The organism is Desulfonatronum thiodismutans (genome assembly GCF_000717475.1).
Lineage (GTDB): Bacteria > Desulfobacterota > Desulfovibrionia > Desulfovibrionales > Desulfonatronaceae > Desulfonatronum > Desulfonatronum thiodismutans.
Window position 1 is genome coordinate 173,015 of record NZ_JPIK01000004.1, and the last position, 229,881, is coordinate 402,895.

The following is a 229,881-nucleotide window of genomic DNA, read 5'->3' on the forward strand; positions in this document are numbered from 1 at the left end:
GTGAAACGTTCCATCCCGTGCCTGTCCTGAACCTGCTGAATGAAATCAAATCCGCCAAAATTGATGGCCCGTTCGATTTCCACCTCCGGAGACACGTTCGCGGGGTCCCGGTCCCAGAAAAGTTCTTCTCTCATATGGATAGCAACTATACTCTGAACGGCCAGGAATCGGGCTTTTGTTTCACTTCTCTAGACTCTTAGTCTGCCTTTTTGTCTGCCTTTCCCGTCCGTGGCCAAAAAAGAAAAAGCCAGAAACCAGCCCATGCGGAGTATGCTACTTCCACACTACCGCCAGACAAACCCGAAATCAAAGTCAATGGCGCACTTGCTCAGCTCGAACAGCAACGTCTCCCTCGAACAATCCCCAACCTTGCGATACCCCCGTCCACCAGCCGGTACACCTTGGCCTTGCGCTTGTCCGGGTAGACCAGCACGTAATGGGTCACGCCCTCATTCTGATACAGCTCATGCTTGAGCAGTTCGTCCCGCCGGGCGCTGGACGTGGACACCACTTCGAAAATCAGCTCCGGAGCCCTGGTCAACCGCTCCCCCTCCGGCTCGTAGCAGATCACCATGCAATCCGGCCGAACCACGGTGTCCTCGGAAAACTCCACATCCGTCTCGAAAACGGCATGACAGGCCGGGCACTCGTCCAGGGCTTCGGCAAGCTGGCGATAGATGTTCCCGGTTGTCCGTTGATGCGTGAACGTGGGCGAAGGCGTCATGGCATACGGCGATCCATGGACCAGCTCCCAGTCGCCTTGCCATTGGCGGAAGTCGGAGACGGTGTAGCGTTCGATATATGGCGCTGGGTTGGCGGTCATGCGGTTCCTCTCAAGGCATGGCAAACAGCTAAAGCCGCAAACCTGTTGTTGCGACAGTATCAACAAATCCTGTTGGATCGTTATTCGCTACAAAAAGATGCGGTTCAATACGAACATCCAAAAGCCTTCGTATTCGATAAAGATTTTTCACGGTCTCCAAATAATCGTCATCAATGTGGCTCACGATAATCCCGATATCCAGATCACTATGCTCATGTTGACGTCCCTCAGCATAGGATCCGAAAAGGTAGGCATTATCAAAATTCAAATATGGCCTGACTAATTTCAAATACTCTTTTGCTAATGCGATAGCTTGTTCTTTATCCATATGTACAACCTCTCTGTCTTTTCCAAAATTATTCCAGCATAGTTTACATCAATTCTCTTTTTGACCAAATCTTTGTATTCTGGATACCGTGCCTGTACATTCAGAGGCTCAAGCTCGTCAAGAAAATCTGCATGAAATTCAGGTAATTCAGATAGTAGAGCAGTTTGACTTGCAAGATAAGAAAGGTTGTGTGTACGAGGAGGTGTCTTCTCATGTATCATTTGATAGTGTGCTTTCAATATTTTTTCAATAGACTGATGGCACATGAAACCGACATAAATGTATCGTCCAGAATCAAGCATTGCCCGAGCAGTTTGAAGATCATACTCAGAGATATCTATCCAATATTCCACCTTTTTGTCTTTATTCATCATTTCAAGCCTATAAGATTATATTTCCATTTAATTATTCAAAACCGTGTTTGCTCAATCCGGAATTCGATTCATTATTATAATACAACTCCACAGCATCCTTCAAATTAAAAACAGTTTCATCAACTGACTCACCAAAACTGGAAACATCCACGTTTAAACACTGTGAAACAAAGCATTTTCCTTCCTGGTAAACAACATATTTTAAATTTCTCATTTTATTCAATCTCCACAAGTATAATCACATCAAAAAACGCCATGAGTAGTACTGTATTTTTGAGTTTAAAAATCAACTCGATACCGCCCCAACCCATCCGGATACAGATCATCCCCTTCCGGCCAGTAAATGCCCCCCAATTCATCAACAGCCGCCTGCCGAAAATACCGGTACTGACGCAACCTCCAATATGCGTCGCGTCTCGCTATCAGGTCAGCCAGGTCAAGAATCAGCGTCCGCCAGTCATGCATGAGAACGCGAAGCTGAAAATCCGAGAGAGGCGTAACCTCGACAGCTTGCGGCCAGGGCGTTTTCACGGTTGATCTCATTCCTCTCCCCCGGCAATCACTTGAACGATTGCAACACCTTCTCATGCACAATGCCCTTCTCATTGGCCAGAAAGGTGAAAAACTTCTTCAAGGCCACGCTGATCTGCTCCGGCGTCGTGGAATCCCAGACTTTCTTTTTCCACCACTTCTTGAAGTGCGTATTGGCCATGCTCTGAGAAGGTTCGCGTCACTTTGGTATCCTTACTGCGAGGTAGCTGAGCATTGCCATTTCGATGGGCATGATTAGCGAATTTGGCGCCAGGACTTTCTTCCAGGCAGGGCCGCATCTCCGGGATTTTCCGTAACCACTTGCATCTCGCCGGCCTTGGAACCACTAAAATACTTATACTCGGCAATATCACCTAGAATAACCGCCGGAGTTTTGGAAATTCCAATATCAAGCTTCATGGCACTGACAGGAACAAATACGGATGTGAGCGTCGTGTCATCCTCGTTGATCAGAATCTCCACCTCAACATAATCCTCCTCATTGAACAGCAGATCCCCGCTTGGGTCAAAGACCGAGTAATCCAACCTCCCCCCCGTCAGGGCATCAAGCTCCACCACCCAACTTGATCCTCCAAAATCGCAAGGGTGCTCTGAAGGTGTCATGGTTGTGAATATGATCCGGCCACTGCGTAGCAAGGACGCACTCACAACCCTCTCTCCCCGCATTTGATCGGTGCCCAGCAGAATATCCACTGGAGTCGTCAGGTCGATAAACCATCCCTTTTGCGTGGAATAGTCAACGGGATAATCCGAAGTCACCCGGACCTGCATCGCGTACGGCGCACCATCTACTCCGACAGGAACTCCTTCATAGAAGATGCGCTGTTGCCGGAGAACCTCGGTTCGTTCCGTCGTGTATACAACCGTAGCTCCGTGATCGCGAATTCCATAGTAAGACTGGTGCTCCGTGACACTGTCCACATCGTTGTCCCCGTCGGCAAAAAACCTGCCCGTTCCAAAATATACCATGTATCCGCCGCCGGGATGCAACCCAATGGTTGGCCGTGCGGTGATGGGCTGTATGTTGTCGTTCCTGTCTCTGGCGGTGAATAACGGCTCACCGGAAAAGGCCACCCCCCAGTCACTGTCAGAGGCTGAAGTCAAGTCGAATTTCCAGAGATTCCCCAGAAGGTCTCCGGCATAGACAAAATCAGTAATTCGGTCGCCATCCACATCCACCGGGGCTGGCGATGATAAACCATTGAGCTTCCCGCTTGCTCCCGCTTCAGTATCAATGATCTGGATGGGATTTCCGGTTGCCAGATCTAGAATGAATAATTTGGCTGTTGTATCTCCGGTAATGTATCCGTTGCCGAAAATAGCAACCCAATGTCCACTTTCCAGGCGAGCAAGGGTCGGCTGACCAATGCTGTAGCCAAGGTCTTCATGCGTGAACTCCCAAAGCACGATAGCATGTCCAGGCGTATCGAACTTGTCTGGCTCCGTGATATCCAAGGCGAAGACGGATCGGCCACCGGCCCCTGTGGAACCGACAAGCACGGTCCGCCACTCTCCATTGATGTATGCATCTCCGACACGGGCAGGACCGTCCACAAAGTAGCGATGGTTGTCATTATAAGTTGGCGATGCCAGTTCTTTCAGGTTCGGCATGACCTCATTGGGAATGTACGCCAGAAGTTCCCTACCGTCATCGGACCGAAAACCGTGCAACATTCCGTCGTTGGCTCCGACATAGATGACCTTGTCCCGACCCTTGGTATTCTCCAGAAAGGTCGCATAAACACCATCTTTGCCTTCATTTATGGACTCCCGGTCATATCCCAAATTGCTATTACCCACAAAAACCGGATCTGAGTTGATAATGTCCCCCAGTAGACGTTCACGACTTCTAAATACTCCATCATTTTGAATTTCATTGGAATCATCACCACGGATGTAATTGACAACCATCTCTCCCAAAGCGGCATTGCCCTCTCCGATGGCATTTTGTTGCGTTGCGTTGAGATCAGCCCATTTAAAGGGAACGGTCTGCCCCCCGGAAAAGGTAACGATATTTCGCTGGTCATGCGCTGGAATCTCTTCCCCGGCCTCCCAGTCCTTTTCCCCAAGGGTTCCATCAGGTTTCACCGGAAAAGCGAACAGTTCCCCAGACCAGTCGTCCGTCCGAAACCGAGCCTGATAAACAAATGTGCCCGTGTCCAGGCGGACGGAGTTGGCCACCACGGACGATGCAGACGATGTGGTTTCAACAACGTCCTTGAACACATTTTCCAGATCTTTGGCCAGCTTGGCCGGATCGATGGCAAAGTAGTAGTTGTCCGGCTTGCCGTCCCCTTCCGCATCCCAAGAGAGAGGGTTGTCCGGGAAAGAGGGGTCCTGAGGACGTTTCGGCTTATGGAATCCGCCCCATTTGGCGGCGTAGAACAGAGGAGATTGCAACAAGCCGGCAGCGGAAGGCCCTAGAGTATAGGTGACCGAGGTTGGAGCATCATCAAATTTACATTTGTCACACCCAAGAACGCCTGTTGGATCCGTATAGTCATAGGAATTAATTCCTGAATGGGCGTGAAATCCGTCATCTGTTGTACCGCTTAAAACGTAGCCAAAAGCCAAGCGCCTCCCTGAAGACTGGGCAAACACCTCGGTCGTAATGGTAATGTGTGAATTAGTAATCTGATATTCAAGGACACCGTTCATATCCATGTCAAAGTCACCACCCCATTCCGTGGCATCCCAATTGATCACGAATTTACCCGTACCAGCATCGATATCCTGTTCCACAATCCGGAAATCAACTAGGGCGCACCCTTTGTATTCCGTAGTATTTTCACATGCGGGGAGAATACGCACAGCCATATCGGTCTCCCCTGGACGAGGAATCTCAATCGCCGGCACAGCAGGAGCCATTTCAACACCGTAGGTTTTGACATTGACTTCGACAGTATCTCCTTGTGAATCCTCAAGATCATTTCGAATAGAATTTATATAAGCATGATAAGCAAGTCCTGCGATATGAAATGTTCCGGACTGGGCCGGAGCCTCCGGACATATCCCACGAGCCCCCCCCAGAGAGCCAACTGTTTTCGCAGAACAAAGACGATTGTTTAACGTATCAGATTCTCCAATGAACCAATCCTGGCCATGAATGTCTTCGCCAGATCCGACAACATCGGTCATCGCGGTGACCGATGTCCCCCCAATAGAACTCAAGCCACCAAATTGATCATGGTCATAGGAACCAATGCTGGAGTTGATGACAATACTCGAAAGCGGAGCACACCAGTTATCATTGGAAAGTGGATCAATCCATGAGCTTGAATTAAGTCCTGATATCTTATCCTGTCCAGAAAAGACAAAATCAGAATGCGGCGTAGCACCTGAAAAATATCTGAGCGTTTCATAAAAAATTTCAGACTGGGGATTCCCCCAGTTGGTGCATCGTCCATCGCTGATACTCGTCAAATTAAAAGGGCAGTTGTCACCAGAACTCGATTCATAGTGACCATCATCATGTGTATATCCGTATATACGAAAACGATTTAAAGTATCTACAATAGTCCCACTAGATGAAATTTTAAAAGTTCCATCAGTTTGGAAGTTGACTTCATCAGAGAAACTTTTAGGATTTTTACGCAAAACTCCACCTGAAAGGTTTTTTGTATAACTACCTGTCAACAAACCAAAATACAGATCACCATCATCACCATATTGCTGCAATAGTCCAATCGGTTTGTAGTTCTCACTAGGGTATTGTTTACAGCGTTCTTTTCCGATTAAGGATGACTCACAAACTGAAACACGAGCAGTATAGTCATAAACTCCCAAGCCAACTTGGTTTTTTACGGGGTTGTCAAAATTTGCAGGGATTCCAGTTACGCTGATATCGTTGCCGTTACTTGGACGATTGTTGTTTCCTGTAAAACCAGCAATACCCATTTCTTCATGGCCTATACGAAACTTTTCATCACTCCATCGGCATTGCCAGCGTTCATTGGCAGTCCATAGGCTGTAATTTCCGCTGGCAACGCGGATCAATGGAGGATCGTTCACATTTTGAGACCAAGTTGTACTCGCTACAGTCGTATTACAAAAGCTTACACCTCTGCGAGTGTCATTGGTGACTATCCAATCATCGTCAGTCACCCCAACACCTTGACTGCTAGTGACCTGTATGTTGATTTCTCCGGTTGAACTGCTGAATGTTCGGACAATTCCCTTCATCCAGACCGTATCAGGAAATTCCTGGCTCCGGACAACAACCTGATCACCAATTTGAACCTGCGCTGTTGAATTCCATTCTGTTATGAACGACCGACGGTCACTACTCTCATTTCGAGAACCGGCAGGAACGGACCGCGACGTCGAACTCGGCGTCAATGTCGATGCGGGCAAAGGAAATGGAGTCAACTGACTGATATCGCTACCATCATAGTAGCGCACCCAACTGTGCGCATCATTAGGAAGATAGCTGCGCTCCAAGATGGTGGATGTAGATGTATCAATGGAGCGATATCCTCCGTACAAAATCTTGCGGATGACATCGATCCGAGCCATGGAGATGTAATTCAGAAAGTTTCCGCTCCAGTTTCCGGAACAATACTTGTTCGATGTGATGGATTCCGGCACAAAGTAGCCAGCTGCTGTATCGTAGTTATAACATTTATAGGAATCAAAATATCCATAGTAATCTATATCGTGATTATACGTTCTATCTGCCGCTCCATCACCGCTCAGATCCGCATAATCCGGATAAGCCTCAAAATAGAGCTGATGGTCATTGGACATGGTCAGCATGACCTGAGGAGTCACTGACTGGGTGACGAAAAGAGGCACCTGGGCAATATTCGGGTCAGCCTGGACCTGGGAGGAGTTTGCCAGAAACAACACAGCAAAACAGAGTGATAGAAACAGTGTGTTCCTCAAGCAGCTATATGTTGATGCCATGTTGTTACTCCTTGAGGATGATGTCATGAGAAGCTTATCTCTTAAAGATGGCTTCCAGAATAGTTCTCGCGTCGGCGCTCCCACCAGCTGATTGGGCGGTGATCCGGTACAAGCTCGGATCAGGAATATTGAACGTATCCGACTCCAAGCTTTCCAAAGGTTCGGGAATCGGAGGAAGTTCACGAATAAAAAAACCGGGTTCTGATGGAAAAGAGTCACCAAATAAATAATGTAGACAGGGTATATCCTTTTCAAAATCTGGTGGTGAGTCATTAAATGAAAAAAAACAATCTTCCGTGGTCATAATTTCAAATTCATCTCGCAATGCAAGCTCCGCATCTCGCAGTGCCGCTTCAGCAAATTGAAACGAGATATCCTTGTCCCGCATGTTCCCGGCCATGCGCTCCTGGGTTGAGGTACTTTGCACGCCTGCAATAGCCATCATGGTCAAAACCAGCAGGATAACCAGGGCTATGACCAGAACAGAACCGTGTTCAATTGATTGAATCCTCGGGGGTTTCTTAAACAAAGTTATCATGGTCACGGTCTCCTATTGTAGTCGATTGCGAATGCCAATGGATGCTTCGAAAACCCGGCGTATACGCCTCCGGTCGTCTGTAGCAAGGGGGATCACATCCCCAAGCAAATTATAACTACTGTTGGGGTCCGGTTCCATCCTCCGGATTTCCTCCGGGGAGGCGGCCAGCAAGGCGATCCGGACGCTACGAACTTGTCCCCAGTCCGTTACGCTGGCAGCATCCACAAAGTCATCCACATTCCGGTCATTGTTCGTGTCAATACCATAGCGGAAGCGGATAGCGTCGACACCTTCGACAATCTCTTGACGAGGTTCATAATTCAATTTCCGAAAAAGCGACCGAACACCAACCTCCACGCCATCCTCTACAATAAGTGTTGAACCATGATCTATCGTGTATTCGATCTGTGCGAGATTCATAATTTCACCCATATTGTTCGTCATAAAATTGTCAGGAATATCTATACCAACGACCTTCAAAGTGCCATTGTTGGAGTCATCGACGGCTGTCGTGAAGATAACGTCATTGCAATTGTTTACAACAAGCGCCTCTCCTGCTGAAAAAATAATTCCGTTATCGTCAATTTTTAAAATAGTAAAATCTCCTGATTGGTCGACTTCTTCTATACCCAGGATAGCTGCACGCTTGTCCATGGCTCTGCGAATTATCAACTTGTTCTCAACAAGCTCTTCCTCCAAGGCAATAAAACCACCACTAGGTGTGCCACTGAAACAACCCAAAAATCCGGCCATTCGAATATCGTTAAGTAGATAATCCATCGCAAATCGACCGCTCTCTTGCACTCTGGCCATGCCCTGCTGCATTCGGTACGTCAGAGAAGTGCTCTCAAATATTTGATAAACTCCACCCATCACGATCAATAGAATAACCATGGTCACCAGGGCTTCGACAATGGACAAGCCGGATTGGGTGCCATTCGGTGAATTCATACAAAAAATCTCAAAGCTCGGTTTGTGTCGTAAATGTCTGCCACTGAGCACCATCCTCGACATCTGTAATTTCCTCGGATGTCTCAAGCCATTGAATCGTAATATTGACGATAGTGCCATTGGTTAACTCGACACTTCCACGGCCGCCAGGACTGGGAAATCGTGTCTGCAAAAAAGTCTTCCAAGAATTTAGATCGTCGAAAACGACATCGGGCAGGGTCGCATTGTCTGGGAATTCTTGGAGCCCAATCTTGTAATGGCCATCCATGGCAAGCAAACGATTTGCTCGCATCTTGTCCAATATGTCATAGGCCTGAAACGTAGCCTGGGATCTGAAATACGCTTCGCTATTTTGCTTCAATGAAAGCATCTGCATCCCCGCCAACCCCAGCAATCCGATGGCCAGGATAATCAGGCCGACGAGGACCTCCAGGAGGGAGAAACCGGCGGGATGTGTGCGAGAAAGCCTATGCTTCAAACCATTCATGGACCAACCCTATGAACCACCAAGCCTGGATATTGGCATCTTTTTAATATCATTTGTATACTTCCCAGTCATCTACCGCGACAGGTTCAGTCGGGTTGATATATGTTATCGGCTTTCCTCGAATTTGTTTCGCTTCCTCCCACGGCACGAACTCGTCCTTACCTGCCGAGATATCCGCTTCACGCGCTCGAAGCACTTCACCATGCCACTCTGGCGATTCATATTCGGCCTCATGTCGAGATAAATCCACCCAAAGTTCTTCCATGACCCGGTGTTTTTCAGCACGGGTCAGTCTGGTGATGTCCAATGCTGTATTCATGACTCTATTTTGCTCCTTGATGCTACCTTTCTCTCGTCTTATCTTACTCTTGACCACCTGGTCAGATGGAACAATACTTCTCTGAAACCATTCACTTGTCTCGAAATATTTCAGTGACTCTCAGAAAGACTTCAGAAAATTCAGATGCCTCCGGTTGCACGTTGAGCGCACTCTCGCAATAATCGTAAAATCGTCCGGAAATTGCGTACAGTGTCGGCCGTAATTCATGAAGTGTATTGAAATGGTCGGCGATTTCAGAATAGTCGATCCCGTATTCATGGGCCGCCAAATTGCGGGATGTTCGGCAAAGCTGCCAGGAATCCAGCGACTCAATCACTCCAATTTTTTCATAAAATGAAAGCACCTTCAGAAATACGTCCGCTGATTCACCAGATAAAATCGCACCATGTCGCATGGCCGCGCCGAGAGAGTCCTGCAATTTTGAAAAACGCTCATTTATTGCTGAAAGAGTCTCGAAAAGTTCCACATTTGTTCTCTGGCTGCTCAAAAAATTCCCGGTCAACGGCCAAGTGATTTTCCGGGCCGAAGCATCCAAAAAGAACACGCACCGCTGAACTGCTTCCAACAGCCTGATGAGGTGCTCTTTTTCAAGGACTAATCCATCCCTCTTCATGGCTGACCTCCAATCGGCCGCCCCTTCATCCGCGCAAGCTCGACAAAAGGCGATGCCTCCGTGCCACGGGCATGAACAAGCACATCCACCGGCAAGCCGAGCAATTGTTCCAGTTCCATCTTCATCCTGGCATGGTCCATTCGGGGAACTTTTTCATCCGTTTCCACCAATAAATCCACATCCCCACCCCTGGCTGCGTCATCCAACCGTGATCCAAACAGATAAACCTTAGCCGTTTCGCCAGCTTTTCGATGCACAATCTGATTGATGGCTTGTACTTGCTCGCTATTCAGTCGCATAATTGTTCCGCATTTGATCAGCTAAAACACACATAATACCCGCCCGTCCTCGGAGCACCCCGAAACTCTATCAGCCCTTCGCTTTTCAACTCCTTGATCCGAGGCTCAACGGTCCTTCTCGGCAATCCCAGGGTCTGACTGATCTCTCCGGCGTTTTGACCCGGAAAGCCCTGTACATGGGAGAGGAGGCCATTCACCCCGCCATTTACTCCGCCACTTACTCCGCCACTTACTCCGCCATTGTCGACGGGAAACAGCGTAACCTTGAAACTGTGCGCCATGGGCTCGAAGAGAGGCGCTGGGGCTCCGGCCTGGAGCATGGTTAGGTGAACGCGGACAATTCCGGAGCCGTATTTCTCGATCAATCCTGCTTCCTTGAATATCCCGGCGATCTGCTTGTTCCTGGGGTTGGAAGCAGCCCGGCCGGCAATAATGTCTTCGAGAAGGAGGACTCCGGGCAAGGTTCCCGGGTTGAAGAACTGAAGTGCCCCCATCAGTCTGAATTCTCTACCAAAGCAAGAAGAAAATCCGTGAATCGCTCAATATCTTTTTTAACTTGGCCATGACAGGGCAGCACGTCCTCGGCCAAGGCGGCAACACGTTCGGGTCGGAGGTTGAACGTGTAGACATTGCGAACAAGGTGGCGGAAGGCGCGATATTCGTCCAGGCAATCCCGCGTTGACCGCGAAATGACCGCAGGCCTGACACCCTTCAACTCGGCTCCCATTTGGCGCAACAGTTCCTGGTGCCAATTCTTTCCCGAAGGCAGCGCCCCGTCCACGGTGCGGGCTATATCCTCGAAGCAGGACTCAACGGCGGCATAAAAAACATGCAGATTCAGAGCCACACCGTCCAGGTAACACTGGTCCCCGGATTGGCGGGCCTTGTCCAGCAACATCCCAGCCCGCTCGGCAACCCGCTTCGCATCCAGAAGAACCTGCTCAATCCGACCAGCCAAAGCCTGGCAAGCCTCGCCTGTACCTTTCATATCGGCCTCCCTTGGACCTCGATGGTTCGACGCAGACTTTCCGAGGCATCCTCGAAGACAACGAGATCCACGCAGATATCCGGGTCCAGGCTGGTAACCGCCGCAACCGCTTTGAGGATGTCCTTCTGACGAAACCCCCAGACGGCTACGTCCACGTCGGAATGATCATGAAAGAGGCCATCCTGAGGAAGAGAGCCAAACACCCAAACCTTTTGGGCATGAAAACGCTTTTGAAGCAAATCGCCCGCCGCACGGGCAACTTCCCAGGCCCTTGCTCTGCGCTCATCCCGCTGACGGGCCAAAGCGTCAAATCGACGCTTCGCGGTTACGCGGTAGCGCTGAGCGCTGCATGGTTTGAGGGTCTATGGTTGTCGTTAAAAACATCGGAGTCCCCCCCCATCTGACATTCAATCACACGCCCCACTCTCAGTCCTTATTCGCCCGGCCGAATTGACCCGGATGCACCTCGATCGTCCTTTGCTAGTAACATTAAAGCCATGTCCTGCATCATCGCCTTCCTCATAACCGATTTCATCGGCAACTTCTTTAACGAGACGGCCATCAGGTCGAAAAGCGATTATTGCATTGTCTTCATCAAAATATCCGAATCCACCAAATGACTCAGGCTCTTTCAAGCCTTCCCGCACTCTAATAGGAATATCATTATTGTCTTCGTCAGTGAAATAAACCAGCCACCCCTGGCCCCAATCCCCACCTGTCGCACAGCTTGTTCCATTGGAACTTCTGCAGACATATACATCGACACCCCGCTTCATCGCCTCGCTCCTCGCCAGATTCAGCGCCGAAACAAACTCGTTGGCCACGGTACTGGTCCGCGTATTACCGATGAACACGTTGAACGCCGGAATGGCGATGGCCGTGAGGATGGCGGCGATGGCCACCACGATCAGGACTTCGATGATGGAGAAGCCATTGTTTTTTGGTGACATTATTATCCTATCTAAAACCGAATGGGTCACTGACAGGTGGTCTTTTCCGTCCTGACCCTCCCGGCCCGGGCCAGGACAAATTTCACCCCGCGTTCCTGACGGCAGAGGGTCAGGGTGCCGGCCTGGAACGCGCCGCTGACGTACTGGGTCGAACCGTTGCCGACGTATGACACATAGTTGCGTACGGGCATGTTCCCGGTCAAGATCGTCTCGCCGCGCAGCGGGCCGCGAACTCTGAGGATGTCTTTGGCTTCATCCACTTGAGCCAGATTGCCCGCATCCACGAACACGATCCATCCCTGCTCCCAGCCTCCCTGGGTAACACACTGCAAACCGTCCGCACTTTTGCAGATCGTGACCCGCTGATTGCGCTTGATGGCTTCGCTGCGGGCATAGCTCAGGGTGGACAAAAACTCGTGGGCCGTGGTGGACATCCCGGCACTGCGATACATCCCCGCCAGATAGGGCGCACTGACCGCCATCAAAACCAAGGCGATAAGAATGGCGACCAGAACCTCAATAAAGGTCAGGCCGGAAGAATTTCGAGGCGAAGAGCGAATGGGCACAGCCGGTTCAAAGAGATAAAATGCTGGAGAAGGGTTGCCCGGTGGACAGGAGCATCGAAACAAGCGGAGAAGTGAAAAGAAAAGAGCATTGCCGGTCCGGCGGAAGGGAACGAGAGCAGGGAGAAAGCAGGAGGAAAAACCCCTCTTCGGTCCGGCGGCCCCGCTACCCTGTTTCAAAACGAAATGTAGGCCGGTGGCTTTGCGTCGCACCCTTTCGGTGTGCTTTGCCCTTGTCAGACACTTTGGGATTCACTATATTTTGCTCTCAAATATATGTCCAGTAGTTTTTCCGAACCAAGGTAATCCATTCTAAACTTTCTTGGAGACTTTTTCAGAAGGCGCACACAAACCCGTGCCGGAACAAAAGGAGATGTCCGTCCCATGTCGACCGCGATTCTCAGCCACCCCGTCCGACTAAATGTCTCGATTTCTAGAGAGATGAAAGACCGTTTGTCGATGATATCCGAGACGCGACAGAAAAAGATTTCCGCTCTTGTCAGAGAATCCATCGATGAAAAAATCAATAAGATCGAAGAAGAGTTGATTGCTGACCAAATGAAGGCCGCTTACCAAGCTTTAGCGGAGGAAAATCTACGTACCAGCGATGACTTTAAATTCGTGGATGCTGAAAATCTCCGATAATCCACCAGAATCCGATCATGACCTTACAACGTGGCGACATATATTACGCCAAACTCGATCCCGTTATCGGGAGGGAAACCGGGAAGACGCGGCCGGTGCTCATCGTCCAAAATGATATCGGCAATACCTTCTCGCCCACGACAATCATCGCTGTAATCACTGAGTATTCAGAGAAAAAAGCATCATACCCCATCTGTGTGCCCATCCCTCAAGGAGGCGGCCTGCGAAAGCAGTCTATTGTCAATTTGTCGCAAATCAGAACCATAGACAAAAGTCGACTCGTCTTACCCAGACTGACGCACCTTTCTCAGGAACTTATGTCCGACGTTGAAAGAGCTCTCCGATTAAGTTTGGCATTGTAACAAAAAGGGGCCAAATGGCCCCTTTTTTATTTGCGTTGACGGACCGGACGTACAAATTACTCCTCCCCCAGCTCCCGGCTCCGCTGCTCCGCCTCGTGCACGGCGTCAATAATCGAGCCGCGGACCGCCGTTCTGTCCAGGTGATTCAGCGCGGCAATGGTCGTACCCGCGGGGGAGGTGACCATATGCTGCAGGGTGCTCAGGCTGAAGCCGGTTTCCTGGGCCAACTTGACCGAGCCTTCCAGCAACCCGGCGACCATCTGCTCGGCCTGGGGCCGCCCCAGACCCGCTGAGACCCCGGCCTGGACCAGGGCGTCCATAAAATGGAACACATAGGCCGGTCCCGAGCCCACCAGGGCGGTGAAAGCGTGGAAATACCGCTCCGGCAGAATGTGGACCTGACCCAGCAGACCCAGGAGTTCCATGATCGTTGCTTGCCCAGCCTCGGTCAGCTTCGGGTCTTCGAAGCAGACCGCGCTGACCCCGGAGCGGACCATGGCCGGAGTGTTGGGCATGACCCGGACCACGGCGCAGCGCTCTTCCGACCAGGCCCGCAGCTGCTCCATCCCGATGCCTGCGGCTATGGATATCAGACAGATCTCCGGTCGCAGGGCCGGAAAGGCCTCGGCCAGAACCTTGGACATGATTTGCGGCTTGACCGCCAGAAAAACAAAGTCCGCGTCGCGAAGCACGTCTTCAATGCTCCGCGCCGCGACAAAGCCCGACACTCCAGCCAGGTTTTGGGCCTTGCTCCGGTCCGGATCATACCCGTGAATGGACGTGTCCGGGCGAGTGGAGACGGCCTTGATCAGAGCCGCCCCCATGTTCCCGAGCCCGATGCACCCGATGCGCAAGGCACTCATCCCTGCTGCTCCATGGCATTGAAGAAATAGGGAATTTCCTGACCCGCGGTCTCCGGGGCGTCGGAGCCGTGCACCGTGTTCCGCTCCACGTCCAGGGCCAAATCCTTGCGAATGGTGCCTTCGGCTGCGTTGGCCGGATTGGTGGCACCCATCAGGTCCCGCCAGCGGGCAATGGCGTTGTCGCCTTCCAAAACCGCGGCCACGATGGGTCCGGAGGTCATGTAACTCACCAGGCTCTGAAAAAACGGACGCTCCTTGTGCACCGCGTAGAAGCCCTCGGCCTGAGCCGTGGTCAGCCGCAGCTTGCGCAGAGCCACGATCCGCAATCCCGCGGACTCGATCCGGGTCAACACATTTCCAATCAAATTCCGCTCCACGCCATCCGGCTTGATCATGCAAAGGGTACGTTCAGACATTGAAAAAACTCCGTTGGTTTATGTTGTATGGTTGGTGTATCGCAATCGAAATCGCAATCGAGATCGAAATCGAGATCGAAATCGAGATCGAAATCGCTCTCTCCGTCATTCAATGACGTACTTGTATTGCTCGATTTCGATTGCGATTGCGATTTCGATTTTAATCCTAACTCCTAACTCCTGACTCCTGACTCCTGAATCCTGACTCCCGTTTCCTGAATCCTGACTCCTGAATACTCTCCCCCATCACACCAACAGCATCTTGTCCGAGGCAAAGGCGTCCTGCTTCAGGCTGTAGAACCGGGCCAGCAGGTCGTCCACTTTCAGACGCTTCTTTTCCTCGCCGGTGATGTCCAGAATGATCTCGCCCCGGTGCATCATGATCAGCCGGTTGCCCATGCGCAGAGCCTGGTGCATGTTGTGGGTGACCATCAGGGTGGTCAGTTCCATGCTTTCCACCAGGCGGTCGGTGAGTTCCAGAATCTGCTGGCCGGTCTTGGGGTCCAGAGCCGCGGTGTGCTCGTCCAGCAGCAGGATGTCCGGGCGGACCAGGGTGGCCATGACCATGGTCAGGGCCTGGCGTTGCCCGCCGGAAAGCAGCCCCACGGCGTCCTGGAATCGATCCTCCAGCCCCAGGTCCAGCATGCGCAGCTTTTCCCGGAACAGATCCCGGTCCAGACGGCGCACCCCGGCGGACAGCCCTCGGAAGCGCCCCCGGCGCAGAGCCAGGGCCAGGTTCTGTTCGATGCTCATGGAAGCGCAGGTGCCCAGCAGCGGGTCCTGGAAAACCCGGCCAATGAACTTGGCCCGCTTGTATTCCGGCCAGCCGGTGATGTCCCGATCATCCAGGAGGATGCTGCCCTGATCCGGGAAAAAACATCCGGCCAGGCAGTTCAGCAAGGTAGACTTCCCGGCCCCGTTGGAACCGATGATGCAGATAAAGTCCCCGCGACGAACTTCCAGAGAGACGTTTTGCAGGGCCAGGACTTCGTTGACGCTGCCCCGGTGAAAGTACTTGATGACGTTTTTCAAGGACAGCATCATGAGAAAAACCGGGCCTTGATTTTCGGCGCGGTGAGCGCCAGGACCACCAGCAATGCCGTGATCAGATTCAAGTCGCTGGGAGTGAAGGAAAAGGTGCCCAGCTTCATGCTTAGGGCCATGGCAATGGCCAGACGGTAAAGAATCGAGCCGAGCAGGGCCGCGATCACGGCGCGCATGATTCCGCCCCGGCCAAAGACCGTCTCGCCCACGATCACCGATGCCAGCCCGGCCACGATGGTTCCCACGCCCATGTTCACGTCCGCCGCGCCCTGGTTCTGGGCGATCAGCGCACCGCTGAAGGCCACCATGGCGTTGGATAGCCCCACGCCGATGATGATCACGCTGTGCGTATTCACACCCTGGCTGGTGATCATCCGGGGATTATCCCCCGTGGCCAGCATGGTCTGGCCGAACTCCGTATGCAGAAACCAGATCAGGAAGATCACGATGGCCGCGCCGATGAACGAAAACAGGACGATGGAGGACAAATACCCTGGCAAGCCCATGCCCATCAGCGGATCGAGGATCGTATCCCGGCCCAGCAAAGATACGTTGGGGCCGCTCATCACCCGAATGTTGATGGAATACAAGGCGATCATGGTCAGGATGGAGGCCAGGAGGTGCAGAATGCCCAGCTTGGTATTCAGAAACCCGGTGACCATCCCGGCCAGAAACCCGGCGAACATGGCCAGGAAGAGGGAAAGGAACGGGTCGATCCCTGAAGTGATGGCCACGGCGCAGACCGCGGCCCCCAGGGGCAGACTGCCGTCCACGGTCAAATCCGGGAAGTTGAGCACCCGAAAAGTCAGGTACACGCCCAGGACCATGATTCCGTATACCAACCCCTGCTCCACGGCGCCCAACAGCGCGTACCAGGTCATGGGCGGACTCCGGATTCGTCGGTGCCGAAAACGACGATCAGCTTGAATATGTTCATGGAAAAAAGAACGCTATATACCTACTCAGCAATAGAGTACTGCTTTTGCCGGGGGCGGTATCGGCATCGAAAACGAGAGGAAGCGGCGCTGAATGGCTCCAGTTTCGATACCGACCCCGACACCGATTGTCGAGTCAGAGCAAACATACATTATTGAGCTGAATAGATACGAATGGGTTAAAGCCGCACTGTTCGTGCTCGTGCCCAGCGAGACGACTGAGCACGAGCAGACAAGAGGATTGTTGATTATTCGAGAATCTTCCCTGCCCGGTCCAGGAGTGCCTGGGGGATGGTCACGCCCATGGCCTGGGCCGCTGGGAGATTGATGTGCAGTTCGAGTTCCTGCTGGGTTTCCACCGGGGTACTCGCCGGATCGGCCCCGCGAAAGATGCGCCCGGCCATGGCTCCGGCCTGACGGCCGTGCTCGTAATAATCGAAGCCCAGCGCGGCCACCGCGCCACGGGGCACGGAATCCACGTCCGCGGCGTACAGGGGCAGCTTGTTGTCCTGGCAGACCTTGGCGAGGGCCTCGAAGGCAGAGACCACGGTGTTGTCCGTGGGTACGTAAACGGCCTGAGCTCGGCCCACCAAGCTGCGGGAGGCCTGGAACACGTCGCTGGACCGGGCCACGGTGGCCTCCTCCAGTTTGATCCCGGCCTTGTCCGTCTCGGCCTTGAGCAGATCCACCAAGGCACGGGAATTGGCTTCCCCGGAATTGTAGATCACGCCCAGGGAGGTCAATTCCGGATGAAACTCCCGAATCAGGGCCAAGTGCTGGTCCATGGGGGTCAGGTCCGAAGTGCCGGTGATGTTCTCACCAGGATTTTGCAGATCCTTGACCAGCCCGGCGCCCAGGGGATCGGTCACGGCACTGAACAGGATGGGCGTCTTCTGCATCGAAGGGTTCTTTTTCACGGTCTGGGCCATGGCCTGGGCCGAAGGCGTGGCAATGGCCAGTACCAGGTCCGGACGCTCGCCCACGATCTGCTGGGCGATCAGATTGGCCGTGGCCATGTTGGCCTGGGCATTGTGCACCCGATAGTCGACCTGAAACCCTTCTTCACGCAGTTGGTCCTGAAAACCGCGCAGCACGGAATCCAGGGCCGGATGCTCGACGAACTGGTTGACGGAGACGACTTTCGCCTGCTCCGCGCCGGCCGAAACGGACATCCCGAACAACAAAACAAGACATGCCGACAAGACGAAACGGTTCATCATAAGGTCTCTCCTCGCATGAGCGTCAAGTAAAAAGGAAAAGTGATCGAAAAACGTTGATGGATATCCGATATCCCGGCAAAGGACAAGAAATACTTGTCATGCCATAATCCTTTCATATTCTCCAAATCGCCGCCAATCCGGCCATCCTTGACACCATCCTTGACAGATCGGTCGTGAACGGCGAATGAATACGTGTAATCTGATCAACAAGGAGAACCATCATGCTTAAAGTCAACGATCTGATGACCAAAAAGGTCTTTTCCCTTCAGGAGCACGACAACGTGCAGACAGCCCGCTCGATCATGAACCTGGGCCGCATCCGGCATATCCCCATCGTGGACGGGGAAGAACGCTTCGTCGGCCTGCTGACCCACCGGGATCTCTTGGCAGTAACCATTTCCAAACTGGCCGACATCGAGGACGAGGTCCAGAACGAAATCGACGCCTCCATTCCCATCCATGAAATCATGCGCCGGGACGTGACCACCATTTCCCCGGACGTCGACCTGCGCGAGGCCGCGGAACTCCTGCTCCAGCACAAATACGGCTGCCTGCCCGTGGTGAAAAAAGAAAAACTTGTGGGTATTTTGACGGAAGCCGACTTCCTCAAGCTGACCATCAGTCTGATGGATGCCCTGGACAAGATGGAGGCATGAAGTGGGCAAAACGACCACGGCCACGCTCCTGGAAATGAAGCGCCAGGGCGAGAAAATCACCGTTTTGACGGCCTATGACTGGGCCACGGCCAAACTGCTGGACGAGGCCGGGGTGGACGTCTTGCTGGTTGGCGACTCCCTGGGCATGGTCATGCTCGGCCTGGAGAACACCCTGTCCGTGACCATGGAAGACATGCTCCACCACTGCCGGGCCGTGGCCCGGGGGGCGCAGCGCTCTCTCTTGGTGGGCGACATGCCCTTCATGAGCTACCAGGTTTCGCCGGAGCAGGCCCTGGTCAACGCCGGACGGTTCCTGCAAGAAGCCGGGATGCACGCGGTCAAGGTGGAGGGCGGACGGGAAATCCTGCCCGCCGTGCGCAAGATGACCCAAAACGGCATCCCCGTCCTGGGCCACGTCGGCCTGACGCCCCAGCACGTCCACCAACTCGGCGGATTCAAGGTCCAGGGCCGGACCGACGCCGCGGCCCAACGCATCCGGGAAGACGCCGTTGCCCTGGAGGAAGCCGGGGCCTTCGGCCTGGTCCTGGAATGCGTCCCAGCCCGCCTGGCCCAGACCATCTCCGAACAATTGACCATCCCGACCATCGGCATCGGCGCCGGACCGGGCTGCGACGGCCAGGTCCTGGTCTTCCACGACGTTGTCGGCCTCTACGACCGCTTTACCCCGAAATTCGTAAAAAAATACGCTCAGGTCGGCGCCCTGATGGGCGACGCGGTGCGGGAATACGTTCAGGAGGTCAAGGCCGGGACGTTTCCGGGGGAGGAGCATGTTTTCAAATGATGAGAGTCCGTAATCCGTCCTCCATTGCACCAAAGTCGTCCGGCACGACGATCTCTCCGTCCACGAACCCCAACCGTTGAGCATCCGAAGTCTCACCCTCCGGCCCCACTTCACCCGGTGGAGTTGGGGACCTCCAAAGGTTCCAGAAGCATTCGCTTCAGATACGCCATATCAAGAGACACGTTGGTCATAATGGAAGGCCTGGGTTGACTTTATGCAACTATTGCATGACCCTGGATCTCCCATGCCGGTCATCAAACGCTTTCCTCAATATCGCCTCGTGATCAACGAGCGAGACCACAACCCGCCTCATTTCCACGTCCGGATGAACGACGGCCGCGAAGTCTCGGTGAAAATTGACGGAATGGAAATTATCCATGGGCGTGTCGCTGCGCGGGAGATCGCCGACGCCTTGAAATGGGCCAGGGAAAACCGCCTTTTTTTGATGGAGAAATTCGAGGAATTGCAGCAATGAGCAAAAAGCATTTTCAATTGACGAACGTAGTAGCCAAGCCTGAACAGCAGCTTCGTCTGACCTATGCGGATGGACGATCCTTTGATGTCGATCTGTCCGAATGGATCGCGACCTCTCGCGGCCTGGCCAGATTACAGGACCGGGAGCTGTTTTCCCAAGCCAGGCTGGGATTTGGGGGATGGTCCATTGAGTGGATCGAGGACGAATTGGATCTTGGAGCCGACAACCTCCGAAACCTGGCCGTGGAACAGGCTGGCGGCATCGGCCATGAACGGATATGGAACTGGTTGCATGAAACCGGGTTGACCTTGGACCAAGCCGCTGAAGCCTTGGGAATCTCACGACGGATGCTGATCTACTATCGCGACGGTGAAAAGCCGATCCCCAGGGCTGTCTGGCTGGCCTGCCTGGGCTGGAAAGCGGTTCGCCCCAAAGGCCGGGACCTGCCCAAAAACATCCCCTCTCCCAGCGAATACACGGCCCTCCATATTTAGCGCCGGATACGACAATGCCCAACACCCGACTCCCCTGGGCATTGCCTTGACCGGCAAGCCTGGATAAGAACCGCCTTGGCCGTGAATGACGGGCCAAATCGCCATTGTTACGATCTCAAACCAGCCAGGAACAGAACATATGGGTTTTTTCTCCAAGGTAAAAAAATGGTGGTCCACCGAAGAAACGACCGAAGCTGAAGAATCGGTGGAACAGCCGGAACCGAAGCCGTCCCCGAAACCATCGGATTCACCGGATTCATTTGAAGCTGTTGAAGAGGTTGTTCCGGCGGACCAAGAGCCGACAGCGCCCGCGCGAGAACCGGAGCCGGTCGAGCCTTCTCCGGAACCTGTCGTGGAGGACGCTCCCGAACCGGGACCGGAAGAGGAAGAGGATAAGAAACAACCGACGGCTCCGAAGGGCATTCAGCCTTCTCCCTCGGAAACCGTCACGCGAACTGTTCCGGAATCTCTTTCCGAGCCTCGCCAGGAAGCCAGACCTGAGCCTGTTTCCGGGCCTGTTCCAGGGCCTGTCCCCGAATCCGTTTCCGAGCCTTCTCCGAAACCAGCCCTTGAAAGCGAAGAGCAACCCGATTCCAAGGCTCGCCCGGGCCTGTTTTCCCGACTTTTTTCCCGTCAGCCCCCCAAACCGACACCAACTCCGACACCAACTCCGGAACCGACCCGGAAGCCGGAAGCCCCAGCCGCAACCGAGCAGGAAAGACCTTCCGAACCAGGACAAATAACCGAACCTCCCGCATGGCAGGCCCAGGTCATGCAGGCCCTGCGCGGGGCCGAGCCCAAGCTCAGCGTCTGGCTGGAGCACACCCTGTCCGGGGTGGAGACCATGGGTGACGAGTTGTGGGAACGGTTGCGCTTCCTGTTCCGGGCCCTGGAGGCCCCGGAGGACGAGGCCGAGCTGTTCATCACCAAGTTCCGGGAATGGCTGGAGGACATGGGCTACGAGCAGGTGGCCGAATTCCGGTCCGAGCTGCAGTACCGGCTGGCCCTGGCTCTGGAACTGGAAGACGAGGAGGACGAGCGCGACCGCCTCTTCCTGAAGCTCTCCGAGGGCCTGAACAAGACTCGTGAACAGCTCACCAAGCGCATCGACGCCCTGCTCTCGGCCCATCGCAAGTTCGACGACCCGTTCTGGGAGGAGCTGGAGGAAGTGCTGATCATGGCCGACGTGGGGCACCGCTCCGCGGTCATGCTCCTGGACCGGCTCAAGGCCCGGGTACGCGGGGAAAACATCAGCGAATCCGAGGCGTTCCGGGAAATGCTGCGCCAGGAACTGGCCGCCATCTTCCCCGCGCCCAAAGTCGTCGACCTGCCCCAGGGGCCGGAGATCGTCCTCGTGGTGGGCGTGAACGGTGTGGGCAAGACCACGACCATCGCCAAACTGGCCCACCGCGCCCAGATGCAGGGCCGCAAGGTGCTCGTGGCCGCCGGGGACACCTTCCGGGCCGCGGCCATGGAACAGCTCGCCATCTGGGCCAAGCGCACCGGCGCGGACTTCTTCAGCAAGGGCGAAGGCGCGGACCCGGCCGCCGTGGCCTACGAGGCCGTGGACGCGGCGCTGCAAGGCGGTCACGACGTGGTCTTTCTGGACACCGCGGGCCGGCTGCACACCAAGGTCGATCTGATGGACGAACTGCGCAAGATCAAGCGCGTCCTGGCCAAAAAGCTTCCCGGTGCGCCCCACCGCAGCCTGCTGGTGGTGGACGCCACCACCGGGCAGAACGCCTTGTCCCAGACCAAACTGTTCAACGAGGCGGTCAGCGTGGACGAGATCATCCTGACCAAGCTGGACGGCACCTCCAAGGGCGGCATCGTGGTGGCCATCGCCCTGGAGTTCAACATGCCCATCAGCTTCGTGGGGCTGGGCGAGAAAATGGAAGACCTCCGGCCCTTCAGCGGCGAGGACTTCGCCAAGGCTCTGGTGAACTGAACCAGATACTGACTACTCGGAGGATTCCGCGCATGAACATAGTCCGGAGCTGGATTCCCGCCTTCGCGGGAATGACCTCTCCGACCATGAGGATTCCAAGCACGTCATACCGGCGAAGGCCGGTATCCAGGTCTTTTTATCCAAATTCCGCCAAATCCTTTCTCCTTATAAACTGAATCTGTTGCCGCGCTTTCGTCCCATGCTCTCCACTCCCCGCTCCCCATCCGCCCTTTGGCCACTGGCCGTTTCCTGCATCCTGCCGGTCTACAACGAAGAAGGCTGCCTGGAAGCGCTTCTCAACGAGCTGACGGCGCAGCTGAACGGACTGGGACGGCCCTCTGAAATCATCTGCGTGGACGATTGCAGCCGGGACGGCAGCCTGGCCCTGCTGACCCGGCTGCGCACCGACCACCACCGGCTTCGAATCGTCCGGCATACCCGCAACCTGGGCCAGAGCGCGGCCTTCGCCACCGGGTTCCAGGTCGCCCGGGGCCAAATTCTGATCACCATGGACGCGGACATGCAGCACGACCCGACGGACATCCCCCGGCTGCTGCGCGCCCTGACCCCGGAAACGGACATGGTTTGCGGCATCCGGGCCAACCGTCGGGACAACTGGATCAAGCGCGTTTCCTCCCGGCTGGCCAACCGGTTCCGGGACATGGTCTCCGGGGACCGGATCGCGGACGCCGGCTGCACGTTCCGTGCTCTGCGCCGAACCGCCCTGCCGGAGCTCCTGGTGTTCAACGGCATGCACCGCTTTTTGCCCACCTTGCTGCGTTGCCGGGGCCTGACCGTGGTCGAGCTGCCCATCAACCACCGTCCCCGGATCAGCGGCGTTTCCAAGTACGGGATCGGCAACCGCCTCTGGCGCGGGCTGCTGGACTGCGTCGCCGTGCGCTGGTACGCTCGTCGGGCCATCCCGGCACGGCGCTGGGAGCACGTTCCCAACCCCGTCTCGCCGCCCCATGACTGACCATCGTACCCCAGCCCCCCCCACGAATCAGACCTGCACCCCACCCCTCTCGGAGTCTCTCGAGCCTTCCCTCTCAGGAGCCGACGCGAAAACGGGACGTGGATTCTGGACCCGCCCACGCTTGGTGGGCCTTGTTCTGATCGGCGTTGTCCTCCTGGGGCTGGTTCTGATGAACGTCACGCCGCTGCGCTCCCTGCTGGCCAGGACCGAACTGCTCGGGGCCTGGTTCACGCAGCGCGGCCTTTTTGGAATGGCGCTGTACATCGCCGGAGTGACCCTCCTGGTCTGCCTGGGCGTTCCCCGGCTGCTGCTCTGCTCCATCGGCGGCATGGCTTTCGGTTTCTGGCAGGGCCTGATATTGACCCAGGCCGGAACAGTGCTGGGCTTTTACGTTGTCTTCAATCTGGTTCGCCACGCGGGATGGAGCTTTTCCTTTCTCCGCCACCGGCCCAACCTGAACGCCGTTCAAAAACGCATCGGCAAGGGCGGGGTGATGTCGGTGTTCGGGATGCGGATGATGCCCCTATCCGGCTTCTATTCCACTATCATGATGGGCATGTTGCCCCTTCGACATGCTCACTTTCTGCTGGGCACGTTTCTGGGCACCTTTCCCCAGGCCATCCCGGCGACCCTGATCGGTGCCGGGGCCACCCAGGAGACCCTCCAGACCAGCATTGCCTTCATCGTCGCCGCAGTGATCGCCTTTGTGATCATCTGGTTCGGCATCGACGCCTATCGCCGGAAAATACACCACGCCAACCCGCCATTGACCCCGTAACCCTCCATCCATATGACAAAATTTCTCGACGGCCCCTTCGCAGCCACTTTCGGATACCTGATCCTAATCTGCCTCTGCCTGGTGCTGTTCCTGCCGGGCATGACCACCCTGCCCCCTTTTGACCGGGACGAAGCCCGTTTCGCCCAGGCTTCCCGGCAAATGTTGGAAGAAGGGGACTACATCCGGATCAAATTCCAGGAACAGGATCGCCACAAAAAGCCCGTGGGCATCTACTGGCTCCAGGCCGCCTCGGCCCGTCTGACCAATCCCGAGGTCCTTTGGCCCTATCGTCTGCCGTCCGTGCTGGGGGCCGTGCTGGCCGTGCTGCTGACCTTTTCCCTGGCCAGACGGGCCCTGGACGTCCGCTTCGCCCTGGCCGCCGCGGCCCTGCTGGCCTGCACCATCCTGCTGGTCACCGAGGCTCACCTGGCAAAAACCGACGCCATGCTCCTGGCCTCCATTACGGCCATGCAAGTAGCCCTGGCCCGCTGCTACATCCGCCCGGCGGACCAGCAGCCGGAACCCTGGCTCTGGCTGTTGTTCTGGGGAGGCATGGGCGGGTCCATCCTGCTCAAGGGTCCGGTGGGGCCGATGATCTCCGGCCTGACCCTGCTGACCCTGTTCATCGCCGATCGCCGTGCCCCGGAAACAATCACTTACGGACGCTTTGCCTGGCTACGCGGGCTGCGGCCCAAGGCCGGCCTGCTCCTGACCGCGGCCATGGTCCTGCCCTGGCTTATCGCCGTCAGCCTGGCCACGGACGGCTCCTTCGTCTCCGACGCGGTCACCGGCGACCTGCTGCCCAAGCTGATTTCCGGCCACGAATCCCACGGCGCTCCTCCGGGGATGTACCTGCTCTTGTTCACCCTGACCTTCTGGCCGGGATCGCTGCTGGCCTGGCCGGCCCTGGTCCAAACCTGGTCCCTGCGAAAGACGGACCGCTTGGTCCGTTTTCTCTGGGCCTGGATCGTCCCGTCCTGGATCGTCTTTGAGCTGGTACCCACCAAGCTGCCCCATTACGTTCTGCCCATGTATCCGGCCATCGCCCTGCTCATCGGCGTCTGGCTGGCCACGCTCTCTCAGCGGGCGGCCAATCCCGGCGTCTCATCCACGACTGCAGGCTCTCCAGGGCGATTCGCGACCTGGATTCCCAGGATCGGCGCCGGGCTGTGGCTGGCCATCGGGGTCGTGCTGGGCATCGGCTTGATCGTGGCCCCGTTTTACCTGGACAAGGCTCTCTCCTGGTGGGGCGTTCTCGCGGCCCTGATCGTTATGGCCATGACTGCTCTGGCCTGGCGAGCCTATCGCGAGGGACACATGTTCCGGGTTTGCGGAATTCTCCTGCTGGGCGCGATCCTGGTGTTTCCGGTCATTCTGGGCAAGGGGCTGCCCGAACTGCGCGGATTCTGGGTCAGCCGGGCCGTGCTGCAAACCGTGGACTCCCTGCGCCAGGAGCATCCGGACCTTCGCGGCCTCGTCGCCTCGACGGGCTTTCAGGAACCCAGCCTGGCCTTTCTCCTGGGAACCCCAACCCGGCTGGTCAATCACCTGGACGCCGCGGCCCACCTCCAGGAACATCCTGACGGCTTGGCGCTGGTCGAATCCCGCCAGGAGCAGCGCTTTCATGAAGCCGTGGGCAATCTTGGCCTGGACGTGGAACGGCTGGCCATTATTCGCGGTTTCAACTATTCCAAGGGGCAGTGGGTGACCATCGGTTTTTACGCTACCCCCCGCCAATAATGATTTCCCAACACACCCATGCGCTACTATCCCATTCTTCTCGATCTGCACGACAAGTACTGCCTCGTGGTCGGCGTGGGCCAGGTGGGGACGCGCAAGGTCCGCACGCTCCTGTCCTGCGCTCCGGGACGATTGCGGATCGTGGACACCCGCGAACCGGAGCCCTGCTGGCGCGAACTCATCGAGCAGGGCTTGGTGGAATACCATGTCCGTACGTTTCTTCCGGAGGATCTGGAGGGCTGCTTCCTGGTCATCGCCAGCACCAGCGACGAAAACCTGAACTGGCGAATCAGTCGGTTGTGCGCCGAACGAGGGATCCTCTGCAACATCGTGGACCAGCCCGAGAAATGCAGCTTTATTCTTCCGGCCATGCACTCCCAGGGCGACCTGACCATTGCCGTGTCCACGTCCGGCTCCAGCCCGGCCCTGGCCAAAAAAATCCGCCAGGACCTCGGTGCCTGCTTCGGACCGGAGTATGCCCGGTTCCTGGCCGTAATGCGCCGCCTGCGCCCGCTGATTCTGGAACTGAACCTGCCCACGTCGGACAATACCGCCCTGTTCCGGGCCTTGACCCAATCCCAACTGCTGGATGCCGTGCAGTCAGGGGATGACGCCCGAATTCTGGAAGTGTTGCGACGTCATCTCCCCGAAAGCCTGCATCCTCGCTTGGAGGACGTGATCGGTGAATCTGACTGAAACCCTCGAACTAGCCGTTCTGGCGCTCTATTTTCTCGGGGCCGTGCTGCATATTCTCGCGGTGCTGATCCGCGGCCCCCTGCTCCGTTCCGGTGGGCAAATCGCGACCCTGCTCGGCTTCGGCCTGCATACCGCCGACATCGGACTGTATATGGCCCGTTACGGTGGAGATGCTCTGGGTCACGGTCCGTTTTACTTCAGCCTGATGGCCTGGACCTTGATCATCGTCTCCCTGGTCCTGAACTGGCGGCTACGGATGCACTTTCTGGCCCTGACCTCCCTGCCCCTGGCTCTTATCGTCTACTCCTTCGCCACGACCCTGCCCAGCATGGAAGTCATCCTTCCGGAAAGCTTCATGGGGCTGTGGTTCGGGCTGCATATCGGCACCCTGTTCCTGAGCATCTGCCTGCTGGCCATGGCCGCCAGCGCCGGGGCCGTCTATCTGTTCCTGGAAAAGAAAATCAAGGGCAAGACCAAGATCACCGGCCTGAGCAAGGATCTGCCTTCCCTCTCCCTATTCGACCAGGTCAACGCCTGGGCCGTGAACCTTGGCTTTCCGCTGTTCACCGTGGGCCTGCTGTCCGGATTCCTCTGGGCGCACTTCACCTGGGAGCGCTTCTTCTCCTGGGATCCGAAAGAGGTCGCGGCCATCATCGTCTGGCTGCTCTTCGCCTTTCTCTTTCACCAGCGCCTGGTCAACGGCTGGCGCGGCCGCAAGCCTGCCAAACTGGCCATCTGGATCTTCGCTTTGTCCCTGGTCTCCATGCTGGGGATCAACTTTTTCCTCGAGACCCATCACAGCTTTCAACCCTGAGTCATGAATCAATCCATCTGTCTGCTCGGACTCAACCACCGCACCGCCCCGGTCGAAGTCCGGGAGCGCTATGCCCTGCCCGACGTCGATCCGCGGGACCAAGGGCTGATCGCCGCCGGGTCCGGTGTTAAAGAGGCCATGATCCTTTCCACCTGCAACCGGGTGGAACTATTAACCGTTGGCCGTGAAGACAAGGATACGGCCCGGGAAATCCTGCGCTTTTGGGCCGACTGTTGCGGGGGCGACGTCCATGAATTGCAGGACCACACCTACACCCACCGTAATCTGGACGCGGTGACCCACCTGTTTTCCGTGGCCTCCAGCCTGGATTCCATGGTCCTGGGCGAACCCCAGATTCTCGGCCAGCTCAAGCAGGCCTACCGGAGCAGCGTCAAGCAGGGGACCTCCGGCGTGGTCCTGAACCGGCTCCTGCACAAATCCTTCTCCGTGGCCAAACGGGTGCGCACGGAAACGAAAGTCGCTTCCAACGCGGTTTCCATCAGTTTCGCCGCCGTGGAACTGGCCAAACGCATCTTCGGCGACCTCTCCAACCAGACCGCCATGCTCGTGGGAGCCGGAGAAATGGCCGAGCTGGCCGCCACCCACCTGCTCTCCGCCGGGGTCAAACGGATGCTCATCGCCAACCGCACCCACGCCCGGGGCTGTGAACTGGCCTCCCGCATCAAGGGGGAGGCCGTGCTCTTCGCCGAACTGTTCGAGCGCATGGCCGAAGCGGATATCGTCATCAGTTCCACCGGCGCGACCCAGACAGTCATCCAACGCCGCGACGTCCAATCCATCATGAAGCGCCGTCGCAACCGGCCGATGTTCTTCATCGACATCGCCGTGCCCCGAGACATCGACCCGGACGTGAACAACCTGGACAACATCTACCTCTACGACATCGACGACCTGAAGGAAGTGGTGGAGGAAAACCTGAGCCAGCGCAAGACCGAAGCGGCCAAGGCCATGGTCATCGTCCAGGAGGAAACGGAAAAATTCGCCTGCTGGCTGCGCTCCCTGGATCTCAAGCCCACTATCCTGGACCTGCTGGCCGGCGGAGAACGAATCGCTCGAAAGGAACTCAAAAAGACCCTGCGCCGCCTTGGCCCGAAAGCCGACGACCCGGAAGTGAGCCAGGCCCTGGAGACCCTGGTACTCTCCCTGGCCCACAAGCTGTATCACCAGCCGTTGGACTTTCTGAAACGCCGCGCCCAGGAAGAGGACGCCGGAGCCCGGTACATCGACGTCACCCGCCGGATGTTCAACCTGGACAATGAACCGCCCAGCCCGGACGCCCATCCGGATCGACGCAAACCCAAATCAAGCGAGGAATGATTCTTCCAGAGCCTCGCTGCAAACACCCTTGGAGAAACACCATTGCGCGCCTACCTGATCGATGAACTCAATTCCGCGGACATGCAGAGCCTTTTGGCCTGCCTGGAGGCCAAAGCAGTGAAGGCTTCCGTGGAGGACATGTACTGGCTGGAAATCCCCGACAACCTCCTTTCCGCGGAACAGCGCGAGCACGCGGCCCAGTGCGGCCCCTTCGTCTGCTCCCTGGAAACCGGCCCGAACTGGCTGAAAGTGGAACTGCTGATCCGAGGCCGAGGCAAGCTGCGCTGCTCCTGCATCGCCTACGCGGACCAGGCACAACGGGAGTGGGTACTGGACCAAATCGACGCCATGCTGGCTGAGTCGGACATCCCGGTATAAGGGCTTTCAAAGGCGCAACCGTCCGGATTTCTTCAGACACAATATGCCTTCCTCCGCTCCGCCCACTACCATCCAGGACCTGCCACCCACCTGGGCGCGGTTTTGTCTGGGCATTGAGCGGTTTCTCCTTCACGACCTCGTCCTTCCCCTTCGCCATCGCCACCTGTTGCTGGCCTGCTCCGCCGGGAGCGATTCCACGGCCCTGCTGTTGATCCTGCATTGTCTGGCCCCTCGCCTGGGGCTCACGATCAACGTCGCCCACCTGGACCATGGGCTGCGTCCGGAATCCACCCAAGAGACGGGCCATGTCGCGGAGCTCTGCCGACGTCTCGGCGTCCGGATCACGGTGGGAAGAAGCAATGTCGCCCGGTACGCCCGGATTACCGGAACCGGCCTGGAGGAAGCCGGACGCACCCTGCGCTATCGCTTTCTCTTCGGGGTGCGGCGGAAACTCAACGCTGACATGCTGCTCACCGCCCACCATGCCGACGACTTGGCCGAGGATGTGCTGATGCGCCTGGTCCGTGGGACAGGGTGGCCGGGATTGGCCGGAATGCCATGCTGGGATTCAGCGCGCTTGCTTCTACGCCCACTGCTCTACACACCCAAGCAGGATCTCCGGGATTTTTTAAACGACACCGGAGTGTCTTGGTCCGAAGACGTCAGCAACGCGGACCCGAACCACACCCGCAACCGTATTCGCAATGACCTTATCCCCCTGGTGCTCCTTGAGAACCCCCGGTTCCTGGAGGCCATCACCCGCCTGCACCGGCAGGGAGAACTGGACAGCGACCTCTTTGCATCCCTGATCACCCCCCTGGTCCCACAGGTTGACCAATCCGGTCGCTTTCTGGAATCCTCTTTATTGCGCACCCTGCACCCGGGGTTGCGACTGCGCCTCTACAAAGCCGTCATCGACGACCTCGGGCCAGGCCAAGCCCTGCACAACTCCCTTTTACGCCTGGACAAGGCCTGGAAAGACCGCCGAAGAGAAGCAACCCTCCAATTCCCGGGCGGCAAGACCGCCATGATCAATTCAGCGGGTATCCGCTTCGCCACGTCCCCCACATTCAGCTCACAGGAGACTTCCACCTCATGCGACTGAGCGTCAAACTCTTCCTCGGCATTTTGTTGATCGCCGTCATGGCCTCCGGGGCCACGGGCTCCTACTTTTACTATCAAGCCAGAAGCGCCATGTTGGATTCCATCCGAGATCAACTCAAGGCCACGGCCAAAATTTCCGCTATGCTCGTGGACGGCGACATTTTACAGGAGCTGACCGAGCCGGGCCAGATGATCTCGCCGGAATACCTGGAAATCCAGGAATTAATGGGCATCATCGCCCAGACCAGCCAGGAATATCTTTTCGCCTACACCATGCGCATGGAGAACGGTCAGGTGCGATTTATCGTGGATTCACCGGCCCATGACGACGATGGCGACGGGGTCATCAGCGAAGACGAGCTTCCGGAGCCCATCGGGGCCCTGTATCCCGATCCGCCTATGGAGCTCTTGCAGGGATTCGTGCGGCCTTCCAGCGATGAACGTCCGCATTACGACCAGTGGGGCGCGTCCATGTCCGGTTACGCCCCGATTCACGACTCCGCGGGGCGACCCGTGGCCCTGCTCGGCATCGACATGACCGTGGCAACCGTGGAGGGCAAACTGGCGGCCATCCGCCAAGCCGGCTTGATCTCGCTGTTCATCGCTTTGGTCGTGGCCCTGGGCATGAGTTGGTACTTCAGTCGCAGCATTTTTCGTCCTTTGGGCAAGCTGCAACAGGCCTTGGGCAAAGTCGGCGAAGGTGACTATTCCCAACGTCTGGATGAGTCGGGACCAAAAGAAATCGTCGCTTCAGCGCGGAGTTACAACGCCATGGTCACGGAATTGCGCGAAAAGGCTCTGATGAAAAACAGCCTGGGCAAAATCCTCGGGACCGAGGCGATGGAGCACCTGTTGAAGAACCGTCTTGAGCTGGGCGGTGAAATGCACAACGCCACGCTGTTGGTGTGCGACCTGCGCGGTTTTTCCCGGTTGTGTCAGAAACTCCCCCCCAAGTTACTGGTGGGACTTCTCAACGACTACCTCACGGCCATGGTCGAGGTGATTCAGCGTCACGGCGGCATTGTGGACAAGTTCGTCGGGGACATGGTCCTGGCGGTTTTCGGACATCCCGTTCCCCTGGAAAAGGAACAGCGCGTGGCCTTGAGCGCGGCCAAAGCCATGGTCGCCCGGTGCGACGAGTTGAACGAGCAATTGCGGCTGGGCCCGGAACTGCGCCTGCGTAATTCCATCGGCCTACATTCCGGCCCGGTCCTGGCCGGAATCATCGGCAGCCCGGAAAGGATGGAGTACACGGTCATGGGCCATTCCGTGAACGTGGCCAGCAGGATCGAGCGACTAACGAGACCACTGTACGTCCGGATCGCCGCGAGCATGGACTTCACGCTCAACCATGGCCAAGGCCACGGGCTGGCTTCAGTCGGAACGCAATCTTTGCCGGGGATGGACGCGGAGATGGAAATATACGTCCTCCGAGGTGGGGGCGAGGAGCCCAGTTCCGGGTGAAGACCAACCGGCAAGCGCGATGGAGAAAAATGAAAAAGCGGCGGCTCCCATGATATCATGAGAGCCGCCGCTTTTTTATGATCGCGGATGTGGGCGCGTTCCGTACATTCAGCCCGTTGGCTGCCCGCTCTCAAGAACTCCGGGAGTCATATTCGCCAACTCGTCCCGGATGCGCTCCATCAGCTCGGCATCCTCCGGTTCCAATTCCAGAACCCGCTCAAAATGTACACGGGCCAGTTCCGGTTCCTCCAGGTAATGCTTGTAAAGCATGCCCAGATTGAAGTGCGCCCGATGATTATCGGGCTTGATTTCCACGATCCGCTCGAATTGTTCGGCGGATTCGACGTACTGTTCCATGTTGTAGTGGGCCACGCCCAAGCCGTTCAAGGCCCTGTCCAGGGAAGGATCCAGGGCGATGGAGCGCTTCCAGAAAGCCGCCGCCCGTTCCCATGATCCCATGCGCATGAACTGATCGCCAAGGGCCATCAGCGTAGGCAAATGGTTCGGTTCACTGTCCAGCCGGGCCATTAACTCGGAGATCTCATTCATGGCCATGGATGATTCCGATGGCCTGGCCTGCATGGTCAAACCCGGATTCTGCAGGCGGTAGATGATCGATCCGACAAAAATCAAAACCAGACCAAGGGCGATGACCGCCACGACCAGACGGCGTCCCTGATCATGCGGACCGAGTGTCGTGCTGCTCATTATCCAGAGCCTCCAAGTGTTGTAATCGTTGCTCCATCGTGGCCTGGCGGCGGGCTAGAAAAAAAATGTAGCCCCCCAGGCCGATCCAGACCGCCGCATTGGCGGCCAACAAATATTGTGCCGTATCCATGAGATTGCCCTTCATCCCGGAAAGAGAGGTGGGTAAAGGAATACTGTATGCATTTCCAGCGGATTCGTAAAGAAACCGCTTTTGTGAAAAAAGCAGTAAAAGGCCCAAAAAAAGGGAAGGGCATGGCCGNNCGGCCATGCCCTTCCCTTTTTAAGTTGTCGAGATGTTCCCGCAAGAACGCCTCGCACCACTCAAGTTGCTGTTTATTCCGCCGCTTCTTCCTTCTTGGCAGCCTTCTTCTTCGGCTTGGGCGGGGTGCCTTGCTCTTCGATGATCACCTTGGTCGTGGAGACGGGACGCCACGTACGTTTGTGGTGCAGGCATTTGGTGGGGCAATGGTCGCCGCATGTACCGCAGTAGACGCAGGCGAAGGCGTCGCAACTCCAAATCCCTTTTTCCTTGTCCACGGTGATGCACTGAGACGGGCACTTCCGGGCACAGGTGTTGCAAAATATGCACTTATCGATATCAATGTACAACTCGCCCCGGTTATTTTCAAAGGGCTCCCGGACTGTAAAGGGATAGAGCCGGGTGGATTTCTTGGTGAACAGGTTTTTCAGGACATTGCCTGTCATTGGCGTGACTTTGAACATGACTCGTCTCCTAACGTTCCGTGCAGCTGATGCAGGGGTCAATGGAGAGAACGACCACCGGTACGTCCGCCAGCTCGATCCCCGGCAACATGGCGGCCAGGGGCGGAATATTGGCGAAAGTGGGGGTGCGGATGCGCAGACGTTCCAGGTATTTCGTGCCATTGCCCTTGATGTAGTAGTACAGCTCGCCCCGCGGCTGTTCGACCCGGGCCACTCCTTCACCTTCAGGATTGCCCTTCACCTTGACGTTGATGGGGCCCTCGGGAAGCTTGTGCAAAGCCTGTCGGACAAGGTCGATGGACTGATGAGTCTCCCGATACCGAACTTTGCCTCGGGCATAGCTGTCGCCCTCGTACTCGACAATGGGCTCGAATTCCAGGTCGCCGAACGCCGCGAACTTCAACTGTCGCATATCCTGGGCAACGCCGCTTCCGCGCAGAGTCGGTCCGGCGGCACCCAATTCATAGGCCTGTTCCTTGGTCAGGACCCCTATGCCCACGGTTCTGGCCTTGACCGTATAGTCGTCGAGAATCGTGGATTCCAAGGCCTTGAGTTCGCTTTCCACGAGTTCCAGCTCGGAAAGAATCCAGCGAATCTGTTCCGGGGAAAGATCGTTTCTGACCCCACCCATCACGTTCACAGCCACGATGACCCGGTTGCCGGTGGTGGCTTCATTGATGTCCATGACCCGCTCACGAATCTTCCAGAGCTGATAGAACAGCGCCTCGAAGCCGAAAGCGTCGGCGAAAAGACCCAGCCACAACAGGTGCGAGTGAACACGGTGCAGTTCCGACCAGATCACGCGCAGATACTTGGCCCTGGGCGGAACCTCGATCTTCATCATCTCTTCCAGGCACTGGCAGTAGCACATGGCATGAATTTTCGAGCAAATTCCACACACACGCTCCACGACCTGGATCATGTGGTGGTAGTCCCGGATATCACAAAGCTTTTCCAGCCCGCGATGCACGTAGCCCAAGGCCGGCACGGCCTGGGTCACGATCTCGTCCTCCACTGTCAGGGACAGATGGATGGGTTCCGGGAGGACGGGGTGTTGCGGACCAAAAGGGATAATGGTCTTGGCCATAAAGTCTCCTAAGGTAATTACCAGCGATAAGGATGATTACTGGGCTTCCGATTCTTTACGAATCACGCTGTATTTGCAGAAGGGGGTTCGAGCGACTTCTTTCTCCAGGTACAGATAGTTTTCAAAATTCAGCACAAGCCCTTCAAAGCAGATGCCGAACTGGTCCTGGATTTCGTTTTCCACGAGAAAGGCCGCGAACAGAATGTCGGAGATGGACAGCGCGGGCTGAGCCTTGGGCTGTTTGAGACGATAGTGGACCATCTCCAGATCGCGGTCAAAAGCGTAGATCAGGTCGACGTGATCCTCGTCCAGGTCGACGCAGGTCATGGTCACGAAACGATATCCGTCAGCCTTCAGCTTGAGCACCTCGCCTTTCAGAGCGTCGCCGGCAATATCGGTCGCCGGAAGGATACCGACGATTTTTTCTTTGTCTTTGGTTTGAGCTTCAGCCATATTCCAACTCCTTACGACTTGGCGGCGAACAATTCCAGCGCTTTGACCACGCCGTCGATGATCGCTTCAGGTTTGGCCGGACAGCCTGGGACGTAGACATCCACCGGAATGACTTTGTCCACGCCGCCGACAACGTTCGGCGCTTCACGCATCACCCCGCCGGTCAGACCGCAGGCCCCGATGGCAATGACGGCCCGGGGCTTGGGCATCTGATCGTAGAGGTTTTTGAGCACCTTTTTGTTGCGGTGATTCACCGTGCCGGTAACCAGCAACACGTCCGCGTGCTTGGGGTTGCCGATATTGATGATTCCGAAACGCTCCACGTCATAGACGGGAGTGAGCACTGCCAGTGTCTCAATGTCGCACCCATTGCAACTTCCGCAGTCGAAGTGCATGACCCAGGGGGACTTGATCCGAGATGATTGGATAAAATTGGATATGAAGTTCATAGTGTCTACCCGTAATACAGCCAAAGCAGGTTAATCAGGGAAAACGTAATGCCTGTTATCCAGGCGGTCCCAAGCATCCAACGCCACGTCATCCGCGAAGTGGTATTGTCGACCAGAATTTCCACGAAATAGGTGATGCCCAGGAGCAGCACCAAGCCGACGACGCTGGTGGACCAGAACAGGGAAAGCAGGCCCAGGATCAGGACGATCTCGAACCAATGGGCGATCTCCACGATGGCCAGATACGGACCTGAGTATTCAGTGTACACGCCTCGGACGATTTCCTGGTGCGCATGGTGCGACGCGGAAATGTCGAAGGGGGACTTGCGCAGCTTGATGGTCAGCGCGATGCCGAGGACCAGGAACAGCAAGGGCAGTTTGAACAACAACGGCTGCTCCATGGCGTACACGGCCTCGATTTTGAAGCTGCCGGTGGTCAGGAAAATGCCGACGATGACCAGGATCAACAACGGCTCATACGCGATGATCTGGAGCAGTTCCCGGTGTGCGCCGATCTGGCTGTACGGCGATGGAACCGTCATCGCGCCGATCACCAGAAATACCGACCCCACGGCCTGGACGAAGAAGATCAGTAACAGGTCCGCCTGGAGAAAAAACAGAACCACGGACGTCACGGCTCCGGCCAGATACAGCAGAGAGCAGAAGGCCAGCCAATGGTTGGCGAGCATGGGCTCCTTGCCCAGCAGCTTCGCGATGTCGTAAAACGGCTGCAAAATAGGAGGTCCAATCCGAGACTGCAACCGAGCCGTGACCCTTCTGTCCACGCCGGTGAGCACGCCGACGGCCAGGGGCGCCAAGAAAAGTCCCGCGATCAATGCCAGAAAAACTTGAACGCTTGTCATGTTAGAGACCCCCTCCGAGCATCAGGAGAATCAGCACCATGGCCGTGGTGTTCACCCAGCGGTTGATGGTGCTTTCGCCGAAAATCTTCTCCAGGTAGTAGTTGGATGTTGCCGGCAAGATGGATTGGCGCAAGGGACCGATATACTCGTTCTCATTATCCGGGGATTGGGCGCCGGACAGATACGGACCGGTGGGCTTGACCTTGCCGGCGACCTTGTAAAAGTAGATGGCCGCGAACAATCCCAGGGCCGCTACGAGAAACAACGGAATGACCGGGAAGGAGCCGCGTTCCATGACCAGAATGCCCCAGGAGGTCCCGGGGACCGCTTCCGGCATGGCCAACGGAAGAATGGAAATAGCCGGATAGATCAGCGAGTTATAGATTGCCGGGGCGTAGAAGGAAAGCAGCAACGCGCCGAGGATGAGTCCGAACAGCGGCAGCCGCGTCATCGCGGGCTGCGACTCTGCGTAGATCCGTCCCTTGAAGGGATAGGTCATGAACAGACCGGCCCAGCGCGCCCAGTAGAGCACGGTCACGGCGCTACCCAGGGCCAGGATGATCACCAGAACGATGTTGTGGGCCGAAGCCTCGATGGCCATCCACTTGCCCAGGAGCATGCCGAAGGGCGGCAGGATCATGGTCAGGGCGCCCAGCACCGCGATGAGCGCGGTCACCGGCATGACGGCGTACAGCCCGCGCATGTCCTCGATATCGCGGCTGGCGATGCGCTGCTCAATGGTCCCCACGCACAGAAAGAGCAGGGCCTTGGTTACGGCGTGAAACATGATCAGGAACATTCCCGCCGCGATGGCGGCCGGGGTGCCCACGCCTGCGCAGGCGATGATCAAACCCAGGTTGCTCACCGTGGAGTAGGCCAGGATTTTCTTGCCGTTGGACTGGCTGATGGCCAGGGCCGCGGCAGCCAGGAAGGTAAAGGCGCCGACAAGGGCCACGGTCGTGGAAAAGAACGTTCCGGAATAGGCAGGTGAAAAGCGCAGGAACAAATACACGCCGGCCTTGACCATGGTCGCGGAGTGCAACAGGGCCGAAGTCGGGGTGGGAGCGACCATGGCGCCGAGCAGCCAGCTCTGGAACGGAAGCTGGGCGGCCTTGGTCAGTCCGGCGAAGCACAGCAATCCGATGGGCAGCAGCAGGAAAGCGGCCTCGGGGGTCATGGCCAGAATCTGCTGAATGTTGACCGTACCCAGATCCAGGGAGATCCAGAGCAGGCCGATCAGCAGAGCCAAGCCGCCAAGACTGTTGATCCACAACGCCCGGAGGGAGTTGGCCTTGGCTTCATCAGTGAGGTCGTGCCGGATCAGCAGAAATGAACACAGCGTGGTGACTTCAAAGAAAAAATAGAAATTTCCAAGATCGTTGGTCAGAACCAATCCGTTCATCGCCCCGAGAAACAGAACCATGACGGCGAAAAACTGCGGCTGACGTGAAGTGGTCAGGTGCAGGTGTTCTTCGTGATTCTTCATGTAGGGCAGAGCGTGAATGACGATGACCGAACCAACGACGCTGACCACGAAAACCATCAGCTTGGCCAGGGGATCGACGAGAAACATGGCTTGCCCGGTGGCCTCGGCCGGGGAAACCAGCTTGAAGACGGCCAAAAGCACGATCTGTGCTCCGGCGAGATAGATGATCAGCCGGTGTTTCGCGCTGAGACCTACCGCTAAGATGATGAACAACACCACGAAATCCAGAAGCACGATCAACGGCTGCGGGTTGATGCCCAGCAGCGTCGACGAAAAGGCGACCGTTTCGTGGGAAAACAAGGCCAGCGAGGAACCCGTCAAGAGAACCGCGGTAGCCAAAACCAAAACCATGCGCAGGGAATCGTTCCGTAGCGCGTAGAGCCCCAGAGCGGCAATGAATGGGACCACTACCAGGATAAACAGGAGGGTATCAGGCATACCTTCTCCAATAGGATAAAAGGGTTAGACAAATTCCTTGGGCTCCAAGTGCTTCGCTGGCCCACAGGTTTCCTCAGTGTCACCTCATCAAAATCTTACGGAACCCTATGCCGGATGGCCATGTTTCCGTCAACCCCAAACCGAATTCTCTGCGGATATGTATATTATTTTCCAGATTGTATAATTTACAATCTACTTATTAATCAAATTGATTCATCAATCTATCTTTTCTGAACTTGCCTTTTCCTGCCTGACGGCGCACAACCACGGCAACTACCCCCCATGGAGGACTTCGTCGTTGTTTAACCCGTTCAACCGCCTGGACTATTCCCCCGAACATCTGCGTCACGGGCTGAAAACCGGCCTGGCGGCGGTCCTGGCATATGCCGTGGTTCATGCTTTCCGTTTGGAATATGGCTTTTGGGGCGTGCTCTCCGCGGTGATCGTCATGCAAGTCAACGTAGCCGATTCGCTGCGGATGTGCTGGTATCGTCTGACCGGGACCGTGATGGGCGCGGCCATCGGCATTCTCACTCTGCTGGCCTTGCCCGGCCCCGGTTGGCCCATGGCTTTGGGCCTGTTTCTTTCAGTGGGCTTTTGCGCCTATATGACCCGGTACAATCCCCGCTTCATGATGGCCGCGATCACCGTGGTGATCATCGTGGTCGCCGGAAGTGAGGAAGAGCACCGCATCCTGTTCGGCCTGCACCGAATCCTGGAAATCGGTATCGGTGTCGGGAGCGCCTTTCTGGTCACGGTCCTGATCTGGCCTCGTCGAGCTGGAAGCACGTTGCGCGAACAACTGCGCACCCAGTTCGCCGAGGCCGCCCGATGCCATGAGATACTGGTGGAAGCGTTTCTCTCCAAGCAGACCACCGTGGATCCGAGCCTTCTGGCGAACCTGTGCGCCGCCTCTCGGCAGGCCAGGGAACTCTTGACCAAGGCGTTACGTCATGAACGGCTGGTATCTTCCGAGGATCTGGACACGCTCAGCCGCCGCGTGACGGCCCTGGAGAACTGCGTGGAGCAGATGCGGACCATGCTTCGCGTGCTCAACGATGTTGACGAGGGGGAAGGCTACGATATCATCATGGCCGCCCAGGTTCGAAACCTGGCCCAGGCCGCCGGCGATGTCATGGTTGCCATAGGCGAAGGACGGAAAGTCGTCCTGAACGATCTGAAGAAGGCGGTGGAAAGCTTTGAAGCCCGCCTGGAGGAGTTGCGGGCCGCCGGGGTGACCAAACGCTTCAACCTGCACAAGCTGCTGCAGGTCTTTTCCTTTCTGCATGCCATGGAGTCCATGGCCAAGGGGCTTTTGAAGACCAGCGGCGTCCGAAGTTGATCCGGTGTTCTCCGCTTGACGTCGGCGCGCCGAATCAGGCCCTCTGCCCGGCAACGAATCCTGACGACCAGGCCCACTGCAGGTTGTATCCGCCCAAGCGTCCGGTCACGTCCAGAACTTCACCGATAAAATAAAGTCCCGGCACGGCCTTGGCTTCCATGGTTTTGGAGGAAACCCCGTCCGTGTCCACGCCGCCCAAGGTCGCCTCGGCTTTGTCCAAGCCTTCCGGTCCAGACGGAAGAAACGGAAAAGCGTGAATCGTCCGTTCCAAAACCAGACGCTGTTTTTTCGGCAGGTTGCCCGCCTGGCCGGACCAGCCGTGACGGCGGCACAACAGTTCCGCCAATCTGGCCGGCAAGGCCGCGGCCAGAGCGTTGCGGATCTCACGACGGGGCGATTGGGCGAGCATTTCGCCGATGTCCCGTCCCGGAAGCAGGTCGATTGCCAGATGTCGCCCCGGCACCCAGTACAGCGAAGCGTCCAGGATCGCGGGACCGGAGATGCCCCGGTGCGTGAACAAGAGGGCGTCTTCAATGCTATCGGGAACTCGAGCCCCTTCCACGACAACCCGAACAGGAAGAGAAATGCCGCTCAATTCCCGACAAAACCCGACCAGGTCCTCCGAGGCCCGCAAGGGAACCAGGCCTGGACGCGCCGGAAAAACCCGCAAGCCGAACTGCTCGGCCAGGCGTAGGCCGAAGTCCGTGGCCCCGATCCGCGGCCAAGCCGGCCCGCCGGTGGCCACTACCAGGGAACGTGAAGCATAGGATCGTGTCCGGCAATGGACATGAAACCCGTTGTCCGTCGCCGAGACCTCGCGGATGGATTCGCCCAGGGCCAAGGAAACTCCGACCTCCTCGGCCTCGCGCAGCAAGGCGGCGACAACCGCCGCCGCGCCGGGCACGCAGAACAGTCGTCCATGATCGGCTTCCACCGCCTCCACCCCGTGCGCGGCCAGAAAGGCCAAGAAACGTTTCGGGGGGTCCTGAGCCAACGCGGACTTCACGAAATGTGGGTTGGCGCAAACATAGTCCTCGGCCCGCACCCGGCGATTGGTCACGTTGCAGCGTCCCCCGCCGGAAATACGCACCTTGCGACCAGGGCGATCCGCATGGTCCACAACCACGACCCTTCGGCCCCGCTTGGCGCACTGGGCCGCGCAGACCAATCCGGAGGCCCCGGCGCCCAGAACCACGACATCGCAATGGGTCATGACGGTGCGACGGCAAACAATGAGCGGATTACTATTCTCCCAGAATGGTCATGCTGGTCACCCGTTCCACAAGCAGGCCCTGGGGTCTGATCAAGGTGGGGAGTTCCGCTCCGGGGGTCAGGGTGGTGATCACTGTGCGCCCCAGAACCCATCGCCCGGGCGTACTGACCCGCGGCCCCCTGGCTCCTGGCTCCTCAATCCGCAGCCCCCAGATGGAATGCAGGACGACCGGTCGCCCCGAGGCCGGATCCGGGCCGAGGTAGAGCATCACGTGACCAGGCAGATTCACGATGGTAAGCAACGGGACACCGTGTTCAAGGATGCGCCGCTCCTTTTGCGCCGCGTCCAGGTCACTCAAATCAACGACCCGCCCCGCCTGGGCCTGAGCCCGGGAATTCCTGGGCATGGCGATCCCGAACAGGGCCTGGAGGTCCTGGACCAGGGCCGAGCAATCCCGGTTTTCATACATTCCGCCCCAACCGTAGGGCTGGCCCAAAAGCCCGTCCAGCACACGGACATATCCGTCCACGGTCGGAGGCAATGGCCAGGGCTCGGCTCCCTGCTCCGAAAGAAACGCGGTATGCGACTCGGCCCATCCATCCGCCCGGCGTTGCGGCGTGAGCACCGCGACCATGCCCGCCGGAGCGGGAGCGTCGGAGCGCGGCAAGAGCATGCCCACCCGTCCGTGCAGGGCGTACATGCCCTGCGGGGTCCGCGCCACCTCGTGGTCACGGGTCACCGCGATCAGGTCCGCGCCGCGAAACGCTTCCATGAAGGACGCGTCCACCCAGGCCACTTCCCAGGGACGCACCCAGCCGGAAACATGCGGTGCCGTCACCAGATACCAGGCCCCGTCCGCGGAGGCGTGGACCACCCGCACCGGAGTTCCCGCCGGGATCAGGGAATTCTGGAGCATGTCGAAGGGAAAACCTTGCCCCGCTGAAGCGGGATCATTGAAGAGCGGAGCAAAAGAGGGCAAAACGCGCAGCGAAGTCGGCCCGACGGTCACCGCCGGATGCACCAGCGAAGGAAAAAGTTCCGGCGCACTGCGGCGAGTCATTTCCTCCAGCCAGCCCGCCGGAACGGGCAGCAGGTTTTCCCCGTACACTTCCCTGTCCTGGTAGTGCCGCAACCCCCAGAACAGATCCAGGCCGCCCGCCGATTCTTCGTTCCAGTCATCCCAGGGCGCGAAGAATCGAGCCAGAAAATCGGCTGCCAAGTGTTGCTGATCTTGCGCGGAAAGCAGCGGTTCCGACTCTCCGAGGCTCGGTACGTACCAACCGGTCTTCTGAGGCAGCAAGCGCAGATCCGACACCTCCCCCGGTGGAGGGAACTTGGGTGCGCAGGCGGAAAGCAAAAGCCCCAGAAAGAGATACGCCGCGATTCGCAGAGGATGTGTGGTCATGGCTTGAGCTCCGACAAAAAGGTCGTTCCAGGATAAAAACTACGTCACGTCCCAGACCTGCCCCCCCGGCGTATCGCGGACCTCCACGCCCATTTCAGTCAACTGCCCCCGCAACGCGTCGGCTTTCTGAAAATCTTTGGCCAGCCTGGCTTCCAGACGCGCGGCAAGCAGTTCCTCGACCTGGGCGACGTCCAACTCCTTGCGCTGAATCCGCGTCTGCTTCAACCAAGCCAGCCACTGCTCCGGTTCATCCTGGAACAGGCCGGTTGCCTGGCCCCAGTTTTGTAAATCCCGCAGGATCCGCGCCCCCATGTCGCGACCGCCGCTGCTTTTGCGCAAGCCCTTGTTTTCCAGCATGCGGTTGGCCATACGCACCACGCCGAAGACATGGCCCAGGGCCCCGGCGGTGTTCAGGTCATCCTCCATGGAACGGGTCCACTCGGCTTCCAGGGTGGCCAACTCGGTCTCCAGTTCCGAAGCCAGGGCTGCATTGCTCCACTTGCTCCCTTGCGCGTGCTCCCGAAGCAGGGCCATGGTCTGATAGATGCGGTGCAAGGCCTTTTCAGCCTCTTCCATGGACTGGTACGTGAAGTCCAGAGGGCTGCGGTAATGCTTGGACAACAGGAAAAAGCGCAGCACTTCGGGCTGAAACTTGGCCAGAATATCCCGGATGGTCACGAAGTTGCCCAAGGATTTGGACATTTTCTCGGAATTGACCTGCACGAAGCCGTTGTGCACCCAGAAGCGGGCGAACTCGCCGCCCGTGGCGGCCATGGACTGGGCCATTTCGTTTTCGTGGTGCGGGAAGGTCAAATCCTGTCCGCCGCCGTGAATGTCCAGGGGCAGGCCCAGCAGATGCTCGCTCATCACCGAACACTCCAGGTGCCAGCCGGGACGCCCCTGTCCCCAGGGGCTGGGCCAGGAAGGTTCTCCCGGCTTGGCGGCTTTCCATAGGGCAAAATCCAATGGATCTTCTTTGCTTTCCCCAGGCTCCACCCGGGCCCCGGATCGCAGCTCCTCGATGTTTCGTCCGGACAGCCGACCGTAACCTTCGAAGGCCCGGACGCGAAAATAAACGTCGCCCTGGTCCGTGGCATAAGCGTAACCCTTGGAAATCAGGGATTCGGACAGGCTGATCATGCCGGGGATATGTTCCGTGGCCCGCGGCTCAAAGTCCGCCCGGAGGATTCCCAGGCGGTCCATGTCCTCGTAGAACGCGGCGATATACTTCTCGGCCACCTCCGAGGAGCCGATGCCCTCGGCCGCGGCCCGGTTGATGATCTTGTCGTCGATGTCCGTGAAGTTGCGGACAAAGGTGACCTTCCAGCCCTTGTAGCGCAGATAGCGGACCAGAACGTCGAAGACCACGGCGGACCTGGCATGCCCGATATGACAGTAATCGTACGCCGTGATCCCGCAAACGTACAAGCGGGCATGATCGTCCCGCAACGGTTGAAATTCTTCCTTCTTTCCGTGCAAACTGTTGTAGAGGAGCATAGCGACTCACATTGTCTCGACAGTGTTTGTTATCTAACTCATTTACTTCGAATCGAGGCGCCGCATGGCCGTGACCACGGCCATGGCCTTGATGCCCTGCTTCGCGCCGGTGAATCCCAGCCCTTCTTCGGTACTGGCCTTGACCCCGACCCGTGAGTAGTCCAGGCCAAGCAGCCGGGCGACATTGCGGCGGATTTCCTCGCGCCGGGGGGCGACCTTGGGAACCTGGGCAACGACGGTCAGGTCCACGTGGGTCAGGACCAGCCCTTCCCCTTGGGCCAATTCCAGAACCTCAGACACCAGTACGGCGCTGTCGATGCCCTCGAACCGCGCATCCGAATCCGGAAAGAGTTCTCCAATGTCGCCCTTGCCCAGACAGCCCAGCAGGGCGTCGGCCAGGGCGTGCAGGAGCACGTCGCCGTCCGAGTGGGCGATGATCTCCGGAGCACCGGGAAAAGGCACGCCGCCCAGCTTCAACGGACGGCCCGGGCCAAAGCGATGGACATCGTAGCCAAAGCCCACGCAGGGAATGGAAGTGCTCATCTCGACGGATTCCTTGAGCAGGTTGAGATCATCCGGGTTGGTAATCTTGATGTTGTCGGGGTCTCCGGGAATCACGCGCACGCCCCTCCCCAGCCGCTCCACCAGGGAGGCGTCGTCCGTCACCGTCCATTGCTCTTGCAGGCAGCGTCGGTGGGCCTCTTCAAGGACCGCGCGGTCAAAAACCTGTGGGGTTTGCACCGCCCGCAGGACGGCCCGGTCCAAGGTGGCCGACACCCGCCCCTGGCTGACCTGCTTGACGGTATCAGTTACGGGAAGGCCGGGAATCACTCCGACTACGGCTTCGTCGCCGACGTCGGACGATTCTTTTTCCCGCAATGCGGCCACCAAAGTCGTGACCAGGGCCGTGACCAGGGCCGGACGGACAAAGGGCCGGGCCGCGTCGTGGATCAGCACGACCTCGCTTTCCCGCGGAACCGCGGCCAGACCGAGCCGGACCGAATCCTGCCGCAACGCCCCCCCCTGGGCCGTCAGCACGGGAATCCCCGGCCGCTCCGCATCCACGAGCCGCCGGACCCACTCCTCCCCCACGGCCAATTCTTCGGCCGGAAACACCACGACCACCCCGTACAGATCCGGTATTTGCGCGAAAACCCGAACACCGTGCCAGAACAAGGGCACGCCCCGCCAAAGCAAAAACTGCTTCCTGGTCCCCACCCCGGCCCGCTCCAAACGGGAGCTTTGACCGGCGGCCAGCACCACGGCCCAGGGACGACGCAAGGAAGATTTCATGGATAAAACAGAAGTGGGGGTCATGGAAGCATTTGGTGTGAAAACGCGGGAGTCGGGCGATAAGCCGGGTTCTGTCTCCCCGCGCCCACTTTGTCCTGGCAAAGCATCATGACCCGACGATCCATCAGGACAAAGTGAGCGCGGGGCGATTGTCATTCCTCTAGGACCGGAATTGCTTCCGGCCTCCAGCAACCTACCCGAGGACTTCGACCGGGCCGGCCTCAAGCGTCCTCCTATTTGGTCTTGCTCCGAACGGGGTTTGCCGAGCTTGCCGCGTCACCGCGGCAACTGGTGGGCTCTTACCCCACCGTTTCACCCTTACCCCGCGCTCACCTTGCCCTGGTCTTCCCTCAACTGATGAGAAACGTACCAAGGCAAAGTGAACGCCGGGCGGTCTGTTTTCTGTGGCACTTTCCCGGGGTCGCCCCCGCTGGACGTTATCCAGCGTCCCGCCCTATGGAGCCCGGACTTTCCTCCCGGGACGCGCCTTGCCTGAGCAAAACACGCCCCCGACGACAATCTGCCCGACTCCCGCGAAAAAGAATATAGAACAGCGCCCATCCCAGGTCAAAGAGTCTGGGTAAAACTCAAATGCAACTTTGTCCTCTTTCACGTATTTTCGGACCAAGTCGAAATCGAGATCGCAATCGTAATCGAAAGCCGTGCCGCGGGAAGTTGCCCCGGTGCTCAGAGCGATGCTTCCCGCTCACAAAGCACTGTACCAGAGGCGGCCTTCCCAGGCTGCTTTCAGTGCATTTCCAGGCCAAACCACGGACTAAGCCGCGGCTGCTTCGGTCTCCTCAACTTCGTCTTCCTTGGAAAAGTGCTCGGACCAGTAGATGATTCGCTGACAATTGGGGCAGCTCAGGATCTGCTCCCCTTTTTGCAGGACATTGTAGGTCTGCGGCGGGATGCTGATGTTGCATCCCTTACAGATTCCCTCGCCCACCGAGACCACTACGGGCTGGGACAACCGGGCCCGAATGAATTGGTAGCGGCTCAGGATCGGCTTGGGAATCACCTGTTCGGCCTCGCCGCGCAGCCCTTTCAGTGTTTCCAGGCGAACCTTGGCGGACTGAAGCTTCTGGTTGATCTGCTTCTTTTTCTGAGTGATTTCCTGCTGCAGAGCGGTCAACTCGGCCTGGGTCGAAGCCAGGGTCTCCTCCTGCCGGGCGAGTTCCTCCAGCAGGGATATCTTTTCTTCTTCCCGGACGCGGTTGGTCTTCTCCAGGTTGTCGATCTCCCGCATCATGGCCTGATGCTCCTTGGAGTTGGTGACCATCATCAGCTTGTTCTTGCTCTTCTTGATCTTCCGTCCGGAATCCTCGATATCACTGTCCAACTGGTCCCGCTGAGCGACGATCATGGCGATTTTTTCCTTCAAATGCGCCACCGCGTCCTTGAGTTCAAGAAGACGCGCCTCCATCCGTTCCATCTCCAAAGGAGCGTTTTTCAAGAACGTGTTCAACTGCATGATCTCGTCGTCGATCATTTGCAGGGCGACCAATTGCTCAATCTGTTTCAAATACAGGCTCAATGTTTTTCCCTCCTTAATTCCGATCAATATCCCGCTTTATCCGACCCGTTTCGTGCCCCGGTCTCGTCCCCGCCCGACTCCGACATATCAAGAAGACGAGGACAAAAAGTCGATTCCGGGGAAAAAAGCCACCTCCACGGCGCCGTGGGTCAGCTTGCGCCGCAATTCCTCGGAGAATACGCGCATCATACGCTCCTCCAGGGCGAAATGGCCCACGTCCACTACCAAATACCCCAGCTCACGAGCGGCCTGCGCGTCATGGTACTTGAGGTCGCCGGTCACGTAGACCTGCGCCCCGACCTTGGCGACCCGTCCAAGCAGCGATGCCCCGGACCCCGGGCAACAAGCCACCCTGTTCACCTTCTCGGGAACAATTCCGGCCAACGCTTTCGGGGGGCCAAGAAGTCTCTTGAGAGCCTCGGAAAACTCCCCCCAGAGCGTCGGTTCCGGCATATCGCCCACGAATCCGAAACCAAGAGGTTCCTTCGGCAGGTCCAACTCGTGGGAAACCACCCGAAGCGCGTCATCTTCCACGCCGGAAATCACCCCATACACCTCAAAGTCACTCCCCGGAGCGGCCACCACCTCCAAAATCCGCGCACCGAGTGCATAGACCTCGACGCCAGGACGTCCTTCAAGCTTTTGCGCGACCTGCTCAATCCGGCCCTCCGGACCCAGTATCCGAAACCATCGCCCAAGACGGCTTCCAGTCTCCTCCAGCACGGAGATGTTCTTCAATCCCAATTCCCCGGCCAGCCATCGCACCGGCCCTCGAGGCTGAACGTCCAGGCTGGTGTGCGCGGCGTACAGCCAGGCGTCATGGCGCAGCAACGCCCCGAGGACATGACGATATCCATTTGGCAGAGCAGGCAATTCCGGCTTCAAGGCCAACGGGTGATGCACAAGAATGAAGTCCGCCCCCCAGCCCAAGGCTTGGTCGATCAGTCCGGGGGTGGGATCCAACCCAACGGCCAGTTTACCGACCCGCTTCCTGCCCGCGGCTACCTGCACCCCGCTTCGATCCCAGGACGCCGCCCATTGCAGGGGAGCGGTCGCCTCGATCATGGCGATCAGTTCATGAACGTGCATGGTCAGCCCTCGCTCTGTTCATGGTTTGACGGATTTTTCGCAAAAAAAAAGACAAAAAAAAGGTGTTTCCCGGATAAACTTTTCCAAGAAACACCTCTCGTAAGAACGGCGAACAATATTTCAGCAATGCGGGTGATGTCTTCGTACGCGCCTGAGGCACCTGAATCCTCTTATGGTGGGCCTACCAGGACTTGAACCTGGGACCTGCCGGTTATGAGCCGGTGGCTCTACCAACTGAGCTATAGGCCCATTAAGAATTTGCAAAAGAGAAAACTGTTACCCTGGAGCAGGAAGTCCTGTCAAGCGTAAATTCATCACTCTTTTGGACGAACTTTCTTGACGTGCTCGATGGCGGACCTAGCGGCCAAGGCACCTTCCCCCACGGCTACGCTGATCTGCAAAAAACGACCGACGCAGTCTCCGGCCGCGAAAATCCCGGGGATGTTGGTCCGCTGCTGTTCGTCCACCTCGATGAATTGCTTGCGCATCACCAGCCCCAGGCTGACGGCGAAATCGGAAGTCCCGGCCTGGCCCATGGCGATGAACAGCCCGTCCACGGGGTCATGCTCGCCGTCCTCGTATTGCACGGAGGACAGACCGTCCTCCCCTGCCAATTTGGCGATCTTGCGCTCCGAGACCGGTATTCCGGCCTCACGCAGCTTGTCCAGAAACTCCGCCCCCATGTCCAGAGCCTTACCTTGCGTGCAAACATGGACCTTGGGCGTATAATGCAGCAGTTCCAGAGCCTGATTCGCCGCAAAATTCCCCTCGCCCAGAACCATGACCTGTTTTTGACGGAAAAAGAAGCCGTCGCAACTCACGCAATAGGAAACGCCCTTGCCTTCATAGTCGTGCAAATTCTCGATACCCGGCCGGACCCTGGCCACGCCGGTGGAGAGAATCACGGCCCAAGCCTCGTACTCGCCCTGTTCGCTCCGGACATGGTATCGACCCTGCTCTCCCAGATGAACCCCAAGGACGCGGTCGCACGCAACCTCCGTCCCGAAGCGTTGCGCCTGCCGCGTGCCGCGTTCGATCAGCTCCCTGCCGGAAATGGTTTCGTCGAAACCGAAATAGTTGTCGATGTCGTAATCCCCGGCGACTTTCGGCGCGCAACCCAGGACCACGGTCTTCATCCCGGCCCTGGCGGTGTAAATGGCCGCGGACAATCCCGCCGGTCCCTGACCAATGATCAGTACGTCAACCTCGCGCATGGCATGCTCCCTGCCCGATTGTCGGGCAAATCGTTGAAAATCGTTGATAAAACAGTCAAGGTAGAAGGGCCTGACCGAATTGTCAAAACCGCTGCTCACAGCTAGAGTGCCCCGAAATGCCCAGCAGAACGCCCCCTATTCTGGATATCCGCGCGGCCACGGTCTACAGAGGCCGGAGCCGGGTTTTTCATGACCTGAACCTGACCATTAAGCATGGTCGACACACGGTAATTCTCGGCCCCAACGGCGCCGGAAAGACGACCCTGCTCAAACTGTTGTCCCGTGAACTCTATCCCGCGGCGGAGCCGAACACGGTCCTGCGATTGTTCGGCCGGGAACGATGGGATATCTGGGAACTACGCTCCAGGCTGGGCATCGTCTCCTCCGATCTGCAACAGGACTATCAAGGCACGGCCAGCGGACGGGAAGTGGTCCTTTCCGGACTCAGATCATCCATCGGCACCTATGCCCACCAACGGTTCTCCCGGGAAGAACACGAACGGGCCGAACGTATCCTGGAAGAACTCGCCGGAGCCGACTTGGCCCAAAGACGTTACGCTTCTTTGTCCACAGGGCAGCAACGCCGCCTTCTGCTGGCCCGCGCCCTGGTCCACGATCCCGAGGCCCTGCTCCTGGACGAACCAACCTCGGGTTTGGATATCGCGGCCTGTTTCCATTACCTGGCCACGATCCGCGAACTGATGCGCCGCGGCAAAACCATGATTCTGGTCACTCACCACATCCACGAAATACCCCCGGAAATTGACCGGATCGTCCTGCTCAAGGAAGGCCGAGTCGTGGCCGACGGCCCCAAGCAAGCCGTGCTCACGGAACAGGCCCTGACCGACCTCTTCGCCGTCCCCTTGCGCCTGCTGGAATCCGGCGGCTTTTATCAGGTGGTTCCGGGCTGAATCCAGTCCGACGCCCTTGTCCTCCAGCCTGCCGGTCACAACCACAGAATCGTACGCAACCGTGATTCCAGAGGCAGATCCAGTTGGCGAGCCAAATCGGCCGCTTCGACCTTGGCCTTTTCCAGGCCGAAATGCACCCCCGGCAAAACCAGTCGGCTCCTGCCGCGTAGCTCGATCACATGAGCCAGATAGACGGGACGCAAATCCCCGCCCAGTACGGTTGCAACGCCCACCGCCCGAAACTCACTGAATAAGAATCCCCGGTGGCGCTCCCGAAACAAAATCCGCCGATACTTTTCCACCACATCGGCCCGCTGATCGATATGCACCTCATGCCGATATGAGAAACAGCCCGCGGCAACCACAGACAGGACCACTCCGGCGAAAGCGCTGAATTCCCCTCCAGGACGCAACCATATCCAGACCAAAAACAGGACCACGGCCATTCCGGCGGCAAACCCGCCGATAGTCCGAGAAATTTCCGTATCCGCGCGAATGTCCATCAGGCGGAGTCCAGGAACATCAGGGTTTGCTCGATATAGACATTGACCCGTGCCAGCAGGTCGTCCGGAACATCCGTGAACATCAAACCGAGTCTCGCTTTCACACCACTTTTACTCAGTTGCCTGACCGTGCAGGGAATCTCCGCTTGATCCGCCTCGAACAGCAGCGGGCATCGCAAAAGCAACACATCGCCGATTTCCACGGAGAGGGTTTGCTCGTCGTTGGTTGGCAAGACGATGTTGCAGCCGGATATACTGATGTCGGACAATGCTCCGGCAAGACATACGTCTTCGAGAATCACCGTGGCCGGGAACAGGCAGTCCATCCGGTCGACCTTACGCAGATTGAACGACTCAACATGCTCGGGATATTTAAAAAAAAGCAAAGGAAAGGGTGAGAAGGTAACGTGCAGGATTTCCGTGGTGAACCCCAGCACCGTTCCGGAGTGAATATACCGGACCGTCACGGAGTTGCCCTTGTACAAATGCTCCATGAGCATTTCGCGATTGACCTGCGGCACCACGGGAACGACGGTGATCACGCAGCGATTTCTGATGTAACCGACGAAAAAGGACTGGAGCTTGTCCTTAATCCCGGCCAACTCCATCATAATTCTGGTTCCGGGCTCGATTCTGTTCAACGGGAACCTCCCCTTGCCTTCCCTCCGTCGGCCAGAATGCCGGAAGGACACGAAAAACCTGTGCTACAACGTGAACGATTCGTAGACTCGAAACAGATCCTCGTAAGCGACGCCCTTGCGGATGCCCAGAAACATCTCCACGGACATTTCCATTTTGTTTTCCATGTCCGCCAGGATTTCCTTACGCAGCAAGATCAATCGGTACTTCACGAAATCGTGCTCAAATCCGTCCTGGATCAGGGCCATGCCTTCGGAAAAGTAATAGGACCGGATATATTCCGAAAACACGACCATTTTTTTCAGATCATTGCGCCGGGCGAACATGGAGTAGACCATCATGTTGATGATCAAGGCTTCGATCTTCATGGATTGATCGATGAGCAAAAACCGCTCCCTGGTCTTGGGGTTGTCCAGACTTTGAAGGGCCTGTTGGGCTATCTCGAAGACTTCCTTCTCGAAAATCGGCGAGATGGAAAACTTGGATATGATTCGGATCAGAACTTTCTGCGGGTTCTCATTATCCGCGATGCCCAACAGGCAGATGGCCAGCAGATCAAGCTTGCGATGCAGGTCCCGGAGTAAATTGCGCTGCTTGATCCCGGCCAGGCGTCGGCAGTCTTCGGGAGAAAGACCGGATTGCAGGAGCTTCAACAGGTGCTTGATGAACGGCTCGGTGGCGTGCTTGGCCTCTTCGGGTAGAAATTTTCCATTCTTCCGTTGATCCAGGGTCTTTTTCAGGGAAAGCCAGTACGCGGCCACGGCTTCCAGGGGCGAGTGCACCAAGTCGACCAGCCGCCCATCCGGCTGACTGCCATGCGCGGATACATATGATTTCGTTAAGTTGTCACTCACTCTCGCCTCGCTGTCCCCATAAACAGTCTGAACGTGCATTCCAAGTCGGTCATCAGCTTGACGACTGCGTTCCACCCAAGGCCTTTTGCAGAAAAAAGCCCGCGACGAACAAGCCCGCCAGAACCAGTAGCGGCCACATCACGTCCAGGGTGAACAAGTCTCCGACCTCGTCGGCGTCCACGACATTATGCAGGATGGACGCGTAGAGCATCCCTTTGACCAGGTACCCTAAGATAGCGCTGGAAACGAAGCGTTTCAGGGGTACCCGCAACAGTCCGGAACCATAGTTGATCACGGAATGGGGAAAGCCGGGCAAGGTGCGCATGGCGCAGAGCATCAGAAAGTTCGTGTTGCTCCGCAAGACCTTGTACACCTTTTGCCGCCGAACCTGCTCCACCCAGGAAACCGCGATCTTTCCAGAGAAATAGTAGGCCGCCATGCTGCCCATCACGCCTCCGGCGGCGATCATCGCCGCTGCAGGCAGCGGATCGTAGAGCAGCCCGATGACCAGAAACATGACCGAACCGGGCAAGGCGAAGGCGAAAGGCAGGGCCTGGGCCAGGACCAATACCGGCACGAGCCACCAGGCATGGGTCCACTCGGCGGCCTTAACGTGGACCATGCTCCAGTCAAAGGCAGCTCCCAAAGCCGCCATGACAGCCAGCATCGCCACCGCGGAAGCCCAGCCCGCGATGGTCAACGCGGAGGTCCCGTGCAACCGGTCACCAGCACGACTCATCAGCGACATAATTCCTTCAGAAAATCATGTTGTTCAAAAACAATCCGTTGCGATGGCCCAGAGTCAACGGAGTGGGGAATCACCACATCCACAAATCCGCAAGGGAAGACATACCTCTGACCAAGCTAACGGAAAGCACGGATCAGGTACAGCCCGCCCCAGAAGGAAACACCCTTTACAATAACGTAAACATGGAGCTGTTTATTACGCATTTTTGTCGGCCTAAAATGGCTTTCCCGGAGACGGGTGCAAATAAAATCATATAATTCAAATTATTATTATTTTTGCATATCTGGAATACTTTTTGCGATACCAACGAGTATGCGTCCAGACACCAGAGATCTCAAGCTGAAAGTCCTTTCCAGTATCAGTGAAGTTATCGCCAACCTGCCGGACCTGGAAAACACCCTCAGGGACGTGCTGCGGATCCTCTCGGAGACGCTGAGCATGAAGCGGGCCACGGTGACCCTCCTGGATCGCAAGACCGGCATGCTGTTCATTACCGCCTCACATGGCCTGAGCGCGGAAGAAATGCGCCGCGGGGTGTACCGCCTGGACGAGGGCGTTACCGGGAAGATCTTTCAGACCGGCAAGCCCTACGCCATCCCGGACATCCGCAAGGAGCCGCTGTTCCTGAACAAAACCCAATCCCGCACCCTGGAAAAGCAGCACCTGACCTTCATCGGCGTCCCGGTCATGCTTCAGGGACAGGCCATCGGGGTCCTGAACGTGGACCGTCTCTTCGAAGACCATGTCTCCTCCCAGGAAGACATCGAATTCCTGCAGGTCGTGGCCGTGCTCATCGCCCAGTTCATCAGCCTGAATGAAAAATTCCAGGAACTGCGGGCGGAAAACGCCTCTTTGCGCTACAAGGTTTCCAAGGGATCCGACGGCCCGTACATCGTGGGCCGCAGCCTGGCCATGCAGGAAGTCCAGAGGCAGATCGAGCGGGTCGCCCCGACCAAGGCCACGGTGTTGCTCCAGGGCGAATCCGGCACCGGCAAAACCTTGATCGGGCGGATCATCCACGATCTTTCCGAGCGGAAGAACTTCCCGTTCATCAAGGTCAACTGTGCTTCCATCCCGGAAAACCTTCTGGAATCGGAGCTGTTCGGGTATGAAAAAGGGGCGTTCACCGGGGCTATGGGAACCAAGCCGGGAAAGTTCGAGGAAGCGCACAAGGGGTCAATTTTTCTGGACGAAGTGGGCGAACTGCCCTTGGGGTTGCAGGCCAAGCTGCTCCGGTTCATTCAGGAGAAGGAATTCGAACGCTTGGGCAGCAACAAGACCCGCAAGGTGGACGTGCGCATTTTGGCGGCAACGAACAAGGATCTGGAAAGCCTGGCTAACCAGGGAGCTTTCCGTCCGGACCTCTACTACCGCTTGAACGTCTTTCCCATCCACACCCCGGCTCTGCGGGAGCGCAAGGAGGACATCGAAGGCCTGTTGATTCATTTCCTGCGCAAGGTCAGCCGGGAGTACGACCGGGAAATCCACTTCTCCGTGGAGGCCCTGGAACAGCTCAAGGGCTACGATTGGCCGGGGAATGTCAGGGAGATGGAAAATCTGATCGAACGGCTGGTGATCCTCAGCGAACAGGAGCGTATCCAACCGGAGCTGATCCAGCCTTATCTTTCGCCCCGACCCGGAACGACCGAGAGCCCGGCCCATGCCCAGGGCAAGCCCGCTCACTCAGGCACTTCGGACAAACCGGCCCTGCTGCGAGAGATGGAAAAACGAGAGGTGATCGCGGCCTTGCGCCGTAACGACTGGATCCAGGCCCGGGCCGCCAAGGAACTCGGCCTGACCCAGCGCCAGATGGGCTACAAAGTGGCCAAGTTCGAACTGGACGCCATGGTTTCCGTTCAAAAGGTCAAAGCCAGAAAGCGCAAAGTCGAGCAACACCCCGAAGCTTGACGGCCAAGGAACTCTGCCTCACGGACGCCACGTTCCCCTCCGGACATGCCGTGGTTTCCGGATGCAAAGCTACTTGATCAGCCGTCCGCGCATCGCCCGCACCGCCAGTCCGAAAAACACGCCGCTGAACAAAACCAGATATCCCAGGCTGATCACGGCATTGCTCTCTATCCGCCCCATGGTCGCAAGTCTGGACAGCTCGACCAAGTGATAAAGCGGGGACAACCAAGCCACCACCTGGGCCCATTCCGGCAACCCGGCCACGGGAAAGAACGTTCCGCTGAACAGGAACAACGGGGTGACGAACAGGAAGATCGGCAAATTGAACATGTCGATGCTCGGCGTGATCCCGGTAAAGTACATGCCCACCGAGCCGAAGGCCATGCCACCTAAAAAGGCCAAGGGCAGAATCCACAAGCCCTCGGGAAGCCGAACCAGCCCGAACAGGGCGATGACCACCAGCATCAGCCCGGCGGCCAGGACCGATTTGGTCGCGCCCCAGAGGATCTCCGCGGTGATGATTTCCTCCAGGGACAGCGGAGTGGAGAGCATGGCGTCGAAGGTTTTCTGGTAGTACATGCGCACGAACGAGGCGAAGGTGGTCTCGTAAAAGGCGTTGAACATGATCGCCACGGCCAACAGGGCCGGAGCGATGAAGGCCACATAGGTCAGGCTTTCTCCGGCATAGGACACCTCCCCCACCAGCCCGCTGAACCCGATGCCGAAGGCCAGCAGGTAGAAGAGCGGCTCCAGCAGCGGAACCAGGAAGTTGACCTTCCAGATTCGCCGGTAGACCACCAAGTTACGCCGCCAGACCCGCAACAGCCGCAACGAATACCTTCCGGTCCGGATCATTCCCGCAACCCCCTGCCGGTCAAACGTAAAAACACATCTTCCAGCGATCCCGGACGGAACGTACAGGTCTGGGCGCAGAATTCGTCCCGCAACCGGTGTTCCAACTCCGGCCCGAGGGTGTTGTAGATGATGATCCGCTCTCCAAGGTCATCGTGGGCCAGGCCTTGAGAACGGACAAACACTCGCAGTTCCTCTGAAGGCGACTCCACTTCCGCCACCGAGTCCCCGGCATGCTCCCGGATCAGGTCTTTCGGCGTCCCTTCCACCAGCACCCGGCCGTGGTCCACGATGATCAATCGGTCGCACAGCCAGGCCGCCTCTTCCATGTAGTGCGTGGTCAGGAGCATGGTCAGCCCCCGGCTCCGGAGTTCCTTTAGTTTGTCCCAGACCTGATGCCGGGACTGCGGGTCCAGGCCGGTGGTCGGTTCGTCCAGAATAATCAGCTCCGGCTCGTTGATCAGGGCCCGCGCCAGCATCAACCGCCGGGCCATGCCTCCGGAAAGATGCTCCACCTTGGCCTGCTTCTTGTGCTCCAGGGCGAAGTACTCCAGCAGTTCCCCGGTCCGTCGGCCGGCCTCGACCTTGGGTAAGGAAAAGTATCCGGCGAAGACCAGCAGGTTCTGCTCCACGGTCAGATCCGGGTCCAGGGTGTTCTCCTGCTGGCAGACCCCCAGCCTGGACCGAACCTCCCGCCATCCCCGCCCGATGTCCAACCCGAAAACCCGCATGCTTCCGGAGGTCAGAGGCGAAAAGCCGTAGATCATCCGAATGGCCGTGGTCTTCCCCGCCCCATTCGGTCCCAACACCCCGAAAAACTCACCTTTCTCCACGCGAAAGCTCAGGTCGTCCACAGCCGTGAACGACCCGAACCGCTTACGCAGATTACGGGCCTCAATGATCGGCGGATTGGATTGCGAGGGCACAAAAACCATACTCTTCCTGACTCCATCAACAAAAATGTTCTGAAAGTTCGGCTAGGGCCGCACGCATTCATTCCCAAAAGCGACGCCAAGGCCAAAGCCCATTGCTCCGTGGCCCGGACTCACGGCCTTGAAGCCTGCAATAGCCCCTTCGTCCAACTCAAGCAATCACCAGCATTGCGCGGCCCACGACCACCCGAGATGTATTTCCCTTGAATACTCCTCTTTATACGCGGCACTCCATTCTTGCTCCCCACCCCCTCAAAAGGTAACCTCAATCAATAGAGCCCAGGCGCGCACCCTCTTCCCGCAATCCCTGGCTGTTTTTCCAGAAAAAAAACTTTTCTCGACCAACTCCATGCCCTCCCTCCCAATCCCCCCCGACCTGCTTGAACGCTCTCCCGACGTGGAGTTGGAGTTTCTGCGCAGTTCCGGACCGGGTGGGCAGAATGTGAACAAGGTTTCCACGGCGGTGCGCCTGCGCTTCGCCGTTCACTCCACCCCGCTGCTGCCCGAGGACGTACGCCAACGCCTGATCTTTCGAGCAGGCAGGCGGATGACCGACGAAGGGGAATTGATCATCGAGGCTCGCCGACACCGGACGCAAGAGCGCAACCGTTCCGACGCCTTGCTTCGCTTGGCCGAACTGATCGCCGAATCCTGGCGTCCGCCTCGACCTCGCCGTCCCACCAAGCCGAGCCTGGGGGCGCGGCAGCGCAGACTGGATCGAAAGAAACGCCGTGGAAACGTTAAACAAACCCGTAAAACCGTGGACGAGGAGAAAGGATGACGTTTTTTCTGACCGCGAGCCTGGTCTATCTGTCCATGCACCTGCTGGTCTGGGCGCGGATGGGCGCACAGCTCGGCCTCGGGCTTCGGAAATGGCTGATCGGCCTGCCGGCGGTCCTGGCCCTGACCGCGACCCCGTTTCTGGCCTACTTGATCCCTGCGGACTGGCCTCACCCCCTGGTGCGCATCCTGTGGTGGCTGGTCTTTGTCTGGATGGGGACGGCCTTTTATCTGTTCTGGCTGCAAATCCTGAGTCTGGTCTTGCAAGGACTGCTCAAACTACCGCCGGCCGCCAAAACTCGCTGGTTCCCCCGCGGCCCGCGCCAACTCCTCACGGTCCTGGCCCTGACCGCGATCATCGTGCTCTACGGCCTGTACGCGGCCACGCAGTGGGAAACGCCCCGGATCGAAATTCGCACGCCCCTGGTGACCGCGAACACCCGCATCGTGCTGGTCAGCGACACCCACTTCGGCGTGATGACTCGACAGGCCTGGGTGGAGCGGCTGACCGGGTTCGTCGACGAACTGGAGCCGGACTTGGTGCTGCTGGCCGGAGATCAGATCAACGACCATCCGGAGTGGCTGGAACCCAAGGCCGCCGCCATGGCCCGCCTCGCCCCGCCCCTGGGCGTCTTCGGGGTCCTGGGCAACCATGAATTCTACGTCGGCTTGCAAACCAGCCGAGCCTTCCACGACTTGGCCGGAATCCGCCTGCTGCGCAACGAGACCCTGATCCTGCCGGACACCGGCATCCAGTTGATCGGCATCGACGACCCGACCTGGGGCTTCATGGACCGCGAATTCATGATCCGCCACCTGGACCGGCTCTCTCCCGAACTCTCGCCGGACCACTTTCAGATCCTGCTCACCCACCGGCCCTGGGCCTGGGATGAAAGAGCCGCGCCCCAGGGCATCCACCTGATGGTCGCGGGCCACACCCACGGTGGCCAGATTTTTCCATTCCACTGGTTCGTCAAAAGGCAGCACAAATATCTCGCCGGTCACTTTCAGCAAGGCGACAGCCACCTCTACGTGACCACCGGCGCGGGCACCTGGGGCCCGCCGCTGCGCGTCGGCGCACGGCCTGAAGTCGTGGTCATCGACCTGGTCCGAGACACAAATTGACTTTCCCGGCCACAACTACTTGCCAAACGAAACTCAAATCTATATGTAACCAAATTCTTGTTCGGGAGGCACTCCCTCCAAGGGCGAGGTAGCTCAGGTGGTCAGAGCATGCGGCTCATATCCGCAGAGTCGGGGGTTCAAGTCCCTCCCTCGCTACCAAGCAAAATCAAGGGTTCCGGTCGGTTGGCCGGAACCCTTTTTCGTTGCAGGGCGATTCGTCCACCCCCTGCCCAACCAACGAAAGCCAAGCCAATCTGTCAAACTCATCAGTCCAGTCTGCGTATCCGTCACCGTCCCGTTCCCATTGTCCACGAACCTCTGGGCCTGGGCTTCGTCGGACATGACCAGCCCGGTCAGGCAAAGCATTGTCGTAACGACCACCATTCCGATCCATTTACCAAAAGTGCGTCCCATGATGATCTCCTTGCCGCTGCGAAGTACAGTATTGTCATGCATTTTGCGTTGACGATTAACGCCACCCCTGCGGATCCGTACACGTAGGATTGTTGCAGAGCAGATCGCAAAAGCCAGGGTGATCGTCCATGCTGACATAATATGGGATATGTAATGGTCCGTAGTTATCCTCACATACCCCGCCCATGCACGTATAGGATTTGAACTGACAACCGACGAGATGTCCCTTCACAATATTTCCATTCACTAATTTTGTAACTGCATATGGATGAATCGTACACCGCTTTGAAAAATAGTCTGTATTTTTATAGCATATTAGGGTTCTTGCAAATAGACTGCCAGCAGTAAGCAGCGTTGCGACTATGATTAAGAACATTGTTGTTCCGACGCGCAAAGCAATTGTGCGAAACATGGCGATGTCTCCTGTCATGTTTTTATTCTTAAAAATTCTCATATCACTATTTATAATCACTTCACTTATTTAATGACAAATATGAGCATCATTTCCTCCTTTTCCGCAGAATTTTATTTTATAGTCACAACCTTCCCTGCACATCCTGCGCTCTGCAAACAGTAGCACATGGGTGAAGGTTTAATTCCGATGATGTTTGCTTATAAGCACGATCCATGCCGGAATAAAAATACTATAATTACAACATTTTGCAAAAACATGCCAACCAATCGAGCTCCTGCTGTTTGCGCCCATTTCGTTGGCACCGACAACACTTCTGGCAAACATCAAAGCGCCCTCAAGCCGTTTTCTGGCCGCGCTGGGGTGGTGTGACTTCTGGGATGGATGTGAATATCAGGGGCAGATGGTGGGGCAATGAGGGGGACCACTTCAGTGGAGAGTCTTGAAAGGTGATGCTAGCGCCAACAACTCATTCCGTTGTCGTATCCGCTACGGAATGAAGTGGCCCCAAGGCGTCCAGGTCGGTGGCCCTGATCTTGGTAGACGGCTCCAGGACGATATTCGCGGGCTTGCCCCGCTCATCAAAAAAACGCCACCCGGCTGATTCCAGCAGCTTGTTGATCTTGATCCTGGCTGTTGCTTCCTTTCCTGGCACCGCGTCTCCTTTTCAGCTTTGGTCAGGGTGTCGTTCGTCGAATATTCTCTTCGCACCTTATCGCCTACGGGGTGTAACCCGCGGGGTACCCTACGGTCTGAGCAAGAACGATTCTCTGGTGCTCAGCGAGATTCAACGCCTTGCCGAGCGATATACGATCCAGATTTGCCCTGACCACAGTGGCCAATCCCTCGGATGCGCAGAACAGGTAGACGTTCTGACTGACAAAACCAACGTCCGCACCGATGTACAGATCGATGCCGTCCGCGGAAACCCCAGTCATTCTGGAAATGTCCGCCACGAAAACCAAATTCATGGGTGCTGTCGCGGCAAACTCCTGACGGCCTGTAAGAGCTCGAAGATCGCCTTTTGCCACGAGTTTCAGGCTGTGGGACTCTGGCTCGTAGACATAGGAAGAGTCCTGCATCACAACGTAAACATCCACCTCCTGCCAGTTTCTGGCAGATGGCGCGGTACGCCTCCCGGAATCAGGCCGGTTGATCCCAAACGTGGCCCACAGCAGATCACTCAGCATCTGATCAGACAGGGTATGATCACTAAACGATCTCGATGACTGGCGCTCTCGCAGGGCCTGCATGAGCGCCATGCCGCCTTCAGTGCGGGGTGGCGGCAAAATCTTGTCAGAAGAGTCATTTGCAAATGATGGGATGGGATAGGCAAGCATTGCCAGAAGGAAAATGAACAGAGGTAGCAGTATTTTCATGATTATAGCTCCAAAGTCTTGGCGAATTCAGAATAGCCGCCTTGCAATTCTCGAAGGATCGCTGGTTTGTTTTCCCGGATATTCTGTCCGCGGGTGTCGGCTTGATTAGAGAGGAGGGACTTCAAGTCCCTCCCAAGATACCAAACAAACGACAAGGGTTTCGGTCGGTTGGCCGGAACCCTTGTCGTTTTCAGATGGCTTGCCGGAGAATAGCCCCACTTCTTCCCCATGCTGTTTGCTCAGTTCAGGCCTGCAAAAACGCCTGCAATAATGAACCTGAACTCTGTTCGGTCGGCGCATCGGCAAGCCAGTCGAGGACCATCAGCGTGATTTTTCGTGTTCCCGCGAAACTCCACGGCAAGAACATGGGTACCCAGGGCATCCGGCAAAACACGGCCATCCCGTTTACTTGCCCTTTTTCTGCTTCTCCTTCTTCGCCTCTTTCTGCTTCTTGTCCTTGGCCTTTTCCTTCTTGCCTTTCGTGTCGCCCATAAAAAGACTCCTTTTTGGTTCAGCCAGGTTGTGCGCAGGATGCGCCTCAGCTTTTATCGCCATTTCCCTAATTCAAATCTCCCCCCGAAACAACGTCGACAGCCGGGATACGACCATCTTGAGCAACTCCGGAGCGAGGAAGATCGAAACATGATTGATATCCGCGCCAGGCCTGCCTTCCACGCACCTGGGGAAGACTACTGTCAGATCATGGAGGAAACACTTCGCCGGACAAGCCGCGGAAGACACCGCGGCAAGAGGCATGATCGAATCCGCACGAGTACGCCTTTTCGAGTTTGAATCCTCATGTTCGAATCACAACGCCAGGGTCCAGCAAGCCAACAAGCCGCCTCAGGCCTTGGGTATCCTCATACACTGGCCGATGTTGATCTCCAAGCGCATATTTTGGTGGATATTCTTCGCTGGACACATGGCGGGGCAAATCCTTGAGCGTTGAGGGACAATTGTTGCAGACTTTCCCATCTGACCAGACCCAATCCAACAAAAAAAGCCCTGATTTCTCAGGGCTTATAGTATTTTACCGGACAGCGCCGGATCATGTGCTGGCGGAGGGAGAGGGATTTGAACCCCCGGACGAGTTTCCCCGTCAGCGGTTTTCAAGACCGCCGCCTTCAACCACTCGGCCATCCCTCCGTAAGGGGTTACGATGTAAACCGAGACATGGATTCTGTCCAGTATCAAAGCAATCGTAGACAGCTTCCGGCATGCTCTACCAGGGGATAAACCCGCTGGAGGTTGCGCGGCATCTCTGGTAGAGACGCTCTCTCCATGTCCAGCCCCCCAAAGAACACCGCGGGCCAAGCCGCTCCCTTCGCCCCTTCCCTTCACGAGCCTCCGAAGTATACGTTTTTGAGCATGATCGGGGTGAACATGATGGTATTCATGGCCACCCTGGACATGAGCATCGTCAACGTGGCCCTGCCCAGCCTCGCCAAGCAACTGGACACGGACTTCGCCACGGTGCAGTGGGTCATCCTCAGCTACGTGCTGGTGGTGGCCTCCCTCCTGCTGCTGGTCTCGCGCCTGGGCGATATGCGCGGTAAAAAGCAGATCTTCAGCCTGGGCCTGGGACTGTTCACCCTGGCATCCCTGCTTTGCGGGCTCGCGCCCAGCGTGGGCTGGCTGATCTTTTTTCGGGCCTTACAGGGCGTGGGCGCGGCCATGAGCCAGGCCCTGGGCATCGCCATCGTCACGGAACTCGCGCCGCCCTCTCGACGAGGCCGGGCCATCGGTCTGATCGGGGCCACGGTGGCCATGGGACTGGCCCTGGGACCCTCCCTGGGCGGGCTGATCATCGAATTCATCGGCTGGCGCTGGATTTTTCTGATCAATGTTCCTCTGGGCATTCTGGCTCAGTGGATCATCGCCAAGTACATGCCCGCCCTCCCCCCCAGGCAGGGTGGGCAGCGCTTCGACATCCCCGGCGCAATCATCGCGGCCCTCACCCTGGCCGCCTATTCCATGGGCATGACCCTGGGCCAGAAGACCGGCTTCTCCGCCCCGATGAGCATGTCGCTGCTCTCTCTGGCGGCCATCGGGCTGGTCGCCTTCATCCTGGTGGAACGCCGCGTCCAACAGCCCATGATCGACATGAAGCTGTTTCGCAACCCGCTGTTCAGCATGAATCTGGTCATGTCCCTCCTGGTCTTCATTTCCCTGTCCGCCGGATTCATCATGCCGTTTTTCCTGCAATACGCCCAAGGCCGTCCGCCCAGCGAAGTAGGCTTGTTGATGATGGCCATTCCCTTGAGCATGGGCCTGGTGGCCCCTTTCGCCGGAGCCCTTTCCGACCGCTTCGGGCCACGAGGGTTGAGCCTCCTGGGCCTGCTGATCCTGATCAGCGGCTGCCTGGCCGTGAGCACCCTCAGCCTGGATACGCCGTGGTGGGGCTTCGTGATGCGGGTGCTGCCCGTGGGCCTGGGGGTCGGGCTGTTCCAGGCCCCGAACAACAGCGCGATCATGGGCGCGGTGCCCCTGGAACGGTTGGGCGTGGCCTCCGGGCTGCTGAACTATTCCCGTGTCTTTGGCCAGACCACGGGCCTGCCGTTGATCGGCTCCATCTTTACCCTGTTCGTGGTCTCCGTTACCCTGGAACCCGTGCGCACGGACTTCGCCGCGGTCTCCCCCGAAGCCCTGTCCGCAGGCATCACCGGAGCTTACCAATTCCAGGCCCTGCTGCTCCTGGCGGCCGTGGGCCTGGGCATAGCGGCCTGGATCATCGACCATCGTCGAACCCGCAACAAAATGTCGCGTCATGCCTGAACCTCGCCGCATCCCCTGTCTCGTCCACGAATTCCAGGACTACCCGACCACCCTGGCCGCCCTGCTGGACGACCTGGACGCACCCCGCGTGCTCAAACGCCGGCGGCGGGTGATCATCAAGCCCAATCTGGTCAACGCTTCGCCCTTTCCCGTGACCACCCACCCGGACATGGTCCGGGCCTTGGCGGAGTATGTCCGTCGACACACCAAGGCCCGAATTATCCTGGCCGAGGGCTGCGGGGACGCCTGCCTGGATACCGGCCAAATCTTCGCCGACCTGGGCTATGCCGCCTTGGCCGAGGAACTGGACCTGGAGTTGGTGGACCTGAACCAGGCTCCCCTGACTCGCCGTAAAAATCCGGAGTGTCGCTTTTTCCCGGATATCTATCTGCCCAAAGCGGCCATGAGCGGCCTGTTGATCTCCGTGGCCGTGCTCAAGCGGCACAGCCTGGCCCAGGTCACCCTGACCATGAAAAACATGCTCGGCCTGCTCCCGCCCAGCCGCTACCAGCGCGGCGGCTCCTGGAAAAAGTCGGCTCTGCACGCGGACATGCAGCGCTCTATTTACGAGTTGAACCGCTACCGCGCCCCGGACCTGGCGATCATCGACGCCAGCGTCGGCCTGGCCGAATATCACCTGGGCGGAGCCACCTGCTCCCCGCCGGTGAACAAACTCGTGGCCGGGTTCGACCCCGTGGCCGTGGATGCTCTCGGAGCGGGCCTGCTAGGCCTGGATTGGCGCTCCATCGACCATATCCGGATGGCTCACGGCCAACTTGGCTTGGCCGAAGCTCCGATCTCGCCATCACCTTAACCGCGCCGAGGAAAAGACGTGACCCGCCATCATTCGCGCCTTGCCGTCCAGAGTTTCTTCCTTGCAGTCATGCTTTTCGTCCCGCTGTTTTCGCCTTTTTTTTCCCACGCAAGCATCGATAGTCCAAACCTGTTCGCGGGCGAACAAGAAGTCGAATCCAATCCATCTTCCTTTGCCTGGTTCTCCTTCCCCGCCACGCCGGACTTCACGCATCGCGTCAGCCTGTATGCCGGAAAATACACCACGCAAAGCATGGGGGACACAGCCACCTTTTGGTCCGTGGACTTTGAGGAAAACCATCTCGTGGCCCTGGCTTACGCCCGGGACATGCTCGACCTGGCCTACGACCTGCGCCTGGGCCCGGAGGTCGGGGTCGCCTCGCGGTTCGGTTGCCGCTGGTCCACGGAAATCTGGGCCGGCGCGGCTCTGCGACATCGGGGTATCGTGCTGTTCGATCGCCTACGCCTCGAACCGGCGATCACCCTCGGTCTGAGCTGGATAGACCGCTCCATCGGCATCGAGCGGAACCGGGAGGAAACCCAGGACGGCGACGCGACCTGGCTGGTTTACCTCGGCCCGGAACTGGCCTTCTCCCTGCCCCAGCACCCCCAGTGGGCGATATTCTACCGGCTCCAACACCGTTCCGGGGCCTTCCGCACCTTCGGCAACCTCAAGGGCGGCCATAACGCCAACACCATCGGCCTGCGCTACAGCTTCTGACCCGTCACCGTTTGTCACTCCAAACCCCAGCCATGACCGCCGCCTCCGACATCCCTCTTCCCGAGACGTTTCCCCACGTCCTGGTGGTCCAGGCCTCTGCCGGAGCCGGGAAGACCTACAGCCTGGGGCTGCGATTTCTCCAGCTCCTGGCCAGGGCCGGCAAACCGTCCGTCGCCGGGCTGGGGCACATCCTGGCCCTGACCTTCACCGTGGCCGCGGCCCAGGAGATGAAGTCCCGGATCGTGGCCTTTCTCAAGGAAATCGCCCTGGAAACCCCGTCCGGCCGAGAGCTCCGCGCCCAGAGCGGACTGGACCCGGAAGCCGCCGGGGTCTGGCTGGAGCGGATTCTGGATCAATACCAGCGCTTTCAGGTCAAGACCATCGACAGCCTGAACTTTCAACTGGTCCAGACCCTGGCCCGACGCATGGATCTCTGGCCGGAACTGGAAGCCGGGTTCAACTCCGAGGTCTGGGCCAAGGTCGTCCTGGAAGGCCTGCTGGCCCGTACGGACTGGAATCAAATCGCGATCCCCCACCCCATCCAGCCATCAGGCTCCACCGACAATCCGATCACGACGGCTGACCACGATCCGGAAGCCGCCCAGTCCCTCTCCGCGCTCTGGGAAGGCATCTTCCAGGTCTATCTGCACCAGGAGACGCGCACCGGGCTGCGCTTCCTGCCCTGGCTGGAAGAGCAGGTCACCGGGGTGATCCGCGACCTGAACCAGATCTTCGAGCCCCTGGCCGTCACCTCTCTGGACGACCTGCGCCGGGCCAAGGCCGCGTTTCTGGACGCCTGCCGGGAACTGGCCGCCACCCTGGAACGGGTCGGACTGTCCGGCCACGTTTCCCGGTTCAAGCCCCCGAAGCTCGATGAGCTCCTGAACGATCCCCTCGGCAAGCTGGAAAGCGCCTTTTTCGACAAGGCCACGCCCGAGGACCTGTTCAACAAGCCCGCCCTGACCAACCCGGACCTGCCCCAGGCCTGGGACGCCTACCAGGCGGTCCGCCGGGCCAGGAACGCCTTTCTCCTGACCCGGGCCAGACTGTCCGTGGCCCCTCTGGCCAAATTGCATCACGTGGTGAACCTGGAACTGGACCGGCTGGGCCGCACCCAGGGGCTGTTGCCGGGCGGCTGGTGGACCCGGCTGATCCGCCTGCATCTCGCCCAGGGCGACCTGCTCCAGGAAGCGGCCCTGATCCTCGGCCTGCGCTGGAACCATCTGCTCATCGACGAATTCCAGGACACCAGCCGGGAACAATGGGACGTGCTCCGGGAACTGGCCCTGGAGGCCCTGGCCGAAGGCGGAAGTCTGTTCTGCGTCGGCGACGTGAAGCAGGCCATCTACCGTTGGCGCGGCGGGGACTGGAGGCTGTTCTTCGAGCCGCTGGACCCGGCGGTGCTGCCCAACGTGTCTCCGGAAAACCGGCTACGCGCGGTCCTGCCCTTCAACCGCCGCTCCTGCCCAGAGGTGGTGGACTGGATCAATGCCCGATTCGCTCCCCTGGAACAGCCGGAGTCCAGCGCAAACCTGGCCCGGGCCATGATCACGGCTCCAAAAAAGGACGATGCCCGCGCTTTGCTGGCCGCAACCTCGGCGGCCCTCTACGTCGACGCAGCCCAGACTCCCTGGAAGGACTGCGTCGGCGCGGTCCGGATCACCGACATCCCGTTGGACGACCTGGAAGGTGGAGCCGAGGCATATACGACCCTGGCCCTGGAAACTCTGGTCGCCCAGATCCTGGCGCTGCGCGGGAATGCAATCGATCTGGGCGACATCGCGGTTCTCGTGCGGACCAACAAGGAAGCCAGGTCATGCGCCGCCGGCCTGCTGGCCGCGGACATCCCGACCATTACCGAGCAAAGTTTGGTCATCTCCGCGCATCCCGCGGTCCGCGGCCTGCTGGCTCTGCTGACCTGGCTGGACCACCCCGGCGACGACGCCGCGCTGTACGCCCTGTGTCGCAACCCCCTGCTTTTTCGGGAAGGGATCCCTGGTCGCCCGCCGGACATGGTGGCGCTGCTCCGGACAACCGAAGACCAGTCCCAGGACGTCGCGACCGCCCGCTCCCTCTCCCTTCGACTCCAAAAAGAGCACCCCGAATTCTGGACCGAACACCTCCAGCCCTTCTGGGAACGGGCCGGGCTTTCCGGGGCCTATGAACTGCTGCTGGCCGCCGCGGCCCATTTCCGGCTTCGCGAGCTGCCCCTGGGCCAGTGGGCCTGGGTGGAAAAACTGCTGGAAACAGCCTTCCAGGCCGAAAATCAGGGCCAGGCCACCCTGTCCGCCTTTCTGGCCTTCTGGGAAGAAAACGCCGGGTCCTGCGTGGTCGGGCTGCCCGAGGGGCTGGCCGCGGTTCGGGTGATGACCGTGCACAAGGCCAAGGGCCTTGAATTTCCCCATGTCTTTCTGCCTCTGCTGGGCTATGGCGAGAAAAACCGTCCGGCTCACCTGCTCCTGCCCACCGAGGATGGCCGACCGGGGTTGGTCTCCACGACCAAGCCCCGGGCCGACGAGGTGGCCCTGATCATGGACCAGGAGCAGGTCCACTCCATGGCCGAGGAGCTGAACCTGCTCTACGTGGCCCTGACCAGGGCCCGGGAGAGCCTTCGCCTGTTTCTGCCCAAGGGCAAGACCTCCAAGGGCTCACGGGCCGCGGACTGGCTGCGGGCTCTGATGGTCGACAACCCAACAACACCCCAATAATGCGCGACCCCTTGTTTCCCCACCTGCTCCTGGCCCCACCGGACGCCTCGTCCTGGACCGACCCGTCCGCGACCTCGCGGCGGCTGCACGGCGACGTGGCTCATCAGGCCCTGGCCCTTCTTGGTCCCGGCGAGACCTCTTTGGTTGCGATGACCCGTCGTCTACAGCAGGCGCGTGCCTTGCTGGGCGTGCACCCGGCCCGCTTGGACCTGGCCCCGCTGGCCTCGGCCATGGTCCGAACTCTGGCCCATCCCCTGATGGCCGAACTCTTCTCCGAAACGGCCCTGGCCCTGGCGGAACAGGAAATCGTGATTCCGGCCCAGGTTCGGGCCCAGGTCTCGGCCCATCCTCACGGTCCGTCCTCCACCGCGTCGCACGCCCTGGTCCGGGTGGACCGCCTTGTTCTGCTGCCGGACGGCACGGCCTGGGTGCTGGACTTCAAGCTGGGTGCGGGCGACCCGGACGCGGACCGGACCCAGGTCCGCTCTTACCAACGCCTCCTGGCCGACCTGCTGGGCCGGGAATGCCATGGAGCGCTGGTCAACCTGGAGCGAGCCGAGGTGGCCGCGCTCCCGCCCGTGCAATCACGACTCCGCCCGGATTCGTCCTCTGAGAATCCAGGATCATCGACCTGCCCGTTTCCAGAAGCCCTGCTCCCGAGCCCCCCGGAGGACCACGCCCCCCCCATCCGCGTCCTGCCCCTGCATGCCGACCCCATCACCCTGCTCCACGACCACCTCAGAGCACGCTGCGCCGACGCCCCATTCCTGGCCATGGCCAACATCCAGGTCATTTTTCCCCACCGTCGACCGCGCATCTATCTGCATCAGGCCCTGGCCCGCTCCCTGGACGCACCCTTTCTGCCACCGCGCTGCTCCAGCTTGGAAGACTGGATTCTGCGCCAGGCCTGCCTGGCCTCGGACGATCCCCCGGCCCTGGCCGCCCCGTTGGATCAGGCCTGGCTGCTACACGAGATCGACGCCGCCATGATAGGCAAACGGGAGACGACGCCCTGGCATCGGTTTCTGCCCTGGGGCCTACGTTTGGCCCAGGTTCTGGACGAACTGGATCGGGAGCAAATCACGGCCCAAGCCCTGGACCACCCTCCGGACGACCTGCCGGAAGCGACCGCGCGGCTGCTGGCCGACCTGGGAGCGGTCCAGACCGCATTCCACGAGCGTCTCGCGGACCGCAACCTGGCCACCCCGGCGACCCTGGCCGCCCGAATCCCACCGGAACGCCATCACCGGGAGCACTCTCCATCAAGCGGGAGCGTTTCGCCCCTGGACGGCCCGACCTACCTCTGCGGCCTGTTCGCCCTGACCCGGACCGAGGCAGACTTGGTCCAGTCCCTACGCCGGGCCGGAGCGGAACTCTGGTGGCAGGCCGACCACCCCCTGCCCGACCCCTTGCAACGCTGGGCCGCGGCCTGGAAGGCCGATCTGGACTGGGAATTCGCGCCCGGCGACCAGGATGAAGGCCAGACCCAGGGATTGGCCCAGGGTTTGGCCCAGGGATTGGCCCCGACCTTCATCCTGGCCCATGACCTGCACTCCGAATTGCGCCGTCTGGCAGAGGACGCCGCATCCTGGAGACAAGAAGAAAAAGTGGCCGTGATCCTGCCCGACCCGGCCCTGCTGCGCCCCGTGTTGGCCCACCTGCCCATGGACAAGGAGGTCAACGTCACCCTGGGCCTGCCCCTGGAGCGCTCGGCCCTGGGCCTGCTCCTGCACACCCTGACCCGCATGACCCGGGACGGTCGCCTCACCGGCGTAGGACCGGCCAGTCGGGATTACCTGGATCTCTGGCAAAATCCCTGGGTTCGGCGGCTGTTGCCCAGCGGAGGCCTGGCCCGCCTGCGCCGCCTGATCCAGGGACAAGGTCATGCTTTTCTGGATTCAGCGGCCCTGGTGGAACTGCTTCGGGAGTGCGTGGCGGCGGACGTCGAGGATGTGGCTGGAGCGGAGGTCGTGTACGAGGACGGGAACGAGCACGAGGACGGATATGAGGGTAAGTTTGAGGGCGGGCGGGAGGAGACCGATGCCGCGAAGCCCGCGGAATCCAGCATGGCCGGGCTGGCGGCCCTTTTTCACGAAGCCCTGGGCCTGACCACCCTGAAGGAATTGGGCGAATTCCTGCCGCGCCTTCTGGACGCCCTTCAGGTGCGGGAACGGGCCCCCTCGGTGCTGGAGATGCACGCGGTCCACGCGCTGTACTCCACGGTTCTTCCAGGCCTGGAGCAGACCCTGAGCCGGAACCGTGCGCTTCCTCCGGCGGCGTTGTGGAGCGTGTTCTGGAATTGCCTCGGTCTGGAGCGCATCCCCTTCAGCGGGGAGCCGCTCACGTCCTGGCAGGTGATGGGATTACTGGAAAGTCGGCTGCTGTGCTTCGACAAGGTGATCGTGCTGGAATGCGTGGAAGGGGTTCTGCCCCGGACCGCCGCGCCCAATCCATTGCTGCCCGAGGCCCTGCGCCCGGCCCTCGGCCTGCCGCCGGGCTATGCCGAGGAGCGGATCATACACTACCATCTCCAACGATTGATGGCCTCGGCCGGGGAGGTCCGCCTCTACAGCCGCCAAGGCATGTCCCCCAATCCATTGGAAGGCCGGACCATGCCCAGCCGGTATTGGGAGCGGGAACTCTGGAACCGGGAAAAGGCCGCGGGCAAGCTGCTGCATGGAAGCGTTTCCCGTGTGGCCCTGGAGCTGGACCTGAGCCTGTCTCCGGGGCGTCCGCCGGAAAAGACGGCCATGACCGAACGGCTGGCCCGGCGCCTGGAACGAGGCCTGTCCCTTTCCGCGCTGCGCACGTATCTTCACTGCCCGCTGCGCTTCTTCAAGGAAGAGGTGGCCGCTTTCCCGCCCCGGCACGACCCGCGCGACGACCCCGGTGCCGCGGTCATGGGCCGACTGGCCCACGACATCCTGGAACGGCTGTTCCGGCCTCACGAGCAATCCACCGTGGCGCCCAGGGATCTGTTGTCCGGGTTTGACGACATCTGGTCCGAGTTGGCCCCCGGTCACCTGCGGGAGGCCCCTTTAGCCACGGCGGCCCGGTTCTTCCAGGCCCGGCTGCTGCAGGAACTGCTGCGCAACTACCTGCGCCAGTCCGACCAGCCGGTCCACCTGCTGGCCGTGGAACAGTCCGCCCAGCGCCCTCTGCCCGGAGCCGCGGCCAAGATCGTCCTGCGCGGCAGGCTGGACCGGATCGACCAGGATCTTGCACTGAACATCCCCATGATTCTGGACTACAAGACCGGCGGGGCGTCCCGGCGCAAGCCGCTGGACATCCTTCGCCTGGAAGAACTGGCGAATAACCTGACAGACCTGTCTCCGGGCGACGAAACCGCGGCCCACGCGGGACTGACCCTGGTCAACACCCACCTCCCGGACCCGCAACTGCCCGGCTACCTCTATCTCCACGCCGCGCCGGCCCTGTGCGGCTACGTGCATCTCGGCGAATGGCAGGCCCAAAAGCGTTTCGTCCCGCTGACCAAACCGGGCAAAAAAGACGAGACCGAACGCCTGACGCATCAATTCCTGGACTGGCAGACGCAAGGCCTGCCCGCGATCCTGGAATGGCTCGGCCGCCACATCCTGGAAGCCCCCCTGTTCTCCCCCGCCACCCAACCCGGAACCTGCCCTTCCTGCCCCTGGCGGATTACCTGTCCCTGGGCCTTGGCGGAATAATCCCCTTTCGCCTACCTGAGTGTTGAAAAAGTCCTTATCCTCAGTCCTTTCAAAAACCCCAAGTGCAAGGAACAAAAAAAGTTCACGGTCGAAGCGTATTTATTCATACGCGAGAGTTTGAACTTTTTGCGGCGACGCAGCAATTGGGAGTTTTTCAACGGACTGCTACGTGAACCGACCATCCGACCTTTGCTCGGCCACGGTCTCTCCCGGCGTCTCCAGCCAGCCGGCCCGGGCTTGCGCGTGGGCGTCGAATTTCGGGACATAGGGCTTGATGTCCAGCAACGGAGTGCCGTCCAGGACGTCCACGTTGCGGATATGCAGCACGCCGTCCTCGATCCGGTCCAGTTCCACGATGGACAGGCCGATGGGGTTGGGCCGCTTGGGCGCGCGGGTGGCGAACAGACCTCTGGAGACGGTGTCCATGAACGGGACGACCTCGAGGTTGAATCCTTGGCTGCCATGAAAATGGTACAGCAAGATGAGATGGGAAAAACCATCCAGATCCTTCAACCCGGCTTGATATGCCTCCGACATTTCCACCGTTCCCCGTACTCCCGCTGCTCCGGCGGGCTGAATCGGCATGCCGCTCAGCTCCTTGAACGGGCTGCGGATCATGCCAATGGAATGCATTTCAATCATCTTGTTCTCTCCTCACAGGAAATCATGCTCTGAACAAACCAGCTACCTGGGCACCGGCCCCTGCTGCGCCGAAAACACGTCGACCTCGCCGGACAACGACTCTTCTCGACGAGGGACCGCTTGAAACTCGCCTTGCGTTAAACGCATGCGGTATCCGAACGTCAAGAAGACGTCCTTGTCCGAAGGAACTGCTTTAAGCGGGATGGCAAAGGAAAAGTCCACCCCTTTCGGGTCCATCCGTCGCACAAGATAGGAATTGTGATCCCGAGCGAAAACGACTCCTTGCTCATCGCTGATATACGCGAAAAAATCCAGATCCTGGAACCACTCAGCCCATCCGGGCCAGACTGTGGTATTCGGCAGGGCCTTTCCGGTAACGCTATACCGATCGCCCTCCATCCGGGCCATATACTGAAAATTCCAGAAGTCCAGCGAAATGACGTCGGTTTGGTTCGGGAGCAGTTGATTCCGCGGCAGGTGCTTAACACTCAGGTGGGAACATCCGGTCAACAGAATCAGGAAGCACAAAAAGATAAGGCTTTTTTTCATTTCGTCTCTCCAGGACAAGGGGCTACAGGAAATCTCAAATTCACCGGAGTGATGCCAGGACTTTCGATAGCCTCATCATGCAATCCGAATCAAGCACTGAACAAGTTGAAGAAACTCGGCGACAGGCAAAATCATCGTCCTCCTCGTGACAACACCGCTCCCGCCGTCCATCTCCAGGTGAACAGAGCCAAGAGCACTACGGCGGAGACAACGCCCGCAAGCCTTCCCTCCTCTTCATCCGCGCCAATGCGCCAATTCCCCAGGACACCAGCCATAAAATCAGTTTGTCCGTAAACCCAGTCCACCAGCAGGCCCAGGGCCAGGGTGCAGATCACGATCCCGGAAACGTAGATCACAGTGGCCCGGCGGCCAAGAATTTTGGAGATTACGGTCAAGGCCGCGGCGTTGACCGCCGGACCGGCCAGTAGAAAGACCAGGGCCGCTCCCGGGTTCAGGCCCTTGAGCACCAAGGCCGCGGCAATGGGCGTGGAGGCCGTGGCGCAGACGTACAGCGGCACGGAAATCACCAGCATGGCCACCATGGCCAGCACGGGATTTCCCAGCCACCTGGAGACCATTTCCGGTGTGAGCCAAACGGAGATCCCCCCGGCTATGAGCACGCCCAGCAGAAACCATGGAGCGATGTCCCGAAACAGATCGCCGAAGGCAAAGGCCATGCCCGCACGCAGGCGGAGCAGAGCCGAGGTTTTAGCCGGAGGCTGGTCAGGCTTGTGGTTTTGAGACTGCCCTTGAGACTGCACTGTAGCGCAACCGCATCCTGCCCCGGTCAAGCACGGAGACGAGGACGGGAACGGGGACGGACTGGGGGAAGGAGAAAACTGAGGCTTGGAAGGAGGCAGTGCCTGCGGTTCGTTGCTCCGATCCAGGGCCTGAACCATGGTCCCGGTGACAAGGGCCGTGAAAAATGCGGACAGCGGGCGGACAATGGTCATGAAAGGGTCCAGCAGAGCCCAGGTCACTGCTATCGAATCCACGCCCGTCTCGGGCGTGGAGATCAGAAAGGCCGCGGTGGGCCCCTTGGCCGCGCCCTGACGACGCAGGCCCGCGGCGGTGGGCAGCACCCCGCAACTGCACAGCGGGATGGGCACGCCCACAGCCGCGGCTTTGATCAATCCCGAAAATGACGATGTGCCCAGATGCCTGGCCACCAGGTCGTCCGGCAAAAAGGCCTTGAGCACTCCCGCGAAGAAAAACCCCAAAAGCATGTACGGCGCCGAGGCCACGAGCACGTCCCACCCGGCCAGGGCCACTTGCAATCCCCAATCCATGTTCACCTCCATAAGCGTCCCCAAAAACGTCCGGGCCGTTGAAAAGCCTTCGAGGTGAACATATGACAATATGTTCAGATGTTCAAGAAAAAAGTTGTCCTGCTTCAGGGCGGATTTGTTCCCGATCCTCTGGCTCTATCCGGATCGGTATCGAAATCGAAATCGTGATCAAAATCGATTTCTGATAACTTTCCGATTTCGATAGCGATTTCGATTTCGACTGATGCCGGGCCACCCTGGGGACACGCCCTGAACACTCAATCGTCTACTATACTGGGAATTTTGATGTTCCACAGAGATCAAAATTGCCCTGGGCCCTGCTTCAGCAGACTGGACCATCAATGCAACCCGCTACTCCGCCACATGCTCCTCGGCCTGCTTGAGCAATCCCACGATGTGCGCGTCGTCCAGGCTGTAGATCACGTTCTTGCCGTCCTTGCGATATTTGACGATGCGGGCCGCTCGCAGCACGCGCAACTGGTGAGACACCGCCGATGAACTCATGGACAGCAGCTCGGCCAGGTCGCAGACGCACAATTCGGAAATGCTCAAGGCCTCCAGGATGCGCACCCGGGCGGGTTCGCCCATGGCCTTGAACAACTCGGCCATCCGCAGGAGGGTCTCATCCGGAACCATCCGTCCCGCCACCCGCCGCACCGCGTCATCATGGACGCACACCTCGCCGCAAACGTCATCCAACCGCTGATCCATGTCTACCTCGATGAGACGCTCTCAATCGTCAATTTTCTCTGTTCCTTGCCCTTGGTTTTTTCATGGCATCACTCAATACCCGCCCGAAACCACCACATCATACGTCCCCCGCACTGAATTGAGCAGCATGACCCGATCGGCCCCACGCAGATCCTCCGGCCGAAGCACCCGCTCCTTCAGCTCTCCCCGCTCCACCATTTCGGCCCGCATCGTCCCGCCCAGCAAACCGCATCGGATCGGCGGGGTCCAGAGAACGCCGTCCAGGTTAATGGCCAGGTTGGCCCGGATGGATTCGGTGAGTTCGCCTCGCTCGTTTTGCAGCAGGATGTCGTCGAATCCGGGATGGGCGGCCAGGGTTTGGGCGTAGACTTGGCGATGGGTGGTCTTGTGGTAAAGGAAGATGTCCGAGGAATCCACCGCCGACGTGGCAAGGGTCACGCGAAGGGGGACGGAGGACGGCGATGGCGGGGGCAGGTGTTCCAGGGCAACGGCCCCGTCCTTGTCCAGAAGCAGGCGGACCATTTGTGATTTTTGGCCAAATCCCGCGGACAGCCCGTCCAGTCGATCACGGACCAGCTGCACGTCCAGGTGAAAATCAAAATACTCGGCCGAAGCGCCCAGCCGGGTCAGGTGCCGCTCCAGCAGCGCATACCCGTGTCCCGGGGTCCAGAGCATGGTTTCCAGGAGCCGGAATTCCGGCATTCGTCGATGAAGCACCTCGGCCTTGGTCCGACACTCCGCGTACTCGCCCCGAACGTTCGAATCCCAGACGATTCCCCCGCCGACCCCGTATTCGGCCCGGTTCCGGTGCTGGTCCACCAGCACCGTGCGAATGGCCACGTTGAACGCGGCCCGGATTCCCGGTTTGGCGCCGGAGGCTGAACGGGTCGCCCGCGGCCCCACGTATCCGACGCAGCCGGTATACAGGCCGCGCGGGGAGGATTCCAAATCCGCGATGATGTCCATGCTGGCGGCCTTGGGCGCGCCGGTGATGGAGGCCGGAGGAAAAAGGCCAGCGAAGATCTCCGTCAACGAATGGCTTGTCCGCGCCCGGACCGTGGAGACCATCTGCCAGACCGTGGCGTGCTTCTCCACCCGGCACAGGTCGTCCACCACCACGCTGCCGGTTTCAGCGATCCGGCCCAGATCGTTGCGGACCATGTCCGTGATCATCACGTTCTCGGCTCGATCCTTGGGCGACCGGCGCAGCTCATCGGCCAGGGTCTGATCCTGCTCCAGGGTCCGCCCCCGAGGCCGGGTGCCTTTCATCGGCTCGGAAACGATCTCCTCGCCGTCCAGAACAAAGAACCGTTCCGGCGAGAAACTGCATACCGCCCAATCCGGCAGATGGACATACGCGGCATGAGACGGGGGCCGGTCCCGGCAGACGGACAGGAAAAAATCCCAGGGGTCGCCAGGGAACGCGGTTCGCAGCCGGAAGGTAAAGTTGACCTGGTAGCACTCCCCCACCCGCAGATGCTCCCGGATGCTCCCGAGGGCCTCCCGGTAGCTGGATTCGGAAATGGACGGGGACCAGGCCAGCGGCGCGGACACAGGATCCGTGCCTCTCAGGAAGTCGAGAGGCGCGATCCGCTCGACCCGCTCAAAGATCCCGAACCAGAGCAACGGCGGGCCGTCCTCGGTTCGCGGGCGGACCCTCAGCGCGGGGTCAAAGGCCGGAGCGGCCTCGTAGGACACGAACCCGGCGGCGTACAGACCCTGTTTCGCCAAACCGTCGATCCGCTCCAGGCATGGCCCGACCCGTTCCACGCTTTCAGCCCGGATCACTTCGCACGGGTCGCGAAACGTCAGCCAAAGCCTGGAAGCCGCGTCCCAGAGCAGGACGCGGTTCTGGTCGTCGGGGATGCGGGACATGCGGTTTTGGATGCGGCGCACGATGCGCTTGGAACGCGAGGACGAAAGCGGGCGGGGTTCAGGCCGTTACCGTCCCGAAACGTGCGTCGCACAGGAAGTACAGCGGATTCGCGGGCCGGAAGCCGGTTCGGATGCGTCGTCGCCACCCAGTTCCTGGAGCGAACGGCTGGATATCGTGAAGGGCAGCGTCACCTTCACGGTGGTCCCTTGACCGAGGACGCTGCGCAGGACGATTTCGCCATCCAGCAGACGGACCAGGCGATGGACGATGGTCAGCCCCAGACCGGCCCCTTGATGCCTGCGGGTATAGGAGCCGTCCACCTGGCGAAAGGGTTCCAGAATGTCGTTGAGCTTGCTTTCGGGGATGCCGATGCCCGTGTCCGAAATCGTGAAGCGGATTCGGCACTGGTTGCCGTTCATCGGCCCGTCCAGGCTGATTTCCAGTCGTACCTCGCCCTTGTCCGTGTATTTCAGGGCGTTGCCCACCAAATTGAACAGAACCTGCCGAGTCCGGATTTCATCCCCGATCAGGACCAGGGGCACCGAAGGTTCCAGGGACAGGCTAAGCCTGAGCCCTTTTTCCTTGGCGGCCAGAGCGAAAAGGGCGAACAAGCCTTCCCGCAGTTCCTGGACTGAAAACTCCCTGGAGTGCGGGGTCAGTTGCCCGGCTTCCATGTCGCAGAGGGTCAGAATGTCGGAAAGCAGGGTCGTCAGTCGGTCCGCGCTGTTTCCGGCCAGGGCCACGAATTGCTGTTGATGCTCGTCCAGATTGGTACTTAGTAATACCTGCATGCTTCCGATAATGCCGTTCAGCGGCGTACGGATTTCATGGCTCATATTGGCCAGGAATTCGCCCTTGGCCTGATTGGCAGCCTCCGCGGCCTCCTTGGCTTCGCGTAGCTCCACCAGAAGCCGCTCATTGCGCTCGCGCAGGAGCATGACCTCCAAACCTTTTTGAATCCGCTCCGAAAACTCCGGCGGATTTAATGGCTTGCTGAAATATCCCTGGACCTTGCCATTGTTGATGGCGTCCACCAGTGGATCGTAGTCGCTGTAGCCCGTGAGCATGTAGCGCAGCACGTTGGGAAATTCGCGAGCCGCCTGCTCCAGCAGAACCGTCCCGGACATTTCGGGCATCCGCTGATCGGTCACAAGGACGTGAACTTCCTCTTTACGCAGGATATCCAGGGCCTGCTGGGCCGACTCAGCCAGACGGATGTCGTAGTCGCGCCGAAACAACGCCTTGAAACTGCTCAGATTTTCGGACTCGTCGTCCACGTAGAGGACGATCGGCTTTTCGGAATCGCTCAAGGCCAGCATCAGTTTTCCTCCGGTGTTATCGGCAAAAACAGCAGAAACGCGGCACCCTCGCCGACCTCGTCGTCGATTTCCAGGAAGCCGTGGTGTTCCCGCGCCAGATTGGCGCAAATGTACAGCCCGAGCCCGGTTCCCTTGCCCACCGGCTTGGTGGTGAAAAAGGGATCGAAAATCCGCCCCCGGATGTCCGGAGGAATGCCCGGCCCGGCGTCGGCGACGCGCAGCACGGCATAACTCTTGCCCGCGCGCTCACGGACCTCGGTGGTCAGGGTGACCCGGCGACGGGCCCGGTCCTCCAGAGAATCCACGGCGTCGACGGCATTGTTCAGGAGATTGATCACCACCTGGCTGAGCTGACCGTAATTGCCTGGAATCGGTGGCAATGAATGAAAATCCCTGCACACGTCCACCCGAGTCTTGTAACGATTGTGCAACATGACCAGCGCGGAATCAACCAGTTCGTTGAGATCGATGTCCAGGCTTCGGGCGTCGTCCGAACGGGAAAAGACGCGCAAGCAGCGCACAATGTCCTCGGCCCGCCATAATCCTTCAAAGATATGGGCCAGCAGTTCGGGAATCTCCTCCATCAGGGTGGGATAGTCCACCCGCTTCTCGAACTCCGCCAAAGCGGCCCGCTGCTCCTCGGTCATGGCTCCGCGGCAATGGTTCACCAGGGAAATCAGGTCGGCGATGTCCTTCTCCAGACCGTGGCAACTGTTCTTCACGAAATTCAAAGGGTTGTTGATCTCGTGGGCCACGCCCGCCGCCAAGACCCCCAGCGCGGCCATCTTTTCCGAAAAAATAAGCTGATTCTGAGCCTTCTTGAGCTGATCCAATGCCTTTTGCAGGGTCTTGTTCCGTTCCGTCAGATCATGCTCAGCGCGGCGCAGGGCCAGATGGGTGCGAACCCTGGCCAGCACTTCCTCCACGTGAAAAGGCTTGGTGACGTAGTCCCGGCCTCCGGCTTCAAAAGCCCGGACCTTGTCCGCCGTGTCCTCCAGGGCGCTGACGAACAACACCGGGATGTCCGCCAAGGCCGGGTCCGCTTTCAGTCGACGACAAACCTCAAAGCCGTCCATGCCCGGCATATTGATGTCCAAAAGGACCAGATCAGGCGGCAGACGCCGGGCCGCCTCCAGGGCCATGGCTCCGGAGGTGGCCGGACGGACCCTGAACCCTTGCTCCTTGAGAATCCCGGACAACAGATGCAGGTTGGCCGGGACGTCGTCCACGATCAGGATGGATGGGGTTGCGGATTCGTTCACGACGCTTTCTCCAACTCAAAAAGACGTTGCAGTTCATCGAACAGGTAGTTGTCCACCAAGTAGAGTATCCCCGCGACCAAATCCGGATGCTCCTGGTCGATCCGGGTGCAAATCTCCCGCAAAGCGTCCACGTCCAGGCTCCAGGCCGCCTCGGTCAGTGCCTCCAGTAAATCCGGCGGCAAACCGGCAAGCTTTTCCGGATTCACGGAAGGGCGTTCCGCCGTTTGCGTCCCCGGACCGCTTCCCGGCTCGACAGTGTCAGCGTCCGGGTTCTGGTCGTCCTCCTCAAATTCCACGTCCAGATGCTCCCGCAGCAAGCCGAAGAGTTCATCGACCTTGAACGGTTTTTTCAGAAACGCCGCGGCGCCCGCGGCCAGAACCCGTTCCTTTTCGGCCATCAGCACGCTGGCCGTGACCGCTATGACCGGGGGCGAATTCTGACCGTCCCGGTCGTGAATATGCCGCAGAACCCCGAACCCGTCCATCACCGGCATGATCATGTCCAGCAGGACGAGGGCCGGTCGCCATTGATCGTACACCCGGCACGCCTCTTCACCATCCGCCGCCTCGCGCACGGTGAATCCGGCCTGTTCCAGCATACGCACCAGAATTTCCCGGTTGGACTGATTGTCGTCCACCACCAGAACCCGCACCTCGCCCTGGCCGAACTTCAACAAGGCCACCCGGCCCTGGCGCTCCCGGCCCCGAGACGCGCCCGGGGTTCCTGGCACGACCCGGACCGTGAACGTAAACGTGCTGCCTCGGCCGGCCCGACTTTGCACGTCGATGTCGCCGCCCATCAGTTCCACGTAGGCCTTGGCGATGGCCAGGCCGAGACCGGTGCCGCCCTTCATGCCGCTGCCCGGCACGAGTTGCTCGAAGTGGGAAAAGATGGATCGACGTGCCGCGTCCGGAATACCCGGGCCGGTGTCCTCCACCTCCACGGCCAGAAAAAAGGCCTCCGGATCGATCGCTTTGGAATCCGCCTCCGGTGCGGGTGTCGGGGCGCGGCTTGCAATCCGGAGCACCACCCCACCTTGATCCGTGAACTTGACCGCGTTGCCCAGCAGGTTGTTCAACACCTGATGCAGCTTTTGTTCGTCGCCCCGAACCCAGCGCGGCAGTTCCGGGTCCGAAACGACCTCCAGGGACAGACCCTTTTTCCGGGCCAGGACCCGAAACATGGCTTCCAGGTCCTCCACCAGGGCGTACAGATCAAAATCCTCTTCGTTGAGAATGATCTTCCCCGCTTCGATCTTGGACATTTCCAGAATATCGTTGAGCAGATTCAGCAGGTGCTCGCCGCTTCGATATACGGTCCGCACCGACCGCCGCTGGTCCGGGCCAAGCTGTGAATCTCGCAATAACAACTGGGTGAAGCCCAGGATGGCGTTCAGCGGCGTGCGGATCTCATGGCTCATGTTGGCCAGAAACAGGCTCTTGGCCTTGTTGGCTTCGGCGGCGGCCTCCTCGGCCCGCATCCGCACGTCGATCTCCCGACTCAGGTTTTGATTGACCTTTTCCAACTCCTGGGTGCGCGCCTTGACCCGCTCGTCCAACTGGTTGCGCTCGCGCTCCAAGGCTTCCCTCGAGCCCCTGAGTTGGAATTCAGCCTCCTGCATCGCGGAAAGCATCTGGTTGAAGGCGTCAGCCAATTCCCGCAGTTCGTCCCGGGTGCTCACGGAGAAGCGATACCGCAGATCTCCGCTTTCCCGGACGTGCTGGGTGCCGCGGGTCAGGGCGCGTAGCGGCGAAAGGATGGAGGCGTATAGACCGGCCAGGGTGACCAGGCTGAGCAGGCCGATGGCCGCGGCCAGGAACCACAAAGTGGCGGCCACCACGTCTCGGACGTCCTTTTGAATTTTGCGATCAGGAAGCAAGGCCACCAGGGTCCAGCCGATGGCCGGGGAAGGATGAACGTAGGCGTGCAGAGGGTCCTGGGATCGGCCTTCCACATTCAGCACCAGATGCGTTCCGGGCCCGGCCATGGCCAGCCGCTCGCCGTCCGTGAACAGGTCGCGAACGTTGGCGAACAGCATTTCCGGGTCCGGAGCGGCCAGAACCATGCCCATCTCGTCCAGAAGCAGGGTTTGTCCCTCATGGCTCAGGGTAAAAGCGGTGACGTACTCCGTGAGATCGGCCAGGGTGATGTCCGCGCCGACCACGCCGAAAAAGCGGCCGAACTCGTCCAAAAGCGGCGTGACCACCCCGATGTTCACGTCCGGAGTGGTCACGGAGCGGTACGGCGGAGTACGCATCACCGCGTCCGGGTGCCCTTTGGCCAACACGTACCACAGCCGGTCGCGCGGATCGTAACGGGTGGGCCGCTCCCGAGGATGGGAACGGACGAAACTGCCGTTCTCCCGGCCCATGTATACGGAATTGACGTGGGGGTGGTAATGGCGGAAGGTCTGGAAGATATCAATGATTTCCTGTTCCCGCCAACCGATCCGGTACTCGAAGGTCGCTTCATCCGCATCGAGAAAACTGGTGAACTCCGCCTCATGGAACGTACGCACCCGAGCGTCCGCCGCCAAAATCAACAGGTCATTCTCCACGTCACGGACGAACCGGGTCAAGGCGAAGTCCAGATGCTCCAACTGCTTGCCCATCTGATACTCGATGGCCGCGAAAGTCCGTTCCTTGAGCACCAGAAACTGAACCACGCCCACCACCAGCAGGATCACCGCGCCGGAGGCGGCGAACAAGGCCAGGGTTTTGGATTGAAGTCGCATATTGTTTGGATTCCCGTAATCACTAGCCGACGGAAGTGATGGCGTCCAGGTTGTAGAAGTCGACCTGCGGGAAACATCCCGTTTCCCTTATTTTGAACTATCCGGATCTTCCGGGTAATTGCTTCCGGCAGAAACACCTACTGGGCATAAATATTATTCTGGCTTGTATCGTGATAAGAAGCGGCAAAACTATTCCAGATTCAGCGAGCGGAGCGCCGTTTGCACGGATTCCCGGTTCACCGGCTTGGTCACGTAGACGCTGGCCAGCCCTTTGAAAAAAGCCTGACAGACGTTTTTCTGGTCCTCCAGGCTGGAAACCACGATCACCCGCGCCTCCTTGCCCGGTTCGACCCGACGTTCCCGCTCAATGGCCCGAATCCGTTTCAGAGCCTCGTGGCCGTCCATGACAGGCATCATCAAGTCCATCAGGATCACTTCGTAGGGCTCTCCCAGGTTCAGAGCCCTGATCACGGCCAATACGGCTTGGTCTCCGTTTTCCACTTCATCACAAAAACCAAAGGATTCCATGATCTTTTTCAATTTGCGCCGACTGACCAACTCATCGTCCACCACCAGACTTTTCACCTCGACCTCCTTTCAACATATGCCAAGAGTCTACGATATGCCTCGCGCAACCTCTCCAGGGCCATGTCGCCATCCTCGCGTTCTTTCGCCGGTTCTTCGACCAGTCCATCTCCGCGGCCAATCCGTTCCAGATCCCTGGCTGCCCCGGCCAGTTCTTTCGCCAGCAGATTGGCCGCTCCGCCTTTGATGGCATGGGCCTGCTCGGCCAGGCTTACGAGATCTCCCGCGATCAGGGTCTCTTCCATCACCGGTATCTGACGGGCAACATTTCCCAGAAACCCTTGCAGGACCTCCTCCAGCAGTTCAGCATCCCCTTCGAATTCCTCCACGGCCCGGTGATAATCCATGGGTTCGCCGCTGGGATCGATCGTTTCAGGCCGGGTCATGATTGGCTGGATCTTCATAGGCTGAATGGAAACCAAGCCCTCCTCCATCTCCACCTCCGACGACCTGGGTCTCCCGATCCACTTGGTCACCATGGCCAACAACTCCACGCGCCGCATGGGCTTGGTCAAGTAATCGTCCATCCCCGCGGCCAGACACTTCTCCCGATACCCCACCACCGCATGGGCGGTCATGGCGATGATCGGCGTACGCCGATAAGAAGGCTGAGGAATAAAACCTGAAACCTGAAGGCCGGAAATCCGCTCTCCATCCTCCGACTCCTGTCTTCTGGCTCCTGACTCCTGACATCTTCTTTCATCCTCCGACCTCCTGATCTCCCTCGTCGCGTCCCAGCCGTCCATGATCGGCATTTGCACGTCCATCAGAATCAGATCGTAACACGTCTTCTGGACGGCGCTGACGGCCTGAAGGCCGTTTTCAGCCACGTCCACGACGTAGCCCGCTCCGTACAGGTGGTGCAGGGCCACTTGTCGGCTGGTGGGATAGTCCTCTACCAGGAGAATCCGGCCTTGGGGCGTATCGGACGTCGGAGCGGTCATGACGCCGGGCGTAAACTCCGTGTCCTTTCGTGGCGCGGGCGCGTCCGATTCGAAAGCCTTTTGCAGCTCCAGAACAAAGCTGAAGGTACTGCCCCGGTTCTCCACGCTTTCCAAAGAGATGGTTCCGTCCATCAGTTCCACGAACCGTTTGCAAATGGCCAACCCCAGGCCCGTGCCGCCGTATTCCCGAGTTGTTGAGCCGTCCACCTGAGTGAAGCTTTCGAAAATATGGACGTGCTTGTGCTCCGGAATTCCGATGCCCGTGTCGCGGACTTCAAACCGAACCTGAACCGTGTCGTCGAGAATCTCCAGCATGTCCGCGGAAATCAACACTTCACCGGCATGGGTGAACTTGATCGCGTTCCCACCAAGATTCAACAAGACTTGGCGTAACCGGCCCGCATCTCCCAACAAGGCCGAAGGGATGTCCGGAGAGACCCGGGAGGTGAACCGCAATCCTTTCCGCCGGGCCAGCACGGCCAAGGATTCCTCCACCTGACGGAACACGGCCCACAAATCAAAGACCGTCGATTCCAGCTCAAGGTGCCCGGCTTCGATCTTGGAGAAGTCCAGAATATCGTTGATGATGCCCATCAGCGCTTCGACCTCGCCGGAGATGGACCGCAGAGCCAGTTGTGGAGGAACCGTGCTCCCCTTGCCCCGCGCAAGCTCGGCCATCCCCATAATGGCGTTCAGCGGGGTTCGGATTTCATGGCTCATATTAGCCAGAAACTGACTCTTGGCCCGTGTCGCTTCCTCGGCCCGAGACAGAGCGGCATCCAACTCAAGGTTTTTACGGGTCAACTTCCGGGCCGAATCCAACATTTTCTCTTCGGCTTCCCGACGATCCGTGACGTCCAGAATGAATCCATCCAAAAAAACGGCCCGCCCTTGCGCGTCCCGAACCTCGCCGCCCTTTTCATAGACCCAGCGTTCGCCTCCGTCACGATGCAGCACCCGGTACTCCACTTCCCACGAAACCCCGCCGGAGATGGCCTGGGCCACGGACCGAACGACATACTCCAGGTCGTCGGGATGGATGATGTCCCGATGGTTCAGAGCGGGACTCGGGCCTAAAAAAGCATGTGCCGGAAAGCCGATAATCGTTTCCACCGGATCGCTGACGAACAGCAAGACGCGCCCCTTTCCCGCGTCTCGACGGTAGGTGGCGCCGGGAATGTTGTCGACCAGGGACTGGAACTGATTGCGACTGTCCCGCAAAGCCTGGGTCCGTTCGGCGATCAGCAATTGGAGTTGTTCGCGGCGATGGACCATCACGCCCACCACCAACCCGACGGCTCCGGTCATCATCAAACCGGAGAGGGCCGCCAACCAGCCGGCCATCATCGGATTGAGCCTCTCAAAGGCCCGGGTCGGACGGACCTCCACGACATAGGTTTTGCCGAAAGCCATCATCGGCCGGGCCACGATGAAGGAGGCATATCGCCGGGAATCGCCGTATCCAACGGTGCTCCCCAGCAGTATCTTGCCCTGGTCCGAGTCCAGTTGATAAAAGTCAAAGGATGCCAGGGGATCGCCGCTCGTTCCGGAATCCGCGTCCAGCGCGCCACGAACCAGGGAGTCCACGTCGACGCGTTCAAACAAGGAGGCCATGCCGGAAATATCGCCAGGGGAAAGAGAGCGAAAGCTCTCAAGAATCTGGGCCGACTTGAAGCTGGCCAGTAGAGAGAAGGTTTTGAAATGGTTCCGGTGTTCGGCTCGGTGCAGAGTCCAGGAGGCGGATACGGTCAAAATCAGGCCGACGACAACGGTCAGCACCGCCTCCAGGGGGAGCCGCTCTTCCCAGGCCGCCTCGGCCTCCCGCTCCCGGCGGGCGGACAGAAGAACATATCCGGTCATCAGCACGGTGGCCAGAATCAGGGTCATCACGGCCGGAAAAATTCCGGCTCGCATCGCGGACCGCCGCCAGTCTCCGGCTTCCACGTCGATGCCTACCACAGCCAGCACCCTGCCGTCGGCCGGATCGATCAGAGGAACCAGGGCGCTAACCCAGACGCCCCAGCGGTCTGTTTCCGGTCCTTCCACAAAAGCCCGGCCCGTGTCGAACACTTCCAAGAGGTCGTCCGTGGCCTCTTCATAAACCTGACCGGGCAAAGAGGCGTCCCAGTCCGTGTCCGGCTCGGAATCCAGATGAAAAAAAACGGTCCCGTCGTCATGGCGGCCCATCAGGTAGAGCCATTCCCAGCGACCGTCGACCAGCTTGGTCAGCCGCAGGTGCTCCTTGAGCCGGGAGTACGGGGCCGTTTCCAGGTCGGACCGATCCCCGGAGAGGCTTCTCACCCACTTCGGCTGCACCGCCTGGGTCACCAACCGAGCCTGGCGCAACAATTCTTCGCGTTTCATCCGATCGGCCGCACTCACGGACCACCAGCTGAACAACAACCCAACCGCCAAAACCGAGGCCACGACGGCCAATGGGCGCAACCCTAGAAGAATACGCCAGGACACAGCGCTCCTCAGGCCCGTTGCCGAACAGCTAGAACCTCGTGCATCACCTCATTCAATTTCATAGTCTCCACCGGTTTGGTCACGAAGGCGTCCATGCCCGCGGCCAGACAGCGCTGACGGTCCGTCGGCATGACCATGGCGGTCAGGGCGACGATGGGGATGTCCTTGTCGATCCCCGACCTCTCGCCGGAGCGGATGATCCCCGTCGCCTCCAGACCATCCAGCACGGGCATGGAGATATCCATCAGCACCAAGTCAAATGTCGCCCCGGTCAGAGCCTCCAAGGCTTGCTCGCCGTCCTCCACGGCAACCACCCGGTGGCCGTGCTTATTCAACAGTTGTTCGGTCATGAACCTGTTGACCGGCTCGTCCTCGGCCAGGAGGATCGCGAACGGACCTCGCGGCGCGTCTGAAATCGCCGGACGGTCGGCAAGCACCGGCAGCGGCAGGGAGACGGAAAACGTGCTGCCCAGGTACAACTCGCTGTCCACGACGATCTCGCCGCCCATTTTCTCCACAAGTTCCCGGGCCAGGGCCAATCCCATGCCCAACCCGCCGAAACGCCTGGAATGCGGCCCGGTGACCAGCTTGTTGAAGATCACTCCCTGGCTTTCCCTGGGCACCCCGATGCCGGTATCCGTGACGTTGATGCACAGGGTCGATTTTCCATCCCTTCCCCGTCCACGGTCGAAATGGACCAACACCTCGCCGTAGTCCGTAAACTTGACCGCGTTATCCACCAGGGCCCCCACCACCTGGGCGATCCAATCCGGAGCGCCGCACAGGACACCGGAGAGGTCTTTCGCGACATGGACGAAATAATGCAGTTCTTTCTCCAGGGCTTGCTTTTCCTGGGCATGCAGCCGGGGCAGGATGTCCTGGACAATGGTGTACTCGACTTGGTCCTGGACCTCCGTCTCGGACCGCAAGCGGCTAAAATCCAGAATCTCATTGACCAGTCGGAGCAACTGGGACGTGGATTGGTCGATCATGGACAAATAGTTGGCCTGGGTGGAGTCGAGGCCGGAGCCGGACAGCAACTCGGACATGCCCATGATCGCGTTCAACGGCGTCCGCAATTCGTGGCTGATCCGCCCCAGAAACTCGTCCCGCACCGTGGCGTTCTCCTCGGCTTCTTGTCGAGCCTGCTCGTGCATCCGCTCCAGTCTGGCCAGTTTGGCGGAGATATCTTCGTTGTTCATAATAGCAACCTACCTGATACCCGCTTCGGGTCCATTCGACAGTCCAGAACGGCGCGGATACGCGCCACGCCATCTTCGACACGGTAGTATATCGCGAAAGGAAACCTCTTGGAGAGCAAACGGTGATATCCGTTGTGAAAAGGATGGACTCCGCCATATAGACGCAAAGAGTGAATATCAGACCAGAGTGAATCCAGAAAATAGTCTCCTAAACCAGCGGCTTGCTTCTCGTAGAAACGATAGCCAGCCGCCAGATCCGCGGTCGCCTCGTCAAGAACCTGAACGATCACTTCAGATGCTCATGGACGGCTTTCTTTGCCTCCCCAATGTCAAGGAAGCGCGACGTTCCATCGGCAATTCGTTCTTCCCGCTCGCGCAGAACATCGGCATGCCAGGCAGGAGAAGGGAGGTCACCTTTTTCGCAAGCAAGATCCGCCCATATATCCTCTATCGCTCGCAGCTTCTCCATGGTGCTCATCCGCTCCAGTGGTATTGCTAATTGCATGTCTCTTCTCCGGATTTAATTTTTCAAATCGTTCCCACGCTCCAGCGTCCTCAACAAGCTCCCCCTTCCGCATAGGCGACATTCCGCACCGCGGCGCCGACCAGGGCCTGGACGTCCAGGATCAGGGCCATGGTTCCATCGCCGTTGATAGTTGCTCCGGAGATGCCGTCCAGTTCGCGGTAAACCCGCCCCAGGCTTTTGATCACGGTCTGATGCTGGCCGATAACCTTGTCCACCACCAGCCCGATGCGCTGCTCCTGGACATTGACGATAACCACCTGTTCGATGGTCGGCAACGCGCCGTTTTGGTTGAACCAGTTGCGCAGACGGATAAACGGAACGGCCTCCCCGCGCAGATTGATCATCTCCCCGTTCTCTCCGAAATTCGACTTGAAACGATCCAGCTCAACGCATTCCTCCACCGCGGACAAGGGGATGACGTATTGCTCACGGGCCACTTCCACCTGCAACCCGTCGATAATCGCCAGGGTCAACGGGAGCTTGATCAGGACGCTGGTGCCTTTGTTCGGGACGCTCTCCAGCTTGATCACCCCGCGCAGGGCGTCGATGCCGCGCTTGACCACGTCCATGCCCACGCCTCGCCCGGATATGTTGCTGACCCGTTCCGCGGTGGAAAACCCCGGCAGGAAAACAAGTTGCAGCACTTCATCGTCCGAGAGGGCGGCGTCCGACCCGATAAGCCCTTTTTCCAAGGCCTTGGCCCGGATCTTGGCCGGTTCAATACCCGCGCCGTCGTCCATGATCCGGATCAGAACCTCGCCGCTGGCATGCTCGGCGGAGAGTGTGATTCTGCCTTTGCGCGACTTGCCCTTGGCCTGCCGCGCTTCCGGCGACTCCACCCCGTGGTCGATGGAATTGCGCAAGAGGTGGACCATGGGGTCGTTGAGCTTCTCGATCACGTTCTTGTCCAGCTCGGTTTCCCCGCCCTGGGTGACGAGTTCGATTTCCTTCCCCAGTTCCTTGGAAAGATCCCGGACCAGTCGTAAAAACTTGTTGAACGTACTGCCGATGGGCAGCATCCGGATGCCCAAGGTGTTGTCCCGCAATTCGTCGCTGAGCCGCTCCAGTTCCTCGGCCAGACTGACCAGGGCCGGGTCGTGGCGCTGGGTCACGAGTTGGGTCAGCCGGGCCTGGACGATCACCAGTTCGCCCACCAAGTCCCCCAGCTTGTCCAGCTTGGCGGCCTCCACCCGGATGCTGGTCACGGTTTCCTTGTGCTCCACCCGAGGCACCCGAGCTTCCCGCACCACCTCCTGCTCGGTCAGGGCGGCTTCCAGGCCCTGGGAGCTGACCAATCCGGCCTGAGTCAAGAGTTCGCCCAAAGGCCGCTGCTGCTTGAGAATCTCTTGGAGGTCCTGGATATTCACGTCTCCGCGCTCCACCAGAATCTCCCCCAACCGCTTGCCCACGTGGGCCACCTCGTTCGGGTCGACCGTCTCCACCTCCTGGATGGACAGTTCGCAGTCGTCCTCCACGAAGATGAACACGTCGTGAATGGCTTCCTTGCCCCGCGACGTCACCAGAATCATATCCCACCACGTATAGCAGGACACCGGGTCCATCTTGTCCAGCCTGGGAATGTTCTCGGTCCGGGCCACGATCTTGCAGTTGCCCAATTCGGACAGCTCCTCCAGCAAGGCCAAGGGATTCGTCCCGGTCAAAAAAATGCGGGCGTCCGGCTTGAAGCGAACCCGGTAGACCGTGGAAACCTCAGCGGGCGAACCAGTCAGCTCCGTTGCCTCGGCGGCCGATTCGTCGGCGGTCGACCCGGAAGACCTTTTCCCGGCTTGTTCAAGAAACCCTCGCAACCGTGTGACGATCCGCTCGGACTCGCTCTGACAAGCGGACGCGTGGCATCCGTCCTGGTGCAGCATCTCCAGAATCAAGTCCCGGGATTTGAGGGTTAGATCCAGCAATTCCGAAGTCACGCGCAGTTCATCGTTGCGAACCAGATCGAACACCGTTTCCAACTCATGGGTGAACATGGCGATGTCGTCGAAACCGAACATCGCCCCAGACCCCTTGATGGTGTGCATGGACCGGAACACGCGGTTGATCAGCTCGTGATCCTCCGGGCTGGATTCCAGTTCCAGCAGAGCGTCTTCCAGATCTCCCAACAGTTCCCGAGCCTCATCCAGATAGGCTTTCCTGGCCTGTTCCATCTGTTCTTCACGACTCATGGCGGCATCTCCCTTTCGTCTTCTTCCCGGGCTCCAATCTTTCCCTCGCGACAGATCCTCAGCGACGAAAGGTTACCTGACGACCTTCTTCACCACGGCCAGCAATTGATCCGGCTTGAACGGCTTGACGATCCACCCCGTGGCCCCGGCTTCCTTGCCGACCTGCTTTTTTTCAGCCTGAGACTCCGTGGTCAGCATCACGATGGGAACGAACTTGTAGTTGGGCAGGGCCCGGACTTGGCGGATTAATTCGATACCATCCATGTTCGGCATGTTCAGATCCGTGATGATCATGTCCACGGTCCCGGACAGCTTGGTCAGCGCGTCTTTTCCATCCACGGCCTCGACGACCTCGTAGCCAGCGTCCTTCAGGGTGAAGCCGACCATCTGACGAACGCTGCTGGAATCATCCACGGTCATGATTCGCTTGGACATAAAAATTAAGCTCCTTTCCTAAAAATCCCGCTGACATGCCGGGGAGCAAACCCTATCCACTCCGCTTTGGTCATGACATGCTCCGGGATGTTCACGAAATACAGTTCCTTCGACCCCATGGATTTGGCCGCGGAGCCGAGCACCTGAAAAAAAGTCAAATCCACATCTTCCAGGTCCTCCAAGTCGACATGGATCGCGACGTCGCCGACAGACTGTTCCAAGGCCTGCGTAAACGCCTGGTGCAACTCCTCGGCCCCTTCCACGCCCCAGCGTCCGGAAAGCTTCAGCAGCCGGGTCGCGGATTCCGGAGCGGATATCGCCCATTCTCCCATAGCTTGCCCCCTTCTGACACGTCAGATCCTGGCCGGATCGTCAAAACAGTTCCACGTTGTCGCCGAAGTCTTCCTTGCGCCGCTTGTCGTCCTTGCCTTCGGCTTCGGGGTCGTCGAACAGTTCCACCCCGTCGTCGCCGTCGAACAATTCCACGTTGTTGTCGTCGTCGCCGAACAGCTCAACGCCGTCATCATCGCCGAACAATTGAACGTCGTCGCCTTCCGCCGCAGCGGCCTCGCCGTGCTCTTCCCCCAGGTGGACCATGCGTTCGGCTTCCATGGTGTATCGGGCCAAAAGTTCTTTCAATCGATCCGACCGCTTGGACGGATCACAGTCATCCGAGGACTGGACCATGGCCTGATCAGCGAGTTGCTCGAAGGCTCCCCTGGCCTGAGCCAGATCATGAAGTACGTCGTGATGAAAGGTGATCCCGTCGATCTGGACCTGGAGATCCCGGCAGAGGACGTCCCCGTCAGCCCGGATATCGCCGGACATGTCCATGGTTTGCCGATTCAGGTTGCGAAGACTGTTGATCATTTCCTCCAGCCGCCCCGTCATTTGCTCCATCCGCCGGGTATCCGCGGAGACATCGGACAGCTTTTGCAGTTCCAAGGCATGGTCGGAAATGGCCCGCAACTCCCCGGCCACCTCGTCGGTCACGGTCCTGGCGTCCATGGACAGACGTTGAATGGCCCCGGCCAACACGCCCAGAGCCAGCCCCTCGTCGCCGGTATGGGCCGCCTGGACGCTGGCGTTCAGAGCGATCAGCTCGATCTCCGAGCCCACCTCCTCGATGTTCCCGACAAAACCGGCCATCTGGGCCACGGTCTCGGCCACCTGAACCATGATTGCGCCCAATTCCTCGCTTTTGGCCCCGAACCCGCGCATGAAGTCGATCAGGTGATGCACATTGGCCTCAATCTGGTCCAGCACGTTCCGACTGGAGTCCCCTTCCGAACTCAGCATCCCGCCCAGGTCCCGGTTCAGGCCGTCAACAGTCTCGGCAATGCTGGACAAATCGACGATCAGGGTGTTGATGGCCTGTTCAAAGGCCTTGCGGCAGTGGCTCAGCTGGGAGGCCTGCAAGGAACAGACGTCCGCGATCCAGCACGCCGTTTCCTGCATACTCCGGTAATCGGCGTCGCCGGTTCCGCTTCCCACCTCCTCGCCGAGCATCCGAACCATGTCCTCCGCGGCCTCGCAGACGTGCTCCACTTGCTGCCGGGTGATGTCGTGAAACTGGAGGGAGGCCACAATGGACCCGACGTGTCGGCTGACTTCCCCGGTCCGCTTGGACAATGTCCGCGAAGCATCGGCGGAGTGTTCGGACAGGCGGCCCAGGGTCGCCAGGTTGGCCTGGCCGCTGCTCAAGGCCTCCTCGGTCACGGCCTGCTGTTCCCGGACCAGGGTTCCGGTCCGGGTCAGGGCCGAGGAAACCTGCTCGCCCAGGTGCGTGGCGTCGGCCTGGATTTTTGCCCAGTGGTCGATGATGTTCAGACCCAGGCTGTCCACCTGTCCGGCCAGATTCATGAAGCCCCGGCCTTTTTCCCCCAACCGGGCGCTTTCGATCCGCGTGGTCACGCCGAGCATTTGCAGCGTACGGACGATTTTGCGGAAACTGCCGGAACGTCGCTCCAGGGAGCCGATCAGCTCCACCACTTGCTCCAACCGACCCAAATCCTCCCTCCGGCAAGACAAGCCGCAAACCGCATTGATCTGGTCCAGCTCGCCTCCCAAGGTCTCGACGATCTGGGAGATCTCTTCCCCCGCGGTCAGTTCGGTCAAGGCCGCGGCTTGCTTGGCCATGGCCTTGGCCTTGGAGGAAAAGGCCTGGATGTCCGCGCCCAGAGTCAAAAACGCCTCTTCCCTGTCCGGAATGATCCGGGCCAGGTCGCGGCCCAGAGCCTCAAGGCTCTGAGACCACTCCTGGGCATGTTCCGGAAACCGTGCCGGATCAAAGCCGGAATGCGTCATCGAGTCGGCAGCCATGGCTTTTACTTGTGAAACCGGATTTCCGCCCTGGCCGTGTGCTCGTCCAACGGCTTGACCTTCACGTCCACCCGCTCCTTCATGAACTGGGCCGCGCTCTTCACAATGCCCTCGAAATAGTCGAACAGCCCGCGCTTGGAGCGGTAGTTCATGAACAACACGTCGCCCTTGTCCTCATAGGTGAAGGTGGGAGGCTTGATCCCGGGATGCTCCTTGGTCAACTGGGCGTGGATGTCGTTCATCTTCAGGTAGAAGTCCTTGAGATTCTTGGCGTTGAAGTAGCGACGGTACATCTTGTGGAACTGAGGCACGGTGAACATCCCCAGGCCCATGAGCACGTCCCGTTTGCTCTTCCTGGTGATCCGGGAAACGATCTCCGCCATCTGCTGCAAGACCTGATCCGGATAGCTGGCCGTGGGCAGGAAGACCGGGTTGCCCAATTCCTCCTGCAACTTTTTGTAAACGTCCTGGCCGAATTTCTCCTTGACGAATTCCTGCATCAACTTGGGCAGCACCCCTTTCATCTGCCCTTCCGAAGCCGCCAGCTTGCTCATGTCCGACCCGGCCCCGCTGAATCTCTGAGAGGCGGAAAGCAATTCCTGGGCCAATTGAGCCAGGTCGCGGGTGGCCGCGGCGGTCTGGCCCGCGCCTTCGTCGGCCTCATGGGCGATCTGGGCGATGCCCTCAATGCTGTGGTTGATTTCTTCCGCCGCGGCGGACTGCTCTTCCGCGGCCGCGGCAATCTGCGCGACCTGGGAGACCACTTCCTCCACCCGCTGCATGATCAAACGCAGGGATTCTCCGGCCTGGTTGGAGAGTTCGGTGCTCTCCCGGACCTGGCGCTCGGTCTGCTCCATGGAGGCCACCGCGTCCTTGGACCGGCCCTGGATGGTTAATACGGCGTGCTCCACTTCCTTGGTCGCGGTCATGGTCTTTTCGGCCAGTTTGCGTACCTCGTCGGCCACCACGGCGAACCCTCGCCCGGCGTCCCCGGCCCGGGCCGCTTCAATGGCCGCGTTCAGGGCCAAGAGGTTGGTCTGATCCGCGATATCATTGATCACGTTGATGATCTTCCCGATGGCTCCGGCCTGTTCATTGAGTTGGGTCAGCACCTGGGCCAGCTCCCGGGCCGAGTCGGCCACACCGTTGATCCCGGCGACGGCCTTTTCCACCAGCACCACCCCCTCACTGGCCGAAGCCTTGGCTTCCTCGGCCGCCTGGGAAGCACTGGACGAATTCCTGGCCACTTCCAAAACCGTGGCCGCCATTTGCTCCATGGCCGTGGCTACGGAATCGGTCTGCCCCTTCTGCTGCATGGCTCCCCGAGCCTGCTCGTCGGCCGAAGCCGAAAGTTCCTCCGAGGCCGAAGCTACGCGCTGAGACAATTCGTTAATCTCCTCGCCCAAAACCCGGCGCTTCCGGTTCTCTTCCTCCAGCCGGTCCCGCTGCTCCTTCAAGGCTCCCATGTCCATGCACAGCAGCACGAAACCACTCAGGGGCTCCGCGCCGTCACGCACCGGGGCCAGCACGCAACGCACGGACCAAGTCTTGCCATTGGCTAGTTTCAAGGAAAGTTCCGCGTCCAGCCCCCGTCCTTCAGCCAACGCCGTTTCCAGTTCCACCGCCGAAGCGGCTCCTCCGGAAGAACCGAACAACACATCCTTCAGCGGCTTGGTCCGGACCTGATCCTCGGTCTTGCCCAGAACCGCGCAAAAGGCCGCGTTTGCGAAGACGACCCGTCGCTGGGCGTCGCAGATGAGAACCGGGGCTCTCAGTTCAGCCAATCCCTGGCGCAAAAACCGGACGTCGCGGCGATTGTCCTGGGCCGCGCGGACCAGCCCGCCGATCAATTGGTCCACGCCGCCGGATTGCTCCAAGGCCTCCGCGTCAACGGGCTTGCCGCCCGCCACCGCCTCCGCGGCCCTCAAGGCCAGGGGCGACGGTTTGCCCGCGGACGAGGTCGAAAAAAAGGCCGCCCAGCCCAGCGCCACCGCGCCGAAACCGAACAGCCACCAGAATTCCGACCACAGCGCCGCGGCGAAAAAAAACAGCGCGACGATGCTCAACCCCCAGACCATGACTCGCGGATTCACTTGATTCATCCCCGACATCTTATTGCTCCTTTTAGTCACCCGGACTTACATGCAGCCTGCTCCAGCCGTTATTGCATTTTCCAATCCCCGATACGCTGATTTTCCCAAAAAACCAAGCGACGGGAATGACAAATGCACGGTAATACCTAGCTTCTTTCAACTGGCACCTTCAAGTTCCCATTTGCGAACATTCCTCTCCAACACCTTTTCCAAATCCTTAACTCCCACCGGCTTGCCCAGGTAATCGTCCATGCCCGCGGCCAGGAAGCGCTCCCTGTCCCCGGGCTGGGTGTGAGCAGTGACGGCGATGATCGGGGTGTGCCGGGAGGGAGATGAAAGAGAGGGAGGAGGGAGGTGACCTGAAACCTGAGGGTCGAAAAATCGCTCACCGACGCCCGCCATCCGGTTTTCCGCCCCCTTCAGGCTCCTGACTTCCGATTCCTGACTCCTGATCATTTTCGTCGCCTCCACCCCGGTCATCACCGGCATCTGGATATCCATCAGAATGCAGTCGAACCCGTTATACTTCCAGTATTCCACGGCCTCTTGACCATTTTGGGCCAGGGTCACGGCATGCCCGAGCTTTTGCAGGATCGAGCGCATGAACAACTGGTTCAGAGGTTCGTCTTCCGCAAGGAGGATGTTCAGACGCTTTTTTGGCTCTCCGAGTGCGGAGGTCGCGTGGATCGGCTCGGAAACTTCCTGCTCAGGCAGGACAAAAGGCAGAAGCACGTGGACGGTGGTTCCCTGGCCGACCACGCTCTCCACGTCGATGTTCCCGCCCATCAACGCAACGAGCCTGCGGACGATAACCAAGCCGAGTCCCGCACCCTGGTGCGCTCGGGTATAGGACCCGTCCACCTGGGAGAAGGGTTGGAATAAGTCCTTGAATTTGTCGTCCGGGATGCCGATGCCCGTATCGGAAATGGAAACCATGATCCGGGCGTCTTTGCCCTTGGCGGCTGAAAGAGTGGCCAAGTTGACTTGGACGGAACCCCGCTCCGTGAACTTCAGGGCGTTGCCCAACAGATTGAACAGGATCTGCTTGACCCGAATCGCATCGCCGATGACATGCCTGGGCACGTCGTCATCCATGGAACACTCCAGGGTGATTCCTTTTTGCCGGGCGCTGACGACGAACAGGCCGGATATGGACTCCAACAAATCGCCAAGGTCGAACCGAGCGGGACAAATGACCATCTTACCCGCCTCGATGCTGGAAAGATCCAGGATGTCCGAAAGCAGACGGGTGAACCGTTCGGATGACGTGATGGCCAGGGTGACGAACTCGCGCTGCTCCTCGTCCAGGGGGGTGCTCAGCAACAGTTGCATCATGCCCATGATCCCATTGAAGGGCGTGCGCAGTTCATGGCTCATATTGGCCAGGAATTCGGATTTGGCGCGATTCGCGGCCTCGGCCTGCTCCTTGGCCATGACCAAGGACTGCTCAACTTCTTTTTGCTCCGTGATATCCCGGAATTCCACAACTCTGACAGCTTTTCCCTTGTAAGGGATGTTGCGCGCTTCCAGACGGAGCGGATACTCTTCCCCGTTCTTCCGGACGCCAACGGCCTCGTAGGGCTGTTCGTATCCGGCTTGAATGTTCCGCAACACCATGTCGCGGGTCTTCTCGGATATGAGCAACAGGCCGTCCATGCCGATCAGTTCCTCATACGAATATCCCGTCAGATCAGACAGGCCCCGATTGCACTCCAGGATAACGCCCTGGTCGTGGATGGTAATTCCCCCAAAGGAGGCATTGTGCAGGGCCCTGAATCGAGCCTCGCTCTCACGCAGCTCCGCGGTCCTCGCCTGAACGATTTCTTCAAGGGAATCCCGCTCCCTGCGCAGGGCATCCTCCGCGGACTTGATCCGCAGGGCCACCTTGACCTGGGAAACCAGCTCCTGCTCGTCGATGGGCTTGGACAGAAAAGCGTCCGCGCCGATCTCCAGGCCCTTGATCCTGCTTTGCGCGTCGGTCCTGATGGCCGTGATCATGATCACCGGAATGGACTTGGTCTTCTCCTCGGCCTTCAAACCGCGACAGGTTTCAAAACCGTCCATGTCGGGCATCTGTACATCCAGCAGGACGACGTCCGGCGCTTCATGCACTGCCTTGTCAATCCCTTCATAGCCGGACTCAGCGGTGATCACGGTGCATTCGGGCATCAGGTTCCTGAGGAGTGCGCTCAGGCTGACCAGATTGTCTTTCTTGTCGTCAATGGCGAGTATCTTCGGCATGATTCCCTCTGCTCGACTTTATGCCTGGTTTTTCGACGCTCCAGGCATTCCCCTGGGCATTCCCCCGACCATGGCCGATACCTTGCTCAGCAGGCTCTCCCGGTCCACATCTCCCTTTTGCACGAGTTGTTGGATGCTGTTGGCGGAAAGGCGCTTGAGGTCATCGGACGTCAAGTCCTTGGCCGTGAGCACCAGAACCGGAATGCTCGCCGTGGCCGACGTGCTCCTGATTTTTTCCAACACCGCGAACCCGTCCACCTGGGGCATCATCAGATCCAGGACGATCCCGTCAGGGATGGTTAGAGCCACGAAATCGAGTGCTTCCCGGCCGTCTCTGGCCACATCCACGGCATACCCGGCGGTTTCCAGCACGGACCGGACCTGGATGATCGCCGCCTCGTTATCCTCCACCAGTAAAATTCGGGGCTGATGGGACCGCTCGCCCATGGCGACGAAAGCATGGGAGCGCATTATGCCGTCTTTAGAAAGCGGCTTCATACTCACCGGCTCATGAATCAGCGCCGCCCCCTGCCATACCAACGGGAGGGTCAGGGTAAAAGTCGATCCCTTGCCTGGCGCGCTTTCCACCGAGATGTCGCCGCCAAGCAGTCTGGCTGACTTTTGGGCAATAGCCAGACCGAGACCGGTCCCTTCATGCCTTCTGGACGAGGAGCCGTCCGCCTGACGGAATTCATCAAAGATATGCGGCAGATCGTTTTTCGTGATGCCGATGCCCGTATCCGTGACCCGCAGAAAGACCTTTTCCCGGTCAGCCCGCACGGAAACGCTGACGCCGCCCGTATCCGTGAACTTGACGGCATTACCGAGCAGGTTTTGCAGAACCTGGGTGATCCGAAGCTCGTCGCTTTCAATGGTCGGAAGGTCCGCGGGGATGTCGTGATGCAGGTCGATCCGTTTTTCCCTGGCCAGGGGCATGATGCTTTCCACGACGTTTTCCAGAGTCCGGCCAAGGGCGAACGGCTTAGGGTAGACGTCCATCCTGCCGGCCTCGATCTTGGAAAGGTCCAGAATATCATTGATCAAGGCCAGCAGATTCTTTCCGTTGCGCTCGATGATTTCCAGATAACTCGCCTCTTCCTTGCTGAGCTTGGACCTGGCCTGCATCATCAGCACGCGGGACAGGGCCATCACGGAGTTCAGAGGCGTGCGTAATTCGTGGCTCATGTTGGACAGGAACTGGCTTTTAAGGCGGGCGACCTCTTCCACGGCCTGTCGCTGGAGTTCCAGTTCCTCGGCCTGGGAATGCAGCTCCTCGTTCTGAGCTTGCAGTTCCTCGGCCTGGGCATGCAACTCCTCCTGCTGAACCTGAAGTTCTTGATTGCTCTCCAACAACTCTTCGGACAACCGCCGAGTTCTGTCATTGGCCACGAGGTTGGCAAACACCGTATGCACGAGAGTGGCCCACGGGAGGCTCAGGATTTCGATGGCTTTCGGGGCATACCCCTTGATGCTGGCCAGGGAAATGACGCCCTGGATACCCCTGACGCCGTCGTCGAGAATGATGGGAAAACTGATCAATTCCTTGGGCGGCAGGGATCCCGCGAAGGTTCGGAAGTGAAAAACCGAATCGCCGGGGATGTCCCGCAAGCGGACCATTTTCCCGGTGGTCAGCACTTTTCCGATTTCCCCTTCCAATGTAGACGCATCAAACGCCTTCAAGCGTTCCCGGTCGACGCCGATGGAGACGAACGGCTCAAAAACGTCTTCCGACGGGTTGCGTTTGAAATACGCCCCCATCTGGGAATCAGTGGCTTCCATCAGCGTGTTCAGGAGTTCTTTTCTGAATGTGGGAAGGTCGTTAGCGTTCAAAAGGATTTCCGAAATATGGTCGTTGATATTCCGCAAATCCATCTGCGAGGATATGGATTCCGCCATCTGGTTGAATGCACCTTCAAGCGTTCCGAATTCATTGGCCGGTGCGCTACGACCGCGGACCCCGAAGTCGCCTTCCCGAAAGCGTCTCGTCAAATCCGTCAAATCTCTCAAAGGCCTGCTGATCCAGGCATAAAGAAAATAACCAATGGTTGCCGTCATCAGAATGATGGCCGCCACGGAGAACACCATCTTGGCGGTCATTGTCCGGTGATGGATCGATGCGGTCCGGTAGTAATGGTCCGCGTAGTCGCGGGAAATGTCGTCCACCCTCCGGAGCAGGCCCATCACCTCCCGCAAATGGGGAGTGTCCGGCCCGACCTCCTTGTGAATGTTCGCGGCTCGGGCCGTGTCAATATTCTCGGCCCGGAACAGCCGGAGAACTTCTTCGCGATTTGCCCGGCATCCTTCCACGGCCAGGAACAAGACTTCGACATCCGCTCGATCCCCGGAATAGCGGTCGAACAGGATATCGAACTGCGCCCTGGCATTGGCTTCGTGGGCGGTAATCAGCGCAAGAATGTGCTCGACGTTTCGGGGAGTGTCATGCGCGAACAATTCCTCCATGGCCCAATGGATGGTCAGGACGTCGGCTTTCAGTTCCCCGATGGCCCGGCGAACTTCAAGAGGGTGCTCGTAAAGGACCTTGGTTTGCCGCCAAAGCTGATCCGTCTGGAACCAGGCCAATGCCGCGAGTGTGGCTACCAGCAGCAGGATCGCCCCCATACCGAGCCTGATTTGTGTCCTGATGCGCATGTCTTTGAGCTTCATATCCGCCTATTAGCTCCTACTATTAGCTCCTATCGCCTGCCATAAATCTGGCTGAACGCGAACACCCGTTGGAAATGATTCCGAAAACATTCCGGAGGCTTTTCCACCATGCCCAACACGAGAAATCCCCTGGGACTGAGTGCGTGATAAAGCCGCTCGAATATCCCGGCCTGGTAGTGCAGGTTGAAATAGATCAGCACGTTGCGGCACAGCACCAGATCGAAGTCGCCGAACACGCTCTCCGGGGGAACCCCGCGGACTTTGTCCAGCAAGTCGTAACGCGAGAACGTGACCATCTCCCGGATCTCCGGGTTCAGCGTGAACAAATCGCCATGCCGTGAAAAATATTTGCTCAAAAGCTTGAATTTTACATTCTTCAGGCTCTCCAGCGTATACTGAGCCTTGTCCGCCGCGTCCAGGACCTTGGGGTCAATATCCGTAGCGAAAAAATGCACGTTCTCGGGCCAGCCTTCCTTGTCTCGCAGCTCTCGAATCAGAATGGCCATGGAATACGGTTCCTCGCCCCGGGCGCAGCCCGCGGACCAGATGCGCAGCGAAGCCTCGTTTCGATTCATCTTTTCCCTGGCAAGGGTCGGCAGTATTTGATCCGCGATCAGCTCGAAGGTCAGGGTATCCCTGAAAAACCGGCTGACATTGATGGTGATCGCATCCAGGAGGTTGTCGATTTCCCCTGGGGTGTTCAGCAAATAGATGCAATACCCGGCCATGTCCCCACATCCCGCGACGCGCAGACGCTGCTTGACGCGGCGCTCCAGCATGGCCGGATGGTAGCCGGAGAAATCAATTCCGCGGTTCTCCAGAAGATACGCGAGGATCTGCTCAAGTGACGGACCAATGCCTTGCAATATGGTACCTATCCTGCCTTTGTGTCGGATGTCACGGGAAAGATGATGCGGGCCGAGGCGGATTTGCTCTCGATCCATATATGACTGGCGCATATATGGGAAATGGCGACGAGGAAAAGACAATAAGAAAACTGAAATATTTTTGACAAAAGACCCTTGGAAAACAGCAAAAAGGCTCCCCGGACCGCGACCATCAGCGATCCGGAGAACCGTCGCCAACAGGAGAAATTACGCCACCTTGACTTCCTCTTCTCCAACCCCGAGCACCACGGAGAGTTCATCCGCGGAAAAAATCTTGTCGATGTTCAGGATGATGATGAACTCATCGCCCTGCTTGCCCATGCCCTCGATGAACTCGGTCTTGATCCTCGTGCCCAGCCTCGGGGCGGGTTCGATCTGGTCGGGCTCCAGGTCGAACACTTCCCGGACCGAGTCGGCCAGGGCTCCCAGGACCGTGGACTCGCCGTCCACGTCCACTTCGGTGATGATGATGCAGGTGTTCACGGTCTGCTCGGTCCGGCTCAAGCCGAACTTGAGGCGCATGTCCACCACGGGCACGGCCCGCCCCCGGACATTGATCACCCCGCGCAGAAACTCCGGGGTCCGGGGCACCCGGGTAATGTCCGTGTACTCCAGAACCTCCCGGACTTTGGCGATGTCCATGGCGTACAGTTCCTTGTCCAGGGTGAAGGTCAGGTATTGATTCAGATTCTTGGTCTGTTTTTCGTCCATATCGTTTTCCTCCGGGATTCTTATGGTTCAGCGGTTCACGGTTCAGCGGTTCAATGGTTGATGAGGCGGATAGCACGACCCCGACCGTTGAACCGTGAACCATTGAACCGTTGAACCCATTCCGCCCTAGAACTTCTCAAACTCGTCGTCACCCTTGTCCGGCCCCATGTCCAAGGCCAACCCCCGTGCCTTGGCCGATTGGGCCACGGGAGCGGGCTTGCGCGGAGCGGGGGCAAGCATGTTGGCGTGCGTGGTGCGCCCGGTGGTCTTTCGGGATCGGGACAATGTACCCGAACCACTCATCTTGAAGAAGGCCATGGTGGCCTGGAGTTCTTCGGCCTGACTGGAGAGTTCCTCGGATGTGGAGGCCATTTCCTCGGCGGCCGAGGCGTTCTGCTGAATGACCTGATCCAGTTGCTGCACGGCCTTGTTGATCTGCTCCACGCCGATGCTCTGCTCCCGGCTGGCCGCGTTGATCTCCTGGATCAATTCCGCGGTGCGCTGGATGTCCGGGACGATCTTGACCAGCATCTCTCCGGCCTGCTCGGCCACCTGGACGCTGGACCTGGACAGTTCGCTGATTTCCGTAGCCGCGGAACCGCTGCGCTCGGCCAGCTTGCGCACTTCGGCGGCGACGACCGCGAACCCCTTGCCCGCATCACCGGCCCGGGCCGCCTCGATGGCCGCGTTCAGGGCCAGCAAGTTGGTCTGGCGGGCGATTTCCTCGATGATGGAGATCTTTTCCGCGATCTGCTTCATGGCCGTCACGGTCTGAGAAACGGCCTGCCCACCCTCCTGGGCGTCCTTGGCCGCCTGCAGGGCGATCTTCTCGGTCTGGGCCGCGTTGTCCGCGTTTTGCTTAATGTTCGCGGTCATCTCTTCCATGCTCGACGAAACTTCCTCCACCGCGGCGGCCTGTTCCGTAGCCCCCTGAGACATCTGTTCCGCCGAGGCCGAAAGCTGCTCGCTGCCCGAAGCCACGTTCTCCGAGGCGGATTTCACCTCGCCCACGATCTCCCGGAGCTTGCCCTGCATCTCCTGCATGGCCTTGCCCAACATCCCGATCTCATCTTTCTGGTCCACGTCCAGCTTGGCATCCAACTCACCTTCGGAAAGATCCTCGGAAAAGCGCACGCCCTTGGCAACCGGTCGGGTGATGGCCATAGTCAGCAGAGTGCCCAAGCCCAAGGCCATAATCACGCCAAGAACGATCCCGAGAATGGCCACGAATTGGGACATGGCCGCTTCGGCTTCCGCGATTTCCACGGCTTCAGCGGCAGCCTGCTGATTGCGCTCCAGCACTTGGTTCAGGTTTCTCAGAGCCTCCATCTGCCGCTCCCGCACCGTGACCATGGCGGTCTGGATCATGTTCTCGAGCATGGTTTCCGCTTCCTGGGCCACGGCCAGCAGCTCGTCAAAAAGCTCGAAGGTCTGCCGGGCCATGGGCAAGGTTTCCTGAGCCAGAATCCGGTTGGCCCCGTCCACGTCGCCCACCTGCATCCGCTCCTTGATCCTGGCGATGGACTGGTGAAAAGGATTATGAGAGGCGGGCATACGCCGCAAGATGTCCAGAAGCCGCGGGTTCTCGGTCCTGAATCCGGCCAGCCAACGCCCAAAATTACAGGCCTCGGGGTTGTCCCCGCCCTCGAACTGTACGTTACGGGTGATCAAGCCGTAGGCCTGGCCCACCAACGCATGGTGATCCGCTCGAAACTGTTCCAGATTTCCCCGCAGGTTGGCCGGGTTATTGATTCCCGTCTGATGCAGCTCCCTGGCCATTTGGATAAACCTGTCATTGACATCCCGCCACTGGTCCAAAGACGCCGCCGCCTGCCGCCACAGCGCCGTCTCCTCGGCCGTGGCCGGCAGGGCTTCGAAGGCTTCCCGCAGCTTTGCGATATCAGCCCGTAGCCTGGTCAGGATATCAACCTGGCGTTGGTTGTCCTCTCGGCTCAAGCCCGGCACGAGCAGGGTGCGCTGGGCCACGCGCAGAGATTCGTAGCTTTTTTCGATTTCCAACAAGGCTTCAACGCTGGGCAGCCGAACGCGCCCCACCTCGTTGATCTGTCCGGCCAGATTCCGTGCTTCATACCAACCAAACGCTCCAACGATGAAGACAATCAAAGCGACAATGGCGAATCCGCCAACAAGCTTCACTCCAAGTTTAATGTTTTTCATCCGACTCCCTCCTGGTTGAATGTGTTCCCGACAGACGCATCCATCATATCGACGCATACAGACGGCTTCGCCAAAGCCCCGGCGACCTCACGCAGCAGTTCTTCGGCCTCAAAAGGTTTGTAGATGATTGGAGGACATCCCCTGCATTGCCACTCCGCGGCAAGCGCTTCGTGGGCATACCCGGTCATGACCATGACGTTCGGGTTAAATCCCTTGCTGTGCATGACGGCCAGCAACTCCGGTCCGTCCATATACGGCATCCTCAGATCCGTAATCACCAGATCAATGCCTGGTCCGGTTCGAACGACCTCGGCCATCACGGACAAAGCCTCGATCCCATGCCCGGCCTCCAGCACGGTGTAACCGGCCCGACGCAGGACAAGGCCGAGGGAAAAGAGGACCTCTTCTTCGTCGTCCACTATGAGAATCGTTTTTTGGGACACAGTGCACCTGTTCAGATGATTGCCGTCCGCCATGTTCGGCCCCGGAATGACCGACACGACGCCATGCACACCATAAGCATTTGCCATGCCATGGAGTGTTCACAATCCAACCAATTGAAATGCAGATGTATTGCCAATGAATTAGGCGAGCGCCGCTTCGGCATCGGAGTCAAGCCAGATTGACGGCGGCCAGGAGGGAGAGAGGAAATTGAAAGCGTTTGCAGTGTGGTGGATTGAGAAGGTCAAGCCGACTTGACGAGTGGATTGCGTCAAGCTGGATTGACGCGGGGGAAGAAGAAGATGAGGAAGGGAGAAGGGAGTTATGTCGTCCCATTATCCGGTGGTTTCAACCACCGGAACGCAACACACAACAATATCAAGTCCTGAAGGGACGACATTTTCCTATCGTCCCAACGGCTCATGTCGTCCCTTCAGGACTCATTATTTGGGGGGTACCCATTTTCCGGTGGTTGAAACCACCGGCTATACGATGTCATCCCTCCGGGATTTATGAAAATTCGAATCACAACGAACAAAATGTATTTGAATTTCCCAGGGAGCAATGCTGAAAAACCGGTGGTTTTAACCACCGGCACAGGCACAAGGTACCAAAGGCATTTCAATTTCCCTGAAGGGGAAACATCGTAGAGCCGGTGGTTTCAACCACCGGAACGCAACACACAACAATATCAAGTCCTGAAAGGACGACATTTCTTTCAATTCCAAATAAATTCCGCATCATATTCAACATTATGTCGCTCAAGAAGCAATTCAAATTCTGATTGAAAAGAAAAACCCTCATGATGCTTTTCCTGATTTTGGATATATTTCACAACGACAGGAACTTGAGATTCACTAACGGTAAATGCACCGTACCCATCCTGCCATCTGAATTTCACTCCCAACCGATTTTGTTCATTGATCCATTTCGATGAACTTCCCTTTATCTTTTGCATGACATCCGAAAATTTATGAATTGGCTTGAGCTTCATAAGTATATGAATATGATCCGCCATGCCGCCAACTTCAATGAGGATACCGTTATCGACTCTGACGATTCCACCAATATATCGATAAAGTTCGTCTCTCATACCGAAAACAAGCACCGGTTCTCGACCTTTGGTGCTGAAAACCACATGGTAAATGAGATTGGTTAATGTGCTCCCCATCATTCACTCCTCTACGATGTCATCCCTTCGGGATTCATATTCCCGAGCCTCAACGCCGCTGACTGACCCGCTGGTGCATGGCCTGCCTGGAAATGCCGAGCATTCGGGCGGCGGCGGCCTGGTTGCCGCCGGAGCGGCGAAGGGCTTCCTGGACCAGTTTCTGAACTGTCTGGTCCATGGTCGGCAGGGGGTCGGGAAAGAGAATGTCCGCTCCCAAAAGCATTGCCGGAACCGTTTCCGGGGCTGGGGCATTGAAGTGGAAGGCGGGGGTTTTGACCAGAGAGGCCATTTTTTTCTCCAATTCCTGAAGCCCGCCCTGAGCCATGGTATTGAAGATCAGGGAGCGCAGTTCTCGAACATTTCCCGGGAAGGAATGAGACAGGAGCCGATCCGCCAGCGAAGGGTCGATCCGTTCAGAGGGGATCTTCAAGGTCTCGCAAGCCTGGCGCAAATAATGCTCCGCCAGCAGCAAGATGTCACGGCCCCGCTCCCGCAGGGGAGGCAAGTGCACGTGATAGGTGTTGATCCTGTAGAACAGATCCTTGCGGAAAAGCCCCTTGCGTTCGGCCGCTTCCAGGTCCTGGTTGGTGGCCGCCACGATCCGCGCCCTGCTCCGGCGCGGCTTATCCGCGCCCAGGGGAAGGAACTCGTGATCCTGGATCAACTTGAGCAGCTTAATCTGCGAGGCAAGGGACAAGTCGCCGATCTCGTCCAGGAACAGCGTCCCGTCCGCGGCCTGCTCCACCATGCCCCGCCGATCCTGCCGGGCGTCGGTGAACGCTCCCTTGACGTGACCGAAAAGCGTGTCCGCGAACATGTTGTCGTCCAACCCGGCCACGTTGACGGCGACAAACGGCCCGCCTCGCCCACTGAGCCGGTGCAGGGCCGTGGCCGTGAGATCCTTGCCCGTCCCGGTCTCTCCGGTGATCAACACGGGCTCCGCAGTGGGCGCGATCACCTCCATGTACCGAAAGATGGCCTGCATTGGACGATTCTCGGTGATGATCCCGCTGAAGGCCTCAGGCTGGTCCAGGCGTTCAAAAAGGAGCTTGTCGCGCAGATGAATGTTTTGGCGCAGCAGCCGGGCATGGGCCAGGGCGCGATGCACCGTGGCCAGCAAAAGGACCTGTTCCACCGGCTTGATCAGGTAGTCGAAGGCCCCGGCCTTCATGCAGCGGACAGCCGTTTCGGTCTCGTCCACGCCGGTGACCATCACCACGGGAACATGGGGGGCCTCGGACCGGAAACGTTCCAGGATCGCCTCCCCGTGCACCCTGCCCGGCATGAACAAGTCCAGCAATAACAATGCGCACTGGACATCCGGCAGCCGATCCAGCACGGTCTGCCCGTCGGTGAAGGTTTCCACGTTCCCAAAACCAGCCGTGAGCAAGGTCATGCTCAGACTGTCCAAGAGCAACTCTTCGTCATCCACAAGAAATATGGGCCATGCGGATTCGGTGTTCGACTTCATGATCCCGCCTTGAGAAAAATCGTCACGGTGGTCCCCAAACCCGGCGCGGAATCGAAGGTCATCCGGCCTTTATGGCTCTGGATGATCGACGAGGTGATGGATAAGCCCAAGCCGGTACCGCCGACATTGTGCCGGGTACTGAAGAATGGATCGCAGATCCGCTCGATGTTCTCCGGGGCGATCCCCTCACCTTCATCAGTGATGCGCAAAACCACGGCTTCCTCGTCCGAATCGGAGTAGGTTTCCAGGACGATCCGGCGTTCCTTGTCCGGCAGGGCCTGACAGGCGTTGATCAGCAGATTGACCACCACCTGCTCCAATTTCTGAAAGTCGCCCCGCACCGGAGGAAGATTCGGGTCCAATCGCGTCTCGAACAAATTGGTATGCTCGGCGATAGTCTTGCGGAGCATGGTCAGGGCCGCTTCGACAACCTGATTCAGCCGCACCTCGCTGCCCATATCCAGAGGCAGCTGCCGAGCAAACGTCTTCAGCTCGGACACGATCCGCTTGATCCGCTTGCTGCCTTCATGGATCCCAGAGAACAGCCTGGACACGTTGTCTCGCATCCGCGGATAGGGCATCCCGGCCAGCATGAACTCCGGATGCCCGGCATGGTGCGCCTCCAGAACCGGCAGGGAGTCGGCCCAGACCTCTTCCAGGAGAGGCGTATTCAAGATGATGAAATTGTTGGGGTTGTTCACCTCGTGGGCCACGCCGGCCACCAGGGTGCCCAGCGCGGTCATTTTGGCGGCCTGAGCCAGCTGTTCCTGCTGGGTCTTTTCGCGCACCTGGGCAAGCTTGCGCTCGGCGACGTCCTTGGCAAAGCCGATGGTTCCGGCAATGTTTCCGTTCCGGTCACGGTAGACCAGCTTGTCCGTCACGGCCCACCCCAGCTTCCCCGAGGTGCCGACATACTGCTCCTCAATGCCGATCTTGGCGCGGCCCGTGCGCAGTACTTCCTGGTCGTCCAAAACGTATTTCCGTGCAATCTTCGGTGGAAATATGTCGTAATCAGTCCCGCCAATGACCTGCCCCCGCTCCAGCCCGACGGTTTGGCAAAAAGTCTTGTTCACCTCCAGATACGTTCCATCCCGGTTTTTCTGCCAGATCAAGGCCGGGGCCGTATCGAAAACCAAGTTCAGGTGCTGTCTGGTTGCCAGCAGTTCAGCCTTTTCCCGTTCCAAGTCCCGGTACATCAAATCCAAGGGGTGGATCAGCCCGGAACGAATCAAGGCCAGGTAGACGAACAGGTATGAAATGATTTTCAGTAACGGGCCGAGGGCGTTGGAATGAACGCCGACGTACTCCTGGAAGATAAACGTGGATTCTGACGCCAGAGAGGCGACCACGGCCAGGAAAATCAGCCTGTAAACCCTGACGTCGAGCAAATCGCGACGGTGGAAAAGCACCACCAGGGCGAACAGCAGGAACACGCAGACGACGAATTCACTCCACAGCTTGAAGGGAGCCATCCCCTCGCCATCCACATACGTGACTGGAAACACCTGCCAGTAAAAAATGGCGGTCAACAGGAAAAGTGCCAAAGCGGCCCAAAATAACAACCCGAAGAAAGGACGGAAGGTGCGGCCCAGGACCAGCGAGAACAGCAGCATTGCCAGCCCCTCCATGTACCGCCCAACGAGCCGGAGTTGAGCTGGAAGGTCCACGTTCGGCGCATCGCGGAAAATATCCCTTTGCAGGAAGGCCAAAGCGTGCAAGAGATCCGTGAAGCCGATGAACAAATAGGCCGAGCCCAGCAGAAGCAAGGCGTCGTTGTTGATGAACCGCCGTGCGTTCCAGACCAACATGAATACGGCCCAGGCCACGGCAATGGAAATGACCTCGGTCACGGCCTGAAAGAGCGTGGCGTTATACCTGCCGACGATGAACAAAAGTCCGAGCATCGTACATCCGAGGGTGTACCAGAGATATTCGGAAAATTTACACTCCGTGCCTACCCCCTTGGAGGACAATGCACAGGCAAGGCATGCCGATACCGACCTGCTTCCGTCCTGCTCGTCCCGTCCGTTCCGACAGTCCCATCCGCCCCGCTCCCCCAGGTCTCGCGACGAATCATCGGCCATGGATGCAGCCTCCTCTCGGTGGGCGGGCTTTGACGCCGCCGACTTGTCCGACGTCACTCCTAGCCTCTTGCTTTGCCCAATACCGCTCAACCAAGCGCCGCTTCCGGGTCAATTCGGCCAGCACGAGGTCCGGCAAAAAAAAACGGATATCCCGGCCCGCGCTCCAATAGTCCCGAATCATGGTCGCGCTGATATCCAGATAGGGGGGGCGAATCAACAGGATATTCCCGCTGCCCGGCCCCAACCTCCACTCGCAAACCATGTTGCCGGGGCTTTTCATCCACCCGGGATAGACGGTTTCGTCGGCTTCGGGCCAATGGGAACGCACGAATTCACGGGTAGTTTCCAGGGCCATGTCCTGCCGGGCCACGGCCACGAAGTGAGCCTTGCGGGTCAGGGCCAGGCCGTCTTTCCAGGACGGCAGGGTCAGCAGGTCCGGGACGCCGAGCAAAAAAAAGAGCCGGCTTCCGGGCATCGCCCGAGCCAGCTCTTCCAGCGTATCTCCGGTGTAAGACGGACCGGGCCGACCGCCCTCGACCAAGGAGCAATGCAGGCCGGGAAGCCCATGAAGAGCCTTCTGCACCAAGCGGCAACGCAGGCCAAAAGGCAACAGTCCTCGCTGCCCCTTGTGCGGCGGGATTGCGGTCGGAACCAGTTCCACCCGGTCCAGCCCAAGGATTTCCAGGGCTTCAACGGCCAGACGCAGATGGCCGTGATGCACGGGGTTGAAGCACCCGCCGAAAACGCCGACCTTCATGCAGCCGTCACCTTACCTGAGTGTTGAAAAAGTCCTTATCCACAGTCCGTTCAAAAACCCCAAGTGCAAGGAGCAAAAAAAGTTCACGGACGAAGCGTATTTATTCAAACGGAGAGTTTGAACTTTTTGCAGCGACGCAGCAATTGGGGGTATTTCAAGGGACTGTTACGTCCTTTTCAGGTTCATTCCCGAACCTGCCCCTGACCAAGGCCGACGAATTTCACGCCGGTCAGTTCCCGAACTCCCATGGGACCGTAAGCGTGCAGCTTGGACGTGCTGATCCCGATTTCCGCGCCCAGGCCGAGCTGACCGCCGTCGTTGAACCGGGTGGAGGCGTTCACCAGGACCAGGGAGGCGTCGGCCTCGCGCAGAAAGCGCATGGCCCGGTCATGGTCTCTGGTGAGGATGGCCTCGGTATGGTTGGAGCCGTAAAGGGCGATGTGCTCCAGGGCCTGATCCATGTCCCGGACCACCCGCACGGCCAGGACCAGGGCCAGAAACTCCCTACCCCAGTCGCCTTCCTCGGCTGGGTCGGCATCGGCCTTGGACTTGAGCAGGGGCAGGCTTTCCGGGCAGGCCTTGAAACGCACCTCCGCGGCCCCCAGACGTTCCGCGACCTTGGGCAGGAAGATTCGCGCCTCGTCCTGGTGCACCAGCAAACATTCCAAAGCGTTACACACCCCGCAGCGCTGCACTTTGGAGTTGAAGACGATCTCCAGAGCCTTGTCCAGGTCCGCGCCCTGGTCCACGTATATGTGGCACACACCTTTATAATGCTTCAACACGGGCATGGTGGCCTGGTCGGCCACGGCCCGAATCAGGGACTCGCCGCCGCGTGGAATGACCACGTCGATGAACTCGTCCAGCTTCAGCAAATGCCTCACAGCCTCCCGGTCCGTGACCGGCACCAGTTGGACCGCGGCCTCCGGCAGCCCGGCGGCCCGCAGCGCCTCCGCGATCAACTCGGCTAGGACTTGATTGGAATGGAAGGCCTCGGAACCGCCCCGCAGGATGGCCGCATTGCCGGCCTTAAGGGTCAGGATGGCCGCCTCGATGGTTACGTTGGGCCGAGATTCGTAGATCATCATCACCACGCCCAGGGGCACGCGCATCCGCCCGAACCGCAGCCCATTGGGCCGCTGCCACATGCTTTCGATCTCGCCCACCGGATCAGTTTGGGCCATGACCTCCAGGCAGGCCTGGGCCATGGCCTCGACGGTCGCCTCAGTTATCCGCAGCCGGTCCACCCTGGCCGCGTCCAACCCGGCGGCCAGGGCCGCGTCCACGTCCTTCTGGTTGGCTTCCAGCACCTGCCCGGCCCGGTCCCGCAACAGCCGGGCCAGCTCCCGAAGCACCTCGTCCTTGCGTCTGCCTTCGGCGTTGGCCGTCAGCCTGGCCGCGTCACGGGCATCCCGGGCCAGCCGATTCATCCGGCCCTGAAGATCTTTCGTCATTCTACACTCCTATGGACTCGACAAGACAACCGCCAGTCGCTACCTGTTCAAAAAAACAACCATGAAGAACGACAGTTCCAAAAAGCCATTCTCAGAGGCAGCCTGAAGGACCACAACCATGCACGAAGTCATCCGCGCTCTGATTCAAGGTCAGCAAAGCTGTGTTCTCGCCACATCTCAGGACAACCAGCCGCACACGTCCCTGATGGGCTTCGCCCCTTCCGAGGATTTCACAACCTTTTTCATGGCCACCTACCGCAACACCAACAAGTTCGCAAACCTCAAGGCCAATCCGAAGGTCAGCCTGCTCCTGGACGATCGCGGTGCGCATCCCGAACAGGACCGCGGAAAAACCAAAGCCCTGACCGTACACGGACGGGCCGAAGCCCTCGAAGATCCGGAACAATGCCGTGCCGTCGCGGACATCCTCCGTCGACGCTTGCCACACCTGCATGACTTTCTGGACGGCCCGGACATCGCCTTCATCGCCGTCCAGGCCGTTGATTTCCTGCTCCTACAAGGCCCCATCGAGGCGATCTTCGAAACCGCCGGGTAGCGATTAAACCCAGGTACGGAAACAAGGCGCCCAGGTTCCGCGAAAATCCCTATTTGCCCAGTGTTTTTTCATTAGGCTAGTATCTTTACATAACTTGTAAATTGCCTCAAATGTGATCAAAATGTCCTGGACCAGGAAGGCGAACGGACACCATTTTCCCGCCACGATTCTCATCCACATCAGCCAGCCAAGGAGACAGGCTCTATGGATACCTCTAAACTTGCCGTTCCAGCCATTGCGATCGGCATCCTAGCCATTGTCGGCACCGTGCTCGCCACGTTTTTGAGCGGTGCGTCCGGACTCACCGGAGCCATCACGACGGCCGCGGCCGGTCTTGTCGCCCTGTTCGTCGTGGGGACGCCGCTGATGCTCCAGAACCGCGCGCTGGCCGAGGCATCCGCCGTGCTGAAAGATCTCGCTGAAGGGAATTTTCAGAAGGGCACTTTGGAGGCCAGCCGGGGAGCGAAGAGCCTGCCAAGCCTGTTCACGGCCCTGGAGGCCGTGTCCCATGCCTTGAAGCACGAAAAGGGTCTGAGCAAGGGGATTATCGAAGGACTGCCCACGCCGTTTCTGCTGGTGGACACCAAGGAACGGGCCTTGTTTACGAACCAGGCCTGTCTGGACATGGTTCAGATCGACGGCCCGCCGAAAAAACAGCTTGGCCGGACTCTGGCGGAAATCTTCTATAACGACCCCTCACGCCAGACCGCCGTGGGCAAGGCCATCAAGACCGGCGAGGTCTTTCGCAACCTGGAAGTGAGCATTACCGGACATAAAGGCGGGGTGCGCCACGTCCTGGCCAACGTCTGCCCCTTGTACGATCTGGACGGCGTCTGCATCGGCGGCTTCTGCCTCTACGTGGACATGACCACCCTGAAAACCAAGGAAGCTCAAATCTGCGAGCAGAACGAGATCATCTCCAAGGCGGCATCACAGGCCACCCAGGTCTCCAACTCCATGGCCTCGGCCGCCGAAGAGTTGGCCGCCCAGGTGGAGCAGGCCAGCCGGGGCGCGGAGCAGCAGCGGGACCGGACCGGCGAGACGGCCACGGCCATGGAGGAAATGAACGCCACGGTCTTGGAAGTGGCCAGAAACGCCTCCCAGGCCGCCGAAGCTTCGGACCTGTCTCGGACCAAGGCCCTGGAGGGCGCGAAAGTGGTGGGCGAATCCGTGGCGGCCATCAACAAAGTCCAGCAACAGTCCGAGGAACTGAAGGCCAACCTCGGCCGGCTGGGGCAACAGGCCGACCAGATCGGTCGAATTATGACCGTGATCGAGGACATCGCGGACCAGACCAACCTCCTGGCCCTGAACGCGGCCATCGAGGCGGCTCGGGCCGGTGACGCGGGACGCGGATTCGCCGTGGTGGCCGACGAAGTGCGCAAGCTGGCGGAAAAGACCATGAACGCCACCAAGGAGGTCGGGCAAGCCATCTCGGACATTCAGCAAGGAACCAGGACCAATATCGACGGCATGGACAAGGCCGCCGAGGCGGTCGCCGAGGCCACGGCTCGGGCCAACGCCTCCGGCGCGACCCTGCAGGAAATCCTGGCCCTGGCCGAACAGGCCGCGGACCAGGTCCGCTCCATCGCCACCGCCGCGGAACAGCAGTCCGCCACCAGTGAGGAGATCAACCGCGGAGTGGAGGACATCAACCGAATCTCCGCGGAAACCAGCGAAGTCATGAACCAATCCGCCCAGGCCGTCTCCGAACTGGCCCGGATGGCCGCCGAATTGAACACGGTCATCGATGGAATGCGGGCCCAGGCGAAAGACGAGTGCCCGGCGGAGTGATGAATGACCGTTCCTTTCCTACTCCAAACGCCAAAAAGGCCGGTGCTCTCGCACCGGCCTTTTTGGTATAACGGCGTTGGTAGAGGCACGGCGTGCCCCTACCAACGCTACTAGTCTTCCAACGTGGAGGTATCCCCCACTTCCTGGCCGAGTTCCTCGGCTTTGAGCACCCGGCGCATGATCTTTCCGCTGCGGGTCTTGGGCAGTTTTTCCCGGAACTCGATGGTCTTGACGATGGCCACGGGGCCGAGTTCGTTGCGGATATGCACCTTGAGTTCCTTGACCAGGTCGTCGGACCCCTCGAATCCCTCTTTCAGGGTAACGAAGGCCTTGGCCACCTCGCCCTTGATCTTGTCCGGGATGCCGATGGCCGCGGCCTCGGCCACGGCCTTGTGAGCCACCAACGCGCTTTCCAGCTCCGCGGAACCCAGGCGGTGTCCGGCGATGTTCATCACGTCGTCCGAGCGGCCCTGGATCCAGATGTATCCGTCCTCGTCCTTGCGAGCCATGTCCCCAGCTAGATACACGCCGGGAATTTTCTCCCAATATGTCTTCTTGTAACGCTCCGGATCCTTGTACAGAGTCCGAACCATGGACGGCCAGGGCTTGCGGATGATCAGCAGCCCGCCCTTGCCCGGAGGCACGGGGTTGCCCTTTTCGTCCACCACGTCCGCATCGATGGCCGGCAACGGTTTGGTGCAGGAGCCCGGCTTGAGCACGCTGACCGGGAGCGGACTGATCATGATCGAGCCGGTCTCGGTCTGCCACCAGGTGTCCACCAGCGGGCACTCGGAGCGGCCGATGTTCTTGTACAGCCAGACCCAGGCTTCGGGGTTGATGGGCTCACCCACCGAGCCGAGGATGCGCAGCGAGGACAGGTCGTGCTTCTTGGGATACTGGGTGCCGAAGCGCATCAGCATTCGGACCAGGGTCGGCGCGGTGTAGAGGATGGTTACGCCGTACTTGGCGATCAGGTCCCAGACCCGATCGGCCTGGGGATAGAGCGGATGGCCCTCAAAGATGACCGTGGTGGTTCCGGCGATGAGCGGTCCGTAAACCACGTAGCTGTGCCCGGTGATCCAGCCGGCGTCCGCGGTGCACCAGAAGATGTCCGTGGGCTTAATGTCAAAGACCCAGTTCAGGGTGCGGTTGATGCCCACCTGGTAGCCGCCGTGGGTATGCACGATACCCTTGGGTTTTCCCGTGGTCCCGGAACTGTAGAGCAGAAAAAGCATGTCCTCGGAGTCCATGGACTCGGTCGGCGATTCGGAGCTTTCCGCCCGGACCAATTCCTCGTACCAGAGGTCGCGGGCTTCCTGCATTTCCACCTGGACGTTGGCCCGATGCACGACCACCACGGTTTCCACGCAGTCGCAGACAGGCCCCATCAGGGCCTCGTCGACGATGGACTTCAGATGCACGGCCCGACCGTTGCGGTAAAACCCGTCAGCGGTGACGATAATCTTAGGCTGGGCGTCCTCAATCCGATCGCGCATGGCCTTGGCCGAAAAACCGGCGAAGACCATGCTGTGGATGGCTCCGACCTTGGCCGTGGCCAGCATGGCGATCACGGTTTCCGGCAAAGGGGGCATGTACAAAAGAACCCGATCGCCCTTCTGGACGCCCAGGGAGCGGAGAGCGTTGGCAAATTTGTTTACCGCCCGGTACAATTCGAAATAGGTCATTTTCCGGGAATCACCGGCCTCGCCTTCCCAGATAATGGCCAATTTGTTCTTGTTCGCCGTCTTGATGTGCCGGTCCAGAGCGTTGTGGACGATGTTGCACTTGGCTCCGGTGAACCATTTGTAGAACGGGGCGTCGCTGTCATCCAGAACCTTGTCCCACTTCCGGAACCACTCCAGCTCTTTGGCGGCCTCCTCCCAGTAGGCCAAAGGGTCGTCCACGGCCTGTCTGCGGGCGTTTTCCAGGGTTTGGGGATTGGCATTGGCCTCGATGACCATCTGCGGCAAAGGCCGAAAGACGCGATCCTCGTGAAGCAAGGTTTCCAGAGCGCCGTCTTGTGACATGATGTCTCCTCCTTGGCGGTGAGCTTATGAACGTCGTGACATGACGTGCGCGTGGCGCACGGACCGATAACGAACCATCCCATCGTGGTTCCCGGTACGGCTGCATCCAGAACACGAACCAGCCGGAATGCCGCATTGATTATCGACGAAAGGGAAGGGGGAAAGGGTAAACGGCAAAGATCGCCGTGAACTCAGAGGCCGAGAATCTGCTTCAAATCCGCGATGCGACGGCGGCTGACCGGCAGCTCGATGCGCTTTTTTCCCGTGGTTCGGAGCATGAAGTTGCTGCCCGGCAGAGAGGCGATTTCCGTAACCAGTTCCAGGTTGACCAGAAACTTACGATGCACTCGAAAGAAACGGTGCGAGCGCAAACGGTCCTCCAAATACTTTAAACGGAACGAGGTCAGGTATTTGTCCTGATTGGTATGCACGAAACTGTAGTCTTCGTAGGCTTCAACAAAGACGATCTGGCTATAGGGCACCAGAATCACACGACCATCCAGGGTTATGGGCAACTTCTCGATCTCCACCGGACGAGTCTGGTTATAATCCCAGGCTTGGCGCAATGCCTTGAGGAAATTGTCTTCTTCCTCCTCGCCCATGGCGATCTGCAAGGTTTCCTCGTCGCCCCCGAAATCCACGGCTTGCCTGGAGTTGCCCTCGGGCTCGGCGATATGCGCGTCGGCCGGGAGTCGACGCAGCCGGGCCAACGTGCGCTTCAGCCGCTCGTCGGTGCATGGCCAGAGCAGGTAGTCCGTGGCCCCCAGTTCAAAGGCCTTGAAGGCGTGGGCTTCGTCCGCGGCCAAAAAGACCATGGCTGGACGACGCTTGCGCTGCCCGAGAATCTGGGCAAGTTCCAGGCCGCTGACTCCGTCCGGCAGCTCCACTCCCAGGAAAAAGGCATGGTAGCCGACCCCTTCCAACAGTTCCATGGCCTCAAATGCGGAAACAGCCTCCCCCAGCACCTTCACCCCGTCCACTTCGCGCAGTTGCCGCCGCAATTCATGGCGCAACTGGGGATCGGGATGGATCAGCAATACGCGGAGTTCGCTCATGACATCACCGTAACTCGTTGATGTTTGATGGTTGACGGTTGAAATACCACTTTAGTTGTTGAAATATCCGCATTTTACTGTTCGTTCAAAAACCTCAAGTGCAAGGAGCAAAAAAAGTTCAATTTTGAAGCGTATTTATTCATACGTGAGAGTTTGAACTTTTTGCAGTGACGCGGCAATTGGGAGTTTTTCAACGGACAGTTAAACGGCCCCCTTTCTCCAAGAACCGTTCGTTGTCGCCTCCAGATAGCGCAACATGGAAAGATCAGCCGGGTGATTGACGTTGAAAAACGGCGTCGCTTCGGACCGCGGATAGGGGATATGATGCCTCATGGACTCGGTCAGAATCCGGTTGAGTTGATACAGCCCCTGGTCAAACGCTCGCTCCAGCAGAGGCAGGGCCTCGGGTTCATACATCGCAACCAGAGCCTCGATGTATCCGGTGTCTTCCTGCTGGAAAGTCGTCATCAGGGCCGTGTCCGGCTTTTCCCGCCATCCGGCTTTAAGGCGACGCAACGTCCGGTCATCCATCAGGGGCAGATCGCAGGACAGCACCAAACATGGTCGACCAAGACGACTCAAGGCAGTGGCAATTCCTCCTCCCGGACCGCGCCCCGGGACGGCGTCGAGAAAACTCGGTACGTTAAGCCCATGGTCATCCGACAGCCTTCCGACAACATGCACCGTGTCGCAGTGGCGCTTGAGCAGATCTACGGATCGGGACAGCAAACTGACCCCGGAAAAAACGATCCGCGCCTTGTCATGGCCCAGCCGACTGCTCTTGCCGCCGGCCAGCACGACTCCGGCCGGCGACCCTCCCTGATTCATGGTCGTCATCCTCACTCGCAACCAGTGTAATGTGTCCGGATTGGTTGACGGCAGCCCGTGGATCAGGGCTAGAAACCGAATGCCGACAAGGTCGGCCGGACATGCCCCCTGGCCTGGGCCAGTACGTCCATGGCCAAGGATTCCAGGTCGTCCAGCACCGGAACGGAGATTCTGTCCAGTTGTCGAAAGTCGGCGGTTTTGACGTACATCCGGCACTGATCGCAAAGATCGACCCGGAATCCGGGCAGGTCCTCCACATCGAAATAGTGCAACTTTTGCGGATCCCGCTCACCGCAGTACACGCATCCGATCCTCGCGACGCGATACGCGGTTTGACAGAAGGAACAGTGCATCTTCCGCAGCCCTTCGCGAGTTTCCAGGCTGGAAAGATACGGCAGGCTCCCACAGACCGGACAGTGGCCGTGCTCCCAAACACCGTTCAGCGGACGCGCCTCGACGATCCGGCGAGCCAAGCTTTTGATGAACGGCGTCAGTGCGCTTTGCGCAAGAAAGAACAACAACTTCGGCGTGGTCGGAGTTTTCCCGGCCCAGACGGCGAAAAAATCCTGGTCTTCATCCAGATACGCCTGAAACAGTCGCTCGACGGTGAGTTCCTCGGTCTCCAGGGCTTCCATCACCCGGTCAGCGCCGATCTCCAGCTCCGACCCCGCGGCCCGGACATCTTCCAGGATGGTCGCCAACAGTGCGCGAGCCGGTTCCAGATCCAGGGGAAAGGAGGCCCGCGGCAACAAGCTGGCGCCCTGAACATGCCGTTCAGGAGCCGTCAACTCGGGCAATCCGGACGAAGCGTCGCCTCTGGACGCCTGCTCAACCATGGCCTGGAATTGTCTCCCCCCCACTGTTTCCAAAAGGGTCAGCATGGCCGCCGGAAAATTGCCTTTCGCGCGTAACGCGCCAATCTTTCGTGAAAAACGTTGTTCTTCCTTCGCCAAGTCGGTCATGATCAGATTTTCCTCCAAGATAAATACAACATCATCATTACACTGACGAATCAGGTGGTCTCTCTTAATCAAATATGAGCTCCACCCGAAATCGATTCTCTTCCATCAAACGATCTTCCTCGAACCCATAATTGAACAGCCAAGGACAATCAATCGATAAACCGGATTTTTTCGAATGACCGGCCCATGAAAATGTGGAAAAGAAAAATACATTTTCCACCTCCAAAAAGCTTGACTTTTTCACGAACGAAAGGCAAAGACCCTTTTTGCCGCAAGCATCATTGCGGGCAGGTACCGCGAACAGGAACAGGCGCGTAGCTCAGGGGGAGAGCACTTGCTTGACACGCAAGGGGTCAGGAGTTCAAATCTCCTCGTGCCTACCATCACGCATCCACGCAGGGAGGCCCAGGCCTCCCTGCTTTATTTGAAGACCATTCGAAACCAGAACGAAATTTCCGAACGAACTCATCTCAACGTTTGAAAAAGATGTCGACTCTGACGATTTCGGGTGGTCGGGTTCCGGACAGGTCAATTCCGGGCAAGGAGTATCGGGAGTGCATATCAAAATAGGCGACCAGCAGCTGGAAATCGTCGAAAATGAGAACTGCGGTCAAATTTTGTCCCTCGCGTTGAGCAAAAAAAAGTTGAAGACCGCTGTAGGGTGCCGTAGCGCCTCGGGTCTGCTCGACGTCCACACTCCCGTCGATCCCGCCCAATGCACCAATCTTGAAGCCGTGGACATGTCCAGCCCGGAAGGCTTGGCCATGATCCGTCACAGCGCCGCCCACATCATGGCCGAGGCTGTCCAGCGCCTGTTTCCCACGGCCAAGGTGACCATCGGCCCGGACATCGAGAACGGATTCTACTACGACTTCGACTTCGAACGTCCCTTCACCCCTCAGGATCTGGAAGCCATCGAAGCCGAAATGGCCAAGAGCATCGCCCAGGACCAGCCCTTCAAACGTCGAAGCATCTCCAAACAAGACGCCCGAAATCTTTTCGAAAGCATGGGCGAGACCTATAAACTGGAGATTTTGGACGCCCTGGAAGACGGCACGGTTTCCCTGTATGAACACGGCGGTTTCACGGACCTTTGCCGGGGCCCGCACGTGCCGTCCACTGGATTCGTCAAAGCGGTCAAGCTGACCTCCGTGGCCGGGGCCTACTGGCGCGGCGACGAATCCAAGCCCATGCTTCAGCGGATCTACGGAACGGCCTTTGCCTCGGAAAAGGACCTTCAAAAACACCTGCATCGCCTGGAAGAGGCCAAGAAACGCGACCACCGCAAGCTGGGCGTTCAATTGGACCTGTTCAGCTTTTGCGAGGAAGCCGGCCCGGGCATGCCCATTTTTCATCCTAAAGGAGCGATGCTGCGCTTCCTTTTGGAACATTTCGAACGCCGGGAACACCTGCGCCGGGGCTACCAGCTGGTCCAGGGTCCGCAGATGCTGCGCCGCGAACTCTGGGAACGTTCCGGCCACTACGACAATTACCGGGAGAATATGTATTTCACGGAGATCGACGAACAGGCCTACGGCGTCAAACCCATGAACTGCCTAGCCCATATGTTGATCTACAAGTCCCAGGTTCGCAGCTACCGGGACCTGCCGCTCCGGTTTTTCGAGCTGGGCACGGTCCAGCGCCACGAGAAGTCCGGCGTGCTTCACGGCCTGCTGCGGGTTCGCCAGTTCACCCAGGACGACGCCCATATCCTCTGCCGCCCGGATCAACTCCAGGATGAAATCATCGCCATCCTGCACCTTATCCAGGATGTGATGGGGCTTTTCGGGTTTGAATACGAAGTGGCCTTGAGCACCCGCCCGGAGAAGTCCATCGGCTCGGACGCGGACTGGGAGCGGGCCACCGCGGCCCTGACCAACGCCCTGGAAACCCTGGGGCTGGAATATGCCGTCAACCCCGGCGACGGCGCCTTTTACGGACCAAAGATTGACATCAAGCTCAAGGATGCCCTAGATCGCCGCTGGCAATGCTCCACGATTCAGTGCGACTTCACCCTGCCGGAACGCTTCGACCTGTACTACACCGGTCAGGACGGCAATCGGCACCGACCGGTCATGCTCCACCGGGTGATCCTGGGAGCCCTGGAACGGTTCCTGGGGATTCTCGTTGAGCACTACGCCGGAGCGTTTCCGGTTTGGTTGGCCCCGGTCCAGGCTCGGATTCTCACGGTCACGGACGCCCAGAACCCCTGGGCCGAAGAGTGCGTCCGGCGGTTGCAAGCCGAGGGATTCCGGGTGGAAACCGATTTGCGCAATGAAAAACTGGGCTATAAGGTCCGCGAAGCCCAGATGCAAAAAATCCCGTTCATGCTCGTGATCGGCGAACGGGAGGCCCAGTCCCAAGCCGTGAACGTCCGCACCAGGACCGGTGAGAATCGCGGCGAGCAGTCTCTGGGTCAGTTCGCGGCCATGATCAGGGACGAGTCCAGTGAACCTTTCAAACGCGGAGGAATGCCCTATTACCTCGGTTAAACGTACCCGCTGCAACAAGCAGATCCGGGCTCAAGAAGTTCGAGTCATCGGGGAGGACGGCAAGCAGGTTGGAATTCTGCCTCTGGCCGAGGCTCTCCAGTACGCGGAAAGTCAGGGAGTTGACTTGGTTGAAGTTTCTCCGGAAGCTAGTCCTCCGGTCTGTCGGGTCATGGATTTCGGAAAATACAAGTACGAACTGCAAAAAAAGCAGCAGGAAGGCCGAAAAAAGCAGACCCTGATCCAGCTCAAGGAAATCAAGTTCCGCCCCAAGACGGACGATCACGACTTTGAAACCAAGCTCAAGCACATCCGCCGCTTCCTGGAGGCCGGCGACAAGTGCAAGGTCACCGTGGCCTTTCGGGGACGGGAAATGATGCACCGCGACCGCGGTGAAATGGTGTTGAAGCGGGTCTTGGAAGAACTGGGCGAAGAGGCCAAGATCGACCAACAGCCGTCCATGGAAGGACGTACCATGAATATGGTGCTCAGTGCCGTGGAAAAGAAAAAGTAGCTGTTCAGCACATTCAGGGTAGAGCCACATTCCGAGGCTGGATTCCCGCCTTCGCGGGAATGACGTGTTTTCCGTGGTGCCTGCGAATCAATAAGACCCGCAAGGGCGGACGCGTTGTCGCTATCCAGCGCAGTTCATGCTCGGATGAGCTGAAGTAGTTATAGAAAAAAATCGGAACGCCGTGGAAAGTCACGGCTGACGATATATATTTGTCCATTCAGTCCGTAAGGAGAAGAACGACCATGCCGAAAATGAAGACTCGGAAAAGCGCCGCCAAGCGGTTCAAGTTGACCGGCTCCGGAAAAATCAAGCGCCGCAAGGCCTTCATGAGCCATATTCTGACCAAGAAAAGTCCGAAACGAAAACGACAGTTAGGCAAGGACACCATCCTCGCGCCGGCCAATGTGAAGTCCGTGCGCAAGATGATCCCTTTTGCGAAATAGGGTTTGGATTTATCAATGATTCTCCGGCCTGTGGTTAAGATTTTCAAACACGGGCCGGTTGCCTTTCACCAACGAGGAGGTTGAGTCCATGCGTGTAAAACGCGGCTTGGCGGCCCACCGCCGGCACAAAAAATATCTGGATATGGCCAAGGGCTATCGCGGCGCCCGCAGCAGACTGTACCGCACCGCTCGCGTCACGGTGGAGCGCGCCCTGGCGTACGCCTATCGCGACCGCAAGGTTCGCAAGCGCGAATTTCGCGCCCTGTGGATCATGCGCATCAACGCCGCGGCCCGGGTCCACGGTCTGTCCTACAGTAAATTCATGCACGGCCTGTCCCAGGCAGGCATCGAACTGAACCGCAAGGTTCTGGCCGATCTGGCTGTTCGGGAAAAGGAACACTTCGGCAAGCTGGCCGAAATGGCCAAAGCCAAACTGGCCTGATCATGATCGATTCGCACACGGAACGCTCCAGCGATCTGGCCGAGCAGTTGGACGAGCTGGCTCAGGCCCTGGACCTTGGATTGGCTTCGGCCGACACTGCCGCTGAAGTCGAATCCATCCGCGTGGCTTACCTGGGTCGCAAGGGACGCTTGGCCGGGTTGATGTCCGGCCTGGCCAAGACGCCCCCGGATCAGCGCCCGGCCTTGGGCCAAAAGGCCAATCAGGTCAAGGCTCGGCTCCAGGAACGAATGGAAGCCCGCTTGCGGGAATTGGAGCGGCGCAAGGAGCACGAGCTCCTGGCCCGCTTCGACCCGTCGCTACCCGGGCGCTCTCAATGGCTGGGCAGCCTCCACCCGGTGACCCTGGTCACCGAGGAAATTTGCCAGGCCTTCGTCTCACTGGGGTTCGAGGTTGTGGAAGGCCCGGAACTGGAAACGGACTTCTATAATTTCGAAGCCTTGAACCTGCCCCCGGACCACCCGGCCCGGGACATGCAGGACACGTTCTATATCGGGGAAAACACCCTGTTGCGGACGCACACTTCGCCTTTGCAGGTCCGCACCATGCAGCGCAAAACCCCACCTCTGGCCGCCATTGCGCCGGGCAAGGTCTACCGCCGGGACTCCGACCTGACGCACACCCCGATGTTTCACCAGATCGAAGGCTTTCTCGTGGACAAGGACGTGAGCATGGCCGACCTGCGCGGCACCTTGACCGCCTTCGTGCATCAAATCTTCGGTCCGGACACCGTTGTCCGCTTCCGTCCCAGTTTTTTTCCTTTCACCGAACCCAGCGCGGAAGTGGACATTTCCTGCATGCTCTGCAGCGGCCGGGGCGTCTGCGCCGGTAAGACCTGCCGGGTCTGCAAGCAGACCGGCTGGCTGGAAATCCTGGGATGCGGCATGATCGATCCGGCGGTCTTTACGGCAGTGGAGTACGACCCCGAAGTGTACACCGGCTTCGCCTTCGGACTGGGCGTGGAGCGGGTAGCCATGCTCAAATACGGCATCGGCGACCTGCGCATGTTCTTCGAAAACGACGTCCGGTTCGTCTCCCAATTCGGCTGATCCGGCCAATCTTTCCGGCCAGTCTTTATGAGGCGTGAAGACCCGTCCGCGTCTTCTTTGCTCGGAAATCACCCTTCCGCCCCAGGATCACGTCACACCGTCTTCGGCCCTCCTGAATACTGAATTCCGACTTCTGAATTCTCTCCTTCGAGGTTTCCCATGCTTTTAAGTTTGAACTGGCTGCGCGAGTTCACGCCATATGAAGGTACGGCCGAACAATTGGCCGACCGCCTGACAATGCTTGGTCTGGAAGTGGAAGAGATCATCCGCCCCTTCGCCCATTTAGCCAACGTAGTCGTAGGTAGAGTGCTTGAGTGCGACCGTCACCCGCGATCGGACCGGCTCAGCCTGTGCAAGGTGGACATCGGCCAGGTCAAAACGTTGCCCATTGTTTGCGGCGCGCCAAACGTGGCCCGGGGGCAACTCGTGGCCGTGGCCAAGCCCGGCGCGATCCTTCCGGACGGCAAGGAAATCGTCGATACCGAGATCCGCGGAGAGACCTCCCAGGGCATGATCTGTTCAGAGATCGAACTGGGGCTGGGTGACGAAAGCGATGGAATCATGGTTTTGGAAGGCCACTTCAACCTGGGACACAGCCTGCTACGTGTTCTGGACCTGAAGGACGAAGTCCTGAACATCTCCATCACGCCGAACCGCGGCGACTGTCTCAGCGTGCTCGGTCTGGCCCGAGAGGTAGCCGCGGAATTCAACCTTCCCCTGAACCTGCCGACAACGCGGTTGACCGAGGAAGGCTCGGAGTGCTCCGAGGCCGTGTCCATCGTCATCGACGAACCCGACCTTTGCCCCTTGTACCAAGCCCGGGTCATCCAGGGCATCCGCATCGCCTCCAGCCCGACGTGGTTGAAGCGTCGACTGCTGGCCGTGGGGCAGCGGCCCATCAACAACGTGGTGGACGTGACCAACTATATTCTCATGGAGTGGGGCCAGCCCCTGCACGCCTTTGATCTGGCCAAACTGGCCGGCCCGGCCATCCGGGTTGCCCGGGCCGAAAAAGGCCAAAGCTTTACCACTCTGGACGGACGAGAACGCACCCTGCTGGCCTCCGATCTGCTGATCAACGACGCGGAAAAAGCCGTGGCCCTGGCCGGGGTCATGGGCGGGGCCAACTCCGAAGTCACGGAGGCGACCACGGACATTCTTCTGGAATGCGCGGTCTTCAATCCCATTTCCATCCGCAAGACCTCGCGCCGCCTGGGCCTGTCCAGCGAATCATCCTACCGCTTCGAGCGCGGGGTGGACCAGCCCGGCTCGGCTTTGGCCCTGGACCGGGCCATGACCTTGATCCGGGAAACCGCCGGCGGTACGGTCCTGCGCGGGGTGGCCAAAAGCGAGCCTTGGCCCTGGCAGGCCCCTTCCATCTCCTTTCGCCCCCAGCGGGCCGCGAAACTGCTTGGCCTGGCCCTGGACGACGCCTTCTGCAAAACCACGCTGCAAGCCCTGGGCTGCACCGTGGCCGACGACGACCAGCCCATCTGGCACGTCACCCCGCCCGGCTCTCGCCGGGATCTGGAGCGGGAAGCGGACCTGATCGAGGAAGTCGGCCGTTGCTACGGACTGGACCGCATCCCGGCGGTTCTGCCCCGGGCGGCCAAGTCCTTGGACCAACTGGCTTCCTTAGCTCCGAAGACCGACTTTCGCCGCCGGATCAAGCTCTGGGGGCAGGGCCTTGGGTTGACCGAGGTGGTCAACTACAGCTTCGTCTCCACCCAGGAGCTGACCTTGATGGGGCTGATGGGCGACTTGGCCGATGCCGTGACGACCATCGCCCTGCGCAATCCGCTCTCCGAAGATCAAAACGTCCTGCGGCCCATGCTCGCCCCCGGCCTTCTGCAAAGCGTTCGACACAACCTGACCCAGGGCAACACCACTTTGCGGCTTTTCGAAACTTCCGTGGTCTTCCAGCCCGATTCCGGCTCCGAAACCGGGGCACGGGAACCCTCCCGGCTAGGCTTGGCCCTGACCGGACAGCGCCACCCCGAAGGCTGGCCCCATCCTACGGAGTCCGTGGTTAATTCCGTGGACATCTTCGACCTCAAAGGCATGGTGGAGCACCTCTTGCGCCATTTGCGCCTGCCCGCCTCCACCTTCCGGACTTTGCCCGACCATTCCATCTGCCTGCCCTGCGCCGAAATTCTCCTGGACGGCGCGTCCTGCGGCTGGCTGGGTCAGGTCCGCGCGGAAATCGCCGAATCCTGTCACGCCCGGCGGGAACTGTTCCTGGCGGAAATCGACCTGGACCTGCTCCAGCGTCGCTGGGCCGAGTCGGTCCAAAGCTTCACCACCTTGCCGACCTTTCCCCCGGTCCGCCGGGACATGACCGTGATCAGCTCCTTAAACGTCACCTGCGCCGCGATTCTGGAGGCCATTCAGTCCTCTGAAATCGAACTGCTCCAGGATGTAATCCTGGCGGACCGCTTCCTTCCGAAAACCGAACCGGAAACCGATGAGGTCCGCCACACCCTGCGCCTGACCTACCGCCACCCGGAACGCAGCCTGACCAACGAGGAAATCGACCAGATCCACCAAGGGCTCTGTTCCCGACTCCAGGAGCGACTGCCGGTCCGATTTTCCTGAGAGAGAAGGAGGAAGAGAGCAATTCTCTCTTCTCCTGTCTGGCTCTTTCTCCGTTTTCTTGCTACAGGCTGAGCCAGTGAGCACCCCGTAATCGGAATCTCCCGCAATCTACATCCAGCGGACCAGCCATGCCCAGCACCCAACGGATGTTTCCTGAAATTTCCCCGGGCCCGAAGCGCCTGCGTATCGGCGAGGCGGCTCGAGAGCTCGGCCTTGAGCCGTACGTGTTGCGCTATTGGGAAACGGAATTTCCCCAGTTGGCCCCTTTACGTACCGAGAAAGGCCAACGGCTCTACACCCAGAACGACATGGCCATGTTGCGCAGGATTCAAAAGCTGCTCCACGAAGATGGTCTGACCATCGACGGCGCCAGACGCCGGTTGACGGAAAGCGCCCAGGTTCATGAGTTGACCAGCGGGATCATCCAGGAACTGCGGGACATTCGGACCATGTTGTCCGCACCCGCGAGACCCGGCGCTCGCCGCCGCCCATGACACCAATCATGACCCAATCGTGACACTGACGAGGAGACGACCATGCCTGGCATATTTCTGCGCTGGCTGATGCTGACCGTGGCGATTCTGGCAGCGGCCTACCTGGTTGAGGGAATTCAAACGGCGGGCTTTCTCTCCGCCCTGGCCACCGCCGCCGTACTCGGCATCCTCAACGCCGTCCTGCGCCCGATCCTGATCATCCTGACCCTGCCCGCGACCATCCTGACCATGGGCCTGTTTCTGTTCGTGATCAACGCCCTGCTCTTGATGATGGTCTCCGGCGTGGTCGGCTCCTTTCACGTGACCGGATTCGGCTCCGCCCTGCTCGGCTCGCTGATCATCAGCCTCGTGGGCTGGCTGCTCAATTCCTTCATCAGTGATCGCGGCCGAGTGGAACGCGTGAAACGCGTGGAACACATTGAAATGCGCCGCGGCAACGGACGCTGGGAACCATGACCCGAACCACGTTGCCCCAGCTTCTTTTTGCATCCGCCCCATGACTCTGGACAACCAGAACCTTTGAACCGAGAACCATTGAACCGTGAACCGAAATATTCTGGAGCATCCCCATGAGCGACTATTTGACCAAATTCTGGAGCAAACGCCTGCATAAAGCCCAGGAAGGGCTGGAAAACAACAATTTCGAGACATATCTGGTGGACGGCCTGACCCAGGCCCGAGAGACCGTCCTGAACGTGATTCTCCCGGCGGTGAACCCCGGACTGGTGGCCTGGGGCGGATCGGCAACTCTTTCCGCTTCCGGCATCACGGACGCCCTGAAGCAGCGCAAGGGACTGAAGGTGCTGGACGTCCACGATCCCTCCCTGAGCAGAGACCAAAAGCAGGAACTCCGCCGTCAGGCCCTGCTTTGCGACCTGTACTTCACCGGGACCAACGCCCTGACAGAGAGCGGTCAGCTGATCAACCTGGACATGTACGGCAACAGAGTCGGAGCGCTGACCTTCGGACCCCGGCATGTGGTGGTGCTGGTGGGACGCAACAAGCTCTGCGTGGACGTGGAAGAAGCTATGCTTCGGGTCAAGGGGTTCGTCGCCCCGGCCAATGCCGCCCGCCTGAAGATGAAGACACCCTGCGTCAAAACTGGCTTTTGCGAGGACTGCAAAAGCCCGGAACGAATCTGCAACACCTGGACGATCACTGAAAAGTCCTTCCCCAAGGGACGGATCAAGCTCGTTCTGGTCAACGAGGATCTCGGGTTGTAGCCATCGCCACCCCTCCCCAGGGGGGCTGCGGGAAAAGGCAATCCGGTTAGTCTCCGAATAGCTTGAGGATCTTTTCCCGCAATTGTTCCTGGGTGAACGGCTTGACGATGAAGCTGTTCACCCCGGCGGTTTTGGCGATGCGCGCCTGGGACTTCGAGGATTCCGTGCTGGCCATCAGGATCGGCAAGGAGGCCAGCCCCGGCATGGCCCGCAGCCTGGTGGTCAGTTCGATTCCGTCCATCACCGGCATGTTCATGTCCACCACCACCAGATCGAATCCCTCCCCGCTCTCCACCATATCCAGAGCCACGCGACCGTTCTCCGCGGTTTGGACGTCATATCCGGCGAAAGAGCCAAACTGGGCGTAAAAGGAGCGCATGGCCTCGGAGTCGTCCACGGCCAACATCCGCTTGCGCTGCCAGGACTCCTCGTCCGTGACGCCGGCCTGACGCAGCGTTTCCGCTTCCTGGACCATCCCCCGCTCTTCCAGGCGTTCAGCCAGGGCTCCCCTGGTCTTTGCTTCCGCCTCCACGGCGGCCGTCTCCAGCACCAACGGGCCGCAGCCCGGCAGACCGGCCAAGGCGGAGAAGAGATTCCCCGCACCCGAGGCCACCACGGCCTTCAATACGGCCCGAACCGCTTCCGGCGACTCGTCCAACCGGGCTTCGACCTCCCTGGCAGCCCCTTCGGCCACCACTTCGACACTCAACGCATCCAGCCCCCGGGCAATGGCCAACAGCAGCAAGGAGTCGGTTTCCTTCCACAAGGCACTCTGGAGAAAAACGATGCTCTTCATGCCCGGAATCCGCCCCAAAGCCTCGTACCCGGCGAACCGTTCGTTAACGGTTCCCAACCGTCCGGACTCCAAGGCATCGATCACGTCGTTCGCGGATTGTCTGGATCCGATGAAGCCCAAAGCATTGGCCAGGAGAATCTTTTCATCCGTATCCTCCGTCCGCCCCAGCAATGCCCGCAAAAAAGGAAGGGCTTGCTCCGCCTTGCCCACGAGTCCTTGCAGGATCAGACGGCGAGCCGTGGGGTTGCCGTGGTGAATTTTGGAGGTCAGGTACGTCAAGGCCGGATCCGTGCCCAAGGCGAACAACGCGTCAATGGCCGCCCAAGTGGTGGCCAGACATTCAACCGACGACTCCGGGGCTTCATTAGCGTCGACCACGGCCTCCAGATGCGCTTGGCAAGCCTGATCTCCAAGGACTCCGAGATTCGTGATGCAGGCGCAGACGATGAAATCATCCTCTTGATCAAGACATTCCCGAAACAACGGCACCGCCGCCGGATCGCCGATCCGCCCCAGGGCGATCAGACAGTCGTGCAACGCTTCCTGGTCCTCCCGCCACGTCCGAGCCAATTCCATCAACGGGGCCGTCGCCTCGGCCAACCGGGCCTCTCCGGCCAGGACCGCGCAAAACCTTGCCAGGTCGCGACTTTGAGCCGCGAGACCGTTCAGAAGCACCGCCGGATGCCGCAACAGTAATTCCCGCAACACCTTACGCAGCATGGTATCTACTGCCCGGTCCCCCACGGGCGTGACGAACAGATCGCTCAACTGAGCAATCGCCGCGCCGTCCGCTTTAGCCTGTATCTCCTCAAGCAGGGCGATCTGCTCCATAAAATCCAGGTTTCGAAAATCGTCCAAGCTGCTCATGCCTGCTCCTTCTTCCAACTGTGCTCTCAACGCATGGTTGACCGTCGAGATCGATCATGGCCATGTACCGGACAAACTCCATCAAGGCGTCCAGCCAAGCCGATGTCTACCAGCATAAAAAGCGAAACACCAGATGTTGCTCTTGAAATACCGGGAGAAACGACCCCACTGAGGGTTTCTCGGTCAGAGATGTAGAGGGAGAGAAGGCGAACACTCCGTCTGAAGTAAACAACATCGATATCAAGTCATTTTGAATGATTTCAGAATGTTTTCTTTACTCCCGAAAATTGGTAGAGACGACGTCGCGAATCAATTGTTTCAGATAGAGCGACCACCATCTAAAGTAACCGTCTCGACCAACAATAACCGGCACCAGCCGACATCTCTCGTCATTCGGAGATCATGCCGTGCGAATCGATCTAAAAGCCAACTGGGGACCGCTTCCTTTTTTTGTCGGCAGACAGCCCATTTTTGATCAGTCCCGAAATATCTGGGGCTACCAGTTTTTCCATCGGGCTACCGCCGCATCGGTGGCCGCCAGCTTTGAGGACGGCAGTGAGGCCACCCTGGAGATCATTCGCAACATCGCGATGAACCCACTGCTCGATCCCCATGGCCAGACCAAAAACATGATTGCTTTCACCAGGGAGAACGTGGTCCGGAGCGCCCCCTTCGCCATGCCTCCGGGAAAAACCGTGGTCAAATATCTCGGCCCCCGGGCCGAACCTTCCATCCACGAACGGCTCCAGGAACTACGCGAAGCCGGTTATCCGCTGGCCTGGGAGGACGACGCCGAAGCCGCCGTGCCGGTAGTATCAGGGATCGACATTTTGATCCTGGACGCCATGACCGCTCCGGAACATCGGATTTCCGATGCTATCCTGGCCGCCCAAGCCGCGAACGTTCTCGTCATGGCCAAGCGGGTCGAGACCCACGCGGTCTTCGAGCAATTGAAGCATCACGGCGTGAACTTATTTCAGGGCTTCTTTTTCCAGAAGCCGGAAACCCTGCACGGCCCTCGCCTGACCTCCCATCACGCCTTGCGATTCAAACTCCTCGCGATCCTCAACGAGGACCAGCCCAATCCGGACAAGTTGGCCGATGTTCTGGAAAAGGACGTCGCCCTCAGTTATCGACTGTTGCGGTATGTCAACTCCGCCCGGTTCAGCCCGGTGACAAAAATCACTTCCATCCGCAGGGCCCTGTCCTTCATCGGCCTGAAACACGTCCGCCACATGCTGGAAGTCATTTTGGTCAAGGAAACCACCTTGCCCGGCAAACCCCACGAACTTCCCTTTTCCGCCGCCCTGCGCGGCAAGTTCCTGCAATCCGCGGCCTCCGGCAGTCCTCTTGAAAACGTCACCTCGGAGTCCCTCTTTTTGCTGGGTCTGCTCTCTCTGCTGGAAGCCTTGCTGGACCTGCCCATGCCGGACATTCTGCGCAACCTCCCCCTGGAAGAGGATTTCAAGGCCGGCCTGTGCCGACAAGAGGGAAGCCCGTATCTGCCCTGGATGAAACTGGCCGACGCCTTTGAACGCTCGGACTGGGACGTAGCGGACGCCTGTATTAATGAACTCGGCCTGGATCCGCTCAGAGTGGCCTCCAGTTACGCCGAAGCCGCGGACTGGACCCAGACGTTTTTCCAACATGCCTACTGACCGCCAACTATCTCCCATCCCATGCCGGACACGTCACAAACCGTGGTCGTGGCCAACAACAGTCAGGCCAGCGGGAACTGTTCGAATTCTTGCGCGGGAACAGCTCACGAACCGAGGATTCGACAATGCGGAGAGGACTTTTGATCAGCGCATGCCTCGGGTGGTGCTCTCCAGGTATCGCTCGTGGGTCCAAGCGGCCAGGGCTTTGACCATTCGACGCTCCACCGTCCGCCAAACCAATTTTCCGCTTTTTTCCTTGATGCCCTCGGCCGTCAGTTCAAAGCCGCTGACGATGTCCTTGGAAGCATGGTCAACTTGGTTGTAACAGACTCGCCCCTTGAACCAGAGCGTCATGTTGCAGCCTTTATTGGGATCATACAAAACCAGCCAGATCACCACCTCAGAGAGGCCTGCCCAAGCCTCTATCACGTCCTTCAATCCGGAATACTGGAGCTTCACTTTCATCCCTCCGGCCGAGAGGTCGAGGAGTTGGACCTGTTTTTCCTGGAGATGGTCGTTGTTGATCATCGGCGGGTTCAGCTTGACCTTGTTCGTCTCCGGGCACTTGACCATGAAATGCCCTTTGGGCCAGAGAGAGAAGCCCAAGACATGTTCCGACCTGGGGAAAATACGCATGCTTGATCGGCGCTGTCCCAGGGAAAGAGCCTCGGGAGCCCGCAGAACGCAGACGTATCCTCCGGGCTGCTTGGTCAGGGAAATGACGGGGGAAGTAAAATTGTAGTAAAATTCGCAGGCCCTGGCCCTGTCGTTTAACTGAAAGTAGCAGGCGACCTCGTTGCGCAGCCAGTTGGCCATGGTCAGTCCGCCAAGGGAGGCCAATTCCAGATTGATATTATTCTTAGTCAAGGAGGTAATCATTCCTGCGACGGACTTGGGTGAACGGCTCAGAAGCGCCGGGACCACGATCAGCTTGGCCCGCTCCGCTATGGCCTGCTCCAGAAGTTCGCCTGACTCAGCCGCGGCTACGGTTGTACAGATGTCCATCAGATAAGTGGCTCCTGGCGTCGCGGTTAAAAGAAGCAGTCTGAAATAATTGTTTGGTTACACCATATGCCAAAAAATCGTCAATCAAACCATTTCATTATTGTCATGCCAACTGACTTTACGTCAAGCCCGTTCCCCAGGTCGAACGTATTGCATCGGCGACAGTGCGCGAACAAAAAAAAGGAATCGTCCTGCTGAAAATCGACATTCACGAATTGTCGACCAGGCGCTTTCAATGTACACCATGACGGCAACGCAATCCGGGCCGGTCACCGAATCCGCGACCCTGAAGAGAACACCTCCCCGGGAGCGAAAAAAATGTAACCGAAACCAGCACGGCGATCCGCGCTCCGACAAGAGCATGCCCAGCGCGATCGATCCATGTGATTACGAAGGAATACCCGGTAATGCGCCCATCCCCACCACCACCTCCATCCGTACAATCCTGCTTTTTCGCCCGCCACCCGATATTCGACCGGAACATGAAATTGTGGGGCTACCAACTGTTGTACAGGGACTGCGAACAGGCCGAGTCCGCGCGATTTGAGGACCAAGACCAAGCCACGGCGCAAGTCGTCCTGGAGGCGGCGGCATCCCCGAGTCTGGGCTTGGCCCGCGACACATACCTGCTGATGGAGTTTTCAACCACGGCCCTGGTCCACGAGGTCCCCTACGCCCTGCCGCCGCACAATACGATCATCAAACTGACCCCCAACCTTTGCCGGGATGGGGATCTGCTTGGCATAATAACCGAACTGCGCGCGGCGGGTTACCGGCTGGCCCTGGACGGTCCGCTGGAGTCTTGTCGGCATGTCCTGGGCGAGGCGGATTACCTTATTGTGGACGCCCTGACCGAATCCTCGGAGGCGTTCACCCAGGCCATGAACGCCGCGACCCGAACCGGCATTCCGGTCCTGGCCAAGCGGATCGAAACGCCGGAAGCCTTTGCCGAGGCCAAACGGCTGGGGGCGGAATTCTTCCTGGGCTTTTTCTTCCAGAAGCCCGAGGTCATTGCCTCGAAAAAGCTTTCCTCCACCCAGGTCGCCCGACTAAAACTACTGAAGATGTTGGACAACCGGAATGAAGGCTGGGATGTCATCGCCAAGACCCTCCAAAACGACGTCTCCTTGACATATCGGCTGTTCAAATTCCTCAATTCTCCCTTTTTCGGAGTGATCCAGCCCATCACCACGGTGCAGCGGGCCGTCGCCTACCTGGGCGCGAAACAAGCCAGAACATGGTTACGCATGGTCATTCTCACGGATCTTTCTCCTCCGGAAAAAACCTCCCAACTCCCTTTGCTCTCGGCCCAACGGGCGCGATTTCTGGAACTCCTGGGTTCAGGCCGTCCGGACGTGGCCACCGACGAGCTGTTCCTGCTGGGCCTGTTTTCTCTGTTGGACGCCATGTTCGACATGTCCATGCCGGACTTAGTGGACTTTCTGCCATTGACCGACGCCCTCAAGGCGACCCTCTGCGGCCGTCCAAGCCTCTTTTCGCCCTGGCTGGAACTGACCGCCCAGTTTGAACAGGGCCAATGGGACCGCGTGGACGTCCTGGCGGCTCAACTGGACCTGAATTCGATCCAGGTCGGCACCTGCTACGCCCAAGCCATGACCTGGTCCGAAGAATTTTTCCGGGTGGCCGGGTGACTTCCTGACATTCACCACGCAAACTCGAAACTGATCAACGAGCCTCCCCATGACTGACCAGCCCTCGATTTCCTTCGACCTATCCGTGCTTTGCGTCGAGGACGAGCCCGTCACCCTGGAATTTCTGAAAGAAATGCTTCGCCCTCACGTCCGCCAAGTTCTCTGCGCCAAGGACGGCCACGAAGGCTTTTTCGAGTTTGCCCGCAGCCGCCCGGACATCGTGCTCACGGACATGGAAATGCCCCGCATGGATGGTCTGGAAATGAGCCAAGCCATCCGCTCCCTGTCTCCCATCACCCAGATCGTCCTGATCACCGGCCTGGAGGATCCACGCATCCTGAAGCGTGGCATCCAGCTCAAAGCAGACGGCTTTCTCTCCAAGCCCATATCCATTCAGGACTTGCTAGGAACTTTGGAACGCTGCAACGAGACGATCCGCTTCCAGCGTGAAGCCATGACCCAGCGCAAGTTGCGCGAACTGATCCTGAACTGCCTGCCTTACCCACTGGTGCTGCTGAACACCGCCACCTACCAGGTCCTGTTCGCCAACTCCGAAGCTCAGCTCATGGACATCACGCCCAACGAGCCGGTCAGCGGCCCATTTTTTCCAGAACCGGTACGCCGCGAAATTCATGAATCCATGTCTTTCGCCCAAAAACTGGAAAACACCGGCACCCCGCTCCAAATCGAGGCCGCCGGAAAGACCTGGGAGATTTCCATATCTCCAGTGGCAGCGGACACCTCGCTCTACGTGGCCGTGGACATAACGGCCCGCCAACACCTGGAATCCCTCAAAGCCGATGTGGAGCGAATCATCAGGCATGACCTTAAATCGCCCTTGGGAGCGATCATCGGCCTTCCGGACATGCTCCTTTATCAGTCCGGACTATCGGAGACCATGATCGAATCACTGACCCTGATCCGCGACGCCGGCCACAACATGCTCAACCAGATCAACCTGTCCCTTGATCTGTTCAAGATGGAGCAGGACAGCTACAAGCTAAATCCCGAGCCAGTGGAAATCATGGCCCTGATGCGGGAGGCACTCCCCCAAATCGGCCAATTCGTCAGAATGATGCAACTGCGGGTGGAAATAAAAATCAATGGATGCAAGGCGACCTCGGACGAACAATTTTTTGTGTTCGGCGAAAAACTGCTCTGCCTGTCCATGCTCTCCAACCTGCTCAAGAACGCGGCGGAGGCCTCGCCCAAGGGCGGTACGATCACCATCGGCCTAAAGACGGCTCAGAATGGCGCGAAAATCACCATCCACAACCAAGGCGCGATTCCGGCGGTCATCCGCAACCGGCTTTTCGAGAAATACGTCACGGCGGGCAAACGCCATGGCACCGGCCTGGGGGCATACTCCGCGGCCCTGATCGCCAAGACCCTAGGGGGGGAAATTTCCGCGACCTCGTCCGAGGATGCCGGAACAACGATCAGCATCGTGTTGCCCAGCCCTCCGGCAACGGCACGGGAAGAGCTGGACAGATCAGTTTTTTAAGCGGGCTCCAAAAAATATTACACCGGAAATAATGCCAAAATTTCCGGACTAACGACCCGATCCTTTCGCATGGCCGTCAGCGCCACCCTGGCCCCCTGCTCGTCACCGAGAAACATGCCGCCGAGCATCCGGCCTTGATCATGGACCACTTTGCGGTACAGGCCTTTTGCCTGGTCCTGGAATACCAAAGCCTCATGGCGGCCTTCGGCGTCGATCTCGCCGAAGGCGGTCAGGGCGATTCCAGCCACCTTCAGGGAGTTGCTCGGCACCGTGCCCGCGTACTCCGCGGCCCCTCCGGCCATATTCGTCCCGGCGACCCTGCCCTGCTCCACCGCCGCGGGCCAGATTCCGTAATATCTGCCTCGGTGCTCGCAGACGTCCCCGGCGGCGTACACGTCCGCCAAGGAGGTCCGCATCCGGTCGTCCACCAGCACGGCCTTGTCCACGGCCAATCCGAGCTTGCGGGCCAGTTCCAGTTCCGGACGCACCCCTGCGGAAATCAGGACCATGTCCGCTGCCAAGCGGGTTCCGTTGTCCAGGCGAATATCCAGGTCGTCAGGCATCCGGGCGATCTGCTCGGTTTTCCTGCCCAGGTGAAAGGCGAATCCCATGGATTCCAGCAAGCCCTGAAGCAGCTTCGCTCCCTGGGGATCAGTCTGCCGGGGCAGCAAACGCGAAAATACCTCAACCACCTCCACATGTGCGCCGGCCCGGCGCAGGCCGTTTCCTGCCTCGAGCCCCAACAGCCCTCCGCCGATCAGCACCACTCGTCGCCCTTTGCCCGCCGCGGCCTTAATCCGCTCCGCGTCAGCCATGGTCCGCAAGGTGAACACTCCCGGAATCACTTTCGGGTCGTCGATTCCGGGAATGGACGGAACGAATGCGTTGCCGCCCGTAGCCAGGAGCAAAGCATCGTAGCCTACCTCCTCACCCTCCGCCGTGATCACGAGGCGGCGTTCAGGGTTGGCGTCCTGGACCGGGCAGTCCAAACGCAAGTCAATTCCAAGTCGCTCATACCACTGGGGGCCATGGACGATCAGCTTTTCCGCGGCCTTCTCACCGGATACAAGTTCCGGCAGGGCCGGGGTGTAGGAGTGGCCTTGGAATTCGCGAGAAAACATCACCACGGACGAGGCTTGATCCTGTTTGCGGATCGCCTCGGCGGCGCTGTTGGCCGCGGGCCCGTTGCCGATAACCACGAAGCGCTTCATGCTTGTTTCTCTCGTCCGGTATCCGAATTCGATGCAGCGGCGTGCTTGGCTTCGCGCTTGGCCAAGCGTTGCTCCAAGGCCTTGATCAGCAGGGGCCAGACCAGAGTCGCGTCGCTGGGCACCTCAGCGTGCCGCCCGCCGTCCCTGGGTGCGACGAACTTGCCCCAGGAGACGCCCTCCTGGTACGTGCAGCCGCTCAACCCACCCCAGTGCACCGGTTCCGGACAGATCCGCACGGCGTAGTGAAACCGCCGGGCCGTGGTCTTCATGGACTCGACGCGCTGGCTAAGGATCTCCAGAAACGGCCCGACCTGCTGGGCCCAGTTCCGGGGCACGCCCCCGCCGATGGTGAATATCCCGATCCGCTTGGCCGCCAGTATCCGCTTGGTATAGCTAAACAGGTCCAGGAAAGGGTTGAACTGAAACGGGAGTCGGGCCGGGTCATCGATGTCCAGGGACTGCCATTCCGGATGGTTGCGCAGCATGTACGAGGCTACGTCCAGGGCCAGCTCCGAATCCGTGAAGGCCGGAATATACACCGGCACGTCCTTGGCGTAAGTGCTTTTGAGGATCCCCGGACCGTCATAATTCTCGGTCAAATGCCGACCGATGGCCCGACACAAACTCTCCGAACTCAAATGGGCATTATCACCCACTTCTTCCATCACCCGGGCGATGACCCGTTCGGCCTGCATGAAATTGGTTTCCGGCTCCAGGGTGTCGTAAACCCGGTTGTAGCCCTTTTCGAACAGGGCGGCGTCGTTCATCCGGTGCGGCTCGTGCTTATAGTGGCGCAGCCCGATGGATTCGATGAACCCATGGGCCATCAGAGCCCCGGTGGACACAATGATGTTCAGCCACCCGTTGTCGATCATCCGGCACAGCACCTTGCCCATCTTGGCCACGGTCATCGCCCCGGAAAAGGTCCCCACCACCAAACATTCCGGATCGCTGACCATGGCCTCCAGAACATCCAGGGCTTCACCCAGACAGCGTCCCCCGAACGCGGTGCGGGACATGGCCGTCAACAGTTCGTCGAAATCCTCCACCGCGTCCAAATCAAGGGTTTTCAGGGGCGTTAGGCCGTCTTCCTCTCCACTGTGCAAGGTATCGATACGTCGAATGTTCATGTCGTCTAAAGCTACTCCTTGGCGTTGCTCCTTGAAAAACGGAACCGCCAAAAAAAAGGGCCGAGGGAAGCGGATTCACCTCGGCCCGTTAACGGCTTTTTTTAGTGCGTCCTCAGGGGAGGAACACCGCGGCGGAAACCGTGGTGGTCCAGACCCCGGCTTGCCCCATGGTCACAACCGGGGCCGAGGCTGAATCGATGATTTTTCCGCTCATCAGATAGATTTGCCGCCTTTCGTCATAGGCGGTCTCCGGGTTGAAGTCCACGCCTTGGGTAGTGGCCAGCATGGTGGAGGCCAGGTCTTCGGCGAAGTCGCCCAGTTCCTGCTCATCGGCCCCAAAGGCGGTATGCTCGGAAATGTAGCCGTAGTGCTCCTTGCTGGCCGGAAAGGCCATGCCCACGGCCGACCCGACCAGGCGTCCCTTCTCGTTGGTGGCGTTGCGGGCCATCACGCAAAAGGTGATCTGTCCCGGACTGAGCTGCTTCACCCCTTCTTCCACCGTGACCATTTTGCAGTTTGGAGGGAAGATACTGGACACATAGACCAGATTCAACTTTTCGATCCCGGCGTCGCGCAACGCCAACTCGAACGACTGAAGTTTGTTTTTGTGTCTGCCGATGCCCCTGGTGAAAAAAGCCTGCCGTGGTACAAAATTGATCATATTCGATCCTCCTAAACAAAATGTTTCCACTCCCGAAGAAGTGAAATGCCTCATAAGGATTTTTTGGCCCGAAGGAAAGGGTCCGCGATGCCCAAACCCTGAAGCCGCGACTTGGCCAGGTCCGCCTCGGCCTGCGAGCCGCGCACCGTGACCAACACCCGATACCATTGCCGATCATTGACCATTCCAGCTTCCACGGACGCCGACAGTCCCGCGGAGGCAATGCTTTGCCGCAACTCCCCGGCCTGGGCGTCGTTTTGAAACGAGGCCACCTGATAGACGAACTCGAAACGTGGCTCCCCCGTTTCCACAGGATCCGCCGCCCCGGTCTGTCCCGTCGGACTTGTCGGTCCGGGGGGGGCAACGACGACCGGAGCCGGTACGGAATCAACGGCGGCCTCTTGCTGGACCTGGGGAGCCTGCCGGGCTGGAGCCGAAACCCGCGGCGGTTCAGCTCGACGGGGCGCTTCAGGTGAGGGTTGGCTGCCCCGTTCCTGAAGCGTCTCGTGAAATCGCAGTTCCTCGGGCTGTAAGACGGTTCGCGGCGTGGAGAGCGTCGGCAGAGAGGGAGGAGGCCATCCGATTTCCGGAATCACCGACTCCGGATGGTACCCTCTGCCCACCAGAATGCCCAAAATGAATGCCCAGGCCATGACCAAGGTGCCCACCAATCCCACGCCGAGCATCCCAAAGGGGCCCAATTCAAATCTCCAGCGTTTCTTCTTTCCGCCGGAGGAAGTCGAGGGTTTGGAGTTCTTCTGCGCCATGTTCAGGACGGCCTACATCTTCTCCGGCGCGCTCACGCCCAACAATCCCAACCCGTTGCGCAACACCTGGGCCACGGCCCGGCACAAGGCCAGCCTGGCCTGAACCAATTCCGGGGAACCCGCTGCCAGAACCGGATGGGTGGTATAGTAGCGGTGCAGCTTCCCGGCCAGATCCAGTACGTAATGGCTGATATGGTGCGGGCTAAGGGTGGCCGCGGCGGAAACCAACACGTCTTCGAACTGGTCCAGGGCTTTGAGCAGTTCCAGATCCGTCTCTCCGTCCAGCAGAGCCAGCGTCTCCTGGGTTGGTTGCGAGGAAACCACCCCGGCTTCTCCGGCCTTGGCCAGCAGCGAATGAATCCGGGCATGAGCGTACTGAACGTAGTAGACCGGGTTGTCCATGGTCTGCCGTTTGACCAGTTCCAGATCGAAATCCAGATGGCTGTCGCTCTTGCGGCTGAGAAAGATGAACCGGGCCGCGTCCGGTCCCACCTCGGCGCAAACGTCGGCCAGGGTCTCGAACTCCCCGGCCCGGGTGGACATGGCGATCTGCTCTCCGGCCCGAAGCAGGTTGACCAACTGGACAAGAATGCATTGCAAGTCTTCCGGGGCCCGGCCCAGGGCCTGGGCCGCGGCCTTCATCCGGCCGACGTAGCCGTGATGGTCCGCGCCCCAGATGTCCACCACCAGGTCGAAGCCGCGCTCGAATTTGTCCGCGTGGTAGGCGATGTCCGAGGCCAGATAGGTCAACGATCCGTCGGACTTGCGCAGCACCCGATCCTTGTCGTCCCCGTACCGGGTGCTGGCGAACCAGAGCGCTCCGTCCTGCTCGTAGGCCAACCCGTCCGCCCGCAAGCGCTCCAGGGTCCGTTCCACGGCCCCGTCCCGGATCAAGCCGGACTCGGAGAACCAGACCTGGTGCTCCACCCTAAAGTCCTGAAGATCCTGGCGGATTCCGGCCAGAATCCGAGCCATGGCGTATTCACGGGCCACGTTCAGGGCTTCCTGCTCTGGAAGGTTCGCCGTTCGCTCTCCGTCCCGGTCCGCTAATCCTTGGGCCAACTCCCGGATGTACTCCCCCTTGTACCCGTCCTCGGGAAAAAGCGTTTCCCGTCCGAGCAATTCCAGATACCGGGCCAGGACCGAGGCCCCCAGGAGCCGCATCTGACGACCGGCGTCGTTGAGGTAGTATTCCGTGGTCACGTCGTGACCCATGAACCGCAGGATCCGGGCCAGACTGTCGCCCAGGGCCGCCCCGCGCCCGTGGCCGATGTGCAACGGGCCGGTGGGGTTGGCGGAAACGAACTCCACCTGGACCTTGCGGCCACTCCCCATGTCGGCTTGCCCGTAGTCGTCGCCCTGGTCCAGAATGTCCAAGACGCCTTGTTGCCAGAAGGATGGAGCCAGGGTGAAATTCAAGAACCCCGGACCGGCGGTCTCCACCTTGGCCAGCCGCCCGTCGCCCAGGCCGGCCAACTGTTTTTCCATGTCCTGGGCGATCTGGCGGGGATTCTTTCCGGCTTTCTTGGACAGGGTGAAGGCCATGTTCGTGGCCAGATCTCCAAAACGCTTGTCCCTCGGTGGTTCCAGGGTCGTGGCCGGAGTCCACTCCAAGCCGTGCTCTGCCAGAAAGGGCGTCAGCAATTCGCGCAAATAGTTTTGTGCTCGCATTGGGTTGCGTCGTCTCGTCTTGTTGGTGTTGTTGTTCTTTTCGGACTCTCGGTCATGTCCATTCAAATCATGCTCGGCTCAACTCCCGACGCCCGGAATGAGCGCTTCCAGGTGCTCCAGACTTGAGATATTCTTTGCCTCCCAGGGCTCATCCTTATTAGCCAGAATCGCGCCGACCAGCCGACTCAAAACGCCTTTGGGGCCGAGCTCGACCCAGGTTCGGGCCCCGTCGTCCCATTGAGCCTGAACGCTTTGGATCCAAAGCACGGAAGAGGTCATCTGCTCCGCCACCAGGGTCTGGATACGGGCCGGATCGGACTCCACGGCCGCCGAGACGTTGAAATAGACCGGAATGCGCGGCGCGCGCCAATCCAGCTTCTTCAAGACCCCGCCAAACTCCTGGGCCGGTTCGGCCATCAAGGAGCTGTGAAAGGCGCCGCTCACGGCCAAAGGCACGGCACGGCCCTTGCGCTCCTTGACCAGGGCCGCGGCCTGGTCCACCAAGTCGGCGGTCCCGCTGATCACGAACTGGGTCGGAGAATTGTGGTTGGCGATACGCAGTTCCCGGCCGCTCTCGCCCCGGACCGCGTCCACGATTTCCTGGACTGCCTCCTGGGAAAGCTTGAGCACCGCGGCCATCTTGCCTCCCATATCCGATCCGACCTCGTCCATCAGGCGTCCGCGCAACGCGGTCAGCTCCAGGACCGCCGGAATATCAAGAATCCGCGCCGCGGCCAGCGCGGCGAACTCTCCCAGGCTGTGACCGGCCAGGGCCTCTGCCTGGAGGCGCTCATGCCCCACGACCCAAAATCCCAGGGTGGTCGCGGTCATGGCCGGCTGGAGGTATTTGGTGCGGGCCATGTCCTGCTCCGCGCCGTCCCAGTAGATTTCCCGCAAGGGCGCTCCAGCAGCCTTTTCCGCCCGCTTCCAAAGCTCCATGACCTCCGGAAACCGTTCCGCCACGTCCCGCCCCATGCCCGGCTCCTGGGAACCCTGCCCGGGAAAGACAACCACGATTTTCGATGTTGATTCGCTCATAGTATTTTGTCCCTACAGCATGTTTTCGTCATGCACCCGCCATGTGTATCGGTATCCAAATCGAAATCGTGATCGAAATCGATTCTTCCATCGTTACCACGCTGGAGCCTGGGAACGACCAAAACCCTCAGGTTTCAGCCCTCAGCCCCCCTTGCCTTTTCCTCCATGATCAGCCAAGTGTCGCCCATGGCTTCACAAATCTCGTCCCCGACTCCGCCGACACCGGACCAAATCACGGCCCTCGCCGCCGACCTCGGTCGGATACTGACCAAGGAACAGGCCTTGGGATTGAACCGCTACCTCAGCCTGCTGCTCCAGTGGAATCAACGCATGAATCTGGTGGGGCCCGGTGACTGGAGGACAGTCCTGACGGACTTGGTGGCGGACAGTTGGCTGTTGGCCGATTTTCTGGACACCCTGCCCCTGCTGAAAAACGCCACCAATAGTCTCCCGGATTGCCCCTCGAATAGCCTCTCGGTTAGCCACCCGAAGAGCCCCCTTACCGTGGACCTGGGCGCCGGGGCTGGGCTGCCCGGTCTGCCTTTGCGGTTGTTCTGGCCGCAAGGAACGTATCATTTGGTGGAAATCCGCCGCAAGCGCACTGCCTTTCTGCTTCAGGCCGTCGCGGCCATGGGACTGCGCCGGACAGTAGTTCGCCCGGAACGGGCTGAGCAGGCCCTGCCCGCCCTGGCCCCCATCGATCTGTGCCTGAGCCGGGCCTTCCTGCCCTGGCCCCAGCTCCTGGAGCTCGTCCGCCCCTGGCTGGCACCGGAAGGGCTGGTCCTGATCATGGCCAACGAGGCCCCGCCCAGTGCCTTTCCCGCGGGCTGGTCCCTTCAGGCCGTCCGAAACTACCCTTCCGGCGACAAGACCCGCTATTTCTGGTCCTTGGTCGCCGCCGTCATCTCCAGATAAGAACCCTTGAAAATGGCCTCCGTGGCCGCGGCGTCCGCGGCCTCGCCCAGATCCATCAACTTTTCCAAAAAATCCAGGATTACGAACCGATCATTCTCGCATCCGTCCTGAAAATCCTGAACCAACTGGCCACTGGAAAGCAGCTCCTCGATTTCCCGTAAACAATCCATGGGAAGCATTGCCGTACCTTGGAGATCCTTGCTGATATTTTTTGATATTCGTATTGACGTGAAAAACGGATATAATGGCAGGAAACACCGGTGGCGTAAAGAAGCGCCGCAGGCCTTTTCGACGACAATAACGCGGGAAAACTATGAACCACGGGGCACACGGGGAGCACGAGGGCAGACATGAACAAAGCTGCCTTTCCCCGTGATCCCCGTGTGCCCCGTGGTTACCTTCTTTACAGTTCCCGGCAACCCTCAAAAAAACGTTGCCACTCCCCGTCCTCGCCGCGTTTCTCCAGAAAGCCTTCCCGGCCTTTGACCCACCAAACAAATTCCCGCTCATCGGTATATCTGACTCCGGAAGCGGAAAGCGCATTGGGCAGGGTGACCAACTCCCCATCAGGCAGATTCAATTGCACGAAATGCAACGTTTTGTCGGATAGAACATAATAGTCGGCCGTAAGCCGCACGTCTCCGGCGCAGAGATAGGCGATCTCCCGGATTGGCACCACTCCCAGTTCGGCCCCGGAACTTCCGCCGCGATTCCAGATGCAACCGGCAATCAGCAGGCTCAACAGGCAGATGCACATTCCGGTCGTCCATTTCATGCTTTCCCCTCCTTCGCCCCATTCAACCGTCATCCCGATGTTCTTGGACAAATGCCTTGACCGTTTCAATGCAAACAGCAACTTGATGTTCCCAATCCAACAACAAGTTCCCGGCCGCCCCCGCCTCTCCGGCCCTGCCGACCGACTCCAGGCGAGCAGCGGTGTCCGAAAGGCGCATGCACCCGGTATTAGCGGCAATGTTTTAGATTCCGTGGGCATTGAGGGCCATTCTCGAAATGGCCGCCGGGATCGGCGAATCTGCGTGTCGGAGTCGCTACCAACCCAATAAATACGCGAAAATCAGCGGCGCGACGATGGTCGCGTCGGATTCGATGATGAATTTGGGTGTGTCCACGCCCAGTTTACCCCAGGTGATTTTCTCGTTGGGGATGGCTCCGGAATAGGAGCCGTAGCTGGTGGTGCTGTCGCTGATCTGACAAAAGTAGCCCCAAAGGGGAACCTCGGTTTGCTCCATGTCCTGGTGGAGCATGGGCACCACGCAGATCGGGAAGTCCCCGGCGATCCCCCCTCCGATTTGAAACATACCCAGAGGATTTTGCTTCGTGGTCTGGGTGTAGTGGTCCGCCAGCCAGGTCATGTACTCGATACCGGTGCGCACGGTGTGCACATTTTTCACCTCGCCCCGCAACACCGCCGCGGCGTACATGTTGCCCAGGGTGGAGTCCTCCCAGCCAGGAACGACCATGGGCACGTTCTTTTCCATGGCCGCCAACATCCAGGAGTTCTTGGGATCGATCTGATAGGACGGGGCCAGATCCCCGGCTGCCAGAATCTGCCGGAAGAACTCATGGGGAAAGTAGCGCTCTCCCTTGGCGTCCGCCGCGGTCCAGACCTGGAGCATGGCCTTCTCGATCCGGCGCATGGCCTCCATTTCCGGGATACAGGTGTCCGTGACCCGGTTCATGTGCCGGGCCAGCAGTTCCGCCTCATCCTGGGGAGTGAGGTCTCGGTAGTTGGGCACCCTTTCGTAAAAATCGTGGGCTACGAGATTGAAGATGTCCTCTTCCAGGTTGGCCCCGGTGCAGACGATCAAATGCACCTTGTCCCGACGGATCATCTCGGCCAGGGACAATCCCAGCTCAGCGGTGCTCATGGCCCCGGCCAGGGTGATCATCATCTTCCCGCCTTCGGCCAGAAAAACGTCGTAGGCCCTTGCCGCGTCGATCAAAGCCGCGGCGTTGAAATGCCGATAATGGTGCGTAATGAACGATCCCACCGGTCCGAGTTTGGCGGTATCGATTAATTTAGTGGAGGTCTTACTCTCAGCCGAACACATGACGAAGTCTCCTTTGGAAACGAAAAGTTAGAGTGAAATGCCGATTGCGGCATACGTCATGCTTGGGATAGTCGGTGCCAAGGCTTCCGTCAATTTACGGTACGCTCAATTCAGCGCCCCCCGCGAGCACGAAGCTTAGCAACTGGACGCTGAAAAAGTCGTCGAGTACAAGACCTCCATGGGATACGACACGCTGCAAGCATGCATTCGCGATTTGGAGGCTGCCGGAAGGCTGGTCCGGCTGAACGTGGAAGTGGATCCGTACCTGGAAGCAGGGGTCATTCAACGCCGGGTCTACCAGGCCGGAGGACCGGCCCTGCTCTACACCAGGGTTAAAGGCTGCCGCTTCCCCATGCTGGGCAATCTGTTTGGCACTCTGGACCGGGCCAGATACATCTTCCGAGACACCCTCCCGGCCCTGGAAAAACTGGTCCGGCTGAAGGTCGATCCGAGTGAAGCTCTCCGCGCCCCCTGGAAACACCTGGGATTGGTTCGCACCCTGTGGAACGCCCGTCCGAAATTCGTGACCAACGGACCGATCCTGGCCAAGAACTGCGCCCTGTCCGACCTGCCCAACCAGGTTTCCTGGCCCAGGGACGGCGGGGCCTTCGTCACCCTGCCCCAGGTCTACTCCGAAAGCCCGATCAAATCCGGCCCGAATAATTGGATGAACTCCAACCTGGGCATGTACCGAGTCCAGTTCTCCGGGGGCCAGTATGCGCCGGACCGAGAAGCGGGCCTGCACTACCAGATCCACCGGGGCATCGGCGTGCACCATGCCGAGGCTCTAAAACGCGGCATGCCGCTACGGGTGAACGTGTTCATCGGTGGGCCGCCGGCCATGACCCTGGCCGCGGTGATGCCCCTGCCCGAGGGCATGCCGGAACTCAGCTTCGCCGGAATGCTTGGCGGAGGACGACTGGAGCTGGTCCGCTCCGCCAACGGCCTGCCCATGCCGGCCCAGGCCGACTTCTGCCTCTCCGGCGTGGTCAACGGCGCCAAAACCCTGCCCGAAGGCCCCTTCGGCGACCACCTGGGCTACTACAGTCTGGAGCACGACTTTCCGGTACTCACCGTGGACCGGGTTTATCACCGCCCTGATGCGGTCTGGCCCTTCACCACCGTGGGCCGTCCTCCCCAGGAAGACACCACCTTCGGCGCGCTGATCCACGAGCTCACCGGCGAGGCCATCCCCACGGTGCTTCCGGGAGTCCGGGCCGTGCACGCCGTGGACGCCGCCGGGGTCCATCCCCTGCTCCTGGCCCTGGGCAGCGAGCGCTACGTGCCCTATGATTCGGAGCGGATGCCTCGTGAACTGCTCACCCAGGCCAACGCCATCCTCGGCCAGGGCCAGCTCTCGCTGGCCAAATACCTGTTCATCGCCGACCAGAATGACGATTCCCGCCTGGACATTCACGACATTGCCGCGTTCTTCCGCCATATGTTGGCGCGAGTGGATTGGACACGGGACCTGCACTTCCAGACCCGGACCACCGTGGACACCCTGGACTACTCCGGCCTGGGCCTGAACGAGGGCTCCAAGGTGGTGATCGCCGCGGCCGGTCCGCCCCGCCGGACCCTGCCCACGTCTTTTCCCAGCGACCTCCGCCTGCCGAAAGGCTTCAGCTCGCCCCAGGTCTGCACGCCCAACGCCCTGGCCGGAGTCCTCGTCATTCAAGGTCCGCCATGCACCCGAGCCCGCCACGTCCAGGATCCGGCCATGACCGAACTTTGCCGCGAGCTGCACGCCGCCAAGCAACTCACGGACTGGCCCTTGATAGTCGTGGCCGACGACGGCGCCTTTGTCGCCCGGACTCTGAACAACTTCCTCTGGACCACCTTCACCCGCTCCGACCCGGCTCGAGACATCTATGGAATCAGCGAAACCATGTCCTGCAAACACTGGGGCTGCTCCGGCCCACTGGTCATCGACGCCCGAGCCAAACCCCATCATGCCCCGGCCCTGGAGCCGGACCTGGAAGTGGAAAAAAGGGTGGATCAACTCGCGGCCAAAAGAGGACCGCTGGCGGGATTGTGGTGAGCGTCAGTCCAGCCCAAGCTGGGCCAGCAGATCATCCACGTCGTTCTGGTTGGTCGTCGTTTGCGGCCCCTTGAGTTCCGAGGCTTTTTGTTTGGCTTCCGTGTTCAGGGCCTGGAAGTCCTTTTCCGGGTTCTCGTCAATTCCCTTGATCTTCAACCCCGTGGCTACGAACAGTTCCGTGGTGATCCGCTCCACCTGCTTGATGGCGGTGATGATCTTCTTGATCCGCTGGCCGGTGAGATCCTGGAAGGACAGGGCGGTCATGATCCGCATAAAGTCTTCGCTCAGGCGCTGATTCGTGGCGATCAGGGCGTTCACGTCCGCGGCCCTGGCCCCGCCGGTGCGGAATCGCTCCATGATCACGGTCATCTCGGCCTGCAGTTCCATCTGATTTTCCACGATGTCCATGACCTGGACCGCGGCCTGCTCCGTGGCCTTGAGAATCTCGTCAAGTTGGTCCGAGGCTTCAGAAATCAACGCGCTGGTTTGACCGTCCACGAGCGGGGCCTGTCCGTCGTACTTCTTTGCTTCGGCGATTTCCTTGTAGATTTGCTTCAACCCGTCCTGCAATTCCGCGTTCAGGGTCCGGTAGAACTCACCTTGCATCAGTGATCGGCTGATGTTCTTCTGCAACTCTCTTTCCAGGGCCTGGACCATGGTTCCGCGTAATTCTTCGGAAATACGCGCGGCAATCCGATCCATGACCCGATCAGCCATTTCATCATTGCTGAGCATGGTGTTCCTCACTGTGTTGCGGCCAGGCAACCGTGCTTACGTCCGGCGTCAGGCCTTGTGTTGTTCAAATTGCTTCGTAATCAGGTATATTGCAGGGTATTTCGCCGCTTTCCCTGCAAACGTCCAGTGATCACCCCGGTCAGCCAAGCCACCAAAAAGACCGCCCCGCCGACGAGAAACCAGTGAAATCGATCCCAGGACTTCAGCTTATTGTTCTCTTGGCGCAATGCCTCAACCTCAACCTGCGCATCGGCCAGATCGACCACGGTTTGATCGTACCGTTGACGCAAATCCAAGACATTGGCCGCATCCAACTGGAAAGCCGCGTGCTCACGATCCAGGTCCAAAAGCCTGTTGGAGGTCTCGGAGAGGGTTTCCAGCAGATTTTGATTGACCTCCTCCAATTCGGCGACCCGCCCTAAAGCGCCACTGGATGCGGCGTAGAGTTCATCATATATTTTACGAAGCTCCTGGTACTTTAAAGAAACCGGAACGTCCTCGCTGGTGAAGCGCTTCAGCACCCAGCCTTCAATATTGTTCGGGCCACGGACTCGCAGCCATCCGGCCTGTTCGGACAAGACTTCCATTTTTGCTCCGGCTGGCAGCATCTGGAGGATTCGATGCTCGGTGGACGGCCCTACACGCTTGGAAATTTCCCGAACATCGGACACGTACACGGTTACCGCTCCGGCAATTCCCGGCAACCATGCCAAAACGCTCACCAAGGAGAACCCGACAACAAAGCGCATGATCCGATTTGTCTTCATGGCGAACCTCAGCGAAATGATGGGCAGAATATATGAATCGCGGCTTTTCATAACACTGAAACGTGCCCCAAGGCAACGCGCTCAATAACCCAGTCTCTGAAAATCAGTTCTCATCGGCATCCAAACCGTCCCCATTGAACGGAACGCAACTTGTCGCGAAACCATGGCCGAGACTAAATCAAGCCAGGCAGAAACGTGGTCAGGGCGGGAAAGGCCAATAGGATGGCGATGCAGACGATTAATGCGGCCAGAAACGGCCAGATCCCTTTAAAGATGGTTTCCAGGGGGACATCCGCGGCGATTCCCTTGACGATATAGACGTTCATGCCCACCGGAGGCGTGATAACGCCCATGGCCACAACCAGGACCATGATCACTCCGAACCAGATCGGGTCATATCCCAAAACATTGACCACCACGGGGTAGAAGATGGGAATGGTCAGCAGGACCAGAGCCAGGGCGTCGATGAAGAACCCCAGGACAAGATAGATCAGCAGGATCAGGGCCATGACCACGTAGGCCGGCAGGTCCAACTGGCCAGCCCAGGACGCCAGCTCGAACGGTATGCGGCTGACGGCCATGAACCGCCCAAAGATCACCGCTCCGGCCACCAGGAGCATGATCATGGCAGTGGTCCGGGTGGAGTCGGCCAGGGCCCGCTTCAGTCCGTCCCAGCGCAGCTTGCCCTGGACCAGGGTCAGAAAAAAAACCCCTGCCGCCCCCACGGCCCCGGCTTCGGTGGGTGTAAACCATCCGGCAAACAGGCCCCCCAGGGACAGAGAAAAGATGACGAATACTTCCCAGATTCCGCCCTTCAAGGCCGCGAGGCGATCCTTCCAGCCGAACACCGGCCCGGGCGGTCCGAGGCTTGGATTACGCCGGGCCATGAGAAAAATTGTGGCCATGTAGAGAAACATCAGCAAAAAACCGGGAATGATCCCGGCCATGAACAGCTTGCCGATGGATTGCTCCGTGGCCATGCCGTAGACGATGAAGATCACGCTGGGCGGAAACAGGACCCCCAACGCTCCCCCGGCAGCCACGCTGGCTGTCGAGAGAGTGTCCGCGTACCGGTATTTCTTCATCTCCGGGATCGCGATGGCCCCGATGGTCGCGGCCGTGGCCGTGTTGGACCCGCATACCGCGCCGAACAACGCGCAGGTGGCTTGGGTGGCTATGGCCAACCCTCCGGGATAGTGGCCCATGGTCCGGTAAGCGAAGGTGAACAGCCTGGCCCCTATCCCTGAGTAGAACGCTAAAAATCCCATAAAGATGAACATGGGAATCACGCTCAGGGAGTAGGAGGAGAACGTGGCGTACAGATCCTTGGAAACGACCCGAAACGCCGCGTCCGGAGAAACCAGCCAGCTGAATCCCAAAAATCCGGTCAAGGCCATGGCATAGGCAATGGGCATGCGCAGAATCAACAGCACGAAAAACAGCCCGATGCCGGCCATTCCGATCACTGTCGGGCTCATCGGCGCACCGCCATGCCCACCATTTCCACGGCACGCAGGATCAGGACCAGGCAAAGCAGTCCCAAGGCCGCGGCAAGTCCGTAGACGAACGGGTAAAAGGGAATCTTCGTGGTCAACCCCACCTCGCCGCTGGCCGCGAAACTTTGGGCATACTCCAGCATGTGCCAGGAACAGAAAACAAAAAACACCGCGGCCAAGATATTGGTCAGGCCGTCGATGCAGGCTCTGACCCGCTCGGGAAGCTTGGCCACCAGAAACCCCACGGCGATATGTCCGTTCTTCAGGGCGCAATGAGCCAGAGCCAGGCCCACTGCCAGTGAGGTCAAAAAGCCCACGAACTCATAAGTTCCGAGAATCGGGCTCTTAAAGAATGCCCGCAGGATAATGTTCAGGACTACCAGAAACATTACGGCCAGGAGGCTGATTCCAGCCACGGCGTCAAAAACCTTGCTGACGGCCCAGACGTATTTCTCCGCGAGTTGAAGAGAGCGTTTTGAACGTGGCGACATTGGGAATAAGGAAGGAAGCTGTTGAGAAAAAACACGGTCGCGCGCTCAGACGCTTTGTGAGCCAGCGACTGAACGCGCACCGTGTTTCAGAAGAACTAATATCCGCACCTTGAACGTTACGGCACGGTAAAAATGCTCCGCGCCTGATCAGTACTGGGCGTTGTACTTCTCGGACAATTCGATCACCAGGTCCAGGGCCTCTTGTCCGGGCAGCCCGCGTCCGGCCATGTCCTGAAGAAAATCAGCCTGGATCGGCAGAACCAGTTCGGTCCAGCGGGCCGTTTCCTCATCGGAAAGGTGAATCACCTGTTGGCCCGTGGTTTCCACGGCATAAGTCAGGGCCGTCTCGTTTTGCGCATCCCACAGCCCCTTGGCCACGTCATGGAAGAAATGCTCGGAAACCTCGGCGATCACAGTTTGCAGATCCTCTGGAAGCCGATCCCACGCGCGTTGGTTCATGGTCACGAAGAATAAGGTATTGTAGAGAAACGGGGTCAACGTCAAATATTCGGTGACCTCGGCGTGCCGCCAGCCTTGCAAAACCTCCAAGGGCGAAAGATTGCCCTTGACCAGCCCGCGTGACAAGGCCTCATAGGCCTCGGACTGGGGCATGGCCACGGGGATGGCCCCCAGAGCGGCCAAGGTTTTGGCGCTCAGCCCGGTGGCTCTGATTTCCATGCCCCGTAGGTCCTCAAGGGTACGCACCGCCGACTTAGTGAACAGATCACCAGGCCCCGTGGCCAAAACCATCAGCAGCTTGGCGTCCTGGACCTCCGCCGGATTCAAGGTATTGATCGCGTCCCAGGCCACTTGGCTGGCGACCTTGGAATTCTTGTAGGTCACGCCGGGCAGTTCGAATACTTCCAACAATGGAAAACGGCCTCTGGTGTAGGCGAAAGCGGACAGGCCGATATCCGCGATCCCCGTGACCACGCCGTCATAAATCTCCGGGGCCGCGAGCAGGGTCTGGCCAGGATAGCTGACCACGGTGATTCGTCCGCCGGATGCTTCGGCCAGAGCCTCGGCCCAGCCCTGAACCAATTCCGTCTCCGCCGGGTGAGTTGCCGGGAAAAAATGCGCCAAGCTCAACGACACAGGACGCTGAGCCATAGCGGTGGTCGCGGTGAGCATCAACGTCAAAAGCGCCGCCAACAACACCGGGTACGTCAAACTCAATCTGTTCATTTCTCGCCCCCCTTAATTAAAGATACGCGTTCCGGTCGTCATGCCCCGCGAAAAATTACAGATTGTAAAGTTCGTCTCCAGGGATGATCCGAATTTTATTTTCTTGCAATATTTCAACAGCCTGATCCGTGCGGTCGAACCGGAAGATCATGACCGCGTCCTTGCCGGTCTGTTGAACAAAGGCGTACATGTATTCAACGTTGATCTGGTTGTTGCTGAGCAATTCCAGAATGGAATGCAGCCCTCCGGGCCTGTCGTCCACTTCCACGGCCACGACGGAAGTCCGCCCCACTGTGAAGCCGTTTTCCTTGAGCACCTGCTTGGCCCGTTCATGATCCGTGACGATGAGTCGTAAAATGCCGAAGTCCGACGTATCGGCCAAGGACAGCGCCCGGATGTTCACCTTGGCCTGGGACAAGACCCTGGTCACATCCGTCAGACGTCCGGCGCGATTCTCCAGAAAAATCGAAATCTGTTCTACTTTCATTGTTCTACCCTCCCTGTAAGGGATTCAGGTTCTATGAAGGATCGAAAATCGTGGCGCGCTCTCAGGCTTTGGGACGCTGGTCAATGATCCGTTTGGCCTTGCCTTCGGAACGGGTCAGGCTGCGCGGCTCCACCAGTTTAACCTTGGCCGTCACACCGAGAAACTCCTTGATGTTCCCCTGGATTTTGCCTTCAAGGCGCTGCAAATGGCGCACTTCGTCGGAGAAGAGCTTTTCATCCACCTCAACCCGTACCTCCAAAGTATCCATGGCACCCTGACGGTCCAGGATCAACTGGTAGTGCGGGGTCAACCCCTCGGTTTCCAGCAACAAGGCTTCAATCTGAGACGGGAAGACGTTCACCCCGCGAATGATCAACATGTCGTCGCTGCGCCCCTTGACCCGGTTCATCCGGACATGGGTCCGACCACAACGACAGGGAACGTAATTCAGGGCGGTGATATCCCGGGTTCGGTAACGGATCAGAGGCTGGGCCTCCTTGGTCAGGGTGGTCAGGACCAGTTCGCCGGTTTCCCCGGGCGGCAACTGCTCGCCGGTGATCGGGTCGATGATTTCCGGCAGGAAATGGTCTTCAAAAATATGCAGGCCCTTTTGGGCGGCGGCGCACTCCATGGCCACCCCCGGCCCCATGATCTCGGAGAGCCCGTAGATGTCCAGGGCGATCAGGCCCAGCTTGGATTGGATGTCCTGGCGCATCTCCTCGGACCAGGGCTCGGCACCGAAGATACCGACGCGAATGGGCAGCTCGCTGAACGAAATTCCGGCTTCCTGGGCCGCTTCGAACAGAAACAGGCTGTAGGACGGAGTACTGCACAGCACCGTGGGGCCGAAATCCCGAAGCAGCATTACTTGACGCCTGGTGCCGCCCCCGGAAATAGGAACGATGGTCGCCCCCAGCTCCTCCGCGCCGTAATGTACGCCCAGCCCCCCGGTAAACAGCCCGTATCCGTAGGCATTATGCACCACGTCGCCCCGGTTGACCCCGGCGGCCATGAAGGCTCTGGCCATCAGGGAGGCCCAGTTGCGGACGTCGCGGTGCGTATACCCCACCACCGTGGCCTTGCCCGTGGTGCCGGAAGAAGCATGGATGCGCACGACGTTTTCCTTGGGCACGGCAAACAGACCAAAGGGATAGTTGTTGCGCAGGTCCTGCTTTTCCGTGAACGGCAGATACTTCAGGTCGTTAAGGCTTTTGACCTGTTCGGGGCGTATGCCGATTTCCTCGAACTTGCGTCGATAAAACGGCACGTTGGCATTGACGCGCTCCACCAGGTTCCGGAGCCGGGACAACTGCAACGGCTCCAGGTCCTCCCGAGGCGCGGTCTCATTCTCGATGTCGAAAATCACGAACTGTCCTCCTTGAGCAATTGGGAATTCAGAGCTGAGTCGTTTTTCCCAGGTTCACGGCACGGCGCGTGCCCTCAGCATCCCGCCCGACCACGTCCGTCACGCGAAATGGCTGAGCCAGTAATATCCTCCGGCCAGGACCATCGCCCCCAGCAGCAGGGCGTAGACTCTGCGCGAGCGCAGGGAAAGCAGAACCCCGACGGTTCCGATCATCCAGACCACCGGCCAGGTAATGGGCAACATCAGGACACGCCCGCGGAATTGCTGCAAGAGCACGTCGGTGAGCGGCAAGAGCAAGGCCATGACCACAATGAACGCCGCCAAGTTCACCACGACGGATTGCAACAGGGCCATTTTCGCTGGATTCACCGGGTAGATGGGTACATCCGCGCCTCCTCGCGTGGACTGAAGCATTTGCGTATACACGGCATTTTGCCTGCGACGCTGAAGCAGTTCGAGACGGCTGCCCAAAAGGGCCGTGGGCGCGCAGAGCAGCATGGCCATAAAGATCACCGGAGCCTGGGCGAGGTCGAAGATGTTCACCAGGGCCAAGGATGTCAGTAGGGCAAAGGGGCCGTGGGGAGGGATGTAGGTTCCGATGGGAAACAGGTCCAAGAAAAACAGCTCGAAAAACAGCGCCACGGGCAAGGCCGTCTCCCACTGGCCTGTTACGGCCGCCCAAAGCATGCCGATCACCAGGGGCCGATCCAGAAAACCGAGATTCAGGCCGAATCGGGCCAGGGAAAACAGGGCAAAAAAAAACACGCCAAGCCCGCCCAGGCCAGCGCGTCCATACTCATCCCCACCATGATGTCTTCACCTGCGTCGAATCGTTGGGAACACAGCGGAAATCTAAATGAATGCCCCGTTTGGCAAAGGCCTTTAGGCAGCCGATGTCCTCGCTGCTCAGGGCCACATGCGGACAGAGCTGTTGCTTGCCCGGTGAATAATGCAGATTGCCGATGTTCACCGTGGTCAACGCAAAACCGGCCTGCACCGCCCGTTGCACGTCGCCGCACGTAGCGAACAGCAGCAGCGTGTAGTCCCGCGGATGGATAATCCGACCGTGCTCATCCAGATGCATGGATATCCGATCAACCCCGACAAAGGAGAGCTCCACGCCGCTGGGCACGGCCAAGCGGATGATCTCCTGACGCATATCGTCACCAGCCAGTTCGTCGTTGACCACGAGGATGTTCCTGGCGCCCAGATACGGCACCCAGGCTTCGATGACCTGCCCGTGGACCAGACGATTGTCGATGCGCACCCAGTTCATGACCGCTCCGCCCTACTCCTTGGCCACCTTGCTGCGCAGAAGATCCCCGGCGACGACGATCCCCTGTGATCCGGCCGCCTTCGCCTCCTTGGCCAGTTCGGACAGGGACAGCTTGCGAGAACCGAGCACGCGCAACAGCATGGGCAGGTTCACGCCGGTAATCACTTCCAGTTGGTGCTCGCTTTTGTTCAACAACGACAGACTCAAATTGGTCGGTGTCCCGCCGAACATGTCCGTCAGAATGACCACTCCCGGACCGTGATCCGCGCTTTTGACGCTCTTTCTGATCTCCGCCAGAGATTTCTCCACTTCCTTGGTCACATCCACGCTCACGAAGTAGCAATCCTGTTGTGGGCCGAGAATCAGCTCCGCGGCCTTGAGCAGATAAGCTCCGTACTCCGTATGCGTGACCAACACGACTCCAATCACCGCATTCTCCCGAAAAAACTGAAATCCGGGTTCATCCCAGATTCAGGTGACGATGTTCAATGGTAACGGAAAATCCAGCGGCGGTCAGCGAGGTCAATACGGCTTGGGACACGGCCACCGAACGATGCCTCCCTCCGGTGCATCCCAGGGCCATGGTCAACCGATATCGGCCTTCCACCGCGTACAATGGCAGCAAATACCGTAAAAAATCCTCAAACCGACCGATGAAGTCCTTTCCTGGGTCGTCCCCCAGCACGTAGCGGGCAATGGACTCGTCCAAGCCAGACAGAGGACGCAAATCCGGATCAAAGTAGGGGTTGGGCAAAAACCGCAGATCAAAGACCAAATCCGCTTCCAGGGGAACACCGTACTTGAAGCCGAAGGAAATCAAATGAATGCGCATTCCTTCGCCGATTTCCTGATTCAGAGGCCATTTCTCCTGAAAAACCCTCCGCAGATCGTGGATCGAAAAGTCCGACGTATCCACCACCAAATCGGCGTGCTTGCGCAACCCCTCCAGCATGACCCGCTCCCGGAAAATGGCCTGGTCCAACCCCATGCCCTGGGCTTCCAAGGGATGAGGGCGGCGGGTGGTGGCGTAGCGCCGGATCAGCACTGCGTCCCGAGCTTCCAGAAAGACCAGCTTCGGGCGCATCCCGGCCTGGTCCATCCGCTCCACGAACTGCTCCCATTGCAGGGCGAAGTCAGATTGCCGCACATCCAGCCCCAAGGCCACCCCGGCGTACTGATCCAGCTTCATCTCATCGGACAGAGTCAGCAACTGTCCAGCCAGCCCGGCGGGCAGACCGTCCACGCAATAATACCCCAGATCCTCAAAGACATTCAGGACCGTACTTTTGCCTGCTCCGGATTGTCCGGCGATCATAACCAGACAGAGTTCGCAGGATTTTTGCGTTTGGTACGTGCTCATCGCGGTTTGTCTTTTAGTAGGGGCACGGCGCGCCGTGCCCCTACGGTGTGGACGGTTCAAATACCTTCACGCCGAGCTGAGGGCGTCCCAGAAAAGCTCCTTGTCCTGGGCCGTGAGGAAGGCGTGCCGAAAGGCCTCGTCCTTGAGCAGGCGGGTTATGGACGCTAGGATGCGCAGGTGCATCCCGGCGACCTGTTCCGGGGCCAGGACCATAAAAAAAATATGGCATGGCTTGCGATCCAGGGCGTCAAAATCCACGCCCTCGGCACTGCGCCCGACCACCAATACGATCCGTTCCAGCCCCTCCAGCTTGCCGTGGGGAATGGCCACTCCCTCGCCGATGCCCGTGCTCCCAAGACTTTCCCGGTCCTTGAGCACCCGAAAAGCCGCTTCGGCGTCCAGGCTCGGCTCCTTTTGGGCCAGCACGGCGACCAATTCCGCCAACACTTCCGCCTTGTTCCTGGCTTGCAATTCGGGGAGCAGCAAGTCCTTGCTCAAAAAATCCCTGAGGACCATCGATTAGATTCCCGGGTCGATCAGACCGAAGTCGCCGCTTTTCCGGCGGTAGATAACGTTGACGCGCTCGATGTCCGCATTAAAGAAAACCAGGAACTCGTTACCCAGGGCTTCCAATTGCATGGCCGCTTCGTCCACGGACATGGGTTTGGGCTCGAAATTATCGGTCTCCGTGATGGTCTGGGCTCGCTTGCCGGTCTCATCCTCGGTGAAGGTGATCACGTCCACCCGCGCGGACTGGCCCTTCTGGCCGCGACGATGGTCCTTGTTCTTCTCTTTGGTCTTGCGCACCTGGGCCTCAAGCTTGTCCAGGACCAGATCGATGGTGGAGTACATGTCCTCGCTTTCGGTGGTGGCGGAGAAATGCATGTCCTTACCTGTAAGGATCACCTCGGCCATATGCCGATACTTTTCCACGGAAAGGTTGACGGCCAGTTCACCCTGATCTTCAGGGCGCAGGTAGCGGTTGATCTTATTAAAGCGCTCGCGGGCGTAGCCCTTGAGGTGATTGGACGGCTCGAAATTCTTGAAAGTAAAAGTTATTTCCATGCGACACCTCCAAAGTAAAACGTTCTGGGTTGGTTTGAGGTTATTCGCTCCGTTGGGAGCATGTGGGATGGTTAAAAAATGGCCTTGCGCTTGGAAGACGACTCGATGTTCAACGCCATGCGATACTTGGCCACGGTCCGTCGGGCGATGTTCACGCCCAAGGACTTCTTTAACAGTTGTGAGATCAGTTCGTCGCTGAGCGGACGCTTGGGATCCTCTTCGGAAATCAGTTTCTTGATCTCCGCCTTGACGCTTTCCGATCCGGCTTCCGAGCCGTCGTCCATACCCAAGGCGCTGTTAAAGAAAAATTTCAATTCATATGTTCCGTGGGGGGTGCTCATGTATTTGCTCGTGGTGATCCGGCTGACCGTGGACTCGTGCATGTTGATGTCCAGGGCCACGTCCTTGAGAATCATCGGCTTCAGATGCGTCACCCCATGACGGAAAAAATCGATCTGGAACCGGACGATGCTTTCGGCGACCTTGAGCAGGGTCCGCTGGCGCTGGTACAGGCTTTTCATCAACCAATGGGCTGATCGGACCTTTTCCTGAATGTAGTCCTTGGCCCCCTTGTCGTGAACGGACAGCTCCTTGGCGTAGGCCTCGTTGATCATCAAGCCCGGTATCTCGTCTTCGTTCAGAACCACGATGAAATCGCCGCCGTGCTGGAGAATGTAAACATCCGGACTGGTGAACTGAGGGTCCTCGGAGCCAAAGCTCTTGCCGGGCATGGGATCCAGGCGCTGAATGCAGTCCAGGTAGTGTTTGATTTCCTCCATGGAGAGCTTGAACTTCTTGGCCAACGGCTTGTAGCGCCGTTTTTCCAGCTCTTCCAGATGGTCCTTGACCAGGGAAACCAGAATCGGGTCGTCCAGACCCAGTTCGTCCATCTGGATCAGCAGGCACTCCCTCAGGTTTCTGGCGCAGATCCCCACGGGGTCCAGACGTTGCATGATCCGCAGGATCCGCTCCGCCTCCTCCGTCTCGCAGCCGGCCATGGCGGCGATGTCCTCGATTGATTCGCAAAGATACCCCACGGCATCCAGGTTGCCAAGGATCACCTCGCTGACGGCAAGTTCCCGCGCCGATAGGGCCGAAAGCCGCAACTGCCACGAAAGATGACCGATCAACGTGGACTTGCCGGCCAGCCGGGCCTCGAAACTCATGCCCTCTTCCGGGACTTCCCAGTCCCGACCCTGGATCTGTCGACTGATGCTGGAAAATTCCCCCAGGTAGTCCTGCCACTCCGAATCGTGAAGCTGCCGAGGCTCCTCGACGTTTACGGACTGAAACCGATCCTCGGCGGGGTCCTTCTTCGGAGTCTCCGTAGCCTCGTCTATGCTTTCCGGCACGATCTCCAATACAGGATTTTCCAGCAATTCCTGCTGGATGCTTTCCACCAACTCCAGTCTGGAAAGCTGAAGCAGCTTGATGGCTTGTTGCAGTTGGGGGGTCATCACCAACTGCTGCGTCAACTTCAGTTGCTGGCGCAGTTCAAGAGCCATGTCGCGTTCTCGCCTCCATAATCGGACTGAACGGTTGGAAAGCCATTCCAGGTTGTTGAGCAATCATAAGCAAAAGTCCTCACCGAGATAGACCTTCCGAGCGATGGAGTCAGCCACGATGGCCTCCGGCGACCCTTCAAAAATGGCCCGTCCTTCGAAGACAATGGACGCCCTGTCGCAAATCTTCAGCGTTTCACGGACGTTGTGATCCGAAATCAACACCCCGATCCCCCGCTCCTTGAGGGACATGACAATCTCCTGGATGTCGTCCACGGCCAGGGGGTCGATGCCCGCGAAGGGTTCGTCCAGCAGCATGAATTTCGGATTGCGGATCAGGGCTCGGGCGATTTCCAGGCGGCGGCGCTCCCCGCCGGAAAGAAACATGGCCTTCTGATCGGCCAGCTTGGCGATGCCCAGTTCCTCCAGCAGGGCCTCGGCCTTTCTGCGCTGCATGACCGGGGTGAAGTCCGTGTACTCCAGAATGATCTGCAAATTCTGCATCACGGTCAGCTTTTTGAAGACTGAACTCTCCTGGGGCAGGTAGCTCAGCCCCAACCGGGCCCGCTCATGCAGCGGCCAAGTGGTGATTCGCCTTCCGTCCAGATCCACCACCCCGCTGGTGGGCTTGATCACCCCGACCAGCATGTAGAACGTGGTGGTCTTCCCGGCTCCGTTGGGACCTAAAAGGCCAACGATCTCCCCCTGCTCGACCCGAATGGAAATATCCCGGACCACCTCTTTCTGGCCGAAGCTTTTGCGCAGACTCTTGCCGGAGAGAAGGGCCTTCACCGTGCCCCCTGCTCGCGAGGCAAAAGAAACATTCCTTCCACTCGACGATCTGTGCGTCCCTGCACATCCACCTCTCTTTCTTCAACATTGAGCGTAATCACGTTGCCTTCCAATCGGGTCCCGCCTTCTTCCACCCGGGCGTTGCCCTCCAGGCGCAGGACGCCCTGGTCCACCCAATAGGTGGCCATGTCGCCGTGACCGACACGGTCTTCGTGCTTCAAAAAAACCTGGCCAAAGGCGATCATTTGTTCAATGTCCACTTGAGCTTCCATATCCTGTTCCGGAACCATGCCCTCGGGCCGGGCTTCCCGGGGAAGGGTTCGCAAAAGCACTACCAGCCGTTCCGAGCGGAGCTGAAAATTCGGTCTGTCCACCCGCACGTCCCCGATAAACTCGATCTGATGGTCGCGATGGGAGTAGCGCAACCGCTCGGCCGTGATCCGCGTCGGGATGGCCTCATCTTCCGCGGAAGAACTCCAGCCGGGAAGCAGAAACAGCGTAACCAAGACGACCAGAAACGGAACCCTCAAAAGCCGGGGCAATGAAAACCGAGTTTCCATCTACAAACCGTGTCCGAAACTGTCTTTGGCGATGATCACTTCCACTCCGCCCTCGGCGTTGACCACCCAGGTGTTCAGGTCCACGTCACCCCGCTGCGAGCGGAGTTGCAGCCCCTGGCGATCCAGGAGGATGTCCCCGTGCAAAAATATGGTTTCATCAATTTGGACGAAAACAGCCTCGTCGGAATTGAGATAGGTCGGACCATGTTCCATATGCACTCCGGACCAAAGCCGGATGTCGCTGGTGGCCTGATCCACCTCCCCCAAGGGGGCGCTGACGATCACGGGAATGTCCCGACCATCCAGGCTTTTTACAATATTCGGGGAGTTGAGCAGCACCATCTGCTGGCCTTGGTCGTACGACGCGGACAGAGCCCGCAGGGTCCAAAGGGTTCGCCCCTCCTGGCCCAAGCGCATTTCTACGCCGCTCATGCTCACGTCCGTTTCCGCGTCGCCGACGATGTGACCGACGGTACGCCGCTCCTCGGGTGCACCAGCGGAAAAGAAATACAAACCAAGCACGAACAGGATCAACACCCCGGCGATAACCTTCCGACGCACGCCTCCTCCCCTGTTTTGAATCGATAAAAAATTGAGAGTACAATCTTTGCAAGAGAAAATCGAGTACCGGTTTTCATCCCCGTCCGCCCCAAGCCACATGCGGATAGAAACTCCGGCACGACAACGAACAACGGCTATAGACGGCACTTGTCATGTGGTCAAACCGAAACCCGTCAACGACTTGCAACAAGCATGTCCTGGATGCCCGCGTTCGCGAGCATGACGGGATTTACGAAACGTAGTATTCCAGGCCATTCTCGCAAACCCGTGAGTCCAGCCGGGAATCCAGCCTTGACCCCTCCGCTCACCCGGACCTATGCTCACTGGATGAATGATTCTGAAACGCGGGACTCAGAGGTAAACACCGTGCAGACCGACCAAGCCACCCGGCTGAACAAGGCCCTGGCCCGGGCCGGGCTCTGTTCCCGCCGGGCCGCGGACGACCTGATTCTGAGCGGGGCGGTCATGGTCAACGAAATCGTGGCCGACTCGCCGGGCATCCGCATCAATCCTGCCGTGGATCGAATTCATGTCCACGGACGGGAAGTCCCTCTTGGCCATATCCGGTCCTCCGACCACCTCTATCTGGCCCTGCACAAACCTCCGGGCGTCGTGACCACGGCCCATGATCCCCAAGGCAGGAAGACCGTCCTGGACCTGCTCCCACCAAACATCCGAGGTCGCCGTCCTTTTCCCGTGGGCCGGCTGGATCTGCTCTCCGAAGGCCTGCTTCTGTTGACCACGGACGGAGAACTGGCTCTGCGCATGACGCATCCCCGCTGGGAACACCCAAAAATCTATCATGTCCGCGTTCGTGGCCGGGTCACCTCGGAAAAGCTGTCGACCATGCTCGGCGGGATGCGTCTGGCCGAGGGGGACCAACTCGCGCCGGTTCGGGCACGGGTCATCGGGGACCGCTCACCCCGAGCACAGGACCATGCCGTTACTCTGGAGATGACCCTCCGCCAGGGCGTCAACCGCCAGATCCGCAGGATGTGCCGCGACTTGCGACTGCACATCATCCGCCTGCGGCGCATCTCCCAGGGGCCGATCCACTTGGGCGATCTGCCTCCCGGCGCGAGTCGGCCACTGACCAGCCGGGAACTCAAAGCCCTGCGTGCATCTCTGGACCTTCCCCACGACATCCCCCTTGCCGAGGAGCCCGCATGATCCATCTTTTCTTCTGTCCGCAAATGACCGAAATGGCCCTGCGCATCCACACGGCCCACCCCGACCGAATCACCCTGGGCCGGATCGACTGGTCCTATTTCCGGGACGGCTTTCCCAACCTGCGCATCGAGAACGCCCCGGGCTTGCGTAACCGCGACGTGGCCTTCCTGAGCACCCTGACCACGCCCGGCGAGATGTTCGCCCAACTGGCCGTGCTCTTTGAGCTGCCCCGCTACGCGGTGCGCTCCTTCAAGTTGATCCTGCCCTATTTTCCCACCGGAACCATGGAACGGATTGAAGAGGAAGGGCAGATCGCCACGGCGGCCACCCTGGCCCGCCTGCTCTCGGACATCCCTCTGACCATGTCCGGCCCGGCTCAGATTGTAATCTACGACATCCACGCCTTGCAGGAGCGTTTTTACTTCTCGGACAGCGTGATCCCCCGTCTGGAAACGGCGATCCCCCTGCTCAAGGAGCGGGTGCGCGACGAGTCCGATCTGTCCGTCGCCTTTCCGGACGAAGGCGCCTGGAAGCGGTTCGGCCGCCTGTTTCCGGAATTTCCGCAAATCGTCTGTCTCAAGGCCCGCCGGGGCGACCGGCGCGGAGTGCTGATCAAGGAGGGAGACCCGCGGGACCGGCACGTGCTCATCGTGGACGACCTGATCATGTCCGGCGGAACTCTCATCGAATGCAAGAACCTCCTGCTGGAAAAAGGAGCAGCCCGGGTCAGCGCCTTCGCCACCCACGGCGTTTTTCCCAACAATTGCTGGCACCGCCTGGAGGATGAAAATTTCGAGACGATCTGGATCACGGATTCCTGCCCGGAACAAGCCGAGGCCGTTCACAGCAGGCCGCCGTTCCAGGTCATTTCCCTGGCCCCGGATATTGCCAGAATCGTCCTTGAACCGTTATGAGCCTCGAAACGCTGAAACGTGCCAACCTGAACCGTTTACCCCCAAATCCAAGGAGCCCCCGATGATTCCCAGTGATCTGCTCTATATGGCGTCCCACGAATGGGTCCGCGTCACCGACCAGGAAGCCCTGGTCGGCATCACGGATTTCGCCCAATGCCAGCTTGGCGACATTACGTTCATTGAGTTGCCTTCCGTGGGCGACGCCGTGGCGCAAGGCCGGGAAATGGGCAGCATCGAGTCGGTCAAGGCGGCCAGCGAGTTGAACAGCCCGGTTTCCGGGACCGTCATCGAAGTAAATGCCGAGTTGGATGGCGCACCGGAAAAAATCAACCAGGATCCCTATGGCGCGGGCTGGATGATCCGGGTGCGGCTCAGCGAGCCTCCCCAGGGCCTGCTATCCCCCGAGGAATACAAAGCCATTGCCGAGTGCGGCGACGAATAGAGCGAACCATGCCCTACATTCCCCACACCCCGGACGAACAGCACCGCATGCTGGACGTTATCGGCGTCGCCGGCATGGACGACCTGTTCGCGGAGATCCCCGAGGCCCTGCGTCCCAAAAGTTTCAACCTGCCCGAAGGCCTCGGCGAGCATGAGGTCATGCGGCATCTGGAAACCCTGGCGAACAAAAACAACACCCGGCTGGTGGGTTTTCTGGGCGCGGGCTTTTACGACCACGCCATTCCCGCGGCCGTGGACTTTCTGACCTCCCGCGGCGAGTTCGCCACGGCCTACACCCCCTACCAGCCTGAGGCGTCCCAAGGGTCGCTCCAGGCCATTTTCGAGTACCAGACCGCGGTCTGCCGCCTCCTGGACATGGAGTACGCCAATGCCTCGGTCTACGACGGAGGGACCGCCCTGTACGAGGCCATGATGATGGCCGTGCGCCATACCAAACGCCGCAAGATCGTGGTGGACGAGTGCGTCAACCCCATCTATCGCCGGATGCTGGACTGCTACACCTCAAACCTGCATCTGGATATGACCGTGGTCGCCCACCGGGAAGGCGGCTCGGACTTGAAAGCCTTGTCCGCGGCAGTGGATACCGATACCGCGGCGATCATCGTCCAGAACCCGAATTTCTTTGGCGTCCTTGAGGACTTCTCCGGTCTGTTCGCCCATGCCCGGTCCCAGGGCGCCCTGAACATCATCTCCGTCTACCCTTTGATGCAGGCCATTCTGAAGACGCCCGGGGCCATGGGCGCGGACATCGCCACGGCCGAAGGCCAGAGCCTGGGCCTGCCCCTGAGCTTCGGCGGCCCCTATCTGGGCATGATGGCCTGCACCAAGGCCCTGATCCGCCAGATGCCCGGCCGGATTGTCGGGCGGACCACCGACTCCCAGGGCCGAACCGGCTACGTCCTGACCCTCCAGGCCCGGGAACAGCACATCCGCCGCCAAAAAGCCACCTCCAATATCTGCTCCAACCAGGCCCTCTGCGCCCTGCGCGCCATCACCTACCTCTGCTTGATGGGTCCCCAAGGGCTGGCCAACACCGCCATGCACTGCTCCGAACTGGCCCACTACGCGGCCAGACGCCTGCTCAAGCTCCCCGGAGCCAAGCTGCTCAGCCAACGCCCGTTCGCCAACGAGTTCGCCCTAGTCCTGCCCAGGCCCGCCTATCACGTCATGGACCGCCTGACCCGGCGCGGCTTTTTGCCCGGCTTTCCCCTGGGCCGCTACTACCCGGGCCTGGAGAACGTCCTGCTCATCGCCTGCACGGAAAAGAACACCCGCGAAGACATCGGCATCCTCAAGGAACTGCTGGGAGGCGCGCTATGAAGACCATATTCGAACAATCCGTATCCGGGCGCCCCGGCGTCGGGCTGCGGGAGCTGAAGAAGGACTTAACCGGCTTGATCCCTCAGGAGCTGGCCCGGGACGGCCTGCCCTGTTTGCCTCAGGTGGGCGAGCTGGACGTGGTCCGCCATTTCACGCGGCTTTCCCGGCTCAATTTCGGGGTGGACAGCCACTTTTATCCCCTGGGCTCCTGCACCATGAAGTACAACCCCAAGTTCATGGAGCAGGCCGCGGCCCTGCCGGGCTTCAGCCGCCTGCATCCGCTGGTGCCCCAGTTCCGGGGGGCGGGCCATTTCGCCCAGGGCGCATTGGAAGTGATCTTCGAGACCGAACAGCTGCTCTGCGAAATCACGGGCATGGCCGGATTCACGGTCCACCCCATGGCCGGGTCCCACGGCGAACTGGCCGGAGCGATGATCATCGCCGCCTACCACAAGGACAAGGGCCGCAAACGGACCAAGGTCATCGTGCCGGACTCGGCCCACGGCACCAACCCGGCCTCCGCGGCCATTGCCGGCTTTGACGTGATCAGCCTGGAATCCAGGGACGGGATCGTCGATCCCCAGGCCCTGGAAGCCGTGCTCAGCGAGGACGTGGCCGCGGTGATGATGACCTGCCCCAACACCCTGGGCCTGTTCGAACGGCATCTGCCCCGAATCGTGGAACTGGTTCGTTCCGTGGACGCCCTGCTCTACTACGACGGCGCGAACCTGAACGCCATTCTGGGCAAGATGCGCGTGGGCGACGCGGGTTTCGACGTGGTTCACCTGAACCTGCACAAGACCTTCGGCACCCCGCACGGCGGCGGCGGCCCCGGTTCCGGTCCGGTGGGCGTGTGCGAGCGGCTGGTGGATTTTCTGCCGATTTCCCGGGTGGTCAAGCTGGAAGACGGCCAGTTCTTCCTGGACTACGACTACCCCAAGTCCATCGGCTACGTAGCCCCGTTCTACGGCAACTTCGGCGTCTACCTGAAGGCCTACGCCTACATTCTGCGTCTAGGGAGGGAGGGACTGATCCGGGTTTCGGAAAACGCGGTCCTCGCGGCCAACTACCTGCGCAAGCGCCTCGAAGAGCATCTGGAAATCCCGCACAATCGGATCTGCATGCATGAATTCGTGGCCTCGGCCGTGCGCCAGGCGGCCAAGGGCGTCCGGGCCTTGGACATTGCCAAGGCCCTGCTGGACAAGGGCTACCACGCCCCCACGGTCTACTTCCCGCTGATCGTCAAGGAAGCCCTGATGTTCGAACCCACGGAAACCGAATCCCTGGACACTCTGGATCAGTTCGTGGACGACCTGATCGCTATCCTGGAACAGGCCGACCAGGACCCCGCAGCCGTCCAAGCCGCGCCCCGGCAAACCCCGGTCAGCCGCCTGGACGAGGTCAAGGCCGCCCGCAACCTGGAACTGACGGACCACTGCGGGCTTTGATCGAGGCAAAACGGCATCTCCGCTAGCCGTCATGGGGTGAACCGGGCCGACCGCACGACGGTCGGCCCCGCCAACCGCCTACAGCGGCCAGACCCAAAGCAGCATAGGCAGCGCCACTGCAACGACCAGGATGTCCGTGGGCAGGCCCATGCGCCAATAGTCCCCGAAGTGGAACCCCCCCGGTCCCAGGATCAACGTATTGTTCTGGTGGCCGATGGGCGTCAGGAAGGCGCAGGACGCGCCGATGGCCACGGCCATCAGAAAGGAGTCCGGGTTGACTCCCAACAGGGACGCGGTGCTCAGCGCGATGGGGCACATCACCGCGGCGGTGGCCGCGTTGTTCATGAAGTCGGTCATGAGCATGGTCGCCACCAGAATCACCGCCAAGCCGAGCACGGCGTGGCCCTGGGCCACCGTGTCCAGAAGAAACCGAGCGATCAGATCCGCGGCTCCGGTGGAAGCCATGGCCCCGGCCACCGGCAGCATGGCCCCCAGGAGAACGATCACGGGCCAATCCACGGCCTGGTAAACCGAGCGCAACGAGACGACCCTCAAGGCCATCATCGCCAGCACCCCGGCGGCAAAGGCCACGGCCACCGGAACCAATCCCAGGGCCGTGGCGGCCACCGCGCTGATCATGATCAAGGACGCTTTCATGGCCTGGCCTTTCGCCGGAACCCGCACGTCCCGCACCGCCAAAGGCACGCAGCCGAACTCCGAGGCGAAACCGGACAGCGCTTCCGGCGAACCTTGCAGCAACAACACGTCTCCGGCCTGGATCGGCGTTGAACGCAGCCGTTTGATGGACCGGTGTCCTTGACGGGAAATGGCCAACAGATTGATTCCGAAACGGGTTCGCAGTTCCAGGTCCCTGGCCGAGCGGCCGATCAGGATCGCGCTGGGCATGGCCACCATTTCCTGGACGATGATCTCGCTGGACCTGACCTTCCCTTCTTCCCCTTGTTCGCCTTTTTCCTCCGTCCCTTTCTCCCGCTTCATCGTGTCGGCTGAATGGTCGTCCTTCCCGCCTTGCTCCGACTCCTGCTTTTTGCTTGGTGAAGGCGGTACGCTTTCTTCCAGTTTCAATCCCAACCCGGACAGCACGGAAGCCAAAGACTTGGGTTCGGCCTGAATCATCAAAATATCGCCGTCCCGCAAGATCCGTCCCGGATACGGCGCGGACAGCCGGAACCCGCTCCGGACCAGGCCCACGATCACGGCATCGGCCTCGTCCAGGGTTCGTTCCACCTCCCGCAACCGCTTTCCAACGGCCTTGCTGTCCTCGGTGATCCGCACTTCCGTGGTGTAGACTGCGGTGTCGAAATCATCCATGTCCGACTGCCTGCGCCCGGGGACCAAGCGCCAGCCCACCAGGGAAATGAAGGCCAAGCCCGCGACGGTTACGGCAAGCCCCACCGGGGTGAAGTCGAACATGCCGAAACCGCCCAATCCCGCCTCGGCCCGAAACCCGGAGACGATCAAATTCGGCGGGGTGCCGATCAGGGTGATGGTCCCGCCCAGGATCGAGCCGAAGGCCAAAGGCATCAAGACCTTGCCCGGAGTCAGCCCCAACTTGCCCGACACCTTGACCGCCACAGGCATCAACAAAGCCATGGCCCCAACATTGTTCATGAATCCGGAAAGCAAAGCTCCGAGCCCGGTCAGGGAAGCAATGCTTCTCGTCGGTCCGGCGGCGGACGGCAGGACCCGTCGGGCCAATTCGTCCACGGCTCCGGAAACCTGCAGGCCGTGACTGAGCACGAGAACGCAGACCACGGTGATCACGGCCGGATGGCCGAACCCCGAAAACGCCTCAGATCCGGGTATCAGTCCAGTGAAGACGCAGGCCAGCAACGCCCCGGCGGCCACCATGTCGTGCCGCCATTTGCCCCAAATGAACATGCCCATGGCGGCCACGAGAACGGCGATGATCGTAAGTTGGTCCAGTGTCATGGTGTCCAGCTCGCCTTGTTGACGATAAAGGGGATGACGTTCATAAAAAAAGCCCGACCCTCGACGCGAAACGCGACGCATGAAGATCGGGCGACATGCCGGCAAGATAAACCGGTGAAAAGGTCACGGAAAATCTAGCTGAGTGTTGAAAAAGTCCTTATCCGGCAGTTCGTTCAAAACCCCCAAGTGCAAGGAGCAAAAAAAGTTCAAGGTCGAAACGTATTTATTCATACGTGAGAGTTTGAACTTTTTGCAGCAACGCAGCAATTGGGAGTTTTTCAACGGACTGCTAGGGTCACGTTCCGGCGAGCTTAGCCTCCACGGAGCGAACCTTGGAACCAATGGCGTCTTTCCTGCCCCGCCGACAATCCAGGCGCAGATAGACCAGAATCCGGTCGCAGTCCGTCGCCAAGTCCGCCTGGCAACGCCCCACCACGTCCACCACCTGATCCCAGTGGCCTTCGATCACCGTGCTCATGGGCCCGAACGTATAGGCCAATCCGCTTTGCTGGATAATGGCTACGGCTCGGGCCACGTAGGGTGCCAGACTGTCGCCCTTGTCCATGGGAAAAATGGATAACTCAGCCAAAACGTTCATCGCGTCATGTTCACCCATATCACTCAGCCTCCTTGCTCACCCTTTCCAGGAACAGCCATGCGCACGGACAACATCCCCTGGTCCAGGTTCGCGCTCCAGTCCCATCCCAAGGCGGAGGTCAGCTCACGCAGTTCCTGGACATGCCGGATTTCACCCGCCAAGCCGCGGAGATCGGCCTTCGAGGTCGTGGTCATCCGGACCGCCAGCCCGCCGTCGGGCAAGGGCCCGAATTCCAAAGTCAGCTTCAGGGTCAAGTCCGGTGTTCCCTGAACGTTGCTGCTTCCCAAAATGGACATCAGGGCCGACAAAGGCTCTTCCAGGCACCAGGTCAAGGCCAGGGGAACGGTCTGAATATGAGGGGGCGGGGGATCAGTGGAGAGAGTCGCGGCGACGTTGTGCTTGAACAACAGATCGCCCTGCCAGAACTGGAGCAGCCAGGAACCGAAATGCGCGGGGTTGATGAGCTGTCGAGTCGGGTTGACGTAGGTGTCCCGCCAGGAAAGGGTGTCGAGTTGTGATTTCAACTCCTGGGCCACGCGCTCCAGACGCGTGCACTTCTCCAGCAAGTTCGGACGCAACGCGTCAAGCCCCTCCTTGTTCAGGGAATTGCGCAACAACTCCGTCTGCATGGTCAAGGCGTGCACCGGGTTGTTCAGGTTGTGCACGATCCCGTTGAGCATCTCTCCGGTCATGACCCGACAACGCTCGGCGGCCACTTCCAGCAAGGAGTCGGTCAGTTCCATTGTTTACTCTCCCGGATGCGCTCCCGTTGCTGTTGAAAGACGTACCGGACTATGGCCTCCCGGTCCTGCTCGCGAATGGAGGTAAAGTCCACGGCCCAGGCCGAATTGCCGGACTGGTCGTCCCGGCGATGAATCCTGCCCATGGCTCCGGCCGTCTGCAACGGGAACTGACTCAGAAAGAGCACCAGTTCCAACCGGTCGTCCATGGCAAATTCCCGGTCCGCAGTGAAAATCAGCCCCGCGCCGCTGATTTCCACGATGTTCACGGCCACGGGGAACGTGCTTTCCAGGTGCTCCCGATTGGCCAGACTGAGCAGCATATCCAGTTTGGAATTGATGGTTTCCAAAAAATCCAGCAAGGCCTCGGGCATGTTCGCGCCCTTGGGCCGCAACGCCACGCTCTGGGCAGCGTCGCAGCCGAAACATCCCTGATAGACGGCATTTTCTTCTCCCGGCGCGAGAAGACGCAACCGACCCGGAAAATAAGTCTCCACCCTGGAATAGGTCCGCTTTTGCTCGCTCATGCTCCCTCCGTGATCGCCTCCCAAATCCCGTTCTCGGTTTCCAGGACCATGGCCTTCACCGGACACAGACTGGTGCACAGGCCGCAGGCCGAACATTTTTCACGCAAAAACAGGACTTCCCGGCTGTTCAGGTCCACGCGCAGGGCCTTGGTCGGGCACAGCGCCGTACACAGACCGCAGTGGACGCAGGAATCCTCCACTCGGCGAATCTTCTGCGCCACCGGGGTGATGGCCACCCCATGCTCCTTAAGATACCGCAGCCCCTCGCGACATTTCTTCCGATCCCCGATGATCTCCAGGGTCATCTGACCTTCCTGCTTTGGAGAAATGCGGGCTTTGAGGATATTAAAAGTCAAACCGTAAACCCGGGCCAGATTGCAAACCACAGGCTGGTTGGACACGTCGGGAGGAAAGGTCAGGTAGATGGTTTCCTTGGTTTCGGACATGTTTTTTTTGGGGGTTAGTGGTTAATGGTTCACGGTTTCACATCCCGGCAGAAGACTCCCCTACAGCTTGGAACGCCGCGAAGAGTATTCACATCTGGAGATTTCAGGTCTCAGGTCTCAGCCCTCTGACTCCTGACTTCTGACTTCTGCCCCCTACCGCCCCCGCTGCTCATCCAGCAAACTCTTCCCCCGGGCAGCCTCGGGCTGATCCGGAAACCGGTTGACCAGATCTTCCAGAACCAGCACTCCGGCCCTGTCCTTGCCCAGCCGGAAAAAGGACGCTCCCTGCTTGAGCATGGAGGCCGCGTACTTGTTGCTCTGGGGATGCTTGCTGATCACGTCCTGGTAGGCCAGTACGGCTTGGCCGTAATCTTCCATCTGGAAAAAACTTTCACCCTGCCAGAACAGAGCGTTGGACAGCAGAGGATGCTGCGGAAAGGTCGTGGCGAATTCCTGCCACATCCGCTGGGCCTGGGCGTAGTTGCGGTCATGGAAGGCCTGCAGGGCCAAATCGTACAAGGCTTGGGCCGGATCGTCCGCGGTGGATGGGACCATCGGCGGTTGCGGGCGGTCCGGCATCAAGGCGTCCGGATCGACCATGACCAGTTGATCCGGGCCATCCGGCGAGTCCGGCCGCCCAGCGACCGGGGCGTCCGGCCGCGGTCCCAAATCCAGCGCCAACTGACTGGCGATCATGGTCACGGAACGGTCCAGGTAGGCCACCTGACGGCCCAGATCAGCGATATGCCCACCGCCTTCTCCAGGACGATCCCCCTGAAGCATGCGCTGCAACTCTTCCATCTGGCCCTGCATGGTGGCGGTCTGGATGCGCAGGGCTTCGACCTCTGCCCACAGGTTGGCCTGGGTGGCGCGCATTGGGGTGCTCACCCCTTCCATTTCCGTCAGCAACCTGGTCAGTTCCTGATCCAGGGCGGCCAACTGGCCCTGCAACCGGCGCTGCTGCTGCTCCTGGTCCCAGACCCGGGCGGACAGGGTGTCCATCTCGCTCCTGGACGCCATGCAGGAGGCCATGAGCAGGCTGATCAGTACGATAATCAAACGGTATTTCATTGTTCCCTCCGGACTCGTTTACGGCCCCAGATCAAATAAGCCAGTCCGCCCAGAACGGGCAGGAACACGCTGGCGGCAATCCAGACCATTTTTTCCTGAGGCGTGGCGAATTCCGAATGAAACGAATGCCAGATGGCCCATAGGTTGGGCAGGATAGGCAGGGTCAGAAGCCCCAGGATCAAGACAAGCTGTGATGTCGGCAGATCAAACATGAGTGATTCCTTGGAGTTTGCGGGTCAATTGTCGTCCTTGGAGACCAGACCGTAGCGTCGGGTGCGATAGACCGAGACCAGGAGCAGGACCGAGCCGATGCTGATGGCGATATCCGCCACGTTGAACGCCGGCCAATGGTACTGGCCGATGTAAAAGTCCAAAAAGTCGACCACCTCGCCCAGGCGGATCCGATCGATCAGATTGCCTAGGGCTCCACCCAGAATCAGGCCCAAAGCCGTGAACAAAACGGTATCCTCCCTGGGCACGGTGCGGAGCAGGTGCAGGATCAGGACCACGGCCAGGGCGGTCACGCCCAGAAAGAAATACGGCCGCCACGAGGCGTCCAGATCGCTCAGGAAGCCGAAGGCCGCACCCTTGTTCAGGACGTGCACCAGATTGAAAAAACCGGGAATCACGGTCTTGGACGCCCACAAAGGCAACGAAGACGCCACCCAGAGCTTGGTAACCTGGTCCAGGACCAGCACCACCAGGGCCAGGGTCAAAACAAGACGATACCGGGGCGCCATTACCGACCCTCCAAAGCATCCTGGCAGCGCGGACAAACACCGTCGCCGCCCTCCGTGCCATCCGCGACAAGCTCTTCACTGTAGACCCAGCACCGAGGGCATTTCGCTCCCGGAGCCGGAGCCACGGCGATACGCAATCCGTCGACTTCTTCGCTGACGAAAAAATCGGCGGTTTGGCTTTCCACCGCCTCGCTTTCCGGACGGACCTCCACCTTGGAGACGATGAAGACTTCCCTGAGCATCGGGGCCATGGGCCGGAGCACGTCCAGCAGGTCGTCATGGACGTACAGGGTCACCTCCGTATCCAGGGAATGCCCTACGACACCGGACTTGCGTACCGGTTCGATGGCCTTGGTGGTCTCGGCCCGGACCCGGATCACGGTTTCCCAGGCTTGGCGGGCCTCTTCGGCCATAGACTCGCCAGAAGACTCACCAGAAGATTGTACGGGCGCACCCGATGCAGCCGACATATCCGGGCCTTGAAAGCGCAAGCCGAAGACGCTGGGAGACGTCCCGCGGACGTCCTCGGGCAGGTGTTGATAGACTTCCTCCGCGGTAAAACTCAGAACTGGAGCCATATCCGTAAGCAGCATCTCCAGAGCACGCCAAAGCACGGTCTGGGCCGAACGCCTGGCCAGGCCGTCAGGAGCCGAGACATACAGGCGGTCCTTGACGATATCCAGGTAAAAGGCGCTCAGGTCCGTGACGCACATATTGTGCAAAGTGTGGAAGACCTTGTGAAACTCGTAGCGTTCGTAGGCTTCGGCGATTTTTGCATGCCGCCGGGTGAACAGATCCAGCGCGAACCGATCCAGGGGCAGGAGCCGGTCCGCGTCCACTGCGTGCTCCGTGGGCCGGAAGTCGGAAAGGTTGCCCAGCAGGAACCGGCAGGTGTTGCGGATGCGGCGATAGGCGTCCACCAGGCGGTTCAAGGTTTCCGTGGAGATGCGCACGTCGTCCTGATAGTCCTCGGAGGCCACCCAGAGCCGCAGGATTTCCGCGCCGTATTGCTTGATGATCTCCTGGGGAGCGATGACGTTGCCCACGGATTTGGACATTTTGCGGCCATTGGCGTCCACCACGTAGCCATGCGTCAAAACCGCTTTGTAGGGTGCCGCGCCCCGTGTGCCCACGGAGGCCAGCAGCGAGCTGTGGAACCAGCCGCGATGCTGGTCCGATCCTTCCAGATATAGGTCCGCCGGGAACGTGCATTCCGGGCGCTGTTCCAGAACAGCGGCGAAACTGGTTCCGGAATCGAACCAGACGTCCAGGATATCGTCCTCCTTTTCCCAGGAGGTCGAAGCGCAGTCCGGGCAGGCCAAGCCGTCCGGGACCACCTGGTCCAGGGAAGCTTCGAACCAATAGTCCGCTCCCCGTTCATGTCCCGCGAAGCGGTCCACCACGGAAACGACCCAGTCCGGTTCCGTATAGGTATGGCCGCACTCCTTGCAGATCAGGGCCACGATGGGCACGCCCCAGTTGCGCTGCCGGGAGATGCACCAGTCCGGGCGGTTGGCGATCATGCTGTGGATCCGTTCCCGGCCCCAGGCCGGAATCCAGCGTACCTTCTCGTCGATTTCATGCAGGGCCTTGCCGCGCAGATCATCGGCCTGCATGGAAATGAACCACTGCATGGTGGCCCGGAAAATCACCGGCTTGCGGCAGCGCCAGCAATGCGGGTAGGAGTGGGAGATTTTCTCCTGGGCCAGCAATCTGCCGTTTTGCTCCAGGATTTCGATCACCTTGGGATTGGCCTTGAAGACGTTCAGTCCGCCCACCAACTCGGTCTGAGGATAGAAACAACCTCGGTCGTCCAGAGGAGAAAGGGTCTCCAGACCGTAGCGCAATCCGGTTTCATAGTCGTCCCGGCCATGACCGGGGGCCGTATGCACGCAGCCGGTACCGGCCTCCAAGGTCACGTAATTGGCCAGAACCACGGGTGAAGGGCGATCGTAAAACGGATGCGCGGCCAGCAGCCCCTCCAGGTGTTGCCCGGGCACGCTGGCCAGCACCTGGACGTCGGCCCAACCGAAGACTTCCTTCAACCTGGGAACCAGTTCCTCGGCCAGGATGAACCGCGCATCTCCTTCAGCCATTTTGACTTGAACCAGGGCATATGAAAACTCCGGATGCACGGCCACGGCCATGTTGTCCGGAATGGTCCACGGAGTGGTGGTCCAGATCACGATGGACGTCACAGCCTCGCCCTGCCCCGGAAACACTTCGGCCAGCTTGGGGTCGTTCACCGGAAAGGCCACGTAAATGGATGGGGAACCATGCTCCCCGTACTCCACTTCGGCCTCGGCCAGGGCTGTTTCGCAGGAGCAGCACCAATGCACCGGCTTCTTGTTCCGGACCACCGCGCCCTTGGCCATGAACTTGGCCAGTTCCCTGGCCGTGGCCGCCTCATAAGCCGGCTTCATGGTCAGATACGGGTCGTCCCAGGTGCCCAGCACGCCCAGACGCTTGAATTCCTCGCGCTGGATGTCCAGATACTTGGTGGCGTACTCCCGGCACCGGGCTCGGATTTCCAGAGTGGAAACGGGCTTCTGCTTCAGCTTGAACTCCTGCTCCACCTTGAGTTCGATGGGCAGCCCGTGACAGTCCCAACCGGGCACGTATTCGGCGCGCAGCCCCTGCATGTTTCGGGACTTGACAATGATGTCCTTGAGCACTTTGTTCAGGGCCGTGCCCAGGTGAATATGGCCGTTGGCATACGGCGGGCCGTCGTGGAGAACGTAGGTTCGCGCCCCGGCATTGGGGGCGATCATGGCCTCGTAGGCGTTGATTTTTTCCCAAAAGGCCAACATTTTTGGTTCATTCTGACTCAGATTGGCCCGCATGGGAAAGGACGTTTGCGGCAGGTTCAAAGTTTTTTTGTAATCGGTCATGGGATGCCTTTAGTGGACGAAAAACGTGATGAGAAAAATAGGTTCGCAACCAACAAAAATATCTGAAGTATGCCGCCCCGGAAGTCAAGGCGGCCCAAAGGAAAACTCTGGGCCAAACCAACGCGAGCGGATTTTTTTCTTAAAAAAACATAAACCGATTGACATTCGTCCGGAGCATCAGTAAATATCATTTTCTTTGGCGCGGGGTGGAGCAGTATGGCAGCTCGTCGGGCTCATAACCCGAAGGTCGCAGGTTCAAATCCTGCCCCCGCTACCAGCAAATTCAAGGGGTTACGATGAAAATCGTAACCCTTTTTTTGTTGTCTGATTTCCATTCCAACCATTATTCCAACCTCCACGGCCAAAATCAGGATTTCCCACTGGCAACAACCCGGCATGATCCGCCGCCGATCCGATACGGTTTCAATGGCCGGTTTCGTCTTCCCTGGAAAACCTTCAAAAGTTCAGGCCATGGACGGCAAGATCATCATCGCCCTGATCCACGGCGGGTTCACGGTGAAGACGTTGAAGAAGCGGGACGGGAAGGCTTTTCTGGCCCCGGCCAATGCCGCCTACCCGGTGATTGAGGTGACGCCGGAAATGGAATGCGAGGTCTGGGGCGTTGTGGTGAGCGTGATCAGGGAGTTGGAGCATTAATTCCGGCCTTGCTACGCAATCCCTCATACAACCCGGCGTGATCCAATAAGATGTCTCTCAGCCCATGCCGAACTTTTTCTGACTCCAGGGCCTGTTTGCTCATTACCGTGTGCGCTTCCAGGGCGTCCATGATGGCGTTGAGTATTTCGCTGGCCAGGTCCGGTGAGTTGGCAAACTGTTCCTTCGTATTGTTGGATGCTTGCTCTGCCAGAATTTCTGATTCCAGAAGTTTTCCTTTAATGACGTTGTTCACGTAGATGAGCTTGTCGTCTTCCGTCAGCTCTCCTTCAAACAGTTCGTTTACCTTGGAAATGATCTCGGCCAGTAAGGCTTTCTGTTTTTCCCTGACCTCCCCGCTTCCTGTGTCCGTCATGGGCTTTAATTTGCCTGTAGCTCCAGGGCCTATCGGCATGTCCCGATTGCCCTTGTTCTTGAGTTGGTGATGAGTGAGCACTACTGCTGACAGGTCGATCACGTCGCGCTCACGCCCAAATTCCAGCAGAGGGAGAAGCCGCCGATAGAAGATGGCCCGCTTCTCGATGTCTGTATTCTCGTAGTTGAATATCTGGGACAAGAAGGAATAGACTCGCTTGAAGGCCCCCATATTATGTTTGAATAATTCCAAGGCTTTCTTCTCTTCCTGAGCCTCTTTTTCGGCTTTGGCGTTCTTGGTGGCTTTCGCCTCCTTTATGGCCTTTTGGAGTTCTTTGTATCGTCGGAGCAAGCGGCCAGCCACGGGGGCAAGGGCAGCAGTAAGCTCCTTTTGGCTAGACTTTGGGTTCAACTCCACGTTGACCACCCGGTCTACCTCTTTGTCGTCGTAGAAGCCCTGGGCGTCGAGTTTGGCCCGGATATCAAAGACAAGGTTCGGGTCAGTCACCCCGTCCAGTTCCGCAGTCTCGTAGTAGACCTTGAATGCTGCTAGAATTTCATCCGGATCGTTTACGAAGTCGAGTATGTACGTGGTGTCTTTCCCTGGAAAACAGCGGTTGAGGCGGGAGAGGGTTTGTACGGCCTGGATACCGGCAAGGCGCTTGTCCACATACATGCCGCAAAGTAAGGGCTGGTCAAAGCCGGTCTGGAATTTGTTGGCTACGAGAAGCAGATGGAACTCATCGGTCCCAAAGGCTTCCCTGATATGCCGACCGCTCAAAGTCGGGTTCAGTATCTTGCTCGTCTCAGTGAATCCGTCCGGCCCCAGTTCCTCGTCCTTCACCTCACCGGAGAAGGCCACAAGTGTCTGCATCTTGTAACCTTGTTCCTTGATGTACTTTTGGGTGGCAAGCTGCCAGCGCACCACCTCCGCACGACTGGCGGTGACTACCATAGCCTTGGCATTGCCGCCGAGCAAAGGCGCGACGTTTTCGCGGAAATGTTCGACAACGATCTTGACCTTCTGGCTGATGTTGTAGGGGTGGAGTCTGACCCAGTGCATGATGCCCCGCATGGCCTCACTGCGTTCAACCTCAGTCTCGTCAATTTCCTTGCCTTCGCAGGCGAGACGGAAAGCCAGATTGTAGGTGGTGTAGTTCTTGAGCACGTCGAGGATAAACTCTTCCTCGATGGCTTGACGCATGCTGTAGACGTGGAAAGGCTGCGGAGCATTGTCTGCTGAGGCAGGCCGGGAAGGATCGGGACGTCGCCCGAACAACTCCAGGGTTTTGGCCTTGGGTGTCGCCGTGAAGGCCACATAGGTGATGCCGTCCTCCCGAGCACGTGCGGCCATTTGAGCGGCCAGCAGGTCTTCCACACTGATTTCCCCACCATCCTCCAGTTCCTTCAGTTCTTCGGCGGTCAGCACCTGTTTGAGTTTGGCTGCTGCCTCGCCAGTCTGGGAACTGTGGGCCTCGTCGGCGATGACTGCAAACGTCTTGCCCTGAGTTGCCGCCAGTTCCTGCACGGCCTTGATAGCGAAGGGGAAGGTCTGGATGGTGCAAACCAAAATTTTCTTACCGTCTGATAACGCCTGGGCCAGTTCGCTGCTTTTGCTTTGATGTTCTCCTGAGATGGTGGCCACAACGCCGGTGGTCCGCTCGAAGTTGAAGATGGCATCCTGAAGCTGGGCATCCAGAACCGTCCGGTCACTGACCACAATAACCGAATCGAATATCTTCTTGTGGTCGGCGTCATGGAGGTCTGCCAGGAAATGGGCGGACCATGCAATGGCGTTGGTCTTCCCCGATCCCGCTGAGTTCTGGACCAAGTATTTCTTCCCTGGGCCTTCCTCCAGTACGGTGCGGATAAGTTTCCGTGTGACGTAGAGTTGGTGGTACCTGGGGAAGATGATTTTCTCGATACGCTTTTTGGAATCCCGCATGGCCACAATATATCGGCCTAGAATTTCCAGCCAGCTTTCCCGCTCCCAGACTTCCTCCCACAGGTAAGAGGTGGCATGACCTTCTGGGTTGATCGGGTTTCCCGCCGCATTGTTATCCCCTCGGTCAAAGGGCAGGAAGGTCGTAGATGCTCCCTCAAGCTTGGTGGCCATACGGACCAAAGAGTTGCTCACGGCGAAGTGAACCAGGGCTCCACGGGGGAAATCAAGAAGAGGTTCCGCCGCGCCTTGTCCCTTCGGCCTGGGTTGTCGGTCAAAGCGGTACTGATCAACAGCATCATGGACCGACTGTGTGAAGTCTGTTTTGATCTCCACCGTTGCCACAGGGATGCCGTTCAGGAACAGCACGAGGTCCAGGCAGTTCTCATTGTGGACGGAGTAGCGTACCTGCCGCACTACCCTGAGCCGGTTGGTCTCGTACTTGACCTGAAGGTCCGGGTTCATGGCCAGGGCGGGCTTGAATTGGGCAAGGCTCAGGGGTTGGCGAAGGCCCAGAAGTTCAACTCCAAAACGGATGACATCAAGGGTTCCTCGGTCGTCCAACTGTTTGCGGATGCGGTCCAGCAGGACGGCCTCAGCCGCCACGCCATGGCTTTTGGTCAACCCGTCCCAGGCTTTTGGTTGGGTCTCTTGCACCCATGCAATGATATCGGCAGGAAAAAGCGCCCGTTGCCGGTCAAATGCGTGGCAGCCTTCAGGATCATACAGCCAGTCATGAGCGGCCAGATGGGAGCAGATGTCGTTCTCGAACTCGATTTCCTTGTGCAGGCTCATGGGTTCTCCAGGGCGTTACTGCGTGACGTCCGCCAGTCCTCGCACGTCGATCTTGCCGGTCACGGCGGCGGAGATGAGGGCTGAACGCCGTTCCTTGAGGAGGTCTATGGCGTGTCGGGATGTGTCGATCAAATCGTCAATTTTTGAAATCACGGCTAGCAGATGGTCCGTAATTGAGTCTTGCTCTTCTTTTGGCGGAGTGGCCACTAAAAACTCAACTGCATGACTGATATTGAACTGCTCTTGCGCAGCGCCATATTGAACTAACTCTACTTGATACCGCACCATGCGGCTGTTCATGGCAAAGCACAACCACTCGGGGTTGAACATTCCTTTTCTTATGAGCATCACGGAGGCACAGTTCCCTCCTTCGCACTCAGCCGGGATCACGGCAGAGACTCCTGGGGCACCAACTCGCACAGTGACGATATCGCCTTGCTTTAGTTGAGTTTTTCCGTTTCTCTTGCTGTCCTCTCCACTGATCCGACGTGCCCCGTCAACCCTGACCTGCCCCTCCGCGATGTCACCGCCATACAAAAAAGGATATCCTTCATCTGCTACATAGTTGCTCGGATTGACTACGATGCCAACTGAAATCTGAGGGCTAAGATGCTTTAAGCGCTTGATCGCCCAATGCTCCGGAACTTCCCCCAACCACTCCACGCCGCTGTCCTTCATGGGCACATTCGGATCAAGCCCCTTGGTCACGGCATGGGAGATGACCGCCTGCCGCTTCTCCTTGAGGAGGTCAATCAGCTTTTCCTGCTCGGCAACCAGGGCGTCGATCTTGGCGGTCTCACGGTCTAGGAAGGCGGAGATGACGGATTGTTCATAGCGGGGCGGAAAAACAAGCTCAAATGCCGCTAACGCATCTCCAGAAAGCTCCAAAAAAGTCGTTCCTTTGCCCCTGATGTTCAATTGCACTGAGGCAATGGAGAACATGTACGCATAGAATCTTGGCTCAATTATATTTACAGCAATAAGGCATTTACAGCCTTGGTTTGTGCAGAGTCCAACATCAGAAATACCAAGAGAACCAATTGGAGCCCTAGTTGATAAAACAATGCTTCCCTTTGGGACCATTGTTGTGCCACATGACGCTAGACCCTCTGCCGTAATGCGTCGGGCTGAATCCAAAATTTCAAATGATCGTAGATGGCTAAGGTCTGCGGGTGTTATCCATACGATATCACCATCCCAATACAAATCATTGTCAGATTTAGGAGTTGAACCACCAACAATCTGGAAAAGCCTTTTTGTTCGAGCAATACTCCAATGGGATGGCACCTCTCCCAACCAATCAACTCCACTGTCCTTATACTCCGGATACTTCGGAAAGCTCATGCCGTCAGCCCCTCGATCATCGCCTTGATTCTGTCCGTGGTTAGCTTCAAGTCAGCATCAATCATGTCCAAGGGCCGGGGCGGATTGAAAACGTAGAAGTGCCTGTTGAACGGTATCTCGTAACCCACCTTTGTCTTGTCGTGGTCGATCCAGGCATCCGGGGCATGGGGCAGGACTTCCCGCTTGAAGTATTCCTCCACATCCTGGCTCAATGGTACGTTCTCGGTGTCCCTAAGCTTTGAGTCCGGCATGGGCTTGCCCTTCATCTTACCCTTCTGGCCCAGGACGATCTTGCCTTTCGCGTCGCGCTCCGGACGCTCTACGGTGATGGTGCGGTAGCCGAAGTCGGTGTTCTTGAATATCCGGCTGATGGGCTTGCCGTCAGCCTCAGCCTCCACAAATTGGCCGAAAAGCCGGGTGATCTCGGCAATGTGATCCTCGGACAGTTCCTTGCGCTTGCTGCCCAGGCTTTTGCGCATCTTCTGCCACATATTCGAGGCATCAATGAGTTGGACAAGTCCTTTTCGGTGTTCAGGTTTCTTGTTGCTGACGATCCATATGTAGGTGCTGATGCCGGTGTTGTAGAACATGTCCGTGGGCAATCCGACGATGGCTTCCAGAAGATCGTTCTCCAGGACATACCGGCGAATCTCGCTTTCCCCGCTCCCAGCAGCGCCTGTAAATAGCGGCGATCCGTTGAGGACGATGCCGAACCGGCACCCACCTTCAGCCACGGGGCGCATCTTGCTGATGAGGTGGAGCAAGAAAAGCATGGACCCATCGGATATTCTGGGCAGCCCTGGGCCAAAGCGGCCATTAAATCCGAGAGTGGTGTGCTCCTTGCGGACTTCCTTTTCTACCTTCTTCCACTCCACGCCAAAAGGTGGATTGGAGAGCATGTAGTCGAAATATCTCCCGCTGTGTCCGTCATCGGAGAGTGTGTTGCCAAAAACGATGTTCGAAACGTCCTGGCCCTTGATGAGCATGTCCGCCTTGCAGATGGCGAAGGACTCAGGATTCAACTCCTGACCAAAGACCGTCAGTCGGGCTTTGGGGTTGTGCTCGGCAAGATATTCACCGGAAATGGACAGCATGCCGCCGGTTCCAGAGGTTGGGTCATAGAGTGCGCGGACCACGCCAGGCTTGGACAGAACATCGTCGTCTTCGATGAAGATAAGGCAGACCAGAAGCCGGATAACATCTCGCGGGGTAAAGTGTTCTCCGGCTGTTTCGTTTGAAAGCTCGGCGAACTTCCGAATCAGTTCCTCAAAGACAAGCCCCATCTGGTGGTTGCTTACCACGTCAGGGTGGAGGTCGAACTGAGTGAAGCGCTCGGTGACACGATAAAGCAGGCCGCATTTGGCGAGGCGTTCAACTTGGGCGTGGAAGTCAAATCGTTCGAAGATATCCCGCACGGCATAGGAGAACGTATTGATGTAGCTGAAGAGGTTTTCCCGGATGTGATCCTGATCCCCCATGAGCTTCTTCATGTCGAGGGGGGAGGTGTTGAAAAAGGTCTGTCTAGAAGCCCTTAGCAGAAAGGGTTCAGGGTTGATGCCCAGCTTTTGGCGGTTTTCCAACTCGACCAGAACGGCTTGCTTCGTAGGGGCCAGGACGCAATCAAGGCGTCTCAGGACGGTAAAGGGTAGAATAACACGGCCATATTCAGACTGCTTGTAGTCACCCCTCAAGAGGTCAGCGACGGACCAGATGAAGGCGGACAAAGACTGTTGGTTCATAAAGAGACAAAATCCTAATGAGGGTTACTCGAACAGGTCGACTTTGGAATCTTTCTTAATTCAACTCATCCCGAAACTTCTTCGACAACCGAAACACGACCACCTTCCTCGCCTCAAGAGTTATTGGCTTATCAGTAGCCGGGTTGCGGCCCTTCCTGGCCTTCTTGGCATATGCCTCGAACTTGCCGAAGCCTGAGATCAACAGGGCGTGATCGCGAACTATTGCGGTCTTCATAATTGAGATAAGAGACTCAACGTACTTCCTGGCCTCGCCACGGGTACGATCAGTCTTATCGTATACTGCGTCTATGATTTCCGCTTTTGTCAGGGTGCTCATGGGTTATCTCCATTTCAGTGCCCAGCGGGTTGTCTTGAATGAGGGCACGGGGTAGATTTGAACTGGCACACACATGGGGCCTAAGTTGCACATACCACCCCGCCGTGCCGGGCAAGTGCGCGAGTGTCCAGACCAACCCGCACCGCTGGCGGCCTGTTACCTCGGGCGTGGCCAGTACCGGCTCCGGGCTTTGCTCTGGGCCGGTTAATTTTTGTGCGGCAGGACAGACGGGTTACTCATCCCGGCTTTACTTCTCCAGTTCGTTCCCGGCACTGCTCGTACATATCCTCAAATACCATCCGCACTCCGGTATTCTGGCCCAGCGTGTCTCGCCTGACGGCACTGATGATGATTTTCTGGTGCTCGGGCAGGTCCGCTCCGTTGTTAGTGGCGGCCAGGATGATCTTGGCTTTATCGAGGTCGGTCATGGGTTGTGCTCCTTCCCGGTCCGCATATCCGAAACGCCCCCAAAAACAAAGCCAGATCTCATACCGAGATCGGGCTTTTGCTTTTTTCATCCCCTCAAGTCGGGGCAAGAAACAAGATCAACATGAACGATGCTCCCTGAGCACTAAAGTCTCAAACCCCTCAAGTCGGGGCACTTCTGGGAACTATCGATGAGACTATCAAGAATGCCGGAATGGCCAGTTCTCAAACCCCTTGTTAAAAAGTTTGGCCGATCCCATCTCATGCTCTACCACACCAGAGCGTTTACCCGGTCGTGAATCGTCAGGTCTTCAAACATCTCCTGTGCTTCGCGGCTTGGTTTCAACTTTATCGGGAACCGGAATTTTTCCAACGCCTGTTTGATCTGCATTTGAAGTTTTTCCCGGTGAAACAGTTGAACCCATTCCTGGTCGTCACCATCGGCCAGGAGTCTCGGGTCAGGATACTGGTCGATCAGTCCGGCCATCTCCAGTTCCGACACCAGATACAGCGCCGACTCCAGCGGGCTTTCCTGCCCCTGAAGTATTCACCGAAGGTTTTCCTGTACTATCCAAAGCAGGTGTTCCAGGTCGGAGATTTCCGTCAGGCCGTCCGGTACTTGGACTGTCAGGCTTGCCCATTCCTTCTTGGGCATCCAGTACAGGTTTGACTTGGGATACGGCAGGTCGCTCATGGATATGCCCCTCACAGTCAGAGTCGAAATATATCTTCCTCTTGCCAACCAACGAGGCAAAGGTCAATTATGTGCGGGTTTTCGCTTTTCGCTTTTGTGGTTCCAATCAATCAATGAGGCCAACAGCATGAATCTGTACAAAAAAATTCAAGACATCATAGCCCGCCATGATGCACTACAAAGCACTCTTGATGACCTCGAAAAACTCCGTTCAACCATACATCATGCCTTCGGTCCAAAGAGTTTGGCCGTAGATATTCAGGCACTTCGGAGCAAAGTCGTGGAGGACTCTTGGAACGAGCTGTTCTTCCTCCTAAGAATCGATGAGCCCCCGGAAGACTGCCCAGAATTTTCCTTAACAAATGTCCTGAGCTGCCTCGACGAACATAATGTCCGGACAGGTTCCGCCGCCTCTGCTCCCCCTCTGCCCGCAGACATCCCGCAAGACCCGGATGCACTGCTTCGGCTTAAACACATACTCAAGATCGTGCCCGTATCGGCAACGACGTGGTGGAACGGGGTCAAGAGCGGACGCTTCCCCCAGCCTATCGAATTGGGCGGGAAATGCACGGCCTGGCGGCGGCGGGACGTACTGAAGTTGGTGAATAGCCGGTCCACCGCGCAAGGAAAGGAATAAAAAAGGCCGCCCACCGGAAGTGGGACGGCCTTTTGATCCGCGCAACGGTCAACACCGGGTCTCACCCGTCCAGGTTTACCAGTGGCCGTTTTGGATGTTTCGCAAGGTACGCCTCTAAGCCGGGATACTGCTCCAAATGACGCTCAACGGCCTGATCCTGGGTTTCGTGTTCGCCCTGGACGAAGACAAGCGGATAATCGCCCGCCACGCCCTGGGAACGCTCGAGTTTTTTTATCCTTGGTTCAAGATTCGCCATAACATCAACCTCCCTGCTGCTCTTCGAGCCGTGATAACCTGCTCTCCAGTGTCGAAATTTCAATGGCCTTAAGGTGTCCGCTTATGGCCTGGATCATTGTCACCGCTTGCCCGGGTTCAAGCTCGCCTTTTGTCGCCGCCTCGATGATCGCCCGCGTAGCGTCGGGAATGGCCGTGGCGTCCACCAGGGAGGGAAGATCAAGGGTGATGGGCCGTTCTTTTCTTGGCGGGCATATCCGGTCAAGCAAGGCCTTGAGCATAGCAGAATCGCCCTCCTTGGCCTTCTGGATAGCCGCCTGCGCAATCGCCTGGGCCTCACCCTCAAACAACTCATCCACCATAACAGAAACCCGGTTGCGTGACCCGAGTTTCCGCCCCTGGGGGTTGCCCGATTGTCCCGGCTTGAAACGGGTACGCCCGCCCTGTTTTTTTTCTGCTTTGTCAGGTTCTTGAGTCATTACGTTTCACCTCCTTTCCACGGGATGCAATCGCCAATAGTTCATCGTCGCTCATGTCGTAGACCGTCCTCGGGGCACCCACCACGCCCGCACTCGCCGCAACCAAGGCCCGCCCGATTGCAACTTCCGCGCTGATCGCCGGGCCGATCTTCCGGGTCGCAATCGCAATGTCGCGCAGTCGTCTCAGGTCTTTGATGTGGATTTCCAAATCATCACTTTGCTTCATCAGGTTACTTCCTCCTTCGTGCGAAGTCCGCAAGGTTAAGGGCATCCGCCCTGCCGCTGCCAAGCTCTGGCTCTTCGTGTCTGGACCGTCGCCCTTGCTCAGAATGCCGCGTTGCCATTCCTGGGGGCGGACAAGGACATGGGGGATGGACAGAGCGGCAAATCTCCCAATCCGCGAGCACCTCCGCTGCTCGCCACTCCTCGTAGGTCGGGACAACAAGCCTGCCGAGGAGAGTTCGCAATTTTCGCGCTCTGGCTTCGAGCCAGTCAGCCTGTTCCTTGATCTTCGCGTCAAAATCACGCTCCTCTACGCACCGTTCACAAACGCGAAGTCCCTCGTATTCGCCCAGGGTGACTTCGGTCAAAATGGATGATTTTTCAGTGGTTCCGCCGCAAATGTGGCAATGATGCCGCGTAAAACCAGCCGCCTTCACGAATTCAAACTTAATGGATTCCATTGCTTACTCCTGATTTGAATTGTTGATGTCGAAACCGTATTCCTTGCGGTACACGGCCATTCTGGTTTTGGCCTGATGCGCCAGGATAGGTTGAAGCGGATCAACGATATCAAGAATGACCGCAACCTTTCCTGGTGATGGCCGCAATACCCGCCCGCAAAGCTGAATCAATTTGCCGCTCCAGCGTACCGGGGAAGCCAGCACCAGGGAGCAAAGCCCTTTGGCGTCGTACCCTTCGCCAATCAAGGCCGAAGTTGCGAACAGCACGTCCACGCCGCCTTTCTCCAAGTTCGCGGTAATGGACTGCCGCTCCGTGGTCGGGGTCTTGCCGTGCATGACGGCCACTCGGCCATGCCCGCCGTTGCACATAGCGGCCAATCGCTCGATGTGCTCCACCCGGTCTGAAACGCAGAGCACCGGCTTTGAAGCCTTGCGGATCACGTCCAGGATCAGCCGGTTACGGGGTTCATCCTCGATCATGGTTTGCACCATGGCCGCGAAGTCATCCCGATATCCGTACCGGAACCCCGTTTCGTGGATTTCGATTTCAGGCCGAAGCACCGCGCCCTGTTCAACGAGTATGCCATCGTCAACACGATGGACCAGCGGGCCAAGGTGATAATGCAGGGCCGGTGTCATGGCGTCGCGTCGCTGGGGGGTTGCAGTCACCCCAAGGCGATACTTTGCCGGGAACGATGAAGCCACCTGTGAGAATGTGCTGCACGGGGTTCTATGCGCCTCATCCACCACGACCATACCGAAGCAGCCCACAAGGTTGCCCAAGCGGTTTTTGGCGCTCTGAGCCGTTGTAACAGTTACATCGCGGACCAAGCCCTTGCCGTTGCCGATAAGCCCGGCCTGGATGCCCAAGAATTGCTCGATGCGATCCGCCCATTGCTCGAGAAGTGCCGAGGTGTGAACAACCACCAGGGCCGGTTGCTTACGATTGGCAATCATGGCCAGGGCAAACGTGGTCTTCCCGGAACCCGTGGGACTTTGAAGAACCGCGTCGGAATAAGGGGCCAGAGCATCCATGGCTGCTTGCTGGTAATCCCGAAGCCGCCCTCGAAAAACAAAGTCCACCGGGGCCAGGGTCAGCCGGTTGTCGATGATCTCCGGTCTAAACCCGTGAGCCGCCAGCACGCGCCAGGCTTCGCGGGCAAAGCCTCGGGGAACGGTGAGAGAATCCGGCGTTTCCTCGTAGAAACAAAGTTGCCGAGGCAGGTGAGCGCAATACCGCCCACGTTTCGCCGCCTCGATTCTGGCCGGGTTCACAATGGTCAGCCGAGCCTTGATTTTCTCCCGGACCGGTCCGGGAGGGAGTCCGACCACTGTCGCGGAGTTGGTCAAAATCATTTGCATCGCGTCACCTGCCTTACCGTTCGATTGGGTTCGGCCAGAACGAAGCCCACGCAGTCCGAAGTGATCTCCACTCGGACCAAGTTGGAAGCCGTCCAGTTGGAAGACCACGCTAGGCCCCACTCGCTGAAGGGGTAGGGATGCCGTCCAGCACGGAAGAGGGTGCGCCGGGTCCAACCCTGGGCCAACAGTTCCGGCATGTGGTCCTCAATCCGGGGTCGCGCCCTTCTGTACCGCTCCATCATGGCCGGAGTGATCCGTTTCTTGCGTGGGCGCTCCACGGGTTGAGCCGGGGTGGCGGATGTGGCCCGCTTGGTTAGCAGGTGGTCCAGGCCGCCCGATTCCATCAACCGGAACATGGCCGGGCATGCCTCAAGCCATACGTCCGCAATAAAGGCCAAGCTGCCGGGGTCGTTCTCGTAGTCCGGGGCCGTCCACCAAAAGCCGCCGCTCTGGTCCGCGTGAAGCCGGATAAAATCGCGCCGGGCCATATCCAGGATTTCAAGGGCCGCCGTCTCGGGGCACGGGGCCGGGTTCTCGATGCTTGATTCTTCCAGGATAACGGGGCCGCCCTGGGCTTGGGTTTGCAACTCTTCAATGATCTGGGCCTTGTTCTCTCGGATATATCGCCGCAACTCTTCCGCGCCTTTGGGGTCAATCGATTTCAACCCCTCAACCACAAGGCCGCCCTGGGCATCCAACCGGACAACCAACCCCGCGCCGGTCAACGTCTTGATTTTCAGCATTAGAAAACCTCCACGTCTTCGGGGTCCGTGACGGTTTTGCCGGTTGTGCCGGTAGGTTCACGCTCTGTTGCGTTTTCATCTGTGCCGGTTGTGCCGGTTCGATTTTCAACCGGCATTCCTGGGAAGCCTTGCCGTTCCTCGCTTTTGCCGGGTTTGCCGGTTGTGCCGGTTGTTTCTAGGAATTTCATGAAACGGGCAATGTCATCAGGAGAAACGCTCCATCCTTTCTGTTGTCCGGTTCTTGCGCCCTCAAGGCCAAGCTTTGAGCAAACCTTTCCCACTGCCTCGGGGGTCATATGAAAGCGTTCATCCGTTGATCCGTTCACCGTCTCCACGATCCGGGCCGTGGGAAGGAAGCCCTTCACTATCTCGCTTTCCAAGGCCACAATGGCTTCACAAACCCTAAGCTCTCTCCCTGTTGGCATTGCCGCCGCGCCTTTAAGCATCTTCCAGGCATGCCTTTGGTGGGCTTTCAGCCAATCCGCCAACCCACAAGCCCGCGTCATAACGTCCAGGGAAAGCGGGGCATCAATCGCTTTCTCGTCAAGGATTGCATCCATGGCATGCAATTGTAACGCAATCCTCAAGCATTGCCCGCGCAACTTGGCAAGCATGCTGTCTTCATCCTCTTCAGTTCCCAACCATGCTTCAAGGGCAAGCTGATCATGCCACTTGATATAGTATTCTTTCGCTTCACGGTCACAATCGATAACGAGGGGCTGTTGTTCTCGCTCTTTCGTATCGTTAAAATCAAGAATAGTTGCTTGTTCCATAGTTAAGCCCTCTCTTCCTTTCTGATCTTGTAAAGGCCATTGATAAGCCTTTCAATGGTGTTGATTGCCTCAAAACTTTCTGATCTCTCATTGAAATAGGAAGGAGCTTTGATTGCTGCATTGATCATCAGGAAACGAGAAAGAAAGCCGGTCGCTTTATCTGATCCCGTGAAAATATCTTTTGCTTGCACTGGTTGGATTGTTCCATATAAGCTTATGCAAGCATTAGGTACATATGAAACACGACTTTGGTTGATCCTGGATGTTTTCCATGGTCCGCTATCGTATGCACTCATCAACCTGTTTTTCGTTCCACCGCCTGGGCCGTTGCTGTACTTGTCCAACTCAAGCAACAACCCGGCAAGCTCATCACGATAGGCAAGAATTCCAAATGGGTTTACCGCTAGAGTATCGGTCAAGCTTTCAACGGTCCAATCATCAACCAATATATCTTCACGTCTTGGCTTTTCCGGCTTTGGTCCTGGCACTGTATCCTTACGCTTGCTTTCCTTGCCCCATTGTAACAACTCAAGCTCGTAACGCTCTAGGGCCTCTTCAAATCGCTTTTGAAACTGTCGCTCAAGCTTCCTTACCAAACGAAAGAAAAAGCTCGTTACAGGGCTTTTGCCGCTTCCTGATAGGGCAACAAGGGCAAGGTATAGGTTCCCGTATTCAACCCAACCCGTTTTGATCTTCAAACCCATTGCCCGCCCGATCATGGCCGCAACCACTGCAAGCAAAGGGGCAATTGCTGCCTCAATCGGGGCACTCTTCGCTATTGCAACCTCTTTGATCAGGTGGGCAACGTCAGGATGAAAGCAATGAAGCGGGGGAGGGGGGAGGTGATCGCATTTTTCTTGAATAATCCCAGAACAACCGGCATAACCGGCATTACTGGCAAAACCGTTGCCGTTATTGGGTTCCTGGCTGTGCCGGTTGTTTTTCGTACCGGCACAACCGGCATTTTTCAGGGCACGGGCCGCCGCTGCGAAGTCGCCGCCGTGTTCCAGTAGGGCAAAGATTGCGAAGGGGCTGTAACTCTGTTCAGCCTCAAACGGGGCCGCGTTCGTGCTGAAAACCATCAGCACCTTGCCGCCGTTCAGGGATGCACTCCACCCGGAATCCTTGCCGGGCCGCCGCAACCATTCCCGATCACCTTTCGTGATTCCCGCCTTGGTCCATCCATGCCGCTCCAGGATAGGCCAGGGATCGCCCTGCTCATTGAATTGATCGCCAGGACGGTCTCCCTGGTCATCAGCTTGCCGGGGTTCCTGTTTGGGCTTGGCCGGTAGTCGATCCAGGAAGCGGGCCGCCCGTATCAGAGTTTCCCACTGCTCTTTTGAGATTGTGACAATTTCTTGGAATGATCCCCCCATGAGTTCGTAGCCAGGGGATGGGTCCGCCAAGAAATATCCGCCCTCGCCTCGGGTCTCGATCATGCAGGGATGAATGAACCACTTGCCGCCGTCTTCCTGGGCCGTGTATGGCTTGCCCTCGAATTCGTGTTTTCCAGGACCGGGAACGGGGATATTGTCATGGGCAAGCTTGGCATTCCCTGGGATTGTCGCCCCCTCAACACGATACACGACATGCCGACCGCCGCTTTGAGTCCGCTGCCTCGTCAATTTGGCAACCAAGCCGGGTTCAACCGCCTCAACCAATTGCCGCCACTCTTCACCGAATGCCGCCTTGTGATCGAAGTCGAGGCATTCAAGCCCACCCGAAACTTTGCCCGCAACAATGGCAACGGCCTCGAAGTTCAAGGCGTCGATCTCTTGAGGGGTCAGTGCTTGTGCTTGGGACCGCTTCCAGGGGCCTTTCGGAGTCTTCAGCTTAGCATCAACGCTGATAACGGATAGGCCTGCCTGGGAATAAGCCTTGGCCGCCTGTTGGATTGGCAGAATAGATTCGCGGTTAAATGTCATGGCTGCCTTCCCGTGCTACCAGCGCTCGGTCCACCGCCCGATGGAGCCAGGTCCAAGTGGGCCACCCAAGAAAGGCCGCCAAAGTCACCAGAGCGTCCAGCCACCAAGATTGACAAAACTCGCGAAATGAGATATTATTTTTATGTTTTTTCATGAGTTACCTCTTTCAAAGCCTATGACCGCGCGGGGTCATAGGCTTTTCATTTGTCTCAATTTGTCTCAATTACGGGGTTGCACTCTTGAACCCTGGGCGTAAGCGGTCAGGTCGTGTGGCAGGTACCGGATTGCCCGTCCGTATTTCAGATATGCTGGTCCCCTGCTTTTAAGCCTCCATGCCTGAAGCGTTTTCATCGATACCCCCAGTTCCTTCGCTGCCTCTTTTTCGGTGAGGGCCGAGAGCACTGTCGCCCGGTTTTCAAGGTCTGTACGCATCATGATTTCTCCTGTGCTTTCGTGGAAAGCGTATAGGGTTGAAAAAAAAGGCTAATCGCCGCTGTATCGATACCTTGGGCCTTTTTTTGCGTAAGCCTACCTCGCTTTCCTGCCGAATCAACCCGCCTCGGCTGTTTGTTGTCCCTCATGTCAACCAAGACTGTTTCTGTCCTATTTAGGAACAAAAAAAGGCAGTAACCACAGATGGTTACTGCCTTGCACACAAAAGAGGGGAGGCAGGGCTATTTGCTTCGGGCCATTGTCTCGATCCGCTCTCTCAACTGTTTACTCGTTTCGTCGCCACGGTTCAGAATCTCGCAAATATGAACCAGTTCGTCTTGTTGCTCAAAAAGTCCTTCAGAAACGACACCTGCCTATCAATAGACCACCCCTGGGTTTACCGGGCCTGCCCCAAAGGGATCACCCTGCCTTGGCCGCTATGGGCATTGCTCAAAATCTCATCCATCACGCCCGCCGCATTATTCAACCGTTCATCCCTGACCTTGGCATAGCGTAGGGTCATGGCCGGGCTTTTGTGAGTGAGCAACTTCTGAAGGGTAGGCAGATCAACCTTGCCGCTGCTGATAAGGGCGCAAGCGTAGGCATGTCTCAGCCCGTGCATGGGCCGGAAGCCCTCGGGCAGGTTCGCCGCTTCCCGTATCCTGTTTATCTGCCTCTTGACGCAGGCAATATGCCTCTTGGGGTCTTTACCAGGGAACACCCATGGGGAAGGTCCACCTTCCATTGTCACCCTGGGGATGCTCTCAAGGATAGTCCGCGCCGTGCTGTTCAGAGGGATCGCTTGATCTTCGCCGCCCTTTGGGTTCGTTATCCTTATGTTTCCACGGTCAAAACTGATTTCATCCCATCGAAGTTTGTAAATCTCGCTTTTCCGCATGCCGGTAGCCAGGGCAAGCCGCATCACGTCCGCGCCTTGTCGGTCACAATCAGGGGCATCCTGGATAGCCTCAAGCAACGAGTGCAATTGATCCTCGCTCAGGTCTTCCGTAGTCTCGTTGTTGACCTTGCCGATCTCGCTCTTCAGGTCGATCTTGAATTTCTTGGAGTAAGGGGGATCAATCCGCCCCATGTCCACGGCATAGCTTATGATCCGCTTGAGCAATACCAGAACGTGTTTCCGGGTCATCACGGACAAACCCTTGTCCTTCATCTTCTTGTTGATCCGCTGCACGTCCAGGGTCACAAGTTCGCTGGGCATCTTGTCAGCCAGGAAAGGGGCAAGGTGAAGGTTCCAACGCCCCTCTTCGCTGTTCATGGATTTCTTGTCAGACTTGGCAGTCTTGAATTCATCCCACAACCGGGCCAGGATAGGCTTGTTGTCTTCCTGTTCCCTCCGGGCCGCCTCTTCAGCTTGCCGAGCCTCTTCCTCGATCTTCCGTTGCCGATCAGCTTCCCGTTCCGCTTCCCGAGTCTGGGCCTTGCCCTCGATTAACAACGCCCGCTGTTTGGCCGCCTTCGCCGGGGTCATGTCGTCAAGGTATTGCCGCCCAACCGCTGTTTCAACGATCTTGCCCCTCACCTTGTAAACCGCAAAATAGCTTTTCTCTTCACCCTTGCCGCCAAGCCTGGGCACGATCCGATAAAATACGCCCTTGTAATCTGTCTTGATCCGTTTGCTCATCTTGCCACCCTCCCATTCCAACCTTTGGGGGATCACTCGGGATGAAAAGCCTTTGGTTCAAGCCATTCCAACCCCGTTTCCATTCCAACCATTATTCCAACCTTCAGCATCAAAAAGCAGGGCAAACGATAGGACAGAAAAGGCAAGAGGTCAAGCACCTATTGCAGGTAAAGCCATGTTATTCAGGATATTATGGAAAAAGAAAGGAAAGGGAAGGAAAGGGCCTATATGCTGTGCCCACGGTCTCATAACCCGAAGGTCGCAGGTTCAAATCCTGCCCCCGCTACCAGCAAATTCAAGGGGTTAAAGCTAAATCAGCTTTAACCCCTTTTTCTTTTGCTACCCTATTGCTACCCACTTGGCCGAAGCAATCTTTGCAAGAAGACTTGATCCTGATTGGTGTGTGTTATTTTGGGTCAGGTTTCGCTCTTCGATCGATCCTTCGCCCACCCACATCCAGACCGCGTCCCGTCATCACCCCAAGCCCCCGCGCAGCCCCAGCCGACCACCCCCCTGCCACAAGCCGCCCTTGCCCTCCAGCCCGCCCACGACAGGACCGAGTCGGTTTCGGGCGTTGGGGATGAGGCTCGGCCAGAACCTCATACTGTGACCGCCCCATCCCCTTCCTGACCGCTCTCGAACCCAGACGCCGCTGATAGCCTCCAACCCTGCCAGCCCTGCGCTGAAGGACGCACAGGGCAACCTCGCGCCTTGCAGGATGGTCCCACGCCAGAAAGAGAAAGGCCACCCATCCCAGAAGGGCAGGCGGCCTTTGCGCAGAGGGCGTGTGTTTGTTCTCTATGGCGAATCAATAGGTATTACGGACACACCAGACGTAGAATGGATTATCTTTATGACTTAGCCTGGATAATGTTCCTGTCAACATGTGCATGGAATAACGCGCATGCTCCCCATAACCTGTGTAATGGGTGCTGGTCCAATAATATTCACCTTGGATTCCTTCAAAAGGGTGCTGACCGCGAGTTGCCTTGTAAATTGCGGGGAACTCATCCTTTGAGGGCAGTCTCCATCCCGTGATGCTATCCGCGGCAAGCGAAGCGCATCGGGATGTGGCGGAATCCCAATCCATGTTGCCAAACATATTGGCATCCTTCGTCCACATCAGCCCCGTCACAGTATCCGTCACCGTACCGTTCCCATTGTCCACGAACCTCTGGGCCTGGGCTTCGCTTGTAATGACCATCCCGGCCAGGCAGAGCATGAAGGCCAGGGCTGCTGTTGTGAAAAGCTTTGTCCATATTTTCCGCATGGCGATACTCCTTGATGATATTGCATGATCTTCACAGTCTGAATGCCTTCAGCCTTCTGCTTTGACTGAATGAGGCTGTCCTCAACGACAACCCAATTTAATCAAAGGGCCAAATCTCAGAACAGTCAAATCAACGATCACTGTGCGGGACGCACGGCGCGAGCATAATAAGTATTAAACTTATTGAAGTGGCTCACGAGGCCGCTACCGAAGTCGACGATCCACGCGTTGAGCCTATAGCTGGCGTAGGTAGTAGACGACCAGTAATAGGACGGCACTAATTCCATCAAAGATTTACATGGCCGGTTGTTCAGATTTGCTAATTCATCGATGCTTGGCAACCTCCAACCCGAATGTCCGCCAAGTGGAAGTTCGGATACATATCTCATGGCATCATCCCAGGTCCCCATGCCAGCCGTTTCCTTCTGCCACATCAGGCCGGTGCCATTGTCCGTCACGGTCCAGCCCCCGTTGTCCAGGCACTGCTGGGCAAAGGATGTAGAAGAGATAAATAGCATTGTCAGACAGAAAGTGAGTGAAATTGCCATTGTTCCAAATGTCTTCATGAATTTTTGTTCATAGCAATTTTCGTTTTTTGGAATTAAAAGTTTCGTATACAAAGCGGTTTTTTAACAGATAAATAGTTAAATTGACTGGCTATCTGCTTTTTCCGCTTCATTCCAAATTATTTAATTCGTCACACACCACGGTCTGCATCTCGCTTTTGTGTTTCCCTCATTATTTTGTCGTGCGGCACGAACATGGTGACGGATGGATTTATCAACAGAAATTGTATCAGAGTTGTTGAAGGTGACTGTCAATGCTTCGGAACCAGTAGAGGTGAATGACCAATATAAAGAATCTGCTGCCCCTTCTAGCATTGACTTGCATGCCGAAGAATACAATCTGACTAATGTATTTGCATCAGCCAATGCCCAGTCAGAATGTCCAGCCAATGAAAGGCCGGAAGTATAATTCATGGCCGCATCCCAGTTCATTGGACCAGCCGTTGCTTTCTGCCACATCAGGCCGGTTCCGTTGTCCGTCACTGTTCCATCCCCGTTGTCCACGCACTGCTGGGCGAATGCCGTGCCGGACATGACCAGCCCGGTCAGGCAGAGCATGAAGGCCAGGGCTACTGTTGTGGAAAGCTTTCTCCATATATTTGGCATGGTGTTTCTCCTACCCCTTTCGTTTGCGAACAGTGGTGGCTTCTGAAAAATAAAGTCACTCACTTCAGGATGTTGGACCTCCGTGACAGGGCCAACTGCAGCTGTTGTCCTTTGTCAAACCCGGCTGCGGGCCGCCGCCCTTCCAGTGCGGGCAGTCGAAATGCCGCGTGTCCTTGCTGAGGCAATCGTTTCTGTCCATCACGCATTCATCGAGACAGTCCATGTTCCCCGGGGGGCACAGGGCCTCGCACTGGTTCCATTTCGCGTCGCAGGAATCCTTGATGCTCGTGAAGGTTTGGTTGCAGCAGGCGATGCAGTCGAGCAGGTCGGGGCAGCCGTGGACGCAGTCGATATAGGTGCCGGTTGCGGCGTGAAGGTTGGGGGTTGCCATGAACAGCAGGGCCAGGGAAGCGGACAGGATGAGTTTTCGCATTTTCAATCTCCTTTTGTGAGTTGAAGGTTTAATTTCGATGATGCTTCTTTCTAAGCACGATCCATGCCAGAATAAAATAATACAATTCCAGAATGTTAAAAAATTACGCCAACCAATCAAACCCCTGCTGTTTGCGCCAATTCCATTGGCACTGCCAACACTTCTGGCAAATAGTAAGCTGTCCCCATGCCGTTTGCTGATCTCGCTGGGGTGGTGTGACTATTGGGATGGATGTGAATATCAGGGTGCTGTTGGTGGGGCAATGGGGTGAGGCATTGATGGCCGGTGCCATGGGTAGAGGAGAAAGCCTGAACGTTGAGATTTAGTTCGAAGAAACAAGTTCAATCCATGTCGCATTGCCCGAGGGAATCGCTTTGATTCCCTCGGGCTTTTGCTGTGAGGTAGCAGACTGTACGCAGCGCAAAACGGCAAGCCTACTGAATCTTGGCAAATCCCTAAAAATCTATCCCCTCCAGATAGGCCTCCGGAGCCGTCTTTTCCACGTGCCGCTGTTATGTCTTTTTGTTGGAAACCACCCGTTCCAACACCTTCGCCAAATCCTCCATCCTCACCGGCTTGCCCAGATAGTCGTCCATTCCGGCAGCCAGAAACTTCTCCCGGTCGCCGAGCATGGCATAGGCGGTCAGGGCAATGATCGGCGTTCGCCGGTGGGAGGGCTGAGGGATGAGACCTGAAACCTGAGAGCCAGACGTCCGCCCTCCGACGTCCGATTTCTGACTACTGACTTCTGACTCCTGACTCCTGATCCTTTTCGTCGCCTCCACCCCGTTCATTACCGGCATCTGCACGTCCATCAGGATCACGTCGAAGTCCTGGGCGGCGAGAAGGTCCAAAACCTGTTGGCCGTCTTCGGCCAGGGCCACGGTGTGTCCGGCCTTTTCCAGCAGCATCTGGATGGGGAGGGCATTGGACGGTTCGTCCTCGGCCAGCAGGATGCGCAGCTTCTGCTTTGCTTCGGGCGATTTCGGCATCTCCTGAAGCTTGAGGCTGTCCTCACCGACAGGAAATTTGAACGGCAGAATCACATTCACGGTGGTTCCTTCGCCGACAGTAGAGACCACGGAGATATTCCCGCCCATAAGGTCCACGAGGCGCTTGACAATGGATAACCCCAATCCCGCGCCCTGAAAGCTGCGAGTGTACGATCCCTCCACCTGAAAGAACGGATTGAAGACGTTTCTGAGCTTATTCACGGGAATTCCAATACCTGTATCCGCAACGGTGAAAAGCAGCTTGCAAACGTCTCCCTTGTCGGATGTTAACGGAGTCACATCAACCCGAATGCTCCCCTTGTCCGTAAACTTCAAGGCGTTGCCCACCAAGTTGAAGAGTACTTGCCGGACTCGTGCCTCGTCCCCAACGATCCGGGCGGGAATGGACGACTCAATGGCGCATTCCAGGGTCACGCCCTTGTTTCTTGCATCGAACGTGAACAGTCCGAACACGGAATCCCGCAACTCCTCAAGGCTGAACTCCGACTCATGAATGTCCATTTTCCCGGCCTCAATCCGGGACAGATCCAGGATGTCCGAAAGCAGTCTGGTCAGACGGTTGGCCGAACCAACAGCCAACCGCACATACTGCTTTTGATCGTCATCCAGGGCAGTGACCTCCAGAAGCTGCATCATGCCCATGATTCCGTTGATAGGGGTGCGTATTTCATGGCTCATGTTGGCCAAAAATTCAGATTTGGCCTTGTTGGCGGCTTCAGCCTGCTCCTTGGCCTGGATCAGGGCTTGTTCGATCTGTTTAAGCTCAGTCAGGTCGATATCGATGCAAAACAATTCAGGTGGCTGGTTGGGTCTCCGGACAACTGCATGGCTGGAATAGACCTGGATACGCGACCCGTCCTTCCGCTTCAGATGGAGTTCCGCCGCTGGAATAGACATTCCGGTTTCAGACATGGTTTGGATTGCCCGAACAACATCAGTCCGCATTTCGTCTGGAATAATCAGGTCCACAAGATTCTTTCCAATGGCTTCATCCGACGAGAACCCATAGAATCTCTCAGATGCTTTATTCCAAAAGAGCGTTTTGCCGTCCATCCCATATCCCTGGACCGCGACAGTGGGAACTTGTTCAAAGAGATTGCGGAAACGCGCTTCACTCTCGCGAAGCGCCTCTTCGGCTCGTTTTTGTTCGGTGATGTCCCTGAATTCAACGACGCGAACCATCTTGCCCTTGTAGGGAATGTTTCTTGCCTCAAGGCGCACGGGATATTCCTCGCCACTCTTGCGCACCCCGAATGCTTCATAAGGTTTTTCGTAGCCGGAAAGAATGTTGTTCATCACCATATCGCGCGACTGCTCAGCTATCAGCAAAAGACCATCCATCCCGATAAGCTCATCATAGCCATACCCGGTGATCTCGGAGAGCCCCTGGTTGCACTCCAGGATAACGCCTTTGTCGTGGATGGTGATGCCGCCGAATGATGCATTATGCAGGGCCTTGAAACGGATCTCGCTCTCCAGGAGTGCCTCTTCGGCCCGCTTGCGGTCGGTAACGTCGGCGAAAATACAGGCGAACTGACCGGGTTTCGGGCTAAATGCCGTAACCACGAAATGTTTTTGCAGCGCAGCTGAAAAATTATCGAAAACGACAGGTTCCCCTGTCAGGGCCACATGCCCGTACGTCTTGATCCAGTGGTCTTCAGTTTCAGGCAAAGTCTCCAGGACGGTTTTGCCAATAATGTCCTCGCCTTTTAGACCTGTAGCCCTCTCGAATGCAGGGTTTGCGGCCAGGAATCGATAGTCTGCCGGTTCACCCGAGTCGTTGCAGATAATTTCATGCAGGGCAAAGCCGTCCAACATTTCGCGAAAAAGCATCTGGTACTGCTCTTCCGCCTGTTTGCGATCAGTGATGTCCTCGAACGTGGCATAGGCCTGAAAGGGCTTTGCTTCTCCTGGCTGGAACAAAGGAATAGCCGTGATGGACAACCAGATATGGGCGTTCTTGTCCGGATGAAACACCCCCCGGATCACAGGCCCGAAAGTTTCTCCGGTGCGCAGGGAGATCATGGCCGGATGGCCCTCTCCTGGAACCGCTGTCCCGTCTTCCTCGATCATTTTCCAACGAGGGTCCATGGACGTCTTGCCCTGCATCTGGTCGAAGGTAAGGCCAAGAATCCTTTCCGCGGCTGGATTCGCTGAAATGATGGTGCCGTCGGCTGCATGATAAACCACACCCTGAGTCATGGTCTCGAAAAAGCGGCGGTGCTTTTCCTCGCTCTCCTTCAGCGCTCTCTCTGCCCGCTTGCGATCGGTAATGTCACGAGAAAAAATACTGACACCGATGACCCGGCCACGCTCATCACGGATCGGGCTGTGGGTGACTTCTATAAACACCCTGGACAGTTCCTGATTACCGGAAAAGGCCTCATCTATGAACGAATCGCCACCCAAAGCCCGATCCAGATTACGACGGGATATTTCCCTGTCCTCCGCAACGGTTTGATATTCATAAAGACTGTGTCCAATCTGGATATCCACGCCATACAGCGCCTTCATCCCCTGGGCATGCCTTTTATTGAAGCTGGTGTAACGATATTCGCGGTCCAGAGAGAAAATGGGGGAGAGACAGCTTTCCATGATCCCCTCCAGCAGTGCATTCTTGAACCGCAAGTCCTCCTCGGCCCGTTTGCGTTCAGTGATGTCTGACGTGAAACCCTGGTAGTGAGTGACGGCTCCGGTTTCATCCCGGATCGCACGGGCGTTTCTCGAAACCCAAAACTCGGTTCCGTCCCTTCGGCGCAACCGACATTCATGGTTGACCATCTCTCCCTGCTCTTCCAGAAGGCGTTTGAATTCATCCCTGTCCGCCGGATTGACATATACTTGGGCGGCAATGTCCGTGATGGATGCGATCATCTCCGTGGGCGACGCGTAACCATACATTTTCGCCAAGGCGGTATTTGCACTGAGAAAACGCCCCTCGGGCGTGGACGTGAAGATGCCGATGGGCGCGTTCAAAAGAATGTCGTGAGCGTTGGAAAAGCCTGTCTGTGCAGGACTTTCTTCAAGACGTTGCTTCTGGGCCATGCGGAACTCCTGGGGCAGTGCGGCGGGATGATGGGGATGGGGGGTTACTGACTGCTCGAAACGAACGCCTTCAAACATCCAGACTATTCATTGTGTGACAATATTCTCTCACTAGTCATCCATTCTTGGCTACAAGGTCAAGCATGGGGTTCAAATGAAGCCCTTAGTCGGGAACCATGCGCAAACATATCTGAACAACACTGTATCACCTCTAAGGAATATCTGGGTGCGCGGGGATCGGATCGGACTCATCCGCCACCATCACCGCGCAACCGGACCCGCACGCCGTCGCGAAGCTCGCGGTCCGGATGGACGACCACGGTTTCGCCTTCCTCGATTCCGGAGATGATCCGCGTCCAATAGCCTCCGCGTTGGCCCGGTTCCACTATCCGCATCCGGGCCCGGTCGTCCCGGACCGTAAACACGGCCCAACAGTCGCCATGGCGAAACAAGGCGCTGGTCGGCACCCGGAGCACATCTTCGGCCTCCCAGAGCAGGAACCGGGCGTTGACCCGGTACCCGTGGCCCAGTCTGATCCACTGCTCCGGTGGTGAAGTCAGATCCACGACAACCAGCACCCGCTGCTCCTCCACGCCCAGGGCCGAAACCTTGGTAAAGCCCACCGGCTCCACCCGGCGCACCCGGCCTTCCAACGATTCGGGGCTGCCCCAGCGCTCCAGCAGAACCCGCATCTCCGGCTCCAGGCGCACGGCATCCGAGGACAGCACGTCCACCTCCACTTCCAGCGCGGCCGGGTCCCCGACCTCCAGGATCGATTCTCCCGGCTGAACCACCCGGGCGCTTTGAAAGAACCGGTGCAGCACCCGACCGGAAACCGGAGCCCGCAGCTCCACCAATCCTTCCGCGTCTTCCCGGTCGTGACCGGAAAACCGCAGTGCCGTTTCCGCCGCCTCCAGATCGAACTCGGCCGTGCGCACCCTGAACAGGGCCGAGCGTTTCATGGCCTCGGCCCGGTCGGCCTCGGTCTCGGCCTGTTCCAACTCGCTGTGGGAAATCACTTCCTGCCCGGCCAACCGTCGCAACCGCGCCAATTCGCTCGCGATGCGATCAGCCAGGGCGGCGGCCGCGTCCAATTCCGCCTCGGCCATGGTCATCACGGCTTCGGCGGCCCGGATCCTGGCCCGGGCTTCGGCCTCGGCCCGAACGTCCAGGGTCGTCGCGGGCAGGGCCCCGAGCACGGCGACCACCTCGCCGGCTTGCACCTCGTCCCCCACCTCCCAGGCGATCCGGCGAACCTGGGCCGCCAGAGGCGCGGAAATCACGTACCGGTCCCTGACCCTGGTCCGTCCTTCTTCTTCCACCACGATTTCCACCCGCCCCCGGGAAACCTGTTCCGTGTCCACCAGGATGGGTGAGGGACGAAAGCCCAGGGCCAGAAGCACGGCCCCGGCGACCACCGCCAGAAGAATCAGGATGCGCTTGCGCCAGTTCATGAGGGCGATTCCTTTTTTGGGTTGATGAAAAGACGTCATTCCCTGGTTTTGAGCACGCCGATCAGGTCCAGCTTCTTCAACCGCCTGGCCACCACCACCCAGGACAGGGCGCTGGCCGCCAGGATGGTCGTGGCCGCGAAGGCGAAAATACGCGGCTCCAGGATCATCGGGATGCGGTACAGTTCCGAGTCGATGCCGTGGACGATGTAGGCGATCAGCCCGATGCCGATCAGAAAACCCAGGGGGATGGCCATGACGGTCATCAAGGCCAGCTCGCCCAGTAGAATGGCCCCGACCTCGCCGCGGGTGAACCCCAGGACCCGCAGGCTGGCCATTTCCTTGGAACGTTCGGTCAAGGCGATGCGCGCGCTGTTGTAGACCACCCCGAAGGCGATGCTTCCGGCCAGCAGCGTGCTGAAAAAGGCGAAGGTGAGCACAATGTCGGCCATGGAATCGTAGAAGTTGCGGATGGCGGTTTGCCGGTCCGTGACGCTGGCCGCCCGGGGCGCGTCCTTGAGGGCGCGGACCGCCTCGCCGCGCAGCTCGGGATCCACCGCCAGATAGGCTCCGGATACGGCCGGGCCCTCCCGGAGCATGCGGTTCAGGGCATCCAGGTCCATATAGGCCGCCGAACCGGTGAACTCGCGCACGATTCCGGCCACCGGGACCTCCAGGCGCTCCCGGCGGCCTTCCAGGAATTCCACCTCCACCATGTCTCCGGGTCCCACGACCAGAACATCGGCCAGATAATCGCTGAGCACCAGCCCGTGGTCCGGCAAAGTGACCACGTTCAGCCGGTCGTCCAGGATGCGGCGCAGGTCGCTGTCCGGCTCCAGCCCTTGAATGCTCGTGCGATGGGTTACATGGCCGCGATGCAGCCGCACCCCGGCGATGCGCGTGGGCTCCACCAGCGTCACCCCCGGCAGGGCCGCCAGTTCGAACAGGACCCGCCGGGAGGTGGGTTCGACAAAGGTGACCATCAGGTCGTCGCGCTGGGCCAGGCCGTACTGCACCTTGATCAGGTAGTCCACGGACCCTTCCTGAAACCGACCGACCATCAGGATGGCGCACGCCAGGCCGATGCCGGCCACGGACAGCAGGGTCTTAACCGGTCGACGTTCCATGTTCCGCAGGACCATGCGCGAGGTCTGGCCCAGCAGACGCCGCGCGCCCAGGCGCTCCACCAGGGCGGTGCGAAAAATCGGCGGCGGTTCCGGACGCATGGCCTCGGCCGGCGGCAGGCGCACGGCTCCGCGCAGGGCGAACAGCGCTCCGAACAGACCTGCGGCCAGGGTGACCAGGGCCCCCAGAGCGGCTACTCTCGGGGAAAGGTGGTAGTCCAGATATGGAAAGCGGAAAAAGGTGCGGTATATCTCGGCCAACTGCTGCCCCAGCCAGCCCCCGGCGGCCATGCCCAACACCAGTCCCAGCAGAGAGATCAGCAGGACCATCTGGGCGTAGTGCGTTCCGATCCGCGCGTTGGAGTAGCCAAAGGCTTTGAGAATGGCGATCTGTTCGCGCTGGGTGCTGATCAGCCGGGTGAAGACCACGTTCAGCAAAAAGGCGGCCACCCCCAGGAAGATGGTCGGAAACAGGGTGGCCATGGTGGCCAGCTGGTCCAGCTCCACGGAGAGATAGCGATGGGAAAGCTGGTCCTCGCGGCCCACGGCCCCCTGCCCGCCGTAGGGCACCAGCAGGAAGTCCAGGCGTTCCAGCACGTCGCCGGTCCGGGCGTCCCGAGTCAGGGTCAAAACCACGTCGTTGAAGGCCCCGTCCATGTCGTAGGCCGCTGCCAGGGCGGTCCGGTTCATCCAGAAGATGCCGTGCCTCTCAAAATCCGGGAATAGGTCTCCAGGCTTGAGGTGGTAAATGAATTCCGGGGACAGGGCGATGCCCACGATGGTCAGTTCCTGGCGGCGGCCGTTGATGATCGCGGCCAGGGAGTCGCCGGGGCGAAAGCCGTGGGCTTCGGCAAAGGCCTCGCCGATCACGGTTTCCCGGTCCCGGCCGGGCCGGGGCAGCCGCCCCTCGCGCAGATGCAGCCGGTTCAGCTCGGCGTTGCGCCCGTCGGGCAGGGAGAGAAACAGCCCCGTGGCCGGGTCCGGATAGTCGGGAATATCCAAATTGGCCCCGGCCAGAATGCGCGTTTCCAGGGTCTGCACGCCGGATATCGCCTGGATCTGCTCCTCCAGGGAGATCGGAGCGCGTTTCAGGGACGCGAAAACATGGCTGAACCGGTAGTCCCGGTAAAAGGCGTCCCTGGTCATGGTCAGGGATTCCAGGCTGGTCAGGGACATGATCAGCGTGGCCACCCCGCCGGCAATGACCACGGCGATGGCCAGGGCCTGGCCGCGCATCCCCCAGAGTTCACGGAGCAGCTTACGGGTCAGGGAACTCATTTGGGGGCTCATTTGGGGGCTCACCTGGGGCCTCACCTGGGAACTCACCAGGACAGCTCCCGAGGCGCTTTCTTGTCCCGGTTCTCCACCACAGAGGCAATCTGCCCGTTGCTCAGGGAAATCACCCGATCGGCCATCCGGGCGATGTCCACGTTATGGGTGATCACCGCGGTGGTCGTGCCCAGGTCCTGGTTGGCCCGGTTCAGGGCCTCCAGCACGGCGATGCCGGTGGAAGAATCAAGGGCCCCGGTGGGTTCGTCGCAGAGCAGCACCTCGGGGCGCTTGGCAATAGCCCGGGCGATGGCCACCCGCTGCTGCTCGCCTCCGGAAAGCTGGGCCGGAAAATGATCCAGTCGCTCAGACAGCCCCACCAGGCTCAGGGCGTCCTCCGGGGTCATGGGGTCCGTGCTGATCTCCGTGACAATGGCCACGTTTTCCCGGGCCGTCAGGCTGGGGATCAGGTTGTAGAACTGGAAGACGAAGCCCACGACCCTGCGGCGAAACAGGGTCAGCTCCCGCTCCGTGGCCCGAACCAGATCCAGCCCCTGGCAGCGGACCGTGCCGCTGGTGGGCCGGTCCAATCCGCCCAGGATGTTCAGCAGCGTGGACTTGCCGCTCCCCGAAGGCCCCAGCAGAACCACGAATTCGCCGCGGTACAAGTCCAGATCCACCCCGCGCAAGGCAAAGACCTCCACCTCGCCCATGCGGTAAATCTTGGTCAGTGCTTCGGCGTGGAACACGACCCCGGCAGCTTCGGAAGCTTCGGAGGCTCTCGACTTTTCCGGCGTTTCAGTATGTTTCAAGGAGGACATGATCGCTCTCCTGGTTCGTGGATGCCAAGGGAGTCAAGCCGGCGATTTTTTCACAAAGCTGGACAAACTTGTTCTTGAGCCCAAATTATCGAAATCGCAATCGAAATCATTAAGCATTCAACATTGACCTGGTTTTTCGTCCACCTTATCTCTCATGACGTTCGATTTCGATTAGGGGTATAGCCTCGAGTCAACGGCGATTCTTGACTTGCATCTGAAAAGCGCTAATTTCTTCACTCATCCCATGTTTTCCAGATAACCGCAGCCATGCAGATCATCCTTTTTTCACATCTCGTCCACCCGCCGCAACGGGATGCCTTTCCTGATGCACCCTCATTCCTATGGTGCATGGCCGGGGCCTGAAGGCGCCCGCCGCGTTCAGGCCCATCCTCCCGGTGTTGATCCCGCTTCGTTCGGTCTCTTTCCCCAGTCCGAGCGACTTCATTCGCAAAACAGACGACATGGACCGCGAGCCGAGATTTCGGAACCTTGGAACCGTCCGGGTTCTGGTCCTAGCTTATCCGTTGCGCCCCAAACTGTGAACTCGATAGACACCTCGGCCACGAGCCAGATATTGGAGTCCTCATGACGCAGATTGTCAAACGCCCGGAAACCCTTCCGGAAATTCGCCCACCAGAGGTCCGGCGGCTGGAACCGGTTCGGACCCAAACGGTCACCTTCGAAGGCCCCGGAGAAACCCTGCACCTGGAATCCGGCCAGACCCTGCACCCCGTCACCGTGGCGTATGAAACCTACGGTCAACTGAACGACGCACGGGACAACGCCGTGCTGGTCTGCCACGCCCTGTCCGGGGACGCCCACGCCGCGGGGTATTACGGCCTGGAAAAGGATGAGAAGCCGGGCTGGTGGGACGTCCTGATCGGGCCGGGCAAGCCGCTGGACACGGACAAATACTTCGTGATCTCCAGCAACTTCCTGGGCGGGTGCAAGGGCACCACCGGGCCCTCCAGCATTGATCCGGCCACGGGCAAGCCGTACGGACTGGACTTCCCCTTTTATACGGTCAAGGACATGGTCCAGGTCCAGCGCCGACTACTCAAGCACCTGGGCGTGCCCCGGCTGCTGGCCGTGATCGGCGGCTCCCTGGGCGGAATGCAGGTCTTGCAGTGGGCCATCAGCTTCCCGGAAATGGTTCGCGGAGCCATTCCCATCGCCACCACGGCCCGCCTCTCACCCCAGGCCATCGCCTTCAACGAGGTGGCCCGGCAGGCGATCATGAGCGATCCGGACTGGAACGGGGGCGACTACTCCCTGGACGCCCAGCCGGAACGGGGGCTGGGGCTGGCCCGGATGATCGGGCACATCACCTATCTGTCCGAGCAGGCCATGCTCCGCAAATTCTCCCGCCGCTTCATCAACGGCCAGGGCCGCTCCTTCTGTCTGACCAAGGACTTTCAGGTGGAAAACTACCTGCATCATCAGGGATCGAGCTTCGTGCGCCGCTTCGACGCCAACACCTATCTCTACATCACCCGGGCCATGGACTACTTCGACCTGGAGGCTGCCTACGGACGGCTGTCCACGGCCTTTTCCGGCTGCCGCTGTCCGTTCTTGGTCGCCTCCTTCACCAGCGACTGGCTCTTTCCCCCGGAGCAGTCCCGGGAACTGGTCCAGGCCCTGCGCCGGGTCGGCCTGGACGTGTCCTACTGCAATATCGAAAGCGACCAGGGCCATGACGCCTTCCTGCTGCCCGGCCATCGCATGGGCGACGTGGTGGCCGGTTTTCTGGAGCGCCTGACCCGGATGGCCGCGTCATGAACGCCCATTGCGTCACCCCCCAACAGGTGGATTGGAGCCGCAGCCGTCCCCGGGACCGGGCCCTGGACCGGTCCATCGTCAGCCTGGTGCCCCAGGGGGCCAGGGTGCTGGACCTGGGCTGCGGCAACGGAGACCTGCTGTTGCGTCTGAAAGCGGATCGGGAAGTGGAAGAACGCGGAGTGGAGCTGGAGCCGGGGGCCGTGGCCGAGTGCCTGAGCCGCGGCCTGTCCGTGATCCAGGCCGATCTGGAGGAAAGTCTGGCTGATTTGCGGGAAGGGGCCTTCGACGTGGTGGTGCTCAACCAGGTGCTCCTGGCCACGGCCAGGCCGCTGCACCTGTTGACCGAGGCCCTGCGGGTCGGGCGGCGGGTCCTGGTCAGCTTCCCGAACTTCACCTACTGGCGGATCCGCTCCCAGATCGTGTTCAAGGGCCGCCTGCCCGTGAACCCGACCCTGCCCTACCAGTGGTACGACACCCCGAACATCCGCTTGGCCACGGTCAAGGACTTCCGGGCCCTATGCCAGGAAAAGCGCTGGAAGGTGCACAAAGAGCTGTTCGTCAACCTGGACCGCCAGGACCATCCCCGAACGGTCCGCTTCTGGCCGAACATGCGCGCCGCGCTGGCGCTCTTCGCGCTGGAGCGGGGGCAGGGCTGAAGCTGACTTTTGTGTGCTTCACGGTGGTTGCAAGGAATGTCTTGATCGGCAGGTTAGACTATTTCCAATTCAAAACTTCCCTTTCGGAATCTGAATCGGCGTCGGCGCTTCGCTATNNATAGCGAAGCGCCGACGCCGACCCCGATAACTGCATTTTCTCAAGCGAATAACGCATTTGCGAATTAGAAATGGTATTAGACGCTGATTCTCGGCCATGCCGGAATCCTGCCTGTCGGGTCTTGCGGTGAGGTTATTCACAAAGTGTGTCAAAAACGGACACATGCCCTGACCCACTTTTCCGATTGGCGATGTCCTCAGAATTTTTTATTCCTCTGATTTTTTTGACATGACACATTCCGTACGCATATCATACACAAAAAGGAGGCTAAAATGTCCAAAGCCAGAATCAACATCAGCATTGACCAGGATCTTGCCGATTTCGCCAAAACATTCGCGGCGGAGAACCGGACGTCTTTTTCCGAGGTTGTCACCCAGTACCTGCTGGCCCTTAAGCGTCGGGTTGAAGGAGAATCCGTGGAAGCGATCATGGCTCACCCGGCTTTCCACGCAGCCATGGAAGACGTTCAGACTCGTCTCCGTGACGGTTCCGTGCAATGGCATACATACAGCGAAGTGTTTGGCGACTAATGCAGGCACTGTTTGAACAAGCCTTTTTGAAGGCCGTTAAGCGCCATGCATCCATCAAGAAGCTGGTCCAGAAAAAAGTCGACATGATTCTGGCCGACCCCTCGGCCATTGGTGAACCACTCAAGGCCAACTGGCAGGGATTCTATTCCTGTCCGGTAAAGCGCAATTTCATCATTATTTACTTGTACTGCGAGGTTTGCCGGAAAAAAGGCGATGACAAGGTCGTTCTCTGCCAGGACTGTCAGGAGATGCCGGACCGAACGGTGAAGTTCGTCCTTTTGGGACCGCATGATACGGCGTACGGGATTTGAGGGTCGAATGGTCATGCAGGCTGATCATAGCTGGATGGCCTTGATTGTGTTTGGTTGTTCCCAAAATTTCGCACTCGTGCTCTCGGCCTCACGCAAAGGCCAGCATGTGCTGGGCAGTTACGTCAACCCGACTCGCCCAGCAACCGCCCGTCCGCGAGGCGCAAAATGCGCCCCGCATGCCGGGCGTTCTCCTCGCTGTGGGTGACCATGACGATGGTCCGCCCCTTGGCGTTGAGGCGGACCAGCAGGTCCATGACTTCGCCCCCGGTCTTGCTGTCCAGATTGCCTGTGGGTTCGTCGGCCAGGAGGATCGGCGGGTCGTTGACCACGGCCCGGGCAATGGCCACCCGCTCCTGCTCGCCGCCGGAAATCTCGCTGGGCAGCCGCCGGGCTTTCCTATCCAACCCCATTTCGGCCAGGGCCGCCAGGGCCCGCTCCTCCTTGTGCTTGCGGGGCTCGGAGATCACGGCCAGGGGGATCATCACGTTTTCCAAGACGTTCAGATAGGGCAGCAGGTGGAAGCTCTGGAACACGAAGCCCAGATACTCCCTGCGGAAGTCCGCTCGCTGATCCTGGTTCAGATCGTAGATGTTCAGGTCGTCCACGGTGAGGGTCCCAAACGTGGGGGTGTTCAGCGCCCCCAGAATGGACAGCAGCGTGGACTTGCCCGAGCCGGACTGCCCCATGACGGCCACGAATTCGCCGGAGATGATGCGCAGACCGACCTTGTCCAGGGCGGTCACGGCGGCCTCTCCTTGGCCGTACTTTTTGATCAAATTTTTCGCGATAATGTCGCTCACGATGTCTTCCTTGCGTGTTTAGATCGCCCGTAGGGCTTCGTTGGGATCCATCCTGGAAGCCATCAGGGCCGGATAGACGCTGGCCGCCAGGCCCACCAGCACGGCCAGTCCGATGGCCAGCACAGGCAGCAGCGGATCGCCGTGGGTGGCGTGGTGCGCCAGGGATGCGTCCACCTCGCCGATGATGAACAGGGGCAACGTCAACCGCGTCACCACCAAACCCAAAAGGTAGCCCAGAGCCCCCCCCACCAGGGAGAGAATCCCGGCCTCCAAAAAAATGATCCGCATCACGTGCCCGCGACGGTAGCCGATGGCCCGGAACACGCCGATTTCCGACGCCCGCTCGCGGATGTTGCCCATCATGGAGACCAGGACCATCAAGCCGGAAACCACGATGACCACGCCGCAGACGCCGTAGGCGAACTTCTCAAAGTGATCCATGGCCTGCATCCGACTTTCCACCACCTGCTGGATGGCCATGACCTGGGTGTTCGGCAGGGCCATGGAGATGTACTCCACCATTTCCTCGATGGGACAGCCGTGACACAGGGCCGCCACTTCGGCCATGGACACCAGCCCCTCCTTGTCCAGAATGCGCTGGGCCGTGCGCAGCGGGGTGAACAGCAGGTGATCGTCCTGGGATCCGGAGGGTTCAAGGACCCCGGAGACAGTCAGTTCGTCCGCAACTTCATTCGTCTCCACCCGCAGGACATCGCCGGGACCGAGGGACAGCAGGCGCGCCGCTTCCGCTCCCAGCAGGACTTGTTTTTCGAGATCGGGAACCGTTCCCGCGACGCGCCACCACGGCTTGAGCACCGCCGCGGCGGTGAAGTCCAGCCCGGCCAACAGCACGTTGTGCCCCTGGGCCTGAACCACGCCCAGGACCACCGGCCCCAGGGCGGCGATGTTCTGGCTGTAGGGAATGGTATAGACCTGTTGCAGCTCCTCCTCGTGGATCTTGCGCACGTCAAAGGACACGCCGCCCAGGGAGATCCCTCCGTAGCTCAGGGCCAGACTGTCGCTTTGCGGCAAAATGACGATGTTCGCCCCGTATTGCTCCAGTTGAAGCAGCATGTTCGACGAGACGGCCTGACGCAAACCGAGCAGGGCAACCACCGTGGCCACGGCGATGAGCAGTCCGGTGAGCACAAAGGCTGCCTTGGCCTTTCTGCGCTTGATATTGGCGAAGGCGATGGAGTTGAGGTTCATCCGCGTCCGCTCCCTGGTCCGAAGTCGAAATACCTCCGACCTTCCAGCACGTCCCCGGCCCGGATGACCAGATCACCCTCGCGCACCTGGCTGGCCAGAGGCGTGGGATTGCAGCCCCCGCGAACCTCGCCGATGATCCGCGAGGGAAAACGCATGCCGCAGTTGCGGCAGATCATCACGTTGCCGTCCTGGACATAGCCCATGTCGGCCTGCCAGCAGACGTCGCAGGCGTCAAAGGCCGTGCGGATCATGCCGTCCGGGGTTCGCAGGACAAAATACCTGATGCCCACCCCGTCCTCCGTACGCAGCACAAAATGCCTCGCCCGGCCGTCGACGAACAGGGCCGCGGAATGAACCAATTCTCCGTTGACCGGCGTGACGAGGGTCACCTCGGCACTTGTGTCCTTTGGCCCGGAATGGGTGAACAGCAAGAGCAGAATCGCCCCCGCGATCAGGATGCAGGCACCGAGCAGTATTTTTCGCGACGCCGGACTTCTTGATCCGGCCGGCGACGAGCCCAACACCGTGGCCTTTTTAGCGGAAATGCTTTGTTTTGATGAGGAATGATTGGGGGTATCTGACGTCATGGGGCCTCCGAAGACGCACAAGGATAAGGTTTGACTTGAATTCGGATTAAGAAGGTAAGGTTTGGGATTTACGTTGGCAAGTCGAACAGTGCACCAGGATAACTTTATCTTGGAAGCGAACCACGGATTGCTTAATTGCCAACAGCTTCACTCCTTCATTTCTAACGCCTCCGTGCCACTTGTTCACGAAATCACAATCTCACCCGCAGAAGTTGATTTTTCGGCCATTATTCTTGACAGCAAGCCCGTTGATAACATAGGAAGCACCCACCTTGTTCCAAAATGTGCAAAGTTGTCCTTGCAACGCAACCGTTCCTCTTTTTTAACCGGGTGTTTCCCTTTAGCACAATGAACAACACTTCCCTCTGGCTACGCCACCGCGGCCTGATCCTCCAGATCCTGATCCTGTCTGCGATCTGGCTGATTCTCAGCGGCAGAACCGACTTCATCTACCTCCTCTGGGGAGCCATCTCCGTCGCCTTCGTCATCTGGCTCAGCGGCAGACTCAACTCCATCCCCCTGGCCAAGGACGAACCCTGCGGCTCTACCAGAATCATCATCCCCAGGCTGATCGTCTACCTGTTCTGGCTGGTCTGGCAGATTATCAAGTCCGGGGTCTACGTGGCCTATGTGGTTTTGCATCCCAAGATGCCCATCGAACCGATGATCGTCCGTTTCACCTCCAAACAGCCAAACGTCCTGGCCCGGGTTATTCTCGGCAACTCCATCACCCTGACCCCAGGCACCTTGACCCTGGACATTGAGGACAATCTGTTCACGGTCCACGCCCTGACCCGTGACACCGAGGAGGATCTGGTCAGCGGCGACATGGAAGCCAGGGTGGCCCGGCTGTATATGCGGGAGTGTGAGAGTGAGGATATGTGCTGCGACATTGAACTGATCACTTCCGGACGGGGGAAATAGATGCAGACCTTTTTCATTACCATCGCCTTGGTTCTGTGCATTGCCCTGCTGATACCGTTCTACCGGGTCTACAAAGGGCCGACGGTCTTTGACCGTCTTCTGGGTGGCGCCGCGGTAGGGGCGAAGATCCTGACCTTGATCCTGCTCTTCGGTCTGATGTTCGATCGCCTGGACATGTTCATCGATATCTCGCTGGGCTACGCCATCTTAAACTTCGTTGGCGTGATCGCCATGGCCAAATATTTTCGTTCCAGCGCGAGGGCTGCGAAATGAGCTTTCTTCAAGACGCACTGGCCGTTATACTCGTACTGGGCGGGACATTCTTCATGCTCGTGGGCAGCATCGGCATCAACCGCCTGCCGGACTTCTTCACCAGGGCCCATGCCGCCGGGAAAGTGGACACCTTGGGAATCTTGATGTTCCTGACCGGTTTGGCCGTTTTTGAAGGCTTCACCCTGACTTCAGCCAAGCTGCTGCTGATCATCGTCTTCGTGGCCTTCACCAGCCCGGTCGCCGCCCACGCCCTGGCCCGCCGCGCCCTGCTTTACGGCATGAAACCCTGGTACGGAAACCGCAAGAACGAAGGCTGAGCCATGCATTGGATGATTGAATTTCTTCTTTTCGTGATCCTGATCGTTGCCGCGGTCGTCGGCCTCTCGGTTCGCAATTTGCTGGCCGCGGCGGTCATCTTGACCATCTTCAGCTTTCTCACCGCGGCGATCATGGTTTCTCTGGGGGCCATCGACGTGGCGTTCACCGAGGCCGTGGTCGGCGCGGGTGCCGTGGGTGTATTCAGCATTGTCGCCATCCTCATGACATCAAGGAAGAGTCGAGATTGAAAACACTTCAATATTTCCTCCTTCTGGCCTTTCTGGGCATTTTGATCGTCGCGGTCACGAACCTGCCGCCCCGGGGCGACGTCACCGCGCCGGTGCACCAGCACGTCAACCCCGCGGGTACTGTGGTTGCTGGGACCTACTTCATCCAAAACGCCTATAAAGACACCAAGACCCCAAACATGGTCACGGTCATCCTCGCCGATTACCGGGCATTTGATACCCTGGGCGAGGTCATCGTTGTTTTTGCCGGCGGCATTGCCTGCTTTTTCATCCTGAACGTCGGGAGAAGAAAGCCATGAGCACCAGCAATAAGGAGTTGTGCAGCAAGGAAGCCGCAATGATGGCACCCACGGAGAGCCCCATCATCCACTTGGCCAGTCGCGGCATTTCCCCGGTCATCCTGCTCATCGGCCTGTATGTCTTTTTTCACGGTCACTACAGTCCTGGCGGCGGCTTCCAAGGCGGCGTACTTCTGGCCGCGGCGATTTTGTTGCTGCGCTTAAGCCTGGGCACCTCTCTCTCCCAGCCGATTATGCCCTCCTGGATCACCCTGCGGCTCAGCGCCCTCGGGGCGTTGATATTTGCCGGGATCGGGCTTGTGGCCATTCTCTTCGGCGGCAACTTCCTGGATTATCACTACCTGCCCATGCCGTGGCTTGATCCGGCCTACCTCCGCTACTACGGCATCCTGATGATCGAGGTGGGCGTAACCATAACCGTCATGACAACGCTGGTCGCCATCTACGACGACCTGCTGGGATGTTGAGCATGCTCGAATTCATCCAAGGCTATTATGCCTACATCTTTCTGGCCACGGCGTTCACCATCGGCCTTTACGGTATGATGGTAAAACACAACCTGATGAAAAAGGTTTTGGGGATGTCCATTGTCGCGGCCACTACGATCATGTTCTGGATCGTAGGTGCCTATAAGGAAGGGGCGGGGGTCACGGTCCTGGATCCGCGTTACGGCGTGGAGAATCCGGAGCTCTACCTCAACCCCCTGCCGCACACCCTGATGCTCACCGCCATCGTCGTGGCCGTAGTTACTCTGGGCGTGGCCCTGGCCTTGCTCATCGGCATCTACCGGGAATTCAAAACCCTTGATGAACCAACTCTCCTGGAGCGGATGAAATGATCAGCTCCCAAGCTCCCGTCCTCATCCCGATCACGTTCCTCTTCGCGGCCATGCTCATCCCCCTGGTGGGGTCGATGCATCGCGCCGCCGCGCACTTGACCGCGGTTCTGGGATCGGCCTTGGCCCTGTATTTCTCCGTGGTCGGCATGCAGGCCACCCTGGCCCAGGGTCGGATCAGCTACCACATTGCCGGTTGGATGCCCCCCATCGGGATCGAATTCGTCCTGGATCCGCTCTCCGCCTTTATCTGCGCCCTGCTTTGCGGCATCACCTTCATCGTGATGGTCTTCGGCAAACGCAGCGTGGAATACGAAATCCCCCAGAAAGAGATCGCCTTCTACAGTCTGTCCATGCTCCTCTTGGGCGGCTTGGCCGGGATGGTGATGACCGGCGACCTCTTCAACCTCTACGTTTTCCTGGAAATCGGAGCCCTGGCCGGCTACGCCCTGGTCGCCATCGGCGACAAGCGGGCCGTAGTTTCGGCCTTCCGCTATCTGGTCATGGGCACCGTGGGCGCGACCTTCTACCTGTTGGGAGTGGCTCTGATTTTCATCAGCACCGGCACCCTGAACATGGCGGATATCGCCCAGTTGATGCCCCTGGTCCACGATTCCCCGGCAGTGATCGTCGGTCTGGTGCTCATTGTCCTGGGCACGGCACTGAAGATGGCCCTGTTTCCGATGCACGCCTGGCTGCCCGACGCCTACACCCACGCTTCCACCACGGCCACGGCCCTGATCGCGCCCATCGGCACCAAGGTTTCCGCCTATGTCCTGTTCCGGGTCCTGTTCTTCGTGGTTGACCCGGACCACCTGCGCACCGAGCTGTTGAATCTTCTTCAAGTCATCGGATACCTGGGCGCGGCGGGCATCATCTGGGGCTCGATCATGGCCATCTGCCAGTCGGAGCTGAAGCGGATGCTGGCCTACAGCAGCGTGGCCCAGGTCGGCTACATCGCGGTGGGCATCGCCTTGGCCTCACCCCTGGGATTCATCGGCGCCATTCTCCACGCCCTGAACCATGCCGTGATGAAGTGCTGCCTCTTTTTGGTCAGCGGCAACATGCGCCTGCGTCTCGGCCACAGCTCCATCCCCCAGATGACCAACGGCCTGCGCAAGTCCATGCCCTGGACGTCCGCGGCTTTTACCCTGGCCGCCATCTCCATGATCGGCCTGCCGCCCACGGCCGGCTTCTTCGGAAAATGGTATCTGGCCCTGGGCGCCATCGAGCAGTCGCACTGGATTTTCCTCACGGCCCTGCTGATCAGCACCATTCTCAACGTCGCCTACTTTTTCCGGGTGATGGAGCGGATGTACCTCAAACCGCAGGAACCCGGCGGCGTGGACTACAGCGAGCAGACCGTCGTTCGCAACGAAGCCCCGGCGTCCATGCTTATCCCGACCATCTTTCTGGCCATCAGTCTCCTGGTGCTCGGCTTCGCCAACGCCTGGATCGTCTCCAACCTCATCGTGCCCATGATCCCCGGCTGGCTCTAAGGGACTAAAACCAATGCACGAAATCGTCACCTATACGTCCTCGGTTCCCTTTCTGGCGGTCCTGGTTTCCCTGGCAGCGGTCCCGCTGATCTACGCCAGCAGCAACCGTCCGAACATGCGCGAGTTCTGGACCCTGGCCGCGGCGTTCATCAAGTTCCCGTTGGTTCTGTCCCTGCTGCCCGGCGTCATGGCCGGGGAAGTGGCGGAATTCACCATCGTCCAGATCTCGGCTTCTCCGGACATCGCCCTGAAACTGCGGGCCGACGGCGTGGGCATGCTCTTCGCCGTGGTCGCCTCGGGCTTGTGGATTCTGACCTCATTCTACTCCATCGGCTACATGCGCGGAGCCAATGAGAAAAAGCAGACCCGCTACTTTGCCAGCTTCGCGGTCTGCCTCTCGGCCACCATCGGCATCGCCTTTTCGGCCAACCTGCTCACCTTTTTGATCTTCTACGAAATTCTGTCCCTGGCCACCTACCCCCTGGTCATCCACAAGGAGAACCAGGAGGCCATGCGCTCCGGCCGACAGTACCTGCTCTACGCCATGTCCGCGGGCGTTGTGCTCATCGCGGGCATCGGGATCACCTATTCCATCGCCGGCACGCTGGACTTCAAACCCGGCGGGATCTTCGGCGGGATTGTGCTTGATCCCGTGCTGATCAAGGTTGCCTTCATCCTGTTCATCGCCGGGGTGGGCGTGAAGGCCGGCATCATGCCGCTCCAGAGCTGGCTGCCCGCGGCCATGGTCGCTCCGACGCCGGTCTCCGCCCTGCTCCATGCGGTGGCCGTGGTCAAGGCCGGGGTCTTCGGCGTGATCCGTGTCGTGGGGTTCATTTTCGGTCCCGAAGTTATGCACGAGTTCAGCCTGAACCTGATCCTGGCCACCTTCTCAGGGGCCACGGTGATCCTGGCCTCCCTGATCGCCCTGAACCAGGACGACTTGAAGCGCCGACTGGCCTACTCCACGGTAGGGCATCTATCCTACATCGTTCTCGGCGTGGCCCTGCTCACCCCAGAAGGATTCACCGGCGGGCTGCTGCACCTCTCCAACCACGCCACGACCAAGATCTGCCTCTTTTTCTGCGCCGGGGCGATCTACGTCAATCTGCATAAGACCAAGATATCCCAGTTGGACGGCATCGGCAGGGTGATGCCCTGGACCATGGGGGCCTTCACCATCGGCGCCCTGGGCCTGGCTGGGGTTCCGCCCATCAACGCCTTTGTCAGTAAATGGTTCCTCTGCCAGGGGGCCATGGCCGCGGACCAGACCATCATCCTGGGCATCTTCCTGCTCAGCGGTCTGCTCAACGCCGCCTACTTCTTCCCCATCGTCCAGCGGGCCTTTTTCCGCCCCGGCGGCAAGGATCTGGAAAAACACGGTGAGGCTTCGCCCTTCATGGTCGTGCCCATTTGCATCGTGGCCACGTTGTCCGTCCTGCTGGGCCTGCAACCCAATCTGTTCCTCAACCTGTATGACCTGGCCGCCGGGATCTCGCAAAGCGTCTTCCAGCTGCCCGCGGTCTTCATCGCTTCGGGAGTCTGGCCATGAAACAGTGGCACTGGATCGTTCTTATCGGCCTCACCTTGCTTTCGGTCATCGGCCAATTCATTGAGCACCATTACTGGTGGGAAGCCATCCCCGGCTTTTTCGCCGTGTTCGGATTCGTCGGCAGCTTCGTGCTGATCTTCGTCGCAAAGTTCTGCGCGAACCTGTTCATTGCCCAGAAGCCGAACTACTATGACGCTCTTCAGCAAGACCAAGATACCGATCAGGAAGTAAACACCAATGCCCATTGAACTGCCTCCGGTTCTCGTCATGTGGCTGGGGCTGATCATCCTGCCCCTGTTGCCCAAGAACGCCCGTCCCGCGGCTTTTCTGGCCTTTCCCATCGCCGCGCTGATCCTCATTCTGACCATCCCCCTGGGGACCGTGGTCACCATGCCCTTCGCCCACTACGAGTTGGTGGTCCTCCAGGTCACCCAGCTCAGTCGGGTCTTCGGGATCATCTTCGCCCTGATCGCCTTTTTCTGCGGGGTGTACGCCCTGCACATGCGCGAAACCGGGCAACAGGCCGCTGCCCTGCTGTACGCCGGCGGCGCCCTGGGCGTGACCTTTTGCGGCGACTTCTTCACCCTGCTGGTCTGCTGGGAGATCATGGCCGCCGGTTCCACCTATCTGATCTGGGCGCGACGCACCAAGTCCTCCCAACAGGCCGGCATGCGCTACCTGCTGTACCACCTGTTCGGCGGCAGTCTCCTGCTCGCGGGCATCATCGTTCACGCCCAGACCACCGGCTCGCTCCTGCTGCCGGAGAACGGCTTCGCTCCCGGTGAGTCCCTGGCCGCCTGGCTGATGTTCTTCGGCGTGATGATCAACGCGGCCATGGTCCCCCTGCATGCCTGGCTGCCGGACGCCTATCCCAAGGCGACCATCACCGGAGCCTGCGTGCTCAGCGCCTTCACCACCAAGGTGGCGGTCTACGTGGCCATCGTCCTCTTTCCCGGCTGGCCGATCCTGATGATCATGGGCGTGGCCATGGCCCTCTGGGGCGTGAGTTACGCGTTTCTGGCCAACGATATTCGGGAGATCCTCTCCTACCACATCATCAGTCAGGTCGGGTACATGATCGCCGCCGTGGGCATCGGCACGGAACTGGCCCTGAACGGGGCCGCCGCCTTCGCTTTCAGCAATATCCTCTACAAGACCCTGATGTTCATGGCCACGGGCGCGGTGCTCTACGCTGCCGGAACCAGCAAGCTCAGCGAGCTGGGTGCCCTGGCGTCGCGGATGAAGTGGGTGCTGGTCCTGTATATGGTAGGGGCCCTGTCCATTTCCGGCTTTCCGCTGTTCATGGGCTTCATCAGCAAGACCATGATCATCACCGCGGCCGGGGAAAGCTCCGCCTACGCCGTGAAGTTCCTGCTCATCTTCGCTTCCGTGGGCACGTTTCTCTCCGTCGGCATCAAGCTGCCCTACTATACGTGGTTCCATGAAGAGAAAACGCACCACGCCCAGCTGCGGCCCATCCCCACGGGCATGTTCGCGGCCATGACCGGCGTGGCCGTGCTCTGCGTGATCTACGGCGTCTTTCCCGGGCTGCTGTATGCCGAACTGCCCTACTTCACGGACTTCACCCCGTTCGCCATCCCCTTGCTGGTGGAAACCACCCAGATTCTGATCTTCACCTTCCTCGGGTTCTGGCTGGTCCGGGCCAAGCTGACGCCCAAGGACAAGATTTCCCTGGACGTGGACTGGTTCTATCGCCGCCTGGCCCCCTACCTGCGCCGGGTCTTCATCGGCTGGGTGAATGTCTTCTTTGACACCGCTGAACGGCTGAGCTTTCGCTTCGCCGACTTCGTATCTTTTCTTTCTTCCGACCCCATGCATGTCCTGCGCACCCTGCAACGGCCGCTGCGCGACTTCGACGCGGACGCCGACCGACCGCCCCTGAGCACGCCCATCACCCTGACCCTGCTGGTCACCGTGGCCGTGGCAGCCTGGAGCCTCTGGCGCTGACCCCCCTACCCGCAAAGCATTGACCTCAACAGACGGGCTTCGTAAAAGAAGCCCGTTTGTTTTTCTGAAAGCCATTAAGCGCATCATGATCCGTAGACCAACCCATCCCGGGCAAATTTTGCGGGAGGACTATCTCGCCCCCTTGAATCTTTCAGTATCCCATGTGGCTTCAAGATTGGGGATATCCAGGAGCCGCCTTTCCGCTCTTTTAAACGAGCAAGGATCTGTTTCACCCGACTTGGCCCTTCGTCTCGCGAGTGCGTTGAACACTTCTCCTGATCTGTGGCTGAATCTCCAACGAAATTACGATCTCTGGGTTTCCGAGAACGCCTCTTTTTACGGCATTACATTCTTTTTCACATAAATCGCGACATTGGTTATCGAAGATATGCACAGATAAGTTTTCCCAGTGAAATTTGTTTGCTCATCTCACTGGGACGCAAAGAAGATTTGTATTCACTATTGGTCTTCTCTGAACCTCGGCTGATCATAATTTCTTATACCAACGTCATCACTAGGCATCAGCATGTTTATAGAAAGTTTTATTTGGTATAGAGATATCATTGACAAACTTATGTGGAAGCATGGTGTGACCCGTTTAGAAGTAGAAGAGGTTTTCCAAAATAAACCAAAATTTAAAATGATTGAAAAAGGTAAAATCAAAAACGAAAATATTTATTCAGCGCGTGGCCAGTCAGAATCTGGACGATTTTTGTCTGTTATTTTCATTTACAAACGTACCAAAGAAGCACTCATTGTTACTGCACGAGAAATGGATGCAAAAGAAAGGAGGAATTATGACAAAAAGTAAATACGATCCAATACCAGATGAGTTCAAGTCCATTGAAGAAGCTGCAACTTTTTGGGATACGCACAGTTTGGCAGATTACGAAGATCTACAGCAAGATACTGATTTCAAAGTCCATCTCAAGTCAGAAAAAAACTACTTCGCGATTGACAGAGAATTGTCCGATAATATTGACAATATTGCTCACATTAAAGGCATTTTGCCAGAAACACTTGTCAATCTTTGGATTCAAGAAAAAATCATCGAAAATCAAAATGCTCTGACGCACTGCTGATTTTTAGCGCAATTATGTGCAACCAAATGAAGGAGCACTATTTTGCCGTGCCGTGAACTGCGTTATTCGTCCAGGGACGATTGGCGGGCCTTGAATGATTGGCTCAAGGGACGCTGGAGTCCGGATATCTCCATGGAACAACGGGTTCGGGACATCTTGACCCAGATCCGGGAACAAGGGGATGAGGCTCTGGTCGACTACACCCGCCGCTTCGACTGCCCCGACTTTCAGGCGGACATGATCCGCGTTCCAGAGGCCGATCTGTCCGCGGCTCTGGCTTCCATTCCTTCGGAGGACGTTGCCATCCTGAAAGCCGCCATTGGCAACGTGCGGAGTTTCCACGAGCAGCAGGTCCAGCGCTCCTGGTTTCAGACCAAGCCGGACGGGACCATCCTCGGCCAGATGGTTCGTCCCGTGGAGCGGGTGGGGCTGTATGTTCCCGGCGGCCAGGGCGGGACCACTCCCCTGATTTCAAGCCTGATCATGAACGCCGTTCCGGCCCAGGTGGCCGGGGTGGACGCCGTGGCCGCGGTTTCCCCGCCCCGGGCCGATGGGAGCCTGGACGCCTACATTCTGGCCACAGCTGCCCTGCTGGGCATCACCGAGGTCTACCGCCTGGGTAGCGCCTGGGCCGTAGCCGCGTTAGCCTTCGGCACCCGGACCGTACCGGCGGTGGACGTCATTGCCGGGCCGGGCAACATCTACGTGACCACGGCCAAACGGTTGCTGGTGGGCCAGGTGGGCATCGACATGATCGCCGGGCCCAGCGAGATCGCCATCCTGGCCGACGCTTCCGCCAATCCCGATTGGCTGGCCGCGGACATGCTCTCCCAGGCTGAACATGACCCTCTGGCCGCCTCCATCCTCGTCTCCGACAGCCCGACGCTCCTGGACAACGTCAAGGTCGCGCTCTCCAGACAATTGGCGGAACTCCCGCGCTCGGAAACCGCCGCGCAATCTCTGGCCGACTGGGGCGCCCTGATCCTCGTGCCCGACATTCGTGTCGGCGCGGAGTTAATAAACCTCCTGGCTCCGGAACACCTGGAACTGTGCGTGGACGATCCCTGGCGGCTTCTGGGGCTGATCCGCAACGCCGGGGCCGTGTTCATGGGCCACCACTGTCCGGAACCCATCGGCGACTACTTCGCCGGACCGAATCATGTCCTGCCCACCATGGGCACGGCTCGCTTCACTTCCGGCCTTTCCGTGGACAACTTCATCAAGAAATCCAACATCATCGCCACTTCGTGCGCGTATGTCGCCGAACACGGCCCGGCCGTGGCTCGACTGGCTAACCTGGAAGGGCTGGACGCCCATGCCCGCTCGGTGACATGCCGCCGAGCTTGAGGCATCAGCTTTCCAACACGGCTCTTTCGCATCCCTCGCAAATCCGATATATACCACACCAGGCAAGAGGCAGAGCCTGCCGCGGAAACCAACAACGACAACCCTCCGCGGCATTTTGGCCACGCTGTTTCCGACTCACCATCTCACCCGCTATCCCGGAACCACCATGAAAATACTGACCCAATCCTCCCTGCCCGACGTCAAGCTGCTCTCCCGCGGCAAGGTTCGAGACATCTACGAAGTCTCCGCGGACACCCTGCTCATCGTGACCACGGACCGAATGTCCGCCTTTGACGTGGTCCTGCCCGACCCGATCCCCTACAAGGGCGTGGTCTTGAACAAGATCACCCTGTTCTGGATGGACCGGATGAGCGCCGTCGTTTCCAACCATCTTCTGGCCGCCGATATCGCCGATTTTCCCAAGGCGCTGCATCCTTATGCCGACCAACTGGAAGGCCGGTCCGTGCTGGTTCGCAAGGCGGCCCCGTTGCCGGTGGAGTGTATCGTGCGCGGCTACATAACGGGCTCCGGCTGGAAGGACTACCAGGACACCGGCATGGTCTGCGGACACCGGCTTCCCGGGGGGCTCCAGGAATCCCAGGAACTGATCCCACCGCTGTTCACCCCGTCCACCAAGGCGGAAGTGGGCGAGCACGACGAGAACATCTCCGTGGCCAAGGCCGCGGAACTCCTGGGACAGGAGCGGTTCGCCGCGGTGGAGCGCATTTCCCTGGACATCTACTCCCAGGCTCGGGAATACGCCAAAGGCCTGGGCCTGATCATCGCGGACACCAAGTTCGAGTTCGGTCTCGTGGGCGACGAACTGCTGCTCATCGACGAGGTTCTGACCCCGGACTCCTCCCGGTTCTGGCCTCAGGAAGGCTATGCCCCGGGCCGCTCCCAGCCCAGCTTTGACAAACAGTACCTGCGGGACTGGCTGACCAAAAGTGGGTGGAACAAGAAGACACCCGGCCCGAACCTGCCCCCGGACGTCGTGGAGCAGACCCGAGACCGCTACCTGGACGCCTACGCCATGCTCACCGGCCAACGCCTGGAACTTCCCTGATCCCCCCCTCCCAAAACCTTTCTCTGAACACTCTTTCGATCCCGCGAACACCATCAAAGGAGACTCGCATGCTCGTATCCGGAAAAAAGGCACTGATCTTTGGCGTGGCCAACGATCGTAGCATCGCCTATGCCATCGCCAAGATCTTCAAAAATCAGGGCGCGTCCATTGCCCTGAACTACGTCAACGACGCCATTTACAAACGGGTTGAGCCGATCAACAGGGAGTTGGGAGGAGACTTCATTTTTCCCTGCGACGTGACCAATGATGCGGAAATCGCCTCCGCGGCCCAGATTGTCGCCGAGAAATGGGGCGGCGTGGACATCCTGGTCCATTCCGTGGCCTTCGCCAACCGGGACGACCTGGCCGGACGCTACGTGGACACCTCCCGCGCTGGCTTTGCCCTGGCCCTGGACGTGTCCTGCTACTCCCTGGTGACCCTATGCAAGGCCTTCGAACCCCAGATGTCCGAGGGCGGATCGGTCATGGCGCTCAGCTACTACGGCGCGGAAAAGGTCATCCCGAACTACAACGTCATGGGCGTGGCCAAGGCGGCCCTGGAGGCCAGCGTGCGCTATCTGTCCGTGGACATGGGCGCGCGAGGCGTCCGGGTCAATGCCATCAGTTCCGGCCCACTGAAGACCCTGGCCTCCTCAGGCATCTCCGGAATGAAGCAGATCTTCAAGCACGTCGAGGACCGCGCTCCCCTGAAGCGCAACGTGACCCAGGAAGACGCCGCCGGCCTGGCCCTGTTCCTGGCCTCGGATTTTTCCACCTGCATCACTGGAGAAACCATCTACGTGGACGCCGGCTACAACATCATGGGCATGTAATCCCGGTCCACGATCTTAAATCGTGCTTGTGTTGACGCGGTGGTGCTCGTTATCGAAATCGCAATCGCAATCGAAATCGATTCCAAACACCGCCGCAAACGGCTGAGCACGATTTTTGTCCGAATTTTACGAAGCTGTTGCAAATGCGTCTCCTCTCCCCACCGGCAGCGCTGTACAGCGCCTTGATGTCCCTACGCGCCGCAGCATACGCCCGAGGCATTTTTCCCGCATGGCGGCCACCCCAACCCTGCGTCAGCGTGGGCAACATCCGCTGGGGCGGCACGGGCAAGACCCCGGTCTGTTCCTGGCTGCTGGATTGGGCTGCTGAAAAAAACAAGCAGTGCGTGCTGCTGACCCGCGGCTATCGCGCCCATCCCCCTCGCCTCCCTTTCCTCGTCGAACCGGACGCCTCTCCCCACGAGGCCGGAGACGAACCTCTGCTGCTGGCTCGTGCCAATCCAACAGCCAAAATTGTTGTGGACCCCAAGCGCGTTCGGGCCGGGAAGTTGGCATGGACCGCATGGCAACCGGACCTGTTCGTGCTGGACGACGGATTCCAACACATGGCCGTGACCAGGGACGTGAATCTGGCACTGCTGACCCTCCAGGACCTCGAAACCGACTGGAACAGAGTCGTCCCCAGCGGCCCCTGGCGCGAAGGTCCGTCCGCCCTGTCCCGGGCGGACGCCTTTCTGATCAAGCTTCCGGACCTGGACATGGCGAAGGACGACCTCCGGGAGCAGATCGTCCGACGGCTGGGAACATACCAAAAGCCAATCTTCTTCTTCGCCCCAGAGCCATTACGCCTGACCAACATCCACACCGGGGAACGCCGGGATGCCCTGCCCTCCCAATCCGAGGGACGCTACACCCTGTTCAGCGGCGTGGCCGATCCGCTGTCCGTGGAGCACACGGCTACTGGCTTCTTGGGCCGCAAACCGGTCCGCTTTGACGCCTTTGCCGATCACCATCCCTTTTCCGCCAAGGACGTCATCCGACTGGCCCAAAAGGCCGCGGCCGCGAACACGGATCACCTGGTCTGCACGGCCAAGGACGCCGTCAAAATCCGGAGCGTCCTAGCCCAAGACCAGGCCCAAAACCAGGGACAAGACTGGTGGAGCCTGGATATGTCGGTCCGGTTCACGCCGTTCACCACCGGCGCACCCCGTTTCGAGGACTGGCTGGAACGCCGCCTGATCCCGGCATGATGGTCCGCCCATGCGCCTGAGCCCTTTAAATCAACGCCGCTGGGCCAATTTCCGGAAGAACCGCCGCGGCTATTGGTCGCTGTGGATATTTCTGGCCCTGTTCCTGGTCACCCTGGGCGCGGAGTTCATTGCCAACGAAAAGCCGCTGGTGGTCCGCTACGACGCTCAGTGGTTCTTCCCTATTTTCCAGGTCTATCCGGAAACCGCATTTGGCGGGGACTTCCCCACCGAGGCCTACTACCGCGACCCCTTCGTGGCCGAGCTGATCCGGGAAAAGGGCTGGATGCTCTGGCCGCCCATCGCCTACAGCCACCAGACCGTGAACTTCAGCCTGGACGTGCCAGCCCCTTCCCCACCCAGTTGGGAAAACTGGCTCGGCACCGATGACCAGGGCCGGGACGTGCTGGCCCGGGTCATCTACGGGTTCCGGATTTCCGTGCTTTTCGGTCTGACCCTGACCCTGGCCAGTACGATCATCGGCATTGCCGCCGGGGCGGTCCAGGGGTATTTCGGCGGCTGGACCGACCTGCTCTTCCAGCGCTTCATGGAAATCTGGTCCGGCCTGCCCCTGCTTTACCTGATCATCATCCTCTCGGCCCTGATCGAACCCACTTTCTGGTGGCTGCTCTTGATCATGCTGCTCTTTTCCTGGATGGCCCTGGTAGGCGTGGTCCGGGCTGAATTCTTGCGCACCCGCAACTTCGACTATGTCCGGGCGGCCCGGGCCTTGGGCGTGGGCAACCTGACCATCATGTTCCGGCACATCCTGCCCAACGCCATGGTCGCCACCCTGACCTTCCTGCCCTTCATCCTCAACGGCTCCATCACCACGTTGACCTCCCTGGACTTTCTCGGCTTCGGCCTGCCGCCGGGCTCCCCGTCCCTGGGAGAATTGTTGGCCCAAGGCAAGGCCAACCTCCACGCCCCCTGGCTGGGCATCACCGCCTTCATGGTCCTGGCCGTGATGCTCAGCCTGCTGATCTTCATCGGCGAGGCGGCCAGGGACGCTTTTGATCCCAGGAAAAAGACAGTATGATGACGAAACCAATCCATTTCCCAGCCACACACGGCACCACTCACCACCGCCCGCAACCTTCAGGCTTCAGCCTTCAGCCCTCAGCCCTCTAACTTCCCCATGCCCACCTCCCCCCTGCTCCACGTCAGCGACCTATCCGTCTCCTTCCACGGATCCGGAACCATCGTTCCCGCCGTGCAAAGCGTCGGATTCACGCTGCGCAAGGGACGGACCATGGCTCTGGTGGGCGAGTCCGGTTCCGGGAAGTCAGTCACGGCCCTTTCTCTGGTCCAGCTCTTGCCCTATCCCCAGGCCTTTCATCCCGGCGGGTCGATTCTGCTGGACGGCCAGGAGTTGCTGGGGGCTTCGGAAGCAGTGTTGCGCGGAGTGCGCGGGGGGCGGATCGGAATGATTTTTCAGGAGCCGCACAGCTCACTCAATCCCCTGCACACTGTGGAAAAGCAGATCGTGGAAACCCTGCGTCTGCACCGGAAGCTCGCGCCGGACCAAGCCGGAGCGCGGGCCGTGGAGCTCCTGGAGCTGGTGGGGCTGGACGATCCTGGCCAAAAGCTGTCCTCCTGGCCGCATCAGCTTTCCGGGGGGCAGTGCCAGCGGGTGATGATCGCCATGGCCCTGGCCAACAACCCGGACCTGCTCATCGCCGACGAGCCGACCACGGCCCTGGACGTGACCATCCAGGCCCAGGTGCTGGCCCTGCTCAAGGATCTGCGCCGCCGTCTGGGCATGGCCATGCTCCTGATCACCCATGATCTGAACATCGTGCGCAAAAACGCCGACGATGTCTGCGTGATGCGCGAGGGCCGGATCGTTGAGTCCGGGCCCGTGGAGCGGATCTTCACCGCGCCGGAGCATCCCTACACCCAACGTCTCCTGGAAGCCGAGCCCCGGGGCGGCCCTATGGCCGAATCCGCTTCCACGGAGCCGGTGCTCGCCGGGCGGGAGGTCAATGTCTGGTTCCCGATCAAGAAAGGCCTGCTCAAGCGCACCAAAGGCTACGTCAAGGCCGTCAACGGCGTGGACGTGCGGCTGCATCCCGGCCGGACCCTGGGCGTGGTCGGGGAGTCCGGCTCTGGCAAGACCACCCTGGGCCTGGCCCTGCTGCGCCTGACCGCCTCCACGGGTCGGATCGTCTTCCAGGGCCGGGAGATCCACCAACTGCCTCCCCGAGCCCTGCGCCCGCTCAGGCGAACCATGCAGATCGTTTTCCAGGACCCCTTCGGCAGCCTCAATCCGCGGATGTCCATCGCCCAGATCATCGGCGAGGGCCTGACCGTGCACCGTCTCGGGCACACCCCTCAAGAACAAGACGCCCTGATCGCCGCGGCCCTGAAAGAAGTCGGCCTGGACCCGGACAGCCGCCACCGCTATCCCCACGAATTCTCCGGGGGCCAGCGCCAGCGCATCGCCATTGCCCGGGCCATGATCCTCAAACCGGACGTGCTGGTTCTGGACGAGCCCACCTCGGCTCTGGACATGTCCGTCCAGGCCCAGATCGTGGACCTGCTGCGCACCCTGCAACGCGAACACCGCACCGCCTACCTGTTCATCAGCCACGACCTCCGGGTGGTCCGGGCCATGAGTCACGACATCCTGGTTATGCACCACGGCCACGTGGTCGAACAGGGTCCCGCGGAGGACGTCGTCTCCCGGCCCAAGCACCCCTACACCCGCACGCTGATGGCCGCGGCCTTTGATTTGGAAGCCGCTACAGCTGTCTGACCTTTCGCGCGATCCGCTTGTTCAGCGGAAAATGTTACATTTATGTGAAACAGGCTGCACGGTTTTACTTCGAAATGAAAGCCGTATACAAAAGTCAAATTTTGACCCATCGGCAATGGGAAATGGCAATCCATAATGTCCATCAACCTTTTCTTCGAGCCTGAGCATGAACATTCGCAGCCTGAACACGCAGTTGATCCTGGTCGTGACTCTTTCCGTGGCGCTGTCCATTGGCGCGTTGATCATTTACGTCAACAAGTCCACCTCCGACATGGCGTTCACCTTACAGACCCGGACCATGCACAATGTCGCCGATTCCACTTCACGGGTCCTGGAGAACTACATCCACAACCTCGTCTCCCTGACGGCCTCCCTCGCGGAACAAAACGCCTTTGAAAGCGCCCTACAGTCCGACTATTTTCGCCAGGACGCCTCCCGGATCATTACCAACTTCATGAGCGGCTACGGGGATATCTGGGCCGTGACGCTGTTTGACGAAAACGGCGACGTCATCGTCGGCTTCAATGCCGACGACCGGGACTTGACCGGATTGTCCCTGAAGGGCGAGCCGTTCATGCGAACGTTGTTCACGGGCCAAGGGGTGGTCGTCGAGGACCGGGTGCGTATGGCCATGGGAAGTGTCGCGCCGACCATGAATGCCGCCGCGGTGGTTCGAGATCTGAGCGGCCTGGTCGCCGGCGGCGTATCCGTTTCCACCCGCTGGGACAACTTCACCCGGCAGTTCATCGATACGATTTCCGTCGGTCAAACCGGCTTCGCGGCCATTCTGGACCACGACGGACGCTTGGCGGCCCATGGTCGGGAGCCGGGGCGTATTCTGACCTCCGCCGCCGAGAGCGGCCTGGGACGGGCCATGGACGTCCAGGAAGGCCTGGTCTCCTTCAGCCATGACGATCGAGCCCAGTTCATGGCCGTGACCACCATGCCGATGAACGAATGGAAGGTCTGCACCGTCATCGAAGCCGCGGAGATGAACACCGTGCCCAGCCGCCAACGCAACACCTTGATCGCCAGCGGCTTGTTCATGGCCCTGCTCCTAACCGGCCTGATCATCCTCATGCTCAGACGATACGTCCTGACCCCCCTGACCTCCATTAAATCCTACGCCGCCCAGGTCACTCACGGCGACCTGGGCGCCCGACTGGATGGAAGGTTTCAATTCGAACTGGCGGAACTGGCCGGTAACCTGACCGCCATGGTCCAGGAATTGAAGAACAAGCTGGGCTTTTCCGAAGGTGTTCTGAAGAGCATTTCCGCCAACTTTCCTTTTCTCATCCTGGACACCGAATCCCGCATCACCCACACGAACCATCAGTTGCTGGAAATTTTAGCCAAGGAAGGCGCTCCGGAAGACTATCAATTCCAGGATGCCGGTTTGTTTTTTCATGGCGAAGCCGGACGCCGCACCAGATCCTCCCAGGCGCTCATCGAGAAACGTCGCGTGGAGGGTGAAATGGAAGTATCCGTCCAAGGACGCAAGAAAATCCTGAGCGTCAACGCCAACCCGATTTACGACTGGGACGGCAACCTGACCGGCGTCCTGACCCTGTACTACGATTTGACCACCATCCGAGAGCAGGAGGCCGAGATCAAAGGCAAAAACACGCAAATCGAGAGCGTGGCGGCCCGGGTCCAGGAAATTTCTCAACAGGTCTCCGACGCGATGGAACGCATCGCCAAACAGGTGACCCAGGCGGGCGACGGCTCCCGTCGGCAGGAACAGCGCTCCGCGGAAACGGCCACGGCCATGGAAGAGATGAACGCCTCGATTCAGGAAATCGCCGCCAACGCCGGACGCGCCGCGAAAAACTCGGATGAGGCAAAATCTCAAGCCCTGGAAGGCCGGGGGCTGGTCAACCAGGTCGTGGAGTCCATCACCCAGGTCCAACAGCAGACGCAAAGCCTCCAGGCGGACATGAACGTTCTGGGCGAACGTGCCCGGAACATCGGCCGGATAATCACGGTGATCGAGGACATCGCGGACCAGACCAATCTTCTGGCCTTGAACGCGGCCATTGAGGCGGCCCGGGCCGGAGACGCGGGACGCGGATTCGCCGTGGTGGCCGACGAGGTGCGCAAGCTGGCCGAAAAAACCATGGCCGCCACCAAGGAAGTCTCGGAATCCATCACCTCAATCCAGGACGGAACCCGCCACGGCATCTCCGCTGTGCGCTCTGCCACGGACTACGTCACGGCTTCCGCCGAGCTGGCCACCCGTTCCGACGCATCCTTGCAAGTGATTGCCGAGCTCGTGGAAGGCAATGCCTCCCAGGTCGGGGCCATGGCCGCGGCCAGCAACCAGCAGTCCGCGGCCAGCGAGGAGGTCAGCCGTTCCGTGTCCGAGATCAGCCGGATTTCCACGGAAACCGCCCAGGGCATGGCCTTGGCTGAACAGGAACTCGCCGGTCTCGCGGACCAGATCCGCCGCCTGCGGGATCTGATCCAGGAAATGCAGGTTTCATGCTGAGGCATCCTCATGGCTAAAAGCGGACTCCGCGGCATCCCCAGGCTGACTCAGGCTTTTGTCTGTTCCGTTCAGGGACTGCAAAGCGCGTGGCGCAACGAGGAGGCTTTTCGGCTGGAGGTTCTGGCCGCCCTCCTGCTGATCCCCGCCGCGTTGTGGCTGGGGGAAGGGGGCGTGGAGCGGGTCTTGTTGGTGGGCAGCGTGGTTCTGGTCCTGATCGTCGAGTTGCTGAATTCCGCCGTGGAAGCCGTGGTGGACCGGATAGGAATGGAACACAACGAACTGTCCGGCAGAGCCAAGGACATCGGCTCCGCGGCGGTCCTGATCTCCCTGCTCCTTGTCCCGGTGGTCTGGGCCTTGGTCCTTCTGAGTTGATTCATCCGGCCTGTCTCACTCGGCCCGCAGTGGACCGCATCAAGTTCAAATAACTCTGTTGGAAACGGCGAGAGATCGCTTCATCTACAAGAACCGCGAAACCGGCTNNCAAGCCGGTTTCGCGGTTCTTCGTTGGGGACAACGTCCCAAGTTCCTTCTCCAGGGTATTGGCTCACCCCTGTTTCATACGCTGCACGACCTCTTGCAGTTCCACGGCCTGCCTGGCCAGTTCGGAAATGGCCTGAGCGGACTGATTCATGACCTCGCTGGTTTCCGAGGATATGCGGTTGATGTCCTCCACCCCGCGGTTGATTTCCTCGCTGGTGGCTGACTGTTGTTCCGCGGCCGTGGCGATGGAGCGGACCTGGTCCGCGGCCTGATCGGCCAGGGCCAGGATTTCCCGCAACGCGTCCCCGGACTGGTTGGCCAGTCTGGTGGCGTCCCCAATGGCACTCACGGACTGATCCATGCCTCGGATGTTGGCCTGGGTGCCCTGCTGAATGGCGGAGATGGCCTCGCCCACTTCCTTGGTGGCGTTCATGGTCTTCTCAGCCAGCTTGCGCACCTCGTCGGCCACCACCGCGAACCCGCGGCCCGCGTCCCCGGCCCGCGCCGCCTCAATGGCCGCGTTCAGGGCCAGAAGATTGGTCTGGTCCGCGATGTCCTCGATCACGGTCATGATCTTGCCGATCTGCTCGGCCTGGCGACCGAGATTATCCAGATTGTTCTTCATTTCCTGAGCCTTGGCCTGCACCGTGTTGATGGCTTCCACCGAAGAACTGACCACTTTGGCCCCGTCCACGGCCTTGGTCCGGGCCATGTCCGACGCTTCGGCGGCCTGGGAGGCATTCTTGGCCACTTCCAGTACCGTGGCGTTCATCTCCTCCATGGCCGTGGCCGTCTCGCCGGTGCGGCTCTTCTGCTCCTCAGCGCCCCGGCTGGCCTCTTCCACCTGGGCCGACAATTCCTCCGAAGCGGAGGTCATTCGCTCCACCACGCCCTCGATATTGGTCGCGGCCTCAAGCATACCGTCGCGCTTGGCCGTCTCGGCCTGGGCCCGAGCTTCCTCGGCCTCCCGCGTGGCGATTTGGGCTTTTTCCGTCTCTTGTCGGGCCAGTTCGGATTGGTGCTCAGCCTCCTTCATCTTCTCGATCAAGGACTGCACCATGCTCTGAATGCTCAGATTCAAGCGCCCGATCTCATCCTTTTGGTCAATGCCGGACCGGGCTTGCAAGTCGCCCTTGGCCACGGCGTCGGCGTACGTCATCAGGCGGTTTACGGGGCCGGTGATGCTACGACTGACCAGCAGTGCAACGACGATACCCACACCGAAGAAAACCAGAGAGGCGATGGCCACGGTCCAACGCAGTTGGAACACTGGAGCCATAACGTCGTCCCGCATGGCCCCAACGGCGATGGACCAGCCCGTGCCGGGAATAGGCGCAAACCCGAAATACCGGTCCAACCCCATAAACGGGTACGCATCAAACCCCGACTCTCCCCTAACCATTCGCTGAAGCATGGTCGCCAGTCGCGCGTACTCCGGATTGGTCCTGGCTTCTTCGATGAAGTTGCGCTGGTCCAGCACGAACTGCCGGTTGCCGTGGGCGATCAAGGCTCCTCTTTCGTCGAGGATATAGGCGTATCCAGCGGTCCCATATCCGATCTCGTCCGTAATTTCGCTGAGCAGCGTGGCATCCAGACGGGCCATGAGCACGGCCTGAACCTGTCCTCGTTCCCCCCTGATGGGCGTGGCCAGGATCAATACCGGCTGGTTGGTCACCCGGCTGATGATTACATTGGAAAAAGTCGTATTTCCAGCCATAGCCTGCTGAAAATAAGCCCTGTCTCCCAATTCAGCCGTGGATCCGTCCGGATAACGAGCCAAGCCACTTGGAGAGATGATCCCCATCCCAAGGTAGTTCAACCTCTTCGTATCTTCTTCCATGGCTTGACGTTGCTGGTCCCAGTCCATTGACTGAATGAATCTTCGACTTGCAACCCCTTCCAAAGCCAACATATGGTAATCCAGTCGACTTCTAACAAGCTTGGCAGCGTCCTGGGCTATTAACGGAATATTTTCCTCTACCTGACCGACCACGGCACGATAAGCGCGGTCATAAGCTATAAACCCCAATCCTCCACAGACCAGGACCAGCAATGTCAAAAAGCCTCCGAGCAATTTAATCCCAATTGGTATATTCTTCATATTCCTCTCCTTTTTCCATCATGAATAACATGTGCGACTACATACCTGACAGCATGCCCTGTTCGCCCTTGCTCAACAGACTGTCCAGATCCAGCAGGATCAACAGCCGATCCGCCAGCTTACCCACCCCCCGGATATATTCGGATTCGATCCCGGAGATGATCGGTGGTGGCGGCTCCACCGTGTCGGCCGGAATACGCAGCACCTCGGACACCGAATCCACCACGAAGCCGATGATGACGGAATTGATTTCGATGACGATGATCCGGGTATGCTTGTCGTGATCCTGGGCGGCCATGCCGAAACGTGTCCGCAGATCAATAATCGGAATGACCTTGCCCCGCAGATTGATCACGCCTTCCACGAAATCCGGGGCCTTGGGCACAC

Annotated in this window: 225 protein-coding genes, 5 tRNA genes, 1 other RNA gene and 1 riboswitch (2 of these 232 only partly in view); of the genes, 78 read left to right on the forward strand and 153 right to left on the reverse strand. The window is 58.8% G+C overall.

Going from position 1 to position 229,881, the window contains the following annotated elements:
• From GY33_RS0101330 to GY33_RS20810, 18 genes are all read right to left on the reverse strand, one after another.
• On the reverse strand, window positions 1–134 hold the 5' portion of the coding sequence (locus tag GY33_RS0101330) for a hypothetical protein (protein ID WP_031385609.1). Its footprint begins 127 nt before the window's first position; 134 of the gene's 261 nt are visible here — the first part of the coding sequence; its start codon is at window positions 132–134; its stop codon lies beyond the left edge, outside the window.
• Between the two features lie 194 nt (window positions 135–328).
• Window positions 329–823, reverse strand: a complete 495-nt coding sequence (locus tag GY33_RS18855; protein ID WP_200874817.1) for a Uma2 family endonuclease — start codon at window positions 821–823, stop codon at window positions 329–331.
• Window positions 824–851: 28 nt separating this feature from the next.
• Complete coding sequence (locus GY33_RS20200; RefSeq protein ID WP_084184716.1) at window positions 852–1,151, reverse strand: nucleotidyltransferase domain-containing protein; 300 nt, start codon at window positions 1,149–1,151, stop codon at window positions 852–854.
• Window positions 1,124–1,525, reverse strand: a complete 402-nt coding sequence (locus GY33_RS0101345) for a HEPN domain-containing protein (protein ID WP_031385611.1) — start codon at window positions 1,523–1,525, stop codon at window positions 1,124–1,126. The genes GY33_RS20200 and GY33_RS0101345 overlap by 28 nt, the downstream gene beginning before the upstream one ends.
• Before the next feature lie 279 nt (window positions 1,526–1,804).
• Window positions 1,805–2,131, reverse strand: a complete 327-nt coding sequence (locus GY33_RS21910) for a DUF2442 domain-containing protein (protein WP_407637355.1) — start codon at window positions 2,129–2,131, stop codon at window positions 1,805–1,807.
• Window positions 2,085–2,237: a hypothetical protein gene (locus GY33_RS21180; RefSeq protein WP_153304572.1), complete on the reverse strand. Its 153-nt coding sequence runs from the start codon at window positions 2,235–2,237 to the stop codon at window positions 2,085–2,087. The genes GY33_RS21910 and GY33_RS21180 overlap by 47 nt, the downstream gene beginning before the upstream one ends.
• 74 nt (window positions 2,238–2,311) lie before the next feature.
• Entirely contained in the window at window positions 2,312–6,982 is a 4,671-nt protein-coding gene (locus GY33_RS20215; RefSeq protein WP_161788425.1) for a pilus assembly protein, read from the reverse strand.
• Window positions 6,983–7,016: 34 nt separating this feature from the next.
• A complete protein-coding gene (locus GY33_RS19530) occupies window positions 7,017–7,520 on the reverse strand; it encodes a pilus assembly PilX family protein (protein WP_051822175.1) in 504 nt (167 codons plus the stop codon).
• A gap of 12 nt (window positions 7,521–7,532) precedes the next feature.
• Window positions 7,533–8,471: a PilW family protein gene (locus tag GY33_RS0101370; RefSeq protein ID WP_031385614.1), complete on the reverse strand. Its 939-nt coding sequence runs from the start codon at window positions 8,469–8,471 to the stop codon at window positions 7,533–7,535.
• A 10-nt stretch (window positions 8,472–8,481) separates the two neighbouring features.
• Window positions 8,482–8,958 carry a type IV pilus modification protein PilV gene (gene pilV / locus GY33_RS0101375; RefSeq protein ID WP_084184721.1) on the reverse strand — a complete coding sequence of 159 codons (477 nt, stop codon included), beginning with the start codon at window positions 8,956–8,958 and terminating at the stop codon, window positions 8,482–8,484.
• Window positions 8,959–9,007: 49 nt separating this feature from the next.
• On the reverse strand, window positions 9,008–9,277 hold the full coding sequence (locus GY33_RS0101380; protein WP_051822176.1) for an addiction module protein: 270 nt from the start codon (window positions 9,275–9,277) through the stop codon (window positions 9,008–9,010).
• Window positions 9,278–9,368: 91 nt separating this feature from the next.
• Entirely contained in the window at window positions 9,369–9,911 is a 543-nt protein-coding gene (locus GY33_RS0101385) for a hypothetical protein (RefSeq protein WP_031385617.1), read from the reverse strand.
• Complete coding sequence (locus GY33_RS0101390; protein WP_031385618.1) at window positions 9,908–10,210, reverse strand: nucleotidyltransferase family protein; 303 nt, start codon at window positions 10,208–10,210, stop codon at window positions 9,908–9,910. Before GY33_RS0101390 ends, GY33_RS0101385 begins: the two co-directional genes overlap by 4 nt.
• 17 nt (window positions 10,211–10,227) lie before the next feature.
• Window positions 10,228–10,704 carry an ATP-binding protein gene (locus GY33_RS19535; protein WP_031385619.1) on the reverse strand — a complete coding sequence of 159 codons (477 nt, stop codon included), beginning with the start codon at window positions 10,702–10,704 and terminating at the stop codon, window positions 10,228–10,230.
• Window positions 10,704–11,198 carry a ribonuclease toxin HepT-like protein gene (locus tag GY33_RS0101400; RefSeq protein ID WP_031385620.1) on the reverse strand — a complete coding sequence of 165 codons (495 nt, stop codon included), beginning with the start codon at window positions 11,196–11,198 and terminating at the stop codon, window positions 10,704–10,706. Before GY33_RS0101400 ends, GY33_RS19535 begins: the two co-directional genes overlap by 1 nt.
• Window positions 11,195–11,500 carry a nucleotidyltransferase domain-containing protein gene (locus GY33_RS21185; protein WP_326923832.1) on the reverse strand — a complete coding sequence of 102 codons (306 nt, stop codon included), beginning with the start codon at window positions 11,498–11,500 and terminating at the stop codon, window positions 11,195–11,197. The genes GY33_RS0101400 and GY33_RS21185 overlap by 4 nt, the downstream gene beginning before the upstream one ends.
• Before the next feature lie 105 nt (window positions 11,501–11,605).
• Entirely contained in the window at window positions 11,606–12,148 is a 543-nt protein-coding gene (locus GY33_RS19540; protein WP_051822177.1) for a GspH/FimT family pseudopilin, read from the reverse strand.
• A 26-nt stretch (window positions 12,149–12,174) separates the two neighbouring features.
• The gene (locus GY33_RS20810) at window positions 12,175–12,714 is read right to left on the reverse strand and encodes a GspH/FimT family pseudopilin (protein WP_051822178.1); all 540 of its coding nucleotides are present in this window, start codon (window positions 12,712–12,714) and stop codon (window positions 12,175–12,177) included.
• A 150-nt stretch (window positions 12,715–12,864) separates the two neighbouring features.
• A riboswitch (cyclic di-GMP riboswitch) is annotated at window positions 12,865–12,953 on the reverse strand.
• Between the two features lie 142 nt (window positions 12,954–13,095).
• Between GY33_RS20810 and GY33_RS0101420 the strand changes: the two genes are divergently transcribed.
• Together GY33_RS0101420 and GY33_RS0101425 are read left to right on the forward strand one after the other, a co-directional pair.
• Window positions 13,096–13,356, forward strand: a complete 261-nt coding sequence (locus GY33_RS0101420) for a hypothetical protein (RefSeq protein ID WP_031385624.1) — start codon at window positions 13,096–13,098, stop codon at window positions 13,354–13,356.
• Between the two features lie 17 nt (window positions 13,357–13,373).
• Complete coding sequence (locus tag GY33_RS0101425) at window positions 13,374–13,718, forward strand: type II toxin-antitoxin system PemK/MazF family toxin (RefSeq protein WP_031385625.1); 345 nt, start codon at window positions 13,374–13,376, stop codon at window positions 13,716–13,718.
• 56 nt (window positions 13,719–13,774) lie between these two features.
• Here GY33_RS0101425 and proC read toward each other — a convergent pair whose 3' ends face one another.
• The 5 genes from proC to GY33_RS0101455 form a co-directional block, all read right to left on the reverse strand.
• Entirely contained in the window at window positions 13,775–14,581 is an 807-nt protein-coding gene (gene proC, locus GY33_RS0101430; protein ID WP_031385626.1) for a pyrroline-5-carboxylate reductase, read from the reverse strand.
• Window positions 14,578–14,997: a nucleoside-diphosphate kinase gene (gene ndk / locus GY33_RS0101435; RefSeq protein WP_031385627.1), complete on the reverse strand. Its 420-nt coding sequence runs from the start codon at window positions 14,995–14,997 to the stop codon at window positions 14,578–14,580. The genes proC and ndk overlap by 4 nt, the downstream gene beginning before the upstream one ends.
• Window positions 14,998–15,243: 246 nt before the next feature.
• Complete coding sequence (locus GY33_RS0101445; protein ID WP_031385628.1) at window positions 15,244–16,038, reverse strand: ABC transporter ATP-binding protein; 795 nt, start codon at window positions 16,036–16,038, stop codon at window positions 15,244–15,246.
• Window positions 16,038–16,922, reverse strand: a complete 885-nt coding sequence (locus GY33_RS0101450) for an ABC transporter permease (protein WP_031385629.1) — start codon at window positions 16,920–16,922, stop codon at window positions 16,038–16,040. The genes GY33_RS0101445 and GY33_RS0101450 overlap by 1 nt, the downstream gene beginning before the upstream one ends.
• 302 nt (window positions 16,923–17,224) lie before the next feature.
• The gene (locus tag GY33_RS0101455; protein WP_326923833.1) at window positions 17,225–18,196 is read right to left on the reverse strand and encodes an ABC transporter substrate-binding protein; all 972 of its coding nucleotides are present in this window, start codon (window positions 18,194–18,196) and stop codon (window positions 17,225–17,227) included.
• 221 nt (window positions 18,197–18,417) lie between these two features.
• On the opposite strand from GY33_RS0101455, the gene GY33_RS0101460 reads away from it, so the two are divergent.
• The 14 genes from GY33_RS0101460 to GY33_RS0101535 all read left to right on the forward strand — a co-directional run bounded on the left by GY33_RS0101460 (window position 18,418) and on the right by GY33_RS0101535 (window position 31,859).
• Window positions 18,418–18,852, forward strand: a complete 435-nt coding sequence (locus GY33_RS0101460) for a CBS domain-containing protein (protein WP_031385631.1) — start codon at window positions 18,418–18,420, stop codon at window positions 18,850–18,852.
• A gap of 1 nt (window position 18,853) precedes the next feature.
• Complete coding sequence (panB, locus tag GY33_RS0101465; RefSeq protein ID WP_268746617.1) at window positions 18,854–19,654, forward strand: 3-methyl-2-oxobutanoate hydroxymethyltransferase; 801 nt, start codon at window positions 18,854–18,856, stop codon at window positions 19,652–19,654.
• Between the two features lie 244 nt (window positions 19,655–19,898).
• Window positions 19,899–20,129, forward strand: coding sequence for a DUF4160 domain-containing protein (locus GY33_RS0101480; protein ID WP_031385633.1), 231 nt, complete (start codon window positions 19,899–19,901; stop codon window positions 20,127–20,129).
• Window positions 20,126–20,623, forward strand: coding sequence for a DUF2442 domain-containing protein (locus GY33_RS0101485; protein WP_031385634.1), 498 nt, complete (start codon window positions 20,126–20,128; stop codon window positions 20,621–20,623). Before GY33_RS0101480 ends, GY33_RS0101485 begins: the two co-directional genes overlap by 4 nt.
• A 352-nt stretch (window positions 20,624–20,975) precedes the next feature.
• On the forward strand, window positions 20,976–22,571 hold the full coding sequence (ftsY, locus tag GY33_RS18875; protein WP_326923834.1) for a signal recognition particle-docking protein FtsY: 1,596 nt from the start codon (window positions 20,976–20,978) through the stop codon (window positions 22,569–22,571).
• Between the two features lie 199 nt (window positions 22,572–22,770).
• Complete coding sequence (locus GY33_RS0101495) at window positions 22,771–23,547, forward strand: glycosyltransferase family 2 protein (RefSeq protein ID WP_051822179.1); 777 nt, start codon at window positions 22,771–22,773, stop codon at window positions 23,545–23,547.
• A complete protein-coding gene (locus GY33_RS0101500) occupies window positions 23,540–24,325 on the forward strand; it encodes a TVP38/TMEM64 family protein (protein ID WP_084184722.1) in 786 nt (261 codons plus the stop codon). The genes GY33_RS0101495 and GY33_RS0101500 overlap by 8 nt, the downstream gene beginning before the upstream one ends.
• Window positions 24,326–24,337: 12 nt before the next feature.
• A complete protein-coding gene (locus GY33_RS0101505; protein ID WP_051822180.1) occupies window positions 24,338–26,065 on the forward strand; it encodes an ArnT family glycosyltransferase in 1,728 nt (575 codons plus the stop codon).
• 18 nt (window positions 26,066–26,083) lie between these two features.
• A complete protein-coding gene (locus GY33_RS0101510; protein WP_031385639.1) occupies window positions 26,084–26,761 on the forward strand; it encodes a precorrin-2 dehydrogenase/sirohydrochlorin ferrochelatase family protein in 678 nt (225 codons plus the stop codon).
• A complete protein-coding gene (gene ccsA, locus GY33_RS0101515) occupies window positions 26,748–27,575 on the forward strand; it encodes a cytochrome c biogenesis protein CcsA (RefSeq protein WP_031385640.1) in 828 nt (275 codons plus the stop codon). Before GY33_RS0101510 ends, ccsA begins: the two co-directional genes overlap by 14 nt.
• A 3-nt stretch (window positions 27,576–27,578) precedes the next feature.
• Window positions 27,579–28,913, forward strand: a complete 1,335-nt coding sequence (hemA, locus tag GY33_RS0101520) for a glutamyl-tRNA reductase (RefSeq protein ID WP_031385641.1) — start codon at window positions 27,579–27,581, stop codon at window positions 28,911–28,913.
• A 42-nt stretch (window positions 28,914–28,955) separates the two neighbouring features.
• Window positions 28,956–29,291, forward strand: coding sequence for a hypothetical protein (locus tag GY33_RS0101525; protein WP_031385642.1), 336 nt, complete (start codon window positions 28,956–28,958; stop codon window positions 29,289–29,291).
• A 43-nt stretch (window positions 29,292–29,334) separates the two neighbouring features.
• Window positions 29,335–30,396 carry a tRNA lysidine(34) synthetase TilS gene (gene tilS, locus GY33_RS0101530; RefSeq protein WP_051822181.1) on the forward strand — a complete coding sequence of 354 codons (1,062 nt, stop codon included), beginning with the start codon at window positions 29,335–29,337 and terminating at the stop codon, window positions 30,394–30,396.
• Window positions 30,387–31,859 (forward strand): adenylate/guanylate cyclase domain-containing protein, encoded by a 1,473-nt coding sequence (locus GY33_RS0101535; protein ID WP_031385644.1) that lies wholly within the window; start codon window positions 30,387–30,389, stop codon window positions 31,857–31,859. Before tilS ends, GY33_RS0101535 begins: the two co-directional genes overlap by 10 nt.
• Before the next feature lie 108 nt (window positions 31,860–31,967).
• Here the strand turns inward: GY33_RS0101535 and GY33_RS0101540 are convergent, their stop codons facing one another.
• From GY33_RS0101540 to GY33_RS0101575, 8 genes are all read right to left on the reverse strand, one after another.
• Complete coding sequence (locus tag GY33_RS0101540; protein WP_031385645.1) at window positions 31,968–32,567, reverse strand: tetratricopeptide repeat protein; 600 nt, start codon at window positions 32,565–32,567, stop codon at window positions 31,968–31,970.
• Window positions 32,539–32,697, reverse strand: a complete 159-nt coding sequence (locus GY33_RS20225) for a CcmD family protein (RefSeq protein ID WP_084184751.1) — start codon at window positions 32,695–32,697, stop codon at window positions 32,539–32,541. Before GY33_RS20225 ends, GY33_RS0101540 begins: the two co-directional genes overlap by 29 nt.
• A gap of 203 nt (window positions 32,698–32,900) precedes the next feature.
• Window positions 32,901–33,290, reverse strand: a complete 390-nt coding sequence (locus GY33_RS0101550) for a 4Fe-4S binding protein (protein WP_031385646.1) — start codon at window positions 33,288–33,290, stop codon at window positions 32,901–32,903.
• 10 nt (window positions 33,291–33,300) lie between these two features.
• On the reverse strand, window positions 33,301–34,377 hold the full coding sequence (locus tag GY33_RS0101555; RefSeq protein ID WP_031385647.1) for a hydrogenase large subunit: 1,077 nt from the start codon (window positions 34,375–34,377) through the stop codon (window positions 33,301–33,303).
• Between the two features lie 36 nt (window positions 34,378–34,413).
• Window positions 34,414–34,830, reverse strand: coding sequence for an NADH-quinone oxidoreductase subunit C (locus GY33_RS0101560; RefSeq protein ID WP_051822182.1), 417 nt, complete (start codon window positions 34,828–34,830; stop codon window positions 34,414–34,416).
• A gap of 11 nt (window positions 34,831–34,841) precedes the next feature.
• Entirely contained in the window at window positions 34,842–35,279 is a 438-nt protein-coding gene (locus GY33_RS0101565; RefSeq protein WP_028572006.1) for an NADH-quinone oxidoreductase subunit B family protein, read from the reverse strand.
• Window positions 35,280–35,284: 5 nt separating this feature from the next.
• Window positions 35,285–36,142, reverse strand: coding sequence for a respiratory chain complex I subunit 1 family protein (locus tag GY33_RS0101570; RefSeq protein WP_031385649.1), 858 nt, complete (start codon window positions 36,140–36,142; stop codon window positions 35,285–35,287).
• Between the two features lies 1 nt (window position 36,143).
• Window positions 36,144–38,066: an NADH-quinone oxidoreductase subunit 5 family protein gene (locus tag GY33_RS0101575; protein ID WP_031385650.1), complete on the reverse strand. Its 1,923-nt coding sequence runs from the start codon at window positions 38,064–38,066 to the stop codon at window positions 36,144–36,146.
• Window positions 38,067–38,364: 298 nt separating this feature from the next.
• On the opposite strand from GY33_RS0101575, the gene GY33_RS0101580 reads away from it, so the two are divergent.
• Entirely contained in the window at window positions 38,365–39,408 is a 1,044-nt protein-coding gene (locus GY33_RS0101580) for an FUSC family protein (protein WP_161788427.1), read from the forward strand.
• 34 nt (window positions 39,409–39,442) lie between these two features.
• Here the strand turns inward: GY33_RS0101580 and GY33_RS0101585 are convergent, their stop codons facing one another.
• The 9 genes from GY33_RS0101585 to GY33_RS0101620 all read right to left on the reverse strand — a co-directional run bounded on the left by GY33_RS0101585 (window position 39,443) and on the right by GY33_RS0101620 (window position 48,656).
• Window positions 39,443–40,621: a BaiN/RdsA family NAD(P)/FAD-dependent oxidoreductase gene (locus tag GY33_RS0101585; protein ID WP_031385652.1), complete on the reverse strand. Its 1,179-nt coding sequence runs from the start codon at window positions 40,619–40,621 to the stop codon at window positions 39,443–39,445.
• Between the two features lie 31 nt (window positions 40,622–40,652).
• Entirely contained in the window at window positions 40,653–42,026 is a 1,374-nt protein-coding gene (locus tag GY33_RS0101590) for an SH3 domain-containing C40 family peptidase (protein WP_051822183.1), read from the reverse strand.
• 39 nt (window positions 42,027–42,065) lie between these two features.
• Window positions 42,066–43,523 (reverse strand): cysteine--tRNA ligase, encoded by a 1,458-nt coding sequence (gene cysS, locus GY33_RS0101595; RefSeq protein ID WP_031385654.1) that lies wholly within the window; start codon window positions 43,521–43,523, stop codon window positions 42,066–42,068.
• Between the two features lie 42 nt (window positions 43,524–43,565).
• Window positions 43,566–44,840: a 2-C-methyl-D-erythritol 4-phosphate cytidylyltransferase gene (gene ispD / locus GY33_RS0101600; protein ID WP_235185432.1), complete on the reverse strand. Its 1,275-nt coding sequence runs from the start codon at window positions 44,838–44,840 to the stop codon at window positions 43,566–43,568.
• 20 nt (window positions 44,841–44,860) lie between these two features.
• Window positions 44,861–45,348, reverse strand: an RNA gene (gene rnpB, locus GY33_RS19610) — RNase P RNA component class A.
• A 243-nt stretch (window positions 45,349–45,591) separates the two neighbouring features.
• Window positions 45,592–46,347, reverse strand: a complete 756-nt coding sequence (locus tag GY33_RS0101605) for a zinc ribbon domain-containing protein (RefSeq protein ID WP_031385656.1) — start codon at window positions 46,345–46,347, stop codon at window positions 45,592–45,594.
• 93 nt (window positions 46,348–46,440) lie between these two features.
• The gene (locus GY33_RS0101610; RefSeq protein ID WP_031385657.1) at window positions 46,441–47,442 is read right to left on the reverse strand and encodes a Nif3-like dinuclear metal center hexameric protein; all 1,002 of its coding nucleotides are present in this window, start codon (window positions 47,440–47,442) and stop codon (window positions 46,441–46,443) included.
• Between the two features lie 173 nt (window positions 47,443–47,615).
• Window positions 47,616–47,691, reverse strand: a tRNA-Ile gene (locus GY33_RS0101615).
• A 65-nt stretch (window positions 47,692–47,756) separates the two neighbouring features.
• Complete coding sequence (locus GY33_RS0101620) at window positions 47,757–48,656, reverse strand: NAD(P)/FAD-dependent oxidoreductase (RefSeq protein ID WP_031385658.1); 900 nt, start codon at window positions 48,654–48,656, stop codon at window positions 47,757–47,759.
• A gap of 116 nt (window positions 48,657–48,772) precedes the next feature.
• Here GY33_RS0101620 and GY33_RS0101625 point away from each other — a divergent pair, with 116 nt between their 5' ends.
• Window positions 48,773–49,567 (forward strand): ABC transporter ATP-binding protein, encoded by a 795-nt coding sequence (locus GY33_RS0101625; protein WP_031385659.1) that lies wholly within the window; start codon window positions 48,773–48,775, stop codon window positions 49,565–49,567.
• Between the two features lie 35 nt (window positions 49,568–49,602).
• Here the strand turns inward: GY33_RS0101625 and GY33_RS0101630 are convergent, their stop codons facing one another.
• The 4 genes from GY33_RS0101630 to GY33_RS0101645 all read right to left on the reverse strand — a co-directional run bounded on the left by GY33_RS0101630 (window position 49,603) and on the right by GY33_RS0101645 (window position 52,302).
• On the reverse strand, window positions 49,603–50,070 hold the full coding sequence (locus GY33_RS0101630) for a hypothetical protein (RefSeq protein WP_031385660.1): 468 nt from the start codon (window positions 50,068–50,070) through the stop codon (window positions 49,603–49,605).
• A complete protein-coding gene (locus GY33_RS0101635) occupies window positions 50,070–50,711 on the reverse strand; it encodes a flagellar brake domain-containing protein (RefSeq protein ID WP_152555021.1) in 642 nt (213 codons plus the stop codon). The genes GY33_RS0101630 and GY33_RS0101635 overlap by 1 nt, the downstream gene beginning before the upstream one ends.
• Before the next feature lie 63 nt (window positions 50,712–50,774).
• The gene (locus tag GY33_RS0101640; protein WP_152555022.1) at window positions 50,775–51,563 is read right to left on the reverse strand and encodes a hypothetical protein; all 789 of its coding nucleotides are present in this window, start codon (window positions 51,561–51,563) and stop codon (window positions 50,775–50,777) included.
• Between the two features lie 52 nt (window positions 51,564–51,615).
• Window positions 51,616–52,302, reverse strand: coding sequence for a TVP38/TMEM64 family protein (locus tag GY33_RS0101645; protein ID WP_161788428.1), 687 nt, complete (start codon window positions 52,300–52,302; stop codon window positions 51,616–51,618).
• Between the two features lie 321 nt (window positions 52,303–52,623).
• Between GY33_RS0101645 and GY33_RS0101650 the strand changes: the two genes are divergently transcribed.
• The gene (locus tag GY33_RS0101650) at window positions 52,624–54,219 is read left to right on the forward strand and encodes a sigma-54 interaction domain-containing protein (RefSeq protein ID WP_031385664.1); all 1,596 of its coding nucleotides are present in this window, start codon (window positions 52,624–52,626) and stop codon (window positions 54,217–54,219) included.
• A gap of 69 nt (window positions 54,220–54,288) precedes the next feature.
• Here the strand turns inward: GY33_RS0101650 and GY33_RS0101655 are convergent, their stop codons facing one another.
• Together GY33_RS0101655 and GY33_RS0101660 are read right to left on the reverse strand one after the other, a co-directional pair.
• Entirely contained in the window at window positions 54,289–55,074 is a 786-nt protein-coding gene (locus GY33_RS0101655) for an ABC transporter permease (RefSeq protein WP_031385665.1), read from the reverse strand.
• Window positions 55,071–56,006, reverse strand: coding sequence for an ABC transporter ATP-binding protein (locus GY33_RS0101660; protein ID WP_031385666.1), 936 nt, complete (start codon window positions 56,004–56,006; stop codon window positions 55,071–55,073). Before GY33_RS0101660 ends, GY33_RS0101655 begins: the two co-directional genes overlap by 4 nt.
• Before the next feature lie 346 nt (window positions 56,007–56,352).
• Between GY33_RS0101660 and arfB the strand changes: the two genes are divergently transcribed.
• The 3 genes from arfB to GY33_RS0101675 all read left to right on the forward strand — a co-directional run bounded on the left by arfB (window position 56,353) and on the right by GY33_RS0101675 (window position 58,067).
• On the forward strand, window positions 56,353–56,784 hold the full coding sequence (gene arfB, locus GY33_RS0101665; protein WP_035270981.1) for an alternative ribosome rescue aminoacyl-tRNA hydrolase ArfB: 432 nt from the start codon (window positions 56,353–56,355) through the stop codon (window positions 56,782–56,784).
• A complete protein-coding gene (locus tag GY33_RS0101670; protein WP_031385668.1) occupies window positions 56,781–57,908 on the forward strand; it encodes a metallophosphoesterase in 1,128 nt (375 codons plus the stop codon). The genes arfB and GY33_RS0101670 overlap by 4 nt, the downstream gene beginning before the upstream one ends.
• Window positions 57,909–57,990: 82 nt before the next feature.
• A tRNA-Met gene (locus GY33_RS0101675) sits at window positions 57,991–58,067 on the forward strand.
• Here GY33_RS0101675 and GY33_RS20230 read toward each other — a convergent pair.
• The 6 genes from GY33_RS20230 to GY33_RS0101715 form a co-directional block, all read right to left on the reverse strand.
• Complete coding sequence (locus tag GY33_RS20230; RefSeq protein WP_084184725.1) at window positions 58,062–58,322, reverse strand: hypothetical protein; 261 nt, start codon at window positions 58,320–58,322, stop codon at window positions 58,062–58,064. The genes GY33_RS0101675 and GY33_RS20230 overlap by 6 nt on opposite strands.
• A gap of 881 nt (window positions 58,323–59,203) precedes the next feature.
• The gene (locus GY33_RS21385) at window positions 59,204–59,389 is read right to left on the reverse strand and encodes a hypothetical protein (RefSeq protein WP_031385669.1); all 186 of its coding nucleotides are present in this window, start codon (window positions 59,387–59,389) and stop codon (window positions 59,204–59,206) included.
• Between the two features lie 64 nt (window positions 59,390–59,453).
• Window positions 59,454–60,113, reverse strand: a complete 660-nt coding sequence (locus GY33_RS0101685; RefSeq protein ID WP_152555023.1) for a SagB/ThcOx family dehydrogenase — start codon at window positions 60,111–60,113, stop codon at window positions 59,454–59,456.
• A 244-nt stretch (window positions 60,114–60,357) separates the two neighbouring features.
• The gene (locus GY33_RS21760; protein WP_268746619.1) at window positions 60,358–60,480 is read right to left on the reverse strand and encodes a hypothetical protein; all 123 of its coding nucleotides are present in this window, start codon (window positions 60,478–60,480) and stop codon (window positions 60,358–60,360) included.
• A 38-nt stretch (window positions 60,481–60,518) separates the two neighbouring features.
• Window positions 60,519–60,668, reverse strand: coding sequence for a hypothetical protein (locus tag GY33_RS21190; protein WP_153304574.1), 150 nt, complete (start codon window positions 60,666–60,668; stop codon window positions 60,519–60,521).
• Between the two features lie 501 nt (window positions 60,669–61,169).
• Window positions 61,170–61,259, reverse strand: a tRNA-Ser gene (locus GY33_RS0101715).
• Window positions 61,260–61,394: 135 nt separating this feature from the next.
• On the opposite strand from GY33_RS0101715, the gene GY33_RS0101720 reads away from it, so the two are divergent.
• The 5 genes from GY33_RS0101720 to GY33_RS21765 are packed head-to-tail and all read left to right on the forward strand — an operon-like array spanning window position 61,395 to window position 70,819.
• Window positions 61,395–62,888, forward strand: coding sequence for an MFS transporter (locus GY33_RS0101720; protein WP_152555024.1), 1,494 nt, complete (start codon window positions 61,395–61,397; stop codon window positions 62,886–62,888).
• Entirely contained in the window at window positions 62,881–63,702 is an 822-nt protein-coding gene (locus tag GY33_RS0101725; protein ID WP_035270983.1) for a DUF362 domain-containing protein, read from the forward strand. Before GY33_RS0101720 ends, GY33_RS0101725 begins: the two co-directional genes overlap by 8 nt.
• Window positions 63,703–63,720: 18 nt before the next feature.
• The gene (locus tag GY33_RS19545) at window positions 63,721–64,422 is read left to right on the forward strand and encodes a hypothetical protein (RefSeq protein WP_051822185.1); all 702 of its coding nucleotides are present in this window, start codon (window positions 63,721–63,723) and stop codon (window positions 64,420–64,422) included.
• A gap of 32 nt (window positions 64,423–64,454) precedes the next feature.
• Complete coding sequence (locus GY33_RS0101735) at window positions 64,455–67,130, forward strand: UvrD-helicase domain-containing protein (RefSeq protein ID WP_031385677.1); 2,676 nt, start codon at window positions 64,455–64,457, stop codon at window positions 67,128–67,130.
• Entirely contained in the window at window positions 67,130–70,819 is a 3,690-nt protein-coding gene (locus GY33_RS21765) for a PD-(D/E)XK nuclease family protein (protein WP_031385678.1), read from the forward strand. The genes GY33_RS0101735 and GY33_RS21765 overlap by 1 nt, the downstream gene beginning before the upstream one ends.
• Window positions 70,820–70,984: 165 nt before the next feature.
• On the opposite strand, the gene tsaA is transcribed toward GY33_RS21765, so the two are convergent.
• The 29 genes from tsaA to GY33_RS0101890 form a co-directional block, all read right to left on the reverse strand.
• Entirely contained in the window at window positions 70,985–71,461 is a 477-nt protein-coding gene (gene tsaA, locus GY33_RS0101745) for a tRNA (N6-threonylcarbamoyladenosine(37)-N6)-methyltransferase TrmO (protein WP_031385679.1), read from the reverse strand.
• Window positions 71,462–71,503: 42 nt separating this feature from the next.
• Window positions 71,504–72,010 carry a lipoprotein gene (locus GY33_RS0101750; RefSeq protein ID WP_031385680.1) on the reverse strand — a complete coding sequence of 169 codons (507 nt, stop codon included), beginning with the start codon at window positions 72,008–72,010 and terminating at the stop codon, window positions 71,504–71,506.
• Between the two features lie 131 nt (window positions 72,011–72,141).
• Window positions 72,142–73,299, reverse strand: a complete 1,158-nt coding sequence (locus GY33_RS0101755) for an SO_0444 family Cu/Zn efflux transporter (protein ID WP_152555025.1) — start codon at window positions 73,297–73,299, stop codon at window positions 72,142–72,144.
• Window positions 73,300–73,650: 351 nt separating this feature from the next.
• A complete protein-coding gene (locus GY33_RS0101760) occupies window positions 73,651–74,010 on the reverse strand; it encodes an ArsR/SmtB family transcription factor (RefSeq protein ID WP_031385682.1) in 360 nt (119 codons plus the stop codon).
• Window positions 74,011–74,082: 72 nt separating this feature from the next.
• Entirely contained in the window at window positions 74,083–75,885 is a 1,803-nt protein-coding gene (pabB, locus tag GY33_RS0101765) for an aminodeoxychorismate synthase component I (RefSeq protein WP_031385683.1), read from the reverse strand.
• A gap of 66 nt (window positions 75,886–75,951) precedes the next feature.
• Entirely contained in the window at window positions 75,952–77,205 is a 1,254-nt protein-coding gene (locus GY33_RS0101770) for a hybrid sensor histidine kinase/response regulator (RefSeq protein WP_051822186.1), read from the reverse strand.
• Window positions 77,205–78,467 (reverse strand): sensor histidine kinase, encoded by a 1,263-nt coding sequence (locus tag GY33_RS0101775; protein ID WP_031385685.1) that lies wholly within the window; start codon window positions 78,465–78,467, stop codon window positions 77,205–77,207. Before GY33_RS0101775 ends, GY33_RS0101770 begins: the two co-directional genes overlap by 1 nt.
• The gene (locus tag GY33_RS0101780) at window positions 78,464–81,202 is read right to left on the reverse strand and encodes a hybrid sensor histidine kinase/response regulator (RefSeq protein WP_031385686.1); all 2,739 of its coding nucleotides are present in this window, start codon (window positions 81,200–81,202) and stop codon (window positions 78,464–78,466) included. Before GY33_RS0101780 ends, GY33_RS0101775 begins: the two co-directional genes overlap by 4 nt.
• A gap of 189 nt (window positions 81,203–81,391) precedes the next feature.
• Window positions 81,392–81,787, reverse strand: coding sequence for a response regulator (locus GY33_RS0101785; protein WP_031385687.1), 396 nt, complete (start codon window positions 81,785–81,787; stop codon window positions 81,392–81,394).
• A complete protein-coding gene (locus tag GY33_RS0101790) occupies window positions 81,784–85,200 on the reverse strand; it encodes a hybrid sensor histidine kinase/response regulator (RefSeq protein WP_152555027.1) in 3,417 nt (1,138 codons plus the stop codon). Before GY33_RS0101790 ends, GY33_RS0101785 begins: the two co-directional genes overlap by 4 nt.
• 8 nt (window positions 85,201–85,208) lie before the next feature.
• Window positions 85,209–86,402: a response regulator gene (locus tag GY33_RS0101795; protein WP_051822187.1), complete on the reverse strand. Its 1,194-nt coding sequence runs from the start codon at window positions 86,400–86,402 to the stop codon at window positions 85,209–85,211.
• Complete coding sequence (locus tag GY33_RS0101800) at window positions 86,399–86,692, reverse strand: hypothetical protein (RefSeq protein ID WP_031385690.1); 294 nt, start codon at window positions 86,690–86,692, stop codon at window positions 86,399–86,401. Before GY33_RS0101800 ends, GY33_RS0101795 begins: the two co-directional genes overlap by 4 nt.
• Entirely contained in the window at window positions 86,689–86,907 is a 219-nt protein-coding gene (locus GY33_RS0101805; protein ID WP_031385691.1) for an addiction module protein, read from the reverse strand. Before GY33_RS0101805 ends, GY33_RS0101800 begins: the two co-directional genes overlap by 4 nt.
• A 50-nt stretch (window positions 86,908–86,957) precedes the next feature.
• Window positions 86,958–89,108: a chemotaxis protein CheA gene (locus GY33_RS0101810; RefSeq protein WP_031385692.1), complete on the reverse strand. Its 2,151-nt coding sequence runs from the start codon at window positions 89,106–89,108 to the stop codon at window positions 86,958–86,960.
• 72 nt (window positions 89,109–89,180) lie between these two features.
• On the reverse strand, window positions 89,181–89,543 hold the full coding sequence (locus GY33_RS0101815) for a response regulator (RefSeq protein ID WP_031385693.1): 363 nt from the start codon (window positions 89,541–89,543) through the stop codon (window positions 89,181–89,183).
• Window positions 89,544–89,548: 5 nt separating this feature from the next.
• Window positions 89,549–89,875 (reverse strand): STAS domain-containing protein, encoded by a 327-nt coding sequence (locus tag GY33_RS0101820; RefSeq protein WP_031385694.1) that lies wholly within the window; start codon window positions 89,873–89,875, stop codon window positions 89,549–89,551.
• A gap of 40 nt (window positions 89,876–89,915) precedes the next feature.
• Window positions 89,916–91,865 carry a hypothetical protein gene (locus GY33_RS0101825; RefSeq protein ID WP_031385695.1) on the reverse strand — a complete coding sequence of 650 codons (1,950 nt, stop codon included), beginning with the start codon at window positions 91,863–91,865 and terminating at the stop codon, window positions 89,916–89,918.
• A gap of 5 nt (window positions 91,866–91,870) precedes the next feature.
• On the reverse strand, window positions 91,871–93,976 hold the full coding sequence (locus tag GY33_RS0101830) for a methyl-accepting chemotaxis protein (protein WP_152555028.1): 2,106 nt from the start codon (window positions 93,974–93,976) through the stop codon (window positions 91,871–91,873).
• A gap of 138 nt (window positions 93,977–94,114) precedes the next feature.
• Window positions 94,115–96,199 (reverse strand): response regulator, encoded by a 2,085-nt coding sequence (locus tag GY33_RS19550; protein ID WP_051822188.1) that lies wholly within the window; start codon window positions 96,197–96,199, stop codon window positions 94,115–94,117.
• A gap of 18 nt (window positions 96,200–96,217) precedes the next feature.
• Window positions 96,218–98,863 carry an ATP-binding protein gene (locus tag GY33_RS18890; protein ID WP_035270994.1) on the reverse strand — a complete coding sequence of 882 codons (2,646 nt, stop codon included), beginning with the start codon at window positions 98,861–98,863 and terminating at the stop codon, window positions 96,218–96,220.
• A gap of 29 nt (window positions 98,864–98,892) precedes the next feature.
• The gene (locus GY33_RS0101845; protein ID WP_051822189.1) at window positions 98,893–99,729 is read right to left on the reverse strand and encodes a CheR family methyltransferase; all 837 of its coding nucleotides are present in this window, start codon (window positions 99,727–99,729) and stop codon (window positions 98,893–98,895) included.
• A gap of 228 nt (window positions 99,730–99,957) precedes the next feature.
• Window positions 99,958–100,461 (reverse strand): chemotaxis protein CheW, encoded by a 504-nt coding sequence (locus tag GY33_RS0101855; protein WP_031385700.1) that lies wholly within the window; start codon window positions 100,459–100,461, stop codon window positions 99,958–99,960.
• A gap of 126 nt (window positions 100,462–100,587) precedes the next feature.
• On the reverse strand, window positions 100,588–102,639 hold the full coding sequence (locus GY33_RS0101860; protein ID WP_031385701.1) for a methyl-accepting chemotaxis protein: 2,052 nt from the start codon (window positions 102,637–102,639) through the stop codon (window positions 100,588–100,590).
• Window positions 102,636–103,082 (reverse strand): response regulator, encoded by a 447-nt coding sequence (locus GY33_RS0101865; protein WP_161788429.1) that lies wholly within the window; start codon window positions 103,080–103,082, stop codon window positions 102,636–102,638. Before GY33_RS0101865 ends, GY33_RS0101860 begins: the two co-directional genes overlap by 4 nt.
• Window positions 103,083–103,798: 716 nt before the next feature.
• Window positions 103,799–104,254 (reverse strand): IS200/IS605 family transposase, encoded by a 456-nt coding sequence (gene tnpA / locus GY33_RS0101870; RefSeq protein ID WP_200874819.1) that lies wholly within the window; start codon window positions 104,252–104,254, stop codon window positions 103,799–103,801.
• 46 nt (window positions 104,255–104,300) lie between these two features.
• Window positions 104,301–105,722, reverse strand: coding sequence for a sigma-54-dependent transcriptional regulator (locus tag GY33_RS0101875; protein ID WP_031385704.1), 1,422 nt, complete (start codon window positions 105,720–105,722; stop codon window positions 104,301–104,303).
• Window positions 105,719–107,806 (reverse strand): MASE3 domain-containing protein, encoded by a 2,088-nt coding sequence (locus tag GY33_RS19560; RefSeq protein WP_084184728.1) that lies wholly within the window; start codon window positions 107,804–107,806, stop codon window positions 105,719–105,721. Before GY33_RS19560 ends, GY33_RS0101875 begins: the two co-directional genes overlap by 4 nt.
• Complete coding sequence (gene nadD, locus GY33_RS0101885) at window positions 107,796–108,563, reverse strand: nicotinate (nicotinamide) nucleotide adenylyltransferase (RefSeq protein WP_051822192.1); 768 nt, start codon at window positions 108,561–108,563, stop codon at window positions 107,796–107,798. The genes GY33_RS19560 and nadD overlap by 11 nt, the downstream gene beginning before the upstream one ends.
• A gap of 182 nt (window positions 108,564–108,745) precedes the next feature.
• Entirely contained in the window at window positions 108,746–110,017 is a 1,272-nt protein-coding gene (locus tag GY33_RS0101890) for a glutamate-5-semialdehyde dehydrogenase (RefSeq protein ID WP_031385707.1), read from the reverse strand.
• 118 nt (window positions 110,018–110,135) lie between these two features.
• Between GY33_RS0101890 and GY33_RS0101895 the strand changes: the two genes are divergently transcribed.
• Window positions 110,136–110,573 carry a pyridoxamine 5'-phosphate oxidase family protein gene (locus GY33_RS0101895; protein WP_031385708.1) on the forward strand — a complete coding sequence of 146 codons (438 nt, stop codon included), beginning with the start codon at window positions 110,136–110,138 and terminating at the stop codon, window positions 110,571–110,573.
• A 204-nt stretch (window positions 110,574–110,777) separates the two neighbouring features.
• On the forward strand, window positions 110,778–112,367 hold the full coding sequence (locus GY33_RS0101900) for a methyl-accepting chemotaxis protein (protein ID WP_051822193.1): 1,590 nt from the start codon (window positions 110,778–110,780) through the stop codon (window positions 112,365–112,367).
• A gap of 110 nt (window positions 112,368–112,477) precedes the next feature.
• On the opposite strand, the gene acs is transcribed toward GY33_RS0101900, so the two are convergent.
• From acs to GY33_RS0101920, 4 genes are all read right to left on the reverse strand, one after another.
• Window positions 112,478–114,394, reverse strand: coding sequence for an acetate--CoA ligase (acs, locus tag GY33_RS0101905; RefSeq protein ID WP_031385710.1), 1,917 nt, complete (start codon window positions 114,392–114,394; stop codon window positions 112,478–112,480).
• A 191-nt stretch (window positions 114,395–114,585) separates the two neighbouring features.
• Window positions 114,586–115,449 carry a LytR/AlgR family response regulator transcription factor gene (locus tag GY33_RS0101910; protein WP_031385711.1) on the reverse strand — a complete coding sequence of 288 codons (864 nt, stop codon included), beginning with the start codon at window positions 115,447–115,449 and terminating at the stop codon, window positions 114,586–114,588.
• A gap of 201 nt (window positions 115,450–115,650) precedes the next feature.
• Complete coding sequence (gene mobA / locus GY33_RS0101915; protein WP_031385712.1) at window positions 115,651–116,277, reverse strand: molybdenum cofactor guanylyltransferase; 627 nt, start codon at window positions 116,275–116,277, stop codon at window positions 115,651–115,653.
• 68 nt (window positions 116,278–116,345) lie between these two features.
• Window positions 116,346–117,239, reverse strand: coding sequence for a formate dehydrogenase accessory protein FdhE (locus tag GY33_RS0101920; protein ID WP_031385713.1), 894 nt, complete (start codon window positions 117,237–117,239; stop codon window positions 116,346–116,348).
• 308 nt (window positions 117,240–117,547) lie between these two features.
• Here GY33_RS0101920 and GY33_RS0101930 point away from each other — a divergent pair.
• The 10 genes from GY33_RS0101930 to GY33_RS0101975 all read left to right on the forward strand — a co-directional run bounded on the left by GY33_RS0101930 (window position 117,548) and on the right by GY33_RS0101975 (window position 126,506).
• Window positions 117,548–117,622, forward strand: a tRNA-Val gene (locus tag GY33_RS0101930).
• Window positions 117,623–117,793: 171 nt separating this feature from the next.
• Window positions 117,794–119,731: a threonine--tRNA ligase gene (thrS, locus tag GY33_RS0101935; protein ID WP_031385715.1), complete on the forward strand. Its 1,938-nt coding sequence runs from the start codon at window positions 117,794–117,796 to the stop codon at window positions 119,729–119,731.
• Window positions 119,688–120,242 carry a translation initiation factor IF-3 gene (gene infC / locus GY33_RS0101940; protein WP_235185433.1) on the forward strand — a complete coding sequence of 185 codons (555 nt, stop codon included), beginning with the start codon at window positions 119,688–119,690 and terminating at the stop codon, window positions 120,240–120,242. Before thrS ends, infC begins: the two co-directional genes overlap by 44 nt.
• Window positions 120,243–120,484: 242 nt before the next feature.
• The gene (gene rpmI, locus GY33_RS0101945; protein WP_028572048.1) at window positions 120,485–120,685 is read left to right on the forward strand and encodes a 50S ribosomal protein L35; all 201 of its coding nucleotides are present in this window, start codon (window positions 120,485–120,487) and stop codon (window positions 120,683–120,685) included.
• An 88-nt stretch (window positions 120,686–120,773) separates the two neighbouring features.
• Window positions 120,774–121,127 (forward strand): 50S ribosomal protein L20, encoded by a 354-nt coding sequence (rplT, locus tag GY33_RS0101950; RefSeq protein ID WP_031385717.1) that lies wholly within the window; start codon window positions 120,774–120,776, stop codon window positions 121,125–121,127.
• Between the two features lie 2 nt (window positions 121,128–121,129).
• On the forward strand, window positions 121,130–122,194 hold the full coding sequence (pheS, locus tag GY33_RS0101955; protein ID WP_031385718.1) for a phenylalanine--tRNA ligase subunit alpha: 1,065 nt from the start codon (window positions 121,130–121,132) through the stop codon (window positions 122,192–122,194).
• A gap of 159 nt (window positions 122,195–122,353) precedes the next feature.
• Window positions 122,354–124,789 (forward strand): phenylalanine--tRNA ligase subunit beta, encoded by a 2,436-nt coding sequence (pheT, locus tag GY33_RS0101960; protein ID WP_031385719.1) that lies wholly within the window; start codon window positions 122,354–122,356, stop codon window positions 124,787–124,789.
• A 128-nt stretch (window positions 124,790–124,917) separates the two neighbouring features.
• A complete protein-coding gene (locus GY33_RS0101965; RefSeq protein ID WP_235185434.1) occupies window positions 124,918–125,283 on the forward strand; it encodes a MerR family transcriptional regulator in 366 nt (121 codons plus the stop codon).
• Window positions 125,284–125,325: 42 nt separating this feature from the next.
• Window positions 125,326–125,739, forward strand: a complete 414-nt coding sequence (locus GY33_RS0101970) for a phage holin family protein (protein ID WP_031385721.1) — start codon at window positions 125,326–125,328, stop codon at window positions 125,737–125,739.
• A gap of 113 nt (window positions 125,740–125,852) precedes the next feature.
• Window positions 125,853–126,506, forward strand: a complete 654-nt coding sequence (locus tag GY33_RS0101975) for a lactate utilization protein (protein WP_031385722.1) — start codon at window positions 125,853–125,855, stop codon at window positions 126,504–126,506.
• Window positions 126,507–126,552: 46 nt separating this feature from the next.
• On the opposite strand, the gene GY33_RS0101980 is transcribed toward GY33_RS0101975, so the two are convergent.
• On the reverse strand, window positions 126,553–128,169 hold the full coding sequence (locus GY33_RS0101980) for a response regulator (protein WP_031385723.1): 1,617 nt from the start codon (window positions 128,167–128,169) through the stop codon (window positions 126,553–126,555).
• A 407-nt stretch (window positions 128,170–128,576) separates the two neighbouring features.
• Between GY33_RS0101980 and GY33_RS0101985 the strand changes: the two genes are divergently transcribed.
• Entirely contained in the window at window positions 128,577–129,827 is a 1,251-nt protein-coding gene (locus GY33_RS0101985) for an EAL and HDOD domain-containing protein (protein ID WP_031385724.1), read from the forward strand.
• A 144-nt stretch (window positions 129,828–129,971) separates the two neighbouring features.
• Here GY33_RS0101985 and GY33_RS0101990 read toward each other — a convergent pair whose 3' ends face one another.
• Complete coding sequence (locus GY33_RS0101990) at window positions 129,972–130,832, reverse strand: PilZ domain-containing protein (protein WP_031385725.1); 861 nt, start codon at window positions 130,830–130,832, stop codon at window positions 129,972–129,974.
• A 407-nt stretch (window positions 130,833–131,239) separates the two neighbouring features.
• On the opposite strand from GY33_RS0101990, the gene GY33_RS0101995 reads away from it, so the two are divergent.
• The gene (locus GY33_RS0101995; protein ID WP_152555030.1) at window positions 131,240–132,484 is read left to right on the forward strand and encodes an EAL and HDOD domain-containing protein; all 1,245 of its coding nucleotides are present in this window, start codon (window positions 131,240–131,242) and stop codon (window positions 132,482–132,484) included.
• Between the two features lie 49 nt (window positions 132,485–132,533).
• Window positions 132,534–133,988 carry a response regulator gene (locus GY33_RS19565; protein ID WP_051822195.1) on the forward strand — a complete coding sequence of 485 codons (1,455 nt, stop codon included), beginning with the start codon at window positions 132,534–132,536 and terminating at the stop codon, window positions 133,986–133,988.
• Window positions 133,989–134,005: 17 nt separating this feature from the next.
• Here GY33_RS19565 and GY33_RS0102005 read toward each other — a convergent pair whose 3' ends face one another.
• From GY33_RS0102005 to GY33_RS0102030, 6 genes are all read right to left on the reverse strand, one after another.
• The gene (locus GY33_RS0102005; protein WP_051822196.1) at window positions 134,006–135,199 is read right to left on the reverse strand and encodes an NAD(P)/FAD-dependent oxidoreductase; all 1,194 of its coding nucleotides are present in this window, start codon (window positions 135,197–135,199) and stop codon (window positions 134,006–134,008) included.
• Window positions 135,196–136,329, reverse strand: coding sequence for a deoxyhypusine synthase family protein (locus GY33_RS0102010; RefSeq protein ID WP_051822197.1), 1,134 nt, complete (start codon window positions 136,327–136,329; stop codon window positions 135,196–135,198). Before GY33_RS0102010 ends, GY33_RS0102005 begins: the two co-directional genes overlap by 4 nt.
• A 112-nt stretch (window positions 136,330–136,441) precedes the next feature.
• Window positions 136,442–136,990, reverse strand: coding sequence for a pyruvoyl-dependent arginine decarboxylase (locus GY33_RS0102015; protein ID WP_084031963.1), 549 nt, complete (start codon window positions 136,988–136,990; stop codon window positions 136,442–136,444).
• Between the two features lie 50 nt (window positions 136,991–137,040).
• The gene (locus tag GY33_RS0102020; protein ID WP_031385730.1) at window positions 137,041–137,757 is read right to left on the reverse strand and encodes an SPOR domain-containing protein; all 717 of its coding nucleotides are present in this window, start codon (window positions 137,755–137,757) and stop codon (window positions 137,041–137,043) included.
• A gap of 12 nt (window positions 137,758–137,769) precedes the next feature.
• Window positions 137,770–139,428: an arginine--tRNA ligase gene (argS, locus tag GY33_RS0102025; protein WP_031385731.1), complete on the reverse strand. Its 1,659-nt coding sequence runs from the start codon at window positions 139,426–139,428 to the stop codon at window positions 137,770–137,772.
• 78 nt (window positions 139,429–139,506) lie between these two features.
• The gene (locus GY33_RS0102030) at window positions 139,507–140,466 is read right to left on the reverse strand and encodes an ACP S-malonyltransferase (protein ID WP_031385732.1); all 960 of its coding nucleotides are present in this window, start codon (window positions 140,464–140,466) and stop codon (window positions 139,507–139,509) included.
• Window positions 140,467–140,652: 186 nt separating this feature from the next.
• Between GY33_RS0102030 and GY33_RS0102035 the strand changes: the two genes are divergently transcribed.
• Window positions 140,653–141,381: a 16S rRNA (guanine(527)-N(7))-methyltransferase RsmG gene (locus tag GY33_RS0102035; protein WP_031385733.1), complete on the forward strand. Its 729-nt coding sequence runs from the start codon at window positions 140,653–140,655 to the stop codon at window positions 141,379–141,381.
• On the opposite strand, the gene GY33_RS0102040 is transcribed toward GY33_RS0102035, so the two are convergent.
• From GY33_RS0102040 to GY33_RS0102055, 3 genes are all read right to left on the reverse strand, one after another.
• Window positions 141,342–141,551, reverse strand: a complete 210-nt coding sequence (locus GY33_RS0102040; RefSeq protein ID WP_326923836.1) for a hypothetical protein — start codon at window positions 141,549–141,551, stop codon at window positions 141,342–141,344. The genes GY33_RS0102035 and GY33_RS0102040 overlap by 40 nt on opposite strands.
• 233 nt (window positions 141,552–141,784) lie before the next feature.
• Complete coding sequence (locus GY33_RS21315; RefSeq protein WP_031385735.1) at window positions 141,785–142,156, reverse strand: MliC family protein; 372 nt, start codon at window positions 142,154–142,156, stop codon at window positions 141,785–141,787.
• A 274-nt stretch (window positions 142,157–142,430) separates the two neighbouring features.
• Window positions 142,431–143,453, reverse strand: a complete 1,023-nt coding sequence (locus GY33_RS0102055) for a deoxyhypusine synthase family protein (protein WP_051822198.1) — start codon at window positions 143,451–143,453, stop codon at window positions 142,431–142,433.
• Window positions 143,454–143,631: 178 nt separating this feature from the next.
• On the opposite strand from GY33_RS0102055, the gene GY33_RS0102060 reads away from it, so the two are divergent.
• Window positions 143,632–145,494: a UbiD family decarboxylase gene (locus GY33_RS0102060; protein ID WP_031385737.1), complete on the forward strand. Its 1,863-nt coding sequence runs from the start codon at window positions 143,632–143,634 to the stop codon at window positions 145,492–145,494.
• Between the two features lie 3 nt (window positions 145,495–145,497).
• On the opposite strand, the gene GY33_RS0102065 is transcribed toward GY33_RS0102060, so the two are convergent.
• The 17 genes from GY33_RS0102065 to lptC form a co-directional block, all read right to left on the reverse strand.
• Window positions 145,498–146,229, reverse strand: a complete 732-nt coding sequence (locus GY33_RS0102065) for a protein phosphatase CheZ (protein ID WP_031385738.1) — start codon at window positions 146,227–146,229, stop codon at window positions 145,498–145,500.
• 80 nt (window positions 146,230–146,309) lie between these two features.
• The gene (locus tag GY33_RS0102070) at window positions 146,310–146,996 is read right to left on the reverse strand and encodes a TIGR04211 family SH3 domain-containing protein (protein WP_161788430.1); all 687 of its coding nucleotides are present in this window, start codon (window positions 146,994–146,996) and stop codon (window positions 146,310–146,312) included.
• A gap of 173 nt (window positions 146,997–147,169) precedes the next feature.
• Window positions 147,170–148,474, reverse strand: coding sequence for a TRAP transporter large permease (locus GY33_RS0102075; protein WP_031385740.1), 1,305 nt, complete (start codon window positions 148,472–148,474; stop codon window positions 147,170–147,172).
• Window positions 148,471–148,983: a TRAP transporter small permease gene (locus GY33_RS0102080; RefSeq protein WP_035270999.1), complete on the reverse strand. Its 513-nt coding sequence runs from the start codon at window positions 148,981–148,983 to the stop codon at window positions 148,471–148,473. The genes GY33_RS0102075 and GY33_RS0102080 overlap by 4 nt, the downstream gene beginning before the upstream one ends.
• A gap of 147 nt (window positions 148,984–149,130) precedes the next feature.
• Complete coding sequence (locus tag GY33_RS0102085) at window positions 149,131–150,168, reverse strand: TRAP transporter substrate-binding protein (protein ID WP_035271002.1); 1,038 nt, start codon at window positions 150,166–150,168, stop codon at window positions 149,131–149,133.
• Window positions 150,169–150,223: 55 nt separating this feature from the next.
• Entirely contained in the window at window positions 150,224–150,655 is a 432-nt protein-coding gene (locus tag GY33_RS0102090) for an ACT domain-containing protein (protein ID WP_031385743.1), read from the reverse strand.
• Between the two features lie 61 nt (window positions 150,656–150,716).
• On the reverse strand, window positions 150,717–152,021 hold the full coding sequence (locus GY33_RS0102095; protein WP_031385744.1) for a phenylacetate--CoA ligase family protein: 1,305 nt from the start codon (window positions 152,019–152,021) through the stop codon (window positions 150,717–150,719).
• Window positions 152,022–152,120: 99 nt separating this feature from the next.
• Window positions 152,121–152,786, reverse strand: a complete 666-nt coding sequence (locus tag GY33_RS0102100) for a PTS sugar transporter subunit IIC (protein WP_051822199.1) — start codon at window positions 152,784–152,786, stop codon at window positions 152,121–152,123.
• A gap of 31 nt (window positions 152,787–152,817) precedes the next feature.
• Window positions 152,818–153,297 (reverse strand): PTS sugar transporter subunit IIB, encoded by a 480-nt coding sequence (locus GY33_RS0102105; RefSeq protein WP_031385746.1) that lies wholly within the window; start codon window positions 153,295–153,297, stop codon window positions 152,818–152,820.
• Window positions 153,298–153,309: 12 nt separating this feature from the next.
• Window positions 153,310–153,726 (reverse strand): PTS sugar transporter subunit IIA, encoded by a 417-nt coding sequence (locus GY33_RS0102110; protein WP_031385747.1) that lies wholly within the window; start codon window positions 153,724–153,726, stop codon window positions 153,310–153,312.
• Window positions 153,727–153,757: 31 nt separating this feature from the next.
• A complete protein-coding gene (rapZ, locus tag GY33_RS0102115; protein WP_051822201.1) occupies window positions 153,758–154,657 on the reverse strand; it encodes an RNase adapter RapZ in 900 nt (299 codons plus the stop codon).
• Between the two features lie 66 nt (window positions 154,658–154,723).
• Complete coding sequence (locus GY33_RS0102120) at window positions 154,724–155,173, reverse strand: PTS sugar transporter subunit IIA (protein WP_031385749.1); 450 nt, start codon at window positions 155,171–155,173, stop codon at window positions 154,724–154,726.
• Window positions 155,174–155,176: 3 nt separating this feature from the next.
• Window positions 155,177–155,722 (reverse strand): ribosome hibernation-promoting factor, HPF/YfiA family, encoded by a 546-nt coding sequence (gene hpf, locus GY33_RS0102125; protein ID WP_031385750.1) that lies wholly within the window; start codon window positions 155,720–155,722, stop codon window positions 155,177–155,179.
• Window positions 155,723–155,793: 71 nt separating this feature from the next.
• Window positions 155,794–157,227, reverse strand: coding sequence for an RNA polymerase factor sigma-54 (gene rpoN, locus GY33_RS0102130; protein WP_031385751.1), 1,434 nt, complete (start codon window positions 157,225–157,227; stop codon window positions 155,794–155,796).
• A 63-nt stretch (window positions 157,228–157,290) separates the two neighbouring features.
• Window positions 157,291–158,016: an LPS export ABC transporter ATP-binding protein gene (gene lptB, locus GY33_RS0102135; protein ID WP_031385752.1), complete on the reverse strand. Its 726-nt coding sequence runs from the start codon at window positions 158,014–158,016 to the stop codon at window positions 157,291–157,293.
• Complete coding sequence (locus tag GY33_RS0102140; protein ID WP_031385753.1) at window positions 158,013–158,576, reverse strand: LptA/OstA family protein; 564 nt, start codon at window positions 158,574–158,576, stop codon at window positions 158,013–158,015. The genes lptB and GY33_RS0102140 overlap by 4 nt, the downstream gene beginning before the upstream one ends.
• Window positions 158,577–159,137, reverse strand: coding sequence for an LPS export ABC transporter periplasmic protein LptC (lptC, locus tag GY33_RS0102145; RefSeq protein WP_152555032.1), 561 nt, complete (start codon window positions 159,135–159,137; stop codon window positions 158,577–158,579).
• Window positions 159,138–159,503: 366 nt separating this feature from the next.
• On the opposite strand from lptC, the gene GY33_RS0102150 reads away from it, so the two are divergent.
• The 5 genes from GY33_RS0102150 to gcvPB all read left to right on the forward strand — a co-directional run bounded on the left by GY33_RS0102150 (window position 159,504) and on the right by gcvPB (window position 164,451).
• Window positions 159,504–160,307 (forward strand): pseudouridine synthase, encoded by an 804-nt coding sequence (locus GY33_RS0102150; RefSeq protein WP_031385755.1) that lies wholly within the window; start codon window positions 159,504–159,506, stop codon window positions 160,305–160,307.
• Window positions 160,304–161,221 (forward strand): phosphoribosyltransferase family protein, encoded by a 918-nt coding sequence (locus tag GY33_RS0102155; RefSeq protein WP_031385756.1) that lies wholly within the window; start codon window positions 160,304–160,306, stop codon window positions 161,219–161,221. Before GY33_RS0102150 ends, GY33_RS0102155 begins: the two co-directional genes overlap by 4 nt.
• A gap of 61 nt (window positions 161,222–161,282) precedes the next feature.
• A complete protein-coding gene (gene gcvH / locus GY33_RS0102160) occupies window positions 161,283–161,663 on the forward strand; it encodes a glycine cleavage system protein GcvH (RefSeq protein WP_031385757.1) in 381 nt (126 codons plus the stop codon).
• Window positions 161,664–161,671: 8 nt separating this feature from the next.
• Window positions 161,672–163,003, forward strand: coding sequence for an aminomethyl-transferring glycine dehydrogenase subunit GcvPA (gene gcvPA, locus GY33_RS0102165; RefSeq protein WP_031385758.1), 1,332 nt, complete (start codon window positions 161,672–161,674; stop codon window positions 163,001–163,003).
• A complete protein-coding gene (gene gcvPB / locus GY33_RS0102170) occupies window positions 163,000–164,451 on the forward strand; it encodes an aminomethyl-transferring glycine dehydrogenase subunit GcvPB (RefSeq protein ID WP_031385759.1) in 1,452 nt (483 codons plus the stop codon). Before gcvPA ends, gcvPB begins: the two co-directional genes overlap by 4 nt.
• 78 nt (window positions 164,452–164,529) lie before the next feature.
• Here the strand turns inward: gcvPB and GY33_RS0102175 are convergent, their stop codons facing one another.
• The 9 genes from GY33_RS0102175 to ileS all read right to left on the reverse strand — a co-directional run bounded on the left by GY33_RS0102175 (window position 164,530) and on the right by ileS (window position 173,417).
• Window positions 164,530–166,404 (reverse strand): SLC13 family permease, encoded by a 1,875-nt coding sequence (locus tag GY33_RS0102175; RefSeq protein ID WP_031385760.1) that lies wholly within the window; start codon window positions 166,402–166,404, stop codon window positions 164,530–164,532.
• Between the two features lie 295 nt (window positions 166,405–166,699).
• Entirely contained in the window at window positions 166,700–167,020 is a 321-nt protein-coding gene (locus GY33_RS0102185; protein WP_326923837.1) for an MTH1187 family thiamine-binding protein, read from the reverse strand.
• A 5-nt stretch (window positions 167,021–167,025) separates the two neighbouring features.
• The gene (locus GY33_RS0102190; RefSeq protein ID WP_031385762.1) at window positions 167,026–167,745 is read right to left on the reverse strand and encodes an ATP-binding protein; all 720 of its coding nucleotides are present in this window, start codon (window positions 167,743–167,745) and stop codon (window positions 167,026–167,028) included.
• Window positions 167,736–168,269, reverse strand: coding sequence for a PilZ domain-containing protein (locus tag GY33_RS0102195; RefSeq protein WP_031385763.1), 534 nt, complete (start codon window positions 168,267–168,269; stop codon window positions 167,736–167,738). Before GY33_RS0102195 ends, GY33_RS0102190 begins: the two co-directional genes overlap by 10 nt.
• Complete coding sequence (locus GY33_RS0102200) at window positions 168,266–168,715, reverse strand: NIL domain-containing protein (protein ID WP_031385764.1); 450 nt, start codon at window positions 168,713–168,715, stop codon at window positions 168,266–168,268. The genes GY33_RS0102195 and GY33_RS0102200 overlap by 4 nt, the downstream gene beginning before the upstream one ends.
• A 153-nt stretch (window positions 168,716–168,868) precedes the next feature.
• A complete protein-coding gene (gene ybgF, locus GY33_RS19570) occupies window positions 168,869–169,786 on the reverse strand; it encodes a tol-pal system protein YbgF (RefSeq protein ID WP_051822202.1) in 918 nt (305 codons plus the stop codon).
• Window positions 169,783–169,998 carry a PLD nuclease N-terminal domain-containing protein gene (locus tag GY33_RS0102210; RefSeq protein ID WP_031385766.1) on the reverse strand — a complete coding sequence of 72 codons (216 nt, stop codon included), beginning with the start codon at window positions 169,996–169,998 and terminating at the stop codon, window positions 169,783–169,785. Before GY33_RS0102210 ends, ybgF begins: the two co-directional genes overlap by 4 nt.
• 24 nt (window positions 169,999–170,022) lie before the next feature.
• Complete coding sequence (lspA, locus tag GY33_RS0102215; RefSeq protein WP_031385767.1) at window positions 170,023–170,526, reverse strand: signal peptidase II; 504 nt, start codon at window positions 170,524–170,526, stop codon at window positions 170,023–170,025.
• Entirely contained in the window at window positions 170,526–173,417 is a 2,892-nt protein-coding gene (ileS, locus tag GY33_RS0102220; RefSeq protein ID WP_031385768.1) for an isoleucine--tRNA ligase, read from the reverse strand. The genes lspA and ileS overlap by 1 nt, the downstream gene beginning before the upstream one ends.
• Before the next feature lie 200 nt (window positions 173,418–173,617).
• On the opposite strand from ileS, the gene GY33_RS0102225 reads away from it, so the two are divergent.
• Both GY33_RS0102225 and GY33_RS0102230 read left to right on the forward strand, forming a co-directional pair.
• Window positions 173,618–173,694 (forward strand) — tRNA-Met (locus GY33_RS0102225).
• Window positions 173,695–173,843: 149 nt separating this feature from the next.
• A complete protein-coding gene (locus tag GY33_RS0102230; protein ID WP_152555033.1) occupies window positions 173,844–174,074 on the forward strand; it encodes a LexA family protein in 231 nt (76 codons plus the stop codon).
• Here GY33_RS0102230 and GY33_RS0102235 read toward each other — a convergent pair.
• The 7 genes from GY33_RS0102235 to GY33_RS21195 all read right to left on the reverse strand — a co-directional run bounded on the left by GY33_RS0102235 (window position 174,055) and on the right by GY33_RS21195 (window position 181,723).
• On the reverse strand, window positions 174,055–176,853 hold the full coding sequence (locus GY33_RS0102235; protein WP_235185435.1) for a type I restriction endonuclease subunit R: 2,799 nt from the start codon (window positions 176,851–176,853) through the stop codon (window positions 174,055–174,057). The genes GY33_RS0102230 and GY33_RS0102235 overlap by 20 nt on opposite strands.
• Window positions 176,854–177,198: 345 nt before the next feature.
• A complete protein-coding gene (locus GY33_RS0102240; RefSeq protein ID WP_084184731.1) occupies window positions 177,199–178,527 on the reverse strand; it encodes a restriction endonuclease subunit S in 1,329 nt (442 codons plus the stop codon).
• Entirely contained in the window at window positions 178,524–180,266 is a 1,743-nt protein-coding gene (locus tag GY33_RS0102245) for a type I restriction-modification system subunit M (protein ID WP_031385772.1), read from the reverse strand. The genes GY33_RS0102240 and GY33_RS0102245 overlap by 4 nt, the downstream gene beginning before the upstream one ends.
• 55 nt (window positions 180,267–180,321) lie before the next feature.
• Entirely contained in the window at window positions 180,322–180,603 is a 282-nt protein-coding gene (locus GY33_RS0102250) for an integration host factor subunit alpha (protein WP_031385773.1), read from the reverse strand.
• Window positions 180,604–180,839: 236 nt separating this feature from the next.
• Complete coding sequence (locus GY33_RS0102255) at window positions 180,840–181,031, reverse strand: hypothetical protein (RefSeq protein ID WP_031385774.1); 192 nt, start codon at window positions 181,029–181,031, stop codon at window positions 180,840–180,842.
• A 266-nt stretch (window positions 181,032–181,297) separates the two neighbouring features.
• Window positions 181,298–181,516 (reverse strand): hypothetical protein, encoded by a 219-nt coding sequence (locus GY33_RS0102260; RefSeq protein WP_152555034.1) that lies wholly within the window; start codon window positions 181,514–181,516, stop codon window positions 181,298–181,300.
• Between the two features lie 60 nt (window positions 181,517–181,576).
• Entirely contained in the window at window positions 181,577–181,723 is a 147-nt protein-coding gene (locus tag GY33_RS21195) for a hypothetical protein (RefSeq protein ID WP_153304575.1), read from the reverse strand.
• Between the two features lie 127 nt (window positions 181,724–181,850).
• On the opposite strand from GY33_RS21195, the gene GY33_RS20240 reads away from it, so the two are divergent.
• Window positions 181,851–182,360 (forward strand): helix-turn-helix transcriptional regulator, encoded by a 510-nt coding sequence (locus GY33_RS20240; RefSeq protein ID WP_084184752.1) that lies wholly within the window; start codon window positions 181,851–181,853, stop codon window positions 182,358–182,360.
• A gap of 61 nt (window positions 182,361–182,421) precedes the next feature.
• Here the strand turns inward: GY33_RS20240 and GY33_RS0102275 are convergent, their stop codons facing one another.
• From GY33_RS0102275 to GY33_RS0102370, 19 genes are all read right to left on the reverse strand, one after another.
• Entirely contained in the window at window positions 182,422–182,616 is a 195-nt protein-coding gene (locus GY33_RS0102275) for a hypothetical protein (RefSeq protein ID WP_031385777.1), read from the reverse strand.
• 4 nt (window positions 182,617–182,620) lie between these two features.
• Window positions 182,621–183,073, reverse strand: a complete 453-nt coding sequence (locus tag GY33_RS0102280) for a DUF5681 domain-containing protein (protein ID WP_031385778.1) — start codon at window positions 183,071–183,073, stop codon at window positions 182,621–182,623.
• The gene (locus tag GY33_RS0102285) at window positions 183,057–183,299 is read right to left on the reverse strand and encodes a hypothetical protein (protein WP_031385779.1); all 243 of its coding nucleotides are present in this window, start codon (window positions 183,297–183,299) and stop codon (window positions 183,057–183,059) included. Before GY33_RS0102285 ends, GY33_RS0102280 begins: the two co-directional genes overlap by 17 nt.
• A 4-nt stretch (window positions 183,300–183,303) precedes the next feature.
• Window positions 183,304–183,756 (reverse strand): PHD finger domain-containing protein, encoded by a 453-nt coding sequence (locus GY33_RS20820; protein ID WP_152555035.1) that lies wholly within the window; start codon window positions 183,754–183,756, stop codon window positions 183,304–183,306.
• 3 nt (window positions 183,757–183,759) lie between these two features.
• Window positions 183,760–185,118, reverse strand: a complete 1,359-nt coding sequence (locus GY33_RS0102295; RefSeq protein ID WP_051822204.1) for a DEAD/DEAH box helicase — start codon at window positions 185,116–185,118, stop codon at window positions 183,760–183,762.
• Entirely contained in the window at window positions 185,109–185,861 is a 753-nt protein-coding gene (locus tag GY33_RS0102300) for a hypothetical protein (protein ID WP_031385782.1), read from the reverse strand. The genes GY33_RS0102295 and GY33_RS0102300 overlap by 10 nt, the downstream gene beginning before the upstream one ends.
• Window positions 185,861–186,634 carry a DUF3987 domain-containing protein gene (locus tag GY33_RS21770; protein WP_031385783.1) on the reverse strand — a complete coding sequence of 258 codons (774 nt, stop codon included), beginning with the start codon at window positions 186,632–186,634 and terminating at the stop codon, window positions 185,861–185,863. The genes GY33_RS0102300 and GY33_RS21770 overlap by 1 nt, the downstream gene beginning before the upstream one ends.
• 2 nt (window positions 186,635–186,636) lie before the next feature.
• On the reverse strand, window positions 186,637–188,559 hold the full coding sequence (locus tag GY33_RS0102310; protein ID WP_031385784.1) for a DUF3987 domain-containing protein: 1,923 nt from the start codon (window positions 188,557–188,559) through the stop codon (window positions 186,637–186,639).
• 219 nt (window positions 188,560–188,778) lie between these two features.
• Window positions 188,779–188,994 (reverse strand): helix-turn-helix domain-containing protein, encoded by a 216-nt coding sequence (locus GY33_RS0102315; RefSeq protein WP_235185436.1) that lies wholly within the window; start codon window positions 188,992–188,994, stop codon window positions 188,779–188,781.
• 394 nt (window positions 188,995–189,388) lie between these two features.
• Complete coding sequence (locus GY33_RS0102320) at window positions 189,389–190,633, reverse strand: tyrosine-type recombinase/integrase (protein WP_031385786.1); 1,245 nt, start codon at window positions 190,631–190,633, stop codon at window positions 189,389–189,391.
• Window positions 190,634–191,107: 474 nt separating this feature from the next.
• Window positions 191,108–191,236 carry a hypothetical protein gene (locus GY33_RS21775; protein WP_268746620.1) on the reverse strand — a complete coding sequence of 43 codons (129 nt, stop codon included), beginning with the start codon at window positions 191,234–191,236 and terminating at the stop codon, window positions 191,108–191,110.
• A gap of 205 nt (window positions 191,237–191,441) precedes the next feature.
• Window positions 191,442–191,903 (reverse strand): Lcl C-terminal domain-containing protein, encoded by a 462-nt coding sequence (locus GY33_RS19575; RefSeq protein WP_051822205.1) that lies wholly within the window; start codon window positions 191,901–191,903, stop codon window positions 191,442–191,444.
• A gap of 137 nt (window positions 191,904–192,040) precedes the next feature.
• Window positions 192,041–192,469 carry an Lcl C-terminal domain-containing protein gene (locus GY33_RS0102340; RefSeq protein WP_031385788.1) on the reverse strand — a complete coding sequence of 143 codons (429 nt, stop codon included), beginning with the start codon at window positions 192,467–192,469 and terminating at the stop codon, window positions 192,041–192,043.
• A 123-nt stretch (window positions 192,470–192,592) separates the two neighbouring features.
• Window positions 192,593–193,075, reverse strand: a complete 483-nt coding sequence (locus GY33_RS20245; protein ID WP_084184732.1) for an Lcl C-terminal domain-containing protein — start codon at window positions 193,073–193,075, stop codon at window positions 192,593–192,595.
• Window positions 193,076–193,139: 64 nt separating this feature from the next.
• Window positions 193,140–193,508 carry a hypothetical protein gene (locus GY33_RS0102350; protein WP_031385790.1) on the reverse strand — a complete coding sequence of 123 codons (369 nt, stop codon included), beginning with the start codon at window positions 193,506–193,508 and terminating at the stop codon, window positions 193,140–193,142.
• 512 nt (window positions 193,509–194,020) lie between these two features.
• Window positions 194,021–197,566, reverse strand: a complete 3,546-nt coding sequence (locus GY33_RS19580; protein WP_161788431.1) for a PAS domain S-box protein — start codon at window positions 197,564–197,566, stop codon at window positions 194,021–194,023.
• A gap of 248 nt (window positions 197,567–197,814) precedes the next feature.
• Window positions 197,815–199,020, reverse strand: coding sequence for an efflux RND transporter periplasmic adaptor subunit (locus tag GY33_RS0102360; protein WP_031385792.1), 1,206 nt, complete (start codon window positions 199,018–199,020; stop codon window positions 197,815–197,817).
• A gap of 35 nt (window positions 199,021–199,055) precedes the next feature.
• Window positions 199,056–201,419, reverse strand: coding sequence for an ABC transporter permease (locus GY33_RS0102365; RefSeq protein WP_031385793.1), 2,364 nt, complete (start codon window positions 201,417–201,419; stop codon window positions 199,056–199,058).
• A gap of 44 nt (window positions 201,420–201,463) precedes the next feature.
• A complete protein-coding gene (locus GY33_RS0102370; protein WP_084184733.1) occupies window positions 201,464–202,231 on the reverse strand; it encodes an ABC transporter ATP-binding protein in 768 nt (255 codons plus the stop codon).
• A gap of 585 nt (window positions 202,232–202,816) precedes the next feature.
• Here GY33_RS0102370 and metX point away from each other — a divergent pair.
• The 4 genes from metX to GY33_RS0102390 all read left to right on the forward strand — a co-directional run bounded on the left by metX (window position 202,817) and on the right by GY33_RS0102390 (window position 205,625).
• Window positions 202,817–204,010, forward strand: coding sequence for a homoserine O-acetyltransferase MetX (metX, locus tag GY33_RS0102375; protein ID WP_031385795.1), 1,194 nt, complete (start codon window positions 202,817–202,819; stop codon window positions 204,008–204,010).
• Window positions 204,007–204,666, forward strand: coding sequence for a methionine biosynthesis protein MetW (gene metW, locus GY33_RS0102380; RefSeq protein ID WP_051822207.1), 660 nt, complete (start codon window positions 204,007–204,009; stop codon window positions 204,664–204,666). Before metX ends, metW begins: the two co-directional genes overlap by 4 nt.
• Before the next feature lie 390 nt (window positions 204,667–205,056).
• Window positions 205,057–205,314: a DUF6364 family protein gene (locus GY33_RS0102385; RefSeq protein WP_031385797.1), complete on the forward strand. Its 258-nt coding sequence runs from the start codon at window positions 205,057–205,059 to the stop codon at window positions 205,312–205,314.
• Window positions 205,314–205,625, forward strand: coding sequence for a hypothetical protein (locus GY33_RS0102390; RefSeq protein WP_031385798.1), 312 nt, complete (start codon window positions 205,314–205,316; stop codon window positions 205,623–205,625). The genes GY33_RS0102385 and GY33_RS0102390 overlap by 1 nt, the downstream gene beginning before the upstream one ends.
• Window positions 205,626–205,747: 122 nt before the next feature.
• Here GY33_RS0102390 and GY33_RS0102395 read toward each other — a convergent pair whose 3' ends face one another.
• Genes GY33_RS0102395 through GY33_RS18900 form a run of 3 tightly spaced genes read right to left on the reverse strand, consistent with a single transcriptional unit; the run spans window position 205,748 to window position 208,221 of the window.
• Window positions 205,748–206,425, reverse strand: a complete 678-nt coding sequence (locus GY33_RS0102395) for an ABC transporter ATP-binding protein (RefSeq protein ID WP_031385799.1) — start codon at window positions 206,423–206,425, stop codon at window positions 205,748–205,750.
• 18 nt (window positions 206,426–206,443) lie between these two features.
• Window positions 206,444–207,634 (reverse strand): ABC transporter permease, encoded by a 1,191-nt coding sequence (locus GY33_RS0102400; protein ID WP_031385800.1) that lies wholly within the window; start codon window positions 207,632–207,634, stop codon window positions 206,444–206,446.
• Window positions 207,631–208,221, reverse strand: coding sequence for a DUF2318 domain-containing protein (locus GY33_RS18900; protein WP_051822208.1), 591 nt, complete (start codon window positions 208,219–208,221; stop codon window positions 207,631–207,633). The genes GY33_RS0102400 and GY33_RS18900 overlap by 4 nt, the downstream gene beginning before the upstream one ends.
• A 348-nt stretch (window positions 208,222–208,569) precedes the next feature.
• Here GY33_RS18900 and GY33_RS0102410 point away from each other — a divergent pair, with 348 nt between their 5' ends.
• The 22 genes from GY33_RS0102410 to GY33_RS0102510 all read left to right on the forward strand — a co-directional run bounded on the left by GY33_RS0102410 (window position 208,570) and on the right by GY33_RS0102510 (window position 227,285).
• Window positions 208,570–209,145 (forward strand): Na+/H+ antiporter subunit E, encoded by a 576-nt coding sequence (locus GY33_RS0102410; protein ID WP_161788432.1) that lies wholly within the window; start codon window positions 208,570–208,572, stop codon window positions 209,143–209,145.
• On the forward strand, window positions 209,146–209,418 hold the full coding sequence (locus tag GY33_RS0102415) for a monovalent cation/H+ antiporter complex subunit F (protein ID WP_031385803.1): 273 nt from the start codon (window positions 209,146–209,148) through the stop codon (window positions 209,416–209,418). It begins immediately after the preceding gene.
• Window positions 209,415–209,735, forward strand: a complete 321-nt coding sequence (mnhG, locus tag GY33_RS0102420) for a monovalent cation/H(+) antiporter subunit G (protein ID WP_031385804.1) — start codon at window positions 209,415–209,417, stop codon at window positions 209,733–209,735. Before GY33_RS0102415 ends, mnhG begins: the two co-directional genes overlap by 4 nt.
• 3 nt (window positions 209,736–209,738) lie before the next feature.
• Window positions 209,739–209,984 (forward strand): hydrogenase subunit MbhD domain-containing protein, encoded by a 246-nt coding sequence (locus GY33_RS0102425; RefSeq protein WP_031385805.1) that lies wholly within the window; start codon window positions 209,739–209,741, stop codon window positions 209,982–209,984.
• A complete protein-coding gene (gene mbhE / locus GY33_RS0102430) occupies window positions 209,981–210,283 on the forward strand; it encodes a hydrogen gas-evolving membrane-bound hydrogenase subunit E (RefSeq protein WP_031385806.1) in 303 nt (100 codons plus the stop codon). Before GY33_RS0102425 ends, mbhE begins: the two co-directional genes overlap by 4 nt.
• Window positions 210,280–210,750, forward strand: coding sequence for an MnhB domain-containing protein (locus GY33_RS0102435; RefSeq protein ID WP_235185437.1), 471 nt, complete (start codon window positions 210,280–210,282; stop codon window positions 210,748–210,750). The genes mbhE and GY33_RS0102435 overlap by 4 nt, the downstream gene beginning before the upstream one ends.
• 2 nt (window positions 210,751–210,752) lie before the next feature.
• Window positions 210,753–211,121 carry a cation:proton antiporter subunit C gene (locus tag GY33_RS0102440; RefSeq protein ID WP_031385808.1) on the forward strand — a complete coding sequence of 123 codons (369 nt, stop codon included), beginning with the start codon at window positions 210,753–210,755 and terminating at the stop codon, window positions 211,119–211,121.
• Window positions 211,118–212,617 carry a complex I subunit 5 family protein gene (locus tag GY33_RS0102445; RefSeq protein WP_031385809.1) on the forward strand — a complete coding sequence of 500 codons (1,500 nt, stop codon included), beginning with the start codon at window positions 211,118–211,120 and terminating at the stop codon, window positions 212,615–212,617. Before GY33_RS0102440 ends, GY33_RS0102445 begins: the two co-directional genes overlap by 4 nt.
• Before the next feature lie 13 nt (window positions 212,618–212,630).
• Window positions 212,631–214,166 (forward strand): monovalent cation/H+ antiporter subunit D family protein, encoded by a 1,536-nt coding sequence (locus GY33_RS0102450; protein WP_035271011.1) that lies wholly within the window; start codon window positions 212,631–212,633, stop codon window positions 214,164–214,166.
• Entirely contained in the window at window positions 214,163–214,414 is a 252-nt protein-coding gene (locus GY33_RS0102455; protein WP_031385811.1) for a hypothetical protein, read from the forward strand. Before GY33_RS0102450 ends, GY33_RS0102455 begins: the two co-directional genes overlap by 4 nt.
• Window positions 214,404–216,134 (forward strand): Na(+)/H(+) antiporter subunit D, encoded by a 1,731-nt coding sequence (locus tag GY33_RS0102460; RefSeq protein WP_035271014.1) that lies wholly within the window; start codon window positions 214,404–214,406, stop codon window positions 216,132–216,134. Before GY33_RS0102455 ends, GY33_RS0102460 begins: the two co-directional genes overlap by 11 nt.
• An 85-nt stretch (window positions 216,135–216,219) precedes the next feature.
• Window positions 216,220–216,498, forward strand: coding sequence for a HigA family addiction module antitoxin (locus GY33_RS20250; RefSeq protein ID WP_084184753.1), 279 nt, complete (start codon window positions 216,220–216,222; stop codon window positions 216,496–216,498).
• A 162-nt stretch (window positions 216,499–216,660) separates the two neighbouring features.
• Window positions 216,661–216,945, forward strand: a complete 285-nt coding sequence (locus GY33_RS0102465; RefSeq protein WP_031385813.1) for a BrnT family toxin — start codon at window positions 216,661–216,663, stop codon at window positions 216,943–216,945.
• A complete protein-coding gene (locus GY33_RS18905) occupies window positions 216,911–217,216 on the forward strand; it encodes a CopG family antitoxin (RefSeq protein WP_152555036.1) in 306 nt (101 codons plus the stop codon). The genes GY33_RS0102465 and GY33_RS18905 overlap by 35 nt, the downstream gene beginning before the upstream one ends.
• 42 nt (window positions 217,217–217,258) lie before the next feature.
• Window positions 217,259–218,563, forward strand: a complete 1,305-nt coding sequence (gene hisD / locus GY33_RS0102475) for a histidinol dehydrogenase (RefSeq protein WP_031385814.1) — start codon at window positions 217,259–217,261, stop codon at window positions 218,561–218,563.
• 166 nt (window positions 218,564–218,729) lie between these two features.
• Window positions 218,730–219,629 (forward strand): phosphoribosylaminoimidazolesuccinocarboxamide synthase, encoded by a 900-nt coding sequence (locus GY33_RS0102480; protein ID WP_031385815.1) that lies wholly within the window; start codon window positions 218,730–218,732, stop codon window positions 219,627–219,629.
• 68 nt (window positions 219,630–219,697) lie between these two features.
• Complete coding sequence (locus GY33_RS0102485; protein WP_031385816.1) at window positions 219,698–220,462, forward strand: enoyl-ACP reductase FabI; 765 nt, start codon at window positions 219,698–219,700, stop codon at window positions 220,460–220,462.
• Between the two features lie 143 nt (window positions 220,463–220,605).
• Entirely contained in the window at window positions 220,606–221,670 is a 1,065-nt protein-coding gene (gene lpxK / locus GY33_RS0102490) for a tetraacyldisaccharide 4'-kinase (protein WP_084184734.1), read from the forward strand.
• A 10-nt stretch (window positions 221,671–221,680) separates the two neighbouring features.
• Window positions 221,681–222,706, forward strand: a complete 1,026-nt coding sequence (locus tag GY33_RS0102495) for an ABC transporter permease (RefSeq protein ID WP_031385818.1) — start codon at window positions 221,681–221,683, stop codon at window positions 222,704–222,706.
• A 99-nt stretch (window positions 222,707–222,805) separates the two neighbouring features.
• On the forward strand, window positions 222,806–224,425 hold the full coding sequence (locus GY33_RS0102500; RefSeq protein ID WP_031385819.1) for an ABC transporter ATP-binding protein: 1,620 nt from the start codon (window positions 222,806–222,808) through the stop codon (window positions 224,423–224,425).
• A gap of 166 nt (window positions 224,426–224,591) precedes the next feature.
• Window positions 224,592–226,913, forward strand: coding sequence for a methyl-accepting chemotaxis protein (locus tag GY33_RS0102505; protein ID WP_051822211.1), 2,322 nt, complete (start codon window positions 224,592–224,594; stop codon window positions 226,911–226,913).
• 9 nt (window positions 226,914–226,922) lie between these two features.
• Window positions 226,923–227,285: a diacylglycerol kinase gene (locus GY33_RS0102510; RefSeq protein ID WP_031385821.1), complete on the forward strand. Its 363-nt coding sequence runs from the start codon at window positions 226,923–226,925 to the stop codon at window positions 227,283–227,285.
• A 172-nt stretch (window positions 227,286–227,457) separates the two neighbouring features.
• On the opposite strand, the gene GY33_RS0102515 is transcribed toward GY33_RS0102510, so the two are convergent.
• Window positions 227,458–229,494 carry a methyl-accepting chemotaxis protein gene (locus tag GY33_RS0102515; protein WP_031385822.1) on the reverse strand — a complete coding sequence of 679 codons (2,037 nt, stop codon included), beginning with the start codon at window positions 229,492–229,494 and terminating at the stop codon, window positions 227,458–227,460.
• Window positions 229,495–229,531: 37 nt separating this feature from the next.
• Window positions 229,532–229,881: the 3' portion of a chemotaxis protein CheW gene (locus GY33_RS0102520; protein ID WP_031385823.1), read on the reverse strand. Its footprint extends 133 nt past the window's final position; 350 of the gene's 483 nt are visible here — the last part of the coding sequence; the start codon falls outside the window, past its right edge; it ends in the stop codon at window positions 229,532–229,534.

Coding starts and splice junctions, on each gene's coding strand:
- GY33_RS21775 (WP_268746620.1), bottom strand. CDS start 191,236: ATGAGGTTCTGGCCGAGCCTCATCCCCAACGCCCGAAACCGACTCGGT.
- GY33_RS0102185 (WP_326923837.1), bottom strand. CDS start 167,020: ATGGGTGAACATGACGCGATGAACGTTTTGGCTGAGTTATCCATTTTT.
- GY33_RS0101630 (WP_031385660.1), bottom strand. CDS start 50,070: ATGGACATTCGCGCGGATACGGAAATTTCTCGGACTATCGGCGGGTTT.
- GY33_RS0101750 (WP_031385680.1), bottom strand. CDS start 72,010: ATGAAAAAAAGCCTTATCTTTTTGTGCTTCCTGATTCTGTTGACCGGA.
- GY33_RS0102485 (WP_031385816.1), top strand. CDS start 219,698: ATGCTCGTATCCGGAAAAAAGGCACTGATCTTTGGCGTGGCCAACGAT.
- GY33_RS0101670 (WP_031385668.1), top strand. CDS start 56,781: ATGACGTTTTTTCTGACCGCGAGCCTGGTCTATCTGTCCATGCACCTG.
- ileS (WP_031385768.1), bottom strand. CDS start 173,417: ATGACCGATTACAAAAAAACTTTGAACCTGCCGCAAACGTCCTTTCCC.
- GY33_RS0102450 (WP_035271011.1), top strand. CDS start 212,631: ATGCACGAAATCGTCACCTATACGTCCTCGGTTCCCTTTCTGGCGGTC.
- hemA (WP_031385641.1), top strand. CDS start 27,579: ATGAATCAATCCATCTGTCTGCTCGGACTCAACCACCGCACCGCCCCG.
- GY33_RS0102510 (WP_031385821.1), top strand. CDS start 226,923: ATGGCTAAAAGCGGACTCCGCGGCATCCCCAGGCTGACTCAGGCTTTT.
- GY33_RS0101890 (WP_031385707.1), bottom strand. CDS start 110,017: ATGACGAAAGATCTTCAGGGCCGGATGAATCGGCTGGCCCGGGATGCC.
- nadD (WP_051822192.1), bottom strand. CDS start 108,563: ATGAAGGTCGGCGTTTTCGGCGGGTGCTTCAACCCCGTGCATCACGGC.
- GY33_RS0101995 (WP_152555030.1), top strand. CDS start 131,240: ATGCGCCCATCCCCACCACCACCTCCATCCGTACAATCCTGCTTTTTC.
- tnpA (WP_200874819.1), bottom strand. CDS start 104,254: ATGATGGGGAGCACATTAACCAATCTCATTTACCATGTGGTTTTCAGC.
- GY33_RS0102315 (WP_235185436.1), bottom strand. CDS start 188,994: ATGATGCGTACAGACCTTGAAAACCGGGCGACAGTGCTCTCGGCCCTC.
- GY33_RS0102235 (WP_235185435.1), bottom strand. CDS start 176,853: ATGAACCCGGACCTTCAGGTCAAGTACGAGACCAACCGGCTCAGGGTA.
- acs (WP_031385710.1), bottom strand. CDS start 114,394: ATGTCACAAGACGGCGCTCTGGAAACCTTGCTTCACGAGGATCGCGTC.
- GY33_RS0101550 (WP_031385646.1), bottom strand. CDS start 33,290: ATGTTCAAAGTCACGCCAATGACAGGCAATGTCCTGAAAAACCTGTTC.
- GY33_RS0102365 (WP_031385793.1), bottom strand. CDS start 201,419: ATGAGTTCCCTGACCCGTAAGCTGCTCCGTGAACTCTGGGGGATGCGC.
- GY33_RS0102280 (WP_031385778.1), bottom strand. CDS start 183,073: ATGACTCAAGAACCTGACAAAGCAGAAAAAAAACAGGGCGGGCGTACC.
- GY33_RS0101380 (WP_051822176.1), bottom strand. CDS start 9,277: ATGAATACAGCATTGGACATCACCAGACTGACCCGTGCTGAAAAACAC.
- GY33_RS0101460 (WP_031385631.1), top strand. CDS start 18,418: ATGCTTAAAGTCAACGATCTGATGACCAAAAAGGTCTTTTCCCTTCAG.
- lspA (WP_031385767.1), bottom strand. CDS start 170,526: ATGGCGCCCCGGTATCGTCTTGTTTTGACCCTGGCCCTGGTGGTGCTG.
- GY33_RS0102140 (WP_031385753.1), bottom strand. CDS start 158,576: ATGGAAACTCGGTTTTCATTGCCCCGGCTTTTGAGGGTTCCGTTTCTG.
- metX (WP_031385795.1), top strand. CDS start 202,817: ATGACGCAGATTGTCAAACGCCCGGAAACCCTTCCGGAAATTCGCCCA.
- GY33_RS0102410 (WP_161788432.1), top strand. CDS start 208,570: ATGAACAACACTTCCCTCTGGCTACGCCACCGCGGCCTGATCCTCCAG.
- GY33_RS21195 (WP_153304575.1), bottom strand. CDS start 181,723: ATGAGCGACCTGCCGTATCCCAAGTCAAACCTGTACTGGATGCCCAAG.
- GY33_RS0101805 (WP_031385691.1), bottom strand. CDS start 86,907: ATGCAATTAGCAATACCACTGGAGCGGATGAGCACCATGGAGAAGCTG.
- GY33_RS0101540 (WP_031385645.1), bottom strand. CDS start 32,567: ATGAGCAGCACGACACTCGGTCCGCATGATCAGGGACGCCGTCTGGTC.
- GY33_RS0102240 (WP_084184731.1), bottom strand. CDS start 178,527: ATGAGCTTTCCGAAGTATCCGGAGTATAAGGACAGTGGAGTTGATTGG.
- GY33_RS0101590 (WP_051822183.1), bottom strand. CDS start 42,026: ATGACCACACATCCTCTGCGAATCGCGGCGTATCTCTTTCTGGGGCTT.
- proC (WP_031385626.1), bottom strand. CDS start 14,581: ATGAGTGCCTTGCGCATCGGGTGCATCGGGCTCGGGAACATGGGGGCG.
- GY33_RS0101645 (WP_161788428.1), bottom strand. CDS start 52,302: ATGAGTCGTGCTGGTGACCGGTTGCACGGGACCTCCGCGTTGACCATC.
- GY33_RS18900 (WP_051822208.1), bottom strand. CDS start 208,221: ATGACGTCAGATACCCCCAATCATTCCTCATCAAAACAAAGCATTTCC.
- GY33_RS0101725 (WP_035270983.1), top strand. CDS start 62,881: ATGCCTGAACCTCGCCGCATCCCCTGTCTCGTCCACGAATTCCAGGAC.
- GY33_RS0102515 (WP_031385822.1), bottom strand. CDS start 229,494: ATGAAGAATATACCAATTGGGATTAAATTGCTCGGAGGCTTTTTGACA.
- ispD (WP_235185432.1), bottom strand. CDS start 44,840: ATGACCCCCACTTCTGTTTTATCCATGAAATCTTCCTTGCGTCGTCCC.
- ybgF (WP_051822202.1), bottom strand. CDS start 169,786: ATGAAATACCGTTTGATTATCGTACTGATCAGCCTGCTCATGGCCTCC.
- GY33_RS0102245 (WP_031385772.1), bottom strand. CDS start 180,266: ATGAACCAACAGTCTTTGTCCGCCTTCATCTGGTCCGTCGCTGACCTC.
- GY33_RS21760 (WP_268746619.1), bottom strand. CDS start 60,480: ATGTTCTTGCCGTGGAGTTTCGCGGGAACACGAAAAATCACGCTGATG.
- GY33_RS0102340 (WP_031385788.1), bottom strand. CDS start 192,469: ATGAAGACATTTGGAACAATGGCAATTTCACTCACTTTCTGTCTGACA.
- GY33_RS0101535 (WP_031385644.1), top strand. CDS start 30,387: ATGCGACTGAGCGTCAAACTCTTCCTCGGCATTTTGTTGATCGCCGTC.
- GY33_RS21315 (WP_031385735.1), bottom strand. CDS start 142,156: ATGAAATGGACGACCGGAATGTGCATCTGCCTGTTGAGCCTGCTGATT.
- argS (WP_031385731.1), bottom strand. CDS start 139,428: ATGCGAGCACAAAACTATTTGCGCGAATTGCTGACGCCCTTTCTGGCA.
- GY33_RS0101495 (WP_051822179.1), top strand. CDS start 22,771: ATGCTCTCCACTCCCCGCTCCCCATCCGCCCTTTGGCCACTGGCCGTT.
- GY33_RS0101755 (WP_152555025.1), bottom strand. CDS start 73,299: ATGGATTGGGGATTGCAAGTGGCCCTGGCCGGGTGGGACGTGCTCGTG.
- GY33_RS0101970 (WP_031385721.1), top strand. CDS start 125,326: ATGCCTGGCATATTTCTGCGCTGGCTGATGCTGACCGTGGCGATTCTG.
- GY33_RS0102055 (WP_051822198.1), bottom strand. CDS start 143,453: ATGTGTTCGGCTGAGAGTAAGACCTCCACTAAATTAATCGATACCGCC.
- GY33_RS21910 (WP_407637355.1), bottom strand. CDS start 2,131: ATGAGAAGGGCATTGTGCATGAGAAGGTGTTGCAATCGTTCAAGTGAT.
- GY33_RS0101420 (WP_031385624.1), top strand. CDS start 13,096: ATGTCGACCGCGATTCTCAGCCACCCCGTCCGACTAAATGTCTCGATT.
- pabB (WP_031385683.1), bottom strand. CDS start 75,885: ATGTCCCGCATCCCCGACGACCAGAACCGCGTCCTGCTCTGGGACGCG.
- GY33_RS0102385 (WP_031385797.1), top strand. CDS start 205,057: ATGTCCAAAGCCAGAATCAACATCAGCATTGACCAGGATCTTGCCGAT.
- GY33_RS0101855 (WP_031385700.1), bottom strand. CDS start 100,461: ATGGACGAAAAACAGACCAAGAATCTGAATCAATACCTGACCTTCACC.
- GY33_RS0101650 (WP_031385664.1), top strand. CDS start 52,624: ATGCGTCCAGACACCAGAGATCTCAAGCTGAAAGTCCTTTCCAGTATC.
- GY33_RS0101450 (WP_031385629.1), bottom strand. CDS start 16,922: ATGACCTGGTACGCGCTGTTGGGCGCCGTGGAGCAGGGGTTGGTATAC.
- GY33_RS0102210 (WP_031385766.1), bottom strand. CDS start 169,998: ATGTTTGATCTGCCGACATCACAGCTTGTCTTGATCCTGGGGCTTCTG.
- GY33_RS18855 (WP_200874817.1), bottom strand. CDS start 823: ATGACCGCCAACCCAGCGCCATATATCGAACGCTACACCGTCTCCGAC.
- GY33_RS20820 (WP_152555035.1), bottom strand. CDS start 183,756: ATGGAATCCATTAAGTTTGAATTCGTGAAGGCGGCTGGTTTTACGCGG.
- GY33_RS0102035 (WP_031385733.1), top strand. CDS start 140,653: ATGGCTTCACAAATCTCGTCCCCGACTCCGCCGACACCGGACCAAATC.
- GY33_RS0101900 (WP_051822193.1), top strand. CDS start 110,778: ATGGATACCTCTAAACTTGCCGTTCCAGCCATTGCGATCGGCATCCTA.
- GY33_RS21765 (WP_031385678.1), top strand. CDS start 67,130: ATGCGCGACCCCTTGTTTCCCCACCTGCTCCTGGCCCCACCGGACGCC.
- GY33_RS0102175 (WP_031385760.1), bottom strand. CDS start 166,404: ATGACACTGGACCAACTTACGATCATCGCCGTTCTCGTGGCCGCCATG.
- GY33_RS0101560 (WP_051822182.1), bottom strand. CDS start 34,830: ATGGCTGAAGCTCAAACCAAAGACAAAGAAAAAATCGTCGGTATCCTT.
- GY33_RS0102010 (WP_051822197.1), bottom strand. CDS start 136,329: ATGAACATTCGACGTATCGATACCTTGCACAGTGGAGAGGAAGACGGC.
- GY33_RS0101810 (WP_031385692.1), bottom strand. CDS start 89,108: ATGAGTCGTGAAGAACAGATGGAACAGGCCAGGAAAGCCTATCTGGAT.
- GY33_RS0102435 (WP_235185437.1), top strand. CDS start 210,280: ATGAGCACCAGCAATAAGGAGTTGTGCAGCAAGGAAGCCGCAATGATG.
- GY33_RS0102360 (WP_031385792.1), bottom strand. CDS start 199,020: ATGAACTGGCGCAAGCGCATCCTGATTCTTCTGGCGGTGGTCGCCGGG.
- GY33_RS0102415 (WP_031385803.1), top strand. CDS start 209,146: ATGCAGACCTTTTTCATTACCATCGCCTTGGTTCTGTGCATTGCCCTG.
- gcvPB (WP_031385759.1), top strand. CDS start 163,000: ATGAAGACCATATTCGAACAATCCGTATCCGGGCGCCCCGGCGTCGGG.
- GY33_RS0102285 (WP_031385779.1), bottom strand. CDS start 183,299: ATGAAGCAAAGTGATGATTTGGAAATCCACATCAAAGACCTGAGACGA.
- GY33_RS0101825 (WP_031385695.1), bottom strand. CDS start 91,865: ATGGCTGCCGACTCGATGACGCATTCCGGCTTTGATCCGGCACGGTTT.
- GY33_RS0101575 (WP_031385650.1), bottom strand. CDS start 38,066: ATGCCTGATACCCTCCTGTTTATCCTGGTAGTGGTCCCATTCATTGCC.
- arfB (WP_035270981.1), top strand. CDS start 56,353: ATGCCCTCCCTCCCAATCCCCCCCGACCTGCTTGAACGCTCTCCCGAC.
- GY33_RS0101795 (WP_051822187.1), bottom strand. CDS start 86,402: ATGAACAACGAAGATATCTCCGCCAAACTGGCCAGACTGGAGCGGATG.
- GY33_RS0101895 (WP_031385708.1), top strand. CDS start 110,136: ATGCACGAAGTCATCCGCGCTCTGATTCAAGGTCAGCAAAGCTGTGTT.
- GY33_RS0101610 (WP_031385657.1), bottom strand. CDS start 47,442: ATGCACGTTCATGAACTGATCGCCATGATCGAGGCGACCGCTCCCCTG.
- GY33_RS0101815 (WP_031385693.1), bottom strand. CDS start 89,543: ATGTCCAAGCGAATCATGACCGTGGATGATTCCAGCAGCGTTCGTCAG.
- rpoN (WP_031385751.1), bottom strand. CDS start 157,227: ATGGCTCTTGAACTGCGCCAGCAACTGAAGTTGACGCAGCAGTTGGTG.
- gcvPA (WP_031385758.1), top strand. CDS start 161,672: ATGCCCTACATTCCCCACACCCCGGACGAACAGCACCGCATGCTGGAC.
- GY33_RS0101990 (WP_031385725.1), bottom strand. CDS start 130,832: ATGGACATCTGTACAACCGTAGCCGCGGCTGAGTCAGGCGAACTTCTG.
- GY33_RS0101425 (WP_031385625.1), top strand. CDS start 13,374: ATGACCTTACAACGTGGCGACATATATTACGCCAAACTCGATCCCGTT.
- GY33_RS0101830 (WP_152555028.1), bottom strand. CDS start 93,976: ATGTCGGGGATGAATCAAGTGAATCCGCGAGTCATGGTCTGGGGGTTG.
- GY33_RS19530 (WP_051822175.1), bottom strand. CDS start 7,520: ATGATAACTTTGTTTAAGAAACCCCCGAGGATTCAATCAATTGAACAC.
- pheT (WP_031385719.1), top strand. CDS start 122,354: ATGCTTTTAAGTTTGAACTGGCTGCGCGAGTTCACGCCATATGAAGGT.
- GY33_RS0102085 (WP_035271002.1), bottom strand. CDS start 150,168: ATGAACAGATTGAGTTTGACGTACCCGGTGTTGTTGGCGGCGCTTTTG.
- GY33_RS0101555 (WP_031385647.1), bottom strand. CDS start 34,377: ATGGCCAAGACCATTATCCCTTTTGGTCCGCAACACCCCGTCCTCCCG.
- GY33_RS0101400 (WP_031385620.1), bottom strand. CDS start 11,198: ATGAAAGGTACAGGCGAGGCTTGCCAGGCTTTGGCTGGTCGGATTGAG.
- GY33_RS20250 (WP_084184753.1), top strand. CDS start 216,220: ATGATCCGTAGACCAACCCATCCCGGGCAAATTTTGCGGGAGGACTAT.
- GY33_RS19565 (WP_051822195.1), top strand. CDS start 132,534: ATGACTGACCAGCCCTCGATTTCCTTCGACCTATCCGTGCTTTGCGTC.
- GY33_RS0102300 (WP_031385782.1), bottom strand. CDS start 185,861: ATGCTGAAAATCAAGACGTTGACCGGCGCGGGGTTGGTTGTCCGGTTG.
- GY33_RS0101720 (WP_152555024.1), top strand. CDS start 61,395: ATGTCCAGCCCCCCAAAGAACACCGCGGGCCAAGCCGCTCCCTTCGCC.
- GY33_RS0101760 (WP_031385682.1), bottom strand. CDS start 74,010: ATGGATCAGCGGTTGGATGACGTTTGCGGCGAGGTGTGCGTCCATGAT.
- GY33_RS0101510 (WP_031385639.1), top strand. CDS start 26,084: ATGCGCTACTATCCCATTCTTCTCGATCTGCACGACAAGTACTGCCTC.
- GY33_RS0102040 (WP_326923836.1), bottom strand. CDS start 141,551: ATGGATTGTTTACGGGAAATCGAGGAGCTGCTTTCCAGTGGCCAGTTG.
- GY33_RS0102500 (WP_031385819.1), top strand. CDS start 222,806: ATGCCCACCTCCCCCCTGCTCCACGTCAGCGACCTATCCGTCTCCTTC.
- rpmI (WP_028572048.1), top strand. CDS start 120,485: ATGCCGAAAATGAAGACTCGGAAAAGCGCCGCCAAGCGGTTCAAGTTG.
- GY33_RS0101875 (WP_031385704.1), bottom strand. CDS start 105,722: ATGAAGTCGAACACCGAATCCGCATGGCCCATATTTCTTGTGGATGAC.
- GY33_RS0102250 (WP_031385773.1), bottom strand. CDS start 180,603: ATGAGCACCCTGACAAAAGCGGAAATCATAGACGCAGTATACGATAAG.
- GY33_RS0101485 (WP_031385634.1), top strand. CDS start 20,126: ATGAGCAAAAAGCATTTTCAATTGACGAACGTAGTAGCCAAGCCTGAA.
- GY33_RS0101445 (WP_031385628.1), bottom strand. CDS start 16,038: ATGCTGTCCTTGAAAAACGTCATCAAGTACTTTCACCGGGGCAGCGTC.
- GY33_RS0101370 (WP_031385614.1), bottom strand. CDS start 8,471: ATGAATTCACCGAATGGCACCCAATCCGGCTTGTCCATTGTCGAAGCC.
- GY33_RS0101975 (WP_031385722.1), top strand. CDS start 125,853: ATGAGCGACTATTTGACCAAATTCTGGAGCAAACGCCTGCATAAAGCC.
- GY33_RS0101345 (WP_031385611.1), bottom strand. CDS start 1,525: ATGATGAATAAAGACAAAAAGGTGGAATATTGGATAGATATCTCTGAG.
- GY33_RS0102070 (WP_161788430.1), bottom strand. CDS start 146,996: ATGAAGACAAATCGGATCATGCGCTTTGTTGTCGGGTTCTCCTTGGTG.
- rplT (WP_031385717.1), top strand. CDS start 120,774: ATGCGTGTAAAACGCGGCTTGGCGGCCCACCGCCGGCACAAAAAATAT.
- GY33_RS0102015 (WP_084031963.1), bottom strand. CDS start 136,990: ATGATCAATTTTGTACCACGGCAGGCTTTTTTCACCAGGGGCATCGGC.
- pheS (WP_031385718.1), top strand. CDS start 121,130: ATGATCGATTCGCACACGGAACGCTCCAGCGATCTGGCCGAGCAGTTG.
- GY33_RS20240 (WP_084184752.1), top strand. CDS start 181,851: ATGAATCTGTACAAAAAAATTCAAGACATCATAGCCCGCCATGATGCA.
- GY33_RS20225 (WP_084184751.1), bottom strand. CDS start 32,697: ATGGATACGGCACAATATTTGTTGGCCGCCAATGCGGCGGTCTGGATC.
- cysS (WP_031385654.1), bottom strand. CDS start 43,523: ATGCTCCTCTACAACAGTTTGCACGGAAAGAAGGAAGAATTTCAACCG.
- GY33_RS0102390 (WP_031385798.1), top strand. CDS start 205,314: ATGCAGGCACTGTTTGAACAAGCCTTTTTGAAGGCCGTTAAGCGCCAT.
- GY33_RS0102400 (WP_031385800.1), bottom strand. CDS start 207,634: ATGAACCTCAACTCCATCGCCTTCGCCAATATCAAGCGCAGAAAGGCC.
- ndk (WP_031385627.1), bottom strand. CDS start 14,997: ATGTCTGAACGTACCCTTTGCATGATCAAGCCGGATGGCGTGGAGCGG.
- GY33_RS20230 (WP_084184725.1), bottom strand. CDS start 58,322: ATGGGACGCACTTTTGGTAAATGGATCGGAATGGTGGTCGTTACGACA.
- GY33_RS0101480 (WP_031385633.1), top strand. CDS start 19,899: ATGCCGGTCATCAAACGCTTTCCTCAATATCGCCTCGTGATCAACGAG.
- GY33_RS0102030 (WP_031385732.1), bottom strand. CDS start 140,466: ATGAGCGAATCAACATCGAAAATCGTGGTTGTCTTTCCCGGGCAGGGT.
- GY33_RS0102310 (WP_031385784.1), bottom strand. CDS start 188,559: ATGACATTTAACCGCGAATCTATTCTGCCAATCCAACAGGCGGCCAAG.
- GY33_RS0102020 (WP_031385730.1), bottom strand. CDS start 137,757: ATGGCGCAGAAGAACTCCAAACCCTCGACTTCCTCCGGCGGAAAGAAG.
- tilS (WP_051822181.1), top strand. CDS start 29,335: ATGCCTTCCTCCGCTCCGCCCACTACCATCCAGGACCTGCCACCCACC.
- GY33_RS0101920 (WP_031385713.1), bottom strand. CDS start 117,239: ATGACCGACTTGGCGAAGGAAGAACAACGTTTTTCACGAAAGATTGGC.
- GY33_RS20200 (WP_084184716.1), bottom strand. CDS start 1,151: ATGGATAAAGAACAAGCTATCGCATTAGCAAAAGAGTATTTGAAATTA.
- GY33_RS0101860 (WP_031385701.1), bottom strand. CDS start 102,639: ATGAAAAACATTAAACTTGGAGTGAAGCTTGTTGGCGGATTCGCCATT.
- lpxK (WP_084184734.1), top strand. CDS start 220,606: ATGCGTCTCCTCTCCCCACCGGCAGCGCTGTACAGCGCCTTGATGTCC.
- GY33_RS0102120 (WP_031385749.1), bottom strand. CDS start 155,173: ATGGTCCTCAGGGATTTTTTGAGCAAGGACTTGCTGCTCCCCGAATTG.
- GY33_RS0102090 (WP_031385743.1), bottom strand. CDS start 150,655: ATGAAAGTAGAACAGATTTCGATTTTTCTGGAGAATCGCGCCGGACGT.
- mobA (WP_031385712.1), bottom strand. CDS start 116,277: ATGAATCAGGGAGGGTCGCCGGCCGGAGTCGTGCTGGCCGGCGGCAAG.
- GY33_RS0102425 (WP_031385805.1), top strand. CDS start 209,739: ATGCATTGGATGATTGAATTTCTTCTTTTCGTGATCCTGATCGTTGCC.
- GY33_RS0101780 (WP_031385686.1), bottom strand. CDS start 81,202: ATGCGACTTCAATCCAAAACCCTGGCCTTGTTCGCCGCCTCCGGCGCG.
- GY33_RS0102275 (WP_031385777.1), bottom strand. CDS start 182,616: ATGGCGAATCTTGAACCAAGGATAAAAAAACTCGAGCGTTCCCAGGGC.
- GY33_RS0102075 (WP_031385740.1), bottom strand. CDS start 148,474: ATGAGCCCGACAGTGATCGGAATGGCCGGCATCGGGCTGTTTTTCGTG.
- GY33_RS0101735 (WP_031385677.1), top strand. CDS start 64,455: ATGACCGCCGCCTCCGACATCCCTCTTCCCGAGACGTTTCCCCACGTC.
- GY33_RS20245 (WP_084184732.1), bottom strand. CDS start 193,075: ATGCCAAATATATGGAGAAAGCTTTCCACAACAGTAGCCCTGGCCTTC.
- GY33_RS0101500 (WP_084184722.1), top strand. CDS start 23,540: ATGACTGACCATCGTACCCCAGCCCCCCCCACGAATCAGACCTGCACC.
- GY33_RS0102255 (WP_031385774.1), bottom strand. CDS start 181,031: ATGACCGACCTCGATAAAGCCAAGATCATCCTGGCCGCCACTAACAAC.
- GY33_RS0102200 (WP_031385764.1), bottom strand. CDS start 168,715: ATGTCCGAAACCAAGGAAACCATCTACCTGACCTTTCCTCCCGACGTG.
- GY33_RS19560 (WP_084184728.1), bottom strand. CDS start 107,806: ATGGCCGATGATTCGTCGCGAGACCTGGGGGAGCGGGGCGGATGGGAC.
- GY33_RS0102505 (WP_051822211.1), top strand. CDS start 224,592: ATGAACATTCGCAGCCTGAACACGCAGTTGATCCTGGTCGTGACTCTT.
- GY33_RS0102295 (WP_051822204.1), bottom strand. CDS start 185,118: ATGCAAATGATTTTGACCAACTCCGCGACAGTGGTCGGACTCCCTCCC.
- GY33_RS0102370 (WP_084184733.1), bottom strand. CDS start 202,231: ATGTCCTCCTTGAAACATACTGAAACGCCGGAAAAGTCGAGAGCCTCC.
- GY33_RS0101965 (WP_235185434.1), top strand. CDS start 124,918: ATGCCCAGCACCCAACGGATGTTTCCTGAAATTTCCCCGGGCCCGAAG.
- GY33_RS0102260 (WP_152555034.1), bottom strand. CDS start 181,516: ATGGCCGGACTGATCGACCAGTATCCTGACCCGAGACTCCTGGCCGAT.
- GY33_RS20215 (WP_161788425.1), bottom strand. CDS start 6,982: ATGGCATCAACATATAGCTGCTTGAGGAACACACTGTTTCTATCACTC.
- GY33_RS19575 (WP_051822205.1), bottom strand. CDS start 191,903: ATGCGGAAAATATGGACAAAGCTTTTCACAACAGCAGCCCTGGCCTTC.
- GY33_RS0101565 (WP_028572006.1), bottom strand. CDS start 35,279: ATGAACTTCATATCCAATTTTATCCAATCATCTCGGATCAAGTCCCCC.
- GY33_RS0102190 (WP_031385762.1), bottom strand. CDS start 167,745: ATGGAACTGACCGACTCCTTGCTGGAAGTGGCCGCCGAGCGTTGTCGG.
- GY33_RS0101455 (WP_326923833.1), bottom strand. CDS start 18,196: ATGATGAACCGTTTCGTCTTGTCGGCATGTCTTGTTTTGTTGTTCGGG.
- GY33_RS21770 (WP_031385783.1), bottom strand. CDS start 186,634: ATGGAACAAGCAACTATTCTTGATTTTAACGATACGAAAGAGCGAGAA.
- GY33_RS21180 (WP_153304572.1), bottom strand. CDS start 2,237: ATGGCCAATACGCACTTCAAGAAGTGGTGGAAAAAGAAAGTCTGGGAT.
- GY33_RS0101570 (WP_031385649.1), bottom strand. CDS start 36,142: ATGACAAGCGTTCAAGTTTTTCTGGCATTGATCGCGGGACTTTTCTTG.
- GY33_RS0102105 (WP_031385746.1), bottom strand. CDS start 153,297: ATGAACTGGGTGCGCATCGACAATCGTCTGGTCCACGGGCAGGTCATC.
- metW (WP_051822207.1), top strand. CDS start 204,007: ATGAACGCCCATTGCGTCACCCCCCAACAGGTGGATTGGAGCCGCAGC.
- GY33_RS0102060 (WP_031385737.1), top strand. CDS start 143,632: ATGGGATACGACACGCTGCAAGCATGCATTCGCGATTTGGAGGCTGCC.
- GY33_RS0102230 (WP_152555033.1), top strand. CDS start 173,844: ATGGCCGGTTTCGTCTTCCCTGGAAAACCTTCAAAAGTTCAGGCCATG.
- tsaA (WP_031385679.1), bottom strand. CDS start 71,461: ATGATTGAAATGCATTCCATTGGCATGATCCGCAGCCCGTTCAAGGAG.
- GY33_RS18890 (WP_035270994.1), bottom strand. CDS start 98,863: ATGAAGCTCAAAGACATGCGCATCAGGACACAAATCAGGCTCGGTATG.
- GY33_RS0102455 (WP_031385811.1), top strand. CDS start 214,163: ATGAAACAGTGGCACTGGATCGTTCTTATCGGCCTCACCTTGCTTTCG.
- GY33_RS0102065 (WP_031385738.1), bottom strand. CDS start 146,229: ATGCTCAGCAATGATGAAATGGCTGATCGGGTCATGGATCGGATTGCC.
- GY33_RS0101655 (WP_031385665.1), bottom strand. CDS start 55,074: ATGATCCGGACCGGAAGGTATTCGTTGCGGCTGTTGCGGGTCTGGCGG.
- GY33_RS19540 (WP_051822177.1), bottom strand. CDS start 12,148: ATGTCACCAAAAAACAATGGCTTCTCCATCATCGAAGTCCTGATCGTG.
- rapZ (WP_051822201.1), bottom strand. CDS start 154,657: ATGAGCACGTACCAAACGCAAAAATCCTGCGAACTCTGTCTGGTTATG.
- GY33_RS19535 (WP_031385619.1), bottom strand. CDS start 10,704: ATGGGGGCACTTCAGTTCTTCAACCCGGGAACCTTGCCCGGAGTCCTC.
- GY33_RS0101385 (WP_031385617.1), bottom strand. CDS start 9,911: ATGAAGAGGGATGGATTAGTCCTTGAAAAAGAGCACCTCATCAGGCTG.
- mnhG (WP_031385804.1), top strand. CDS start 209,415: ATGAGCTTTCTTCAAGACGCACTGGCCGTTATACTCGTACTGGGCGGG.
- GY33_RS21190 (WP_153304574.1), bottom strand. CDS start 60,668: ATGGCGATAAAAGCTGAGGCGCATCCTGCGCACAACCTGGCTGAACCA.
- GY33_RS0102495 (WP_031385818.1), top strand. CDS start 221,681: ATGCGCCTGAGCCCTTTAAATCAACGCCGCTGGGCCAATTTCCGGAAG.
- GY33_RS0101685 (WP_152555023.1), bottom strand. CDS start 60,113: ATGAAAATACTGCTACCTCTGTTCATTTTCCTTCTGGCAATGCTTGCC.
- GY33_RS0102320 (WP_031385786.1), bottom strand. CDS start 190,633: ATGAGCAAACGGATCAAGACAGATTACAAGGGCGTATTTTATCGGATC.
- GY33_RS0102445 (WP_031385809.1), top strand. CDS start 211,118: ATGATCAGCTCCCAAGCTCCCGTCCTCATCCCGATCACGTTCCTCTTC.
- GY33_RS0102155 (WP_031385756.1), top strand. CDS start 160,304: ATGATCCATCTTTTCTTCTGTCCGCAAATGACCGAAATGGCCCTGCGC.
- GY33_RS19550 (WP_051822188.1), bottom strand. CDS start 96,199: ATGCCGAAGATACTCGCCATTGACGACAAGAAAGACAATCTGGTCAGC.
- GY33_RS0102080 (WP_035270999.1), bottom strand. CDS start 148,983: ATGTCGCCACGTTCAAAACGCTCTCTTCAACTCGCGGAGAAATACGTC.
- GY33_RS0102465 (WP_031385813.1), top strand. CDS start 216,661: ATGTTTATAGAAAGTTTTATTTGGTATAGAGATATCATTGACAAACTT.
- GY33_RS0101660 (WP_031385666.1), bottom strand. CDS start 56,006: ATGGTTTTTGTGCCCTCGCAATCCAATCCGCCGATCATTGAGGCCCGT.
- GY33_RS0102460 (WP_035271014.1), top strand. CDS start 214,404: ATGCCCATTGAACTGCCTCCGGTTCTCGTCATGTGGCTGGGGCTGATC.
- GY33_RS0102195 (WP_031385763.1), bottom strand. CDS start 168,269: ATGAGCGAGCAAAAGCGGACCTATTCCAGGGTGGAGACTTATTTTCCG.
- GY33_RS0101980 (WP_031385723.1), bottom strand. CDS start 128,169: ATGAGCAGCTTGGACGATTTTCGAAACCTGGATTTTATGGAGCAGATC.
- GY33_RS0101625 (WP_031385659.1), top strand. CDS start 48,773: ATGCCCAGCAGAACGCCCCCTATTCTGGATATCCGCGCGGCCACGGTC.
- GY33_RS0101910 (WP_031385711.1), bottom strand. CDS start 115,449: ATGAGCGAACTCCGCGTATTGCTGATCCATCCCGATCCCCAGTTGCGC.
- GY33_RS0101620 (WP_031385658.1), bottom strand. CDS start 48,656: ATGCGCGAGGTTGACGTACTGATCATTGGTCAGGGACCGGCGGGATTG.
- GY33_RS0101585 (WP_031385652.1), bottom strand. CDS start 40,621: ATGACCCATTGCGATGTCGTGGTTCTGGGCGCCGGGGCCTCCGGATTG.
- pilV (WP_084184721.1), bottom strand. CDS start 8,958: ATGAATGGTTTGAAGCATAGGCTTTCTCGCACACATCCCGCCGGTTTC.
- GY33_RS0101820 (WP_031385694.1), bottom strand. CDS start 89,875: ATGGGAGAATGGGCGATATCCGCTCCGGAATCCGCGACCCGGCTGCTG.
- GY33_RS0102350 (WP_031385790.1), bottom strand. CDS start 193,508: ATGCGAAAACTCATCCTGTCCGCTTCCCTGGCCCTGCTGTTCATGGCA.
- GY33_RS0102005 (WP_051822196.1), bottom strand. CDS start 135,199: ATGAAGCGCTTCGTGGTTATCGGCAACGGGCCCGCGGCCAACAGCGCC.
- gcvH (WP_031385757.1), top strand. CDS start 161,283: ATGATTCCCAGTGATCTGCTCTATATGGCGTCCCACGAATGGGTCCGC.
- GY33_RS0102440 (WP_031385808.1), top strand. CDS start 210,753: ATGCTCGAATTCATCCAAGGCTATTATGCCTACATCTTTCTGGCCACG.
- hpf (WP_031385750.1), bottom strand. CDS start 155,722: ATGGAAATAACTTTTACTTTCAAGAATTTCGAGCCGTCCAATCACCTC.
- GY33_RS0101505 (WP_051822180.1), top strand. CDS start 24,338: ATGACAAAATTTCTCGACGGCCCCTTCGCAGCCACTTTCGGATACCTG.
- GY33_RS0101390 (WP_031385618.1), bottom strand. CDS start 10,210: ATGCGACTGAATAGCGAGCAAGTACAAGCCATCAATCAGATTGTGCAT.
- GY33_RS0102480 (WP_031385815.1), top strand. CDS start 218,730: ATGAAAATACTGACCCAATCCTCCCTGCCCGACGTCAAGCTGCTCTCC.
- GY33_RS0101770 (WP_051822186.1), bottom strand. CDS start 77,205: ATGCTGGCCTTGAGCGATTCCGAAAAGCCGATCGTCCTCTACGTGGAC.
- GY33_RS18905 (WP_152555036.1), top strand. CDS start 216,911: ATGCAAAAGAAAGGAGGAATTATGACAAAAAGTAAATACGATCCAATA.
- GY33_RS19580 (WP_161788431.1), bottom strand. CDS start 197,566: ATGGCCCAGAAGCAACGTCTTGAAGAAAGTCCTGCACAGACAGGCTTT.